The 228,418-nt window shown below is 71.2% G+C and carries 208 protein-coding genes and 3 pseudogenes (1 of these 211 cut by a window edge); 127 read left to right on the forward strand and 84 right to left on the reverse strand.

From position 1 onward, the window contains the following. Together FL583_RS42415 and FL583_RS10285 are read right to left on the reverse strand one after the other, a co-directional pair. Positions 1–760 (reverse strand): annotated as a pseudogene (locus FL583_RS42415) (hypothetical protein); the annotation flags it as partial. 166 nt (positions 761–926) lie between these two features. Continuing rightward, positions 927–2,339 carry a C40 family peptidase gene (locus FL583_RS10285; RefSeq protein ID WP_142704348.1) on the reverse strand — a complete coding sequence of 471 codons (1,413 nt, stop codon included), beginning with the start codon at positions 2,337–2,339 and terminating at the stop codon, positions 927–929. A gap of 149 nt (positions 2,340–2,488) precedes the next feature. On the opposite strand from FL583_RS10285, the gene mqnE reads away from it, so the two are divergent. Beyond that, positions 2,489–3,658 carry an aminofutalosine synthase MqnE gene (gene mqnE / locus FL583_RS10290; RefSeq protein ID WP_142704349.1) on the forward strand — a complete coding sequence of 390 codons (1,170 nt, stop codon included), beginning with the start codon at positions 2,489–2,491 and terminating at the stop codon, positions 3,656–3,658. 1 nt (position 3,659) lies between these two features. Beyond that, positions 3,660–3,962 carry a DUF4229 domain-containing protein gene (locus tag FL583_RS10295; RefSeq protein WP_142704350.1) on the forward strand — a complete coding sequence of 101 codons (303 nt, stop codon included), beginning with the start codon at positions 3,660–3,662 and terminating at the stop codon, positions 3,960–3,962. A gap of 9 nt (positions 3,963–3,971) precedes the next feature. Here the strand turns inward: FL583_RS10295 and FL583_RS10300 are convergent, their stop codons facing one another. Both FL583_RS10300 and FL583_RS10305 read right to left on the reverse strand, forming a co-directional pair. Beyond that, on the reverse strand, positions 3,972–4,571 hold the full coding sequence (locus tag FL583_RS10300) for a Uma2 family endonuclease (protein ID WP_142704351.1): 600 nt from the start codon (positions 4,569–4,571) through the stop codon (positions 3,972–3,974). Continuing rightward, positions 4,571–6,613, reverse strand: coding sequence for a HelD family protein (locus FL583_RS10305; RefSeq protein WP_142704352.1), 2,043 nt, complete (start codon positions 6,611–6,613; stop codon positions 4,571–4,573). Before FL583_RS10305 ends, FL583_RS10300 begins: the two co-directional genes overlap by 1 nt. Positions 6,614–6,818: 205 nt before the next feature. Between FL583_RS10305 and FL583_RS10310 the strand changes: the two genes are divergently transcribed. The 3 genes from FL583_RS10310 (at position 6,819) to FL583_RS10320 (ending at position 9,709) form a co-directional block, all read left to right on the forward strand. Beyond that, positions 6,819–7,094: an isoamylase early set domain-containing protein gene (locus FL583_RS10310; RefSeq protein WP_142704353.1), complete on the forward strand. Its 276-nt coding sequence runs from the start codon at positions 6,819–6,821 to the stop codon at positions 7,092–7,094. Between the two features lie 21 nt (positions 7,095–7,115). Beyond that, positions 7,116–7,970 (forward strand): menaquinone biosynthetic enzyme MqnA/MqnD family protein, encoded by an 855-nt coding sequence (locus tag FL583_RS10315; RefSeq protein ID WP_142704354.1) that lies wholly within the window; start codon positions 7,116–7,118, stop codon positions 7,968–7,970. Positions 7,971–8,068: 98 nt separating this feature from the next. Continuing rightward, on the forward strand, positions 8,069–9,709 hold the full coding sequence (locus FL583_RS10320) for a molybdopterin-dependent oxidoreductase (RefSeq protein WP_205752001.1): 1,641 nt from the start codon (positions 8,069–8,071) through the stop codon (positions 9,707–9,709). Here FL583_RS10320 and FL583_RS40030 read toward each other — a convergent pair. Continuing rightward, positions 9,706–10,002, reverse strand: coding sequence for a hypothetical protein (locus FL583_RS40030; RefSeq protein WP_170323580.1), 297 nt, complete (start codon positions 10,000–10,002; stop codon positions 9,706–9,708). The genes FL583_RS10320 and FL583_RS40030 overlap by 4 nt on opposite strands. Before the next feature lie 24 nt (positions 10,003–10,026). Between FL583_RS40030 and mqnC the strand changes: the two genes are divergently transcribed. From mqnC to FL583_RS10335, 3 genes are all read left to right on the forward strand, one after another. Beyond that, a complete protein-coding gene (mqnC, locus tag FL583_RS10325) occupies positions 10,027–11,223 on the forward strand; it encodes a cyclic dehypoxanthinyl futalosine synthase (RefSeq protein ID WP_240746648.1) in 1,197 nt (398 codons plus the stop codon). A 42-nt stretch (positions 11,224–11,265) separates the two neighbouring features. Next, entirely contained in the window at positions 11,266–12,303 is a 1,038-nt protein-coding gene (locus FL583_RS10330; protein ID WP_205752002.1) for a MerR family transcriptional regulator, read from the forward strand. Between the two features lie 85 nt (positions 12,304–12,388). Beyond that, positions 12,389–13,438, forward strand: a complete 1,050-nt coding sequence (locus FL583_RS10335) for a polyprenyl synthetase family protein (RefSeq protein ID WP_205752003.1) — start codon at positions 12,389–12,391, stop codon at positions 13,436–13,438. 44 nt (positions 13,439–13,482) lie between these two features. Here the strand turns inward: FL583_RS10335 and FL583_RS10340 are convergent, their stop codons facing one another. Continuing rightward, positions 13,483–15,066 carry an AMP-binding protein gene (locus tag FL583_RS10340; protein ID WP_142704358.1) on the reverse strand — a complete coding sequence of 528 codons (1,584 nt, stop codon included), beginning with the start codon at positions 15,064–15,066 and terminating at the stop codon, positions 13,483–13,485. 3 nt (positions 15,067–15,069) lie between these two features. Beyond that, a complete protein-coding gene (locus FL583_RS10345) occupies positions 15,070–15,573 on the reverse strand; it encodes an SCP2 sterol-binding domain-containing protein (protein ID WP_142704359.1) in 504 nt (167 codons plus the stop codon). A 101-nt stretch (positions 15,574–15,674) separates the two neighbouring features. On the opposite strand from FL583_RS10345, the gene FL583_RS10350 reads away from it, so the two are divergent. Further along, positions 15,675–16,361 carry a demethylmenaquinone methyltransferase gene (locus FL583_RS10350; RefSeq protein WP_142704360.1) on the forward strand — a complete coding sequence of 229 codons (687 nt, stop codon included), beginning with the start codon at positions 15,675–15,677 and terminating at the stop codon, positions 16,359–16,361. Here the strand turns inward: FL583_RS10350 and FL583_RS10355 are convergent. Then, the gene (locus tag FL583_RS10355) at positions 16,351–16,953 is read right to left on the reverse strand and encodes a superoxide dismutase family protein (RefSeq protein WP_142704361.1); all 603 of its coding nucleotides are present in this window, start codon (positions 16,951–16,953) and stop codon (positions 16,351–16,353) included. The two genes, FL583_RS10350 and FL583_RS10355, sit on opposite strands and share 11 nt — an antisense overlap. A gap of 355 nt (positions 16,954–17,308) precedes the next feature. On the opposite strand from FL583_RS10355, the gene FL583_RS10360 reads away from it, so the two are divergent. The 16 genes and pseudogenes from FL583_RS10360 to FL583_RS10435 all read left to right on the forward strand — a co-directional run bounded on the left by FL583_RS10360 (position 17,309) and on the right by FL583_RS10435 (position 35,888). Next, on the forward strand, positions 17,309–18,586 hold the full coding sequence (locus tag FL583_RS10360) for a geranylgeranyl reductase family protein (protein WP_142704362.1): 1,278 nt from the start codon (positions 17,309–17,311) through the stop codon (positions 18,584–18,586). A gap of 73 nt (positions 18,587–18,659) precedes the next feature. Further along, on the forward strand, positions 18,660–19,037 hold the full coding sequence (locus FL583_RS10365) for an NADH-quinone oxidoreductase subunit A (RefSeq protein WP_142704363.1): 378 nt from the start codon (positions 18,660–18,662) through the stop codon (positions 19,035–19,037). A gap of 44 nt (positions 19,038–19,081) precedes the next feature. Continuing rightward, complete coding sequence (locus tag FL583_RS10370) at positions 19,082–19,741, forward strand: NuoB/complex I 20 kDa subunit family protein (protein ID WP_142704364.1); 660 nt, start codon at positions 19,082–19,084, stop codon at positions 19,739–19,741. Continuing rightward, a complete protein-coding gene (locus tag FL583_RS10375; protein WP_142704365.1) occupies positions 19,654–20,451 on the forward strand; it encodes an NADH-quinone oxidoreductase subunit C in 798 nt (265 codons plus the stop codon). The genes FL583_RS10370 and FL583_RS10375 overlap by 88 nt, the downstream gene beginning before the upstream one ends. A 12-nt stretch (positions 20,452–20,463) precedes the next feature. Then, positions 20,464–21,786, forward strand: coding sequence for an NADH-quinone oxidoreductase subunit D (locus tag FL583_RS10380; RefSeq protein ID WP_142704366.1), 1,323 nt, complete (start codon positions 20,464–20,466; stop codon positions 21,784–21,786). Next, a pseudogene (gene nuoE, locus FL583_RS42870) lies at positions 21,783–22,610 on the forward strand (NADH-quinone oxidoreductase subunit NuoE); the annotation flags it as partial. The gene FL583_RS10380 and the pseudogene nuoE, both read left to right, overlap by 4 nt. A 491-nt stretch (positions 22,611–23,101) precedes the next feature. After that, positions 23,102–24,409 (forward strand): NADH-quinone oxidoreductase subunit NuoF, encoded by a 1,308-nt coding sequence (gene nuoF / locus FL583_RS10390; RefSeq protein ID WP_142704368.1) that lies wholly within the window; start codon positions 23,102–23,104, stop codon positions 24,407–24,409. Position 24,410: 1 nt separating this feature from the next. Next, positions 24,411–26,924 (forward strand): NADH-quinone oxidoreductase subunit G, encoded by a 2,514-nt coding sequence (locus tag FL583_RS10395; protein ID WP_142704369.1) that lies wholly within the window; start codon positions 24,411–24,413, stop codon positions 26,922–26,924. Further along, a complete protein-coding gene (gene nuoH / locus FL583_RS10400) occupies positions 26,924–28,219 on the forward strand; it encodes an NADH-quinone oxidoreductase subunit NuoH (protein ID WP_142704370.1) in 1,296 nt (431 codons plus the stop codon). The genes FL583_RS10395 and nuoH overlap by 1 nt, the downstream gene beginning before the upstream one ends. Before the next feature lie 43 nt (positions 28,220–28,262). Then, a complete protein-coding gene (gene nuoI / locus FL583_RS10405) occupies positions 28,263–28,775 on the forward strand; it encodes an NADH-quinone oxidoreductase subunit NuoI (RefSeq protein ID WP_420843130.1) in 513 nt (170 codons plus the stop codon). Beyond that, positions 28,776–29,552 carry an NADH-quinone oxidoreductase subunit J gene (locus FL583_RS10410; protein ID WP_240746649.1) on the forward strand — a complete coding sequence of 259 codons (777 nt, stop codon included), beginning with the start codon at positions 28,776–28,778 and terminating at the stop codon, positions 29,550–29,552. 4 nt (positions 29,553–29,556) lie between these two features. Then, the gene (gene nuoK, locus FL583_RS10415; protein ID WP_142704372.1) at positions 29,557–29,856 is read left to right on the forward strand and encodes an NADH-quinone oxidoreductase subunit NuoK; all 300 of its coding nucleotides are present in this window, start codon (positions 29,557–29,559) and stop codon (positions 29,854–29,856) included. A gap of 14 nt (positions 29,857–29,870) precedes the next feature. Next, positions 29,871–31,802 carry an NADH-quinone oxidoreductase subunit L gene (gene nuoL / locus FL583_RS10420; RefSeq protein WP_142704373.1) on the forward strand — a complete coding sequence of 644 codons (1,932 nt, stop codon included), beginning with the start codon at positions 29,871–29,873 and terminating at the stop codon, positions 31,800–31,802. Next, positions 31,799–33,334 carry an NADH-quinone oxidoreductase subunit M gene (locus tag FL583_RS10425; protein WP_142704374.1) on the forward strand — a complete coding sequence of 512 codons (1,536 nt, stop codon included), beginning with the start codon at positions 31,799–31,801 and terminating at the stop codon, positions 33,332–33,334. Before nuoL ends, FL583_RS10425 begins: the two co-directional genes overlap by 4 nt. After that, entirely contained in the window at positions 33,331–34,860 is a 1,530-nt protein-coding gene (nuoN, locus tag FL583_RS10430; RefSeq protein ID WP_142704375.1) for an NADH-quinone oxidoreductase subunit NuoN, read from the forward strand. The genes FL583_RS10425 and nuoN overlap by 4 nt, the downstream gene beginning before the upstream one ends. Beyond that, the gene (locus FL583_RS10435) at positions 34,857–35,888 is read left to right on the forward strand and encodes a polyprenyl synthetase family protein (protein ID WP_142704376.1); all 1,032 of its coding nucleotides are present in this window, start codon (positions 34,857–34,859) and stop codon (positions 35,886–35,888) included. Before nuoN ends, FL583_RS10435 begins: the two co-directional genes overlap by 4 nt. On the opposite strand, the gene FL583_RS10440 is transcribed toward FL583_RS10435, so the two are convergent. Beyond that, positions 35,881–37,677, reverse strand: a complete 1,797-nt coding sequence (locus tag FL583_RS10440; protein ID WP_142704377.1) for a neutral/alkaline non-lysosomal ceramidase N-terminal domain-containing protein — start codon at positions 37,675–37,677, stop codon at positions 35,881–35,883. The genes FL583_RS10435 and FL583_RS10440 overlap by 8 nt on opposite strands. A gap of 109 nt (positions 37,678–37,786) precedes the next feature. Between FL583_RS10440 and FL583_RS10445 the strand changes: the two genes are divergently transcribed. Further along, a complete protein-coding gene (locus FL583_RS10445; protein WP_142704378.1) occupies positions 37,787–38,470 on the forward strand; it encodes a sensor domain-containing protein in 684 nt (227 codons plus the stop codon). Here FL583_RS10445 and FL583_RS10450 read toward each other — a convergent pair. Both FL583_RS10450 and pcrA read right to left on the reverse strand, forming a co-directional pair. Then, entirely contained in the window at positions 38,459–39,196 is a 738-nt protein-coding gene (locus FL583_RS10450; protein WP_142704379.1) for a PIG-L deacetylase family protein, read from the reverse strand. The two genes, FL583_RS10445 and FL583_RS10450, sit on opposite strands and share 12 nt — an antisense overlap. Positions 39,197–40,256: 1,060 nt before the next feature. After that, entirely contained in the window at positions 40,257–42,623 is a 2,367-nt protein-coding gene (gene pcrA / locus FL583_RS10455; protein WP_142704380.1) for a DNA helicase PcrA, read from the reverse strand. 238 nt (positions 42,624–42,861) lie between these two features. On the opposite strand from pcrA, the gene FL583_RS10460 reads away from it, so the two are divergent. Then, positions 42,862–43,122: a chorismate mutase gene (locus FL583_RS10460; RefSeq protein WP_142704381.1), complete on the forward strand. Its 261-nt coding sequence runs from the start codon at positions 42,862–42,864 to the stop codon at positions 43,120–43,122. A 1,960-nt stretch (positions 43,123–45,082) separates the two neighbouring features. On the opposite strand, the gene FL583_RS10470 is transcribed toward FL583_RS10460, so the two are convergent. Then, positions 45,083–45,730: a M23 family metallopeptidase gene (locus FL583_RS10470; RefSeq protein ID WP_142704382.1), complete on the reverse strand. Its 648-nt coding sequence runs from the start codon at positions 45,728–45,730 to the stop codon at positions 45,083–45,085. 744 nt (positions 45,731–46,474) lie between these two features. Here FL583_RS10470 and sucC point away from each other — a divergent pair. The 11 genes from sucC to FL583_RS10525 all read left to right on the forward strand — a co-directional run bounded on the left by sucC (position 46,475) and on the right by FL583_RS10525 (position 62,021). Next, positions 46,475–47,647 (forward strand): ADP-forming succinate--CoA ligase subunit beta, encoded by a 1,173-nt coding sequence (sucC, locus tag FL583_RS10475; RefSeq protein WP_142704383.1) that lies wholly within the window; start codon positions 46,475–46,477, stop codon positions 47,645–47,647. Positions 47,648–47,660: 13 nt separating this feature from the next. Further along, a complete protein-coding gene (sucD, locus tag FL583_RS10480) occupies positions 47,661–48,557 on the forward strand; it encodes a succinate--CoA ligase subunit alpha (RefSeq protein WP_142704384.1) in 897 nt (298 codons plus the stop codon). A gap of 138 nt (positions 48,558–48,695) precedes the next feature. Continuing rightward, positions 48,696–49,985 (forward strand): cell division protein PerM, encoded by a 1,290-nt coding sequence (locus tag FL583_RS10485; RefSeq protein WP_142704385.1) that lies wholly within the window; start codon positions 48,696–48,698, stop codon positions 49,983–49,985. A gap of 32 nt (positions 49,986–50,017) precedes the next feature. Continuing rightward, on the forward strand, positions 50,018–50,623 hold the full coding sequence (purN, locus tag FL583_RS10490; RefSeq protein WP_142704386.1) for a phosphoribosylglycinamide formyltransferase: 606 nt from the start codon (positions 50,018–50,020) through the stop codon (positions 50,621–50,623). Further along, entirely contained in the window at positions 50,620–52,179 is a 1,560-nt protein-coding gene (gene purH / locus FL583_RS10495; RefSeq protein WP_142704387.1) for a bifunctional phosphoribosylaminoimidazolecarboxamide formyltransferase/IMP cyclohydrolase, read from the forward strand. Before purN ends, purH begins: the two co-directional genes overlap by 4 nt. Positions 52,180–52,366: 187 nt before the next feature. Then, positions 52,367–53,236 carry an AAA family ATPase gene (locus FL583_RS10500; protein WP_142704388.1) on the forward strand — a complete coding sequence of 290 codons (870 nt, stop codon included), beginning with the start codon at positions 52,367–52,369 and terminating at the stop codon, positions 53,234–53,236. Then, on the forward strand, positions 53,233–54,588 hold the full coding sequence (locus tag FL583_RS10505) for a vWA domain-containing protein (protein WP_142704389.1): 1,356 nt from the start codon (positions 53,233–53,235) through the stop codon (positions 54,586–54,588). The genes FL583_RS10500 and FL583_RS10505 overlap by 4 nt, the downstream gene beginning before the upstream one ends. A gap of 11 nt (positions 54,589–54,599) precedes the next feature. Continuing rightward, positions 54,600–55,451, forward strand: a complete 852-nt coding sequence (locus FL583_RS10510; RefSeq protein ID WP_142704390.1) for a bifunctional methylenetetrahydrofolate dehydrogenase/methenyltetrahydrofolate cyclohydrolase — start codon at positions 54,600–54,602, stop codon at positions 55,449–55,451. A 1,112-nt stretch (positions 55,452–56,563) separates the two neighbouring features. Next, positions 56,564–58,849, forward strand: a complete 2,286-nt coding sequence (locus FL583_RS10515) for a glycosyltransferase family 2 protein (protein ID WP_205752006.1) — start codon at positions 56,564–56,566, stop codon at positions 58,847–58,849. Then, the gene (gene glxA / locus FL583_RS10520; protein WP_142704391.1) at positions 58,846–60,792 is read left to right on the forward strand and encodes a radical copper oxidase GlxA; all 1,947 of its coding nucleotides are present in this window, start codon (positions 58,846–58,848) and stop codon (positions 60,790–60,792) included. Before FL583_RS10515 ends, glxA begins: the two co-directional genes overlap by 4 nt. Continuing rightward, the gene (locus tag FL583_RS10525; protein WP_142704392.1) at positions 60,774–62,021 is read left to right on the forward strand and encodes a glycoside hydrolase family 6 protein; all 1,248 of its coding nucleotides are present in this window, start codon (positions 60,774–60,776) and stop codon (positions 62,019–62,021) included. The genes glxA and FL583_RS10525 overlap by 19 nt, the downstream gene beginning before the upstream one ends. Here FL583_RS10525 and galE read toward each other — a convergent pair. Next, positions 62,004–62,984: a UDP-glucose 4-epimerase GalE gene (galE, locus tag FL583_RS10530; protein ID WP_142704393.1), complete on the reverse strand. Its 981-nt coding sequence runs from the start codon at positions 62,982–62,984 to the stop codon at positions 62,004–62,006. The genes FL583_RS10525 and galE overlap by 18 nt on opposite strands. 63 nt (positions 62,985–63,047) lie before the next feature. On the opposite strand from galE, the gene trpS reads away from it, so the two are divergent. The 3 genes and pseudogenes from trpS to FL583_RS41595 all read left to right on the forward strand — a co-directional run. After that, the gene (gene trpS / locus FL583_RS10535; protein ID WP_142704394.1) at positions 63,048–64,064 is read left to right on the forward strand and encodes a tryptophan--tRNA ligase; all 1,017 of its coding nucleotides are present in this window, start codon (positions 63,048–63,050) and stop codon (positions 64,062–64,064) included. Next, positions 64,061–64,576: a 2'-5' RNA ligase family protein gene (locus tag FL583_RS10540; RefSeq protein ID WP_142704395.1), complete on the forward strand. Its 516-nt coding sequence runs from the start codon at positions 64,061–64,063 to the stop codon at positions 64,574–64,576. The genes trpS and FL583_RS10540 overlap by 4 nt, the downstream gene beginning before the upstream one ends. Positions 64,577–64,592: 16 nt before the next feature. Beyond that, positions 64,593–65,444: pseudogene (locus FL583_RS41595) on the forward strand (YihY/virulence factor BrkB family protein); the annotation flags it as partial. Positions 65,445–65,523: 79 nt separating this feature from the next. On the opposite strand, the gene FL583_RS42875 reads toward FL583_RS41595, so the two are convergent. After that, positions 65,524–66,993: a D-alanyl-D-alanine carboxypeptidase family protein gene (locus FL583_RS42875; protein ID WP_420843127.1), complete on the reverse strand. Its 1,470-nt coding sequence runs from the start codon at positions 66,991–66,993 to the stop codon at positions 65,524–65,526. 94 nt (positions 66,994–67,087) lie between these two features. Beyond that, positions 67,088–67,924, reverse strand: coding sequence for a hypothetical protein (locus tag FL583_RS10555; RefSeq protein WP_142704397.1), 837 nt, complete (start codon positions 67,922–67,924; stop codon positions 67,088–67,090). A 312-nt stretch (positions 67,925–68,236) separates the two neighbouring features. Between FL583_RS10555 and FL583_RS10560 the strand changes: the two genes are divergently transcribed. Continuing rightward, on the forward strand, positions 68,237–68,476 hold the full coding sequence (locus FL583_RS10560) for an SCO4848 family membrane protein (RefSeq protein WP_142704398.1): 240 nt from the start codon (positions 68,237–68,239) through the stop codon (positions 68,474–68,476). A gap of 17 nt (positions 68,477–68,493) precedes the next feature. Here FL583_RS10560 and FL583_RS10565 read toward each other — a convergent pair whose 3' ends face one another. From FL583_RS10565 to sdhC, 4 genes are read right to left on the reverse strand one after another with little or no spacing between them, the layout of a single operon-like run. Further along, positions 68,494–69,282: a succinate dehydrogenase iron-sulfur subunit gene (locus FL583_RS10565; protein ID WP_170323581.1), complete on the reverse strand. Its 789-nt coding sequence runs from the start codon at positions 69,280–69,282 to the stop codon at positions 68,494–68,496. After that, positions 69,282–71,024, reverse strand: coding sequence for a succinate dehydrogenase flavoprotein subunit (sdhA, locus tag FL583_RS10570; protein ID WP_142704399.1), 1,743 nt, complete (start codon positions 71,022–71,024; stop codon positions 69,282–69,284). The genes FL583_RS10565 and sdhA overlap by 1 nt, the downstream gene beginning before the upstream one ends. A gap of 15 nt (positions 71,025–71,039) precedes the next feature. Beyond that, positions 71,040–71,444: a succinate dehydrogenase hydrophobic membrane anchor subunit gene (locus tag FL583_RS10575; RefSeq protein ID WP_142704400.1), complete on the reverse strand. Its 405-nt coding sequence runs from the start codon at positions 71,442–71,444 to the stop codon at positions 71,040–71,042. Positions 71,445–71,446: 2 nt separating this feature from the next. Next, positions 71,447–71,857: a succinate dehydrogenase, cytochrome b556 subunit gene (sdhC, locus tag FL583_RS10580; RefSeq protein ID WP_142704401.1), complete on the reverse strand. Its 411-nt coding sequence runs from the start codon at positions 71,855–71,857 to the stop codon at positions 71,447–71,449. A 341-nt stretch (positions 71,858–72,198) separates the two neighbouring features. On the opposite strand from sdhC, the gene FL583_RS10585 reads away from it, so the two are divergent. The 8 genes from FL583_RS10585 to FL583_RS10625 all read left to right on the forward strand — a co-directional run bounded on the left by FL583_RS10585 (position 72,199) and on the right by FL583_RS10625 (position 81,504). Further along, positions 72,199–73,254, forward strand: a complete 1,056-nt coding sequence (locus FL583_RS10585) for a BMP family lipoprotein (protein ID WP_240746650.1) — start codon at positions 72,199–72,201, stop codon at positions 73,252–73,254. 88 nt (positions 73,255–73,342) lie between these two features. After that, positions 73,343–74,878 carry an ABC transporter ATP-binding protein gene (locus FL583_RS10590; protein WP_142704402.1) on the forward strand — a complete coding sequence of 512 codons (1,536 nt, stop codon included), beginning with the start codon at positions 73,343–73,345 and terminating at the stop codon, positions 74,876–74,878. Further along, positions 74,875–76,284 carry an ABC transporter permease gene (locus tag FL583_RS10595; protein ID WP_205752009.1) on the forward strand — a complete coding sequence of 470 codons (1,410 nt, stop codon included), beginning with the start codon at positions 74,875–74,877 and terminating at the stop codon, positions 76,282–76,284. Before FL583_RS10590 ends, FL583_RS10595 begins: the two co-directional genes overlap by 4 nt. Further along, a complete protein-coding gene (locus FL583_RS10605; protein WP_205752010.1) occupies positions 76,281–77,744 on the forward strand; it encodes an ABC transporter permease in 1,464 nt (487 codons plus the stop codon). The genes FL583_RS10595 and FL583_RS10605 overlap by 4 nt, the downstream gene beginning before the upstream one ends. Then, entirely contained in the window at positions 77,741–78,130 is a 390-nt protein-coding gene (locus tag FL583_RS10610) for a cytidine deaminase (RefSeq protein WP_142704403.1), read from the forward strand. The genes FL583_RS10605 and FL583_RS10610 overlap by 4 nt, the downstream gene beginning before the upstream one ends. Positions 78,131–78,221: 91 nt before the next feature. Further along, entirely contained in the window at positions 78,222–79,499 is a 1,278-nt protein-coding gene (locus tag FL583_RS10615) for a thymidine phosphorylase (RefSeq protein ID WP_142704404.1), read from the forward strand. 99 nt (positions 79,500–79,598) lie between these two features. Then, complete coding sequence (locus FL583_RS10620) at positions 79,599–80,252, forward strand: DUF4272 domain-containing protein (RefSeq protein ID WP_142704405.1); 654 nt, start codon at positions 79,599–79,601, stop codon at positions 80,250–80,252. Positions 80,253–80,349: 97 nt separating this feature from the next. Then, positions 80,350–81,504, forward strand: coding sequence for a sialidase family protein (locus FL583_RS10625; RefSeq protein ID WP_142704406.1), 1,155 nt, complete (start codon positions 80,350–80,352; stop codon positions 81,502–81,504). Here FL583_RS10625 and FL583_RS10630 read toward each other — a convergent pair. Then, positions 81,501–82,217 (reverse strand): maleylpyruvate isomerase family mycothiol-dependent enzyme, encoded by a 717-nt coding sequence (locus FL583_RS10630; RefSeq protein ID WP_170323582.1) that lies wholly within the window; start codon positions 82,215–82,217, stop codon positions 81,501–81,503. The genes FL583_RS10625 and FL583_RS10630 overlap by 4 nt on opposite strands. Positions 82,218–82,375: 158 nt before the next feature. Further along, positions 82,376–84,610 carry an MMPL family transporter gene (locus FL583_RS10635; protein ID WP_170323583.1) on the reverse strand — a complete coding sequence of 745 codons (2,235 nt, stop codon included), beginning with the start codon at positions 84,608–84,610 and terminating at the stop codon, positions 82,376–82,378. A gap of 251 nt (positions 84,611–84,861) precedes the next feature. Here FL583_RS10635 and FL583_RS10640 point away from each other — a divergent pair, with 251 nt between their 5' ends. Next, positions 84,862–85,971 (forward strand): adenosine deaminase, encoded by a 1,110-nt coding sequence (locus tag FL583_RS10640; RefSeq protein ID WP_142704409.1) that lies wholly within the window; start codon positions 84,862–84,864, stop codon positions 85,969–85,971. After that, positions 85,968–86,945 carry an endonuclease/exonuclease/phosphatase family protein gene (locus FL583_RS10645; RefSeq protein WP_142704410.1) on the forward strand — a complete coding sequence of 326 codons (978 nt, stop codon included), beginning with the start codon at positions 85,968–85,970 and terminating at the stop codon, positions 86,943–86,945. Before FL583_RS10640 ends, FL583_RS10645 begins: the two co-directional genes overlap by 4 nt. Here FL583_RS10645 and FL583_RS10650 read toward each other — a convergent pair. The 6 genes from FL583_RS10650 to FL583_RS10675 all read right to left on the reverse strand — a co-directional run bounded on the left by FL583_RS10650 (position 86,929) and on the right by FL583_RS10675 (position 90,711). Continuing rightward, positions 86,929–87,126: a PspC domain-containing protein gene (locus FL583_RS10650; protein WP_142704411.1), complete on the reverse strand. Its 198-nt coding sequence runs from the start codon at positions 87,124–87,126 to the stop codon at positions 86,929–86,931. The two genes, FL583_RS10645 and FL583_RS10650, sit on opposite strands and share 17 nt — an antisense overlap. Positions 87,127–87,245: 119 nt before the next feature. Continuing rightward, positions 87,246–87,602 (reverse strand): VOC family protein, encoded by a 357-nt coding sequence (locus FL583_RS10655; RefSeq protein ID WP_142704412.1) that lies wholly within the window; start codon positions 87,600–87,602, stop codon positions 87,246–87,248. Positions 87,603–87,703: 101 nt separating this feature from the next. After that, positions 87,704–88,636, reverse strand: coding sequence for a 5-oxoprolinase subunit C family protein (locus FL583_RS10660; RefSeq protein ID WP_142704413.1), 933 nt, complete (start codon positions 88,634–88,636; stop codon positions 87,704–87,706). Then, positions 88,630–89,223 (reverse strand): 5-oxoprolinase subunit PxpB, encoded by a 594-nt coding sequence (gene pxpB, locus FL583_RS10665; RefSeq protein WP_170323584.1) that lies wholly within the window; start codon positions 89,221–89,223, stop codon positions 88,630–88,632. Before pxpB ends, FL583_RS10660 begins: the two co-directional genes overlap by 7 nt. A gap of 7 nt (positions 89,224–89,230) precedes the next feature. Further along, complete coding sequence (locus FL583_RS10670; protein WP_205752012.1) at positions 89,231–90,202, reverse strand: hypothetical protein; 972 nt, start codon at positions 90,200–90,202, stop codon at positions 89,231–89,233. A gap of 71 nt (positions 90,203–90,273) precedes the next feature. Continuing rightward, positions 90,274–90,711, reverse strand: a complete 438-nt coding sequence (locus FL583_RS10675; RefSeq protein WP_142704414.1) for a hypothetical protein — start codon at positions 90,709–90,711, stop codon at positions 90,274–90,276. A gap of 89 nt (positions 90,712–90,800) precedes the next feature. Between FL583_RS10675 and FL583_RS10680 the strand changes: the two genes are divergently transcribed. Next, a complete protein-coding gene (locus tag FL583_RS10680; RefSeq protein WP_142704415.1) occupies positions 90,801–91,487 on the forward strand; it encodes a response regulator transcription factor in 687 nt (228 codons plus the stop codon). 13 nt (positions 91,488–91,500) lie between these two features. Next, entirely contained in the window at positions 91,501–92,973 is a 1,473-nt protein-coding gene (locus FL583_RS10685) for a sensor histidine kinase (protein ID WP_142704416.1), read from the forward strand. A 157-nt stretch (positions 92,974–93,130) separates the two neighbouring features. Here FL583_RS10685 and FL583_RS10690 read toward each other — a convergent pair whose 3' ends face one another. Genes FL583_RS10690 through deoC form a run of 3 tightly spaced genes read right to left on the reverse strand, consistent with a single transcriptional unit; the run spans position 93,131 to position 96,293 of the window. Continuing rightward, a complete protein-coding gene (locus FL583_RS10690) occupies positions 93,131–93,943 on the reverse strand; it encodes an aldehyde dehydrogenase family protein (RefSeq protein WP_142704417.1) in 813 nt (270 codons plus the stop codon). Further along, entirely contained in the window at positions 93,940–95,358 is a 1,419-nt protein-coding gene (locus tag FL583_RS10695) for an aldehyde dehydrogenase family protein (RefSeq protein WP_142704418.1), read from the reverse strand. The genes FL583_RS10690 and FL583_RS10695 overlap by 4 nt, the downstream gene beginning before the upstream one ends. Before the next feature lie 2 nt (positions 95,359–95,360). Then, the gene (gene deoC, locus FL583_RS10700; RefSeq protein ID WP_142704419.1) at positions 95,361–96,293 is read right to left on the reverse strand and encodes a deoxyribose-phosphate aldolase; all 933 of its coding nucleotides are present in this window, start codon (positions 96,291–96,293) and stop codon (positions 95,361–95,363) included. 119 nt (positions 96,294–96,412) lie between these two features. On the opposite strand from deoC, the gene FL583_RS10705 reads away from it, so the two are divergent. The 3 genes from FL583_RS10705 (at position 96,413) to FL583_RS10715 (ending at position 99,395) form a co-directional block, all read left to right on the forward strand. Continuing rightward, complete coding sequence (locus FL583_RS10705; protein WP_170323585.1) at positions 96,413–97,708, forward strand: glycosyltransferase; 1,296 nt, start codon at positions 96,413–96,415, stop codon at positions 97,706–97,708. A gap of 63 nt (positions 97,709–97,771) precedes the next feature. Beyond that, the gene (gene upp, locus FL583_RS10710) at positions 97,772–98,395 is read left to right on the forward strand and encodes a uracil phosphoribosyltransferase (protein WP_142704421.1); all 624 of its coding nucleotides are present in this window, start codon (positions 97,772–97,774) and stop codon (positions 98,393–98,395) included. Between the two features lie 31 nt (positions 98,396–98,426). After that, on the forward strand, positions 98,427–99,395 hold the full coding sequence (locus tag FL583_RS10715) for a hypothetical protein (RefSeq protein ID WP_142704422.1): 969 nt from the start codon (positions 98,427–98,429) through the stop codon (positions 99,393–99,395). On the opposite strand, the gene FL583_RS10720 is transcribed toward FL583_RS10715, so the two are convergent. Continuing rightward, a complete protein-coding gene (locus tag FL583_RS10720; RefSeq protein ID WP_142704423.1) occupies positions 99,348–100,994 on the reverse strand; it encodes a phospho-sugar mutase in 1,647 nt (548 codons plus the stop codon). The two genes, FL583_RS10715 and FL583_RS10720, sit on opposite strands and share 48 nt — an antisense overlap. Positions 100,995–101,149: 155 nt before the next feature. On the opposite strand from FL583_RS10720, the gene FL583_RS10725 reads away from it, so the two are divergent. Then, positions 101,150–102,814 carry an AMP-binding protein gene (locus FL583_RS10725; RefSeq protein WP_142704424.1) on the forward strand — a complete coding sequence of 555 codons (1,665 nt, stop codon included), beginning with the start codon at positions 101,150–101,152 and terminating at the stop codon, positions 102,812–102,814. Between the two features lie 14 nt (positions 102,815–102,828). Next, a complete protein-coding gene (locus FL583_RS10730) occupies positions 102,829–103,542 on the forward strand; it encodes a class I SAM-dependent methyltransferase (protein WP_142704425.1) in 714 nt (237 codons plus the stop codon). Here FL583_RS10730 and FL583_RS10735 read toward each other — a convergent pair. Both FL583_RS10735 and FL583_RS40835 read right to left on the reverse strand, forming a co-directional pair. Continuing rightward, on the reverse strand, positions 103,516–104,322 hold the full coding sequence (locus FL583_RS10735) for a purine-nucleoside phosphorylase (RefSeq protein WP_142704426.1): 807 nt from the start codon (positions 104,320–104,322) through the stop codon (positions 103,516–103,518). The two genes, FL583_RS10730 and FL583_RS10735, sit on opposite strands and share 27 nt — an antisense overlap. A gap of 25 nt (positions 104,323–104,347) precedes the next feature. Beyond that, on the reverse strand, positions 104,348–106,606 hold the full coding sequence (locus FL583_RS40835; RefSeq protein ID WP_205752013.1) for a protein kinase domain-containing protein: 2,259 nt from the start codon (positions 106,604–106,606) through the stop codon (positions 104,348–104,350). A 368-nt stretch (positions 106,607–106,974) separates the two neighbouring features. Here FL583_RS40835 and FL583_RS10745 point away from each other — a divergent pair, with 368 nt between their 5' ends. After that, positions 106,975–108,237, forward strand: coding sequence for an amidohydrolase (locus tag FL583_RS10745; protein WP_142704427.1), 1,263 nt, complete (start codon positions 106,975–106,977; stop codon positions 108,235–108,237). A 62-nt stretch (positions 108,238–108,299) separates the two neighbouring features. Here the strand turns inward: FL583_RS10745 and ligD are convergent, their stop codons facing one another. Genes ligD through FL583_RS10765 form a run of 4 tightly spaced genes read right to left on the reverse strand, consistent with a single transcriptional unit; the run spans position 108,300 to position 111,197 of the window. After that, on the reverse strand, positions 108,300–109,748 hold the full coding sequence (ligD, locus tag FL583_RS10750; protein ID WP_205752014.1) for a non-homologous end-joining DNA ligase: 1,449 nt from the start codon (positions 109,746–109,748) through the stop codon (positions 108,300–108,302). A gap of 32 nt (positions 109,749–109,780) precedes the next feature. Then, positions 109,781–110,233, reverse strand: coding sequence for a hypothetical protein (locus FL583_RS10755; RefSeq protein ID WP_142704428.1), 453 nt, complete (start codon positions 110,231–110,233; stop codon positions 109,781–109,783). Between the two features lie 8 nt (positions 110,234–110,241). Next, complete coding sequence (locus FL583_RS10760; protein ID WP_142704429.1) at positions 110,242–110,703, reverse strand: hypothetical protein; 462 nt, start codon at positions 110,701–110,703, stop codon at positions 110,242–110,244. A 41-nt stretch (positions 110,704–110,744) separates the two neighbouring features. Next, entirely contained in the window at positions 110,745–111,197 is a 453-nt protein-coding gene (locus FL583_RS10765; RefSeq protein WP_142704430.1) for a gamma-glutamylcyclotransferase family protein, read from the reverse strand. 57 nt (positions 111,198–111,254) lie between these two features. Between FL583_RS10765 and FL583_RS10770 the strand changes: the two genes are divergently transcribed. The 4 genes from FL583_RS10770 to FL583_RS10785 all read left to right on the forward strand — a co-directional run bounded on the left by FL583_RS10770 (position 111,255) and on the right by FL583_RS10785 (position 115,516). Then, the gene (locus tag FL583_RS10770; RefSeq protein ID WP_142704431.1) at positions 111,255–112,652 is read left to right on the forward strand and encodes an NAD(P)H-quinone dehydrogenase; all 1,398 of its coding nucleotides are present in this window, start codon (positions 111,255–111,257) and stop codon (positions 112,650–112,652) included. 217 nt (positions 112,653–112,869) lie between these two features. Further along, positions 112,870–113,607 carry a 3-hydroxybutyrate dehydrogenase gene (locus tag FL583_RS10775; protein WP_142704432.1) on the forward strand — a complete coding sequence of 246 codons (738 nt, stop codon included), beginning with the start codon at positions 112,870–112,872 and terminating at the stop codon, positions 113,605–113,607. Then, positions 113,604–114,449 carry an alpha/beta hydrolase gene (locus FL583_RS10780; protein ID WP_170323586.1) on the forward strand — a complete coding sequence of 282 codons (846 nt, stop codon included), beginning with the start codon at positions 113,604–113,606 and terminating at the stop codon, positions 114,447–114,449. The genes FL583_RS10775 and FL583_RS10780 overlap by 4 nt, the downstream gene beginning before the upstream one ends. Next, positions 114,449–115,516, forward strand: coding sequence for an alpha/beta fold hydrolase (locus FL583_RS10785; RefSeq protein WP_170323587.1), 1,068 nt, complete (start codon positions 114,449–114,451; stop codon positions 115,514–115,516). The genes FL583_RS10780 and FL583_RS10785 overlap by 1 nt, the downstream gene beginning before the upstream one ends. A 45-nt stretch (positions 115,517–115,561) precedes the next feature. Here the strand turns inward: FL583_RS10785 and FL583_RS10790 are convergent, their stop codons facing one another. Then, on the reverse strand, positions 115,562–117,301 hold the full coding sequence (locus FL583_RS10790) for an acetyl/propionyl/methylcrotonyl-CoA carboxylase subunit alpha (protein ID WP_142704435.1): 1,740 nt from the start codon (positions 117,299–117,301) through the stop codon (positions 115,562–115,564). 31 nt (positions 117,302–117,332) lie between these two features. Beyond that, the gene (locus FL583_RS10795; RefSeq protein ID WP_142704436.1) at positions 117,333–118,355 is read right to left on the reverse strand and encodes a phytase; all 1,023 of its coding nucleotides are present in this window, start codon (positions 118,353–118,355) and stop codon (positions 117,333–117,335) included. 54 nt (positions 118,356–118,409) lie between these two features. Here FL583_RS10795 and FL583_RS10800 point away from each other — a divergent pair, with 54 nt between their 5' ends. Further along, positions 118,410–119,594 carry an MFS transporter gene (locus FL583_RS10800; protein WP_170323588.1) on the forward strand — a complete coding sequence of 395 codons (1,185 nt, stop codon included), beginning with the start codon at positions 118,410–118,412 and terminating at the stop codon, positions 119,592–119,594. A gap of 1,390 nt (positions 119,595–120,984) precedes the next feature. Here FL583_RS10800 and FL583_RS10810 read toward each other — a convergent pair. From FL583_RS10810 to FL583_RS10825, 4 genes are read right to left on the reverse strand one after another with little or no spacing between them, the layout of a single operon-like run. Further along, complete coding sequence (locus FL583_RS10810) at positions 120,985–121,575, reverse strand: Maf family protein (protein WP_142704438.1); 591 nt, start codon at positions 121,573–121,575, stop codon at positions 120,985–120,987. Continuing rightward, a complete protein-coding gene (locus FL583_RS10815) occupies positions 121,572–122,309 on the reverse strand; it encodes a GNAT family N-acetyltransferase (protein WP_142704439.1) in 738 nt (245 codons plus the stop codon). The genes FL583_RS10810 and FL583_RS10815 overlap by 4 nt, the downstream gene beginning before the upstream one ends. Further along, positions 122,306–122,530, reverse strand: a complete 225-nt coding sequence (locus FL583_RS10820; protein WP_142704614.1) for an acyl-CoA carboxylase subunit epsilon — start codon at positions 122,528–122,530, stop codon at positions 122,306–122,308. The genes FL583_RS10815 and FL583_RS10820 overlap by 4 nt, the downstream gene beginning before the upstream one ends. A 56-nt stretch (positions 122,531–122,586) precedes the next feature. Continuing rightward, positions 122,587–124,191: an acyl-CoA carboxylase subunit beta gene (locus FL583_RS10825; protein ID WP_142704440.1), complete on the reverse strand. Its 1,605-nt coding sequence runs from the start codon at positions 124,189–124,191 to the stop codon at positions 122,587–122,589. Between the two features lie 193 nt (positions 124,192–124,384). Between FL583_RS10825 and FL583_RS10830 the strand changes: the two genes are divergently transcribed. Continuing rightward, positions 124,385–125,152 carry a biotin--[acetyl-CoA-carboxylase] ligase gene (locus FL583_RS10830; protein WP_142704441.1) on the forward strand — a complete coding sequence of 256 codons (768 nt, stop codon included), beginning with the start codon at positions 124,385–124,387 and terminating at the stop codon, positions 125,150–125,152. 44 nt (positions 125,153–125,196) lie between these two features. Here FL583_RS10830 and FL583_RS10835 read toward each other — a convergent pair whose 3' ends face one another. After that, positions 125,197–126,636, reverse strand: a complete 1,440-nt coding sequence (locus tag FL583_RS10835) for an MFS transporter (protein WP_142704442.1) — start codon at positions 126,634–126,636, stop codon at positions 125,197–125,199. 54 nt (positions 126,637–126,690) lie between these two features. Beyond that, positions 126,691–128,358: a GDSL-type esterase/lipase family protein gene (locus FL583_RS10840; protein WP_142704443.1), complete on the reverse strand. Its 1,668-nt coding sequence runs from the start codon at positions 128,356–128,358 to the stop codon at positions 126,691–126,693. 185 nt (positions 128,359–128,543) lie between these two features. Between FL583_RS10840 and FL583_RS10845 the strand changes: the two genes are divergently transcribed. Beyond that, entirely contained in the window at positions 128,544–129,311 is a 768-nt protein-coding gene (locus FL583_RS10845; RefSeq protein ID WP_142704444.1) for an alpha/beta fold hydrolase, read from the forward strand. 177 nt (positions 129,312–129,488) lie between these two features. On the opposite strand, the gene FL583_RS10850 is transcribed toward FL583_RS10845, so the two are convergent. Genes FL583_RS10850 through FL583_RS10870 form a run of 5 tightly spaced genes read right to left on the reverse strand, consistent with a single transcriptional unit; the run spans position 129,489 to position 135,139 of the window. Continuing rightward, the gene (locus tag FL583_RS10850) at positions 129,489–130,097 is read right to left on the reverse strand and encodes a TetR/AcrR family transcriptional regulator (RefSeq protein WP_142704445.1); all 609 of its coding nucleotides are present in this window, start codon (positions 130,095–130,097) and stop codon (positions 129,489–129,491) included. Next, complete coding sequence (locus FL583_RS10855; RefSeq protein ID WP_142704446.1) at positions 130,094–131,140, reverse strand: TlpA disulfide reductase family protein; 1,047 nt, start codon at positions 131,138–131,140, stop codon at positions 130,094–130,096. Before FL583_RS10855 ends, FL583_RS10850 begins: the two co-directional genes overlap by 4 nt. Before the next feature lie 19 nt (positions 131,141–131,159). Next, on the reverse strand, positions 131,160–132,068 hold the full coding sequence (rarD, locus tag FL583_RS10860) for an EamA family transporter RarD (RefSeq protein WP_142704447.1): 909 nt from the start codon (positions 132,066–132,068) through the stop codon (positions 131,160–131,162). A 15-nt stretch (positions 132,069–132,083) separates the two neighbouring features. After that, a complete protein-coding gene (locus FL583_RS10865) occupies positions 132,084–133,244 on the reverse strand; it encodes a 2-oxoacid:ferredoxin oxidoreductase subunit beta (protein ID WP_142704448.1) in 1,161 nt (386 codons plus the stop codon). Continuing rightward, positions 133,241–135,139 (reverse strand): 2-oxoacid:acceptor oxidoreductase subunit alpha, encoded by a 1,899-nt coding sequence (locus tag FL583_RS10870; protein WP_240746652.1) that lies wholly within the window; start codon positions 135,137–135,139, stop codon positions 133,241–133,243. The genes FL583_RS10865 and FL583_RS10870 overlap by 4 nt, the downstream gene beginning before the upstream one ends. Before the next feature lie 299 nt (positions 135,140–135,438). On the opposite strand from FL583_RS10870, the gene FL583_RS40035 reads away from it, so the two are divergent. The 9 genes from FL583_RS40035 (at position 135,439) to FL583_RS10910 (ending at position 144,761) form a co-directional block, all read left to right on the forward strand. Continuing rightward, on the forward strand, positions 135,439–135,591 hold the full coding sequence (locus FL583_RS40035; RefSeq protein ID WP_170323589.1) for a hypothetical protein: 153 nt from the start codon (positions 135,439–135,441) through the stop codon (positions 135,589–135,591). 335 nt (positions 135,592–135,926) lie between these two features. Then, positions 135,927–136,688: a DeoR/GlpR family DNA-binding transcription regulator gene (locus tag FL583_RS10875; RefSeq protein WP_142704449.1), complete on the forward strand. Its 762-nt coding sequence runs from the start codon at positions 135,927–135,929 to the stop codon at positions 136,686–136,688. After that, entirely contained in the window at positions 136,685–137,629 is a 945-nt protein-coding gene (locus tag FL583_RS10880) for a 1-phosphofructokinase family hexose kinase (protein ID WP_142704450.1), read from the forward strand. The genes FL583_RS10875 and FL583_RS10880 overlap by 4 nt, the downstream gene beginning before the upstream one ends. Positions 137,630–137,746: 117 nt before the next feature. After that, positions 137,747–139,045, forward strand: a complete 1,299-nt coding sequence (locus FL583_RS10885; protein WP_142704451.1) for an ABC transporter substrate-binding protein — start codon at positions 137,747–137,749, stop codon at positions 139,043–139,045. Positions 139,046–139,117: 72 nt separating this feature from the next. Continuing rightward, positions 139,118–140,065, forward strand: coding sequence for a carbohydrate ABC transporter permease (locus FL583_RS10890; RefSeq protein WP_142704452.1), 948 nt, complete (start codon positions 139,118–139,120; stop codon positions 140,063–140,065). Beyond that, positions 140,062–140,937, forward strand: coding sequence for a carbohydrate ABC transporter permease (locus tag FL583_RS10895; RefSeq protein ID WP_142704453.1), 876 nt, complete (start codon positions 140,062–140,064; stop codon positions 140,935–140,937). The genes FL583_RS10890 and FL583_RS10895 overlap by 4 nt, the downstream gene beginning before the upstream one ends. Positions 140,938–140,947: 10 nt before the next feature. Then, positions 140,948–141,937: a zinc-dependent alcohol dehydrogenase family protein gene (locus FL583_RS10900; RefSeq protein ID WP_142704454.1), complete on the forward strand. Its 990-nt coding sequence runs from the start codon at positions 140,948–140,950 to the stop codon at positions 141,935–141,937. Beyond that, entirely contained in the window at positions 141,934–143,406 is a 1,473-nt protein-coding gene (locus FL583_RS10905) for an FGGY-family carbohydrate kinase (protein ID WP_142704455.1), read from the forward strand. The genes FL583_RS10900 and FL583_RS10905 overlap by 4 nt, the downstream gene beginning before the upstream one ends. 104 nt (positions 143,407–143,510) lie before the next feature. After that, positions 143,511–144,761 (forward strand): MFS transporter, encoded by a 1,251-nt coding sequence (locus FL583_RS10910; protein WP_142704456.1) that lies wholly within the window; start codon positions 143,511–143,513, stop codon positions 144,759–144,761. Here FL583_RS10910 and FL583_RS10915 read toward each other — a convergent pair. The 5 genes from FL583_RS10915 to FL583_RS40040 all read right to left on the reverse strand — a co-directional run bounded on the left by FL583_RS10915 (position 144,745) and on the right by FL583_RS40040 (position 148,486). Next, positions 144,745–145,500, reverse strand: coding sequence for an amino acid ABC transporter ATP-binding protein (locus tag FL583_RS10915; RefSeq protein ID WP_142704616.1), 756 nt, complete (start codon positions 145,498–145,500; stop codon positions 144,745–144,747). The genes FL583_RS10910 and FL583_RS10915 overlap by 17 nt on opposite strands. After that, entirely contained in the window at positions 145,479–146,330 is an 852-nt protein-coding gene (locus FL583_RS10920) for an amino acid ABC transporter permease (protein WP_142704457.1), read from the reverse strand. Before FL583_RS10920 ends, FL583_RS10915 begins: the two co-directional genes overlap by 22 nt. Next, positions 146,327–147,205 carry an ABC transporter substrate-binding protein gene (locus tag FL583_RS10925; protein WP_142704458.1) on the reverse strand — a complete coding sequence of 293 codons (879 nt, stop codon included), beginning with the start codon at positions 147,203–147,205 and terminating at the stop codon, positions 146,327–146,329. The genes FL583_RS10920 and FL583_RS10925 overlap by 4 nt, the downstream gene beginning before the upstream one ends. Before the next feature lie 112 nt (positions 147,206–147,317). Then, positions 147,318–147,581, reverse strand: a complete 264-nt coding sequence (locus FL583_RS10930; protein WP_142704459.1) for a hypothetical protein — start codon at positions 147,579–147,581, stop codon at positions 147,318–147,320. A 758-nt stretch (positions 147,582–148,339) separates the two neighbouring features. Further along, positions 148,340–148,486: a hypothetical protein gene (locus FL583_RS40040; RefSeq protein WP_170323590.1), complete on the reverse strand. Its 147-nt coding sequence runs from the start codon at positions 148,484–148,486 to the stop codon at positions 148,340–148,342. Between the two features lie 213 nt (positions 148,487–148,699). Here FL583_RS40040 and FL583_RS10935 point away from each other — a divergent pair, with 213 nt between their 5' ends. From FL583_RS10935 to FL583_RS10950, 4 genes are read left to right on the forward strand one after another with little or no spacing between them, the layout of a single operon-like run. Next, entirely contained in the window at positions 148,700–149,032 is a 333-nt protein-coding gene (locus FL583_RS10935) for a hypothetical protein (RefSeq protein ID WP_142704460.1), read from the forward strand. A gap of 4 nt (positions 149,033–149,036) precedes the next feature. Next, positions 149,037–150,197 carry a glutathionylspermidine synthase family protein gene (locus FL583_RS10940; protein WP_142704461.1) on the forward strand — a complete coding sequence of 387 codons (1,161 nt, stop codon included), beginning with the start codon at positions 149,037–149,039 and terminating at the stop codon, positions 150,195–150,197. Positions 150,198–150,205: 8 nt separating this feature from the next. Next, positions 150,206–150,670: a DUF350 domain-containing protein gene (locus FL583_RS10945; RefSeq protein ID WP_142704462.1), complete on the forward strand. Its 465-nt coding sequence runs from the start codon at positions 150,206–150,208 to the stop codon at positions 150,668–150,670. A 4-nt stretch (positions 150,671–150,674) separates the two neighbouring features. Next, the gene (locus FL583_RS10950; RefSeq protein WP_142704463.1) at positions 150,675–151,046 is read left to right on the forward strand and encodes an NADH-quinone oxidoreductase subunit A; all 372 of its coding nucleotides are present in this window, start codon (positions 150,675–150,677) and stop codon (positions 151,044–151,046) included. On the opposite strand, the gene FL583_RS10955 is transcribed toward FL583_RS10950, so the two are convergent. From FL583_RS10955 to FL583_RS10965, 3 genes are read right to left on the reverse strand one after another with little or no spacing between them, the layout of a single operon-like run. Beyond that, on the reverse strand, positions 151,033–151,743 hold the full coding sequence (locus FL583_RS10955; protein WP_142704464.1) for an ABC transporter ATP-binding protein: 711 nt from the start codon (positions 151,741–151,743) through the stop codon (positions 151,033–151,035). The genes FL583_RS10950 and FL583_RS10955 overlap by 14 nt on opposite strands. Further along, entirely contained in the window at positions 151,740–152,759 is a 1,020-nt protein-coding gene (locus FL583_RS10960) for a taurine ABC transporter substrate-binding protein (RefSeq protein WP_142704465.1), read from the reverse strand. Before FL583_RS10960 ends, FL583_RS10955 begins: the two co-directional genes overlap by 4 nt. 14 nt (positions 152,760–152,773) lie before the next feature. Next, a complete protein-coding gene (locus tag FL583_RS10965) occupies positions 152,774–153,604 on the reverse strand; it encodes an ABC transporter permease (RefSeq protein ID WP_205752017.1) in 831 nt (276 codons plus the stop codon). An 87-nt stretch (positions 153,605–153,691) separates the two neighbouring features. Between FL583_RS10965 and FL583_RS10970 the strand changes: the two genes are divergently transcribed. From FL583_RS10970 to htpX, 12 genes are all read left to right on the forward strand, one after another. Further along, complete coding sequence (locus FL583_RS10970) at positions 153,692–154,681, forward strand: aldo/keto reductase (protein WP_142704466.1); 990 nt, start codon at positions 153,692–153,694, stop codon at positions 154,679–154,681. A gap of 1,122 nt (positions 154,682–155,803) precedes the next feature. Beyond that, positions 155,804–156,421: an NADH-quinone oxidoreductase subunit B gene (locus tag FL583_RS10980; RefSeq protein WP_205752043.1), complete on the forward strand. Its 618-nt coding sequence runs from the start codon at positions 155,804–155,806 to the stop codon at positions 156,419–156,421. 59 nt (positions 156,422–156,480) lie between these two features. Next, positions 156,481–157,446 carry an FAD-dependent oxidoreductase gene (locus FL583_RS10985; protein WP_142704468.1) on the forward strand — a complete coding sequence of 322 codons (966 nt, stop codon included), beginning with the start codon at positions 156,481–156,483 and terminating at the stop codon, positions 157,444–157,446. A 17-nt stretch (positions 157,447–157,463) separates the two neighbouring features. Further along, a complete protein-coding gene (locus tag FL583_RS40840) occupies positions 157,464–158,903 on the forward strand; it encodes an NADH-quinone oxidoreductase subunit C (protein WP_205752018.1) in 1,440 nt (479 codons plus the stop codon). Further along, positions 158,900–159,862 (forward strand): complex I subunit 1/NuoH family protein, encoded by a 963-nt coding sequence (locus FL583_RS10995; protein WP_142704469.1) that lies wholly within the window; start codon positions 158,900–158,902, stop codon positions 159,860–159,862. The genes FL583_RS40840 and FL583_RS10995 overlap by 4 nt, the downstream gene beginning before the upstream one ends. Positions 159,863–159,928: 66 nt before the next feature. Next, a complete protein-coding gene (locus FL583_RS11000) occupies positions 159,929–160,489 on the forward strand; it encodes a NuoI/complex I 23 kDa subunit family protein (protein WP_205752019.1) in 561 nt (186 codons plus the stop codon). 36 nt (positions 160,490–160,525) lie between these two features. Then, positions 160,526–161,023, forward strand: coding sequence for an NADH-quinone oxidoreductase subunit J family protein (locus FL583_RS11005; RefSeq protein ID WP_142704471.1), 498 nt, complete (start codon positions 160,526–160,528; stop codon positions 161,021–161,023). Next, positions 161,023–161,334 (forward strand): NADH-quinone oxidoreductase subunit NuoK, encoded by a 312-nt coding sequence (gene nuoK, locus FL583_RS11010; protein ID WP_142704472.1) that lies wholly within the window; start codon positions 161,023–161,025, stop codon positions 161,332–161,334. Before FL583_RS11005 ends, nuoK (FL583_RS11010) begins: the two co-directional genes overlap by 1 nt. Beyond that, entirely contained in the window at positions 161,331–163,217 is a 1,887-nt protein-coding gene (locus FL583_RS11015; RefSeq protein WP_142704473.1) for an NADH-quinone oxidoreductase subunit 5 family protein, read from the forward strand. Before nuoK (FL583_RS11010) ends, FL583_RS11015 begins: the two co-directional genes overlap by 4 nt. Further along, a complete protein-coding gene (locus tag FL583_RS11020) occupies positions 163,211–164,677 on the forward strand; it encodes a complex I subunit 4 family protein (protein ID WP_142704474.1) in 1,467 nt (488 codons plus the stop codon). The genes FL583_RS11015 and FL583_RS11020 overlap by 7 nt, the downstream gene beginning before the upstream one ends. After that, positions 164,674–166,149, forward strand: coding sequence for an NADH-quinone oxidoreductase subunit N (locus FL583_RS11025; RefSeq protein ID WP_142704475.1), 1,476 nt, complete (start codon positions 164,674–164,676; stop codon positions 166,147–166,149). The genes FL583_RS11020 and FL583_RS11025 overlap by 4 nt, the downstream gene beginning before the upstream one ends. Before the next feature lie 95 nt (positions 166,150–166,244). Then, a complete protein-coding gene (gene htpX / locus FL583_RS11030; protein ID WP_142704618.1) occupies positions 166,245–167,114 on the forward strand; it encodes a zinc metalloprotease HtpX in 870 nt (289 codons plus the stop codon). A 413-nt stretch (positions 167,115–167,527) separates the two neighbouring features. Here the strand turns inward: htpX and FL583_RS11035 are convergent, their stop codons facing one another. Further along, on the reverse strand, positions 167,528–168,112 hold the full coding sequence (locus tag FL583_RS11035; RefSeq protein WP_142704476.1) for a CGNR zinc finger domain-containing protein: 585 nt from the start codon (positions 168,110–168,112) through the stop codon (positions 167,528–167,530). Between the two features lie 89 nt (positions 168,113–168,201). On the opposite strand from FL583_RS11035, the gene FL583_RS11040 reads away from it, so the two are divergent. The 7 genes from FL583_RS11040 to FL583_RS11070 all read left to right on the forward strand — a co-directional run bounded on the left by FL583_RS11040 (position 168,202) and on the right by FL583_RS11070 (position 177,091). Next, the gene (locus FL583_RS11040) at positions 168,202–169,434 is read left to right on the forward strand and encodes an MFS transporter (RefSeq protein ID WP_142704477.1); all 1,233 of its coding nucleotides are present in this window, start codon (positions 168,202–168,204) and stop codon (positions 169,432–169,434) included. Beyond that, positions 169,431–170,642: an MFS transporter gene (locus FL583_RS11045; RefSeq protein WP_142704478.1), complete on the forward strand. Its 1,212-nt coding sequence runs from the start codon at positions 169,431–169,433 to the stop codon at positions 170,640–170,642. The genes FL583_RS11040 and FL583_RS11045 overlap by 4 nt, the downstream gene beginning before the upstream one ends. Before the next feature lie 40 nt (positions 170,643–170,682). Continuing rightward, positions 170,683–171,555, forward strand: coding sequence for an SMP-30/gluconolactonase/LRE family protein (locus FL583_RS11050; protein ID WP_142704479.1), 873 nt, complete (start codon positions 170,683–170,685; stop codon positions 171,553–171,555). A 159-nt stretch (positions 171,556–171,714) separates the two neighbouring features. Further along, positions 171,715–172,719, forward strand: coding sequence for a chymotrypsin family serine protease (locus tag FL583_RS11055; protein WP_142704480.1), 1,005 nt, complete (start codon positions 171,715–171,717; stop codon positions 172,717–172,719). A 173-nt stretch (positions 172,720–172,892) separates the two neighbouring features. Then, positions 172,893–173,387, forward strand: a complete 495-nt coding sequence (locus FL583_RS11060; RefSeq protein ID WP_142704481.1) for a hypothetical protein — start codon at positions 172,893–172,895, stop codon at positions 173,385–173,387. Between the two features lie 15 nt (positions 173,388–173,402). Then, complete coding sequence (locus FL583_RS11065; protein ID WP_142704482.1) at positions 173,403–176,402, forward strand: M12 family metallopeptidase; 3,000 nt, start codon at positions 173,403–173,405, stop codon at positions 176,400–176,402. Positions 176,403–176,407: 5 nt separating this feature from the next. Next, entirely contained in the window at positions 176,408–177,091 is a 684-nt protein-coding gene (locus FL583_RS11070; protein WP_142704483.1) for a response regulator, read from the forward strand. A gap of 57 nt (positions 177,092–177,148) precedes the next feature. Here FL583_RS11070 and FL583_RS11075 read toward each other — a convergent pair whose 3' ends face one another. Further along, a complete protein-coding gene (locus tag FL583_RS11075) occupies positions 177,149–178,561 on the reverse strand; it encodes a DedA family protein (protein WP_170323591.1) in 1,413 nt (470 codons plus the stop codon). A 380-nt stretch (positions 178,562–178,941) separates the two neighbouring features. Between FL583_RS11075 and FL583_RS11080 the strand changes: the two genes are divergently transcribed. Both FL583_RS11080 and FL583_RS11085 read left to right on the forward strand, forming a co-directional pair. Next, a complete protein-coding gene (locus tag FL583_RS11080) occupies positions 178,942–180,429 on the forward strand; it encodes a C40 family peptidase (protein WP_142704485.1) in 1,488 nt (495 codons plus the stop codon). 9 nt (positions 180,430–180,438) lie between these two features. Continuing rightward, positions 180,439–181,293 carry a DUF4037 domain-containing protein gene (locus tag FL583_RS11085; RefSeq protein WP_142704486.1) on the forward strand — a complete coding sequence of 285 codons (855 nt, stop codon included), beginning with the start codon at positions 180,439–180,441 and terminating at the stop codon, positions 181,291–181,293. On the opposite strand, the gene FL583_RS11090 is transcribed toward FL583_RS11085, so the two are convergent. Beyond that, positions 181,250–181,444: a hypothetical protein gene (locus FL583_RS11090; protein WP_142704487.1), complete on the reverse strand. Its 195-nt coding sequence runs from the start codon at positions 181,442–181,444 to the stop codon at positions 181,250–181,252. The genes FL583_RS11085 and FL583_RS11090 overlap by 44 nt on opposite strands. 147 nt (positions 181,445–181,591) lie before the next feature. Between FL583_RS11090 and FL583_RS11095 the strand changes: the two genes are divergently transcribed. The 3 genes from FL583_RS11095 to FL583_RS11105 all read left to right on the forward strand — a co-directional run bounded on the left by FL583_RS11095 (position 181,592) and on the right by FL583_RS11105 (position 184,453). Beyond that, positions 181,592–182,842, forward strand: a complete 1,251-nt coding sequence (locus tag FL583_RS11095) for a sensor histidine kinase (protein WP_142704488.1) — start codon at positions 181,592–181,594, stop codon at positions 182,840–182,842. Then, the gene (locus tag FL583_RS11100) at positions 182,830–183,489 is read left to right on the forward strand and encodes a response regulator (protein ID WP_142704489.1); all 660 of its coding nucleotides are present in this window, start codon (positions 182,830–182,832) and stop codon (positions 183,487–183,489) included. Before FL583_RS11095 ends, FL583_RS11100 begins: the two co-directional genes overlap by 13 nt. A gap of 70 nt (positions 183,490–183,559) precedes the next feature. Then, a complete protein-coding gene (locus FL583_RS11105) occupies positions 183,560–184,453 on the forward strand; it encodes a CPBP family intramembrane glutamic endopeptidase (protein ID WP_142704490.1) in 894 nt (297 codons plus the stop codon). Positions 184,454–184,465: 12 nt separating this feature from the next. On the opposite strand, the gene FL583_RS11110 is transcribed toward FL583_RS11105, so the two are convergent. Next, entirely contained in the window at positions 184,466–184,750 is a 285-nt protein-coding gene (locus FL583_RS11110) for a hypothetical protein (protein ID WP_142704491.1), read from the reverse strand. Between the two features lie 349 nt (positions 184,751–185,099). Here FL583_RS11110 and FL583_RS11115 point away from each other — a divergent pair, with 349 nt between their 5' ends. Further along, positions 185,100–186,119: a Scr1 family TA system antitoxin-like transcriptional regulator gene (locus tag FL583_RS11115; RefSeq protein ID WP_142704492.1), complete on the forward strand. Its 1,020-nt coding sequence runs from the start codon at positions 185,100–185,102 to the stop codon at positions 186,117–186,119. Here FL583_RS11115 and FL583_RS42880 read toward each other — a convergent pair. Next, positions 186,082–186,330, reverse strand: a complete 249-nt coding sequence (locus FL583_RS42880) for a DUF397 domain-containing protein (RefSeq protein WP_142704619.1) — start codon at positions 186,328–186,330, stop codon at positions 186,082–186,084. The two genes, FL583_RS11115 and FL583_RS42880, sit on opposite strands and share 38 nt — an antisense overlap. Before the next feature lie 320 nt (positions 186,331–186,650). Between FL583_RS42880 and FL583_RS11125 the strand changes: the two genes are divergently transcribed. Beyond that, entirely contained in the window at positions 186,651–186,959 is a 309-nt protein-coding gene (locus FL583_RS11125; protein ID WP_142704493.1) for a hypothetical protein, read from the forward strand. 11 nt (positions 186,960–186,970) lie between these two features. Here FL583_RS11125 and FL583_RS11130 read toward each other — a convergent pair whose 3' ends face one another. Further along, a complete protein-coding gene (locus tag FL583_RS11130) occupies positions 186,971–188,155 on the reverse strand; it encodes a serine hydrolase domain-containing protein (protein WP_142704494.1) in 1,185 nt (394 codons plus the stop codon). Positions 188,156–188,289: 134 nt separating this feature from the next. Here FL583_RS11130 and FL583_RS11135 point away from each other — a divergent pair, with 134 nt between their 5' ends. Together FL583_RS11135 and FL583_RS11140 are read left to right on the forward strand one after the other, a co-directional pair. After that, a complete protein-coding gene (locus tag FL583_RS11135) occupies positions 188,290–189,678 on the forward strand; it encodes a sensor histidine kinase (RefSeq protein WP_142704495.1) in 1,389 nt (462 codons plus the stop codon). Continuing rightward, the gene (locus tag FL583_RS11140; protein ID WP_142704496.1) at positions 189,675–190,397 is read left to right on the forward strand and encodes a LuxR C-terminal-related transcriptional regulator; all 723 of its coding nucleotides are present in this window, start codon (positions 189,675–189,677) and stop codon (positions 190,395–190,397) included. Before FL583_RS11135 ends, FL583_RS11140 begins: the two co-directional genes overlap by 4 nt. A gap of 28 nt (positions 190,398–190,425) precedes the next feature. Here the strand turns inward: FL583_RS11140 and FL583_RS11145 are convergent, their stop codons facing one another. The 3 genes from FL583_RS11145 to FL583_RS11155 are packed head-to-tail and all read right to left on the reverse strand — an operon-like array spanning position 190,426 to position 193,938. Next, positions 190,426–191,697, reverse strand: a complete 1,272-nt coding sequence (locus FL583_RS11145; protein ID WP_142704497.1) for a glycosyltransferase family 2 protein — start codon at positions 191,695–191,697, stop codon at positions 190,426–190,428. Beyond that, the gene (locus FL583_RS11150; protein WP_142704498.1) at positions 191,687–192,646 is read right to left on the reverse strand and encodes a polysaccharide deacetylase family protein; all 960 of its coding nucleotides are present in this window, start codon (positions 192,644–192,646) and stop codon (positions 191,687–191,689) included. Before FL583_RS11150 ends, FL583_RS11145 begins: the two co-directional genes overlap by 11 nt. Then, the gene (locus FL583_RS11155; RefSeq protein WP_142704499.1) at positions 192,646–193,938 is read right to left on the reverse strand and encodes a nucleotide sugar dehydrogenase; all 1,293 of its coding nucleotides are present in this window, start codon (positions 193,936–193,938) and stop codon (positions 192,646–192,648) included. Before FL583_RS11155 ends, FL583_RS11150 begins: the two co-directional genes overlap by 1 nt. Before the next feature lie 238 nt (positions 193,939–194,176). Here FL583_RS11155 and FL583_RS11160 point away from each other — a divergent pair, with 238 nt between their 5' ends. The 3 genes from FL583_RS11160 to FL583_RS11170 all read left to right on the forward strand — a co-directional run bounded on the left by FL583_RS11160 (position 194,177) and on the right by FL583_RS11170 (position 196,661). Next, positions 194,177–195,043 (forward strand): alpha/beta fold hydrolase, encoded by an 867-nt coding sequence (locus FL583_RS11160; protein ID WP_142704500.1) that lies wholly within the window; start codon positions 194,177–194,179, stop codon positions 195,041–195,043. Positions 195,044–195,111: 68 nt separating this feature from the next. Further along, entirely contained in the window at positions 195,112–195,435 is a 324-nt protein-coding gene (locus FL583_RS11165) for a YciI family protein (RefSeq protein ID WP_142704501.1), read from the forward strand. Further along, entirely contained in the window at positions 195,432–196,661 is a 1,230-nt protein-coding gene (locus tag FL583_RS11170) for an RNA polymerase sigma factor (protein WP_142704502.1), read from the forward strand. Before FL583_RS11165 ends, FL583_RS11170 begins: the two co-directional genes overlap by 4 nt. On the opposite strand, the gene FL583_RS11175 is transcribed toward FL583_RS11170, so the two are convergent. Further along, positions 196,648–197,097: a GNAT family N-acetyltransferase gene (locus FL583_RS11175; protein WP_142704503.1), complete on the reverse strand. Its 450-nt coding sequence runs from the start codon at positions 197,095–197,097 to the stop codon at positions 196,648–196,650. The two genes, FL583_RS11170 and FL583_RS11175, sit on opposite strands and share 14 nt — an antisense overlap. 126 nt (positions 197,098–197,223) lie before the next feature. Here FL583_RS11175 and FL583_RS11180 point away from each other — a divergent pair, with 126 nt between their 5' ends. The 3 genes from FL583_RS11180 (at position 197,224) to FL583_RS11190 (ending at position 200,712) form a co-directional block, all read left to right on the forward strand. Continuing rightward, entirely contained in the window at positions 197,224–197,769 is a 546-nt protein-coding gene (locus tag FL583_RS11180) for a hypothetical protein (RefSeq protein WP_142704504.1), read from the forward strand. 178 nt (positions 197,770–197,947) lie between these two features. Continuing rightward, the gene (locus tag FL583_RS11185; RefSeq protein WP_205752021.1) at positions 197,948–199,408 is read left to right on the forward strand and encodes an MFS transporter; all 1,461 of its coding nucleotides are present in this window, start codon (positions 197,948–197,950) and stop codon (positions 199,406–199,408) included. An 89-nt stretch (positions 199,409–199,497) separates the two neighbouring features. After that, the gene (locus FL583_RS11190) at positions 199,498–200,712 is read left to right on the forward strand and encodes an MFS transporter (protein WP_142704506.1); all 1,215 of its coding nucleotides are present in this window, start codon (positions 199,498–199,500) and stop codon (positions 200,710–200,712) included. Here FL583_RS11190 and FL583_RS11195 read toward each other — a convergent pair. From FL583_RS11195 to FL583_RS11220, 6 genes are all read right to left on the reverse strand, one after another. Then, the gene (locus FL583_RS11195; protein ID WP_142704507.1) at positions 200,663–201,268 is read right to left on the reverse strand and encodes an HD domain-containing protein; all 606 of its coding nucleotides are present in this window, start codon (positions 201,266–201,268) and stop codon (positions 200,663–200,665) included. The genes FL583_RS11190 and FL583_RS11195 overlap by 50 nt on opposite strands. Before the next feature lie 70 nt (positions 201,269–201,338). Further along, entirely contained in the window at positions 201,339–201,995 is a 657-nt protein-coding gene (locus FL583_RS11200) for a class II aldolase/adducin family protein (RefSeq protein ID WP_142704508.1), read from the reverse strand. Then, positions 201,992–202,420: an SRPBCC family protein gene (locus tag FL583_RS11205; protein WP_142704509.1), complete on the reverse strand. Its 429-nt coding sequence runs from the start codon at positions 202,418–202,420 to the stop codon at positions 201,992–201,994. Before FL583_RS11205 ends, FL583_RS11200 begins: the two co-directional genes overlap by 4 nt. Continuing rightward, positions 202,417–203,772 carry a flavin monoamine oxidase family protein gene (locus tag FL583_RS11210; RefSeq protein WP_142704510.1) on the reverse strand — a complete coding sequence of 452 codons (1,356 nt, stop codon included), beginning with the start codon at positions 203,770–203,772 and terminating at the stop codon, positions 202,417–202,419. The genes FL583_RS11205 and FL583_RS11210 overlap by 4 nt, the downstream gene beginning before the upstream one ends. Continuing rightward, complete coding sequence (locus FL583_RS11215) at positions 203,769–204,911, reverse strand: MFS transporter (protein WP_142704511.1); 1,143 nt, start codon at positions 204,909–204,911, stop codon at positions 203,769–203,771. The genes FL583_RS11210 and FL583_RS11215 overlap by 4 nt, the downstream gene beginning before the upstream one ends. Continuing rightward, the gene (locus FL583_RS11220) at positions 204,908–205,843 is read right to left on the reverse strand and encodes a carbohydrate kinase family protein (RefSeq protein ID WP_142704512.1); all 936 of its coding nucleotides are present in this window, start codon (positions 205,841–205,843) and stop codon (positions 204,908–204,910) included. The genes FL583_RS11215 and FL583_RS11220 overlap by 4 nt, the downstream gene beginning before the upstream one ends. A gap of 130 nt (positions 205,844–205,973) precedes the next feature. On the opposite strand from FL583_RS11220, the gene FL583_RS11225 reads away from it, so the two are divergent. The 3 genes from FL583_RS11225 to FL583_RS11235 are packed head-to-tail and all read left to right on the forward strand — an operon-like array spanning position 205,974 to position 208,787. Beyond that, positions 205,974–206,993 carry an AraC family transcriptional regulator gene (locus FL583_RS11225; RefSeq protein WP_142704513.1) on the forward strand — a complete coding sequence of 340 codons (1,020 nt, stop codon included), beginning with the start codon at positions 205,974–205,976 and terminating at the stop codon, positions 206,991–206,993. Between the two features lie 19 nt (positions 206,994–207,012). Further along, positions 207,013–207,864 (forward strand): helix-turn-helix domain-containing protein, encoded by an 852-nt coding sequence (locus tag FL583_RS11230; RefSeq protein WP_142704514.1) that lies wholly within the window; start codon positions 207,013–207,015, stop codon positions 207,862–207,864. Beyond that, complete coding sequence (locus tag FL583_RS11235) at positions 207,861–208,787, forward strand: RNA polymerase subunit sigma-70 (protein WP_142704515.1); 927 nt, start codon at positions 207,861–207,863, stop codon at positions 208,785–208,787. Before FL583_RS11230 ends, FL583_RS11235 begins: the two co-directional genes overlap by 4 nt. Here FL583_RS11235 and FL583_RS11240 read toward each other — a convergent pair whose 3' ends face one another. Next, positions 208,788–209,351, reverse strand: a complete 564-nt coding sequence (locus FL583_RS11240) for a dihydrofolate reductase family protein (RefSeq protein WP_142704516.1) — start codon at positions 209,349–209,351, stop codon at positions 208,788–208,790. Between the two features lie 71 nt (positions 209,352–209,422). Continuing rightward, positions 209,423–209,917: a peptidase inhibitor family I36 protein gene (locus FL583_RS11245; RefSeq protein ID WP_170323592.1), complete on the reverse strand. Its 495-nt coding sequence runs from the start codon at positions 209,915–209,917 to the stop codon at positions 209,423–209,425. 185 nt (positions 209,918–210,102) lie between these two features. On the opposite strand from FL583_RS11245, the gene FL583_RS11250 reads away from it, so the two are divergent. The 4 genes from FL583_RS11250 to FL583_RS11265 are packed head-to-tail and all read left to right on the forward strand — an operon-like array spanning position 210,103 to position 215,329. After that, positions 210,103–212,757: an ATP-binding protein gene (locus tag FL583_RS11250; protein WP_142704518.1), complete on the forward strand. Its 2,655-nt coding sequence runs from the start codon at positions 210,103–210,105 to the stop codon at positions 212,755–212,757. Continuing rightward, a complete protein-coding gene (locus FL583_RS11255) occupies positions 212,757–214,034 on the forward strand; it encodes an XRE family transcriptional regulator (protein WP_170323593.1) in 1,278 nt (425 codons plus the stop codon). Before FL583_RS11250 ends, FL583_RS11255 begins: the two co-directional genes overlap by 1 nt. Before the next feature lie 42 nt (positions 214,035–214,076). Beyond that, positions 214,077–214,757 carry a response regulator transcription factor gene (locus tag FL583_RS11260; protein WP_142704520.1) on the forward strand — a complete coding sequence of 227 codons (681 nt, stop codon included), beginning with the start codon at positions 214,077–214,079 and terminating at the stop codon, positions 214,755–214,757. After that, on the forward strand, positions 214,754–215,329 hold the full coding sequence (locus FL583_RS11265) for a sigma-70 family RNA polymerase sigma factor (protein WP_205752022.1): 576 nt from the start codon (positions 214,754–214,756) through the stop codon (positions 215,327–215,329). The genes FL583_RS11260 and FL583_RS11265 overlap by 4 nt, the downstream gene beginning before the upstream one ends. 45 nt (positions 215,330–215,374) lie before the next feature. On the opposite strand, the gene FL583_RS11270 is transcribed toward FL583_RS11265, so the two are convergent. The 5 genes from FL583_RS11270 to FL583_RS11290 form a co-directional block, all read right to left on the reverse strand. Beyond that, positions 215,375–216,571: a cytochrome P450 family protein gene (locus tag FL583_RS11270; protein ID WP_142704521.1), complete on the reverse strand. Its 1,197-nt coding sequence runs from the start codon at positions 216,569–216,571 to the stop codon at positions 215,375–215,377. Then, complete coding sequence (locus FL583_RS11275; RefSeq protein WP_142704522.1) at positions 216,568–217,740, reverse strand: cytochrome P450; 1,173 nt, start codon at positions 217,738–217,740, stop codon at positions 216,568–216,570. The genes FL583_RS11270 and FL583_RS11275 overlap by 4 nt, the downstream gene beginning before the upstream one ends. Further along, complete coding sequence (locus tag FL583_RS11280) at positions 217,730–218,491, reverse strand: GNAT family N-acetyltransferase (protein ID WP_142704523.1); 762 nt, start codon at positions 218,489–218,491, stop codon at positions 217,730–217,732. Before FL583_RS11280 ends, FL583_RS11275 begins: the two co-directional genes overlap by 11 nt. 42 nt (positions 218,492–218,533) lie before the next feature. Then, entirely contained in the window at positions 218,534–219,481 is a 948-nt protein-coding gene (locus FL583_RS11285) for an RNA polymerase sigma factor (protein WP_170323594.1), read from the reverse strand. Between the two features lie 65 nt (positions 219,482–219,546). Beyond that, entirely contained in the window at positions 219,547–220,197 is a 651-nt protein-coding gene (locus FL583_RS11290; RefSeq protein ID WP_142704525.1) for a nitroreductase family protein, read from the reverse strand. 160 nt (positions 220,198–220,357) lie between these two features. On the opposite strand from FL583_RS11290, the gene FL583_RS11295 reads away from it, so the two are divergent. Continuing rightward, positions 220,358–221,743 (forward strand): pyridoxal phosphate-dependent decarboxylase family protein, encoded by a 1,386-nt coding sequence (locus FL583_RS11295; RefSeq protein ID WP_142704526.1) that lies wholly within the window; start codon positions 220,358–220,360, stop codon positions 221,741–221,743. A gap of 50 nt (positions 221,744–221,793) precedes the next feature. Here FL583_RS11295 and FL583_RS11300 read toward each other — a convergent pair whose 3' ends face one another. Continuing rightward, on the reverse strand, positions 221,794–223,197 hold the full coding sequence (locus FL583_RS11300) for an MFS transporter (protein ID WP_142704527.1): 1,404 nt from the start codon (positions 223,195–223,197) through the stop codon (positions 221,794–221,796). Positions 223,198–223,282: 85 nt separating this feature from the next. On the opposite strand from FL583_RS11300, the gene FL583_RS11305 reads away from it, so the two are divergent. From FL583_RS11305 to FL583_RS11320, 4 genes are all read left to right on the forward strand, one after another. Further along, positions 223,283–224,239: an Lrp/AsnC family transcriptional regulator gene (locus FL583_RS11305; protein ID WP_142704528.1), complete on the forward strand. Its 957-nt coding sequence runs from the start codon at positions 223,283–223,285 to the stop codon at positions 224,237–224,239. Positions 224,240–224,243: 4 nt separating this feature from the next. After that, entirely contained in the window at positions 224,244–224,927 is a 684-nt protein-coding gene (locus FL583_RS11310) for a class I SAM-dependent methyltransferase (RefSeq protein ID WP_142704529.1), read from the forward strand. 281 nt (positions 224,928–225,208) lie between these two features. Beyond that, a complete protein-coding gene (locus tag FL583_RS11315; protein WP_142704530.1) occupies positions 225,209–225,616 on the forward strand; it encodes an AraC-like ligand-binding domain-containing protein in 408 nt (135 codons plus the stop codon). Between the two features lie 23 nt (positions 225,617–225,639). Beyond that, the gene (locus tag FL583_RS11320; RefSeq protein WP_142704531.1) at positions 225,640–226,026 is read left to right on the forward strand and encodes a helix-turn-helix transcriptional regulator; all 387 of its coding nucleotides are present in this window, start codon (positions 225,640–225,642) and stop codon (positions 226,024–226,026) included. Here FL583_RS11320 and FL583_RS11325 read toward each other — a convergent pair. Then, positions 226,008–226,607 carry a TetR/AcrR family transcriptional regulator gene (locus tag FL583_RS11325; RefSeq protein ID WP_142704532.1) on the reverse strand — a complete coding sequence of 200 codons (600 nt, stop codon included), beginning with the start codon at positions 226,605–226,607 and terminating at the stop codon, positions 226,008–226,010. The genes FL583_RS11320 and FL583_RS11325 overlap by 19 nt on opposite strands. A gap of 109 nt (positions 226,608–226,716) precedes the next feature. Here FL583_RS11325 and FL583_RS11330 point away from each other — a divergent pair, with 109 nt between their 5' ends. After that, positions 226,717–228,120, forward strand: coding sequence for a dihydrolipoyl dehydrogenase family protein (locus tag FL583_RS11330; protein WP_142704533.1), 1,404 nt, complete (start codon positions 226,717–226,719; stop codon positions 228,118–228,120). Here the strand turns inward: FL583_RS11330 and FL583_RS11335 are convergent. Then, positions 228,108–228,418: the end of an ABC transporter permease gene (locus FL583_RS11335; RefSeq protein WP_142704534.1), read on the reverse strand. 448 nt of this gene lie beyond the right edge of the window; the window shows 311 of its 759 coding nt (coding positions 449–759); its start codon lies off the right edge, out of view; its stop codon occupies positions 228,108–228,110. The genes FL583_RS11330 and FL583_RS11335 overlap by 13 nt on opposite strands.

Consider the following 228,418-nt stretch of genomic DNA (forward strand, 5'->3'; position numbering starts at 1 on the left):
CGGGGGGGGGGGGGGGGGGGGGGATCCGCGCGGCGGCGCGGGCGCCGGCCGGCGGGCGCGGCGGCGCGACCGGCTCGGGGACCGAGGCCTTCCCCGCGGCCGGGGGTGCCGTGGGCGCTGGGGGCGCCGGGGGCGCCGGGGGCGCCGTGGCGGCCTGCTGGCCGGCGGGCGGGTTCGAGGGGATCGCGGGGCTGATCCGGGTCTGCTCGACCGAGGCCGGAGGGGTCGGCGCGGAGGGAGCCTCGCGAGCGGGGGCCGGGCTCGTCGGGCGGATCCGGGTCTGCTCGAGCGAGGCCGGGCCGGCCGCGTGGGCTCGGGGCTGGTCGACCGCGGGCGGCGGGACCGGCGAGCGGTGGATCGCGGTCTGGGCCGCGGGATCCGGGGCGCTCGGCGAACGATGGATCGCGGTCTGCTCGGAGCGCGCGGCGTCGGGCTGGATTGCGCCGGGCCGGATTGCGCCGGGCTGGATTGCGCCGGGCGGGACTTCGGTGGGTCGGATCTCGCCTGGGCGAGCCTCGTCGAGGCGGGCGGCGATCTCGGGCGGCAGCGGGGCGATCCGGGTCCGCGCACCCGGCCCCATCTCCTCGTTCAGCTCCTCGGCGGTAGGCGGCGCGAGCCGCTCGTCGACCGGTGCGGGCGCTGACGCCGGCGCGTCGGCCGGACGCTGCTCCGGAATGACCGGCGGTGTGAAGCGGGCGCCACCCGGCAGCTGCGACGGATCGAGCCGCACGGTCCGGGGGCCCTCTTCCTCCTCGGTCATGACTGTCTCCCACCTCTCGACGTCCGGGCTCCGTACGACACGGTTCCAGGCCCGGGGAAACGGTGCCAGGTGAGGGTCAGCATTTCCGTTGTGCAGCTGACAGAACCCCTGTTCGGGGGCCAAAGATCGGAAGATTCGCAGTCGACGCGTTACGCCCGGTGCGGAATCAACGTCCGCGGGCGGCTGTGACCGGAGTTCGCGGCTCCGTCGGCGCGGCCGGATCCCGAGGCGTCGAAGGCTCCACCGGCTCCCCCGCCCGCCCCGCGGACTTGCCCCGCTGCCCGGACTCGGGCCGCCCCGCGGACCGCGGCGGAGCCTCCGGCTTCGGCTGAGCCTCGGTCCGGGGCGCCTTCGCGCGGCGGGCGGACGAACCCTCGCGATGCGTCGCACGCGGACGGTCGGGCCGCAGAGCCGACGCGTACGGCAACGTCGAGCGGCGCCCGTCGAGCCGCCCCGGCACCACCCGACCAGCCGCAAAGAACTCCGACCACCACACCGGCGCCACCCGCACCACGTCGCCCTCGGTCGGCGCGTGCACCATCAGCCCCCGGCCGAGATACACCCCGACGTGATGGATCGTGTTCCAGTCGCTCCGATCCGTCGCAAAGAACAGCAGGTCACCGGGCAGCAACGCGGTCACCGACACCGGAACACTCGCCCGGTACTGCGGCCGCGCGGTGCGCGGCACCGAGACGTCCGCCGCTTTGTACGCCATCTGCACCAGGCCGGAGCAGTCGAACCGGTCCGGGCCTTCCGCGCCCCACTCGTACGGCTTCCCGCGCTGGTCCAACGCGTACCCGACCGCGGTCAGCGCCGCCTTCGCGGCGGACCCGTCCGCGTCGCGCAGGTACTTCTTGGCCAGCGCCGCGTTCGCGGCGTCCTTCTCCCGGTTCAATTCGATCAATGCGGACGCCCGCGCCGCGCGCAATCGCCGGATGGTCGCCGAGCGGGCGGCCAGATTGCGCCGGAGCGCGTCGATCAGCACGCTCTGGCTCTGGACCTCCTCGGCGGCGTGCGCGGCCACTTCACCCCGCAGCTGTTCGCGCGCTCTGGCGACGTCCAGATCGATGGCGGCGGTGCCGATCGTCGGGACGCCGGGCTGGCCGAGCATGGCGGACCGCGGGTCGGTCACCAGGCTCCGGGGCCGGACGGCCTCGGCGATGAACGACGCGCGGGCCCAGGCCTCGGCCCCGGCCCGGGCCCCGGCGGTCTTGACCGCCGCGTCGGTCACCGCGGCGGCGGCCCGGTCGTACGTGGCCTGCAGAGAGCTCAGCTTGACCTGGGCGTCGGACAGTTCCTCGGCCAGCGCCTCGGCCGCCGCGGACTCGCGGGCGATCCGCGCGAGCACCGGATCCGTAGCCGGCCGCACCCGAACCCCCGGCGCCCCACCCGCCACGCCGAGCCGAGCTGTCGCCGCTCCCTCGCTGGGCGAGCCGAGGCCAACGACCGGCGCGGTCGCCGGGTTGCCGGTGGTCGCCGCGGACGCGGCCGGCGCGGTGGTGGCGGCCAACGTCAGCGCGGCGGTGCCGACCACGATCGAGAGCCGGGCCCGCCGCGGCCCCCGGTGAGCGCCGCCCATCAGGCGAAGTGTCCGAGCGTATGTCCGTCTGAGAACACCAATCGGGTATAGCAAGTAATACGCAAATAGTCACGTATCGGACACGTGATGCGTATTCGCGCTCGGCGCCTCGTGGGGATCACCTCGAGTCCGCGCGTACGCTGGGCTCCATGGATTCCGGCCTCAAGCGCGAGATCGAGCAGAAGGTACGAGCGGGCGAACGGCTCTCGTACGACGACGGCGTCGCGCTCTACGACTGCGACGACCTGGCCTGGCTCGGTGGCCTCGCCCACGAGGTACGCACCGCCAAGAACGGCGACGTCGTCGTGTTCAACGTCAACCGCCACCTCAACATGACGAACGTCTGCTCCGCCTCGTGCGCGTACTGCTCGTTCCAGCGCAAGCCGGGCGAGAAGGACGCGTACACGATGCGCATCGAAGAGGCCGTCCGGCTGGCCAAGGACATGGAGTCCGAGGGCCTCACCGAGCTGCACATCGTCAACGGGCTGCACCCGACGCTGCCCTGGCGGTACTACCCGCGCTCGCTGAAGGCGCTCAAGGAAGTCCTCCCGAACGTCTCGCTGAAGGCGTTCACCGCGACCGAGATCCACTGGTTCGAGAAGATCTCCGGCCTCCCCGCCGACGAGATCCTCGACGAGCTGATCGACGCCGGCCTCGAGTCGCTGACCGGCGGCGGCGCCGAGATCTTCGACTGGGAGGTCCGGCAGCACATCGTCGACCACGCCACCCACTGGGAAGACTGGTCGCGCATCCACCGGCTGGCCCACTCCAAGGGCCTGAAGACGCCGTGCACGATGCTCTACGGGCACATCGAGGAGCCGCGTCACCGCGTCGACCACGTGCTCCGCCTGCGCGAGCTGCAGGACGAGACCGGCGGGTTCCAGGTCTTCATCCCGCTGCGCTACCAGCACGACGGGGCGAAGCCGGCCGACGGCAAGATCCGCAACGTGCTCGAGGCGCGCACCCAGATGGCGACGCCGGCCGAGTCGCTGAAGACGTTCGCGGTCTCCCGGCTGCTGTTCGACAACATCCCGCACGTGAAGTGCTTCTGGGTCATGCACGGGCTCTCGCTCGCCCAGCTGTCGTTGAACTACGGGGTCAGCGACCTCGACGGCTCGGTCGTCGAGTACAAGATCACCCACGACGCCGACCGGTACGGCACGCCGAACACGATGCACCGCGAGGGGCTGCTCGACCTGATCCGCGACGCCGGGTTCACCCCGGTCGAGCGGAACACCCGGTACGAGGTCGTGCGACGCTATGACGGGCCGACGTCGCTCGCCGAGCGGCGGGCCGAACCGCAGCCGATGTGGAGCTGACATGACCGAGCGGGAGACCGGCGGCAGCACGAGCACGCTGGAGCGCCTCCACCCGGGGTTCCTCTACACGGTGGCCCGGTTCATGGTGTTCGTGGCCTGTGTGGCGCTTTTGTTCCTGGTCGGGTTCCGGTCGTGGTTCCTGGTGCTGGGCGCGCTGCTGCTCTCGGCCCCGCTGTCGTTCTTCCTGTTGCGTAAGCAGCGGGAGGCGTTCGCGCAGCGGGTCGAGGGTCGGGTGAGCCAGCGTCAGACCGACAAGGCCAAGCTGCGGGCCGCCCTCGCCGGCGACGAGGACGGGCCCGCCTGATCCGAGCAGTCAGTCGTCCAGCGTCGCCCGCCGTGCGGCGCTGAGGTCAAGCTTCATCTCGATCGCCCCGGTAACGACCAACTCGTCGCCGTCGAAGACCTGCGCCAGCTGGTACCAGCCGTCGACCAGTTGGTGGATGGTGATGCTGAACGGGTCGGTCTCCACCACCCAGTAAGCCGGGATCTGCCCTTCGGCGTAGATCCGGCGCTTCGTCTGCCGGTCGAGCCGCTTCGACCCCGGCGAAACGATCTCGATAGAGAGAGCCAGATCCCGGGAGAAGAATCGGGCGACATCTCGGTCGACGCCCGGCCGGATCACCAGCAGATCGGGCACCGTGCACTGGTGCCGGTCGTCGAACTCGACCTCCACCTCGGGCACGACCAGGTAGCCCGCCGGCAGGGCCTGCCGGAGCGCGACCAGTAATTCGACCAGCACGACCTGGTGATTGGCCCTCGGGCGGGACGACACGAGGATCCTTCCGTCGATCAGCTCGTAGCGGTGCGTGTTGTCCTCGGGCAGAAGGTCGAACTGATCGAGGGTGGCGGGGCCGTAGACAGGAGCGGGAGCGCTCGTCGGACTCACCTGCTTCCGATTCGGGGGCAAATCCATTACTCACCTCCGATCTTATCTACACGTCCCAACGGGTAGTCAAGCGCGCTGCTATGCAGAACTGTCAGCCGCGAAACCGCCCGAGTCAAGACCACGTAGAGCCGGTTGAGCCCCCGCGGCTCGGCCGCGACGATCTCGGACGGCTCGAGCACGATCACCGTGTCGAACTCCAGACCCTTCGCCAGCGTCGCCGGCAACACGGTCACCGCCCCGGCCGCGTCCGGCCCCGCGTCCGCGAGTGGGTCCGCTACCGCCAGGCCCGCGTCGGTCAGGGCCGCGGAGACGCGCGCGACCGTCGCGTCCGCCGTGATGACCGCCACCGACCCGGGCTCGGCGACGGCGGCCCGCGCCGCACGGACGGCGGCCGCGATCGGATCTCCGACCGCCTCGACGACGAGCGCGCCGGGCGCCCGGCGGACCGACCTCGCCGGCGAAACGTCGGCGCCCAGCGCCGGCAGCAGGCGGTTCGCGAACTCGACGATCTCGGCCGGCATCCGGTACCCGGTGGTCAGCGGCGTCACGACGGTGCCCGGCTTCTCCAGGTGCCCCAGCAGCGTCGGCCAGTCCCGGGCCGCGTTCACCGCGGTCCCCTGAGCCAGGTCACCCAGCACGGTCAGCGACCCGTACACCGACCGCCGGGCGATCGCCCGCGCCTGCATCGGCGACAGGTCCTGCGCCTCGTCGACGATCACGTGCCCGTATCCCGGCACCCGGTCGAGCAGCCCGGCGGCCTCGTCGATCAGCACCGCGTCGGCCTCGGTCCAGCGGGGGCGGCGCGGGCGCGTGTCCCAGGCGATCGCGTCCTGCTCGGCGTCCGACAGGAGGCCCTCGGCGGCCCGGGCCAGCAGCGACCGGTCCCCGAGCAGCCGCGCCACCAACCCGGCCGGATCGGCGGCCGGCCAGAGCGATTCCAGCCACGTCTTCAGCGGACGCGACCGGGCCACCCGGCTCACCCAGACGTCGGTCGGCGAGCCGCCGCGCCGCTCGACCTGGCGGCGGAACCGCTCGGCGACCCGGCGGGCGACCCGGTCCCGCGCGGTCGAGTACGGCGTCCCTGCCTCGTAGGCGGTCCGGGCCTCGGCCACGATCTCCCCGAGCTCGCTCGGCCCGATCCGCAGCCGGACGCCGTCGGTGATCACGAGCGGCGCCGACGGCGTGCCCAGCCCGGCGGTCAGCGACCGGGCCACCACCGCGGCCATCCGCGCGTCGCCCTTCACCGCGAGCGCGTCGGGCGAGTCCGAGCCCCGGACCGGCACCCGGGCGACCAGCTGCCCGACCGTCCGCTGTTGGACGTCGACCTCCCCGAGCGCGGGCAGGACCTCGGCGATGTACCCCAGGAACGCGGTGTTCGGACCGACCACGAGCACCCCGGAGCGGCTCAGCCGCTCCCGGTAGGCGTAGAGCAGGTAGGCCGCGCGGTGCAGCCCGACCGCGGTCTTCCCGGTGCCGGGCGCGCCCTGGATGCAGAGGCTGGTCTCCAGGCCGGCCCGGACGAGCGCGTCCTGGTCGGGCTGGATCGTCGCGACGATGTCGCGCATCGGGCCGACGCGGGGCCGCTCGATCTCCTCGGCCAGCAGCCGGGAGCCCAGCCCGGTCTCCTCGCCCGACTCCAGGTGCTCGTCCTCGAACGACGTCAGCCGGCCGGCCGAGAACCCGAACCGCCGCCGGCGGCGTACGCCCTCCGGCGCGATGGCGCTGGCCTGGTAGAACGCGGTCGAGACGGGCGCGCGCCAGTCGACGACCAGCGGATCGCCGGCCACGTCGGTGACATGCCGCCGTCCCACGTGAAACGTCTCGCCCGCGTAGGGCGTCCCGGTCGGCCCGAAGTCGAGCCGGCCGAAGAACAGCGGGGTGGTCCCGTCGTCGAGCAGCTGCTCCAACCGCTTCGCGAGCGCTCGGGCCAGCATCTCGGCGGAGAACGGATCCCCACCGGCGTCGGTCCGGGTCAGCTCCTCGGTCCGCTTCCGCATCGCCGCCAGCGCGGCCCGCGAGGTCTCGAGGTGGCTCGCCTCGGCGGTGAGCTCGGCGTCCAGGGATGTCATGGGTGGGCCTCCGGGACCGGTGACGGGTCCCCACTGCCCTAGGCCCGGCGCTTCGCTCCGGGACGCCCGGCTTCGACGGGGTCGAGGCCAACGACCCTAGAACATGCGGACGCTTCGCCGCGAGCCGATTCTGCCTGCGAATGAAAACTGGTCTAACGGGCATTAAGCGTGCGATATTAGACCTAAAGGGGAGAGGGGTTCGTCCGTGCTCAAGCGCACACCGGTGAACGGCACCAAGACCAAGGTCACATTCAGCCTGCCGATCGACGACTCGACGCCCTCGGTGAGCGTCGTCGGGGACTTCAACGGCTGGCAGCCGGGCAAGCACGAGCTGACCCCGCGACGCAACGGAGTCCGCAGCGTCACGCTCACGCTGCCGTCCGGCGAGCATCGCTTCCGCTACCTGGGCACCGGCGGCGTCTGGCTCGACGACGCCGAGGCCGACCGGATCGACGCCCAGGGCAGCGTCCTCGTCGTCTGAGTCCGACGTACTGTCGGGAGAGTGAAACAGGACGCTCCCCGACGCCCCCGGGTCGGACACATCCAGTTCCTGAACTGCCTCCCGATCTACTACGGGCTGGTCCGTACCGGAGCGCTGCTCGACGTCGACCTCAGCAAGGACACCCCCGACCGGCTGAACGACGCGCTGGTCCGCGGTGACCTCGACATCGGGCCGATCAGCCTGGTCGAGTACCTGCGCAACGCCGACCAGCTGCTGCTCCTGCCGGACATCGCGGTCGGCTCGGACGGGCCGGTGCTGTCGGTGAACATCGTGTCGCAGCGGCCGCTCGAGGAGCTGGACGGCCGCCGGGTCGCGCTCGGCTCGACCAGCCGCACCAGCGTGCTGCTGGCCCGGATGCTGCTGGCCGAGCGGTACGGCGTCCGGCCCGAGTACTACGTCTGCCCGCCGGACCTCGGCGTGATGATGCAGGAGGCCGAGGCCGGCGTCCTGATCGGCGACGCCGCGCTGCGCGCGCTGTACGAGGGCCCCGACATGGGGCTGACCGTGACCGACCTCGGTGCGGCCTGGCGGGAGTGGAGCGGGTCGCCGATGGTGTTCGCGGTCTGGGCCGCTCGGCGCGACTTCGTCGAGCGCCATCCGGGCCAGGTCAAGGACGTCCACGATGCCTTTCTGCGGTCGCGTGACCTCTGCCTGACCCAGATCGACGACGTCGCCGCGGACGCCGCCCGCTGGGAGGTGTTCGACGCCGCGACGCTGGCCAACTACTTCCGGACGCTGGACTTCTCGCTCGGGGCCCGCCAGGTCGACGGGTTGCGGGCGTTCGCGGCCAAGGCGGCCGCAGCCGGCGAGGTTCCGCCCCTTCCGGCCGCCGGGCCGGAGTTCGTTCAGCTCTAGTCCGTGTCACTTACGGCGGCGCGCCCTCGCCGGGCACGCCCGGCGCACCCGTGCGCCGGGCGCTTGACTAGTTGCGGTTCGGCGCGATGCTGACGTCCGTGAGAACTCGTTCGTGGGCTCTGCCCGCGCTGGCCGGTGTCGCTGCGGCGGCGTCGGCGCTGGGTGTGGCCGAGGTGGTGGCGGCGTTCGTCGGGCCGTCGTCGTCGCCGGTGACCGCGGTGTCGGGGGCGATCGTCGACCGGATTCCGCGGTCGCTCGAGCAGTTCGGGGTGCAGACGCTCGGGCACTGGGACAAGCCGGTGCTGACCGTGATCATTCTGGTCGTGCTGGCCGGGATCGCGGTGGCGGCGGGAATTCTGGCCAGGCGTCGGGTAGCGTTCGGATTGCTGGTATTTGTTGCTTTTGCGGTAATTGGAGTGCTTGCTACCGCGTCGCGTCCGGACTCGACCACCATGGCGGTCTGGCCGACCGTGGTCGGCGCGGGGGTCGGCATGGCGGTGCTGTCTTTGCTGGTACCGCGCGCGCTGGCCGTCGAGGACTCCGTCCGGGCCGCGGAGCCGGCCGATGTCGGGGGTGCGGCCGGCTCCGCCTCTGCCGCCGCGACCACGCCCGCCGCCGTGCGCGCGGGCGCGCCGGTCGCGCCGCCGCCTCTGCCGACGCTCGGCGGCGGCGCCGGTTCGCGGCGATCGTTTCTCTACCTGGCGGCCGGCACCACGGCGGCGGCCGCGGTCGTCGGGGGTGGAGGGCGGCTGATCGGGCGGTGGCGCGGGGTCAGCGAGGAGCGCGCCGCGATCACGCTGCCGAAACCCGCCGACCCGGCGCCCCCGCTCCCGGCCGGCGCGAAGCTCGACGCCGAGGGCGTCAGCCCGCTCTTCACCCCGAACAGCGACTTCTACCGGGTCGACACCGCGTTCGTGCTCCCCCAGGTGAACCCCAAGAACTACAAGCTCCGGATCCACGGCCGCGTCGCCCGCGAAATGGAGTTCACCTACCAGGACCTCCTCGACCGGCCCCTGGTCGAGCGCGACGTCACGCTCACCTGCGTCTCCAACGACGTCGGCGGTGACCTGGTCGGAAACGCGCGCTGGCTGGGCGTCCGACTGAAGGACCTGTTGGACGAGGTCGAGCCGGACCCCGACGCGGATCAGCTCGTCGGCCGCTCGGCCGACGGCTGGACCTGCGGAACCCCGACGGCGGCCTGCCGGGACGGGCGGGACGCGCTGATCGCGGTCGGCATGAACGGCGAGCCACTGCCGGTGGCGCACGGATTCCCGGTGCGGATGGTCGTACCCGGCCTGTACGGGTACGTGTCGGCGACGAAGTGGCTGGTCGACCTGGAGCTGAGCCGGTTCAGCGACTTCGACGCGTACTGGGTCCCGCGCGGCTGGGCGCAGCAGGCGCCGATCAAGGTCGCGTCCCGGATCGACACGCCCCGGGCCGGAGCGAAGGTGTCCGACACGGTGACGGTGGCCGGCGTGGCCTGGGCCCAGCACGTGGGCATCGCGAAGGTGGAGCTCAAAGTCGACGACGGCCCCTGGCAGCAGGCGACGCTGGCCGCCCAGGACTCGATCGACACCTGGCGTCAGTGGCGCTGGGACTGGAAGCCCTCCGGCTCCGGAGATCACGTGATCAGCGTCCGGGCGACGAACGCCGACGGGGTGACCCAGCCCGAGCAGTACGAGCCGCCCGCCCCGGACGGCTCACAGGGCTGGCACTCCGTCGACGTGACCGTCCGCTAAGCCAGACCCAGGCGGGAGACGACCTCGGACGAGTAGTCGTCGTGGGTGTCGGCGATCTCCTCCAGGTCGACCTCGTGCTCGATCGCGTCGCCGGGGACCCGGTCGAGCAGGTAGGCGATCGACTCGCGCACCAGGTCGGCCTCCGACAGACCGTCCGGCACCGGAACCAGCTCGTCGAACAGGTCGTCCGGGACCGTGACATGGTGGTTCGTCGTGTCTGTGCCTGCAGCACCCTCGGTGAGCGTGACCGCGTACTCGTGTTCGCCCAACGGCTGGACCTCGATCTTCTGCATGGAAGCCCGGGTACCCTCGACTTCGTGACCGGAACCGCTGCCACTGCCGACATCCTCCAGCGCGCCGCTGACGGCGGCCGCATCTCGCCGGACGAGGCGTTGCTGCTCTACACCGACGCCCCGCTGCACGGGCTCGGCGAGGCGGCCGACACGGTCCGGCGGCGGATGTACGGCGACATCGCCCACATCGCGACGTACATCATCGACCGGAACATCAACTACACGAACGTCTGCGTCACCGCGTGCAAGTTCTGCGCGTTCTACCGCGCGCCGAAGCACAAGGAAGGCTGGTCGCACGATCTCGACGAGATCCTGCGCCGCTGCGACGAGGCCGTGAAGCTCGGTGCGACGCAGATCATGCTCCAGGGTGGCCATCACCCGGAGTACGGCGTCGAGTACTACGAGACGGTGTTCAGCGCGATCAAGCGCGACTTCCCGTCGCTGACGCTGCACTCGCTCGGCGCGTCCGAGGTCGAGCACATGTCCCGCGTCTCCGGGGTGTCGATCGAGGAGTCGATCACCCGCATCCACGCGGCCGGGCTCGACTCGTTCGCCGGGGCCGGGGCGGAGATCCTGGTCGAGCGTCCGCGGAAGGTGATCGCGCCGCTCAAGGAGTCGGGTGAGCGCTGGCTCGAGGTGATGGAGACCGCGCACGGGCTCGGCGTCGAGTCGACCGCGACGTTCATGATGGGCACCGGCGAGACGAACGCCGAGCGCATCGAGCACATGCGGATGATCCGTGACGTGCAAGACCGCACCGGCGGTTTCCGCTCGTTCATCCCCTGGACGTACCAGCCCGAGAACAACCACCTGAAGGGCAAGACGCAGGCCACCAGCCTGGAGTATCTCCGCCTGGTCGCAACCGCCCGGCTGTTCTTCGACAACGTCCGGCACCTGCAGGGCTCGTGGCTGACGACCGGCAAGGACATCGGCCAGCTGACGCTCCACTACGGCGCGGACGACCTCGGCTCGGTGATGCTCGAGGAGAACGTGGTGTCCAGCGCCGGGGCCAAGCACCGGTCGAACCGCACCGAGCTGATCCACCTGATGCGCAGCGCCGGGCGGACGCCGGCCCAGCGCGACACGCTCTACGACCACCTCGTCGTGCATGAGGACCCGGCGAACGACCCGAGCGACGACCACATCGTGTCGCACTTCGCGTCGACCGCGTTGCCTGGTGGCGGCGTCGGCCGGAACCTTCCGTTGGTCGAGGCGAGCTGATCTCAGCGCGCGGAATGGCGCTGGACGCGAGATCATTCATGGGTGGCGAGTGACGAAGGGGCGGTGCGCGCTTCCTGGGCGGGACCGCGCCTGACCGCGGGAGCGGTCGCGAGGCGTCTCGGCGTCGCCGTCACCACCCTGCGCACCTGGGATCAGCGCTACGGCCTCGGGCCCACCGAGCACGAGGCCGGGCGGCACCGGCGCTACTCCGCGGAAGACGTCCGCCGGCTGGAGATGATGCGCCGGCTGACGTTCCAGGGCGTGTCACCGGCCGACGCCGCCCGCACCGCGCTGGCGGCCAGGGCCGATGAGCTGACCGAACCGTCTGCACGGCCGGCCGCGCGGGTGCCCAGCCGCCGGGTCATGCCGGTGGGGCTGGCCCAGGCCGCTGCCCGCGGGCTGGCCCGGGCCGCCGGCAGCATGGACTCGGACGCGATCGCGGAAGAGATCCGGACCTGTCTGCGCACCTACGGCACGGTGCTGACCTGGACCGAAGTGCTGGTGCCGGTGCTGTCGGCGCTGGGCCAGCGCTGGCAGGCCGGGCACAGCGTCGTCGAGATCGAACACCTGCTGTCGTGGCACATCTCGACCGAGCTGCGGATGGTGGTGCCGGGCCCGTCCGGCCCGCGCCGGTCGCGGAACAACGACGAACCGATCCCGGCCCTCGCGCCACCTCGGACGCTGCTCGCGTCGGTCGAGGACGAACAGCACACGCTGCCGCTCGAAGCGCTGGCCGCGGCCCTGCGCGAAGCCCGGCGCGGTACCCGGATCCTCGGCGCCCGGGTGCCGACCGACGCGATGGTCGAGGCCGTGCGTCGCACCGGGCCGGCCGTCGTCGTGCTCTGGTCGCAGATACCGGACACCGCCGATCCGACCGTCTTCACGCGGCTGGCCGCCCTCGGGCGTCCGGTGCGGATGGTGGCCGCCGGGCCGGGCTGGCTGGCCTCGCGCCGACGGATGCCGAGTGGGGTCGCCCTGCCGACGACGCTGGTCGAAGCCGTGGAGGGCGTGCTGGCGGCGCTCGGCGGCCCGACCGGAACCGGAGCTTCTCGAGATGCGGGCCGGCGCCTCTCACGATAGGAATCGACTCAGAAGCGATGCGCCGCCAACCGGGACGAGGTCGAGGATGAGCACGCGAACCAGCACTACCCCACGGCGGGCAAGCGTGCCGAAACCCAGACCGACGAGCGTCGACGTCCGGGCGCGCGTCGGCCTGGTGCTGGAAGACTTCCTCGCCGACTACACCGGGGTGCTGGGCCGGGTGGGCGAGGAGCTGTCCGACCTCGACGCGCCGCTGCAGGCCGCGGTGCTGTCCGGGGGCAAGCGCCTCCGGCCGCTGTTCGCGTACTGGGGCGCCCGGGCCGCCGGGGCCCCGGACGACGAGTCGCTGGTCCGGGCGGCCGCGTCGCTGGAGCTGCTGCACGCGTTCGCGCTGATCCACGACGACGTGATGGACGACTCCGACCTGCGTCGCGGACGCCCGTCGGCGCACCGGGCGCTGGCGGCGGCGCACCGGGCCGGCGGGCGGCACGGCGACGCCGACCGGTACGGGACGGCGACCGCGATCCTGCTCGGCGATCTCCTGCTCGTGCTCTCGGAGCAGATGCTGACGTCGTCCGGCGCCGGGGCCCGGGCGCGGGACGTGTTCGCGTCGATGCGGCTGGAGCTGATGGCCGGGCAGTACCTCGACATCGCGGCGCCGACCCGGGGCGGGGTGTCGCTGGACCGCGCGCTGCGGATCGCCCAGTACAAGAGCGGCAAGTACACGGTGGAGGCTCCGCTGCACCTGGGCGCGGCGGTGGCCGGCGCGCCGGTCGCGGTGGTGGACGCGTACACCGCGTTCGCGCTGCCGATCGGCGAGGCGTTCCAGCTCCGCGACGACCTGCTCGGGGTGTTCGGTGACAGCGCGGTGACCGGCAAGCCGTCGGGGGAAGACCTGCGCGAGGGCAAGCAGACCGCTCTGATCGCGCTGACCCGCTCGAACGCGTCGGCGGCGGGTACCGAGCTGCTCGAATCGCAGCTGGGCACCCCGGACGTCGACGTGGACGCGCTGCGCGGGGTGATCGTCGACTCGGGCGCGTGCGACCTGGTCGAGCGGATGATCGAGGAGCGGTGCGCGCACGCGCTGGCCGTGCTCGACGCCGCACCGCTGACCCGGGAGGGCCGCGACGCGCTGCGAGAGCTGGCGTCCGCCGCCGTGGACCGCGTCGCCTGACGACGAAGCGGGGTCTCAGCGCGCGCTGAGACCCCGATTTCGCGTCACACCCCGCGGAGCAGCCGCGGGACGACCTTCCCGGTGGCGTTGCGCGGTAGCTCGGGCAGGAAGTGCACGTCCCGGGGCACGCAGTATCGGGCCGCCCGGGCCTTCACCAGCTCACGCACGCCCTCCGCGTCCAGCGCGGAGCCCTCGTGGAGCACCACGTACGCGACCAGCCGCTGGCCCCACTCCGGGTCGGGCACCCCGAGCACCGCGACCTCGCGGACCTCGGCCGCCTCGGTCAGGATGTTCTCGACCTCGCGCGGGAACACGTTCTCGCCGCCCGACACGATCATGTCGTCGTCGCGGCCGTCCACGAACAACAACCCCGTGTCGTCGAGGTGCCCGACGTCCCCGGTGCTCATGAACCCGTCCTTGACCTCTTTGCCCGCGCCGTTCGTGTAGCCCTCGAACAACATCCCGTTGGCCACGAAGATCCGCCCCGGCGTCCCGACCGGCAGCTCGCGCCCCTCGGCGTCCAGGATCGCGATCCGGGTACCGAGCGGCTTGCCGCCCGCGGTGCGCGGAGCCCGGCGGAGGTCGGCCGGCGTCGCGATCGTCGCCCACGACACCTCGGTCGACCCGTACAGGTTGTAGAGGACGTCGCCGAACGCGTCCATGAAGTGCAGCGCGAAGTCCCCGATCAGCGCCGACCCGCTGCTCGCTACCGCGCGCAGCGCGCTCAGGTCGTACTTCGCCCGGACGTCGGGCGACAGCTCCAGCATCCGCTGCATCATGATCGGGACGACGAAGACGCCGTTGGCGTGGTGGTCGGCCAGATCGGCGAGCGCGGTCTCGGGATCGAACCGGCGGCGCAGCACGAGCGTCGCCCGCAGCCCCATCCCGACCTGCAGCCCGGCGAATCCCCAGGTGTGGAACAGCGGCGCCGGGATCGCGATCGTGTCCCGCACCTTCAGCGGGATCTTCGACAGGATCGACGCGAGGGCCCCGAGCCCGTGCGGCGGCGGCCGTCGCGCGCCTTTCGGCGCGCCGGTGGTGCCCGAGGTCAGCACGATCGTCCGCCCGACGATCTCGGGCGGCGCGGCCCGGCCGCCGGGGTTCCCGCCGACGAGGTCCTCGAGCGTCGTGTGCCCGCCGTCTTCGTCCCAGGCCACGACCAGGGGGACGCCGGGCGGCGGACCGCCGATGAGCCGGACGAACTCGTCGTCGGCGATGAGCAGTTCGACCTTCTGCTCGCGCAGCACCGCCTGGAGCTGGCTGCCGGAGAGGCCGGTGTTCATCAGCACGGTGTCGGCGCCGAGCATGGCGCTGGCGACCAGCGCCTCGATCAGACCGGCGTGGTTGCGGCACAGCACGGCGACCCGGGTCCTGCCCTGCACGCCTCGCTGGGCCAGGCCCTGCGAGATGCGGGTGGCGCGATCGATGAGCTCGGCGAACGTGACCTGGCGCCGTTCGTCGATCAGCGCGATCCGGTCGGGGTCGCGGGCGGCGGCGCTGGTGTAGCCGCCGGCCAGGCTCAGGCCCCAGCTGCGGAGGGCGGCGAGCTGCTTGGCGACGCGGTCCGGGCGCCCGGGCGCGATGACGCCGGCCTTGATCAGCGTCGAGGCGAGCTGGGTGGTGTACACGGGTCAGCCCGGGATCTCGAAGATCTTGGCCAGCACCGCGGCCAGGCCCAGGTCGCCCCGCACCTTGAGCTTCCCGGTCATGAACATCGTCGTCGGCTTGCCGTTGCCCGACGTGAGCAGCAGGAACTCGGGGCCGCCGAGGATGATCGTCGTGTCGGCCTCGTGCTCCGGCGACGCGTTCACGTCGCAGCGATCGCCGTGCAGCACGAGCTCGAACTCGTCGGTGCTCCCGTCCGGGCCGCCGGTCACCTTCCAGTGGATGACCTTCCGGGCCCGGGGCTGACCGGCGCGGTAGTGCTCGGCGAAGCGCCGGAGGATCTGGTCGAGGACGGCCGTCCGCAGTGGGCTCTTCATCACCGCGTCGAGCTGGTCGCGCCGGGCGCGGCCGATCAGCCGGGCGAACGCGGCCGGATCGACGTCGTCGAGGTTCTCCTCGGACGCGGACGCCAGGAGCGCCTCGAACTCCTCGACGCTGATCTTCTTCGGGTCTATCTCGGCCAACGACATGGCGGAGCTCCCTCGAGTCGGAACCTTACGCGCCAGTAGGTTACTCGCTGGTTAAACAACCGGGCCAGAGGTTCGGCGAAAGTGGCGATTAGGCTGTGCGCATGACGCGGGCATCACTGGACAAGCGGCCGGGCGACGTTGCGGCGATGTTCGATCAGGTCGCGGCTCGCTACGACCTCACGAACACGGTGCTCTCGTTCGCGCAGGACCGGCGGTGGCGCGCGATCACCGCCGACGTGCTCGACCTGCGGCCGGGGGAGCGGTGCCTCGACCTCGCCGCCGGTACCGCGGTCTCCACCGCCGAGCTGGCGCACTCCGGCGCCGACGTGGTCGCCTGCGACTTCTCGCTCGGGATGCTGCGCGAGGGCCGCGACCGGGGCGTCCCCCTGGTGGCCGGCGACGCGATGCACCTGCCGTTCCCCGATGCGACGTTCGACGCGGTGACGATCTCGTTCGGGCTGCGCAACGTGGCCGACACGAAGGCCGGGCTGGCCGAGATGGCGCGGGTCACCAAGCCCGGGGGCCGCCTCGTCGTGCTCGAGTTCAGCCACCCGACCTGGGCGCCGTTCCGCACGGTCTACACCGAGTACCTGATGAAGGCGCTACCGCGGGTCGCCCGCACGGTGAGCAGCGCCCCGGACGCGTACGTCTACCTGGCCGAGTCGATCCGCGCCTGGCCCACCCAGGAAGACCTGGCCCACACGGTCGCCGCCACCGGCTGGAGCAAGGTCCGCTGGCGCAACTTGACCGGCGGAATAGTAGCGCTGCACCACGCTTTCAGGAGTTGACGCTCAGGCAGGCGACTCGTTTGCCGGCGGTGCCGGCTCGGCCGGCCATGGTCTGGGTCTTGTCGGCGTGGATGACCAGCGACTTCGGGGTCTCGGTGAACACCCACATCTGAGTGCTCTTGCTCTCGCCGTCGCCCTGCGAGTCGGTCGTGACGTCGAGCCACACCTCGTTCTGGGCGTTCGCGTAGGCCGGGTTCACCGACGGCGGCGACGCGGAGGCGGCCGGGTCCATCCGGTGCTGGTAGTGCGGGCCGGCGGCCTCGCCGGTCGCGCCGCACGGCTTCGTGTGCAGGTGCGCCCCGTAGGTGCGGTTCGGCAGCAGCCCGGTGACCGACAGCGTCACGGTCGTGGTGTCGACGACCTGCCCGATCACCAGGTGCGCGGTGGCGCCCGACGGCACCAGCGCGGAGTCGTACGAGACGGCTTTGCGGCCGGGCGAATATCCGCTGAACGTTCCCTGCGCCGTGATCGGCTGCGGCGCCTCCAGAGCGCCGGAGGCCGCCGTCTCCGGCCCGTCGGACGAATCGGTGCCGCCGCAACCGGCGGCGACCAGGGCGGTAGCCGCCAGGACGAGCGCTGCGGACCGACGCATCAATGCCTCCAAGAACGCGCACGAAGAACGCCACAAATACGGATATGTGGCTATTCCGTTCTTCGCGCACGCTACTCCGTGCGTCGATTTTTTGTGACCCCGCCCATAAGACGCCGTTCGCTTCGGCGTCGGGATATAACCCCGCAAAGCGACCCAGGCTGACCAGCTTGTTCACTGATTCGGCCCGCGGTCCCATATCAGAGTTAGGCGAGCCTTAGTACCCGCCCATGTGATGGGCGGCATAGACTGCCCTCACTTACTTCGTGAACATTTTCACAAGCGCACCAGACCCCAGTAAGACAGTCGAGAGGCCGCCGTGACCACCGAGCCCGCTCCCCGCGGTGCCGAGCCCCCCGTGGTCGACACCGCCGACACGCACGCCGACGTCGTCGTCGTGGGTGCCGGCCCTGCCGGGTCGGCCGCTGCCTATCACCTCGCCAACTCGGGCCTCGACGTCCTGCTGCTGGAAAAGACCGAATTCCCCCGCGAGAAGGTCTGCGGCGACGGTCTGACGCCCCGGGCGGTGCGCTCGCTGGTCTCGATGGGCATCGACACCTCGGTCGAGAACGGCTGGCTGCACAACAAGGGCCTGCGTGTGATCGGCGGCGGCGTCCGCATGGAGCTGCCCTGGCCCGAGCTCGCGGCCTACCCGAACTACGGCCTCACCCGCACCCGGATGGACTTCGACGACATGCTCGCGAAGGCCGCCGTCAAGGCCGGTGCGCGCCTGCAGACGTCGACGACGGTCACCGGCCCGGTGCTCTCGACGGCCGGGCGGGTCGTCGGCGTCGAGGCCGAGGTCGGGCCGGAGAAGACGCCGGTCACGTACCGGGCCCCGCTGGTGATCGCGGCCGACGGGGTCTCCGGCCGGTTCGCGCTCGCGCTCGGGCTGGCCCGCAACGAGGCCCGGCCGATGGGCGTGGCCGTGCGGCGGTACTACGAGAGCCCGCGCCACGACGACGACTATCTCGAGTCCTGGCTGGAGCTCTGGGACAAGGTCGACGGCAAAGACCGCCTGCTGCCCGGCTACGGCTGGATCTTCGGGCTCGGTGACGGCCGGTCCAACGTCGGACTGGGCATCCTGAACAGCTCGGCGGCGTTCAAGGACGTCAACTACCGGCAGTTGCTCAAGACCTGGATGGCCAGCACTCCGGAGGAGTGGGGCTTCCGCGAGGAGAACGCCGACGGGCCGATCCGCGGCGCCGCCCTCCCGATGGGCTTCAACCGCAAGCCGCACTACACCCGCGGCCTGATGCTGGTCGGCGACTCCGGCGGCATGGTCAACCCGTTCAACGGCGAGGGCATCGCGTACGCGATGGAGTCCGGCGAGATCGCCGCGGAGGTCGCCGTACAGGCGCTCGCGCGTCCGGCCGGGCCCAACCGCGAGCGGGCGCTGCGCGCCTATCCGACGCTGCTGACCGAGCGGTACGGCGGCTACTACCGCCTCGGCGGCGTGTTCGTGAAGCTGATCAGCAACCCCGACATCATGAAGGTCGCGACCCGGCACGGGCTGCCGCACCCGCTGCTGATGCGGTTCGTGCTCAAATTGCTCGCGAATCTCACCGATCCCCGGGGCGGGGACGCGATGGATCGGGTCATCAACGGTCTCACCAAGCTCGCACCCGCAGTCTGATTCCGTCCGGCATTCGATACCAATAGCTTCACGGCACTTCCTCGCTGCACACCGACGTCAGGGAAGGGAACCGATGGACACCGGTGGTTCACTCGCGCTTTACATGCCGATCGTCGGCCTTTTCATCCTCGCCGTCGTCTTTGCCGTCGGCAGTGTGGCGGCGGCGGCCGTGGTCGGCCCGAAGCGCTACAACAAGGCCAAGCTGGAAGCCTACGAATGCGGCATCGAGCCGTCACCGCAGGCGAGCGGCGGGGGTCGTTTCCCGGTCAAGTTCTATTTGACCGCGATGCTGTTCATCGTCTTCGACATCGAAATCATCTTCCTTTACCCGTGGGCCGTGGCGAACGAGTCGCTCGGCGTGTTCGGGCTGGTGGAGATGGTGCTGTTCATCGCCACCGTGTTCGTCGCCTACGCGTACGTATGGCGTCGCGGCGGCCTCGACTGGGACTGAGTCGCAACCCGACTAGCCCATTCACTCTGAGAGGGGTCCGCGCCATGGGGCTGGAAGAAAAACTCCCCGGCGGGGTTCTGGTGACCACCGTCGAGAAGCTCGTCAACTGGAGCCGTAAGTCGTCGATGTGGCCGGCCACGTTCGGCCTGGCCTGCTGCGCGATCGAGATGATGACGACCGGGGCGGCCCGGTACGACTTCGCGCGATTCGGCATGGAGCGATTCGCCGCCACTCCGCGCCAGGCCGACCTGATGATCGTCGCCGGCCGGGTGAGCCAGAAGATGGCCCCGGTGCTGCGTCAGATCTACGACCAGATGCCCGACCCCAAGTGGGTGCTGTCGATGGGTGTCTGCGCCAGCTCGGGCGGCATGTTCAACAACTACGCGATCGTCCAGGGCGTCGACCACGTCGTCCCGGTCGACATGTACCTGCCCGGCTGCCCGCCGCGTCCGGAGATGTTGCTGGACGCCGTGCTGAAGCTGCACGAGAAGGTCATGCACGAGCCGCTCGGGCCCAAGCGCAAGGCCGAGCTGGCCGAGGCCAAGGCGAACGGCACCGCGAAGCGCTACGGCACGATGCCGTCCTCGTTCCGCTACGACAAGACGCTCCGCAAGGAATGGGAGCAGGCCGAGGCCGAGGGCCGCGCCGAGCAGTACCGGATCGAGAAGACCGCCGAGCAGTTCAAGGCAGGGACGCGCAAGTGAGCATCGAAAGCCCCGAGGGCACCGAGGGCGAAGAGAGCCGCGCCCGCAAGGGCATGTTCGGCGTCTCCGGCACCGGTGACACGTCCGGCTTCGGCGGTCTGGTCCGCCAGGTCGCCGACCCGCACTCGACCCCGCGCCCCTACGGCGGGTACTTCGACGAGGTCGTCGACCTGCTGGGCGAGGAGGTCGCCCGGGCCGACCTCGGCTTCGAGGATGCGGTCTACCGCGTCGTCGTCGACCGCGGCGAGCTGACGCTCTACGTCCGGCCGGAGCGGATCGCCGACGTCGCCCTGCTGCTCCGCGACTCCGACGGGCTGCGCTTCGAGCTGCTGAGCTCGGTGTCCGGTGTCGACTATCTGGACGCCCCGTTCGGTGCCGACGACGACGAGAAGGCCAAGCGGCTGCACGTCGTCTACCAGCTCACCAGCATGACGTTCCGCCGCCGGATCCGGCTCGAGGTGGCGGTGAGCATCGAGGACCCGCGCGTCCCGTCCGTCACGTCGGTCTACCCGACCGCCGACTGGCAGGAGCGCGAAGTCTGGGACATGTTCGGCGTGCTGTTCGAGGGCCACCCGGCGCTGACCCGGATCCTCATGCCGGACGACTGGGACGGCCACCCGCAGCGCAAGGACTACCCGCTCGGTGGCGTACCGGTCGAGTACAAGGGCGCGGAGATCCCGCCGCCCGACACCCGCCGGGCGTACCGGTAAGGAGGTCATGACATGACTCAGACGACCGACCCGTACGCCGGCTCCCGGGAGACCACCGAGGGGCGCGTCTACACGGTCACCGGCGGCGACTGGGACTCGATCCACGCCGAAGACCCGCTCGCCAGCGAGCGCATCGTCGTCAACATGGGGCCCCAGCACCCGTCGACGCACGGCGTGCTGCGGCTCGTCCTCGAGCTCGAGGGCGAGACGATCACCGAGGCCCGCACGGTCATCGGGTACCTGCACACCGGCATCGAGAAGAACACCGAGTACCGCACGTGGACGCAGGGCACCACGTTCGTCACCCGGATGGACTACCTCTCGCCGATCTTCAACGAGACCGGCTACTGCCTCGCGGTCGAGAAGCTGCTCGGCGTCGAGGTGCCCGACCGCGCGACGACGATCCGCGTCCTGCTGATGGAGCTCAACCGGATCAGCTCGCACCTGGTGTGGCTGGCCACCACCGGCATGGAGCTCGGCTCGACCACGATGATGATCTACGGCTTCCGCGAGCGGGAGCACGTCCTCGACCTGTTCGAGGAGATCACCGGGCTGCGGATGAACATGGCGTTCGTCCGGCCGGGCGGCCTGGCCAACGACCTCCCGGTCGAGGCCGAGCAGAAGATCCGCGAGTTCATCCCGTACATGCGCGGCAAGATCGACGACTACGAGCGGCTGCTCACCGGCCAGCCGGTGTGGAAGGCCCGCACGAAGAACGTCGGCTTCCTCGACGTCACCGGGTGCCTGGCGCTGGGCATCACCGGGCCGGTGCTGCGCTCGGCCGGCCTGCCCTGGGACCTGCGCAAGACGATGCCGTACTGCGGCTACGAGAACTACGAGTTCGACGTCGTCACCGAGACCACCGGTGACGTCTGGGGCCGGTACCTGGTCCGGGTCAACGAGATGCGCGAGTCGTTGAAGATCGTCGAGCAGGCGCTCGACCGGCTCGCCCCGGGGCCGGTCATGGTCACCGACAAGAAGATCGCCTGGCCCGCGCAGCTGGCGCTGGGCGCGGACGGCATGGGCAACTCGCTGGAGCACGTCCGACAGATCATGGGCCAGTCGATGGAGGCCCTGATCCACCACTTCAAGCTGGTGACCGAGGGCTTCCGGGTCCCGGCCGGGCAGGTCTACACCGCGGTCGAGTCGCCCCGCGGCGAGCTCGGCTTCCACGTCGTCAGCGACGGTGGCACCCGGCCCTACCGGGTCCACGTGCGCGAACCCAGCTTCGTCAACCTGCAGGCGTTCCCGGCGATGGTCGAGGGTGCCCCGATCGCGGACGCGATCGCGTCCGGCGCTTCTCTGGACCCGGTTATGGGTGGAGTGGACCGATGACTGAACTGACCGACGAGACGGTCCGCGCCGACCTGGTGGAACAGGCGGCGACGATCGTCGCGCGGTACCCCGAGGGGCGTTCGCGCTCGGCGCTGCTGCCGATGCTCCACCTCGTCCAGTCGGTGGACGGGTACGTGAGCCCGGCCGGCATCGCGTTCTGCGCCGAGCAGCTCGGGATCACCAAGGCCGAGGTCGCGGCGGTGGCCACGTTCTACACGATGTACAAGCGCCGGCCGACGGGCGAGTACCTGGTGAGCGTGTGCACCAACACGATGTGCGGGGTGCTCGGGGGCGACAAGGCCTACGAGGCGCTGGCCGCGTACCTCGAGGTGGGGCACGACCAGACCACCGAGGACGGCCTGATCACGCTGGAGCACGCCGAGTGCCTGGCCGCGTGTGACTACGCGCCGGTGATGACCGTCAACTACGAGTACTTCGACCAGGTGGACGAAGATTCGGCGTTGTCGCTGGTCAAGCAGTTGCAGGAGGGGGAGCGGCCGGCTCCTACGCGCGGGGCGCGGCTGTGTTCGTTCAAGCAGATGTCTCGGCAGCTGGCCGGGTTCACCGACGACCGCGACTCGGTGGCCGACCCGATGATCGGCGTCGAGCCGACGGTGGCCGGTAACCGGATCGCCGAGGAGCGCGGGGTGAGCGTCCCGGGCTACTACCCGAACACGCCCATCCCGAAGAAGTCCGACAAGGACGCCCCGCCCGCAAAGGCCGCCGCCCCGGCCGCGCCGCCCGCCCCAGCTGCGGCGCCCGCCCCGGCTGCGGCGCCCGCGCCGGCTGCGGCGCCCGCGCCGGCTGACAAGGCGGCGGCTGCCTCCACGGCGGAAGGCCCGAAGACGGCCGAGCCACCGGCCGCGCTCATCCCGGTGCAGCCCGCGTCCGCCGCTCCGGCGGCCGACGCGCCCGCTGCCTCCGCGCCCGACGAGGCGGCGAAGCCACCCACGGCGGCGCCAGGCTCATCGTCGACATCAGACACCGGAAGCGAGACGGCGGGGCAGGCGCCGGCGAAGAAGGCCGCGCCGCGGAAGCGGACCACCGGGCCCTCGATCTCAGCCACCGCCGAGCCGGCCGGCAAGCGGCCGGCCAAGCGCGCCACCCGCCGCCCGACCACCGAACGGTCGGCCCCCGCGGTCGAACAGGCGCCCACCGCGCCGGCCCAGGCCACCACCGACCCGCAGGTGAAGGACGTCGAGACCCCGGAGAACCCGGCCGAGACGAGCCCGACCGTGCCGGAGCCGGCCATCGACTCCAAGCCGGCCGGTGACGCACCGCCGACCGATCCCCGCACGGAAAACGAGGGGCAGAAATGAGCGAGCGCGAAGTCCTCACCCCGGTCCTCACCAAGCGCTGGCTCTCGCCCGAGGCGTGGAAGATCTCGGTCTACGAGCGCCTCGACGGCTACGAAGGCCTCCGCAAGGCGATCAAGGCCCACCCCGACGACCTGATCCAGCTGGTCAAGGACTCGGGCCTGCGCGGCCGTGGCGGCGCGGGCTTCCCCACCGGCCTCAAGTGGGGGTTCATCCCGCAGGGCGACGGAAAGCCGCACTACCTCGTGGTCAACGCCGACGAGGGCGAGCCCGGCACCTGCAAGGACCTGCCGTACATGATGGCCGACCCGCACGGCCTGATCGAGGGCATCGTCATCGCGTCCTACGCGATCCGGGCCAACTTCGCGGCGATCTACATCCGCGGTGAGGCCGTGCACGCGGCCCGGCGGCTGCGCAACGCGGTCAACGAGGCCTACGCCCGCGGCTACCTCGGCCGCAACATCCTGGGCAGCGGATTCGACCTCGAGCTCGTCGTCCACTCCGGCGCAGGCGCATACATCTGCGGCGAAGAGACCGCGCTGCTCGACTCGCTCGAGGGCTACCGCGGCCAGCCGCGGCTCAAGCCGCCGTTCCCGGCGGTCGCCGGCCTCTACGGCGGCCCGACGGTCGTGAACAACGTCGAGACGATCGCCAGCGTGCCGTACATCGTGCTCGGCGGGGCCGAGTGGTGGAAGACGATGGGCACCGAGAAGTCGCCCGGCCCCAAGATCTACTCGATCTCCGGCCGGGTGAAGCGCCCGGGCCAGTACGAGTGCACGATGGGCACCACGCTGCGCGAGCTGCTCGAGCTGGCCGGCGGCATGAAGGACGGCCACGAACTGCGGTTCTGGACGCCCGGCGGCTCCTCGACGCCGCTGTTCACCGACGAGCACGTCGATGTTCCGCTGGACTTCGAGGGTGCGGCGGCCGCCGGCTCGATGCTGGGCACCACCGCCATCCAGGTGTTCAGCGACAAGGACGACCCGGTGTACGCCACGTACCGGTGGATCGCGTTCTACGCCCACGAGTCGTGCGGCAAGTGCACGCCGTGCCGCGAGGGCAACTACTGGATGGTCCAGGTGCTGCGCCGGATCCTGTCCGGCCAGGGCACCAAGGCCGACCTCGACACGCTCAGCGACACCTGCGACAACATCTTCGGCCGGTCGTTCTGCGCGCTGGGCGACGGCGCGACCAGCCCCGTTCTCTCGTCGCTGAAGTACTTCCGGGACGACTACCTCGACTACATCGAGGGTCGCAAGGCGCCGTACTTCTCCGCCGAACAGGCCGCACTCGCCGGAGCGCACTGAAATGACCATCGCACCCCAGGCCGTGGACACGGTCACCCTCACGATCGACGGGCTGTCGGTCACCGTGCCGAAGGGCACGCTGATCATCCGGGCCGCCGAACAGCTCGGGATCCAGATCCCGCGGTTCTGCGACCACCCCCTGCTCGACCCGGTCGGTGCCTGCCGTCAGTGCATCGTCGAGGTCGAGGGCCAGCGCAAGCCGGTCGCGAGCTGCACCGCCACGGTGACGCCCGACATGGTGGTCAAGACGCAGCTCTCCAGCCCGGTGGCCGAGAAGGCCCAGCGCGGGACGCTCGAGCTGCTGCTGATCAACCACCCGCTCGACTGCCCGATCTGCGACAAGGGCGGCGAGTGCCCGCTGCAGAACCAGGCGATGAGCAACGGCGCCGCCGAGTCCCGGTTCCGGGACGTCAAGCGCACCTACCCGAAGCCGCTGGCGATCTCGACCCAGATCCTGCTCGACCGCGAGCGCTGCGTGCTCTGCGCCCGCTGCACGCGGTTCTCCAAGCAGGTCGCCGGCGACCCGTTCATCGAGCTGCTGGAGCGCTCGGCGCTGGAGCAGGTCGGCATCGCGTCCGACGAGCCGTTCCAGTCGTACTTCTCCGGCAACACCGTGCAGATCTGCCCGGTCGGTGCGCTCACCAGCGCCGCCTACCGGTTCCGGGCCCGCCCGTTCGACCTGGTCAGCACCCCGTCGGTGTGCGAGCACTGCGCCGGTGGCTGCGCGCTGCGCACCGACTGGCGGCGGGGCAAGGTCCTGCGCCGGCTGGCCGGTGAGGACCCCGAGGTCAACGAGGAGTGGAACTGCGACAAGGGTCGCTTCGCGTTCCGCTACGCGACCGGTAAGGAGCGGCTGACCCAGCCGCTCGTCCGGAACGCGGCCGGCGAGCTGGAGCCGGTCTCGTGGAGCGAGGCGTTCACCGTCGCGGCCCGCGGCCTGGAGACCGCGAAGGAGAACGGCGGCGTCGGCGTGCTGCCGGGCGGCCGGGTCACCTACGAGGACGCCTACGCGTACTCGAAGTTCGCCCGGGTCGCGCTGGGCACCAACGACATCGACTTCCGGGCTCGTCCGCACTCCGACGAGGAGGCGCTGTTCCTCGGCGCCCACGTCGCGGGCTCCGGGCTCGGCGTCACGTACTCCGACCTCGAGAACGCGTCCGACGTCCTGCTGGTGGCGCTGGAGCCGGAGGAGGAAGCGGCGATCCTCTTCCTCCGCCTGCGCAAGGCGTGGCGGAAGCGCGGCGCGCGCATCTGGTCGATCGCCCCGCTGGCGACCCGCGGGCTGGACAAGCTCGGCGGGACGCTGATCCAGGCCACCCCGGGAGCCGAGCCGAAGGTGCTCGACGCCCTCCGGGCCGGCGAGCTGCCCGGTCTCACGTCGCTGTCCGACGCCCTGCGGGTGCCGGGCGCGGTGATCCTGGTCGGCGAGCGGGCCGCGGGCATCCGCGGTGCGCTCTCGGCCGCGTCGCTGCTGGCGCTGAACACCGGGGCCACGCTGGCCTGGGTGCCGCGGCGGGCCGGCGAGCGCGGAGCGGTCGAGGCCGGCGCGCTGCCGACACTGCTGCCCGGTGGCCGGTCGGTCACCTCGGCGGCCGGCCGCTCGGCCGTCGAGTCGGCCTGGGGCGTCTCCATCCCGGCGACGACCGGCCGCTCGACCTCGGAGATCATCGCCGCGGCGGCCGACGGTGTGCTCGGCGGGCTCGTGGTCGGCGGCGTCGACCCCGACGACCTGCCGGATCCCGTCGCGGCCCGGGCCGCGCTGGCCGCGGCCCCGTTCGTGGTCTCGCTCGAGGTCCGCGACTCGACCGTGACCGAGTACGCCGACGTGGTGTTCCCGGTCGCCCCGGTGGCCGAGAAGGCCGGCAGCTTCGTCAACTGGGAGGGCCGGGTCCGGCCGTTCGGGCTGACGCTGGCCGGCACCGGAGCGATGTCCGACGCCCGGGTGCTCGACCAGCTGGCCGACGAGCTCGGCGCCTACCTCGGGGTCAGCTCGGCCGAGGCCCTGCTGGCCGAGGCCAACGCGCTCGGCGTGGCCGGCCCGGACGTCGAGCCGCCACCGTCCCCGATGGAGCCGGCCGCCGCCCGGGTGAGCCCCGGTGACGGCGAGGCCGTGCTCGCCACCTGGCACCACATGCTCGACCTGGGCACGCTGCAGGCCGGCGAGGAGCACCTGGCCGGCACCGCGAAGCCCGCGTTCGCGCACCTCTCGCCGGGCACGGCGGCCGAGCTCGGCGTCCGGCCCGGCGCGCACATCCTGGTCTCGACCGACCGGGGCGCGATCCAGCTCCCGGTGGCGATCACCGAGATGCCCGACCGCGTGGTCTGGGTGCCGGCGAACTCCGTCGACTCGCGGGTGCGTCCGACGCTCGGCGTGGGGGCGGGCGATCTCGTCCGCATTACGGCAGGCTCGGCGGACGTCGCACCGGTCGGAGACGTCGAAGCGCGTGCTACCAGCGACGGTGGGGATCCGGCCGACGGCGGAGTGCCGGCGCCCGAAGCTCCCGAGGAGGCCTGATGACGACCGGAGCGGTGCTCGCGGCCGCGGAGCCGGCTGCGGTCGGCAACGACCCCTGGTGGCTGATCATCGCGAAGATCATCGCGACGTTCGCCATCCTCGTGGTGCTGGTGCTGTTCTCGATCGTGGCCGAGCGCAAGGTCATCGGCTACATGCAGGTCCGGCCGGGCCCCAACCGGGTGGGCCCGTGGGGCACGCTGCAGAGCCTCGCCGACGGCATCAAGCTGGCGTTCAAGGAAGACCTGATCCCGGCCGCGGCCGACAAGGTCGTGTTCATCGTCGCGCCGATCCTCTCGGCGATGGTCGCGCTGGTCGCGTTCTCGGTGATCCCGCTCGGGCCGAACGTCTCGGTGTTCGGCCACAAGACCGCGATCCAGCTGACCGACCTGCCGGTCGGCGTCCTGTTCGTGCTGGCCTGCTCGTCGATCGCCGTGTACGGCGTCGTGCTGGCCGGTTGGTCGTCCGGGTCGACGTACCCGCTGCTCGGTGGTCTGCGGTCGGCTGCCCAGATGATCTCGTACGAGGTCGCGATGGGGCTCTCGATCGTCCCGGTGCTGCTCACCGCGGGGTCGCTCTCGCCCAGCGAGATCGTCGCCTCGCAGGAGAACACCTGGTACGTGTTCACGCTGCTGCCGAGCTTCGTCGTCTACGCGATCTCGGCCGTCGGCGAGACCAACCGGGCGCCGTTCGACCTCCCCGAGGCCGAGTCCGAGCTGGTCGGCGGTTTCCACACCGAGTACTCGTCGCTGAAGTTCGCGATGTTCTTCCTCGGTGAGTACGTCAACATGGTGACGGTCTCAGCGCTCTGCACGACGCTGTTCCTCGGCGGCTGGCGGGCTCCGTTCGGCATCGGCACGCTCTGGGCCGGCGCGAACGAGGGCTGGTGGCCGGTCCTCTGGTTCATCATCAAGGTGCTGGCCGCGCTGTTCGTCTTCGTCTGGCTCCGCGGCACGCTGCCCCGCCTGCGCTACGACCAGTTCATGCACTTCGGCTGGAAGGTCCTGGTGCCGGTCAGCCTGGTCTGGCTGCTGCTGGTCGCGGCCATGCGGACGATCAGCCGCGAGTACGACATCTCCACCCGCAACATCCTGATCGGCCTCGCGGTCGTGCTGCTCGTCGTCATCGCGGTGAGCCTGCTGGTCCCGGAGCGTCAGAAGAAGGAAGTCGACGCCCGCGATCCCAACCCGCAGTCCGACTTCCCGGTTCCGCCGATGGACCTCGTCGTTCCGCCCTCGCCCCGGCTGAAGCAGGTCCCGGCCAAGGTCGGCGCGGACCAGTCCGAGAAGGAGAACTGACGTGCTCGACTCCGTCAAAGGCTTCGGCCTGACCTTCTCGACGATGTTCAAGAAGCGGGTCACGATCAAGTACCCGGACGTCCCGCAGCCGAGCGCCCCGCGCTTCCACGGCCGTCACGTGCTCAACCGGCACCCCGACGGGCTGGAGAAGTGCGTCGGGTGCGAGCTGTGCGCCTGGGCCTGCCCGGCCGACGCGATCTACGTCGAGGGCGGCGACAACACCGAGGAAGCCCGGTTCTCGCCGGGCGAGCGGTACGGCGCGATCTACCAGATCAACTACGCGCGCTGCATCTTCTGCGGCCTGTGCATCGAGGCCTGCCCGACGCGGTCGTTGACCATGTCGAACGCCTACGAGCTGGCCTCGGACAGCCGCGCGGACCTGATCTTCACCAAGGAGCAGCTGCTCGCGCCGCTGCTGCCGGGCATGGAGCTGCCTCCGCACGCGATGCGGCTGGGCGAGAACGAGACCGACTACTACGTGCAGGGCCCGACCAACCCGGGCGCCTCGGCCGGAGCCGAGCGCACGGACCGGTCGGACGCGAAGGAGGTCGTCTAAGTGAGCGTCGCTCTCGACCTGTTGGCCGCCGCGGCCCCGGGCGACCCGCCCACCGGCGAGAAGGTCGCGTTCTGGGTGCTGGCCCCGGTCGCGCTCGGTGGCGCGATCGGCATGGTGCTGGCCCGTAACGCGATCCACTCGGCGCTGTTCCTGGTCTGCACGATGTTCAGCCTCGGCGTGTTCTACGTGCTGCAGGCCGGTCCGTTCATCGGCATGGTGCAGATCATCGTCTACACCGGCGCGATCATGATCCTGTTCCTGTTCGTGCTGATGCTGGTCGGCCGAGATTCGTCGGACTCGATCGTGGAGACGTTGCGAGGGCAGCGGCTGGCCGCGATCCTGCTCGGCATCGGGCTCGCGGCCCTGGTCACGACCGGCCTCTACCGGGCGCTCGGCGAGGTGAACGCCCGCGGGCTGGCCGAGACGAACGCCCGGGCCGGCGGGAACGTCGAGGGCATCGCGGCCCAGCTGTTCACCCGGTACGTGTTCGCGTTCGAGGTCACCAGCGCGCTGCTGATCACGGCGGCGGTCGGGGCGATGATCCTGGCCCACGTCGAGCGCGACAAGGCCGGCGTCCCGACGCAGCGCGAGCGGTCGATCGCCCGGTTCCGGAAGGGCAACTACCCGGCTCCCAAGCCCGGCCCCGGCGTCTACGCGCTGGCGGACTCGGTGGCCACCCCCGCTCTGCTGCCCGACGGCACGGCCGCCGACGGCAGCGTCGCGCCCTCGGTCGAGCGGCGCGAACTCGACAGCGGCCTGACCACCCCGAAGGGCTGAGGGCGTGACTCCTACCTACTACCTGCTGCTCGCCGCAGCGCTGTTCACGATCGGCGCGGTCGGCGTCCTCGTCCGGCGCAACGCGATCGTCGTGTTCATGTGCATCGAGCTGATGCTCAACGCGGCGAACCTGACGCTGATCACGTTCTCCCGCATCAACGGCACGCTCGACGGCCAGATCATGGCGTTCTTCGTCATGGTGGTCGCCGCCGCCGAGGTCGTGGTCGGGCTCGCGATCATCATGTCGATCTTCCGCACTCGCCGGTCGGCCTCGGTCGACGACGCGAACCTCCTGAAGTACTGAGGGGATAAACCACCGTGGAGTACGTAGAGCCGACGGGGTCTCTCTCCCTGCTCTGGTTGCTGATCGCGCTGCCACTGGCCGGCGCCGCCGTGCTGCTGCTGGCCGGCCGGTTCGCGAACGCCTGGGGGCACCTGCTCGGGTGCGCCACCGTCGGCATCGCGTTCGTGCTGGGCGTCGTCCAGTTCTTCGCGTTGCGGGGGGCTGACGACGGGGCCCGGGAGGTCTCCCAGCACCTGTTCACGTTCATCGACGTCGGTGGGCTGAAGGTCGACGCCGGTCTGCTCTACGACCCGCTCTCCGCGGTGTTCGTGCTGCTGATCACCGGCGTCGGCTTCCTCATCCACGTGTACTCGATCGGGTACATGTCGCACGACGAGGGCCGGCGACGCTTCTTCGGGTTCCTGAACCTGTTCGTCGCGGCGATGCTCCTGCTCGTCCTGGGCAACAGCTTCGTGGCGCTCTACGTCGGCTGGGAGGGCGTCGGTCTGGCGTCGTACCTGCTGATCGCGTTCTGGTACACGCGCCCGGAGGCCGCGACCGCGGCCAAGAAGGCGTTCATCATGAACCGCGTCGGCGACGTCGGCCTGGCGCTGGGCATCTTCCTGCTGTTCGCGAAGCTCGGCGACACGTCGTTCGAGGGCGTGTTCAGCTCGGTCGACAAGCTCTCGTCGACCACGGTGACGATCCTCGCGCTGCTGCTCCTGCTCGGCGCCTGCGGTAAGTCGGGCCAGTTCCCGCTGCAGGCCTGGCTCCCGGACGCGATGGCCGGCCCGACGCCGGTGTCCGCGCTGATCCACGCGGCGACGATGGTCACCGCCGGCGTCTACCTGATCGCCCGGGCCCACCCGATCTACGACCTGAGCGAGACCGGGCAGACCGTGGTCTGCGTCATCGGCGCGCTCACGCTGCTGATCGGATGCATCATCGGCTGCGCCAAGGACGACATCAAGAAGGTCCTGGCCTACTCGACGGTCAGCCAGATCGGCTACATGTTCCTGGCCGTCGGGCTGGGCGGCGAGGCCTACGCGCTGGGCATCATCCACCTGCTCGCGCACGGCTTCTTCAAGGCCGGCCTGTTCCTCGGCGCCGGCTCGGTCATGCACGGGATGAACGACCAGGTCGACATCCGGCGGTTCGGTGGCCTGGCCAAGTACATGCCGATCACCGCGACGACGTTCGGCCTCGGCTTCCTGGCGATCATCGGCATCCCGCCGCTCTCCGGGTTCTTCTCCAAGGACCCGATCATCGAGCACGCCTTCGACCGGCCGGGCTGGTCCGGCTGGCTGTTCGGCACGGTGGCGCTGGTCGGCGCCGGGCTGACCGCGTTCTACATGACGCGGCTGTTCGTCCTGACGTTCCTGGGCAAGCCGCGGTGGACCACCGACGAAGAGGGCGGGGCCCCGCACCCGCACGAGTCGCCGCTCTCGATGACCGTTCCGATGATCCTGCTGGCGATCGGCTCGGTGGCCGGCGGTTTCCTGCTCACCCAGGGCGACCGGACGTCGAACTGGCTGCACCCGGTGCTGGTGGGTGAGGGGGCCGAGGCGCCCGAGGCCGCGCACAAGCTCGAGCCGGTCGTGATCTCCGGCCTGGTCATCCTCGTCGTGCTGATCGGGGTGGCGCTGGCCTTCCTGATCTTCCGCCGCGGCACCGCCCGGGCCGAGCAGCCGGCGAACCAGCTCGTGGTGGCGGCCCGGCGGAACCTCTACGCCGACGCGTTCAACGAGGCCGTGTTCATGCGGCCGGGCCAGTGGCTCACCCGGGCCCTGGTGTACGTCGACAGCCGTGGGGTGGACGGGTTGGTCAACGGCCTCTCCGCCGCGGTGGGGGGTGGCTCCGGCCGCCTCCGTCGCCTGCAGACCGGGTTCGTCCGGTCGTATGCCCTGACGATGCTCGGAGGTGCGGTCGTGGTGCTGGCGTCGCTGCTGGTGGTGCGGCTCGGATGAACGGTCCCTGGCTCCCCGTACTGACTGTTCTCCCGCTCGTCGGGGCGGTCGTCCTGGCGTTCCTGCCGCGCGGTGCGGATCGGCTCGCCAAGCTGGTCGCCATCGGCTGGTCGCTGGTCGTCCTGGTGCTGACGATCATCATCTGCGCCGGCTTCGACCCGGACGGCGACCGGTTCCAGTTCGTCAGCTCGTACACCTGGATCCCGTCGTTCGGCACCCGGCTGGACTTCGGCGTCGACGGCATCGCGCTGGTGATGCTCGCGCTGATCGCGGTGCTGACGCCGATCGTCATGCTGGCGTCCTGGCACGAGTCCGGCGCCGGACGTCGTTCGGTGCGCACGTACTACTCGCTGATGCTGGCCCTGCAGGCCTGCATGATCGGCGTCTTCGTCGCGACCGACGTGTTCTTCTTCTACGTCTGGTTCGAGGCCATGCTCGTCCCGATGTACTTCCTGATCGGGTCGTACGGCGGGGCGCAGCGTCAGTACGCGGCGGTGAAGTTCTTCCTTTACTCGCTCGTCGGCGGCCTGTTCATGCTGGCCAGCGTCATCGGGCTGTACGTGGTGAGCGCCCGCGAGCTCGGCGAGGGCACGTTCGCCTTCGACAAGCTGGCCGGGATGGACATGTCGACGGCCGCCGGGCGGTGGATCTGGCTCGGGTTCTTCGTCGCGTTCGCGGTGAAGGCGCCGCTGTTCCCGTTCCACACCTGGCTGCCGGACGCCGGTGGCCAGGCGCCGATCGGGGCGGCCGTGCTGCTCGTCGGCGTGATGGACAAGGTCGGGACGTTCGGCTTCCTGCGGTACAACCTGCCGCTGTTCCCGGAGGCGTCCCGGTTCTTCGCGCCGCTGGTGATCGTGCTCGGCATCATCGGCATCCTCTACGCCGCACTGCTGGCCATCGGCCAGCACGACATGAAGCGCCTGGTGGCCTACACCTCGGTGGCCCACTTCGGGTTCATCGCGATCGGCGTCTTCGCGTTCACCACTCAGGGTGGCTCGGGCGCGGTGCTCTACATGGTCAACCACGGCATCGCGACCGGCGCGCTGTTCCTGGTCGTCGGGTTCCTGATCGCGCGCCGGGGCTCGACGTTGATCAGCGACTACGGGGGCGTCGGGCGGCTCGTCCCGTGGATCTACGGCGCGTTCTTCATCACCGGTATGGCGTCGCTGGCGCTGCCGATGACGAACTCGTTCGTCAGCGAGTTCCTGGTTCTGATCGGGGTGTTCTCGCGCAACCCCACCGCCGGCGTGGTGGCGACGCTCGGCATCGTGGTGGCCGCCCTGTACGTGCTCTGGATGATCCAGCGGACGATGCACGGCCCGCTGAACCCCTCGCTCGGGGAGAAGCCGTCGTGGCGTGACCTGAGCCGGCGCGAGGCCTGGGTCATCGCGCCGCTGCTCGTCCTGATCATCGGGCTCGGCGTCTACCCGAAGCCGCTGCTCGACGTCATCAACCCGGCGGTCAAGGCCACGCTGACCGACGTCGGCAAGCAAGACCCGCAACCGACTGAAGTGGCCGGAGGAAACCGATGAACATCGATGCTCCCAAGCTGGATTACGCGGCGCTCTCGCCGATGCTGATCCTCCTCGGGGCGGCGTGCGTCGGGATCCTGGTCGAGGCGTTCGTGCCCCGCCGGGCCCGGCACTGGGTTCAGGTCGTCCTCTCGCTGGCCGCGTTGATCGCCGCGTTCGTCGCGGTCGTGCTCCAGGCCAAGACCGAGACGATCACCGCCGCCGGCGCGGTCGCCATCGACGGACCCGCGCTGTTCCTGTCGGGCAGCATCATCGTGCTCGGCGCGGTCAGCGTGCTGCTGATGGCCGAGCGGTCGCTGGACTCCGGCAGCGCGTTCGTCGCCCAGGCGGCGGTCGTCGCGGGCTCCGCGCCCGACCGGAAACTGGCCAGCGAGCCGACCTCGCACACCGAGGCATTCCCGCTCGCGCTGTTCGCGCTCGGCGGCATGGTGCTGTTCGTCTCGGCGAACGACCTGCTGATCATGTTCATAGCGCTGGAAGTGCTCTCGCTGCCGCTCTACCTGCTCTGCGCGCTGGCTCGCCGCCGTCGCCTGCTCAGCCAGGAGGCCGCGGTCAAGTACTTCCTGCTCGGGGCGTTCGCGTCGGCGTTCTTCCTGTACGGCGTCGCGCTGATCTACGGCTACGCCGGCTCGGTCGACCTGGCCGCGATCCACGACGCGGTCAACGGGTCCCCGGCCAACGACGTGCTGCTCTTCGTCGGTCTGGCGATGCTGCTGATCGGTCTGCTGTTCAAGGCCGGCGTCGTGCCGTTCCACTCCTGGACCCCGGACGTCTACCAGGGCGCGCCGACGCCGGTGACCGCGCTGATGGCGGCCTGCACGAAGGTCGCGGCGTTCGGTGCGATCCTGCGGGTGTTCTACGTGGCGTTCCAGTCGACGAAGTGGGACTGGCGGCCGGTGCTCATCGCGATCGCGATGCTGACGATGGTCGTGGGCGCGGTGCTGGCGGTCACCCAGACCGACATCAAGCGCCTGCTGGCCTACTCGTCGATCGCCAACGCCGGGTTCATCCTGACCGGCGTCGTCGCGCTGAACGAGCGGGGCGTCTCGTCCACGCTGTTCTACCTGGCCGCGTACGGCTTCACGACGATCGGCGCGTTCGCCGTCGTGATGCTGGTCCGCGACGCGGACGGCGAGGCGACCCACCTGTCCCGCTGGGCCGGGCTCGGCCGCCGTTCGCCGCTCTACGCCGGCGTGATGACGGTGTTCCTGCTGGCGTTCGCCGGCCTGCCGCTGACCAGCGGTTTCATCTCGAAGTTCGCGGTGTTCGCGGCGGCGATCGACGGTGGCTCGGTGGCGCTGGTCATCGTCGGCGTGATCGCCAGCATGATCCTCGCATTTCCGTATTTGCGAGTCATCGTGCTCATGTACCTGTCCGACCCTGCTGAGGACGGTCCGACCGTTTCGGTCCCCGGTGGTTTCACCGCTGCGGCCCTGACGATCGGGGTGCTCGCCACAGTTGCTTTGGGCGTGGTCCCGACTCAACTGCTCGACCTCGCCGGCGAGGCGGCACAATTTGTTCGATGAACACGCGCGCAGCAGGGATGGACGTGGCACCCACCGGCACCGGTCTACTCGGCATCGAGGCCATCGAGCCTGAGTTCGCCGCCTCCGTCCGTGCCGGTCTCGGGCAGGTGGAGAACGCGCTACTCGGGGCGGTGGCCGACGCCGACCCGCTGGTGAGCAGCGCGGCCCGCCACCTGGTCGAGGCGGGCGGGAAGCGGTTCCGGCCGCTGCTCGCGCTGTCGGCGGCGCACTTCGGCAACCACGAGGCCCCGGACGTCGTCCAGGCCGCCGTGGTCGCCGAGCTGACCCACCTGGCCACGCTCTACCACGACGACGTCATGGACGAGGCTCCGGTGCGGCGGGGGGCGCCCAGCGCGAACGCGCGTTGGACGAACACGATCGCGATCCTGACCGGCGACTACCTGTTCGCCCGGGCCTCCGACCTGGTCGCCGACCTGGGCCCGGACGCGGTCCGGCTGCAGGCCCGGACGTTCGCCCGGCTGGTGACCGGCCAGATCCGGGAGACCGCCGGCCCGGCCGAGGGCGCCGACGCGGTGGAGTTCCACCTGCACGTGCTGGAGGAGAAGACCGGGTCGCTGATCGCCACGTCGCTGCAGTTCGGCGCGATGTTCTCGGGCTGCGGCCCGGCCATCACCGAGACGCTGACCGCGTACGGCGAGGAGATCGGCGTCGCGTTCCAGCTCTCTGACGACCTGCTCGACATCGCGTCGACGTCGGCCGAGTCGGGCAAGACGCCGGGCACCGACCTGCGGGAGGGCGTCCCGACGCTGGCCGTGCTGCACGCGCTGGCCGGCGACGACCCGTCCGAGGCCCGGATGCGCGAGCTGATCTCCCGGCCGATCACCGACGACGACGAGGTGGCCGAGGCGCTGGCGCTGCTGCGGGAGTCGCCGGCGATGGCGTCGGCCAGAGCGACGCTGGCCGCCTACGCCCAGCGGGCCCGGGACCTGCTCGGTTCGCTGCCCGACGTGCCCGCCCGCCGCGCCTTGGAGTCGCTCACGTACTACGTGATCGACCGGACTAGTTGAACGGACGCAGGGCCAGGCCGCGCACCACGAAGCGGTATTCGCGGTCGTCCCGGAGCTCGGGGGCGTGCCAGCGGACGAGGTAGCGGTTCTTCCCGGCGTACCGCACCTCGAGGGCGCAGGACGAGTCGTCGATGAGCGTCTCCCAGCCGGGGGCGCGCTCGACCCGGGCGATCGGCTCGTTCCAGGTCAGGTCGCCGGGTGGGGCGTCGTACCAGCCCTGTTCCCAGTAGGCGTCCTGGTCGGCGGTGACGTCGACGAACCGGGCCGGCCCGGCTGGGCGGGGGTCGACGAGTGCGTCGGACCGCTCCGGCCAGTAGCGGCGGGCCGGTAGGTCGAACGTCCGCTGGATCGGGGCCTCGGTGATCATGTCGTCGTCGCCTACCGCGGCCGCCAGTTCGGCCGCCTGAGCGGCCAGGAACTTCGCGGTGCCCGGTCCGTACAGCGTGTGGCCGCCCTCGTAGTGCTGCCGGCTGTACTCCTCCGGGGTCGTGCAGTACCCGGCGTACTCGTTGGCCACCGACGTCACGACGACGTCGTCCAGGCCGGTCGCCGCGGTCACCGCCGACGCGACCCGTCGCCCGGCGTCCACCGTGATCTCGAACGGCTGGCCGACCAGCAGCGTGGAACCGATGCGCAGGACCTGCACCGGGAGCGTGCGCGGGAACCGGCGCGCGGGCATCACCACCGGCTGCAGCCAGCGGGACCCGAGCACCCACTTCGCCCCGTGCGGGTCGGTCGCCGAGTGGGGCTTCGGCGTCCCGGCCCGGAACGGCGGGATCCGGTGCACGACCGGGGTCTCGTTCTCGTACGCCCCGGCGATCAGCGCGGCCCCCAGCGCGGGGGTCGGTAACGCCTCGGTGCCGGCTTCGCGGAATCCGGCGCCCAGGGCCGGGTCGTCGCGGAGTTCGGGCTCCAGCGTGGCCCACAGGTCGGCCGCGGCCGCCCCGATACCGCGCCCGATCCGCGCCGCCTCGACGTCACCCGCCCGCCCCGGACGCAGCGCTGGCGCCACGTCGGCATGGGTGCCTTGAAGGGCACCGACCACCGGGGCGGGGCCCAACCGGGCCTGGAGTTCCTCGTAGACGTAGGCCCAGAGGTCGGCGTTGTAGACGCTGTTGCTCATCGGGAGGCCGGTGCCGTGGACGCCGAAGACCACGAGGGCGGCGAGCGGGTCGCCGTCCGTGCCGTCGACCCGCAGCAGGTGCAGGCGGGGGTTCACCGCGGCGTAGGCGCGTTGCGGGGCCGTCCGCTGGTCGGGGACCGGGTTGCGGACGTGGGCCGGGAGCGACCGGTTGCGGGTCAGGCCCCAGACCTCGGTCGCGCCGACCGCGAGCCGGGCCGGCCGGCGGGTGTCTACCGCTCTTGTCAGGCCTTCGGAAATCTGGGCGACCAGAAATTTCGTCCAGACCGGGTCGAAGCCCGGCCGGTTCGACGCGAAGCCGTTGTAGAGGTCGGTGCCGAGGAACTGGCCCGGGGCGCCGTGGGTGTGGGTGGCGCCGAGGAACAGCCCGGCCAGCGGGAAGCCGGTCGCGGCCGCGACCGCGCGCTGCAGCACCGCCGACCCGCCGAGCAGGTCGCACTGCACGATCGCGAGCGCGGTCGTGCCGGTCTGCAGGTGCAGCACCCGGGCGCGCAGCCGGCCGCGGTACCCGACGCCGGTGCGGGCGTTGCGGGAGTAGCCGGCTTTCGGAAGGCCGGGCGGAGGCGTGATGTCGACCTCGGCCGCCCCCGCGAGCAACCCCTCCACCGGCTCGCGGCGGATCTCCGGCGTCGCCAGCGTGAACCGCATCCGCGTCCCTCCCGGTACCTGAGAGCTAGATCGGGTTGGCTCCCGATGCCGATTCGCTCGCCGTTGTCGATCCCTAAGTTCAGTCGCACGACGACGAGGGGATGCCGAGATGAGCGCGCCGACCACGACCGAGTCCACGATCACCTACGAAGCCCGTCGGCCGCCGCCGAACGTGATACTCGGCGCCTGGGACGCCGGGACCGGTCGTGCCGCCGGCTACCTCGCGCTGGGGTTCATCACCGGGATCCTCGGCCTGATCACGTTCGTCCTCGTGGTGGCGTTCGGCGCGACGTTCTCCGCGCTGATCGTCGGCGTGCCGGTGCTGCTGACCGTGCTGGCGGTCAGCCGCGGGATGGCCGAGGTCGAACGGCGGCGCGCGTCGATCCTGCTCGGCACGGCCCTGCCGGTGCCGTATCCGCTGGTCAGCGGATCGATCTGGCGACGGGTCGGCCAGTGGCTGGCCGCGCCGTCGACGTGGCGCGACCTGCTCCACCACCTGCTGGTGTTCCCGGTGACGCTGTTCTCGGCCGTTGTCGCTCTGAGCTTCTGGGCTGCCGGGCTGGGCTCGATGACGCTGTGGACGTGGTACTGGTCGATGCCGAATGACCGGATCCCGCTGTTCGGGTTCGACTCGGAGCCGCTGTTCGTCGTGGACAGTGGCTCGTCGGCGATGCCGTGGGTGGGCGTCGGGATCGTGCTGCTGTGGGTGGCCGGGTGGATGACGAAGGGGCTGGCCCGGACGAGCGTCGGGTTCACCACGTTCCTGCTGGGGGCGTCCCAGTCAGGCCGTTGAGATCACCGAGAAGAGTTCGGCCAGGCGGCCGTCGGGGAGGCCGGCGGCCTTCGCGTTGGCGCCGTTCCATTGGAGGAGCCGCTCGCGCATCGCCTCGAAGTCGCCCGGCAACTGGCTGCGGTGCTCACGCAGCGCGGTCAGCTTCTGCTCGAACACGTCGGTGATGTCGACACCGTGGTCGGCGGTGGGAGTGCCGCTGAACCACATCTCGCGGACCGTCCACGCCTCGAGGCCCTCGTCGCGCAGCAGTGTCTCGTGCGCGAACGGGTTGCGGGCGTCCGGGTAGACCGCGTCGAACGTCGCCTCGCCGATGCGGACGTGGTCGCCGTGGGCCGCGGGTACGCGGGCCCAGTCGCGGACCGGCGACGTCGTGACGATCCGGTCGGGGCGCACCCGGCGGATCTGCCGGGTGATGTCCCGCCGCAGGTCGTCGGTGACGTAGAGCGCGCCGTCGGGGTAGCCGAGGAACGTGACGTCGGTGACGCCGACGACCGCGGCCGCGGCCCGCTGCTCGGATTCGCGGAGCGCGGTCATCTCCTCGCGCGGGGTGTCGTCGAAGCCGCCGGCGCCGCCGCTGGTGGCGATGGCGTAGGCGACCTCGATGCCGGCCTTCGTCCAGGTTGCGATCGTGCCCGCGGCGCTGAAGTCGACGTCGTCGGGGTGTGCGGTGACGACCAGCACGCGCTGGACGTCGTCGATCGGGCGTACCGAGGGCGGGAAACTCACCCTCAGATCTTAGGCAGGTCGTTTCCGACCGCCGTGCGGATGGTTTCGGTCTGCTGAGGCCGATTTTTACGCCTGCCGGGCGGGCGCCCGGTCGCTTCCGCGGCCGGCGTGCGGCCGGTTGCGCGCGGGACGCCCCGGACCGCCGTTCGGGGTTGCTCGCCCACCCTCCGCCTGGCGGGGGTGTGCCCGGTGACCGCGGCCGTCTGCCCGCCTCACGTCGAACGTTGGCTGGTGCCCGTGAGATCCGATGGAGGATGCCGTCGGTTCGCGTGTGCCCCAGCCCTCGACACTCCCCAGACCGCACTCCCGAACGGGCCGGCGCCCTCGCGGATCAGGGCTGGCAGAGGCACGAGTTCGAATACCAGCTCACCGGCCGTTGCGCTCGGCTGCCGATCTCGGCCTACGGCAGCGCCACCTCACCCCGGCCAGCACCTACTCAAACCCATCCCTGCGACCACTAATTATCGGAAGCATTCCCGCCCTGCCCGGCTTGCTCGTCGAATTACGGAGGCGCGGTCGGTGTGGATCGGAGCACTGACCTCTCCGAGATTGCTAAGCGCTCAGCGACAATCGCTGAGCGCTTAGCAATCACCGCATGGGGAAGCCGGAAGCCTGAGGCCGGGAGCCTCGGGCCGGGAGCCTTGGGGGGACTTGGGCCGGGGGACTTGGGCGCGGCAGCGTTGAGCCGGCGACGCCGGATCCGTCAGAACTGAACGCGGCACGGCTGAGCCGAGGGCTGCGCGCGGCACCGCTAGTCGCCACCGGGCCAAGACGCGGAAGCGCAGAGACGCGGAAGCGCAGAGCGAGGCAGCGCAGAGACGCGGAAGCCCAGGGCGAGGCAGCGTCAGCCCAAGCCGACGAGATTGCGCTCGCCGCAGCGATCACGACGCAATCGGGTGCGTTTGAGGGATCGGTTGCCCCTGGGACCCCGGCCCTTCCCGCTGCGCCACCCCCGGACCCAGCCACCCCGCCCGGCTCCGGCGACCCCGTCCGGCCCCGTCCACCCCGCCCCGACGGCCCCCGCTACCTCGTCAAAACCCCCGCTCCAACCCTCCAACCCTCACAACTTCTCCAACGGCGCATACCTCAACAAGAACCACCGCGGCTTCCCATCCCCAAAATCCACACAAGCCTGCGCCCGATCCCCATCCCCCCGCATCTCCACGACCCGCCCCAACCCATGCGCATCGTGAGTGACCCGATCCCCGACCTCCAGCGAGATCACCGGCCGGTTCCCCGCCCCGGCCGCCCGCCCACCCGGCCGCGCCGACGACGCGTACTGAGCCGCGAGCCGCTCCTGGGCCGACCCGGTACCGCTCCACTTCGACAGCGTCTCTTTCGGCGCCGGCGCCTCCCGCTCCCAGCTCAGCAGCCCGGTCGGCACCTCGTCGAGGAAGCGGGACGGCGGGTTGTACTGCGGCTGCCCCCAGGCACTGCGCGTGATCGCCCGCGAGAGATACAGCCGCTCCTGGGCCCGGGTGATGCCGACGTACGCGAGCCGCCGCTCCTCCTCCAGCTCCTTCGGGTCGCCGAGCGAACGCAGGTGCGGAAAGACGCCGTCTTCGAGCCCGGTCAGGAACACCACCGGGAACTCGAGACCCTTGGCGGTGTGCAGCGTCATCATCGTGACCTGCCCCTGCGCAGCGGCCTGGTCGGCACCTTCCTCGTCGTCGGGCGCGGGCGGGATGCTGTCGGCGTCGGCCACCAGCGCGACCTGCTCGAGGAACTCGACCAGGCCGGCCTCGGTCTCGGCCGCGGCCGCCCGCTCCTCGAACTCGCGGGCGACGCTGACCAGCTCCTGCAGGTTCTCGACGCGCCCCTCGTCCTGCGGGTCGGTGCTCTCTTCCAGTTCGGCCAGGTAGCCGGTGCGGGACAGCACCTCCTCCAGCACGATCGAGGGCGGCTCGGTCTCGGCCAGCCGGCGCAGCGCGGTCATCAGCGCGGTGAACTCGCCGATCGCCTTCACCGCCCGGCTGCCGATGCCCGGCGCCTCGCCGGCCCGCTCGAGCGCGGCGCCGAACCCGATGCGCTCGCGCGACGACAACGCCTCCACGCACGCCTCGGCCCGATCGCCGATACCGCGCCGGGGCGTGTTCAGGACCCGCCGGACGCTCACCGTGTCGTCGGGGTTGGCCAGCGCGCGCAGGTAGGCGAGCGCATCGCGCACCTCTTTGCGCTCGTAGAAGCGGACGCCGCCGACGACCTTGTAGGGCAGCCCGACCCTGATGAACACTTCCTCGAACACCCGGGACTGCGCGTTCGTGCGGTAGAAGATCGCGACGTCACCGGGCCGGTGATCACCCGAGTCGGTGAGGCGGTCGACCTCGCCGGCGACCCAGGCGGCCTCGTCGTGCTCGTTGTCGGCCACGTAGGCGGTGAGCGGCGCGCCGTCGCCCGCCTGCGACCACAGATTCTTGGGCTTGCGGCTCTCGTTGCGGGCGATGACCGCGTTGGCCGCCGACAGGATCGTCTGCGTGGAGCGGTAGTTCTGCTCGAGCAGGATCGTCGTCGCCTGTGGGTAGTCGCGCTCGAACTCGAGGATGTTGCGGATGCTCGCGCCGCGGAACGCGTAGATCGACTGGTCGGCGTCACCGACCACGCACAGCTCCCCAGGTGGCGGGTCGCCGGCCGAGTCGGTGCCGACCAACTCCCGGATCAGCATGTACTGGGCGTGGTTCGTGTCCTGGTACTCGTCGACCATCACGTGGCGGAACCGGCGCCGGTAGTGCTCGGCCACGGCCGGGAACGCCTGCAGCAGGTTCACCGTCGTCATGATGATGTCGTCGAAGTCGAGCGCCTGGGCCTCGCGGAGGCGACGCTGGTAGAGCGTGTAGGCCTCGGCCAGCATCCGTTCCTGCGTGCTGGAGGCGCGGGACGCCCAGGTCTCCTCGTCGATCAGCTCGTTCTTCAGGTTGCTGATCTGCGCGGTGAGCGAGCGGGCCGGGTAGCGCTTCGGGTCGAGGTCGAGCTCGCGGGCGACCAGCGTCATCAGGCGACGCGAGTCGTCGGCGTCGTAGATCGAGAACGTCGACTTCAGGCCGGCCGTCTTGGCCTCGGCCCGGAGGATGCGGATGCAGGCCGAGTGGAACGTCGACACCCACATCGAGCGGGCCCGCGGCCCGATGAGCGCCGAGACCCGTTCCTTCATCTCGCCCGCGGCCTTGTTCGTGAACGTGATCGCCAGGATCTCGCCGGGCTGGGCACCGCGGTGCGCGAGGATCCAGGCGATGCGGTGGGTGAGCACGCGGGTCTTGCCCGAGCCCGCACCGGCGACGATCAGCAGCGGCGTGCCCTCGTGCACGACCGCGGCGCGCTGCTGGTCGTTGAGGCCTTCGAGCAGCGTGGCCGGGTCGACGGCCAGGCGCACCGGCCGCCTCGGGGGGACGGGATCCGGGGCCTGACTGGGGGCGTCGAACAGGGTGCTCATCGCTGTGCGACCTTACTCCGGCCCACCGACAGATCGAGGGGCCCTCTTGGCCCGGACCGATTCACGTGTAACACTCTTCCCGTGGTTCGACTGACGGCACGATTTTTTTACGGCTCCGGGCATCCGGCAGCCGTCATCGTCGTCTGAACCCAGACCACTTCGACGCCCCGGGGCCCAGCTCCCGGGGCGTTTTGCGTGCCCGGGGTCCGGACCGCTCACGTACACGAGGAAGCACACGATGACTGCACCGACCACCGCCGACACCGAGATCGCCGCGCTCCGCGAGCGCATCAACGCGGCCGACGACGAACTGATCCGGATCTGGCGCGAGCGCGCCGAACTCAGCCGCCAGGTAGGAGCGGCCCGGATGGCCGCGGGGGGCACCCGGCTCGTCCTCTCCCGCGAGAAGGCGATCGTCGACAAGTTCCGCGACGCCCTCGGCACCGACGGCGCCCAGCTCGCCATGCTCCTGCTCCGCGCCGGCCGCGGTCCTCTTTAAGACTTCTTTCTTACGCCTGCCTGGCCGAGGCCGGTCGCTCCCGCGACCGGCGCGCGCCGGTCGAGCGCGGGCCGTCCCGCTCGCCCGAGGGTGGCCAGCCACCCACCCTCGCTTCCTGGGGGTGTGCAACCCCCCGCCTGGCGGGCCGGCGGGCTGCGGGCTGGCGGAGACTAATGCCCGGCCGCGGCTTGTGCTTCCCCGTCCTGTTCTACCGAGCCGAGGTCTCGCGTCCAGGGCTGCCGGGCCCCCGCGTCCAGGGCTGCGGGCCCAGGCCTTCCGCGCCCGAGCGCCGCTGTACCTGCACCGCCCCCGACCTCCCGGGCCTGGCGCTGCTGCGTCCAGGCCTGTGTCGCCTGGCGCTGCTGTGCCGACCCCTTCCGGGCCTAGCGTCGCCGCATCGAGTTCTGCCGCGTTCGGTCCCGCCGCGCTCAGTCCTGCCTTATCCAGACCTGCCTCATCCGGCGCCGCCGCATCCAGCCGGGGAAACACAGCCTGGCCGTACGGGCCCACTGTGCCGGGCCGACTGTGCCGGGCCGACTGTGCCGGGCCGACTGTGCCGGGCCGACTGTGCCGGGCCCGCTGTGCCCGGGCCGGGTGCCGGGCCCGCTGTGCCCGGGCCGGGTGTCGGGCGCGGCGCGCCCGGGCCCCCCTTGTCGGGGCTTGCCGCGGCGGGCGGTGCCGGGCAAACCAAGTGTTCCCCGCTGCGGGACGCAGCGCCCCTACTACGCCCAGCCTTAGTGGTCCCTGCTTCCACCGGCGCCCAGCCATCCTGCGCCCTAGCCCCCACCGAGGTGGGCGCCGCCGCTCGTGACCCCCTCGGCGCGGGGCGGGCCTGGGGTTGTTTCGGCTGTACTTGCGGCCCGCGGATCGGGGGCAGCAGCAGTGGCGCCGTGCGTGCGCCAGGGTTCAGTTAGGGCAGGGGCCGTGGGCCAGGCAACCGGGCTTGGCGGATCGCGGGCGCTGGGGGTGGGGGTGGGGTGGCGGCCAGAGACCAGGCCGCGAGGCTTGGGTCCAGCCCGCGCACCGAGGCCGCACTTGGGGCGTTGCCCGCGTTGCCCGGCGTTGCCTGAGCTCGGGGCGGGACTGGCTGCGGGGGAAGTTGCGCTGCGGTGGGGGCCGCGCCGGGGCGGGGCCTGCATTGGGCGGGGCTCCGCGGCGGTGGGGGCTGCGCGGCGGTGGGCCCGGCTGGAGACCAAGCTTGCGACGGAGCTATGTCGTCCCGCCCGCGGCGGCTGTGTCGTGCCCGCCCGCGGCGGCTGCGCCGCTCCCACCCCGCCTCCGGCGGCTGCGCCGCCCCCGCCTCCGGCGGCTGCGCCGCCCCCGTCCCCGGCGGCTGCGCCGCCCCCGCCTCCGGCGGCTGCGCCGCCCCCGTCCCCGGCGGCTGGGCCGCTGTGACGCTGGTCGACCGTCGGCGGACGGTTCGGCTCATGCGAGGCCGTCGTGCGGGGCATCCCAATGCAAACGGAACCCGGCCCGGCCGACAGCGCCACCCCACGCTCCAGATCGGACGGCCGGGACGAATTCAGGCGACTCTTGGGGGCACTTCGGGGGCGCACCAGAAATTGCGCGCGATCGGGCGTTACTCCTACGTGCTCACGCCGTTGAGATTGCAGAGCGTGCGTTTCTTTCCGCTGCACCACATTCGGTAGCGCGTCCGTCACATAGGACACACACGTGTTGTGACGTCCCGAGGTGGTCCGACGAAAGGCTGGTGTCGCACGCTCCGTCTAGATAGACTCGAACACGTGTTCGAACGATCAGCTGACACAGGTGGGGGAAACCGATGAGCCAGATGTGCGAGCGCAACAACGATTTGATCGTCGTACCGCGGAAGCCGGGGAGGCATCGCCGGCCGGGGCCGGCGGCGGTCCTGCGGGCACGCTTCCGCCCGATCGTCGAGAAGGTGACGGGTAAGGCGTCGGGCCCGCTGGTCATCGAGCCGTACCGGCCGGGGGTGGCCTCAGAGGCTGGTGTTGACGCCGGTCACCGAGACGTCGTGGTCCTCGAGCCAGCTCAGCGGGTCTTCGGGCACGTCGTCGACGCGGACCTCGAAGTGGCAGTGCGGGCCGGTCGACTGGCCGGTGCTACCGACCTTCGATATCGGGTCGCCGGCCTCGACGTGGTCGCCGACCGAAACCAGCAGCTCTGAATTGTGTCCGTACCGGGTGGTGATTCCGTTGCCGTGGTCGATGATCACGATCTGGCCGTAGCCGCCGTACCACCCGGAGCGGATCACGGTGCCGGCGCTCGCCGCCCGCACCGTGGAGCCGTACGCCGCCGCGAAGTCGATGCCGTAGTGGAACGCGCCCCAGCGGGCCGCGAAGAGGGAACTCAGCGGCCCCTGCGCCGGCCGCACCCACACCGGTAGCTGTTCCGGCTCGGAGACGCCGCTGCGCTTCTGTGAACGCGACGCCCGGGCGTCGCCGCTGCGGGGGGCTTCGGCCTGCGTCGTGTTGCCGGCGTCGGACGATTGACCGCCCGAGACCTTGCTCGCGTCGAGGCTCTGTCCGAGGGCCGCCGACGCGGCCGCGGTGTCCGTGGAAGGAAGCGCGGAGCCGACCGCCAAGGCAGCGACGCTGACGCCCACCACGGCAGTCGTGACCACCATGGCGTATCCGGCGCGTGGTGCTGTCGGCGCGCGATGGCGTCCGACGTGTCGGACATTCCCGCTCTCTTGCACTAACTGCCTTTCGACGGCCTACGTGCTCCCTCTCTCGTCACGTGTGGCACGCCGGAAGCGTTCACGTCCGAGATCCGGTTTCGATTTCCGCCGACGCGCGAACGTCGGGCAGATACCGGCCGTCACCGTAGCCACCACCGCACGGTAGGCACAAGAAAGACGTGCGAAGCCGTGGCTTTCCGCCCGGGGAATCCCATTTTCGCTCAGGAGAAACACGGCTATCAGTAGCCGAACCCGCACCATTCGTTATCCGCAGCATCGGCCGGCAGAGGGGTCGGGCGCACCCCTCGAACGCCCGACCCCCGACCGCCCGAGGTGAGTTGGGCGGTCGTGGGGCATAACGCGCGGGTGGGGCTGGAGTGACGGGATGGCGCGTCCGACATCACATCGGCCCGCAACCGGCCTCCCTGAAACCCCCGTGACCTGGCGGCTTCCCGGCGCTCGCCGGACACGTGGTGTTTGCATCGCCGTGCTTGTGAGGTAACACACCGGCGTGGACACGCACAGCGAGTGTCCCCACCGATAATCTCCCGCAAGAGGGTGTCGGATACCCGTCATCTGCCGGTGGAACCGCTCGAAGGTTCACGTTCCGGCACCCGTGCGACGAGGCAGCGACGGCGGGCCGAGCGGCGGCTGCGACCCGCGTCGAAACGAGCGAGGACGGACGCGGCAGTGGATCTGTTCGAATATCAGGCGAGGGACATCTTCGCCAAGCACGGGGTACCGGTGCTGGCCGGTTCGGTGGCCGACACCCCGGCCGAGGCGAAGGCCATTGCCGAGAAGGTCGGGAAGCAGGTCGTCGTCAAGGCGCAGGTGAAGGTCGGCGGCCGCGGTAAGGCCGGCGGCGTCAAGCTCGCCGAGACGCCGGCCGACGCCGAGGCCAGGGCCACCGACATCCTGGGCATGGACATCAAGGGCCACATCGCGCACCGCGTGCTGGTCGCCGAGGCGAGCGACATCGAGGAGGAGTACTACTTCTCCTTCCTGCTCGACCGCGCGAACCGCACGTTCCTGGCGATGGCCAGCCGCGAGGGTGGCGTCGAGATCGAGCAGGTCGCGGTCGAGAACCCCGACGCGCTGGCCAAGATCCCGGTCAGCGCCGTGGACGGCGTCGACGAGGCGAAGGCTCGCGAGATCCTCGTGGCCGGCAAGTTCCCCGAAGACACGCTCGACGAGGCGGCCAAGGCCGTCGTCGCCCTGTGGGACGTCTTCGTCGGCGAGGACGCGACCCTCGTCGAGGTGAACCCGCTGGTCAAGGCCCCGGGCGGCCGCATCATCGCGCTCGACGGCAAGGTCACGTTCGACGAGAACGCAAGCTTCCGCCAGCCGGGCCACGACGAGCTCGAGGACACCTCCGCGGTCGACCCGCTCGAGCAGGCGGCCAAGGAGAAGAACCTCAACTACGTCAAGCTCGACGGCGAGGTCGGCATCATCGGGAACGGCGCCGGCCTGGTCATGTCGACGCTCGACGTGGTCGCGTACGCGGGCGAGGAGTTCGGCGGCAAGAAGCCGGCCAACTTCCTCGACATCGGCGGCGGCGCCTCGGCCGAGGTCATGGCCAACGGGCTGGAGATCATCCTCTCCGACCCGGCCGTGAAGAGCGTGTTCGTGAACGTCTTCGGCGGCATCACCGCGTGCGACGCGGTCGCCAACGGCATCGTCCAGGCCCTGAAGCTCCTCCAGGACCGGGGCGACGAGGTCACCAAGCCTCTCGTCGTCCGCCTGGACGGCAACAACGCCGAGCTCGGTCGGCAGATCCTCACCGATGCGAACCACCCGCTGGTCGAGCAGGTGGACACGATGGATGGCGCCGCCCGCCGCGCCGCCGAACTGGCTGCGAAGTAAGGGACGCCGAGAGATGTCGATCTTCCTGACCGAGAAGAGCAAGGTCATCGTCCAGGGCATGACCGGGTCGGAGGGGCGCAAGCACACCCAGCGCATGCTCCGCTCGGGCACCCAGATCGTGGGCGGCGTCAACCCGAAGAAGGCCGGCACGTCGGTCGACTTCGAGAACGACGTAAGTGTCCCCGTCTTCGGCTCCGTGGCCGAAGCCATCAAGGAGACCGGCGCCGACGTCAGCGTCATCTTCGTCCCGCCGGCCGGCGCGAAGGCGGCGATCGTCGAGGCCGTCGACGCGAACATCGGCCTGGCCGTCGTCATCACCGAGGGCATCCCGGTGCACGACACGACCTGGGCCTGGGACTACGCGGGCAAGAAGCGCGCCGAAGGCGGCCAGACCCGGATCATCGGCCCGAACTGCCCGGGCCTGATCTCGCCCGGAGCCTCCAACGCGGGCATCATCCCGGCCGACATCACCAAGTCCGGCAAGATCGGGCTGGTCAGCAAGTCCGGCACGCTGACCTACCAGATGATGTACGAGCTGCGTGACATCGGTTTCTCGACCGCGGTCGGCATCGGCGGCGACCCGGTCATCGGGACGACCCACATCGACTGTCTCGAGGCGTTCCAGAACGACCCCGAGACCGAGGCCATCGTCATGATCGGCGAGATCGGTGGCGACGCCGAGGAGCGGGCCGCCGCCTACATCTCCGAGCACGTCACCAAGCCGGTCGTCGCGTACGTCGCGGGCTTCACCGCTCCCGAGGGCAAGACGATGGGCCACGCCGGCGCGATCATCTCCGGCTCGGCCGGCACCGCGCAGGCCAAGAAGGAAGCGCTCGAGGCCGTCGGGGTGAAGGTCGGCAAGACGCCGTCCGAGACCGCCCGCCTCATGCGCGAACTCGTCGAGGGCTGAGAACGACCTACGTGGGCTATAGCTCACGTAGGTCTTCACCCGGAGGACGACACGCCGGGGGAGCGAATCACCTCCTTGGTATTCGCCTGTCACAGTAAGAAGGTGTCCCCCGGCGCCCCTCCACCTTCGACAGCGCGTGTGGCGCTGCCGGCGGCGGCGCTCACCACCGCCGGCTGGGCCGCGCTGGTGGTACTGGGTCCGATGGCCGCGATCGCGCTGATCGTCTGGGTCGTCGACAACGGCTCGGGCGCGCCGGCCGGCGACGCGCTCCGCATCGCCACCGACGGGTGGCTGCTCGCGCACGGCGTCCGGCTGCAGACCACGAGCGGGCCGATCGGGCTGATCCCGCTCCTGCTCAGCGCGCTGATCCTGCGTCAGCTCTACCGCGCGGGCCGGAACAGCGCGCTGGCCACCGGGGCGGCGTCGTGGTTGGAGGTCGTCCGGGTCGCGGTCGCGGTCGGGCTCGCCTACGGCGCGATCGGCATGGTCGCCGCGCTGGTCGGTTCGACCGGGGCGGTGGGAGCCGATCCGGCCGCCGCCGGCGTGATCACCGGCCTCGTCGCCGGCCTCACCGCGTGCTGGGGCGCGGCCAGAGCCACGAAACTCGCTGCGAAAATCGTGCTGCCGGACGTCGTCGGTAAAGGTCTGAAGGCGGGTGCGGTCGCGGCGGCGGCCGTGCTGACCGCGGGCGTGCTGGCGGCCGGAGCGCAGACCGTCGTCACCCAGGACGAGTTCCGGACGGTCTTCGGATCGCTGCAGGCGGGTGTCGTCGGCGGGGTCGCGATCGTCGCGCTCTGCATCCTGTACGCGCCGACCGCGGCGGTCTGGGCCACCGCGTACCTGATCGGCCCGGGGTTCGCGGTCGGTGCCGACACCGCGGTCGACGCGAGCACCGTCCAGCTCGCCCCGCTGCCGTCGTTCCCGCTGCTCGCGGCGGTCCCGACCGGACCGGCGTCCGGGATGGTCAGCCTGGCCCTGGCGGCGCCGCTGATCTCCGGCCTGCTGGCCGGCGCGGTCACGGCCCGTCCGGAGAGCGAGGGCGATCTGCCCCGCTGGCGCATCGCGCTCGGTGGCGCGCTCGTCGCCGGACCGGTGTCCGGCGTGCTGGTCGGGCTCGCCTCCGCCGCCGCGTCCGGCCCGCTCGGTGGTGGACGTCTGGCCGAGCTCGGTCCGTCGGCCTGGCACGTCGGGATCGTGCTGGCGGTCGAGGTCGCGGTGGCCGCGCTGGTCGGGGCGACGGTCGCGCGCACCCGGGCGTCGTGGTCGGCCTGGTCGGCGACGCGTCGCTGGACGCCGGAGGGCAGCGGTGACGACCCGTCGCCGTTCCGCCGGCTGATCAACGGGCTGCTCGCCGGACCCCCGCCGCCCCAGCCCTCGCCGGAGCAGGCCGAACCCGCCGGTGCCGAGGACGGCCGCCGAACCGGTTAGGCTCGGGGCACCGCCGGAATCGAAGGAGTGTCGTGGCAGCCCGAGTCGTGGTCCTCGTATCGGGGTCCGGCACCACGCTGCAGGCGCTGCTGGACGCGGTCGCGGACCCGACCTACGGCGCGTCGGTGGTCGCGGTGGGCGCCGATCGCGACGGCATCGAGGGTCTCACCCGGGCCGAGAAGGCCGGCGTGCCCACGTTCGTGCAGCGGGTGAAGGACCACCCGACCCGCGAGGCCTGGGACGACGCACTGGCGGCCGAGATCGCCGGCTACGCCCCGGACCTGATCGTGTCGGCCGGCTTCATGAAGCTGCTCGGGCGGACGTTCCTCGACCGGTTCCCGAACCGGGTGGTCAACAGCCACCCGGCGCTGCTCCCGTCGTTCCCGGGCATGCACGGCCCCCGCGACGCGCTCGAGCACGGGGTCAAAATCACTGGCTGCACGCTGTTCTTCGTCGACGCCGGTGTCGACACCGGACCGATCGTGGCCCAGCGGGCGGTCCCGGTCGAACCCGCTGACGACGTCAGCAGCCTGCACGAACGCATCAAGGTCGCCGAGCGGGAGATGCTCGTCGACTCGATCGGCCGGCTGGCCCGGGAGGGCTGGACCGTCACTGGAAGGAAGGTCTCGATCCCATGACTGACCGGAAGCCCATCCGGCGCGCGTTGATCAGCGTGTACGACAAGACCGGGATCGAAGAACTGGCCGTCGGGTTGTCCGAGCTCGGCGTCGAGATCGTCTCGACCGGCTCCACCGCCGGCCGCATCGCGGCCGCCGGGGTGAAGGTGACGCAGGTCGCCGAGGTGACCGGCTTCCCGGAGACGCTCGACGGGCGGGTCAAGACCCTGCACCCGAACATCCACGCCGGCCTGCTGGCCGACCTGCGCAACCCGGCCCACGTGCAGCAGCTCGACGAGCTGAACATCGCGCCGTTCGACCTGGTGATCTCGAACCTCTACCCGTTCCGGGAGACGGTCGCGTCGGGCGCCGGGCACGACGAGGTCGTCGAGCAGATCGACATCGGCGGCCCGTCGATGGTGCGCGCGGCCGCGAAGAACCACGCGAACGTGGCGATCGTCGTCGAGCCGGCCGCGTACCCGCTGGTGCTGGACGCGGCCCGGGCCGGCGGCTTCGACCTCGCCACCCGCCGCCAGCTGGCCGCCCGGGCCTTCGCCCACACCGCCGCCTACGACGTGGCGGTGGCCGGCTGGACCGCTCGTGAGCTGGTCGAGGAGACCGGCGACTACCGCTGGCCGGCCTTCGCCGGCATCGCGCTGGAGCGGGCCGAGGTGCTGCGCTACGGCGAGAACCCGCACCAGGCGGCCGCGCTCTACGTCGACCACGACGCGGCCGCCGGCATCGCCCAGGCCGAGCAGCTGCACGGCAAGCCGATGTCCTACAACAACTACGTCGACGCCGACGCCGCCTACCGGGCCGCGTACGACTTCAGCGAGCCGACCGTCGCGATCATCAAGCACGCGAACCCGTGCGGCATCGCGAGCGCCGACGAGGTCGCCGAGGCCCACCGGAAGGCGCACGCCTGCGACCCGGTGAGTGCGTTCGGCGGCGTGATCGCGGTCAACCGGCCGGTGAGCGTGCAGATGGCCGAGCAGGTCGCGGAGATCTTCACCGAGGTCGTCGTCGCGCCGTCGTACGAGGACGGCGCGGTCGAGATCCTCTCCCAGAAGCCGTCGATCCGGCTGCTCACGGCTCCGGCGCGGGCCCGCGGCGGGGTGGAGTTCCGGCAGGTGTCGGGCGGTGGGCTGGTGCAGACCGTCGACGGGGTCGACGCTCCCGGCGACGACGTGGCGAACTGGAAGCTCGTGACCGGCGAGCCGGTCGACGAGGCGACGCTGGCCGATCTGGCGTTCGCCTGGCGGGCCGTGCGCGCGGTGAAGAGCAACGCGATCCTGCTGGCGTCCGACCGCGCGACCGTCGGCGTCGGAATGGGGCAGGTCAACCGGGTCGACTCGGCGCGGCTGGCGGTCTCCCGGGCGGACGCGCGGGCGGCCGGGTCGGTGGCCGCGTCGGACGCGTTCTTCCCGTTCGCGGACGGCCTCGAGGTGCTGACGGCGGCCGGCATCAAGGCGATCGTCGAGCCGGGCGGCAGCGTCCGAGACGACCAGGTGATCGCCGCCGCCCAGGCGGCCGGAGTCGCCCTCTACTTCACCGCAACCCGCCACTTCTACCACTGAGTGGGCGGCCCGCCCAGAACGACGCTGCCAGGCGAGCGCGAACCCTTGAGTATCAGCTATACGCGGCGGGTCCGCGCTCGACTGGCAGCGCCGCCCTGGGCGGGCTCCAGGTTCGAGCAACTACGCCGCCTGGCGGCGCTTGAGAACAAACGCCATCTGGACGCGTAGCGTCAGCAATAGTGGGGGCATGGGGTTCTTCGCGTCGGTTGCCGACGTCACCGAGAAGTTGGCGTCGGTGGGCTATCTCGCCTCGCCGGCCGTGGCCACGACCGTCTTCCTCGCCGACCGGCTCGGGAAGCCGTTACTCGTCGAGGGCCCGGCCGGCGTCGGCAAGACCGAGCTCTCCCGGGCCGTGGCCGCGGCGACCGGTGCCCGCCTCGTGCGCCTCCAGTGCTACGAGGGCGTCGACGAGTCCCGCGCGCTCTACGAGTGGAACCACGCCAAGCAACTGCTGCGGATCACCGCCGGGCAGGACGAGAACTGGGAAGAGACGAAGGCCGACGTCTTCAGCGAGGAGTTCCTGCTCCCGCGCCCGCTGCTCACCGCGATCCAGGGCGACGAACCGACCGTCCTCCTCATCGACGAGACCGACAAGGCCGACGTCGAGATCGAGGGCCTGCTGCTCGAGGTGCTCGGCGACTTCCAGATCACGGTGCCGGAGCTCGGCACGATCACCGCGACGCGACCGCCGTTCGTCGTCCTGACGTCGAACGCGACCCGCGAGCTCTCGGAGGCGCTGCGCCGCCGCTGCCTGTTCCTGCACATCGACTTCCCGGACGCCGCGCTCGAGGAGCGGATCGTCCGCCTGCACGTCCCCGACATGGACGAGACGCTCGCCACGTCCGTCGTCCGGGTGGTAGGCGCGCTGCGGGCGATGGAGCTGCGGAAGGCTCCCTCGGTCGCCGAGACCATCGACTGGGCCCGCACGCTGCTCGCGCTCGGCGCCCAGACCCTCGACGAGGACGTCGTCCGCGAGTCCCTCGGCGTCCTGCTCAAGCACCAGGCCGACGTGTTGACCGCGGCCAAGCGGCTGCGGCTGGATTCGGTGCTGCGGTGACCGTCACCGGCCGGTTGGTCGAGTTCGTCGCCGCGCTGCGGGAGCACGGCCTGCAGATCGGGCCGGGCGAGACGGTCGACGCGGCCGGTGCGGTGTCGGTCCTCGGCCTGGCCGACCGGGAGCAGCTCCGGCACGGCCTAGCCGCGACGCTGCTGCGCCGGTCGGGCCACGAGGCCGTGTTCGACGCGGTGTTCGACCTGTATTTTCCGGGGTCGACCGGGGCGCCCGAAGCGGCCAGGGGCGTCTCCACGATCGAGGATCTGCGCGAGGCGCTGACCGAGGCGCTGGTCGCCGGAGACTCGGAGCTGATGGCCCAGCTCGCCGCCGAGGCGGTGGCGGCGCTCGGCGCGTACGGGGCGGTCGGCGAGGGGAGCTCGCCCGGCGCCGGGGGCTGGTCGGCGCACCAGGCGTTGGAGCGGCTCCGCCCGCAGACGTTGATCGCTCGGGTGGCCGAGCGGATGGCGTCCGGGGAGTTCGCCGACCGGTTCGCCCGGGACGAGGCCCGGAGCCGGGTCGAGGAGTTCGAGCGTCTGGTGGCCTCCGAGGCCCGCCGGCGGGTGGCCGAAGTGCGCGGGCGGGACCGGATCGCCCGCTATTCGGTGCCCAAGGCCGTCGATCACCGGGATTTCGTCACCGCGAACCGGGAGCAGTTGGCCGCGCTCCGGCGGACGGTCGCGCCGCTGTCGCGGCGGCTCGCGACCCGGCTCGGGGCGCGCCGCCGTCGTCGCCGCCGGGGTGAGCTGGACCTGCGCCGTACGTTCCGCCGGTCGCTGTCCACCGGTGGGGTGGCGATGAGCCCGGCGTTCCGCAAGCCGCGGCCCGGGCGCCCGGACATCGTGCTGCTCTGCGACGTGTCCGGCTCGGTCGCGGGCTTCGCCCACTTCACGCTGATGTTGGTCGAGGCCCTCCACGACCAGTTCTCCCGCGTCCGGGCCTTCGCTTTCGTGGACGCGACGGCCGAGGTGACGTCGCTGGTCGCCGACAACGACGCCGACCCGGCGGGCCTGGTGGAACGGATCCTGGCCGAGTCCGGGGTCGTGCGCTGGGACGGGCACAGCAACTACGGGCGGGCGCTGCGGGACTTCGTCACCGACTCGCTGGACGCGATCGGGCCCCGCACGTCGGTGCTGATCCTCGGCGACGCGCGGACGAACGGCGGCGACCCCAACCTGGCCGCGCTGCGCCAGGTCGTCGGGCGCGCGAAGCGGGTCTACTGGCTGAACCCCGAGCCGCGGAACTCCTGGGGGAGCGGCGACTCGGCGACCGACGCCTACCGGACGCTCGTCGACATGTACGAATGCCGCAACGCGGACCAACTGACCAAGGTCATCGGGTCGCTGCTGCCGGTGTGAGAATGGGCCCCGTGACGGCGACTCTCCTGGACGGCAAGGCGACGGCGGCCCTGGTGCGGGCCGAGCTCACGGATCGGGTGGCCGCGCTGCGCAAGCGCGGGGTCGCCCCGGGGCTGGGAACGGTGCTGGTCGGCGACGACCCGGGGTCCCGCGCCTACGTGGCCGGCAAGCACCGCGACTGCGCCGAGGTCGGCATCGAGAGCATCCGCGTCGATCTCCCGGCCGACGCGACCCAGCAGGACGTCGAGGGCGCGGTCGCCCGGCTGAACGCCGACCCGGCCTGCACCGGTTACATCGTCCAGCTGCCGCTGCCCCGCGGCCTGGACGCCAACCGCGTGCTCGAGCTGATGGACCCCGACAAGGACGCCGACGGCCTGCACCCGACGAACCTGGGCCGGCTGGTGCTCGGCGTCCCGGCGCCGCTGCCCTGCACCCCGCGGGGAATCGTCGAGCTGCTGCGCCGCTACGGGGTGAAGCTGGACGGCGCCGAGGTCGTCGTGGTCGGGCGCGGGCTCACGGTCGGACGTCCGCTCGGCCTGCTGCTCACCCGGCGCACCGAGAACTCGACCGTGACGTTGTGCCACACCGGCACCCGCGAGCTCGAGCGGCACACCCGGGCGGCCGACATCGTCGTCGTGGCCACCGGCCACGCGCACATGCTGGCGCCCGACATGGTGAAGCCGGGCGCGGCCGTCCTCGACGTCGGCATTACGCGCACCGAGAACGGGCTGGCCGGTGACGTCGATCCGTCGGTGGCCGAGGTGGCCGGTTTCCTGGCCCCGATGCCGGGTGGAGTCGGGCCGATGACCCGGGCCATGTTGCTGGCCAATGTCGTCGAGGCGGCCGAGCGGTTCGCTGAGTAGTAGTTACTTGTAGTAACAGGACTGCTCGTGATGGCCGGCGCACGAAACGCGAAGCCGACGAATCTCCCGTGATCAACGTGGCGGACGTTACGCACTGATCGGTTTTGTTGTGTGTCGTGTTTCTGACACTCTAGGACCCGGCTGTTTCGTCGCAAGGTTGACAACACTCTCGCAGGCTAGATGCCACGATGAAGCTGAGAAGTTTTACAGAATGCCCATAGATGGACATTTGGATCGTTACACGAATCCGGCAATCCGTCCATCTCGATTCTTAGTTGTGCTCTCAATCTTCTCACCGGTCTCAGTAAAACGGACTTACGTGCCGTTTTCTGAAATTGCGGTATGTGTAGCCCCTGCATTGACAAAGCAACATGAAATTTTCCTGGCACCTTCACATGCGAGTGCGCACGTTGCTTATGATCGGCGATCAGTGGCTCTGAATGCCGGTCGAGAAGGGGTCGCGTCAACCGACAAACAGAAGCTGGACATAAAGGTACATGCGAGCGATTCAGGGAGATTTTCGGATGGACGGCATGGAGGGGACCTGCCGAGTCACGGTGCGTGCTTAGCGCCGTGGTCGTAAATCCGAAATCTGCTGTCCGCCCGGGCGGGGCAGTGTCCCGCCTTCCGGGTGGGGTGGCGCCCCGGCTTTCCGAGCTGATGGTGCGGTCGGTGAAGACCCACCTGTTCGTCGGCCGAACCAATCATCTCGACATCCGTTTCAGTCAGGGGCCGCGCTTTGCCCCTGTCGGAGGAGGGCTTTGATGACCGCGCCGAACAGGCCTGCGGCGAGTGATGACGACTCGTCGCAGCCCGGCAACTCGGCTGTCGGCCGGGTGCGCGTCCCCTCGACGCGCCCGGCTGCCGAACCCGAGGAGGAGCAGGCCGCTCCTCCCGGTGCCGGGGCTTCCTCCGGACGGGCCAGCGTGCCGGCTCCTCCGCCTCCGCCTGCGCCTCCGGGCCCGGCGCCGCGTGCGGCCGGTTCGGCGTCCGTGGGCTCAGCGTCCGTAGGCTCGGCGTCGGTCGGATCCGCGTCCGTAGGGTCCGCTTCGGTCGGATCCGCGTCCGTCGGGTCGGCCTCCGTGGGGTCGGCCTCCGTGGGGTCGGCTTCCGTGCCGGCTCCGCCGGCCGGGGACGAGCCGCAGTCGCGCGGCCGCGCGGTCGTGCCTCAGCCCCAGCAGCCGGGCGACGGTCCGGCCGTCGCCCGGGCCAGCGCGCCGATCCCGCGCCTCTCCGGCGACATCCCCCGCGTCGGGGAAGGCCCGTACGCCTCGGGCGAGGTGCCTCGGGTGTCCGGGTCGGTCCCGCGGATCTCCGGGTCCGTGCCGCGGGTCTCCGGGTCGGTACCGCGCATCCCGGAGCCGCAGCAGGGCTACGCGGGCCAGTACCCGCCGCCCGGCGGCCAGCAGCAGGACCAGCGGCCCGGCCGCGACGGCCAGGCCCAGTACGGGCAGGCGCCCCAGCAGCAGCGGGCCTACGCGGCCGCCGGCGCCCCGCCGCCTGCCGCCGCGAAGGCCTCCTCGGCCGCCCCCGGCGCGCGCGGGACCGCGAAGGTCGGTGCGTTCGAGGACACCGGCACGTTCAAGGCGATCTCGATCCCCGACTACGAGCTGCACGGGATGACGGCCGAGGACCGCGCCCGCCGCGTCTCGACGACCGGTCAGTTCCCGCAGGTCTCGGTCTACGACTACGAGCGCTTCAGCCAGCTGACCGGAGACATCCAGGTCGCTCCGGCCGGTGACTACAAGGTCCAGTACAAGAAGCTGCCCGGCCGCCGTCCGATCCGGACCGCGTTATTGGGCCTGACCACGCTGGGCCTGGAAGTCGCGTTCTTCGTCTGGTTGATCGTGCTCGGCGCCGAGCCGCGCCCGGAGGAGGTCGTCAGCGACTACCTCCGCTACGCCGCCACCGTCCTCATCGTGACGACGATCGTGGTCGAGGCGTTCCGGCTGGTCAGTACATTCACGCTGGTCGTCGCCACGATCAACAGCCGCAACCCGATCCCGGTCTGGCCCGCGCCGGACTTACGCGTCGCGTTCCTCACCACGATCGTTCCCGGCAAGGAACCGATCGAGATGGTGGAGCACACGCTCAAGGCGGCGACGAAGATCCGGCACCCCGGCAAGTACGACGTCTGGCTGCTCGACGAGGGCGACGACCCCGAGGTGCGCGAGATGTGCGCCCGCAACGGGATCAACCACTTCAGCCGCAAGGGCGTCGGCGCCTGGAACACCACCGCCGGCCCGCACAAGGCGCGCACCAAGCACGGCAACTACAACGCGTGGATCATCCAGCACGGCGCCGAGTACGACGTGTTCGTCTCGGTCGACCCCGACCACGCGCCGCTGCCCAACTACTGCGAGCGGATGCTCGGCTACTTCCGCGATCCGGACGTCGCGTTCGTCGTCGGCCCGCAGGTCTACGGCAACTGCGACAACTTCGTCACCAAGGCGTCCGAGTCGCAGCAGTTCATGTTCCACGCGATCATCCAGCGGGCGGGCAACCGCTACGGGGCCCCGATGCTGGTCGGCACGAACAACGCGATCCGGATCTCGGCCCTGATGCAGATCCAGGGCGTGCAGGACTCGATCACCGAGGACTTCGCGACCGGCATGCTGCTGCACGGCACCCGTAACCCGGACACCGGCCGCAAGTGGAAGTCGGTGTACACCCCGGACGTGCTGGCGGTCGGCGAGGGCCCGTCGTCCTGGAGCGACTTCTTCACCCAGCAGCACCGGTGGTCGCGCGGTACGCACGAGCTGCTCGTCCAGCGGAACTTCCCGAAGCTGATGGCCCACCTCGGGCCGCGCCGGATCTTCTACTACTCGATGCTGCTGGTCTACTACCCGACGACCGCGCTGATGTGGCTGGTCGGCGCGCTCAACGCGGCGATGTTCCTGGCCGGCAGCGTCAAGGGCGTCCTGGTGCCGTTCGACCTGTGGCTGATGCTCTACGTCGACGGCTTCATCCTCCAGACCGTGCTGTACTTCTGGAACCGAAGGCACAACGTCAGCCCGCACGAACCACCGGGTTCCACCGGTCTCCGGGGCGGTCTGATCTCGCTGATCTGCGGGCCGGTCTACGGGTCCTCGCTGGTCGGCACCGCCCTGCGTCGGCGTACCGGCTTCGTGATCACGCCGAAGGGCGACGCGGCCAGCGCCGACCGGCTGCGGACGTTCAGGAAGCACCTGCAGTGGGCGGTCTTCTACCTCGCGATCCTCGGGGCCGGCATCTACTACGAACACGCCTCGAGCACGATGTGGTGGTGGGGGGTCTTCCGCCTCCTCCTCTGCCTCGCGCCGGTCGTGATCTGGATGTTCAGCCGGTCCCGGCGCAAGAAGCCCGCGCAGATCCCTGCCCCGCCAGTACGAGTACGAGAAATGGAGCCTGCGGCATGAGTCCCCGCCCCCGTCCGCGCTGGAGTGCCAAGCGGCGCGTGCTGGCGAGTTTCCTGAGCGTCGCCGTCCTGGCCGCGTTAGGCGTCGTGAACCGGCCGCTGGTGGCCGCGGCCATGGACCGGGTCTACGACTTCCAGGCCAGCCAGCCCGGCTTCCAGGCCCAGAACGGCCGGTGGGACTTCCTGAAGATCCCGTCCGCGTACCGCATCAACGCGATCCACGCGGCGCTGCTGCCCACCGGCAAGGTGCTGCTGATCGCGGGCTCCGGTAACCGCGACAAGGTGTTCGCCAAGGGCACGTTCAAGACCATGCTGTGGGACCCGGCGACGAACCACTTCAAGATGATCCCGACGCCGGTCGACCTGTTCTGCGGTGGCCACGCGTTCCTGCCCGACGGCAAGCTCGTCGTGGCCGGTGGCACCCAGCGCTACGAGGTCCTCCCGGCCAACGTGAAGCGCGCCTCGGGCACGATGACCGTGATCAACAACAACCCGAACCGGCGTTACGTGCTCGGCAAGGGCACGATCTTCACCTCGCAGACGACGGGCCTCAAGTACCACTCGACGCAGACGGCGGTCCTGAAGCCGGGAACCAAGAAGACCGTCGGCAAGAAGACCGTGACGGCCGGTACCGGCACCGCGGTCTTCGTCGAGGCGCTCGACGAGGGCCAGGGCAAGGGCGTCGACAAGCTCCAGCAGTTCACGATCACGAGCTCGCTCAAGGGCCAGGACGCCAAGGACGTGAAAGCGAGCGCCCTGAACATCGGCTACAAGAAGCAAGAGTTCCAGGGCATCGCCGACAGCTTCGAGTTCAACCCGTACACCGAGAAGTACGAGCGGGTCAGCGACATGGTCGACGCCCGCTGGTACCCGACGCTGGCTCAGCAGTCCGACGGCTCGCTGCTCGCGGTCTCCGGCCTCAACCAGGTCGGCGGCCTGGTCGCCGAGACCGAGCGGTACCTCCCGGCGAAGAAGAAGTGGGTCGCCGAGCCGAAGATGACCAAGCAGTACCCGACCTACCCGGCGCTGTTCCTGATGAAGAACGACAAGCTGTTCTTCTCGGGCTCCTCGTCCGGCTACGGCCAGCCGCAGTCGCAGCGCAAGCCCGGTATCTGGGACACCAAGACGAACACGTTCCAGGAGGTGCCCGGCCTGCCGGACGCCGACAAGCTGGAGACCAGCGCGTCGCTGATGCTCGCGCCGGCCCAGGACCAGAAGATCATGGTGCTCGGCGGCGGCAAGAACGGCGACTCGCCGGTGTCGACGAAGCGCACCGCGGTCATCGACCTGAACCAGGCCAACCCGACGTACAAGCGGACCGCGGACCTGCCGAACCCGACGCGCTACCTCAGCGCGGTGCTGATGCCGGACGACTCGGTGTTCACGACCAACGGCTCCAAGGACTACCGGGGCCGCGGCGAGTCCGATCTGTACACGGCGCAGATGTACCACCCCGAGTCGGACACGTTCGACCCGGTGGCCCGGCCGCGCGTCGGCCGTAACTACCACTCCGAGGCGCTCCTGCTGCCCGACGGCCGCGTGGTGACGTTCGGCGGCGACCCGCTCTACAAGAGCAAGGACGACTTCAGCCAGGGCGACTTCGAGCAGCGGGTCGAGATCTACACCCCGCCGTACCTGCTCAACGGCAGCAAGCGGCCGGCGATCACCGACGGCCCGAAGACCGCCAAGCGCGGTGCGACCGTCCACTACACCACCCCGGACGCGGCCAGCGTGGCCAAGGTGCGCCTGCTCAAGCCGAGCTCGGTCACGCACACCACCGACGTCGAGCAGCGGTCGCTGGCGGTGGACTTCAAGAAGACCGGCGACGGCATCGACCTGACCGTCCCGACCGGGGCCGCGATGGTGCCGGCCGGCTACTACCTGCTGTACCTGATCAACAACGACGGAACCCCGTCGGTGGCCAAGTGGGTGAACATCTCCTGACCGGCACTCCCGAGCCACCCCGTCCCGGCACCTCGAAAGAGGCGCCGGGACGGTCGGCTGAGGTGCCGGGGCCGTCGGCTGAGGTGCCGGGGCCGTCGGCGTTCGCCCCGACCGGCCTCTTCACCCCCTCGGACGACGCCCCGCCGGACGACGCGATGCCGGACGACGCGACGCCGGTGGCCGAGACCGAGAAGACCGCGCCGGGCCGCAGCGCCCCCTGGATGTGGCTGGCGCTCGGGGCGGTCGTGCTGCTCGCGCTCGGGGCGCTGGTCTGGAGCCGGGCCGGCGAGACCGTGGCCGAGAAAGCTGCCAAGGTCCCGCCGCTCAGCCAGCCGTCGGACCCGGACGACCCGTTCTACCTGGTGCCCGGCAGCGCATCGGAGCGGCAGCGGGCCACCTGGATCGCCGAGGGCCGCAAGGACGACGCGGCCCTGCTGGAGAAGATCGCCTCCCAGCCGACCGCGACCTGGTTCGCCGAGGACGGCCCGGACCTGACGTCGAAGGTGACCGCGGTGGTCGACGGCGCGGCCAAGGCCGGACGCACGCCGGTGCTGGTCGCCTACGACCTGCCGAACCGGGACTGCGCCGGCCCCGGCGCGGCCTCCGGCGGCGCGGCCGACGCGGCCGCCTACCAGGCGTTCATCGGCAAGCTCGCGGCCGCCACCAGGAACAGCGCGGCCTACCTGATCCTCGAGCCCGACGCGGTCGTGCACACGATCGACGGGTGCCTGAACGAGGCACAGGCCAAGGAGCGGTTCACGCTGCTCACGAACGCCGTGCGGACGCTCAAGGCCAACCCGAAGCTCAAGGTGTACCTGGACGCGGGCAACTCGGCCTGGATGCCCGCCGACCAGATGACCCAGGTGCTCTACGCGTCCGGCCTCGAGCAGGCCGACGGCTTCGCGCTCAACGTCGGCAACTTCCAGACCACCGAGGCGTCGATCGCCTACGGGGCGAAGATCGCCGGGAAGAGCGCGGGCAAGCACTTCGTCATCGACACCAGCCGGAACGGCGCCGGCGCGCCGCCCGAGTCCGACGACCTGCGGTGGTGCAACCCGCCGGGCCGGGCGCTCGGCCCGGCACCGACGACGAAGACCGGAAACCCGCTGGTGGACGCCTACCTGTGGGTCAAGCAGCCGGGCATCTCGGACGGCGCCTGCCGAGACGGGGCCCCGGAGGCCGGGCAGTTCTGGCCCGACTACGCGCTCGAACTAGCCGCGAGCGCCTGACCGGTAGAAGTCCCAGGCGTCGGACACGATCTGGTGCAGATCCGGACGTGACGGCACCCAGCCCAGCTCGTCCTTCGCGCGCGCGCTCGACGCGACGAGCTCGGCCGGGTCGCCCGGGCGCCGGGCGGCCATCTCGACCGGCACCGGCGCGCCGGTCACCGCCCGGACCACCTCGACCACCTGCTGGTTGCTGAACCCGTTGCCGTTGCCGAGGTTGTAGATCCGGTGCCGGTTCGGCTCGATCGCCTCCAGCGCCAGCAGGTGAGCGGCGGCCAGGTCGGCGACGTGGATGTAGTCGCGCACGCAGGTGCCGTCGGGCGTCGGGTAGTCGTCGCCGAACACCTGCAGCTTCTCCCGCTTCCCGGCCGCGACGTCGAGCGCGATCGGGATCAGGTGGGTCTCGGGGTCGTGCCGCTCACCCAGCGCGGGGCCGGATTCCGGGAGGTACGCGCCGGCCACGTTGAAGTACCGGAGGCTGATCGCCCCGAGCCCGTGCGCGGTGCACTCGGCCCCGATCGCCGCGTCCACCGTGAGCTTCGTCCAGCCGTACGGGTTCGTGGGAGCCTTCACCGCGTCCTCGGTGATCGGCACCTCGAGCGGGTTGCCGTAGACCGCGGCGGTGGAGCTGAAGACCATCCGGGGCACGCCGGCCGCGCGGATCGCGTCCAGTAGCGCCAGCGAGCCGATCACGTTCGTGTGGAAGTGTCGCTCGGGGAACTGCACCGACTCGCCGGCCGCGATCTTGGCCGCGAAGTGCAGCACGCCCTCGAACCCGGCGTCCGGGGTGAGCACCGAACCGACGTCGTGGATGGCCAGCTCGTGCAGCGGCACCCCGGCCGGCAACGCGTCGGCGTGACCGGTCGAGAGGTCGTCGAGCACGGTGACGTCGTGCCCGGCGTCGACCAGGAGTCGGGTCACGACGCTGCCGATATACCCGGCTCCACCTGTCACCAGCAGTTTCATGTCCGCTCCTCCGGATCGCTTCCGGTGCGATGGTATCGATCCAGTCCTGACACAATGTCGGGCATGGGTGAGACACGTCCCCGAGTGCTGTCCGGTATCCAGCCCACCAGCGACTCGTTCCATCTCGGCAACTACCTCGGGGCGGTACGCAACTGGGTGGCGATGCAGCAGACCCATGACTGCTACTTCTGCGTCGTCGATCTGCACGCGATCACCGCGGGCCACGACCCCGAGGCGCTGCGCCGCCGTACCCGGGTGTCCGCCGCGCAGCTGCTCGCCGTCGGCATCGACCCGGAAGAGTCGGCCCTGTTCGTGCAGAGCCACGTCCCCGAGCACGCGCAGCTCGCCTGGGTGCTGTCGTGCATCACCGGCTTCGGCGAGGCCAGCCGGATGACCCAGTTCAAGGACAAGTCCGCCAAGGGCGGCGTCGACCGGTCCAGCGTCGGGCTGTTCACCTACCCGATCCTGCAGGCCGCCGACATCCTGCTCTACCAGGCCGACGCCGTCCCGGTCGGCGAAGACCAGCGGCAGCACGTCGAGTTGTCGCGTGATCTCGCGCAGCGCTTCAACAGCACGTTCGGCGAGACGTTCACGGTGCCGAAGGCGTTCATCGTCCGCGAGTCGGCCAAGGTCTACGACCTGCAGAACCCGACCGCGAAGATGAGCAAGTCGGCGTCGTCGCCGGCCGGCGTCATCGACCTGCTCGACGAGCCGAACCGCAACGCGAAGAAGATCCGCTCGGCGGTCACCGACACCGGCCGCGAGATCGTGTTCGACCCGGAGAACAAGCCCGGCGTCAGCAACCTGCTGACGATCTACTCGGCGCTCACCGGCCGCACGATCGACGAGCTGACCACCGCGTACGAGGGCAAGGGCTACGGCGACCTGAAGAAGGAACTCGGCGCCGTGGTGGCCGACTTCCTGACGCCCATCCAGAAGGCGACCCAGGAATACCTCGACGACCCGGCCGAGCTCGACCGGGTGCTGGCGATCGGGGCCGAGAAGGCCCGCCGGGTGGCCGCCCCCACCCTGGCCGCGGCCTACGACAAAGTCGGGTTCCTTCCGCCGGCGGCCCCGTGACCCGCACGATCGGGGTAGCGCTGTCGATTCCCGCCCCGTTCGGCGGGCAACTGGACGAATACCGCCGGACCGCCGGCGACCCGATGGCCGAGTTCATCCCGGCCCACGTCACGCTGCTCGGCCCCACCGCGCTGGCCGACGACGACGTGCCGGGCGTCGTCGAGCACCTGCGGGTGGCGGCCACCCGGCACGCGCCGTTCGATCTGCACCTGCGGGGGAGCGGAACGTTCCGCCCGGTGACCGCGGTCGTCTTCGTCGCGGTCGCCAGCGGGATCAGCGAGTGCGAGATGCTCGAGAAGGACATCCGCACCGGACCGCTCGATCGGGAACGGCTGTACCCGTACCACCCACACGTCACGGTCGCCCACGATCTGGACGACGAGGCCCTCGACCGGGTCTACGCACGGCTCGCGCATTTCGAAGCGCGATTCCGGGTATCTGGTTTTACGTTGTTCGAGCACGGGATCGACGGGCGTTGGCGCCCACAGCAGGACTTTCCCTTCCCGGTGTAGGCGTTGGGGGCGCGGCATGGCCGATCGGTTCGTCGCGTTCCCCGGGGTTCCGTCGTGGGTCGTCGGCCCGGTCCGGCGCGCCCGCGACCGGTGGCGCTGGTTCGACACGGTGATCGTGGCCGCGGTCCGGTTCGACGACGTCCACGGTGGCCGGCTGGCCGCGGGCATGACGTACTACGCGTTCCTGGCCGCGTTCCCGCTCGGGTTGCTGTCGTTCTCGATCCTCGGCTTCCTTCTTTCCGACGACGCCGCGCTGACGATGCAGGTCGAGCAGTTCCTCCTGCAGAACATCCCCGGGCTGCCGGTCAGCGCGATCGCCGACGCCCGGAACACCGCGGGCATCATCGGTATCTTCGGCTTCCTGTTCGCGGGCCAGCGCTGGGTGGACTGCATCCGCAGCTCGGTGCGGGCGGTCTGGCGGCGCAACGAGTTCCCGAGCAACTGGTTCGTCCGGACGTTCAGCGACCTGGTCGCGCTGATCGGTCTCGGCGCCGCGCTGCTGCTCTCGGTCGGCGTCACCGTGATGATCTCCAGCGGAGCCGAGTGGGCGCTCGGGGCGGCCGGGCAGGACGGCCCGATCGGCACGACCACGCTGAGCGTGCTGGCGTTCCTGGCCGGGATGATCGTCAACGTCGTCGCGTTCGTCGGGTTCCTGGCCGGGCTGCCCCGGCTGCGGATGTCGTTCCGGCGGGTGATCGGCCCGGCGCTGCTCGGTGCGGTCGGGCTCGAGCTGCTCAAGACCGTCGGGCGCGTCTACATCAACATGACCGAGTCCAACCCGGCGTACACCGTCGTCGCCGGCACCGTCGGTCTGCTGGTCTTCCTCAACCTGTTCGACCAGCTGCTGCTCTACTGCGCCGCGCTGACCGCCGTCGCCAAGCGCGGCGGCGCGGTCGTCGACCGCACCGCGTCCTCCGACGAGGCCGACTGCGTCGAGGTCGTCGCGGTCATCGAGACCCCTCCGGCCGACGCGGGTCGGTCGGCCGACGGGGATCATGCGGACGACGGGGACGGTCCGGGTCAGCCGACGGTGCGCTATATCGCTGCGGAGGACGGCCGGCCGATCGCGGGCGGGGGCCGGACGGACCTCGATCGGGCTCCCGTCGTGACGAGCGCGGAGGCCCACCCGGCCCCACCGGATACGGCAGCCGCCCGGGACGACGTCGTCGCGCGGCCCGGGCCCGCACCTGCCGAGCCCTGAGCAAGCCGATGCCCACCACCAGCAGGCTCACGCCGACCACCCCGGCGCCGACGAAGTAGGCCGAGGGGCCGTCGGTGGTGCCGGCCGTCGCGATCTTGCCCGCCCGCTCGGCGTCCGCCTGGTGCGTTTGAGCCGGAGACGGCGCGTCGTTCGCGCCGTTCACCAGACGGCCGACCGGAGCGGTCGCGGCCGGGAGGGCGAAGCCCCAGTCGAGCAGGCCGGCGGCCTGCTGCCAGAGCGGCTGCGGCCGGTGCTCGCCGTCGAGCATCGTGACGACGAGCCGGCGGCCGTTCCGGGTGGCCGCGCCCATGTAGGTGTGCCGGGCCAGGTCGGTGTAGCCGGTCTTGCCGCCGATCGCGCCCGGGTAGTTGTACAGCAGGCGGTTGTCGTTCTGGATCTGGAAGCCGGCGTACGTGCGCGGCGGCTGGACGTTCGGCTTCTGCGGCGGGATCTGCGCGGACCTGGTCGCGGTGAGCTTGCGGAAGTCCGGGCGGGCGAAGTCGGCCCGGGCGATCAGGGCCAGGTCGTAGGCGCTGGTCCACTGGCCGGGGCCGTCGAGGCCGGACGGGGTCGACGCGTGCGTGTCGTGGGCGCCGAGCTTCTCGGCGGTGTCGTTCATCGCCGCGAGCCCGCCCTTGACCCCGTTCTCGCCGCCGGCCAGCCGGGTCAGCACGTTGGCCGCGTCGTTGCCGGAGACCAGCATCAACCCGAGCAGGACGGTCTGGACCTTGTAGCGGCCGCCCTCGACCAGCCCGACCGCGGAGCTGCCGGACTCGAACGCCAGGTCGCCGGTGGTGACGGTGACGGTCTGGTTCGGCTTCACCTTCGGCAGCGCGGTGAGGACGGTGAGCAGCTTGAGCGTGCTGGCCGGCGGGTGGAGCGCGTGCGGGGCGCAGGCGGCGAGGACCTGGCCGGTGTCGAGGTCGGCGAGCACCCAGGAGTGGGCGTTGAGGCTCTTCGGGAGCGGCTTCGCGTTCTCCGGGAGGACGAGGCCGTCGCTGCCCATCCGCTCGCCGCCGACCGGGTCGCCGTCGTCGTCCCTGGTCGGCGGCGTCGGCTGTGGCGGGGGCGGCGGGCTGATCGGCGGTGAGGCCTTGGCGATCGGGCACGCCGGGTCGTCGGCCGCCTGGGCGGGGTCGGCGGGCGTGGCGACGCCGAGGCCACTGACGGCACACACGAGCGCGAAGGCTGCTGCTGCGAGTCGCCGGGGTGTCACTCTGCGAACGCTACCGAACCGTGGGCACGTTGCTCGTGAGGTGGACACGTAAACGGGGTGTGGGCCGTTCGCCCACACCCCGATTCGGTGCGCGTCAGGCCGTGGGAGGGGGCGTCGTCGTGCCGAGGAGGGCGTCGAGCTTGGCCTCGATCGTGTTCAGCCGCTGGTCCACGTACTCCTTGAGCTGCTCGACCTGGGACTGGTGGTCGCGCTTCATGGCCGACTCGCGGTACGCCGCACCGTTGCCGCCGTGCACGACGTCGTCGATGGAGTCGAGCTGCTTGCGAACCCGATCCCACTGCGCCTGCGGCACCTGGGCCATGTCTTCTCCTCCGTTGGTGCGGAAATTCTCGTAGTCGCGCAGGATCGACGAGTTGTCGTTCTCGTGGCCGGCCAGACCGGACAGGTGCAGGTGCTGGTCGGCCGACGAGTACCGGCCGCGGAACGAGTCCTTGCGGGTGTACTGGTGGCCGTTGATGTTGAGGTAGTAGACCCACTTGTACGAACCGGCGCGCAGGCGCGGAATCAGCCAGCGCTCGAGCCCGGTCATGTTCGGGGCCTCGAGGTCGATCGCGTAGACCTTGCCGACCTTGCAGGCGCGACCGGCGTAGCCCTCCGAGCACCAGGGGGTGTGGCCACCGGAGCCGCGTAAGTGCGACGCGTTGCCGATCACGCCGAGGCAGCTGTAGCCCCGGCTGCGCATGGCCTGGGCGGCGTCGTACTCGTCGGCGACCGCTTCGATCGGCGTCCAGCGGACGCGGGCGCCGGTGGACGGGCGGATCACGACTCCACCGTCGCGGATCGCGTTCGGGACCGCGGAGCGCACGGCGGTCGCGATGCCGGATCTGGCGCCGGCGGCGGCGCTCTGTCCGGCCAGCGGCCGGGCGGGCGGCGGTGTCTCCTCGGCGGCCAGCGCCTCCGGGTCGATCATTTCGCGAGGCCAGGACGATGCCGGTTCGTTCGACTCGAGAGAGTCCGGGACCGACGGCATGACCGCGGCTAACGCGGCGAGTTCGGCGTCGGTGTGGAGCGCCTCTGGGTCGCTGGTTCGGGCATCATCCGGCAGTGGCTCGGACACGTTGAGCGCCTCCGGGACGGTGTCAGTTCCTCCGTGGCCAGTACCTCGGGTGGCCTCGGTGCAAACTCAGAGTAGCGATTGTTCTTCCGTTTGGCCGAGTCCTGAGCGTATGCACAGGTGAGCCACAGCACTCTGTCGTCGCGCGGGGGTGGGCATAATGGAGCGGTGATTTTGTCCCGTCGCTGGTCAGCGTTCCTTCTCGTCGCCGGAGCCTGGAACTGGCTGATCTGGCCGCGGTTCGCCAAGGCGATCTGGGACGACCCGCGCGCGTGGCACAACGGCACCCCGACGTCGTTCCTCACCGTCCACGCAGTACTCATCGTGACGGCCCTGATCATCGGCACCGTGATCGCCTACGTCGGCTACAAAGGCCTCCGCTCGGCCGCGAAGCGGCCGTTGTCCTGACCTGGACGGGCCGCCCACTAGACGCGGCGGAACAGTAGGGCTCGCTTGACCTCTTGGATGGCCTTGGTGACCTCGATGCCTCGGGGGCAGGCGTCGGTGCAGTTGAACGTCGTCCGGCAGCGCCAGACGCCCTCGGCGTCGTTGAGGATCTCCAGCCGCTCCTCCGACCCCTGGTCCCGCGAGTCGAAGATGAACCGGTGCGCGTTGACGATCGCGGCCGGTCCGAAGTACTCGCCGTCGTTCCAGAACACCGGGCACGACGACGTGCACGCGGCACACAGGATGCACTTCGTCGTGTCGTCGAACCGGGCGCGGTCCTCGGCCGACTGCAGGCGCTCCTTCGTCGGCTCGTTGCCGTAGGCGATCAGGAACGGCTTCACCGCGCGGTACGCGGCGAAGAACGGCTCCATGTCGACGATCAGGTCCTTCAGGACCGGCAGGCCCTTGATCGGCTCGATCGTGACCTCTTCGCCGTCCCGGGTCAGCAGGTCCTTGAGCAGCACCTTGCAGGCCAGCCGGTTGACGCCGTTGATCCGCATCGCGTCCGAGCCGCAGATGCCGTGCGCGCACGACCGGCGGAACGTCAGCGTGCCGTCGATGTATCCCTTGACGTGCCCGAGCGAGTTCAGCAGCCGGTCACCGGGCGTGACCGGGACCTCGTAGGTCTCCCAGTGCGGCTCCTCGTCGACCTCGGGGTTGTACCGCCGGATCTTGAGGTTGACCGTCCGGATGACCGTGCCGGACACGGTCTTCTCGACGAGTTCCTCGTCGGTCGCTTCGCGGGTGATCTCCATCGTGGAAGCCATCAGTACTTGCGCTCCATCGGCTGGTAGCGGGTGACGACGACGGGCTTGGTGCCGAGCGTGATGTCACCGTTCGGCTGCCGGTAGGCCATCGTGTGCTTCATGTAGTTCTCGTCGTCGCGCGTGGTGTAGTCCTCGCGGGAGTGGCCGCCGCGCGACTCCTTGCGGGCCTCCGCGCAGAACACCAGCACCTCGGCCAGGTCGAGCAGGAAGCCCAGCTCGACCGCCTCGAGCAGGTCGGAGTTGTAGCGCTGGCCCTTGTCCATGATCGAGATGCGGCCGTAGCGCTCCTTGAGCCCGGCGATGTCGTCCAGCGCCTGCTTCAGCGAGCCCTCGGTGCGGTAGACGGCCGCGTTGAGGTCCATCGTGTTCTGGAGCTCGCGGCGGATGTCGGCCACCCGCTCCTCGCCGGTCGACTCCCGGAGACCCTCCACCAGCGCGACGACGGTCGTCTCCGGAGCTTCCGGAAGGTCCACGTGTGAGTGGGCCAGTGCGTACTCGGCCGCCGCGAGACCGGCCCGGCGTCCGAACACGTTGATGTCGAGCAGCGAGTTCGTGCCCAGGCGGTTGGCGCCGTGCACCGAGACGCAGGCGACCTCACCGGCCGCGTACAGGCCCGGGATCACGTGCTCCGAGTCGCGCAGCGCCTCGCCGTGGATGTTCGTCGGGATTCCGCCCATCGCGTAGTGCGCGGTCGGGTACACCGGCACCGGGTCGGTGTACGGCTCGACGCCCAGGTACGTGCGGGCGAACTCGGTGATGTCGGGCAGCTTGGCGTCGAGCTGCTCCGGCGGCAGGTGCGTGAGGTCGAGGTAGACGTAGTCCTTGTGCGGGCCGGCGCCGCGTCCCTCGCGCACCTCGGTGGCCATCGCGCGGGCGACGATGTCGCGCGGCGCCAGGTCCTTGATCGTCGGCGCGTACCGCTCCATGAACCGCTCGCCGGCGTCGTTGCGCAGGATGCCGCCCTCGGCCCGGGCGCCCTCGGTGAGCAGGATGCCCAGCCCGGCCAGGCCGGTCGGGTGGAACTGGTAGAACTCCATGTCTTCCAGCGGCAGGCCCTTGCGCCAGACGATGCCCATGCCGTCGCCGGTGAGCGTGTGCGCGTTCGACGTCGTCTTGAAGACCTTGCCGAAGCCGCCGGTCGCGAACACGACCGCCTTGGCGTGGAAGACGTGGATCTCGCCGGTGGCGAGCTCGTAAGCCACGGCACCGGTGCACACGGGGCCCTCGGGGCCCTCCGACATGATCACGTCGAGCACGTAGAACTCGTTGTAGAACTCGATGCCGTGCTTGACGCACTGCTGGTAGAGCGTCTGCAGGATCATGTGGCCGGTGCGGTCGGCGGCGTAGCAGGCCCGGCGGACGGCGGCCTCGCCGTGGTTACGGGTGTGGCCGCCGAACCGGCGCTGGTCGATCCGGCCCTCGGGGGTGCGGTTGAACGGCAGCCCCATCTTCTCGAGGTCGAGGACGGCGTCGATCGCTTCCTTGGCCATGATCTCGGCGGCGTCCTGGTCGACCAGGTAGTCACCGCCCTTGATCGTGTCGAAGGTGTGCCACTCCCAGTTGTCTTCCTCGACGTTGGCCAGCGCGGCGCACATGCCGCCCTGGGCCGCGCCGGTGTGGGACCGGGTGGGGTACAGCTTGGTCAGGACGGCCGTACGGCACCGCTGGCCGGCTTCCAGAGCCGCCCGCATGCCGGCGCCGCCGGCCCCGACGATGACCGTGTCGTACCGGTGGAACTGCATGTCGCGCTCCCGGGGTCAGGAAATCGTCGGGTCGAACGTGAAGATGACCAGCGTGCCGAGCGCGATGATCAGCGTCGACGCGGTGAAGAGCAGCATCTTCAGCCAGAACCGGGTGCTGTCCCGCTCGGCGTAGTCGTTGATGATCACGCGCAGGCCGTTGGTGCCGTGCAGCTGGGCCAGCCACAGCAGGGCCAGGTCGAACACCTGCCAGAACGGCGAGGCGTACTTGCCCGCGACGAACGCGAAGCTGACCCGCTGCACCCCACCGTCGATGAACGCGTTGACGATCAGGTGGGTGAACACCAGGACGACGAGCAGCAGCCCGGACAGGCGCATGAACACCCAGGCGTACATCTCGAAGTTCGTGCGGTTGGCCGCCCGCCGCCGGGGCGTGCGCGGTGCCTCGATGTCGACGGTCATCGCTAGCTCCCGAACACTTCGAGGAAGGCGTGCTTGAGCAGGTAGTACGTGCTCGGAACCATAAGCGCGACCCAGAGCACGACGATCACCCGCAGCATCACGGCCTGGTACTTGGTGCCCTTGGACCAGAAGTCGACCAGCACGATCCGGATCCCGTTCAGGGCGTGGAACAGGATCGCGGCGGTCAGGCCGAGCTCCATCACGCTCATGATCGGATGCTTGTACGACGCGATGACGTCGTTGTAGGCGTCCGGCGACACCCGGATCAGCGCGGTGTCGAGAACGTGGACGAAGAGGAAGAAGAAGATCAGGACGCCGGTGACCCGGTGGGCCACCCACGACCACATCCCCTCACGACCGCGATAGAGCGTGCCCGCCGGTAGCCGGCGAGCCGTAGGTGCAGCGCTGGGCATGCCCGCATGCTATTCCCAGGATCCGGACACGCCGTTGAGGGTGTGACCCGTCTGACCAGGTGAGTGGCCACTCTCACACCGCCCGCTCGCCGACTGAATCGGTTCATTAGCTGCCAATGGAAGACGTTTACGTTGGGCAACAGTTGCCGTTACCTATTCGGCGTGTCGACTGCCTACTTTCCGTCGTCATCGCGGTTTAGTCACGGTCCGGTGACGACTGCCTGCTCCGCTTCTTTACACGTCTACCTGCGCCTACGCTCCCCCTGATCTGCCCCGACCGTGTCCGCCAAGCGGCGCGGCGGCGGATGTAGACGGGGTCGGGCAAATGGAGGGAGAAGGTCTTGCGCTACCCGCGTGGGATGAAATTCGCGGCGGTGGCCGCGGTCATGGCGTTGGCACTCACGGCCTGCGGCGGCAGTGACAGCGACTCGAGCAGCAGCTCGGACTCGTCGTCGTCGAGCTCCGCGCAGACCCTGAAGATCGGCCTCGCCTTCGACATCGGCGGGCGGGGCGACAAGTCCTTCAACGACTCCGCCGCGGCCGGCTTCGACAAGGCGGCCAAGGAGTTCAAGCTCGAGAGCAAGGAACTCGCGGCCAAGGACGGCGAGGTCGACGCCGACAAGGAGGCGCGGCTCAAGGAGCTCGCCGACGCCGGCTACAACACGATCGTCGCGGTCGGCTTCGCCTACGCGAACGCGCTGAAGGCGGTCGCGCCGGACTACCCGGACACGAAGTTCCAGATCATCGACGACGCCAGCGTCACCGGCGACAACGTCGCGTCGTACACGTTCAAGGAGAACGAGGCCGCGTACCTGGTCGGTGCGCTGGCCGCGCTGTCCAGCAAGTCCGGCACCGTCGGCTTCGTCGGCGGCGTGAACAACCCGCTGATCCAGAAGTTCCAGGCGGGCTTCCAGGCCGGCGCCAAGGCGGCCAAGCCGAGCATCAAGGTCCTCTCGACCTACATCTCGCAGCCGCCGGACTTCAGCGGCTTCGCCGCCCCCGACAAGGGCAAGGTGGCCGCCACCGGTCTCTACGAGCGGGGTGCTGACGTCATCTACGCCGCCGCCGGTCTGTCGAACAACGGTGTCTTCGAGGCGGCTGCGGCGGCCAAGAAGTGGGCCATCGGTACCGACTCCGACCAGTACCAGACCGCGGCCGCCGCGGTGAAGCCGTACATCATCGGGTCCGCGCTCAAGGGCGTCGACACCGCGGTGTACGAGTTCATCAAGTCGGTCGAGGGCAACTCCTTCAAGGCCGGTAACACCGTGCTCGGCCTGAAGGAAGACGGCGTCGGGTACGTCATCAACAACGAGCAGTTCAAGCAGTACGCAACGCAGATCGACAAGTTCAAGGCCGACATCATCTCCGGCAAGATCACGGCGCCGGACAAGCTGTAAGCGCCTGCAACCGGCCCCCGCTCCTCGTGAGCGGGGGCCGGTTGTGTAATCAACCCCTACGTACCACCGCCGAGGAGAGGAGACGGCCATCTCCGAGACGACCGCCCCCGACGGCCCCCCAGCCGTCGAATTGCGGGGCATCACCAAACGTTTCCCGGGCGTCGTCGCCAACTCGGACATCAATCTTTCGGCGAACCGCGGTGAGGTGCACGCGATCGTCGGCGAGAACGGCGCGGGCAAGTCGACGCTGATGAAGACGCTCTACGGCCTGCACAAGCCGGACGAGGGCGAGATCCGGATAAACGGACAAGCAACCAGCTTCTCCTCGCCGTCGGACGCGATCAAGGCCGGCGTCGGCATGGTCCACCAGCACTTCATGCTGGCCGACAACCTCACGGTCCTCGAGAACATCGTGCTCGGCAGCGAGCCGACCCGGTTCGGTTTCCTCGACCGTCGAAGGGCCCGGGCCAAGGTCAACGAGATCGCGAGCGCCTACCACCTCGACGTCGACCCGGACGCCCTGGTCGAGGACCTCGGCGTCGGTGACCGCCAGCGGGTGGAGATCCTCAAGGTCCTCTACCGCGGCGCCCGCATCCTGATCCTGGACGAGCCGACCGCGGTGCTCGTGCCGCAGGAGGTCGACGAGCTGTTCGGCAACCTGCGCGAGCTCAAGGCCGAGGGCCTGACCGTGCTGTTCATCTCGCACAAGCTCGACGAGGTCCGCGCGGTCGCCGACCGGATCACGGTGATCCGCCGCGGCACCACGGTCCGGACCGTCTACCCGAACGAGGTCACCGCCCGCGACCTGGCCCAGCTGATGGTCGGCAGCGAGCTGCCGGAGCCGGAGCTCCGCGGGTCGACCGTGACCGACCGGATCGTGTTGGACGTCAAACAACTGACCGTCCTCGCGGCCGCCGGTCGCCCCGTCGTCGACGGCGTCGATCTGGCCCTGCACGCCGGCGAGGTCGTCGGCCTGGCCGGCGTCGAGGGCAACGGGCAGGCCGAGCTGGTCGAGGCGATCATGGGCATGCGCCCGTCGACCGGCCTCGTGCGCCTCGGTGAAGAGGACATCAGCGACTGGGACACCCGCCACCGCCGCGAGGCCGGGATCGGGTACATCCCGGAGGACCGGCACCGGCACGGGCTGCTGCTCGACGCCCCGCTCTGGGAGAACCGGATCCTCGGCCACCAGACCCAGCCCCCGAACGCCCGCGGCGCGTTCATCAACCGCAAGGGCGCTCGTGAGGACACCGAGCGCATCGTCCGCGAGTACGACGTCCGGACGCCGAGCGTCGACGTGTCGGCGTCCTCGCTCTCCGGCGGTAACCAGCAGAAGCTGATCGTCGGCCGGGAGATGAGCCACGACCCGGTCGCGCTGATCGCCGCCCACCCGACCCGCGGGGTGGACGTCGGCGCGCAGGCCGCGATCTGGGACGAGCTGCGCCGGGCCCGGGCGGCCGGGCTGGCGACGCTGCTGATCTCGGCCGACCTCGACGAGCTGATCGGTATGTCGGACACCCTCTACGTGATCCTGCGCGGCCGCATCGTGGCCCAGGTCGACCCCCACAGCGTGACCCCCGAGGAGCTCGGTGCTGCCATGACCGGAGCCGGTGAAGCGGCATGACCCTCGCACTGCGAGCCCGTCGCATCGGGCTCATGCTGGCCGCCCCCGTGCTCGCCCTCGTGCTGGCGAGCTTGCTGGTCACGCTGTTGCTGATCGCGCTGGGCAAGGAGCCCGGCGTCGTCCTCGACGCGATGGTGCAGTCGGGCAAAAGGCCCGCGAACATCGTCGACATCGTCAACCGGGCGACGTTCCTGTACATCGCCGCGCTCGCGGTCGCGGTCGGGTTCCGGATGAACCTGTTCAACATCGGCGTCGACGGTCAGTACCGGCTGGCCGCGTTCTTCGCCGCCGCGGTCGGCGGCGCGATCGCGCTCCCCGCGCCGCTGCACATCGGCGTGATCCTGATCGTCGGGATGGCGGTCGGCGCGGCCTGGGCCGGCATCGCCGCGGTGCTCAAGGTGACCCGCGGGGTCAGCGAGGTGCTCTCCACGATCATGCTGAACGCGATCGCCACCGCGGTGATCGCGTTCCTGCTGCGTGACGGCATCCTCGGCGTGCTGTCCGACGGCGGCAACGACGTCGGAACGAAGCCGATCCCGTCGTCGGGCTGGTTTCCGTCGCTGGACCCGATCGCGCGCCCGATCATCGAGGCGCTGAGCAACTCCGGGCTGCTGGACTCCGACACCGTGAAGCACCCGAAGCTCGCGGCCTCGAAGGAGGTCTACGGCTTCCTGATCGTCGCGATTCTCCTCGGCATCCTGTACGCGGTACTGGTCGACCGGACCCGGTTCGGGTTCGACCTGCGGGCCAGCGGCAAGTCGCCGACGGCCGCGGTGGCCAGCGGTGTGAGCACGAAGAAGATGATCCTGATCAGCATGTTGCTGTCGGGCGCGGTGGCCGGGCTGATCGGCATGCCGGAGTTGCTCGAGGGCCGGGGTCACAACTACTCGCTGAACTTCCCGAGCGGGATCGGGTTCACCGGTATCGCGGTCGCGCTGCTGGGGCGCAACAACCCGATCGGCATGGGACTCGCGGCCCTGCTCTGGGGCTGGGTCGACGTCACCACGCGGTCCCTGGCCATCCTCGATCCGCCCAACGACACCTCGGACAAGGTCGCGTCGATCGTCCAGGCCTTGATCGTGTTCTGCGTCGTCATCGCGTACGTCGTCGTCAACCGGTGGACCAAGGCGCAGGAGGCGCGCCAGGTGGCCCGCCAACTGGCCTCCGGCCAGGACCTCTCGACCGAGGCTCCGGTTCCGGCCGCGGTCGGCGCGCGTTCCGACAACGCCAATGCGGACGCTTCGCCGGCGCGAGCCGCGGAAACCTCGCCGCCGCCCGCAGCCGAACCGCCGCCGGCCGCGGAGCCACCGGCCGCGGAGCCGCCGGGCGCGGAGCCGCCGGGCTCGGAACGGCCGGGCGCGGAGCGGTCGGGCGAGCGTGGCACCGAGCGGGAGGACGGGCGATGAGCCTCATCGACACCGGTACGGCCGCCGCGCCCGCGGCCGGCCCCACCCCGCCCGCGCGGGTCAACCGGACCCGGCTGTACTACGTGCTGGCCGCGGTCGTCATCGCGTTCTTCGTCGTGCGGGCCCTGCTCGGGGCCGACGACCTCACCTCGGCCGGCGCGATCCGGGCCGCGCTCCAGCTCGCGGTCCCGATCGGACTCGCCGGCCTCGGCGGGGTCTGGACCGAGCGCGCGGGCGTCACGAACATCGGCCTCGAAGGCATGCTGATCGTCGGCACGCTGTTCGGCGCCTGGGCCGGCTGGCAGTGGGGACCGTGGACCGGCGTCGTCGCCGGGGTCGTCGCGGGTGCGCTGGTCGGCGCGCTGCACGCGCTCGCCACCGTCGTGTTCGCGGTCGACCAGATCGTCTCCGGCGTGGCGATCAACATCCTCGCGCTCGGCGTCGGCGGCGTCCTCGGGAAGGTGTTCTTCGAGGGCAAGCCGGCCGCCAGCGAGCGGCAGTCGCCGCCGATCCCCGACATGGGTACCTGGTCGATCCCGGGCATCGACGACCCGCTCGGAAAGCTCGAGGGTCACCACTGGGTCGTGATCTCCGACCTGGCCGGCATCCTCCGGGGCGTGTTCGTCGGGCTCTCGCCGCTGACCGTGCTGGCGATCCTGCTGGTGCCGCTGTCCTGGCTCATCCTCTGGCGCACCGGCTTCGGCCTGCGGCTGCGCTCGTGCGGTGAGAACCCGACCGCGGCCGAGACGCTGGGCGTCGACGTCTACCGGACGAAGTTCATGGCCGTCGTCATCTCGGGCGCGTTCGCCGGGCTCGGTGGCGTCTACCTGGTGACGGTCTCCAGCGGCACCTACCTCGAGGGTCAGACCGGCGGCCGTGGCTTCATCGGTCTGGCCGCGATGATCTTCGGCAACTGGACGCCGGTCGGCACGGCCGCCGGTGCGCTGCTGTTCGGGTACACCGACGCGCTGCGCCTGCGGTCGGACAACTCGTCGGTGCCCGCGCTGCTGGCGTTCGCCGCGGTCGCGCTGATCTACCTGGCGGTCCGGCAGATGTGGCGGATCTACCAGCGTGACGGGGGCGGGGTGCTGGCCCGGCGGGTGGCCCCGTCCGGCGTCTGGCTGGTCGCGGTGGGCGTGTTCGCCGCGTTCGTGGCGCTGGGGGTGTCCGCGGCCGACGGCTGGGGGACCACCGGCATCGTGACGCTCGGATTGCTGATCGCGGCCGCGATCGGGTACGTCGGGGTGCGGCTGGGGCAACGGACGGAAGCCGGCACGCTGACGCTCTACCTGCCGACCGCGGTCGTGCTCGGGGTGCTGACGCTGATCGGGTTCGACGTCCCGAACCAGTTCGTCGGCGTCACCCCGAACATCGCGACGCTGCTGGTTCTGGCGTTCGCGACCCAACGCCTCCGGATGCCCGCCGCCGACGGCCTGCCGTACCGAAGAGGCCAAGGATGATCGACTGGGAGGCTCTTCGGGCCGCCGCCACTGAGGCGATGCACAAGGCGTACGCGCCGTACTCGAAGTTCCCGGTCGGGGTGGCCGGGCTGGTCGACGACGGGCGGGTCGTCGTCGGGTGCAACGTCGAGAACGCCTCGTACGGGCTGGGGCTGTGCGCCGAGTGCGGGATGGTCTCGGCGCTGGCGGCCTCCGGCGGCGGCCGGCTGGTGGCGGTGGCCTGCGTCGACCGCTCCGGCAACCGGCTGATGCCGTGCGGACGCTGCCGCCAGCTGCTGTGGGAGTTCGGCGGCCCTGAGTGCCTGCTCGACACCGTGTCGGGCGTCAAGCCGATGCGTGACGTGCTCCCGGACGCGTTCGGGCCCGAGGACCTGGTCACCAGGTAAACGCCGTGCATACGTGGCGTTGCGTTCCTGGGCTGAGGTAGGTCGGCCGGTCCCGCGTACGATCGTGGCCCGGGTGAGTTAGCGGAGGCGTGTGGTGCACTTCACGGCAGTCGATGTGATCCGGGCGAAGCGTGACGGCGGCGCCCTCACCGACGCGCAGATCGACTGGGTGGTCGACGCCTACACGCGGGGCGAGGTCGCCGAGGAGCAGATGGCGTCGCTCGCGATGGCGATCCTGCTGCGCGGGATGACCCGCGAGGAGATCACCCGCTGGACCGCGGCGATGATCGCCAGCGGCGACCGGATGGACCTGTCGGCGATCCCGCGCCCGACCGTCGACAAGCACTCCACCGGTGGCGTCGGCGACAAGATCACGCTGCCGCTGGCCCCGCTCGTCGCCGCCTGCGGCGCCGCCGTCCCGCAGCTCTCCGGCCGCGGCCTCGGGCACACCGGGGGGACGCTCGACAAGCTCGAGTCGATCCCCGGCTGGCGGGCCCGGCTCACCACCGAGGAATACCTGGCCCAGCTGCGGGAAGTCGGGGCCGTGGTGTGCGCGGCGAACGACACGCTGGCTCCGGCCGACCGGAAGCTCTACGCGCTGCGCGACGTCACCGGCACGGTCGAGTCGATCCCGCTGATCGCGTCCTCGATCATGAGCAAGAAGCTGGCCGAGGGCTCGTCCGCGCTCGTGCTCGACGTCAAGGTCGGGTCGGGCGCGTTCATGAAGACCGAGGCCGACGCCCGCGAGCTGGCCGAGACGATGGTGGCGATCGGCACGGCCTCCGGGGTTCGCACGGTGGCCCTCCTCACCGCGATGAGCACGCCGCTGGGTTACGCGATCGGCAACGCGGTGGAGGTCGAGGAGAGCGTCGAGGTGCTGGCCGGCGGCGGCCCGGCCGACGTCGTCGAGCTCACCGTGGCGCTGGCCCGCGAGATGGTGGCCGCGGCCGGCATCGACGCCGACCCGGCCGAGGTGCTGGCCTCCGGCAAGGCGATGGACAGCTGGCGCGCGATGATCAGCGCGCAGGGCGGCGACCCGTCGGCCCCGCTGCCGACCGCGCCGGTCACCGAGGTCGTGCGGGCCGAGCAGGACGGCTACCTCACGCTCGACGCCTACGCCGTCGGGGTGGCCGCCTGGCGCCTGGGTGCCGGGCGCGCCCGCAAGGAGGACGCGGTCTCCGCGTCCGCCGGCATCCGGCTGCACAAGCGTGAAGGCGACGCGGTGCGCGCGGGCGATCCGATCCTCGAACTGCGCACCGAGGACGCCGAGCGCATCCCGTCGGCGCTCGACGCGCTGTCCGCCGGGGTTTCCGTGGGCACCGCTCCGGCGGACGCCTCCCCGCTCGTGCTCGGCCGGATCGGCGGTTGACCCGTGGTGTGCCAGCCGGTCCCCTCGCGCCGTCGTGCGCCGGTACAGGACGGGACACCCGAGCCCGACGGGCAACCGGTCGCGGCCCCGGACCCGCTGATGATCCGGGCCGCGACGATGGCCGACCTGGCCGAGCTCGGCTTTCCGGCGCTGCCCGACGGCTACCCGCTGATCTGGGAGCAGGGTGACTCGGTGGCGCTGCGGCCGACCGAGGAGCTGCTCGGCCGGTGCGCGGTGCTCAACGCGGTGCTGGCCGGGGTGTTCGGGGCGCCGGCCGAGCTGACCTGCGGCTGGCTCGAGCGCAACGGCCTGGTCGAGGCGGTCACCGGCCCGGAGTGGGCGTTCCTGTCCGAGCGGAAGGGCTCCGGCGACCTCTACGGGCTGCACGTCGAGGCGCTCTGGGCGTTCGCCTGGGTGCTGGGCGTCGGCGAGGACCTCGACCCGGGACGCTACTGCGGCGAGGGCCTGGCGGCCTGGTTGCCCGACATCGGCGCCGACGAGTCCTTCGTGGACTGGCAGGCCAGGGCGGGCGCCCGGCCGCGTCCGGCGGTCGAGGTGGCCGCTCTGCTCGATCTGCACTACTGCTTGGACTGGGGGCATGTCCAGGCGTTGATGAACGACGAGCCCACTCCGGGCGTGACGCTACCGTACGTGATCGGCCAGCGACGGTGGGCGCTGGAATGGGCCGTCACCTTCCGTGGTCCCTACCATCCCGAGCCTCCGCGCTGGGATGAGGTCGATCTGGCGAGCTGAAAAGCCTTCGCGCTGCGACCTCGCCTCTCTAGGGTGGTATCGAGGCGCAGTGCTCCTGAGGTCCCTGCGTCAGAAGTGACCCGAAGGGATGCTGACAGTGACGGAATCAGGCCGTCCGGCCGATCCGCTCAGAAGACGCACGCTTTTACCCCTTGTCGTCATTGGTGGGCTGTTCCTGGCCGCCTGCGGGCAGGGATCCGCCACCGGGGAGACCGAGAACACCGCCGGGCCGACGAGTGACGACACGCTCAGCTCCAGCCTCGCGTCCTACACCGGGATCCCGATCGGTGGCCGCTTCGAGGACGCCGAGCACGGCGCGGTGGTCCGGGCGAAGTGCGCCGCCGACGGCTGCGGGTACCAGGTCCTCACCACTTCGGACGGTGGGAAGACGTGGTCGACGGCCGACGTGCCGGGCCCGCCGGTGACCAGCACCCCGCTGGACGACGCCTATGCGGTCGTGCTGCCCGGTGGCCAGATCGTCACCGAGATCCAGGTCGACGCCGATCGTCCGGCCCGGCGCACCGCGGACGGCGGCAAGACCTGGGCCCCGCAGAAGGCCGCGCCGGTCGGCGTCACGACGTCGGTCGCCGGCAACGAGGCGCTGGTCGGCTGGTGTGCGCAGAGCGTCGACTGCGCCGAGCCGCTCCTGCGGGTGATCCGTCCGAACGGGACGTCGGCCTCGTTCGGGCCGCCGCCGGCCCAGCTCACCGAGACGATCAGCGCGAGCCGCGTTCCAGAGGGCGCGCTCTGGGTCCAGGGCCGCGACGGCGTCGGCCGGGTGGTGCTCGCGGTGAGCCGCGACAACGGCAAGTCCTGGACGCTCAACCGGGTACCGGCCGCGGCCGCGTCCACGGTGAGCATCGCGGGCGCCGGCGATGCGGCCTGGGCGCTCTCGCTCAGCGACCCCGACACCGGGGGCGCCGGCGGAACCGTGCCGACCGAGCCGGGCCGCAAGACGCGCCAGTCGCTGCTCTACAGCGCGGACTCCGCGCGGACGTTCAACCCGGTGAAGCTGCCCGAGGATTACCGGCTGAACACCGGCAGCGGGGTCGGCGTCACCGACTCGGGTGCGGCCGTCATCGCCTCCGACGGCCGCGTAGCGGTCGTCACCCCGGACGGCGACGTCACCGACGTGCCCGACGTCCAGGGGGCGGTGTACGACCTGGGTGACAAGGTGCTGGTCTACGGCCCGAAGGCCAGCTGGGTCACCTCCGACGGCACCACCTGGAACCAACTACCAGCCCTGACCTAGCTCCAGGGTGGGAGTTCCGGTGGGGTGCCCTTGATCTCGAGGGCCGGGGCGGCCAGGCCGACCCGGCCGAGCAGCCAAGCCAGCAGCGCGGAATCCGGCCCCTCCAGCGACGCGACGATCTCGCCGGTGCCGAACCGGCTTTCGCCGACCTGCACCGCGACGCCCGGCGCCAGCCGGGCCGGCAGCTTGGCCAACTCGTGCGGCAGATGGGTGCCGACGAACTCCTCCGGCCAGGACTCGATCGTGTAGACGTCGAGCCCGAGATCGACGTGGTGGATCTCCACCTCGCGCCAGCGCGCCCACGCGCACCGGGAGGCCGGGTAGGCGCCGGTCGGGAACAGCACCTGACGCCCCCAGGTCGGCGCGGTCATCCGGGCGAACGCGTACACGACCTCGCGGTTCGACTCGGAGACCTCGTCCATGAGGTCGTTCACGTCGCTCTGAGCCCCGGTCTCGATCTCGGCATCGCGGACGGCCGGGCCGCCCGGGTACGCCTCGACCGACCGGTGCGTGAGCGCTCCATCGACCAGCCGCACCATCGCCGCCCCCTGCCGGGACACGTGGGCGATCACGTGCGCGCGCGACCAGCCCGGCAGCACCGACGGCTCGCGGATCTCGGCGTCGGTCAGCGTCGCGATCGTGCCGAAGAAGCGCTCCTGAGCGAGCGGAACGTTGGCGACGGCGGCGGGGAGATCGTAGGTCGAACTCGTCACCCGGCACATCCTGCCCTGGGCGGGACGCTGCGTGCAGGACCGTTAACGCGATTCGCGCCGAACGGTCGATCTAATAAGTCCAACGTCTGGTTTGTGCCCCCAAACGGGAGCGCGCAATTGACTGCGTTTGCAGTCAATTGCGCGCGATCCTCGGGCAATCAGTCTCGTGCGGATGCACCAGAAAGGACCGGCTCCTCTGGGGCGCGAACGACCTCCAGCGCCGACGGGGCCTCACGCAGACCGAACCGGTCGTGGAGCTTCCGGAGCGGCTTCGGCGCCCACCAGTTCGCCCGGCCGAGCAGCGTCATCGTGGCCGGTACCAGCAGGCACCGGACGATCGTCGCGTCGACCAGGACCGCGACCACCAGGCCGAGCCCGATCTGCTCGACGGTGCCGATGTCACCGAGCACGAAGCAGGAGAACACGATCACCATCGCGATCGCCGCCGACGTGATGATCCGGCCGGTCCGCTGCAGGCCGGCCCGGACCGCCTGGTCGTTGGACCTACCCGAGTCGTACTCCTCCTTGACCCGGGCCAGTAGGAACGTCTCGTAGTCCATCGACAGGCCGAACGCGAAGACGAAGATCACCATCAGCACGGCCGGATCCAGACCCGGGTTGACGAGCAGGTCCAGCGGACCGGCGCCCCAGCCCCACTGGAAGGCCGCGACCATCGCGCCGAACGTCGCCCCCATCGAGACCAGGTTCATCAGCAGGGCCTTGATCGGCACCACCACCGACCCGGTCATCAGGAACAGCAGGATGAACATGGCGACCGCGATCACGCCCGCGGCCAGCGGGAGGTCCCGCTGGTACAGCGTCAGCTCGTCGTGGAAGAACGCGGCCTGACCGGTCACCCACGACTCGCCCCCGTCCGGTCGGTCGGCGCGGAGACGTTCGACGAGGTGCCGGGCGTCCGACCCGTTGGCGTCACCCTTGACGTCGATCGCGACGACCGACGTGCCCGGGCGGACCTGCTCGGCCTTACCGATCCGGCGGATCTCCGGGTCGTCGGCGAAGCCGGCGGCCCAGCGGTCGAGCGCGGCCGCGTCCGTGCGGGCCACCACCGAGATCGCGGGCGCCTCCTGACGGCCGAACCGGCCGTCGAGCGTGTCGAGCACCCGGCGGGACTCGATCGACGTCGGGATCTCACCCAGGCCGGGATCGGAGATCTTGACCGAGAAGACCGGGATCGCCGCGACCATCAGCACCCCGAGCGCACCGATCAGCACGACCACCGGACGCCTCTGGACGCCCCGGGCCAGAGCAGCGAACAGCCCGCGCTCAGAGTTGACGTGCTTGGCCTTGCGGAACCGCTTCACACCGGCCGGCGTGATCCGGCGGCCGACGAGCCGGAGCAGAGCCGGGATGAGCGTGACCGCGGTGAGCATCGTGACCAGCGCGATCGAGATACCGGCGGCCCCGATCGCCTGCAGGAACGGCATCTGGACCAGCACCAGGCCGAGGAAGCTGGCCATGACCGTGAGCGCGGAGAACGCGACCGTCCGACCGGCCGTCGCCCCGGCCCGGGACGCGGCCTCTTCACGCAGCGAAGCCGGCAGGATCGGCTTGCCGACCCGGACCTTCTTCGGCGTCAGCCCGGGGCCGGCCGCGGCGACGAGCCCGGCCAGCTCCTCGCGGTAGCGCGAGACGACGAGCAGCCCGTAGTCGATCGACAGGCCGAGACCCAGCAGCGTGACGACCGTGACCGTGTCGCTGCCCAGCCCGACGAACTTCGAGAAGCCCCAGAGCGTCAGCATCGCGGTGGCCACCGAGGCGACCGCGCCGAGCACCGGCAGGCCGGCCGCGATGAAGCCGCCGAACACGATGACCATGAAGACCAGCGTCAGCGGCAGCGAGATCATCTCCGCGGTGGAGAGGTCGTTCTGCACGGTCGCGTTGATCTCCCGGCCGAGGACCTGGTCCCCGCCGATCTGGACCTTCGCTCCGCTCAGGCCGTCGTCGATCTTGTCGAGGCGGTTGCTGACCGCGTCGACCGAGGCGTCCTCGACGTCGGACGCGAGGTCCTTCCGGTAGTGGACGATGACGAGCAGCGCGCGCTTGTCCGTCGAGACGAGCGCCGGGCCGGCGGTGTACGGGGTGTCGACCCGCGTCACGCCCTGCTCCGTGCGCACGTCGGCGGCGGCCGCTTCGACCGCGGACTTCGTGGCGGCCGCGTTCGGGTCGACCCGGTCGACGACCGCGATCACCGAGCCGCCCTCGGTCTCGGCCGCGTCGAGCACGTCGCTGCCGACGACCGACTCGAACTTCGCGTCGTTGGTGCCCTTGTCCAGCGAGCTGAACACGGGGCCGGCGGCGAAGACGCCCCCGACGATTGCCAGAACCCAGACGGCGACCACCAGTAAGCGGTGCCGGAAACAGAATCGGCTCAACCGACCGAACATCCGTCTGCCCTTCGTAACGGCCCGCACCCCCGCCGGGCGCGTCGACGGGCTGAGCCTCTCGTCGACCGGCAGTTGGGGGCATCCGGTGCGCACCCTGATTCATCCCTGGGGTGCGACCCCTAATACCCAGGTATCGGTAGGGGTCGATCGGTGAACGCCACGCAACGAACACGCAACGACATCGTCCCTGGTCACTGCGGTCAAACTGCCCGTGACCGACTGGGATAGCCTCTTCGGGCATGAGTGTTCCGTTGGCCTACTCCGACATCGTCCGGGCTCCCAAGGTCCTGCTGCACGACCACCTCGACGGCGGGCTGCGCCCGCGCACGGTCGTCGAGCTCGCCGCCGAGACCGGGTACCGCGACCTCCCGACCACCGACGTCGACGAGCTCGCCGAGTGGTTCCGGGTCCAGGCCGACTCCGGTTCGCTGGTCCGCTACCTGGAGACGTTCAGCCACACGGTCGGCGTCATGCAGACCAAGGACGCGCTGGCCCGGGTGGCCGCCGAGTGCGCGCTCGACCTGGCCCGCGACGGGGTCGTGTACGCCGAGGTCCGGTTCGCGCCCGAGCTGCACATCGAGCAGGGCCTGGCGCTGACCGAGGTCGTCGACTCGGTGCTGCACGGGTTCGAGGCCGGAGCGGCCGAGGCCGCGGCCGAGGGCCACACGATCCGGATGGGGACGCTGCTGACCGCGATGCGCCATGCGGCCCGCTCCCGGGAGATCGCCGAGCTGGCGGTCGCGTACCGGGACGCCGGCGTCGCCGGGTTCGACATCGCCGGGGCCGAGGCCGGCTTCCCACCCACCCGCCACCTGGACGCCTTCCAGTACATCAAGCGGGAGAACGGGCACTTCACGATCCACGCCGGCGAGGCGTTCGGGCTGCCGAGCATCTGGGAGGCGCTGCAGTGGTGCGGTGCCGACCGGCTCGGGCACGGCGTCCGGATCGTGGACGACATCGAGGCTGATTCGGAAGGCGTCGTCGATCCGCGGGACGGCGTCGCCCGGCTCGGGCGGCTGGCCGCGTACGTGCGCGACAAGCGGATCCCGCTCGAGATGTGCCCGTCGTCGAACATCCAGACCGGGGCCGCGTCCTCGATCGCCGAGCACCCGATCGGGCTGCTGCGTGACCTGCGGTTCCGGGTCACGGTGAACACCGACAACCGGCTGATGAGCGACACGTCGATGTCCAAGGAGTTCACGCTGCTCTCGGAGGCGTTCGGGTACGGCTGGGGCGACCTGCGCTGGTTCACGATCAACGCGATGAAGAGCGCGTTCCTGCCGTTCGACGAGCGGCTGCGGCTGATCGACGACGTGATCAAGCCCGGGTACGAAGCGCTGATGGCGTGACCGCTCCGGCGGGGGTCGCCCGTCGGGTGGGCGTCCGGCTGTGGACCTTGGTGCTCTGGCTGACGGTGGCCGGCTGCGCGGTGTGGGCGCTGGTGCGCGGGATCGGGTTCGACACCCGGACGCCGTTCGCGCAGCTGGTCTCGTTCACGCCCTACGTGGCCGCGTTCTCGCTGGTGCCGGTGGTGGCGGCCGGGGTCACCCGGCGGTGGCGGGTGCTCGTGGCGGCGCTGGCGGTGGCCGCGCTGTTCGGGGCGTTCGTCGTGCCGCGGGTGCTGCCGTCGGGGTCGCCCTCGGGTGGGACGCGGCTGCGGGTGATGGCGTTCAACACGAAGATCGGTGCCGGTTCGGTGTCGTCGCTGGCCGCGCTGGTGCGTCGGGCCTCGCCCGACGTCCTGACGGTGCAGGAGCTGACGCCGGAGTGGGCGGCGGAGTTCTCGGCGCTGGGGCTGTTCCCGTACTCGGCGCTGCGGGCGTTGCCGGGCGCGTCGGGCACCGGGATCTGGGCGAAGTACCCGCTGACCGATGCCCGGACCGTCGACTCGCGGACCGGGTTCGATCAGACCCGGGCGACGCTGCGCGGGCCCCGGGTGATCGACGTGATCAGCGCGCACCCGCGTCCGCCGATCTTCAAGCCCGAGGAGTTCGGGTCGGTCTCCCGGTGGACCGAGGATCTCTCCCGGCTGCCCGGCGCCTCGACGTCGGGGGCGGTGCGGGTGATGGCCGGGGACTTCAACGCGTCGCTCGACCACTCGCCGTTCCGGAAGCTCGTCGACACCGGCTACGTGGACGCGGCCGCCGAGGTCGGTAAGGGGCTGGTGCCGACCTGGCCGATGAACGGCAACAAGGCGCCGCCGGTGACGCTCGACCACGTCCTGGTCGACTCGCGCGGCGACGCCTCGTCGTTCAACGCCTACACGATCCCCGGCAGCGACCACCGGGCGATCGTGGCCGACCTGATCATTCGTTCGGAATGACGATCCAGGCGCCGAGATAGATCAGGAACTGGGGGCCGGGCAGCAGGCAGGAGAGCACGAAGAGCAGGCGGACCAGGTTGCTCGAGAGGCCGTAGCGACGGCCGATGGCCGAGCAGACACCGGCGATCCACCGGTCGTTACGCGGACGGGCGAGGCGACGGCCGTAGGAAACCGATGACATCTCCGAGCACCTTTCGTAGCTCCGACTGGGTCGCTGTCAACGGTGCTCCTCGGCGTGGCCCGGCGGTATCGGGGCTCGCCCGGACTTGCCGTCCTCGGGGTTTCTCAGGGCTGCTACCGCTACTGCTCGAAGATGCCGAACACGTTGCCGGCCGGGTCGCGGAACCGGGCCGTCACCTCCGGCGGCTCGCCGCCGATCGGCGCGACCACCTCACCGCCGTGCTGCACCAGCGACGCGATCGTCTTCTCGACGTCGTCCACCATGATGTAGATCAGCAACCCCGGTTCGGACGCCGGCGGCCGCCCGGTGACCCAGACCCCGCTCACCTCGCCGACCGCGTCGTCGAACGCCAGCCTGCCGTCACCCCGCCGACGCAGAGCCCACCCGAACACCCGGCTGTAGAACTCGGCGGACTGCCGCACGTCGACGGCCGGGATCTCGAGATAACTGAGCTTTCCGTTGGCCAAAGTGGGCATCGCAGCTCCGTAACCGTCGTTTTCGGACCGGACACCCGTAAGTGTGCCGTTTCGTAGGGTGTATCGCGGGCCGTCGTCCATGAAAGCGTGGCGTTCTCGGCTCACTCACGTATGAAAGGCCCGCTCGGCTCAGCGACATCGGCGCGTCGCAGCCGCAAAGTTGTTCCGGGCGCGGATTGAGCGGCTAGCGGAAGATCGTCGGGATTGACCACTCCGATGACGGGATAGCCTCCGGTGACCGGATGATCGGCGAGGAACAGCACGGGCCCGGAGGGCGGCACCTGTAGCGCGCCGGCCACCATTCCTTCGCTCGGGAGCTCACCCTCGATCGCACGGGCCAGCGCGGGACCGTCGAGGCGCGCGCCGACGCGGTCGCTCTCCGGGGTGACGATCCAGGGCGCGGTGTAGAGCGCGTCGAGGGCCGCCGGGGAGAACCAGGACTCGCGGGGTCCGGGGTGGACCCGGAGCACCGGCTCGGCCGGGATCGCCGGCTCGACGACGGCCCGGGCCCGGGCCCCGGCGAGGACGCCGTCGAGGTCGAGCTCGGCGGAGCCTCCGGTGGCGGGGGCGCGGAAGACGTCGGTGCCGAGCGGGAGGCGGTCGCCGTCCTGGACTCGAGGCGGCCCCAGAATCGAGAGCGTGTCGGTGCTGCGGCTGCCGAGCACCGGGTCCGCCGCGATCCCGCCGGCCACCGCGAGGTACGCCCGCACCCCGCCCCGGGCGGTGTTCAGGCGGAGTACGGCGCCGGCCGGCACTCCGACCGCGGTCGCGTGCCGGGCCGGGACGGCGTCGATCGAGAGCGGGCAGCGGGCCCCGGTGACCGCGACCACGGCGTCGGTATCGAAGACCGCGACCAGGCCGCCGAGCGTCACCTCCAGCGCGGCCGCGCTCGGCGCGTTGCCGACGAGCGCGTTCGCGCGGTCGAGCGCGGGCCGGTCGGCCGCCCCCGAGCGCGGGACGCCCAGGTGCGCCCACCCCGGGCGGCCGCGGTCCTGCACGGTCGTGAGCGGCCCCGCGCTGCGGATCGTCAGCATGGAACGAAGCGGACGCGGTCGCCGGGCGCGAGCAGCGCGGGCGGGTGGGCCGACGGGTCCCAGAGCGGCTGGTCGGTGTGGCCGATGAGCTGCCACCCGCCCGGCGACGGGCGCGGGTAGATGCCGGTGAACTCCCCGGCGAGCCCGACCGCACCGGCAGGCACCCGCGTGCGCGGCGAGTCGCGGCGCGGAACGTGCAGCACGTCCGGGAGCCCGGTGAGGTACCCGAAACCCGGCGCGAAGCCGGTGAACGCCACCGTGTAGACGGCGCCGACGTGCAGTGCGACGACCCGGTCGCGGTCGAGGCCGGTGCTCGCGGCGACGTCGTCGAGGTCGGGGCCGTCGTAGTGCACGTCGATCGTGACCTCGCGCCCGGTGGCGGCCGAGGCCTCGTCCGGCCGCCAGGACGTCAGCCAGGCCAGCTCCGGGGCCGGTCCGGGGCGCCACCGCACGAGCACGGTCCGTGCCCCGGGAACGACGTCCTCGACGCCCGGCAGCGCCCGCCGCACGATCTCGGCGCGCAGCGCCGCCGGGGCCGCGGTCTCGATCAGTGCGGCCAGCGGCCCCATCGGCAGTGCGACGGGCATCGGTGGATCAGTCGTGCCACTCGACCGCCGACGAGATCCGGCCGATCACGCTGCGCCAGCCCAGCGCGGCCTGCTCCGGACCGATCCTGCGCAGCTTGCGACGGCCGAAGAAGCCGGTCGCGCGGATCGCCTCGTCGAGCTCGTCGAGCGGGGAGCCCGGCGAGAGCATGCCCTCGACCTCGGTGAGCTCCAGCGCGTAGGCCAGGTCTCGCGCGAGCTCGCCGGCGCCGATGATCAGGTCGCGCTCCCAGACGTCGCGGCCGCCGCGCAGGTTCTCGACGACGAGGTCGAGCTCGTAGCGGTCTTCGTCGTCCGGGACGACCAGGTCGGCGGTGAGCGTCTCGACCAGTTCGGCCCAGTGCTCGCTGCTGGTGAGGTCGTGGGCGGCGGGGGACTTGACGAACGCGACCAGGGAGTCGGCGTCGTGGAAGAGGTGCAGGGTGCCGTTCGTGGCGAGGAAGACGGCTTCCTCTTCGCCTGCGGCTACCCGGGCGCGGCCCTTCTCGTCGTCGTCGTCCTCGTCCTCGTCTTCGTCGTCTTCGTCGGCGAGGTCGTCGAGGTCGTCGTCGGCCTCGGCTTCCAGGGAGCGGAACCGCTTACCGGAGTCCCGCTTCTCGTCCTCGTCCTCGTCCTCGTCCTCGTCCTCGTCGGAGTCGGAGGCGACGACCTTGTCGTCGTCGTCCTCGTCTTCGACGTCGGCCGGGTCGGCGGCCAGGGCCTCGGCCTCGAGTTCCTCGTCGTCGATCTCGGGCTCTTCCTCGACGACGCGGTACTCCCGCAGCGTCAGCCCGACGCCACCGCGCGGCAGCGCGATCTCGACCGGGTCGATGCCGAGTGCCTCCCAGTACTCGGCGATCCGCTCGGACCGCTCACCGTCGGAGGCGTCGACCTCGTCGGCCTCCTCGGCCTCGTCCACGACGTCCTCGTCGAGGATCTCGTCGCCGGAGGTGTCGAGGTCCTCCGGGTGCCTGCCCGCCACGGGTCCTCCAAGGTGCGGCCGATTCGTCCCCGTCTACCTTAGGGCTGCTCCGCAGCGGAGTGGCGGGCGCCTCACCCGTCGCCGTTGTCGACGTCGAGCTTGGGCGCGTTGTTGCTCCACCACGCGGTGATCTCGGTCGATTTTCCCCCGGAAACGAACGTGATCTCGATCCGGGTGGGGTTCTGACGCGTTACGTGCGACTCATAACCCGCTTCCGGGAGCGAATCGAGGATGGTCACCTCTTCGCGATTCCACTGGATCTTCGCCCAACCGCCATCGGTCGGCACCGTGCTGAGGTAATTGAGCAGACCCTGATCGTCGGTCCACGACTGCAACGCGGGCTCGGAATCGTTGCGCGTTTCTACGGACGGTGACGGAGTCGGGCTGTGGGTCGTTCCTCCCGCGGCCGGTGGACCCGCGCTTTTTAATTCCCGGACCGCGGGTAGTTTCGACCGATCTGGCACGGCTGCATAAAGGACGAGGCGAACGCCAAACCACGAAACGGTCACCGCTAACGCCGTAGCCCCGAGCCACAGCAGGGTGAGCCGTACCGCACGAGGCATACCGTCCATCCTTCCATCGGGCTACCGTGCCGAACATGCCGACCGTGTTGCTCGTCGAGGACGACCCCACGATCCGTAGTGCCCTTGTACGTTCTCTGTCAAAGGCGGGCCACGTCGTCCGCGCTGTGGGAACTGCCTTGGACGCACTGCGCGAAGTCACGTCCGCGCGTCCCGACGTAGTAATTCTCGACCTAGGACTACCCGACTTGGACGGTGCAGACGCATTACGCATGTTGCGAGGCGTTTGTGATGTTCCGGTAGTGGTGGCAACTGCCCGGGACAATGAGCGGGAAATAGTTCGTCTGCTCAACTCGGGTGCCGACGACTACCTGGTCAAGCCGTTCTCGTTCGAGCACCTCACCGCGCGGATGACCGCGGTGTTGCGTCGCAGTAGCCCGGGCGAGGTCCGGCGCGATCCCACGCTGACCGTCGGCGGCCTGCGCATCGACCTCAACCGACGCGAGGCCGTTCTCGACGGCACCGCGCTCGACCTGGCCCGCCGAGAGTTCGACCTGCTGGCCTACCTGGCCGCCCGGCCCGGCACGGTCGTGAGCAGGCGCGAGCTCGTCGAGGCGGTCTGGCGTCAGCCGGCGGTCGGCGGCGACCAGACGATCGACGTCCACCTCTCCTGGTTACGGCGAAAGCTCGGCGAAACCGCGGCCGCTCCGCGGTATCTTCGGACGGTCCGCGGGGTGGGAGTGAAACTCGTGGATCCCACATGAGGTCAGGCCGCCGATGAGACGTGCGCTCGCGCTGGTCGCGCTCGCGACCACGTCGATGGTTTCGCTTGCCTTCGTCGTGCCGTTGCTGCTGGTGGTGCACCAGATCGCCCGCGATCGGGCCATCACCGACGCCCAGCGGCAGGCGAACGCGGCGGTCTCCATCCTGGCGGCGACCAACGACCTGCACGAGCGGGAGCGCGCGCTGGCCACTGTGCCGGCCTGGAAACAGGACGGGCTGGCCATCCACATCCCAGGCCAGGCCACGCTGGGCACGACCAGGGCGAAGCCGGCCGACATCAAGACCGTCCGGACGGGCACCGACGAGTCGACGACCGCGGGCGTGGACGGCGGTGTCGTCTACCTGCTGCCGACGCAGCTCGCGCAGCCGACGTCGACCGGCGAGGACACCGCGGTGATCGAGGTGTTCGTGCCGTCCGAGGCGCTCAGCCGCGGGGTGGCCGGTGCCTCGCTGGCGCTGATCGTCGTCGCGATCGGGTTGGTCGTCGGGTCGGTGGTGGTCGCCGACCGGCTGGCCGCGAAAGTCGTCGGCGCGACCCGGAACCTGGCCGCGGTCGCGCGTGCGTTCGGTGACGGAAACCTGGATGCGCGGGTGGAACCGTCCGGTCCGCGGGAACTGTCGGAAGCGGGATTCTCGTTCAACACGATGGCCGACCGGGTCGTCGCGACCCTGGATGCGGAGCGTGAGCTCGCGGCCGACCTCTCGCACCGCCTGCGAACGCCGCTGACCGCCCTCCGGCTCGACGCCGAGGCCCTCGACGACGGCGTGGACGCGGCCCGGATGCGCGAGGCCGTGGCGACGCTCGAGCGCGAGGTCGACATCATCATCCAGACCGCGCGCCGGCCGCTGTCCGAGCGCGGGCCGGAGTGGTGCGACCTGGCCGAGGTCGTCGCCGAACGCGTCGACTTCTGGGGTGCGCTGGCCGAGGACGAGGGCCGCGACTTCCGGTTGGCCGGGGTCGGGCGGCGGGTGCCGGTCGCGGTCTCCCGCACCGAGCTGGTCTCGATCGTGGACGTTCTGCTCGGCAATGTGTTCCGGCACACCGCACCCGGAGTGGCGTTCGCGGTCAGCGTGCTCGTGTTACGGGGTCCGGTGGCCGCGTTGGTGGTCGAGGACGCCGGTACCGGCATCAAGCACCCGCGGATGGCGGTGCGCCGGGGCAACAGCGGTGGCGGGTCCACCGGGCTCGGGCTCGACATCGTCCGCCGGGTGGCGGAGACGGCCGGGGGGTCGATCCGGATCGACATCAGCCCGATGGGCGGCGCGCGGATCCGGGTCGATCTGGCGATGCTCGACCCGGCGGTGTTCCGCAACATGGCCCGCGGTGGGGGGCCGGTGCCCGACCGCGAAGAGCCGTGGCCGGATGTGCCTCGTGGGGCTGGTGATTACCGCCCGCTACATCGGGCGGTCGGCGCGCTGCGGGCCATGCGGAAGACGCGGGTTAACTCGCGATCAGAGAGACCTTAAGCAAACCTCAAGGGTCTTCCCGCTGGTCAACGTGCCATCGTAACGTTCAGTTGTCAGACACCACGCGAGCCGACGCCGACCCCCCGGGCGCCGGACGCAGCCAAAGCGCGGTGGGACAGGGATGGCAAAGGCCCCCCGTCCCACCGCGTAGGTCTGTTTAGACCCCGATCGGGTGCCAGACGGTCTTCGTCTCCACGAACGTGGTCAGGCGCGCGAGCGCCGGTTCCGCCGGCCAGTCCTCGGCCGGATCCGGCCGGCGGACCCGCTTCAGGTTGGCCGCAGCCAGCCCCTCCCACTCGACCGCCTGCTCGCCCTCGGCGCCGGTCAGGTCCAGGCCCCGGACCTCCTCGTGGGACGCCAGCCACGAACCGAGCTCCGCGGCCTGCCCGGTCAGCACGTTGACGACCCCGCCGGGAAGATCGGACGTGGCCAGCACCTCGGCCAGCGTGATCGCCTCCACCGCATCCGGCGCCACGACCACACACGTGTTCCCGGTCGTGATCACCGGCGCGATCACGCTCACCAACCCGAGCAGCCCCGAAGGCGCCAGCACCCCCACGACCCCGGTCGGCTCGGGCGTCGAGAGGTTCAGGTACGGCCCGGAGACCGGGTTCGTCGCGCCCACGACCTGGGCGTACTTGTCGGCCCACCCGGCGTACCAGACGAACCGGTCGACGGCCGCGTCCACCTCGTCGAGCGGGAGCCCGAACTCCTCCCGGCGGGCCTCCAGCATCTCGGCGGCCCGGTAGAGGATCTGCCCGCGGTTGTAGCCGGTCCGCCCGGCCCACCCGGAAAAGGCACGGGAAGCCGCGACGACCGCGTCCCGGACGTCCTTCCGGGATGCCCGTGCCGCGTTCGCCACGAACGCCCCCTCCGCGTCGGTCACCGGGTACGTCCGTCCCGACTCGCTCCGGGGGAACGCCCCGCCGATGTACAGCTTGTAGGTCTTCCGAACCGAGAGACGGCTCATTTGACGTAGGCCTCCAGGCCGTGGCGGCCGCCCTCGCGGCCGTAACCCGACTCCTTGTAGCCACCGAACGGTGACGCCGGATCGAACTTGTTGAACGTGTTGGCCCAGACCACGCCCGCGCGCAGCTTGTCGGCCATCCAGAGGATCCGGGACCCCTTCTCGGTCCAGATCCCGGCCGACAGCCCGTACGGCGTGTTGTTGGCCTTCTCGACGGCCTCCGCGGGCGTCCGGAACGTCAGCACGGACAACACGGGCCCGAACACTTCTTCCCGGGCGATCCGGTGGGCCTGCGAAACCCCGGTGAACACCGTCGGGGCGAACCAGAAGCCGCGATCAGGGAGCGAGCACGACGGCGACCACCGGGTAGCGCCCTCGGCCTCGCCTATGTCGGACAGCTCGCGAATCTTCGCCAGCTGCTCAGCCGAGTTGATCGCGCCGACGTCCGTGTTCTTGTCGAGCGGATCCCCGACCCGCAGCGTCGACATCCGTCGTCGCAACGAGGACAGGACCTCGTCGGCCACCGACTCCTGCACCAGCAGACGGGAACCGGCGCAGCAGACGTGCCCCTGGTTGAAGAAGATCCCGTCGACGATGCCCTCGACCGCCTGGTCGACCGGCGCATCGTCGAAGACGATGTTCGCGGCCTTGCCGCCGAGCTCGAGCGTCAGCCGCTTCGACGACCCCGCGACCGCGCGGGCGATCTCCCGCCCGACCTCGGTCGATCCGGTGAACGCGACCTTGTCGACGCCCGGGTGCGCGACCAGCGCGCGCCCGGTCTCCCCGGCCCCGGTCACGATGTTGACGACGCCCGGCGGCAGCTCGGCCTGCTGGCACACCTCGGCGAACAGCAGCGCGGTGAGCGGGGTCGTCTCGGCCGGCTTGAGCACGACCGTGTTGCCGGTGGCCAGCGCCGGAGCGATCTTCCAGGCCAGCATCAGCAGCGGGAAGTTCCACGGGATGACCTGCCCGGCCACTCCCAGCGGCCGCGCTCCCCCGAGGCCCGCGTACGACAGCTTGTCGGCCCAGCCCGCGTAGTAGAAGAAGTGCGCGGCGACGAGCGGCAGGTCGATGTCCCGCGACTCGCGGATCGGCTTGCCGTTGTCGAGCGACTCCAGCACCGCGAACTCGCGGGCCCGCTCCTGCAGGATGCGGGCGATCCGGAACAGGTACTTGCCCCGTTCCCGCCCCGGCATCGACCCCCACACGGTGTCGAAGGCGCGCCGAGCCGCGGCCACGGCCCGGTCGACGTCCGCCGAATCGGCCGACGCGACCTCGGCCAGCACCTCCTCGTCGGCCGGGTTGACGGTCTTGAAGACCCCGCCGCCGTCGGTGAACTCGCCGTCGATGAACAGACCGTAGGAGTCGCGGAGCGCGACGACGTCGCGCGACTCCGGTGCAGGCGCGTACTCGAACATCTTCAGTCCAGGGTGACGTAGTCGGAGCCGGCGTAGTGACCGGTGGCCATCTTGCGACGCTGCAGCAGGAGGTCGTTGAGCAGGCTGGACGCCCCGAACCGGAACCAGTCGGGGTCGAGCCAGTCGGGCCCGGTGATCTCGTTGACCATCACCAGGTACTTGATCGCGTCCTTCGCGGTGCGGATGCCGCCGGCCGGCTTCATCCCCACCTGCCGCCCGTGCGCGTCCCGGAAGTCCCGGCACGCCTCCAGCATCACCAGCGTGACCGGCAGCGTCGCGGCCGGGGAGACCTTGCCGGTCGACGTCTTGATGAAGTCCGCGCCGGCCAGCATCGCCAGCCAGGACGCCCGGCGCACGTTGTCGTAGGTGACCAGCTCGCCGGTCTCCAGGATCACCTTGAGGTGCGCGTCACCGCACGCCTCCTTGACCGCGACGATCTCGTCGAACACCTGGGTGTACTGGCCGGAGAGGAACGCGCCCCGGTCGATCACCATGTCGATCTCGTCGGCGCCCGCCTCGACGGCGGCGCGGGTGTCGGCCAGCTTCACCGGCAGGGGCGCGCGGCCGGACGGGAACGCGGTCGCGACCGCGGCGATGTGCACGTTCGATCCCTTCAGCGCCTCCACGGCGTCGGGCACGCGGTCGCCGTAGACGCAGATCGCCGCGACCGGCGGAGCGTCGTCGCCCGGGTGCAGGCCCTTCGCGCACAGCGCGCGCACCTTGCCCGGGGTGTCGGCGCCCTCGAGCGTGGTCAGGTCGATCATCCGGATCGCCAGGTCGAGCGCGTAGGCCTTGGCCGACGTCTTGATCGAGCGGGTGCCGAGGCGGTCGGCCCGAGCCTTGGCGCCGACCTCGTCGACGCCGGACAGGCCGTGCAGGAACCGGCGCAGCGAGGCTTCGGACCGGCCGACATCAGGAACGGCGGTAACGGACATGAAGACGATCCTACGCAGCGCGTTACCGCCCCGGTCAGGGCAACATTTGCCGTGCGGGACGGTTAATGACCGGTGAAGGCACCCCGGGCGGAGCACCGGCGCCTCTACCTTCGGGGCCCATGCGCGTCGCCCACTTCTCGGACACTTTCCTGCCGCGGCGGGACGGCGTGATCACGTCGATCCGGACGCTCGCCGGCGCGCTGGCCGAGCGGGGCCACGAGAACGTGCTGTTCACGCCCGGATACCCGGAGGCGACGCCGGTCGGCTTCCCGGTCGTCGGGCTGCCGTCGGTGCCGTGCGGGGTCGCCGACCTCCGGTTGGCGACCTGGCCGCGGGCCCGGCAGGTGGCCCGGGTGGCGTCGGCGGCGCCCGACCTGGTGCACGTCCACACACCCGGGCCGGCCGGTCTGCTCGGCGTTCTGGCTGCTCAGCGGCTCGGTCTGCCGCTCGTGCAGACCTACCACACCGACCTGCACGCCTACCTGGAGGCGTACCGGATCCCGACCACCGTCATGCGGCTGATCGAGACCGCCTACCGGCGCCGGCTGGGCGTCGAGATCCGGCCCGCGCGCCGGCCGATGCGGGTCGTGGCCGGGGCCTGGCGGTCGGAGCAGCGGTCGGCGACCCGCGGCGGGCTGCTCGACGCGGCCAACTCCGCGTTCTTCGGCGGTACCGACGTCGTCGTGGTGCCGACCGGGGCGGTGCTGCGCCGTTCGGCACTGCCGGTGGCGCCCGACCAGGTCGTCCGGGTGCCGACCGGGGTCGGGCCGCGTCCGGTGGGGGAGGACGCCGGTCCGGCGTTCCGGTCCCGGCACCGGATCCCGGCCGGCGCTCCGCTGGTGCTGTTCGTCGGCCGGGTGAACCGCGAGAAGAACGTCGAGGGCCTGCTCGCCGCCGTCTCGGTCCTCGCCGTCACCCTTCCCGACGTCCGGGTGGCGCTGGTCGGGGCGATCTACGAGCAGCGGTGGCTGAACGGCCTGATCCGGACGTACGGGCTCGGCGACCGGGTGGTCACCACCGGGCAGCTGACGGCGGCGTCGGTGGCCGAGGCCTACGCGGCCGCGGACGTGTTCGCGTTCCCGTCGATGACCGACACCCAGGGGCTGGTGCTGCAGGAAGCGGCGCTGGCCGGTCTGCCGGTCGTGCTGGCCGACGCCGTCCTGAACGAGCACGGCCCGCTGGCCGGCGCGGCCGTCTGCGCGCCGGGCGACGGCTTCCCGTCCGCCCTCGCCGCCATGCTCACCGACCCGGACCTGGCCGCGCGGACGGCCGTCGCGTGCCGCACCGCGGCCCTGAAGCACACTCCCGACGCGTACGGCGCGGCGATCGAGGCGGTCTACCGGCGGGCGGTGACCACCCGCCGGGCCGTGGCGCCGAGCGGCGCGCGCGCCACCCAGCGCACGCGCGCGGCGTAGGTCGCCCCGGGCGAATCCGCACCCTGGCAGTGGGCTGCTGACCTGGGGCGGTACCGTCGCGACGTGCAGACCCTTGTCGTGGACCACCCGCTCGCCAGTGCCCGGCTCACCACGATGCGCGACGCGCGCACCGAGCCGTCCGTCTTCCGTGCCGCGCTCCGCGAACTGACGCTCATGCTCGTCTACGAGGCCACCCGCACCATCGAGATCGAGCACTACCCGATCCACACCCCGGTCGCCCGCACCACCGGCGTCCGGCTGGGCAACCCGCCGCTGCTGGTGCCGGTGCTCCGGGCCGGGCTGGGCATGGCCGAGGCCGCGTTCGGGCTGCTCCCCGAGGCGTCGATGGGGTTCGTCGGGCTGGCCCGGGACGAGGAGACCCACCAGCCCCGCGCGTACATGGAATCGCTGCCGGAGAACCTCACCGGCCGCCCGGTCTTCGTGCTCGACCCGATGCTCGCCACCGGCGGCTCGCTCCAGCACTGCGTCGGCCTGCTCACCCAGCGGGGCGCCACCGACGTCACGGTGATCTGTGCGCTGGCCGCGCCCGAGGGGCTGCGTCGGCTGGAAGAGGCGAACCTGCCGATCCGGGTGATCACCGCCAGCATCGACGAGCGGCTGAACGACTCGGCGTACATCGTGCCCGGTCTCGGTGACGCCGGTGACCGTCAGTTCGGCGCTGTGTGAGCCTTTTCGTGGTACAGCCCGTGTAGGAACCGTGCCACAGACACAGGGATCACTGGGCATCGTCCGGCTCGCGCCGTGGGTGCTCCTCGCATTGTCGGTCGCGATCACGCTCGACCTCGTCGTGGTCGGCGTCGCCGCCGACGGACCGACGGTGGCGCTCTGGCTCACCGCCGGTGCGGTCGGCCTGGTGCTCGAGGTGCTGGTCATGCTGGGGTTACCGGCCGCGGTGGCGCTCGCGGCGATCGGTGGGCTGGCCGGCCGGCCGGTGCTGCGGTCGCTGGTCTGGGTGCTGGCTCCGCCGGTCGTCGTCGCGGCCGGGTTCGCGGCCGGGGTCCTGATCGCCCGGCAGGCCGATCCGCCGGTCGACCTGGTCGAGGTCGTCGGGGGCCTGGTCGGCGTGCTGCTGCTCGTGCTGCAGGTCGGCGTGCTGGCGACGCTCGTCTGGTCGCTGGCGTCGCAGAAGGTCCGCCGGTACGTCTGGGAGCAGACCGCCCGGCGGGACCCTCGGCGGGTCGCGGCCGAGGCGGGCCGCCGTCAGGCCAGAGGCGCCGGGACGCTCGGGTGGGTGTCGCTGGGGCTGCTGGCGGCCGCGCTGGCGGTCACGATCGTCTCGTTTACCGTCGCCGACTCGGGGTCGATCCAGATCCTCTACCTGTTCCTGCCCAGCGTCGTCCTGCTCGTGCTCCTGCTGCTGGCGGTGCGGAGCGTGCTCCGGCGTCGCACCGGCGCGCGAGCCTGGCGGTACGTGGTGTTCTCGTTCGGGCTGGCCGCGATCGCGATCGCGGTGCTCGCCCTCGGCGTGGAGATCGACGGCTCGATCGAGTTGGCGACCAGTGCGGGCGTCGTGGCCTCTCTGGCCCTGCAGACCGGGTCGGTGGTCGCGTTCGCGGGGGCGCTGGTGCGGCTGGCCGGCCCGGCCGTCACGACCTGGCTGAGCGAAGCGCCGACCTCGCTAGTCCAGCCCCAGCGCGGTGGCCATCTCGGTACGCAGCTGCGCTAGGTGCGAGGTCGCCGCCGCCCGGGCGGTGGGCACCCCGGCCGGGACCGGCTCCACGACCTCCAGGTAGGCCTTGAGCTTCGGCTCGGTGCCGGACGGCCGCACCACCACCCGGACGCCCGGCGCGCGCAGCGTCAGCACGTCGGCCGACGGCAACCGGTCGTGCACCTCGGTCACCGCCCGGCCCAACAGCGTCTCCGGGGGAGCCGACCGGACCCGCTCCATCGCCGCCGCGATCTCGCTCAGGTCCGTGACCCGCACCGACAGCTGCGACGTCGCGTGCAGCCCGAACTCCACGGCCAGCTCGTCGAGCCGGTCGGTCAGCGTCCGCCCCTCGGCCTTGAGCGCGGCGGCCAGCTCGGCCACGGCCAGCGCCGCGCCGATCCCGTCCTTGTCCCGGACGACGCCCGGCGCGACCGCGTACCCGAGCGCCTCCTCGTAGCCGAACGCGAGGTCGTCGGCGGCCCGGACGATCCACTTGAAGCCGGTCAGCGTCTCGGCGGCCTTCGCGCCCCGGGCCGGTGCCAGCGTGCTGAGCAGCGACGACGACACGATCGTGGTCGCGTACGTGCCCTTGACCCCGCGTCGCAGCAGCGAGTCCGCGAGCAGCACCCCCACCTCGTCGCCGTGCAGCAGCCGCCAGCCGTCTCCGGCCGGGACGACGACCGCACACCGGTCCGCGTCCGGGTCGTTGGCGATCGCGATGTCCGCGTCGATCGACGACGCCAGCGCGATCAGCTCGTCGACCGCCCCCGGCTCCTCCGGGTTCGGGAAGGCCACGGTCGGGAACGCGGGGTCCGGCTCGGCCTGCGACCCGACGACGGCCGGTGGCTCGAACCCGGCCACCGCGAACGCGCGCACCAGCACGTCCCGGCCCACCCCGTGCAGCGGCGTGTAGGCCACCCGCAGCGACCGGGGGCCTCCGGCCGACAGCACCGCGCGGGCCGTCGCGTCGAGGTACTCGTCCACCAGCCGGTCTTCGACCTGCTGGGCGGCCGTCCCGAGCGGCACGGCCGCGAGCGTCTCGACCGCCCGGATCCGGGCCTCGATCTCCCGGTCGGCCGGCGGGACGATCTGCCCGCCGTCGGACAGGTAGACCTTGTATCCGTTGTCGGCCGGTGGGTTGTGGCTGGCCGTGACCATCACGCCGGCGGCCGCCTCGAGCCGCCGGACCGCGTAGGCGAGCACCGGCGTCGGCAACGGCCTCGGCAGCAGGAGCGCGGCCCGCCCGGCGCCGGTCACGACGGCGGCGGTCTCGGCCGCGAACTCGGCGCTCCCGCGGCGGGCGTCGTAACCGATGACCACCGGACCGGCCACCCGGAAATCGTCCAGGTAAGCACAGAGACCGGCGGCCGCGGCCCGCACCACCGCGCGGTTCATGCCGTTCGGACCGGCCCGGACCGGGCCGCGGAGGCCCGCCGTCCCGAACGTGAGCGGTCCGGCGAACCGGTCGGCCAGGTCGTCGACCGTCGCCGGCAGCCCGGCGAGCACGTTCTGCAGCTCGGCGCGGGACACCGGATCGGGATCGTCGGCGATCCAGACTTCGGTGCGGTGCCGCAGCGCGGCCACCTCGTGGCCGGTCCACCCGGACGTATCGGTCATGCCCTCATCGTGCCCACTCTCCGGGACGATCGTGCTTCCGGGGGCCGACATTGCCGAAGAGTCCTGTTCAGAGGTACACGAAAGAACGAGTTCCTGATCTACGCTGTCGCCGACTGACCCCCGTTGGGTGGTCACCCGGTTGCCGGAGAGGGAGCATGACCGACCCGACGTCGACGTTCCGTGCCGCCCGTGACCTCCTCCTCGCGACCGCCACCGACTTCAACCGAGCCCTGAACCGCTTCGCCCACCCTCGTTTCACCGAGTTCAACTGGGCCCTGGACTGGTTCGACGCCGTGCTCGCCACCGAGCACGCCGACGACCGTGCGCTGTGGATCGTCGGCGACACCGAATCGTTCTGGACGTTCGCCGAGCTGTCCGCCCGCTCGAACCAGGCCGCGAGCTGGCTCCGGGCCCGGGGCGTGCGGCGCGGCGACCGCGTGCTCGTGCAGCTCGGCGACCAGGTCGAGCGGTGGGAAACGCTGCTCGCGCTGATGAAACTCGGCGCGGTGGCGGTCCCGACGTCGTCGCAACTGTCGCCGGCCGACGTCCGCGGCCGGATCTACCGGCTCGGAGTCCGGCACGTCGTCGCCCGCGCCGACCGGGCCGCGATGCTCCCGGCCGACGGCATCACCCGCATCGCGGTCGGCCCGCCGGTCGAGGGCTGGCAGCACTACGAGGACTGCCGCCGGGAGGGGCCGGGTTTCGTCCCCGATGGCCCGACCATGGCCGACGACCCGCTGCTGATCCTGATCACGCCGGGCACGACCGGCTGGGCCAAGGCGATCGTGCACACCCACACGTCGTACCCGGTCGGGCACCTGACGACGATGTACTGGACCGGCCTGCGCCCCGGCGACGTCCACCTCGGCGTGTCGTCGCCGAGCTGGGGCAGCGCGCTGTTCACGCCGTGGAACGCGGCCGCCTGCGCGCTGGTCCACGCGGCCGCGGAGCCGGGCCCGGAGACGCTGCTCGCGCTCGTCGCGCGGTGTGGCGTCAGCACGCTGTGCGCGCCGCCCAAGGCCTGGCGGGCCCTCGCCGAGGGCGACCTGATGAGCTGGCGTCCGCACCTGTCCGCGCTGCGTGAGCTGGTGACGATCGGCGAACCGGTCAGCCCCGGCGTCGTGCACCGCGTTCGGCGCGCCTGGGGGCTGACGATCCGCGAGGGCTACGGCCAGTCCGAGACGACCGCGCTGGTCGGGCACACGCCCGGTAGCCCGGTCACGCTCGGCGCGATGGGACGGCCGCTGCCCGGCTGCCCGGTCGTCCTCGTCGACCCGGTCACCGGCTACCCGGCTGCGCCGGGCGAGGAGGGTGAGATCTGCCTCGACCTGACCCGCCGTCCGCTGGGCCTGATGGCGCACTATGTGGACGCTCCGCGAGCGCTGCCGCCGACCGGCCGGTACTACCGCACGGGGGACGTCGCGGTGGCCGACGAACTCGGGTACCTGCGGTATCTGGGCCGGGTCGACGACGTGTTCTCCAGCGCCGACCACCGGATCTCGCCGGTCGAGCTGGAGGGCGTGCTGGTCGAGCACGAAGCGGTCGGCGAGGCCGCGGTCGTGCCCGCCGACGGTCTGCCGAAGGCGTACATCGACCTGGCCGTGGGGCACCGGGCCGGACCGGAGACGGCCAGGGCGATCCTGTCGTTCGCCCGCTCGCACCTGCCGCCGTACTCGCGCGTCCGCCGGGTGGAGTTCGGCCCGCTGCCGCGGACGGTGTCCGGGCGGGTCCGGCGGGCCGAGCTGCGTCAGCGGGAGTCCGACGGCTGTCGCCGGGCCCGGGAGTATCGCGATTCCGACTTCCCGGAGCTCGTCGACTGACTACGGTCGCGGGCGTGCGCGCGGACTACGGGGTGGACGCTCCGCCTGCTCTGTACGGGCTCGGAGCGGCGGCTTTGCTCAGCGGCGTCGTGACCACGGTCGTCGCGGTGCTGGCGCCCGGCGGGTGGTGGCTGATCCCGCTGGCCTACGCGCTGTTCTTCCTGGCCAGCTTCGGCAGCTTCCTGTACACGACCCGGCGTGGGAAGTTCGTGGTCTGGGACGAGTTGCTGGCCGGCGCCGGTCCGGCCGCCCGGATCGTCGACCTCGGGTGCGGGCGCGGAGCCGTGCTGATCAAGGCCGCGGCCCACGGACGGGCGCTCGGCGTCGACCTGTGGCGCTCGGTCGATCAGTCCGGGAACGACCCGGCGCGCACGGCCGCGAACGCCGCCGCCGAAGGCGTCCGGATCGACCTCGTCACCGGTGACCTGCGGAACCTGCCGCTGGCCTCGGCCGAGGCCGACCTCGTGGTGAGCAGCCTGGCGATCCACAACATCCCGAACGCCGAGGGACGCCTCGCCGCGGTGCGGGAAGCCGCCCGGATCCTCCGCCCGGGCGGGCGGATGATCCTGGTCGACTTCCGGCACACCCGCGACTACGCGGCCGAGCTCTCGCGTTCGGGCCTCACCGACGTCCGGGTACGACCGCTGGGCTGGCGCTTCTGGTACGGCGGCCCCTGGGGTGCGGCGGCGGTCGTCACCGCCTCACGCGCGGGAGATCAGCTCGCCTAGGAGGGTGCCCATGCGCTCGGCCGACGCCCGGCCGGCCTCGATCACCTCGTCGTGGGCGAGCGGCTTGCCGGCCAGCCCGGCGGCGAGGTTCGTGACCAGCGAGAGCCCGAACACCTCGGTACCGGCCGCGCGGGCCGCGATGGCCTCCAGCGCGGTCGACATCCCGACCAGGTCGGCGCCGATCGTCGACAGGTACCGGATCTCGGCCGGCGTCTCGTAGTGCGGCCCGGGCAGGGCCGCGTACACGCCCTCCTCGAGCGACGGGTCGATCTGGCGGGCCAGCTCCCGCAGCCGCGGCGAGTACAGGTCGGTGAGGTCGACGAACGTGGCCCCGACCAGCGGCGACCGACCGGTCAGGTTGATGTGGTCGCTGATCAGCACCGGCTGCCCGACCGACATCCCGGCCCGCAGCCCACCGGCGGCGTTCGTCAGCACGATCGTCCGGACCCCGGCCGCGGCCGCGACCCGCACGCCGTGGACGACCGGCTCGACGCCCCGCCCCTCGTACAGGTGGGTACGCCCGAGGAAGATCAGCACCTTCTTCTCGCCGACGGTCAGCGACCGCACGGTGCCGACGTGCCCGAGCGCGGTCGGCGCGGCGAACCCGGTGAGGCGCTCGAGCGGGATCTCGACGTCGGCCGCACCGATCCGGTCGGCGGCGGGCGCCCAGCCCGAACCGAGGACGAGGGCAACGTCGTGCTGGCGGACCCCGGTGGCCTCGCCGAGAGCGGTCGCCGCCGACGCGGCAGTGAACTCAGGGCTGGCGGGATCGGTCGTCATCGTCACGACGCTGGAGGCTACCCGGTCAGGCTTTGTCCAACTGAAACGACGCGGTGATCTCGTCGAACAGCGGCTTGCGGTCGTTGAACGAGTCGGCCGGCGCGGTCAGGTAGACGCTGTAGGCCGAACCGTCGACCACCGCGACCCGCCAGAGCCGGTGCTTCTTCGTGCCGCCCTCGGTGTAGGTGAACTCCCACTCCCAGGTCTCCTGGCCGGCCAGCTTCTGGTCGGACTCCTCCTGGCGCAGCGACTGGTAGGCGGTGATCTGCCCCTTGCTCAGCCGCTGCTTCTGGACGTTCTCCGACGCCTTCAGGTAGTTCTCCACCGAGGACGCGTTCTCGACCAGCACGCGCAGCTTGTCGCCGGTCGAGCTGTCGAAGTCGACGTACGACTTGGCCTCGTTCTCCTTCCAGGCGACCGGTGCCTTCACCGAGAAGCCGCGGTTGGAGTACGAGTGCTGCTTCAGGTCGAGGCCGCCGCTGGCCGGCGCGGACGACGTCGAACGCGCGGACGTTGCGTTGTCGTCGCCCGAGGCGGCCACGCTGATCAGGTAGCTGATCAGGCCGATGAGTAGCACCGCGACCACGATCGCGACGACGATGATCACGGTGCGCCGACGCCCGTCGGGCTGAGCCGGGAACGGCTGCGGGGCCACCATCGTGTGCCCGCTGACCGGCGGACGGGAGGACCCGCCCGGGTTGTTCGGGTAGCTCGGGGCCGGCGGCGTCGCTGGGGATCCCTGCGGGCCGGGGCCCATGTAGGCCGAGCGGCGCGGAGACGTCGGCGGCGGCGACGAGTTCGGGATCGGCGCGGTGGCGTTGCCCGGTTCGCCATAGTTGGGGGAGTTGCCGTACGGCGAGCCGTAGGTCGTCCCCCCGTAGTTCTGGGGCGGGCCCGCGGCCGGCGGCGGCGTGGGCGTCAGCCCCGGGACCCGGGCCGAGCCCGAGATCGGCGCGGTCGCCCCACCGGCGGCCGGTGGCCCGGACGCGGCGGCCCCGGACACCGAGACGCTCCCGCGCACGCTCGCCCGTCCGCCCGGCCGGGCCGGTCCGCCGCTCTGCGGGGTGGCCTCCGGCTTGTTCGGCGCGGGCTCCGCGTCCGCATCGTTCGGAGGGGGAACCGACGGCAGACCTTCGGTGGTGAACGGGACGCCCGCCATCGCCGCGGTGCCCTCCGGGCGCGCGCCCTCGGCGGCCGGCCGCTGGCCGGGCGTGCCCGAGCCGGCCTCGGACGGCCCGGTGGGGGCCGTGGGTCCGGCCGGCGGTGCGCCGGGAGGCGCGGGCGGGGCGGCGCGGTTCGGCCGCGCCGAACCGGCCGGAGGCGGCGGCGGAGGAGACCCGGCCAGGGCCGCGCTGGCCGGCATCGGCCCTGAGCCCGGCGTGGGACCGGAACCCGGCATGGGCCCGGAGCCCGGCATGGGCCCTGGGGCCGGCGTGCCGGCGGCCGGGCTGGCGTCTTCGCGGCGGCGACGCCGGTCGGCCGGACCGGTCTGACGCGGGGCCCGGCCACCGCCGTCGAGCGACGTGATGCGGCCGCCGGACAGGACCGTGCGCAGCGCGTTGCGCGTCTTGTTCGTGTCCCAGCGCTGCTCGGGGTCTTTCTCGAGCAGGCCGAGCAGCACCGGCGCCAACGGCCCGGCGAACGTCATCTGGTCGGGCGGCTCGACGACGACCGCGGTCATCGTCGGCAGCGGGTCACCCCGGTCGAACGGCGGACGCCCCTCGACCGCGGTGTAGAGCGTGGCGCCGAGCGAGAACAGGTCGCTGGGCGGCCCGAACGGACGCCCGCGGGCGCGCTCGGGCGCGATGTACTGCGGCGAGCCGAGCAGCAGGCCGGTGCTGGTCAGCGGCGATTCGTTGGGGGAGCGGGCGACGCCGAAGTCGGTCAGCGTGACCCGGCCGTCGGTGCCGAGCAGCACGTTGCCGGGCTTCACGTCCCGGTGCAGGACGCCGACCCGGTGGGCGGCCTCGAGCGCACCGAGCACGGCCAGGCCGATCTCGGCGACCCGGTCGTAGGGCAACGGGCCCTCGTCGCGGAGCGTGTCGGCCAGGCTGGCCGCGTCGAGCAACTCCATGACGATCCAGGGCCGGTCGCCGTCGTTGACGACGTCGTAGACCCGGATCACCGCGGGGTGGTTCAGCGCGGCGGCGGCGCGGGCCTCGCGCAGCGTCCGCTCGCACAACACCGACCGCTCCGCGGCCGGGATACCCGGCGGGAGCAGCACCTCCTTGACGGCGACCTCACGGCGGAGGAGCTCGTCGAAGGCCCGCCAGACGGTTCCCATGCCACCGGACCCCACGGACGATCGCAGGGTGTACCGTCTGCCGACGGTCCGGCCATCGGGCGCCTTCGCTGCCGAGGGGCCGTCTACCGGGGTGGGTGCGTCCACGCTTACCTTTTCTACTCGCCCGTCCTAGCGCTCGGGTCCTATGGTGCCAGCCCGGGTTCGCCTGCTGCCGATCGCTTCGAGAAAGGGTGTCGGACGCAGGCGCGCCGGGCAAGTGCGCTGTGGTGCGACCCCTGTGATTATCGGGACAAATGAGGTGCGTGCGCAGCCCGGAGTCAGTATTTCTCGGATGATCGAGATCGCTGCGGAAAAGTCGTTCCGATCGTCAAGGCGCTAACACGGTAAGTACCGCTTTTCCTCGTGAAATGCCTGGTGGCGCGGATCACCGGGGTATCCGGCCGGGGGTACACTCTGCCGATGCATTTGCACCCGCCGCATTCGGACGAGGGTGGCCCGGCCCGGTGAATTTGGACGCCTGGGTGGCCGACCACTTCGATGAGCTCGTCCGGTTCCGTCGCCACGTGCACGCGCACCCCGATCTCTCGAACCACGAGCAACCCACCGCGGGGCTGGTCGCCGAGCGTCTGAGAGCGGCCGGGCTGCAACCGGTGATGCTCCCGAAGGGCAACGGGCTCTCCTGCGACGTCGGCTCCGGCGAGCACCTCGTGGCGCTCCGCGCCGACCTCGACGCGCTGCCGCTGCCCGACGTCAAGGACGTGCCCTACCGGTCGACGGTGGAGGGGGTGTGCCACGCCTGCGGGCACGACGTCCACACGACGGTCGTGCTCGGGGCCGGGCTCGCGCTGGCGTCGCTCGGGGACGCGCTGCCGGGGCGGGTGCGGCTGCTGTTCCAGCCGGCCGAGGAGGCGCTGCCGTCCGGCTCGCTCGACATCATCAACGCCGGGCGGATGGCGGGTGTCCAGGAGATCTTCGCGATCCACTGCGACCCGCGGACGCTGGCCGGCCAGGTCGGGCTGCGGGTCGGGGCGATCACCGCGGCGGCCGACTTCGTGAAGGTCGACCTCTCCGGGCCCGGTGGGCACACCGCGAGGCCGCACCTCACCGTCGACCTGGTGGGTGCGCTGGCCCGGGTCGTGTCCGAGGTGCCCGCGCTGCTCTCCCGCCGGGTCGACGTCCGGTCGGCGCTGTCGCTGGTGTGGGGCGCTGTGCACAGTGGCGTCGCGCCGAACGCGATCCCGCAGACCGGCACCGTGCTGGGCTCGGTGCGCTGTCTCGACCACGCGGCCTGGGAGCTGGCGCCGAAGCTCATCGAGCAGCTCGTCCACCAGGTGGTCGCGCCGACCGGAGCGTCGGCCGTGGTCGAGTACACCCGCGGTATGCCGCCGGTCGTCAACCACCCGCACTCGGCCGGGATCCTGACCCAGGCCGCGGTCTCGGCGCTGGGCGAGGAGTCGGTCGTCGACACGCAGCAGAGCATGGGTGGTGAGGATTACTCCTGGTATCTCGAGCACTGCTGGGGCGCGATGGCCCGCCTCGGCGTCGGCCGCCCCGGCGAGGCGCTCGACCTGCACCAGGGCTCGTTCGACGTCGACGAGAAGGCGATCGGGTACGGCGTGAAGCTGCTCGCCGAGGCCGCTCTGATCGCCTTGCACGAGCGGGTGGTCTAGCCAGGAGGAGTAGGTCGCCGGCTTGAGCCCGAAGGTCTTCCAGATCCGTTCCATGCAGGTCACTAGTTCTCGCGGGCCACGTCGCCCGGCTTCTTGTCGGCGCGCAGGCCCCGCCAGGCCGGGTGGCGGAGCAGTCCGTCACCCGTCCACTCGCCGAACGCGACCTCGCCGACCAGGTGCGGCGTCACCCAGTGCGCGTCCTTGGCGTGCGGCCGGGGCAGCTCGGCGCTGAACGGGCTGGTCTTGCGTTCGGTCCGGCGCAGCCGCCTGGTCAGGTCGTCGAGCACCGCGTCGGTGAAGCCGGTGCCGACGTGCCCGACGTAGTCCAGGCCGTTCTCCCCCGGTATACCGACGAGCAGCGAGCCGATCTTCCCCTCGCGGCGCCCGGCCCCCGGGCGCCAGCCGCCGACGACGACCTCCTGCGTCCGGATGTTCTTGACCTTCAGCCAGTCCCGCGTGCGTTTCCCGGCCAGGTACTTCGAGGTCAGCCGCTTCGCGACGACCCCCTCCAGGCCCTGCGCGCGGCTCGTCGCGACCGCGTCCTCCCCGCCGCCGTCGAAGTGCGGCGGGGTGGACCAGTGCGGGCCTTTCAGGCCCAGCTCGGTGAGCTTCTGCCGACGCTCCGCGTACGGACGTTCGAGCAGCGGCTCCCCGTCCAGGTGCAGGAGGTCGAACGCGAGGTAGGTCACGGGGACGTTGGTGAGCAGCGTCTTGTTCGGGCGGGCGACGTGCATCCGGGGCTGGAGCGCGCCGAAGCTGATCCGCCCACCGGCGTCGACCGCGACGACCTCGCCGTCGAGGACCAGCTGCCGGGTGCCGACGCTCGCCGCCAGCGCGTGGAGTTCCGGGTACGTGCTGGTCACGTCCCGGTTGTTGCGGGTGAGCGCGCGGACGCGTCCGCCGGAGATGTAGAGCACGAGCCGGACGCCGTCCCACTTCATCTCGTAGGCCCAGCCGTCGTCGGTGGCCGGCAGGGCGCCGAGCGTCGCGAGCATCGGGGGCACGAGCTCGGGCAGCGGCTTCCAGCCGTCGGCGGGCGGGTCCATGCGGTGGATCATCCAGTCCCGGCCGCGTTTTCCCTCGCCGTTTCCGGTCTTGAACAGCACATACCGACCCTCGGATCGGTTTCCGTGGAGCACGACCTTCACCTCGCGGTCGGTCCACTTCTCCAGGTCGTAGGTGCCGTAGTCCCAGACCGAGACGTTGCCGCCGCCGTACTCGCCCTCGGGGATGCGGCCCTCGAAGCTCGCGTAGTCGAGCGGGTGGTCCTCGGTGTGGACGGCGAGGTGGTTCTGTTTCGGGTCGGGCGGGAGGCCCTTGGGGATCGCCCAGGAGACCAGGACGCCGTCGCGCTCGAGGCGGAAGTCCCAGTGCAGGGCCCGGGCATGGTGCTCCTGGATGACGAAGGAGTTCCCAGCACGAGGTTCCGGAGCGCTCTCCGGAACGGGCTCGGGCGTGCGGTCGGCTGAGCGCATCGCCCGGTAACGCGCCAGCCGGTCCTTCTCGGCCACGTACTCTGCTTACCCCAGATCGGGGCCGGCGATCACCCGTTCGCGGTGATCGCGGCCCGGGCCCGGGCTATCGCCCGCTGGTAGCGCGCGATGTTGAAGAACGACGTCCCGATCAGCAAGACGGTGAACAGAGCGGTGAACAGCCAGGTATGACCGTCGCGGTCGGTCAGCGCGGCGGCCACGACGATGACCGCGAGCCCGACGTACACCCAGCGCAGCACCCGCTGCCAGCGCAGATTGACCTCGCCGGCCGCGATCTCGTGCTCGGCCCAGGCGGTGGTGGCCGCGGCCAGCGTGGGGTCGGCGACCGGGCGGCCGGTGCGCACGGCGTCCCGGACCTCGGTGCGCTCGGGGGCGGCCAGTCCGGCGAGCGCGTCCCGGTGCGGGAGCGCGGCGAACTGCCGCCGCTGGAGCAGGACCAGCGGAACGGCCAACGCGATGACGACGACGAACGGCAGCAGGACGATCACGGTGCTCAGTACCATTGTGGACCTCACCCGTTGGCCGTGATCGCCGCCCGGGCCCGGGCGATCCGGTGGCGGAACTGGGCCGGCAGAACGACCGTGTAGAGCACGACCACGATCACGCTCCAGACCGCCGAGAGCACCGCGCTCGAGTCCAGCCCGTCGGACAGCGAGAACGCGAACCCGATCAGCGCGATCGCGGCCCCCAGCAGCACGATCCAGCGAACCCAGCGGATCCGCCGGAACCCGCGCTCGGCCTGCCCGACCTCGAACCGGGCGCGCTCGACCGCCGCCCCGGCCAGCGCGGGCTCATCCACCGCCCGCCCGTCCCGGACCGCCCGTTTGATCTCGGCGGCCTGGGCCTCGGTCACGTCGAACATCGGAGCCTCGAGCCGATTCCGGACCAGCGCGGCGAGCCCGACCGCCACACCGAAGGCCACGAGGGCCAAGACCACGGTCACCACGGCGGCGATGAGCACGAAATCCGTCACGCGTCCACATTCCCCAGTGGACGCTGCCCTTGAAACGCGGGCTAAAGCTCCGTCGAGTTGCAGGGACGGGCGCGGAGGGCGCTGACGTAGTCGTCGGGGGCGCCGGCCTCCTGGGCGGCCTCGGCGATCAGCCCGAGGTACCGCGCGGACGGCAGGCCGCCCTCGTAGGAGTCGAGCACGTGCAGCCAGGCCAGCGCCTCGCCCTCGAGCGTGTGCACCCGCACCTTGAGCTTCTGGTACAGCCCGCGGTCGGCGCCCTCCCAGGCGTCCAGCGTCGGCTCGTCGAACTCGCTGACGTCGTACAGCGCGACGAACACCCGCTCGTCGGGCGCCTCGACGATCGTCGCCAGCGCGCCCTCCCAGCCGAGCTCTTCGCCGCCGAAGGTCAGGCGCCACCCTTCCAGCCAGCCGATGCCGGCGCTCGGGGAGCGCGGGCACCGCTCTCGCATCTGACTCGGGTGCATGTTCGTCCCGTAGGCGGCGTAGAGGGCCATGGGTCCGCACTCTAACCGGCACCCTGGCCCGGTACAGCAGTCGGATACTGTTCTGACGTGTCGCGCATCGTAATCATTGGTGGGGGTCCGGCCGGATACGAGGCAGCGCTCGTCGCCGCTCGCCTGGGCGCGGAGGTGACGCTCGTCGAGCGGGACGGCCTGGGTGGGGCGTGCGTTCTCTACGACTGCGTCCCGAGCAAGACGTTCATCGCGTCGTCCGACGCGGCCACCGCGTTCAAGCAGGGCGACGCGCTCGGCGTGATGGCCTGCGAGCCGGAGGACGTCGAGGTCAACGCCCCGGCCGTGCACGGACGGGTGAAGGGACTGGCGCTGGCCCAGTCGGCCGACATCCGGGGCACGGTCGCTGCGACCGGCGTCGAGGTCGTGCGCGGCTTCGCCAAGCTCGACGGGCGCACCGGGCTGCGTCACGTCGTCACGGTCGAGCCGACCGGCGGCGCGCCGTACCGGGTCGAGGCCGACACCGTGCTGCTGGCCACCGGCGCGACCCCGCGGATCATCCCGGGCGCCGAGCCCGACGGCGAGCGGATCCTGACCTGGCGGGACGTCTACGACCTGCCCGAGCTGCCGAAACACCTGGTCGTCGTGGGCTCAGGGGTCACCGGCGCCGAGTTCGCCAGCGCGTACCTGGCGATGGGCGTGCAGGTCACGCTGGTCTCCAGCCGCGACCGCGTGATGCCGCACGAGGACTCCGACGCCGCCAACCTGATCGAGCAGGTGTTCGCCCGGCGCGGGATGACGATCCTCTACAAGGCGCGGGCCGAAGGGGTCTCGCGCACGGCCGGTGGCATCGAGGTGCGGCTGACCGACGGGCGGGTCGTCGAGGGCAGCCACGCGCTGATGACGATCGGCTCGGTACCGAACACCGCCGGCCTGGGCCTGGAGGAGAGCGGGGTCGAGACCGGCCCGGGCGGGTTCCTCACCGTCGACCGCGTGTCGCGGACCAACGTGCCCGGCATCTACGCGGCCGGGGACGTCACCGGGGTGCTGATGCTGGCGTCGGTCGCGGCCACCCAGGGGCGGATCGCGATGTGGCACGCGCTCGGCGAGGCCGTGCAGCCGCTTCGACTACGGACCGTGGCCGCGAACGTGTTCACCGATCCGGAGATCGCGACGGTCGGGTTCGGGCAGACCGCGGTCGAGGCCGGCGAGGTGCCGGCCCGCACCGTGACGCTGCCGCTGGGCACCAACCCGCGGGCGAAGATGCAGGGGCTCACCGACGGGTTCGTGAAGCTGTTCTGCCGTCCGGCGTCCGGGCTGGTGATCGGCGGGGTCGTGGTGGCGCCCCGGGCGAGCGAGCTGATCCTGCCGATCGCGCTGGCCGTGGAGAACCACCTCACGGTCGAACAGATCGCCCGGACGATCAGCATCTACCCGTCGCTGTCCGGATCTCTCACCGAGGCCGCCCGCCAACTCATGCAGCACGAATTCGAGTAGTGGGCGGCCCGCCCAGGGCGGCGCTGACAGCCGCGCCACCCGACTTGAGTACGGACTAGTACGCGGCGTCGAGTGGCGCGGATGTCAGCGCCGCCCTGGGCGGGCTCCGGGTCAGAACAATCGCGCCTGGCGGCGCACTAGAAGCTGGCCCGTTGACTCATCGGGCGCCTGATGTGAGGGTGAAAACCGACCCGCTGTCTGGTTCCTGGGAGTCGTCATGCAGGGCAGGACTGCGCTCGTCACCGGGGCGGCTAGTGGGATCGGGCTGGCGATCGCCGAAGCGTTCCACCGGGCCGGGGCCGGGCTCGTGCTGCTCGATCGGGACCCCTCCGTCGCCGAGCCGGCCGAGCGCCTCGGCGGCACCGCGCACGTCGTCGATCTGGCCGACCGGGACGCGATCCTCGCGCTCGGGCGTCTCGACGCGGACGTCCTGGTCAACGTCGCCGGCGTGCAGCACGTCGCACCGGTCGAGGACTTCCCGCCGGAGAAGTTCGCGCTGATCCTGGCCCTGATGCTCGAGGCACCGTTCCTGCTCAGCCGGGCCGTCCTGCCGGGCATGTACGAGCGTGGCTGGGGCCGCCTGATCCACGTCTCCTCGGCCCACGGGCTGCGCGCGTCGCCGTACAAGTCCGCCTACGTCTCGGCCAAGCACGGCCTGGAGGGCCTGTCGAAGGTGCTGGCGCTCGAGGCCGGCCCGAAGGGCGTCACCTCGAACACGATCTGCCCGGCCTACGTGCGGACGCCGCTGGTCGAGAAGCAGATCGCCGACCAGGCGCGCACCCACGGCATCGGCGAGGACGAAGTGATCGAGAAGATCATGCTGACCCAGCCGGCGATCAAGCGGCTGATCGAGCCGTCCGAGGTCGCCGCGGCCGCGCTGTGGCTGTGCGACGACGCCGCGAGCTTCCAGAATGGGTCGGCACTCGTTCTCGACGGCGGATGGAGCGCGCGATGACGTATCGCCTGGAACAGGTCGCGGGTCTCACCGTGGGGGTGTGGGGAGAACCCAACGGCACCCCGGTGCTGGCCATTCACGGGATCACGGCCAATCACCAGAGCTGGAAAGCCATCGCCGACGCCTACGACGGCCAGATCATCGCGCCCGACCTGCGCGGGCGCGGCGGCAGCTGGGAGCTGCCCGGTCCGTCGAGCATGGAACGGCACGCGGAGGACGCGCTGGCCGTCCTCGACGAACTCGGCGTCGAAAAAGCGATCATCGCCGGCCACTCGATGGGCGGGTTCGTCGCGTCGGTGCTCGCCCACCGGCACCCCGAGCGCGTCGAGCGGCTCGTCCTGGTCGATGGCGGTATACCGTTCCCGCCGATCGAGGACGACGTCGACCGGGTCATGGAGGCGATCCTCGGCCCGGCGCTCTCCCGGCTGGAGATCACCTGGCCCGACCGCGAGGCCGTCCACCTGTTCTGGAAGGCCCACCCGGCGCTGTCCGACTGGAACTCCTACGTCGAGGCCTACGTCGACTACGACGTCGGCGACGGTGAGACCGACCTCCGCAGCCGGATCGCGCCGGAGATCATCCGGGCCGACGGCCGGGACATGCACCTCGGCCAGGCCGCCAAGGACGCCTACGCCGACCTGCCGAACCAGCCGTTCCCGGCCGTGTTCCTGCACGCCGAGCGCGGTCTGCTGAACGAGTCGACCTCGCTCTACGGCGATCCGGCGAAGTACGAGGACCACATCGCGGTCGAACGTCTCCCCGGGTCGAACCACTACACGATCCTGTTCCAGCCGCAGTACGCCGCCGCGGTCGCCCGCGCCCTGACGAACGGAGCCTCGTGATGGACCTGCTCCTGCCCGGGATCACCACCCGTCGCATCCCGACCGAGCGACTCACGACGAACATCCTCGAGGTCGAGAATCGCACCGACGGCGAGCCCGTCGTCTTCATCCACGGCAACGTCTCGTCGTCGCTGTTCTGGCAGTACGCGATGCGCGACCTGCCGGCCACGTTCCGGCCGATCGCCGTCGACCTCCGCGGGTTCGGCGACAGCGACCCCGCGCCGGTGGACGCCACCCGCGGCCTGCGCGACTTCAGCGACGACGTCGTGTCGCTGCTCGAGTGGCTCGAGCTCGACCGGGTGCACTTCGTCGGGTGGAGCATGGGCGGCGGGGTGGTGCTGCACCTGCTCCGCGAGCACCCGGCCCTGGTCCGGACGGCCACGCTGGTCAACCCGGTCTCGCCGTACGGATTCGGCGGGACGAAGGGCGTCGACGGCGTCCACCTGGAGCCGCCGGGCCTCGGGGCCGGCGCCGGATCGGCGAACGCCGAGTTCGTCGAGCGCCTGTCGGTCGGCGACCGCACGGCCGACGAGCCGGTGTCGCCGCGGGCCGTGCTGGGCAGCAGCTACGTCAAGGCCGGCTTCACGCCGGAGCCGGACGACGCCGACCGCTGGGTGGCCTCGATGCTCAGCACGCGTACCGGTGACGACAACTACCCGGGGACGTCCGAGGTGACGCCGGAGTGGCCGGGCGTGCTGCCGGGGACGCGGGGCGTGCTGAACACGATGGCGCCCACGTTCTTCCGGGTCGACGATCTCGACGTGATCGAGCCGAAGCCGCCGATCTACTGGATCCGCGGCGACTCCGACGTGATCGTGTCGGACACGTCGCTGTTCGACCTGGCCTACCTGGGCCAGATCGGTGCGGTGCCGGGCTGGCCGGGCGACGAGCTGGCGCCGCCGCAGCCGATGGTGTCGCAGACCCGGCACGTGCTCGACCGCTACGTGCTGGCCGGCGGGCGCTACGAGGAGCTGGTGATCACCGACACCGGTCACTCCCCGCACATCGAGAAGCCCAAGGAGTTCCTGGCCACCCTGGTCGAATCGATCACGGAGTACACCGACTGAAGATGTCCGTCCAGCCCGCGGACGACCTTCGGGCCCGACCGGGAGTCAGGCGATTTCGCAGACCGCCGCGCCGCTCGCGATCACGTCCCCGACCGACGCGGACAGGCCGCTGATCGTGCCGGCCTTGTGCGCGGTGAGCGGCTGCTCCATCTTCATCGCCTCGAGCACGACCACGAGGTCCCCCTCGGCGACCTGGTCGCCGTCCGAGACCGCGATCTTCACGATCGTGCCCTGCATCGGCGAGACGACCGCGTCGCCGCCGGCGGCGACGCCGGCCTTCGCGCCCCCGGCCCGCTTCTTCGGTTTCTTCGACGGCTCCGCCGAAGCGACCCCCAGCCCGGCGGGCAGCGACACCTCGAGCCGCTTCCCACCGACCTCGACCACGACCGTCTCGCGCGTCTCCGCTTCGGCCGCCGCAGCCGCCGCGGTGTAGGCCGGGATCTGGTTGTCGAACTCGGTCTCGATCCACCGCGTGTGCACGCTGAACGGCTCGGACGTGAACGCCGGGTCCCGCACCACGACCCGGTGGAACGGCAGCACGGTCGCGATGCCCTCGACCTGCATCTCGTCCAGTGCCCGGCGCGAGCGCTCGAGCGCCTCCTCGCGCGTCGACCCGGTGACGATCAGCTTGGCCAGCAGCGAGTCGAAGTTCCCGCCGATCACCGAGCCCGGCTCGACGCCGGTGTCGACCCGGACGCCCGGCCCGGTCGGCAGCACGAACGACTTCACCACGCCGGGCGCGGGCAGGAAGCCGCGGCCCGGGTCCTCGCCGTTGATCCGGAACTCGATCGAGTGGCCGCGCGGCGCCGGGTCCTCGGTGATCCGCAGCGGCTCGCCGTCGGCGATCCGGAACTGCTCGCGCACCAGGTCGAGTCCGGACGTCTCCTCGCTGACCGGGTGCTCCACCTGCAGGCGGGTGTTGACCTCGAGGAACGAGATCGTCCCGTCGACCCCGACCAGGAACTCGACGGTGCCGGCGCCGTGGTACCCGGCCGCCTTGCAGATCGCTTTAGCGGCGTGATGGATGGATCCGCGCTGCTCGTCGTTCAGGAACGGCGCCGGCGCCTCTTCGACGAGCTTCTGGTGCCGCCGCTGCAACGAACAGTCCCGCGTCCCCACCACGATCACGGTGCCGTGGGTGTCGGCCAGCACCTGCGCCTCGACGTGCCGGGGATGGTCCAGGTACCGCTCGACGAAGCACTCACCACGTCCGAAGGCGGATTCGGCCTCGCGGACCGCGGACGCGAACAGCTCCGGGATCTCCTCCAGCGTCCGGGCGACCTTCAGACCGCGGCCACCACCGCCGAACGCGGCCTTGATCGCGACCGGGAGACCGTGCTCCCGCGCGAACGCGACGATCTCGTCGGCGCTACCGACCGGGTCCTTCGTGCCGGGGACCAGCGGCGCACCGGCCGCGGTCGCGATGTGCCGGGCCTCGACCTTGTCGCCCAGCGCGGTGATCGCCTCCGGCGTCGGGCCGATCCAGGTGAGGCCGGCGTCGATCACGGCCTGCGCGAACGACGCGTTCTCGGACAGGAAGCCGTACCCGGGGTGCACCGCGTCGGCCCCGGAGCGCTTCGCGACGTCGATGATCTTGTCGATGCGCAGGTACGAGTCGCCCGGGGTGTCGCCGCCGAGGGCGTAGGCCTCGTCGGCGAGCCGCGTGTGCAGCGCGTCCCGGTCGGAGTCGGCGTACACCGCGACGCTGGTCAGCCCGGCGTCGCGACAGGCCCGAGCGACCCGGACCGCGATCTCGCCCCGATTGGCGATGAGGACCTTGTGCACGCTCGCCTCCCTCGTCATCGGGAGCTTAACCTCAGCCGAACGGGGTCGGAGACGTTCCGATCGGGGCCACCACGCGCTCCAGCGGCACGAACTTGAAGTTCTGCTTGAGCACGGTCGAGCCGCGGACGTTGTAGCCGTCCTGGCAGACGAACATCCCGGCCGGGAACCCCGCCCCGAGCGGGCGCGAGGTCGCGTCGATCCCGTCGGTGTCCTGGCACCCGTCGACGTCGCCGCTGTTCACGACCCGGAACCGACCGAGGTAGGCGTTGACCATCCGTCCGTACACGGTGAAGTCGCTGCTGCCCTGGGAGGAGGCGTACAGCCGGTCACCGGCGATGGCCAGCCCCTCGACGTCGGCCTGCAGGTGCCCGTCGCGCTCCGGGCGCGCGCCGTCGACCAGGACCCGCGAGTGCCGGGGGCTCGGCTCGGCGTCGTACCGCCAGATCCCGACCTTCTCCTCGGCCACGTACAGCGCCCCGGACGCGTCGTCGGCCACGCAGCCCTCGACCGTCCGCCCGAGGTTGAACAGCCGCACCGACCGGGCGTCCACCCGCGACCCGCGGACCGTCAGCTCGAACTCCTCCACCCGGCCGGACACCGCGGTCGGGAACGCGTACAGCTTGTCGGACACCGGCGACCGGTACATGCACACGCCGTGCGCGGTGACCGCGGTCGGGATGACCGCGGCCGGCCGCAGCTTCCGCGTCGCCGGGTCGACCAGGAAGATCCGCAGCACGCCCTCGTCGGTGTCGTCGTCCGCGGCCACCACCACGTCGTCACGCACGTCGACGTTGTTCGGCATGATGCCGGTGATCCGCTGCAGGAGGCGTCCCTGCAGGTCGTAGGTCTCCAGCGCGCCCATCTTGTCGGTGCCGATCACCATCGACCGCGACGAATCCGTGCGGTCGTACCAGATCGCCGGGTCGTCGGCCGCGTCGCCGGAGTGCTGCACCGGAGGCGTCTCGACGGTGGCGCCGGCCGTGGCCTGGCCGTCGGGCGCGGCCGCGGCTCCCGTCGACAGCAGGGCCAGCAGCACCACCAGTGCGATACGCATGGAGTAACGGTAACCACACAATCGGTAGCGATCGCGGAGGCTAGGCTGGCGATAGTGAGACTCGTCCGCACGCGCGCCACGTATCTCGTCTACGCGAGCCTCGGCTTCTACGGTTGGTTCATCTACGGCTTCGGCCCGGTCGTCCCCCTGATCCGCGACGAGCAGGGCACCAGTCGCGCGGTGGCCGGCCTGCACAGCACCGCGCTGGCCGCCGGCGCGCTCGTCGCCGGAGCGCTGTACCCGGTGCTGGCCCGCCGGATCGGCCGCAGCAACACGCTCTACGGCACCGTGCTCGGTCTCGGACTCGGGATCGTGCTGCTGGTGTCGGTCCCGTCCGCCCCGGCCGTGACGATCGCGGCCACGCTCTGCTGCGGGATCGTCGGCTCCACGTTGGTCAACGTCGCCCCGCCCGCGCTGCTCGACGTCCACGGCGCCGAGACGTCCGGTGCGGCGTTGGTCGAGGGCAACGCGATCGCGACCGGCACCGGCCTGATCGCCCCGCTGGCCGTCGGGCTCGCCCTCGACCACGGTTACGGCTGGCGGCCCGCGCTGCTGGTGGCGAGCGTGCTTGCGGCCGTGATCCTGGTGGTCGGCCGGTCCACCGGTGCCCGCCTGCCGTCCCCTCCGCTTCATTCTGACGATGGGCGGCGAACCGAAGTTGTAAATGCTGCCTTACCGGGCCGGTACTGGATCGCCTGGGGCGTCACGCTGTGTTGCATCGCGGCCGAGTTCGCGACCACGCTCTGGGCGTCGGACGTCCTCCGCGACCGGACCGGGGCGAGCGCGGCCCTGGCGACCGCGGCGGTGACCGCGGTGGTGGGCGGAATGTGCGCCGGGCGGATCGTGGGGGCGTTGCTCGCGGCCCGGTTGCCGGGGTTCGTCGTGTTGTTGCCGGCGCTGGGGGTGGCGCTGGCCGGGACGGCGGTGTTCTGGGGGGTGACCGCGGCGGGGTGGGCGATCGTCGGGCTGGCGGTTCTGGGGTTGGGGTTGGGGCCGTTGTTTCCGTTGTCGGTGGATCTGGCGTTGCGGGCTTCTGGGGGGCAGTCGGATCGGGCGGCTGGGTATTCGTCGTATGCGGCTGGGCTGGCGATCGGTGGGGGGCCGTTCATTCTCGGAGCCTTGGCCGACGTGGTTGGCCCGCACGCGGCGTTCTTAGTAGTTCCAGCCCTTTTCGCCGCAGCGGCGCTAGGGGTCCTAGGAGTCCGCCGCTCCACCAAGTCAACCCTGCTACCCGCGTAATCCCTCAGCAGCCGCCCGAGAGCGCCGTCCCCTGCGCCGTGCGTACCTCTCGCCCGCGCTTCGACGACTTTCCGGGCTTCTCCCGCCCCGCGAAGCCCCCAAAAGTCGCAAACCCGCGCCCCCGCCCGCCGACCCCCGCCTTCTGCCCGCGCCCTCCACCCGCACCCTGCACCCCTGCACCCCTGCACCCCTGCGCCGCGCCTGCGCCCTGCGTCCCGCGCCTTGCGCCCGCGCCCTGCGCCCGCGCCGTGCTCCCGTGCCCGCGCCCGTGCCCTGCGCCCGCGCCCTGCGCCCGCCCTGCGCCCGCCCTGCGCCCGCCCTGCGCTCGCGCCCTACGCTCGCGCCCTGCTCCCGTGTCCTGCACCCGCGCCCTGTGCCCGTGCCCTGCGCCCGCGCCGTGCTCCCGTGCCCGTGCCCTGCGTCTGCGCCCTGCGCCCTCGCCCTACGCTCGTGCCCTACGCTCGCGCCCTGCTCCCGCGCCCTGTGCCCGTGCCCTTTGCCCGTGCCCGTGCCTGTGCCCGTGCCCTGCGCCCGCGCCCCGCCCTGCGCCCGTGCCCTGCGCCCGCGGCCTCCGCCCGCACCCTGTGCCCCTGCACCCCTGCGCCGCGCCTGCGCCCTGCGTCCCGCGCCTGCGGCCTGCACCTACGCCTGCGCCGCCGCCTGCGCCTGCGCTCTTCGCGGGCGCCCCTGCGCCGCGGCCAGCGCCTGCGCTCTTCGCGGGCGTCCCTGCGCCCGGGGCCTGCGCCTGCGCTCTTCGCGGGCGTCCCTGCGCCCCCTGTGGCCTGCGTCCCGCGCCTTGTGCACTCCGTCCCGCGCCCCGCGCCTGCGTTTCATGCCCGGCGTGCGGCCACGCGCCGGAGCCCCGAGCCCGCGCCTGACGGGCCACCGCGCCCGTGACCTCGCTCTCCGCACCCCGGCGGGTGGCCGGGCCGGAGTCGGTGGGTCGGCCGGCGTGGGCTCGGCGGGCGGCCGAACGGGCGCGAAGGGTCGGCGGGGGATGGAGTGGGGCGGCGGATGATCGGCCGGTCATTGTGTCCGCCGACAGGCGCAACCGGTGGCTGAGTCGGCCGACCGGGGGCGCTCAGGTCAGGCGGTGGCGGCTCGGCCGCGGCCGGTCGGCAGCGGCGGCACGGCGGGTGGCTGGGTTTCGTGGTCGGCGCCGATGCCTGCCGGGGTCGCTGCCTTTGCGAACCGCAGGGGCCGACCCCGACGACGGTGCCACCAACCACCTCAGGGCAGGGTGACTCGCGCTTTACCGACTTTCCGGGGTCTCCCGGCTGCTCAGAAGCCCGGTAAGTCGTGAATCCGCGCGGTAGTGCACACCCGTTCGCGCTGTCGGCCCCGCAGCCCCACGGGGCCCCGCGGCCGCGGGCGCACATCCGGGGGCGGGTCAGGGCCAGAGGGAGACGGCGGGGATCCCTAGTTGGGACAGCAGCGAGCGGAACAGGGGCATCGAGAGGCCGATGACGTTCGTGTGGTCACCATCCAGCCCCTCCACGAACAGCGAACCACGGCCATCGATCGTGAACGCACCGGCCACCACGAGCGGCTCCCCACTCGCCACGTACGCCGCAACCTCATCCTCCGACGGCGTCCCGAATCGCACCGCGGTGGACGCCACGGCCGAGACCTCCTGGCCGGTCACCGAGTCGACGATGCAGTGCCCGGTGCGCAACACGCCGGTGCGCCCGGCCATCAGCTGCCACCTGGTCACCGCGTCGGCGGCGTCCTTCGGCTTTCCGTAAGCCACGCCGTCCAATTCGAGCACCGAGTCGCAGCCGATCACCACCGCGCCGGCCGCGGCTTCGGTGGCCACGACGGCGCGGCACTTGAGCTGGGCCAACTCGAGCGCGATCTCGCTGGGCGTACCGGTCGCGCCGGACTCGTCCACTCCCGACACGATCACCTCGGGCGCGAACCCGGCGTTGCGCAGCAGGTTCAGCCGCGCCGGCGACTGGGACGCCAGAATCAGCCGCCTCATGGTTCCAGCGACTTCGTCAGCACCAGCGCCACGTCGGTCTCCCATAAATCCTCCAGCTCCAGCACGGGGGCGTATCCGCGGCCGCGCCAGAACTGCCGAGTGGGCTCGTAGGTGTGGGAGAACGCGGACGTGATCGCCGAGATGTTCTGAAAACCCTGGGTGGCCAGCAGCCGTTCCAACCTGGTCAGCAACGTGGTGCCGACGCCCTTGTGCCGCAGTGCGGAGTGGACGGCCATCCAGGTGATCTCCGCGGCCTTGTCACCGTGGCGCTTCCAGGTCAGGAACCCGAGCACGTCGCCGCCCGGTCCGATCGCGACCAGCCCGCCCTGGGTGCCCAGGTCACGGGCGGCCTGGGCGATGCTCCGGCCGCCGGGCGCCGGCTCGTCCTCGTCGTCGGGCATGCCGTGACGACCGCGGCGGGGACGGACCGGATGCACACCGGACGCCGGATGCGTCGCGGACGTGGGGCGCGTGCTGCGGAGCGGGGTCCGCGACGCGCCGGAAGACTGCGACCGGTGCGCGCCGACCTTCTCCGGCTCGTCGGTCTTGGCGGTCTCGTCCGCCGCGGCCCGCTCGGCCGCCTCCTTGGCCGCGGCCTCCTTGGCGACGTCGGCGCGCATGCTCTCGCCGAGGGGACCGCCCTCGCTGACGGCGAAGAAGCGCGGCAGCGACGCGATGACCCGGAGACAGCCTTCGACGTCTCCGCGGCGGAGTGGACGGATCGTGAGGCTCATCGAGGGAGCCCGGAGGCGCGCCACGCCCCCGGACCCGCGACTAGCGGGGCACCGACCCGTGCTTCCTTGCGACGCCAGAGTTCCCGCGCCTGCGGGGCCGCCGGGGTCACCGCCGCCGACCGAGCCGCGAGCACGCCCACCAGCGCGGCGAGCTCTTCGGCAGTGGGTACGCCCCGCAGGATCCGAAGAACTGGCTCGGTGCCGGCGTCATCGGTGGTCATCACGTCCCTATCGTCCGGTGCGAAGCAACTGTGCGGCAAGTTCTGCGAGCACAGCGTTACAACGGGATATTGCCGTGCTTCTTGGGTGGCAAAGAATCCCGCTTGCCGCGAAGCATACGCAGTGCCCTGACGATCTGAACACGAGTCTGGGACGGCCGAATGATCTGGTCGACATATCCGCGTTCGGCGGCAATGTAGGGATTGAAGAGCGTGTCCTCGTACTCGGCGATCAGCTCCTGCCGGCGGACCGCCTGCTGCTCCGGATCCTCGATGCTCGACAGCTCCCGGCGGTACACGATGTTCGCCGCACCCTGGGCGCCCATCACCGCGATCTGGGCGGTCGGCCAGGCCAGGTTGAGGTCGGCCCGCAGGTGCTTGGACCCCATGACGTCGTAGGCGCCGCCGAACGCCTTGCGGGTGATCAGCGTGATCTTCGGGACCGTCGCCTCGGCGTAGGCATAGATCAGCTTGGCCCCGCGCCGGATGATGCCGTCCCACTCCTGGCCGGTGCCGGGCAGGAATCCGGGGACGTCTACGAGCGTGAGAACCGGAATGTTGAACGCGTCACAGAAGCGGACGAAGCGGGCCGCCTTCTCGGACGCGTCGATGTCGAGCGTGCCGGCGAACTGCATCGGCTGGTTCGCGACGACGCCGACCGGGCGGCCCTCGACCCGGCCGTAGCCGATCAGGATGTTCGGGGCGAACAGCGCCTGGACCTCGAGGAACTCGCCGTCGTCGACGATCGCCTCGATCACCCGGTGCATGTCGTAGGGCTGGTTGGCCGAGTCCGGGATGAACGTGTCGAGGAAGTCCGCGTCGGTCTCGGCCGGCTCCTCGTAGACCGGCGCCTCGTCGAGGTTGTTGCTCGGCAGATACGAGAGCAGCGCTTTGACGTACTCCAGCGCGTCGTCCTCGTCGGCGGCCATGTGGTGGGCGTTGCCGGACTTCGTGTTGTGCGTCCGGGCTCCGCCGAGGTCCTCGAAGCTCACCTCTTCGCCGGTGACCGTCTTGATGACGTCCGGTCCGGTGATGAACATGTGCGACGTCTGGTCGACCATGATGACGAAGTCGGTCAGCGCCGGGCCGTAGACGTGGCCCCCGGCGGTCGCGCCCATGATCAGCGAGATCTGCGGGATGACGCCGGACGCCAGCACGTGCCGCTGGAAGATCTCGCCGTAGAGGCCGAGCGAGACGACGCCTTCCTGGATCCGCGCGCCGCCACCCTCGTTGATGCCGATGATCGGGCAGCCGATCTTCATGGCCAGGTCCTGGACCTTGATGATCTTCTCGCCGTAGACCTCACCGAGCGCGCCGCCGTAGACCGTGACGTCCTGGCTGAAGACGCAGACCTGGCGGCCGTCGATCGTGCCGTAGCCGGTGACGACGCCGTCGCCGTAGGGGCGGTTGCGTTCGAGCCCGAACTGGGTCGAGCGGTGCCGGGCGAACTCGTCCAGCTCGACGAACGAGCCCTCGTCGAGGAGGGCCTCGATGCGTTCGCGGGCGGTCTTCTTGCCCTTCGCGTGCTGCTTCTCGACCGCGCGGGCGGAACCGGAGTGGACCGCCTCGTCCACCCGTCGTTCCAGGTCGGCGAGCTTGCCCGCCGTGGTGTGGATGTCCGGTTCGTCGACCGAGTCGGACGGCTGGGTGGCTTCGAGAGTCATCGGTGAGTGCCCTCCTCCGCAGCGCTGCTGGCCGCGAGCCTAAGTCAGTTTCCCGGACGTGCCGCGGAAGTAAGGCGTGGATCACTTTGAGACTTGTTCGGGACCGAGCGCGCCATTTGAGCCCGTCACACGCTGGCCACTGCGATCCGCGCGGCGGAACGCTCCCGAACAAGCCTCATTTACTCTCCGTGGCATGGAACAAGAGGCTTTGCGGGCCCGATTGCTGGACGACTTCTGGGTGGCTCTGGACGTCGTACCCCGGACCGGGTCGACCAACGCCGACCTGGCCGAGGCCGCTCGGGGCGGGGCGCCGGCCGGGACCGTGCTGGTCGCCGACGTACAGGACGCCGGGCGCGGGCGGATCGGCCGCTCGTGGACGTCGCCGCCGGGGGCCGGGCTGCTGTTCTCGGTGCTGTTCCGCCCCACCGACGTCCCGACCGAGCGGTGGGGCTGGTTGCCGCTGCTGGCCGGCGTCGCCACCGCCCGCGCCCTGCCCGGCGTCGACGCCCGGCTGAAGTGGCCCAACGACCTGCTCATCGGCCCGCAGCGCAAGAAGGCGGCCGGGATCCTGGCCGAAGCGGCCGGGGACGCGGTCGTGCTCGGGATCGGGCTCAACGTGACGCTCGGCCGCGACGACCTGCCCCCCGACCGCCCGGACACCACGTCGCTGGCGATCGAGGGCGCACCCGTCACCGACCGCGACGAGCTCCTGGTAGCGATCCTGGGCGCACTGAAGGACGAGTACGAGTTCTGGCGGGCGTCGAACGGCGACGCAGCGGCGTCCGGGTTGCTGGCGTCGTACCGGGAGCGGTGCGACACGCTCGGCCGCGAGGTCCGGGTAGAGGTCCCCGGCGGCGAGCCCGTCCAGGGACGAGCCGACGACATCGACGCCGAGGGCCGCCTCGTCGTCGGCGCCACCCACGTCGCCGCCGGCGACGTCATCCACGTCCGCCCGGCCTGACGACAACGAATCGGGCCTACACCGACCCGGCGTAGGCCCGATCGTCAGTGAACCGGCGCCGGCGCCCGGCCCGGTAAGTCGGACGGCTCCCAGCCGTCGGCCGCGCGCCGGGCCGAACGCTCGGCCCACGGCGTCGTCGTGACGACCCCCAGCGCGACCACGACCACCCCGATCCCCACGACCAGCCACCACGCCGGATGCGTGGCCCGCGCGAACCCGGCGTCCGACGCGGCGACCCCGCTGGTCAGCGTCCCGGCAATCGCCACCCCGAGGACCTGGCCGATCTGCCGGGCGGCCGACGTCGTCGCCGACGCCACCCCGGCCTGGGCCTTCGGCATCGACGACACCGCGGTGTTGGTGATCGGCGCGTTCACCAGCCCGTGCCCGATCCCGAACAACCCGTACGCGACCGCCAGCACGGCCAGCGGCGTCGAGCCGGTCAGGAACGCCAGGACGAGCCCGGAGACCGCCACCGCCGATCCCGCCAGCACCATGGGCAGCCGTGCCCCCACCCGCCCGACCAGCCGCCCCGACACCGGCGACGCGATCACCGCCGCCGCGGCCAGCGGCAACGTCAGCGCCCCGGCGGCCAGCGCCGAGTAGCCGCGCGACTGCTGCAGGTACAGCGTGTTCAGGAACAGGAACGCGGCCAGCGCGGCGAAGTGCACGACCGCGGTCACCGACGCCCCGGCGAACGGCACGCTCCGGAACAGCTTGACGTCGATCAGCGGCTGCTCGCGGTGCGGCTCGTACGTCACCAGGGCGGCCACCGCCACCGCGGCCAGCACCAGGAACCCGGCCGCCGCACCCCAGCCCCGCGACGGCCCCTCGATCAGCCCGAACGTCGCCGCGCCGAGCGCGACCACCATCAGCACCTGGCCGACCGGGTCGAACTTCCGCGGCACCGCGGCCCGCGACTCCGGGATGATCAGCAGCGCCAGCACGAACGCCACGATCCCCACCGGGACGTTGATCCAGAAGATCGACCGCCAGCCCACCGTGTCGACGAGCAACCCGCCGACCACCGGCCCGAGCGCCATGCTGACCCCGGACACCGCGCCCCACGCCCCGATGGCCTGCGCGCGCTCGCGAGCGTCGGTGAACGTGTTCGTGATGATGCCCATCGCGACCGGGTTGAGCATCGACCCGCCGACCGCCTGCATCATCCGGAACGCGATCAGCCATCCGAGGCTCGGCGCCAGGCTGCACAGCAGCGAGCCGAGCGTGAACAGGACCAACCCGATCTGGAACACCCGGCGACGGCCGAACCGGTCGCCCATCGAGCCGGCCAGCATCAGCAGCGCGGCCAGCACGACCAGGTAGGCGTCCACCGTCCACTGCAGGCCGGAGAGCGGGGCGTCGAGCTCCTTGCCCAGCGAGGGCAGAGCGACGTTGACGATCGTGTTGTCGAGCCCGACGAGGAACAGGCTCAGACAACACGTCGCGAGGATCGCCACACGCCGGCGGCGGGACAGCTCAGGCACACCCCCTAGCTTTCCCCGAGATTATTGAATAGGCCAACTAAAGTGTTCCAACCCTCACCGGGCTCGGAACGACCCGATCTTCGACGGCTCGCTCTCCCGCTCCGCCTGTACCGACGTGACGTAGTAGTCGTACTCGTGGCCGAGCACCAGCTCCTTCGTCCCCCACACCAGCTCCCGGGATCCCGCCTCCACCCGCTCGAACTGCCCACCCGACGTCGAATCGCGCAGGTAGACGCGGTACTCGCTCGACTGCGGAACCCGATCCCAGGCCATCAGCAACCCGCCGTCCTGGGCCAGCGCCTTCACGTCGGTCGGGGCGGCCGGCACCGGCGGCTTCGGTACCGAGCCGAACACCCGCCCGTACGCGTACGTGCCGGACAGCCGGTTCACGAACCGGCTGGCGATGAAGTACTCGCCGGCCTGGGTCGGGTGGGTGCCGTCGTAGGTGTCGACGTCCCGGTTCCAGCCGGTCCGCAGGTCGACGATGCTCACCAGCGAGTCGCTCGTCGTGCGCGCGGCCGCGATACCGGCGATCCGCACGGCCAGCTGAGCCATGATGCTCAGCGCGACGTCGTGGTGCCCGTCGGGCTGGGCGAGCAGGATCTGCGCCCGCGGGTTGGCCGTCTGCACCTCGTCGACGATCCGTTCCAGGCTCGCGGCCGCGGCGGCGGCGTCCGCTCCGAACAGCGGGTGGGTGTCGTTCGTGCCCAGGTCGATCATCACGATGTCCGGCCGCTCGGACGCCATCAGCCCCGGCACCCACCCCACGACCGTGGCCGCGCTGACGCCGGACTGGGCGTCGTGCTTACTGGCCCACTGCGTGTGCGGCACCGCGTAGTCGCCGGTCCAGGTCTCCGTCTTCGACCCCACCCAGGTCGGGTGGGACGACGGATCGAGCTTCTGCCAGGCCCAGTACCGCCAGGTGTGGTCACCGATCGCGCCCGCGGTGATGCTGTCGCCGAGCGTCATGATCCGGGCGCCCCGGTCGGGCAGGCACGGGAAGCTCGTCGTCGCGTCGGCGAACCAGCGGCGGCAGCCGTTGCCGTTGAACTGCCAGCCCCGGTCGGCGCTGACCAGCTCCTCCACGTCCGGACCGTCGGACGCGACCGTCCCGGTCACGCACTCGGCCGTCGCCTTCCGGTCGCAGTCGTCGGTCGTCCGCCGGGCGACGGTCAGCGTCGCGCCGATCGGGTTCCCCGTCCCGGCCGGGATGTCGGTCGTCACCGTGTAGTCCTGTCCCGGCGCGAGCTCCTCCGGGCTCGCGCTGCCGATCCGCACGAGCGTCTCGGTGCAGGTCTGTCCCTCGGTCACGGCGACGTACGGCTGAGCTTCCTTCGGTAAGCCCCGGACGCTCGGCGAGGCGCCGCCTCCGGCCGGTTGGACCGTCCAGCCGGCGTCGGCTCCGCACGGCCCGATCGTCCGGACGGCCAGCCGCAGCTCCAGTGCCCGTCCGTCGAGCCGCTCGATGGCCGCGCGGGTACGGAATCGGAAGCCGATCGCGATGTGCTCCCGGGCGCCCCGTTTCGTCATGACCAATCGGCCCGACTCCGGTGCCCAGGCCGCGCCGCCGTCGGTGTTGAAGCCGTAGCGGGTGGCGGCGAGCTCGTCCGGCTTGGGCTCGCGGGTGCGTAACGTCCACATGAGCACGGTGGCGACGATCCCGAGCACCAGGACAACGGCCACGACCAGCGCCATCGGACGCTTTTTCCATACCGCGCGCATGCGCCTCCCCGGGAAGCATCGCTGCGCCCACGGTAGAGCGCCGAGCACCCTGAATGGACAAAACTATCGGGATACGCAGGGTGACAGACCTGGCGCAACCGCGTTTCTTTGCGAAAACTGTTCACCGTCAGGGACGATGCGAATAGGCCCGGGGGCGGGCCCGTTCTCATGTGGTGGGGGAAGTAGTGGAGAAGTATGTCTCCTTTGACGGAGTTTCGCTGGCGTACAAGCGGTGGGCGGGAGATGCCGAATTACCTCCGGTGATTCTCCTGCATCGATTCGGTGCGGATTCCGCGTTGACGTGGATCCAGGCCGGCGTTCCCGGTGCGCTCACGCGGGCCGGACGGACGGTCGTCGCGGTCGACGCCCGGGGCCACGGCGGTTCGGAGAAGCCGCACGACCCGGCGCGCTACGGCGAGCGGACGATGGCCCGGGACGTGTCCGCGCTGATCGACGACCTCCAGGCCGACGCCGTCGACCTGGTCGGCTACGGGATGGGCGCGATCACCGCGCTGCTCACCGCGGCCGCCGACACCCGGGTCCGCCGGTTGGTGGCCGGTGGCGTCGGCGCGGGGATCGTCGAGGTCGGCGGCGTCGACACGCGGGTCTGGAACCGGGCCGCGCGCCTGGAAGCGCTGCGGGCGCCGGACGTCGGGTCGATCTCCGATCCCGAGGCCCGCGAGTTCCGGCAGTACGTGGACGCGGTGCAGGCCGACCGGCTGGCGCTGGCCGCGCAGGTGGCCGCCGCGCACGACGACCCGATCCCGCTGCGCCGGATCACCGCCCGGACGCTCGTGCTGGCCGGGTCGGAAGACCGGATGGCCGCGCGCCCGGAGGTGCTCGTGCACGCGATCCCGAAGGCGGTCGGCCGCTTCGTGGCCGGTGACCACGTCTCCACGCTCGGCAACCCCGAGCTCCCGGAGCGGATCGTCGAGTTCCTCCAGGCGCCTTAGGTCGTGCTTCAAAGGCCAGCAGCCCGCCGTGGCCGAGGCCCAGACGACGACCGGCGGCGTTGTCGGCCTTCCCGGATACAACAGCTGCAAAAAGGCTAGCGGCAGCCGGAAAGACCTCCGCCTTGCCGGTCGCCGCCTGGCCCACGCCCACGACGGCCTGAACCCTTGAAACACGGCCTAACGCAGGCCCAGGTACGCGCTCACCGCGGTGAGCGCGGTGCGGTACGCGGCGGCGGCGGACTTCTCGTCGGGGTAGTGACCGGCGAGTTCGAAGCTGACGACGCCGTGCGCGACCGCCCAGAGCAGGTTCGTCGGATCGACGTCCGGCTCGGGCGCCCGGCCGCCGCCGAGCGCGGCCACCGACTCGCCGAGCACGTCGAACGCGCGCTTCGACTCGGCCAGGGCCTCGGCCGACGGCGTGAAGCCGGGGATCGCCTGGCCGAACATGACGCCGTAGTAGGCGCGTTCGGCCAATGCGTTCTCCCGGTACGCCCGGGCGGTCGCGGCCAGCCGCTCGGCCGGGTCGTCGCCGGCCGCGTCGACCGCGGCGACCAGCCGGGCTCGCAGGCGCGCGAACCCCTCCCGGTACAGCGCCTCGGCGAGCCCGTCCTTGCCGCCGAACATCGTGTACAGCACGGTCGTCGAGCAGCCGATCTCCCCGGAGACCTTCCGCATCGTCAGCGCCTGCGGCCCCTCGCTGACCAGCAGCGCGCCGGCCGCGTCCAGTACCGTGCGGCGCAGGGCGTCCTGGCCGGCGGCCTGGGCGCGTTGGTAGGGGGTGGTCATTCGTCGGCTCCGGTCGGCAGCGGGCGGTGGAGTTGGATACCGGCCTCGGCGAGCTCGCCCGCCAGCGCGAAGTATTCCTCGCCGAACGGGTCGACCCCGCGCCGCGGCATCGCGCCCCGCCGGAGGGCGACGTTGTGAGGTGCGGCCGCGGCCGCGGCCGCGAAGTGCCGCTCGGCGGCGTCGGCCTGGTCGTGGTCGGCCAGCCACGACGCGAGGCGGGTCTCGGCCCGGGCGCGCTGGTCGTCCGCGGAGGGTAGCCGCAGGTGCTCCCGCACCTGGTCGGGCGTCAGCCCGGCGTCACCGTCGCGGACCCACCGGCGGAGGGCCTCGCCGGAGGCCTCGGCCGACAGGTGGTTCCAGTCCCGGAACGTGTCGGTTGCGGTCTGCGAGTCCTGCGGCCGGACCAGCCGGCCCTCCTCGTCCAGCCAGACGACGGTGGGGACGTTGACGACGTCGAACGCGTCCGCCGCCACCCCGTCGACGTCGACCAGCGCGGGGTGGGTGGTGTGCGCCTCGGCGTGCCAGGGGGCGGAGTCGGCCGGCTTCGCGTCGAGCGCGATCGTGACGACGGTGAAGTTCTGGTCGGCCAGCTCGGCGTGGCGCTGCTGCCAGGCCGGCAGGTCGTAGCGGCAGCCGCACCAGGAGGCCCAGAACACCAGCGCGACCTTCGTGCCGCGGAGGCTGCTGAGCGCGAACGGCGTGCCGTCCAGCTCCGGGAGTGTGAGTTCGGGGGCGGTGGCGCCGGTCAGCTCCCGCGCCCGGGTGCCGGCGTCGGGCGTGGTGGCGAGCGTCCTGGTCGGGACGTCGACCGCGGCGACGAGCCCGGCCAGTGCGGCGAACCGCACGACGTCCAGGCCGTCGCCGGTCTCGAGGTCGGCGGTGCGGAAGTTGGGGATGCAGGCGTCGCCCCGGCACCAGCCGGGTGTGTCGCGGTGCCAGCCCAGTACGTCCTGGGCGAGGTCGGCCCGGAGCGTGCCGGTGTCGTCCACCGACGCGCGCAGGGTGGTCTCAGCGGTGCCGTCGAGCAGAGTCCAGGTGTCCATGGAGACGATAGTAACAGTGTTACTGAGCTAGGACAACGTTATTGGCCCGGATCTGGGCGGCCCGCCGGGCCGAGCGGAGGCTGTCCGCGCTGAACACCACGAGGGCCAGCCAGACCAGCGCGAACCCGGCCCAGCGGGCGGCCGGCATGTGCTCGCCGAGGATCAGCACGCCGGCCAGGAACTGCAGGATCGGCGTCAGGTACTGGAGCAGGCCGATCGTCGTCAGCGGAACCCGGTTGGCCGCGGCGGCGAACGCGAGCAGCGGACCGGCGGTGAGGACGCCGGAGAGCACCATCAGCGCGGTGTGACCGGCCGACACCGTCCCGAAGGCGGCGTCGCCGCTCCAGGTCAGCCAGGTCACGTAGCCGAGCGCGGGGAGGAAGAGCACCAGCGACTCGACCGTGAGACCCTCGACCGCCGGCGCCCCGGCGACCTTCTTGATCAGCCCGTACAGGCCGAAACTCACCGCGAGCGTGAGCGCGATCCAGGGCGGCCGACCGTAGTCGACGGTCAGGACGACGACCGCGACCGCGCCGATCGCCAGCGCGACCCACTGCAGCCGGCGCAGCCGTTCGTGCAGGATGACGACGCCGAAGAGCACCGAGATCAGCGGGTTGATGAAGTACCCGAGAGCGGTCTCGACGACCCGCGACGAGTTGACGCCGTAGATGTACGTGTACCAGTTCACAGCGATCAGCACGGCGCCCAGTGCGAGCAGGCCGAGCGTCCGGGCGCCGGCGGTCCGGAACCACCGCCAGCGCCGCAGGACGAGGATCAGCACGCTGACCGTCACGAGCGACCAGATGATCCGGTGGGCCAGGATCTCCAGTGGGCCGGCGGGCTTCAGGAGCCGGAAGTAGAGCGGGAACGCGCCCCAGGCCACGTAGGCGGCCAGCCCGTAGAACAGGCCTTTTCGCTGATCAGTCACGTGCTCCGACAGTACCTAGTTGACCGTCCAGGTGTCGTTTCCGTGGAGGAGGCCCTGGAGGTTGCCGCCGCCGCGTTGCTGGGCGGTCTCGAGTTGGGCGGCCATCTCCGCGTCGTAGGTCGGACGCTTCACGTCGCGGAAGACGCCGACGGGGGTGTAGCGCAGGTCCTGGGTGGAGAGCCGGGACAACGCGAACGCGTAAGACGGGTCTTCGGTGTGGGCGTCGTGGCGGACGATGGTGTTCTCGTTGTCGGGGGTGACGTCGACGATTTCGAACGCGCCGGTGTTCGGATTCCGGACGACGCCTTTGTCGTTGTGGGCGCCGAACCGCAGTGGCTGGCCGTGTTCGAGGCGGATGGTCCAGTCGTCTTTGGTGTCTTTGTCTTTGAGGAGTTCGAAGGCGCCGTCGTTGAAGATGTTGCAGTTCTGGTAGATCTCGACGAGGGCGGAGCCTTCGTGCTGGGCGGCGGCCTGCAGAACACTCGTGAGTTGTTTGCGGTCGGAGTCGATCGCGCGGCCGACGAAGGTGGCTTCGGCGCCCAGAGCCAGGGAGATGGGGTTGAACGGGTAGTCCAGGGAGCCCATGGGGGTGGACTTGGTGATCTTCCCGACCTCGGAGGTGGGGGAGTACTGGCCTTTGGTGAGGCCGTAGATGCGGTTGTTGAACAGCAGGATCTTCAGGTTGACGTTGCGGCGCAGGGCGTGGATGAGGTGGTTGCCGCCGATGGAGAGGGCGTCGCCGTCGCCGGTGACGACCCAGACGGACAGGTCGGGGCGGGAGGTGGACAGGCCGGTGGCGATGGCGGGGGCGCGTCCGTGGATGGAGTGCATGCCGTAGGTGTTCATGTAGTAGGGGAAGCGGCTGGAGCAGCCGATTCCGGACACGAACACGATGTTTTCTTTTTTCAGGCCGAGTTGGGGCATGAAGCCTTGGACGGCGGCGAGGATGGCGTAGTCGCCGCAGCCGGGGCACCAGCGGACTTCCTGGTCGGTTTTGAAGTCGCCGGCTTTCTGCGGCGTGTCGGTCTTGGGCACCAGCCGCAGGGACGGGAAGTCCAGCGCGACCGCGGTCGCGGTGTTGGCGACAGCGTTGGCGATGGGGCTGCGTCGGTTGGGCGACTGCAGCTCCTCCGGGGAGCGCCCTTCGTCCACCTGACGGTCGGTGGGGCGGGTCATCGGGTTACCTCGATCTCGTCGGCGGAACCGGTGATCGTGCCGGTGTCGCCTGCTTCGTTGACCACGTTGGTGAGGACTTCTTCGAGTTCTTCGGCGCGGAAGGGCAGTCCGCGGACCTGGTTGTAGGAGACGACGTCGACCAGGTATTTGCCGCGCAGCAGCAGGGCGAGTTGCCCGAGGTTCATTTCCGGCACCACGACCCGCTTGTAGGCCTTGAGGACCTCGGGGAGGTTGGCGGGGAAGGGGTTGAGGTGGCGTAGGTGGGCCTGCGCGATGCTCATCCCGTTTTTGCGGACCCGGCGGGCGGCGGCACCGATGGGCCCGTAGGTAGAACCCCACCCCAATACGAGGACCTCGGCGTCGCCGGTGGGGTCGTCCACCTCGAGCGGGGGGATCGAGCGGGTGATGCCGTCGATCTTGGCTTGGCGGGTGCGGACCATCAGGTCGTGGTTGGCCGGGTCGTAGGAGATGTTGCCCGACCCGTCGGCTTTTTCGATGCCGCCGATGCGGTGCTCCAAACCCGGGGTGCCCGGCACCGCCCAGGGCCGGGCGAGGGTCTCGGGGTCGCGCAGATACGGCCAGAACTCGTCCCCGTGGTTCTTCTCGGTCGCGAACTCGGTGCGCAGATCCGGCAGTTCCTCCACCGCCGGGACCTTCCAGGGCTCCGAGCCGTTGGCCAGATACCCGTCGGAGAGCAGGAACACCGGGGTGCGATACGTGAGGGCGATCCGCGCGGCTTCCAGCGCGGCGTCGAAACAGTCGGACGGGGAGCGGGGCGCCACGATCGGGACCGGGGCCTCCCCGTTGCGCCCGAACATGGCCTGCAGCAGATCCGACTGTTCGGTCTTGGTGGGCAGGCCGGTGGAGGGGCCGCCGCGCTGCACGTCCACGACCACGAGGGGCAGTTCGAGGGAGACGGCCAGGCCGATGGTCTCGGACTTCAGCGCCACCCCCGGACCGCTGCTGGTGGTGATGCCCAGGGCGCCGCCAAAGGACGCGCCCAACGCGGCGCCGATCGCGGCGATCTCGTCTTCGGCCTGAAACGCCCGGACCCCGAACCGTTTGTGCTTCGACAACTCGTGCAGCACATCCGAGGCCGGGGTGATCGGATACGCGCCCAAGAAAATGGGGAGTTCCGCGCGCTGCCCGGCCGCCAACAACCCGTAGGCCAAAGCGAGGTTGCCGGAGATGTTGCGGTAGGTACCGGCCGGCATCGCCGCCGGTTTCACCTCGTAGGTGACCGAGAAGTCCTCGGTGGTCTCCCCGTAATTCCAGCCGGCCTTGAGCGCGGCGACGTTCGCCGCCGCGACATCGGGTTTGGTGGCGAACTTCTTCTCCAGGAACCCCACCGTCGAGTCGATCTGACGCGAATACAGCCACGACACCAAACCCAGGGCGAACATGTTCTTCGCCCGCCCGGCGTCCTTGCGGGAGAGCCCCAGCCCGTCCACGGCCTGCAACGTCAACTCCGTCAGGCCCAGCGAATGCACGTGATACCCGTCCAACGAGCCGTCCTCGAGAGGGGAGGCTTCGTAGCCGACCTTGGCCAGGGCCCGCTTGGTGAAGTCGTGGGTGTCGACGATGATCGTCGCGCCCCGCGGCAGATCCCCCAGATTCGCCTTCAACGCCGCCGGGTTCATCGCCACCAACACATCCGGGCGATCCCCCGGCGTCATGATGTCGTGATCCGCGAAATGCACCTGGAAACTCGACACCCCCGGCAACGTGCCCTGCGGCGCCCGGATCTCGGCCGGGAAATTCGGCAGCGTGGACAGATCATTACCGAACGACGCGGTCTCCGACGTGAACCGATCCCCGGTCAACTGCATCCCGTCACCGGAATCACCGGCAAACCGGATCACCACCCGGTCCAACCGCCGGACCTGCTTACTCACTCGGCTGTCCTCCTCTGCCGCACACGGGCGCCGGTGCAGCCTGTTGCCGGACTTTGTTCCCGATGCTACGTCGGTATGTCAGTGTTCTCGGCTTCGCGTCCGGGGCCGAGACCCTTGTAAGCGGCGTCACAGAGGTTCCCCTCGGCGGCGCCGTCGAAGGCTACTCCCCGGGCATCGCCGCAGCCTAAGACGCGGGTCGTGGTGTGGACCAAGCGTTAGGTCCGGTAGCCGGCGCTCCGCCGCTCCCCAGGGTGGGTACCTCCTGGAGAGGAGTGATCTTTCGAACCCGAGGAGTAGCGATGAGCGAGCCCACCGAGAGCGCGCCCTGGACCGACGGCGAAGAGGCCCGAACCGAGTGGAAGGACGGCGACAGCCGCTGGGTCGACGGCGACCTGGAATCCGGTGCCGACCCGATCGAGTCGCCCGCCCCCACCGACGAGCCCACCGGCTGACCTGACAACGGGCCACCACCCGCCCGTTCGGTCACGATTGGGTTACGTGATCGCCTACAACGATCAGCGCAACGTTCGAGTGCCCGCGGCCCGATGTTGCGGGACGGGCGTCATACGGGCGCACTTCGGCCCGGATTCGGGCGGACGCCGGTCGTCCGAATTCGCCCCATCAGCCGTCGACCTGCGAGAAAGTCAATGACCGAGTCGGGCGCAACCGGGCAGCATTCCGGCGAAGGAATCTGTTGGACGCATTAAAGGCAAGTGTTAAACAGGTCACAGAACCGAGAACAGCCCTGGATCGACGTCGATCCGGGCGGTTGCCAAAGGAGGCCGGGATGCGTGCTGAGGAACGCCAACACCGCATCCTCGCCCGGGCTCGCACCGACGGCCGGGTCGACGTGAGCAGCGTCGCGGCCGACCTGGCGGTCGCCCCGGAGACCGTCCGGCGGGACCTGCGCCTCCTCGAACAGCACGGCCTCGTCCGCCGGACCCACGGCGGCGCCTACCCGGTAGAGAGCGCCGGCTTCGAGACCAATCTGGCCAACCGCGCGATGCTCCGCGTCCCCGAGAAGCGACGGATCGCCACCGCCGCGGTCGAGCTCCTCGGCGACGCCGAGACCGTCTTCATCGACGAGGGCTTCGGCCCGCAGCTGGTCGCCGAGGCGCTGCCGCCCGGCCGCCCGCTCACCGTGATCACCGCGAGCATCCCGGTCGCGAGCCACTTAGCCACCAAGCCCGACACGACCGTCTATCTGCTCGGCGGCCGGGTCCGCGGACGCACGCTGGCCACCGTCGACCACTGGGCGACGCAGATGCTGGCCGGCTTCGTCATCGACCTGGCGTTCCTGGGCGCGAACGGCATCTCCCGCCGCTACGGGCTCACCACGCCCGACCCGGCCGTGGCCAACGTCAAGGCGCAGGTCGTCCGGGCCTCTCGGCGCCGGGTGTTCGCCGGCGTCCACACGAAGTTCGGCGTCAACAGCTTCTGCCGGTTCGCGTCGGTGGCCGACTTCGAGGCGATCGTGACCGACACCGGCCTGTCGGCGGTCGAGGCTCAGCGCTACTCGGTACTCGGGCCGCAGGTGATCCGCGCATGATTCTCACGGTCACCCCCAATCCCAGCCTGGATCGCACGTACGTCCTCAGCGGGTTCCAGCGCGGCGAGCTCAACCGCGCCCGGAACGACACCGTCGAGGCCAGCGGCAAGGGCGTCAACGTCGCCCGGGTTCTGCATTCGGCCGGCGTCCGGACCGCGATCGTGCTGCCGGCCGGCGGGCCGGAAGGGGCGCAGCTCGCGGCGCTGCTGGAGGCCGAGGGCCTCAGCCACCGGATCGTGCCGACCGGCGCGCCGGTCCGGACGAACGTGACGCTGCTGGAGCCGGGCCGGACGACGAAGGTCAACGCGCCCGGCACCCCGCTGACCCCGGCCGACGCCGACGCGCTGATCGCCGCGGTCGAGGACCTCGCACACGGGGCCGACTGGGTCGTCTGCAGCGGGTCGCTCCCGCCGGACACCCCGGTCGACCTGATCGGCGAGATCGTCGAAGCCGGACGCCGCGCCGGCGCGCAGACGGCCGTCGACGCGTCGGGAGAAGCACTACGAGCCGCCGCCGACGCGGGACCCGACGTCCTGGCGCCGAACGCGGACGAGCTCGCCGAACTCACCGGCCGGATGTTCCCGCCCGGTGGACGCCCTCTCGTGCGGGCCGCGCTCGACGCCGCCTCCGCGCTGGCCGGTGACACCGGCGGCGGAGTGCTCGTCAGCCTCGGCCCGGACGGGGCGGTCTGGGTCGACCCGGAGTCCGCACTACACGCCGCCGCACCACCGGTGACCCCGGTGAACACGGCCGGCGCCGGGGACGCCCTGCTGGCCGGCTGGCTCGCCGGTCCGCCGGAACCGGGTGGACGACTGAGAACCGCGGTCGCCTGGGGCACGGCAGCCTGCCTGTTGCCCTCGACCGCGGGAGACGTCGCCGCGACCGCCGATGCGGATCGCGTCCACCTCCATGACCTCGGGGTTACCGCAGCCGGCCCCTGAGTACCCGCAGTAATCCAACCCCCGTAAATCACTCCATCGGAGGCGCTCGTGGCTCTCGCTGGTGTCAGGCCATTACGCAGAGTAGTTGCTTCGCTCTCTGCTGTCGTTCTCGCGTCGATGGCGCTCAGCGCCTGTAGCGGCGCGGGTGGCGGCGGATCGTCGAGCGACAGCAAGACGGTCAACGTCCTGATGGTCAACAACCCGCAGATGCTCGACATCCAGAAGTTGACTGCCGACAACTTCACCAAGGAAACCGGCATCAAGGTCAACTACACGGTCCTGCCGGAGAACGACGTCCGCGACAAGATCAGCCAGGAGTTCTCCAGCCAGGCCGGTCAGTACGACGTCGCGACGATCTCGAACTTCGAGGTGCCGTCGTACGCGAAGAACAACTGGCTGGCTCCGCTCGACGACTACGTCAGCAAGGACAAGGAATTCAACCAGGACGACGTCCTCGGTTCGATGACCAAGTCGCTGACCGCGGAGGACGGCAAGCTCTACGCCGAGCCGTTCTACGGCGAGTCGTCGTTCCTCATGTACCGCAAGGACGTCTTCGCGGCCAAGGGCCTGAAGATGCCCGACAAGCCGACCTGGCAGCAGGTCGCCGACCTGGCCGCCAAGGTCGACAACGCCCAGCCCGGCATGCGGGGCATCTGCCTCCGCGGCCTCCCCGGCTGGGGTGAGGTCTTCGCTCCGCTGACGACCGTCGTCAACACGTTCGGCGGCACCTGGTTCGAGAAGGACTGGACGCCGAAGGTCAACGCGCCGGAGTTCCAGCAGGCGACGCAGTTCTACGTGGACTTGGTCCGCAAGCACGGCGAGTCCGGCGCCCCGCAGGCCGGCTTCACCGAGTGCCTGAACAACATGCAGCAGAGCAAGGTCGCGATGTGGTACGACGCCACCTCGGCCGCCGGTTCGCTCGAGGCCAAGGACTCGCCGGTCGCCGGCAAGCTGGGCTTCGTCGAGGCGCCGGTCGTCAAGACCAAGAGCTCGGGCTGGCTGTACACCTGGGCCTGGGCGGTCCAGAAGGCCAGCAAGCGGCAGGACAACGCCTGGAAGTTCATCTCCTGGGCGTCCAGCAAGAAGTACGAGGACCTGGTCGGCAGCAAGATCGGATGGGCGAACGTCCCGGCCGGTAAGCGTCAGTCGCTGTACGACAACCCCGAGTACCAGAAGGCCGCCGAGTCGTTCTACAAGGTCACGGACGAGGCGATCACGAACGCTGACCCGGAGAACCCGGGTGTCCAGGCCCGCCCGGCGCCCGGCATCCAGTTCGTCGGCATTCCGGAGTTCACCGACCTCGGGACCCAGGTCTCGCAAGAGGTGAGCGCGGCGATCGCCGGTAGGCAGACCGTGAAGCAGGCCTTGGACAAGGGTCAGGACCTCGCCCAGAAGGTCGCCGACAAGTACAAGTAGTCGCCCCCGCCGGCCGGGTCGCCCGCAAGTGACCCGGCCGGCACCGCCCGATGGCGCCCGAAGGGGGTAACCATGACCGCCATCGCTCCTCCCGCACAGAAGCCGGCGTCCCCGGAACGCAAACCCACCGCGATGCGTCGCACCGGTGACTGGGCCCGCCGGGCGCCACTCCTCCCGGCCCTGGTGTTCCTGATCATCGTCACCCAGCTGCCGTTCGTAGCGACGCTGGTGATCTCGTTCATGGACTGGAACTCGCTCTACCCCGACGACCGCGGCTTCGCCGGCGTCGGGAACTACGCCGACGTCTTCACCGACGCGACGCTGCGGAAGTCGGTCATCACGACGATCGTGCTGACGGTCGCGGTCGTGTTGATCAGCCTCCTGCTCGGGCTGGCCATCGCGCTACTGCTCAACCGTGCGTTCCGCGGCCGGGGCATCGTGCGGACGCTGATGATCGCGCCGTTCCTGGTGGTTCCGGTGGCGGCCGCGCTGCTCTGGAAGCACGCGCTGTTCAACCCCGAGTACGGCCTGTTCAACGGCATCCTGACCTGGCTGTTCGGTCCCGACGCCCCACAGCCGGACTGGATCACCGAGGCACCGCTGTGGTCGGTCATCGCGTCGCTGGTCTGGCAGTGGACGCCGTTCATGATGCTGATCCTGCTGGCCGGCCTGCAGTCGCAGCCGCTGGACGCGCTCGAGGCGGCCAAGGTCGACGGGGCCACGCCGGTGCAGATGTTCCGGTTCCTGACGCTGCCGCACATGCGCCGGTACCTGGAGCTGGGCGCGCTGCTCGGCTCGATCTACATCGTCCAGAACTTCGACGCGGTGTTCACGCTGACGTCCGGCGGTCTGGGCACGGCGAACCTGCCGTACACGATCTACACGACCTTCTACCAGGCCCACGACTACGGACGCGCGTCCGCGGCCGGCGTCGTCGTGGTCATCGGGACGATCGCGATCGCGACGTTCGCGCTGCGTGTCGTCTCGTCGCTGTTCCAGGAAGAGGAGGGCCGGGCATGACCGCGGCGGTAGCAACACCAACGGCCAAGCCGACCAAAGCCGGGCCGAAGCGCAGCAAAGGTGCACCCCTCCTCGGCCTGGTGGCCTGGATCGTCGGGATCCTGTTCTTCCTGCCGGTCGCCTGGATGGTGCTCACCGCGTTCCACAGCGAGCAGGACGCGGCGACCAACCCGCCGTCGCTCGCCGCCCCGCTCACGCTCGACGGGTTCCGGGAGTTCTTCGGCGCGACCAGCGGTGCCTCGCCCTGGCCACCGCTGATCAACTCGGCGATGGCGTCGATCGTGTCGACGCTGATCGTGCTCGCGCTGGCGATCCCGGCCGCGTACGCGCTGTCGATCCGGCCGGTCCGGAAGTGGACCGACGTGATGTTCTTCTTCCTGTCCACCAAGATGCTGCCGGCCGTGGCCGGTCTGCTGCCGATCTACCTGATCGCGCAGAAGGCCGGGATGCTCGACAACGTCTGGACGCTGGTCATCCTTTACACCTCGATGAACCTGCCGATCGCAGTGTGGATGATGCGTTCGTTCCTGGCCGAGGTGCCGGTGGAGATCCTGGAGGCGGCGGCGATCGACGGCGCCGGCCTGATCACCGTGCTGCGCCGGGTCATCGTCCCGGTCGCGATGCCCGGCATCGCGGCGACGTCGCTGATCTGCTTCATCTTCAGCTGGAACGAGATGCTGTTCGCCCGGGTCCTCACCGGCGTCGTCGCCCAGACCGCCCCGGTGTTCCTGACCAGCTTCGTCACCAGCCAGGGGCTGTTCCTGGCCAAGGTGTGCGCGGCGGCCACGGCCATCTCGCTTCCCGTCCTCGCCGCCGGCTTCGCAGCCCAGGACAAACTCGTCCAGGGTCTGTCGCTCGGCGCCGTCAAATAGGAGTTGCTCCATGAAAGCTGCCGTCATCAGCGGAGTCGGAACCGTCGAAGTGACGACCGTCGACGACCCGACGCCCGGCCCGCGCGAGGTCGTGGTCGACGTCTCCGCCTGCGGCCTGTGCGGTACCGACCTGCACATCCTGCAGGGGGAGTTCGCGCCGACGCTGCCGGTCGTCCCCGGGCACGAGTTCGCCGGGGTCATCGCTGAGATCGGCTCGGCGGTCACCGAGCTGGCGGTGGGCGACCGGGTGGCGGTGGACCCGTCGCTCTACTGCCACGAGTGCCACTACTGCCGGCTCGGCAAGAACAACCTGTGCGAGCGGTGGGCCGCGATCGGCGTCACGACCGCCGGTGGGGCCGCCGAGTACGCGGTGGCGCCGGTCGCGAACTGCGTCAAGCTGCCGGACAACGTCCGGACCGAGGACGCGGCCCTGATCGAGCCGCTGTCCTGCGCCGTGCGCGGGTACGACGTCCTCAAGTCGCAGCTCGGCGCCCACGTGCTGATCTACGGCTCGGGGACGATGGGCCTGATGATGCTCCAGCTGGCCAAGCGCGTCGGCGCGGCCAGCGTCGAGATCGTCGACCTGAACCCGGAGCGGCTGAAGACCGCCACCCTGCTCGGGGTGACCGCCACCGCGGCCACGCCGGACGAGTTCGACCGCCCGCGGGGCTGGGAGCTCGTGATCGACGCGACCGGCAACGCCAAGGCGATCCAGGACGGGCTCGGGCGGGTCGGCAAGGGCGGCACGTTCCTGCAGTTCGGCGTCTCGGACTACGCGGCCAGGGCGACGATCGAGCCGTACAAGATCTACAACCAGGAGATCACGATCACCGGCTCGATGGCCGTGCTGCACAGCTTCGAGCGGGCCGCCGAGCTGTTCGCCACCGGCGTCCTCGACCCGGACGTCTTCATCTCCGACCGGCTGCCGCTGGACTCCTACGCGGCCGCTCTCGATCAGTTCGCCGCCGGGAAGGGGCGGAAGATCGAGGTCATTCCGTGACTTCCCCGGCCGGGGGATACCTGTTGGGGATCGACGCCGGACAGACCGTCATCAAGGCGGCGCTGTTCGACACCTCCGGTCACGAGGTGGTGGTCGCCCAGGCGACCACCACCGTCAGCTCACCGCACCCGCACTGGCAAGAGCGGGACATGGACGCCGCCTGGGGTGCGGCGGCCGACGCGGTGCACCGGGCTCTGGAGAGCTCGGGGGTCGACCCGACCGCGGTGCTCGCGGTCGGGTTGGCCGGCCACAACGACGGGCTCCACCTCGTCGACCCGGCCGGCCGGCCGGTGAGGCCGGCCATCCTCGCGACCGATTCCAGGGCCGTTGCCGAGGCAGCGGCCCTGCAGCGGCCCGGTGCGTTGGAACTCACCGGCTCGGTGCCGCTGGCCTACAGCCCGGCGTCGATCCTGGCCTGGCTGTCGGTGCACGAGCCGTCGTCGCTGGAGAAGGCCGCGGCGATGCTCTACTGCAAGGACTGGCTGCTGCTGAACCTCACCGGCGAGGTCGTCACCGACCCGACCGACGCCAGCGCGTTCGCCACCGACCTGTGGACCCAGGAGTGGTCGACCGCGGTGCTCGAGCTGTACGGCCTGGAGGACCTCGCCCGGCTCCTCCCGCCGATGCGACGGTCGTCCGCCGTCGTGGGCAGCGTCACTACGGCCGCCGCGGCCCTGACCGGCCTGCGTCCGGGTACCCCGGTCGTCACCGGTTGTCATGACGTGGACGCCAACGCGCTGGGCATCGGCGCGATCGGCACCGGCGCGCTGAGCCTGGTGCTCGGGACGTTCAGCATCAATCAGGTGGTCGGGAACGCGCCGGTAGTGGACCCGCGGTGGCAGGCCCGCACGTTCTTTCCCGACGGCGCCTCGCCGCGCTGGTTGCACATGTCGACGTCGCCCAGCGGAGCGTCGAACCTGGAGTGGGCGGTTCGGCAGTTCGGAGGATCGTCGTATCAGTCGGTGATCTCCTCCGCCGCTGACCGGGACGGCGCCTTGGCGCCGGGGCCGGACGACCCGCTCTACCTGCCGTTCCTCTACGGCGGGCCGGTGCCGTCGTCGGGGGGCGGGCTGGTGGGCCTGCGCGGGTGGCACACGGCGGCGGACGTCCACCGGGCGGTGCTGGAGGGGATCGTCTTCAACCACCGCTGGCACGTCGAGGCCCTGGGGTCGTCGTTCCCGCTGGTCGGGGCCGCGCGCCTGTGCGGGGGAGGCGCGCGCAGCGCGGTCTGGTCACAGCTGCTCGCGGACGCGCTGGGGCTGCCGGTGGAGGTCACCGACGCGGCCGAGGCCGGCGCGCGCGGTGCGGCGATGCTCGCCGGGGCCGGCGTGGGGGCGTACGCCGGCCTCGGCGCCGCCGTCAAGGAGTGCGTGCGGGTGGTGCGTCGGCACGAGCCGGAGCGGAACCTGGATGCGCGGTACGGGCGGTACCTGGCGGCGGCGTCGGCTCTGGCTACTTTGCGTCCTTGACGTTCTGTTTCGGCAGGGACGGAAATCCGGGATTCGGCTGACACGGGAGGCGCCTGCTCCGAATATGAGTCCCACTCACGTTCTTTCGGTGTAGGGGCGCATCGATGACTGTCGGGATCCGGTCCGCGCTGGACGAGCCGACCCGGTCGCCGGGCGGCCGCTGGCTCACGTCCTGGACGCTCGGACATTTCGCGTTCTTCATGGTGATGTTCGCGGCGGCCCAGGTCGTGCTGCCCCGCCAGGCCGAGTCGATCTCGCCCGATCACAAGGAGACCGTGGTCAGCGTCGTCACGCTGGTTGCGGCCCTGGTGACGATCGTGGTGAACGTCCTGGTCGGGGCGTATTCGGACCGGACGTTGGCGCGCCGGGGGCGGCGGCAGATCTGGGTGTTCATCGGGGCGTTGGTCACGATCGTCGGGCTGGTGTTCCAGGGGTATCAGCACACGGTCGCCGGGATGGTGGTCATCTGGGCGCTGGTGCAGGTCGGGTTGTCGTCGATCAGCGCCGCGCTGACCGCGGCCCTGCCCGACGAGGTGCCGGTGGCGTCGCGGGCGCGGGCGTCGTCGCTGTGGGGGATCGCGTCGGCGGCCGGCCCGCTGATCGGCATCGCGCTGGTGAGCACGGTGTTCCTGGGAGTGCCGTCGGCGTACCTGGCGCTGGCCGTGCTGACCGTGTTCCTAGCGTTCCCGTTCGCGCTGGGGACGCGGGGAGTGCCGCTGCTGCCGACGGAGCGTCCGGCGGCTTCGTTGGGTGCGGTGCTGCGCGGAACGCTGGCGCCGCTGCGGTTCCCGGACTTCGCCTGGGCCTGGACCGGACGGTTCTTCATCCAGCTCTCGAACGCGCTGGCCCAGGTCTATCTGTGGTTCTTCCTGCGGGATCGGGTCGGGGTCGACCCGGACCTGTGGACGCTGTACCTGGCGCTCCTGTACACCGCCGGGGCGGTGGGGGCCGCGATCCCGGCCGGCCGCATCTCCGACCGCACCGGCCGTCGCAAGATGCTCGTCGTCGTGTCTTCGGTGCTGCAGGGGATCGCGGCGGTCTTCTACATGCTGTGGCCGGACACCTGGGCGGCGATCGTGGGGTCGTTGCTGTTGGGGATCGGGTTCGGGTGCTACGCGGCGGTGGATCAGGCGTTGATCACCCAGGTGTTGCCGCGGGCCGAGGACCGGGGCAAGGACCTGGGGGTGATCAACATCGCGAACAATCTGCCGTACGTGTTCGCGGGGGCTCTCGGGGGTGCGACGCTCGCGCTGTTCGGCCGGGACGACCTCGGGTATCCCGTGCTCTACGCGCTGTCGCTGGTCACCGCGGTGATCGCCGCGCTCACGGTGCAGCCGATCAAGAGCGTGCGCTGACGCGGCGGAGGAACTGCTGGGTGCGCTCCTCCTGCGGTTCGCCGAAGAGCTGGGTCGACGACCCCCGCTCGAGCACCCTCCCATCCGCCAGGAAGCACACCTGATCCGCGACCTCCCGGGCGAACCCCATCTCGTGCGTCGCGATCACCATCGTCATCCCGTCGTCCTTCAGCGACGCCACGACGTTCAGCACCTCTCCGACCAGTTCCGGGTCCAGCGCCGCGGTGATCTCGTCCAGCAGCAACAGCGTCGGGTCGGTCGCCAGCGCCCGGACGATCGCGACCCGTTGCTGCTGGCCGCCCGACAGGCGGTCCGGGTAGTCGGCCGCTTTGCCCCGCAAACCCAGCCGGTCCAGCAACGCCAGCGCCCGGTCTTCGGCCTCGCGACGCGCGACACCGTGCACCCGGCGAGGCGCCAGCGTGATGTTGTCCAGCACCGACAGGTGCGGGAACAGGTTGTAGGCCTGGAACACCACGCCGATCTTCTGACGCACCTCATCGACGTTCACCCGCGGATCGGTGATCTCCCGACCGGACAGGAAGATGGCCCCGTCGTCCACGGTCTCCAGCAGGTTCGCGCACCGCAGCAGCGTCGACTTGCCCGATCCCGACGCCCCGATCAGCACCGTGACGCTGTGCGCGGGCACGTCCAGCGACACGTCGTCGAGCACCACGTGCGGGCCGAACACCTTGCGCACGTTCTCGAACCGAAGGACGGTCACACCACACCACCCTGGGATTGCCGGCGATTCATCCGCGACGTCACCCAGTCGGTGAGCCGCGTCAACGGGATCGTCAGCAGGATGAACAGCAACCCGGCGATCACGTACGACGTGAAGTTGAACGTCTTGCCGCTGTAGATCTGGGCCGCGTAGACCGCGTCGACCGCACCGCCGATCGACACGAGGCCGGTGTCCTTGCTCAGCGACACCATGTCGTTGAGCAGCGGCGGCACCACCCGTCGCACGGCCTGGGGCAGCACCACGAACCGCATCGTGCGACGCCAGTTCAGCCCCAGCGACCGGGCCGCGGCCCGCTGCGACGGGTGCACCGACTCGATCCCGGCCCGGAACACCTCGGCGACGTAGGCCGAGTACGTCAGCACCAGTGCGAAGCCGCCCAGGTAGATCGGGTCGTTGGTCACGCCGGTCAGCCGCAGGGCCGGGATGCCGAAGATGCACAGCAGCAGCGTGATGATCAGCGGCAGGCCCCGAAAGAGGTCGGTGTACCCCGTCGCCAGCGCCCGCAGCGGGAAGAACACCGGCCCGCGTAGCGTCCGCATGAGGGCGAGGACCATCCCGAACGCGAGGATGAGGACCCCACAGACGACCAGCAGGCGGACGTTGAGCCAGAGACCCTCGATGATCGAGGGGAACGAGGCGCGGGCGGCCTCCCAGCTGAAGAACGTCTCCCGGACGCGGGGCCAGCCGGGGGAGCTGAGGATCCCAACGACCACCGCGACCGCGACGACCACCGAACTCGCGCCGGCGATCCCGGCCGAACGGATCGCCCGGGAACGGCGGTACCGCTCCCGGGCGAGCTGCCGCTCGCTCTTGACGTAAGAGGTCACTTCAAGACGGGCGCGTTAGTGGCCTCGGACAGCCACTGCTGCTCGATCTTCGCGAACGTGCCGTCCTTGGACAGCGCCGTCGTCGCCGAGGTGACGCACGACGTCAGCGCGGAACCCTTGTCGAGCACCAGGCCGAACTGCTCCGGCGTGCCGACGGTGTTCTCGAACTGCCCGACGACGGCCGCGTCGGTGATCTCGGCCCCGGTGATGTAGAACGCGGTCGGCAGGTCGACGACGATCGCGTCCACCTGGCCGTTCTTCAGCGCGGCCTTGGCCAGGTCGTTCTTCTGGTAGATCGACGGCTTCGCGGTCGGCTTGATGACGTTCTGGACGACGTCCAGCGACGTCGTGCCGACCTGGGCGCCGATCTTGTAGCCCTTGAGGTCGGCGACCGACTTCGCCTTGGCGGCGGGGGAGCTCTTCAGCGCGATGATCGCCTGCCGGACGTCGTAGTACCCGGACGAAAAGTCGACCGCGTTCTTGCGCTCGTCGCTGATGCTGACCTGGTTGACGTCGAAGTCGAACGACTTCTTGCCCGGGGCGATCGCGCTGTTGAACGGCACCGTGACCCAGCTGACCTTGTCTTTCGCGTACCCGAGCTTCTCGGCGACCGCGTACGCGACCGCGGACTCGTACCCCTTGCCGTTCGTCGGGTCGTCACCGGAGAACCACGGCTCGTAGGCCGGCTTGTCGGTGCCGATCGTCAGGGTCCCGGACTTCAGCGTCGGCAGCGCGCCCGCCGCGCAGGCCTCCGCCGACGACGAAGACGACGCGGAAGCGCTGGTCGACGTGTCTTCGTCGGCCGGCGCACAGGCGGCTGCCCCCAGCGCGACGAAGAGGGCGAGGGCCGCGGCTGACAGGGGTCTCAGGGCCATGAATGATCTCCGACTCGAACGGTAGGAATTTGAATGCCGGGTCAGATTACGACCTGCCCCCGACCCCGACGACGCTCGGCGTCCGGTTGCCGCGAAACCGTAATGAGCCAGGTCACGGCTGGTCCTTCACCGCCCGCGCGACCCGCAGGAACGTCTCGTCCCGCTCGTGCTCGGAGAGGCCGGAGAGCGGGCGGCCCTCCGGGTTCGCGGCCTGGAAGTCGCTCAGGCCGGGCAGGTCGCTGAACACGCACGGGTTCACGATCACCGGCAGGATCCGGCACCCGCCGGACGCCGCGGCCCGCACCAGCGACGGCAACTCGATCGACGCGATGCACTCGGACGCCAGAAAGTCGCTGCTGACCAGCAGAATCGCCACGCGGGCCCGGTCGAGCGCGTGGTGGCTGTCGCTGACGAAGACCTGGTCGCGGACCCGCGGACGGCGCTTGCCGACGACCTCGTAGAGCCGGTCGGTCGAGAGCCGGCGCAGGTAGAACAGCAGCTGCGGGTCCTCGGCGACGAGATGGCCGGGCTGCGGGTCGTAGTGCAGGTGGGCCGCGATGTCGGAGTCCAGCCCGTCGGCGACGTGGCCGGCCAGCGTGGACGTCGTCGACCGCGACCGTGCCTTGGTGGCCGTCCGGCAGCGCGTCGATCGCGGCGCGGTCCGCGCGGTGGCGGCCGGAGAGCACCACGGCGGGCTCGGAGGGGCCGAGCCGCTCGAGCGCGCGCAGCAGCAGCGTGGTCTTGCCGATCCCGGACGGTCCCTCGAGCACGATCCCGCGCCCGGGGGCCCGCAGCGCCGACACGAACCGCGCGAAGTCCGGTGGCTCGACGAACGTCAGCGTGGGTGCTCCGCTCCGCTTGAACACGTCGTCCAACCGGTAGGTGACGGTTTCGGTCTCGGCGACGACCGCCGCGTCGAAGACGCGCGGCTCCACCGGCCGCGGCCTGGGCCGCCCCGGACCGTTCACCGACCGGCAGACGCTCCGCAGGCCGGCGTCGTCCGGCCTGTCGAACGACACCCGCCGGACCGTGCCCGGATCGCGGACGCTCCACACGGTGGTCGTCGCGAGAACCACGACACGTCGACGTACTTGTAGTCGCGCAGCGGCGGCGGCAACGGCGTCTTCTCGACCATCACCGGAACCAGACGGGTGGCGCCGCGGCCCAGAACGCGTTGCTCGACGCGTCGTCGAAAAACCGGGGCGAGACGATCAGCACGGTCAGCGGGGCGGGAGCGGACGCCATAGGCGTGTAGCCCAGCTCGACGAGGGCATCCGTCACGAAGCGGCCCCAGGCGCCGTCGGTCGGAGCGACCCCGAGCCGAACCTGACCGCCATGACCGACAGCGTAGTGACGTGTACTCGCGGAATGCCTTTACACTCGGTCGCTGATCGAACCGTGTGACCGGGAAGCGGGAGTGACTCAGTGGGCTCGACCGAACGCGAGATCCCGACCAGCCGGCCGGCCCCGGAGAAAAAGCCCGTGGGCCGTCGGATGAGTTCTTCCACGGTCAAAGTCGGGATGGTCGGGGTGCTCTCGCTGACGGTGGCCGCCTGCAGCAGCGGCAACGACGTCACCGCGCGCTGCGTCGACCGCAGCTCGTACCAGTCCGACGGGTCCTACCGGGTCATCGACGACGACTACTGCGACGACGGTCGCTACTACGGCAGTCACGGCGGCTACTTCTGGTACTACGGCGGCACCAGCCGGGGCTCGCGGATCTACAAGGGCACGACGGTCAAGCCCAAGGACGCCCACATCAGCACGCCCAGCGGCAAGACGATCCAGCGCGGCGGATTCGGCTCCCGTTCCTCCAGCGGCGGCTGACGCCGTGCGTCGCGAGAAGTCCACCCCGCGGCCGGGGTGGGAGAGCCTGATCGAGTCCCAGGGCCTGGCGTTCCACCGGACGTCCCATCCCGAGCACCTCACCCGGCCGTACTGGGACGAGTCGGTGCACTACACGTTCACGATGGACGAGATCCTGGCGATCGAGGCCGACGTCGAGACCCTGCACCAGATGTGCCTGGAAGCGGTCGAGCACGTCATCACCACCAAGCGCTACACGGACTTCGGGATCCCGGGCTGGGTGGCGCCGTCGATCGAGGAGTCGTGGCGCCGCCGCGACCCGCACCTGTTCGGCCGATTCGACCTGCGCTACGACGGCTCCGGCCCGGCCAAGCTGCTCGAGTACAACGCCGACACCCCGACCAGCCTCGTCGAGACGTCGATCATCCAGTGGTACTGGAAGCAGGACGTCTACCCGGACGACGACCAGTGGAACTCGCTGCACGAGGCCCTGATCGCGGGATGGCGGCACGTCGCCGAACGGGCCCCATCGGGGCCGGTCCATTTCACCTGGACCAACGAGGACGAGTCCGGCGAAGAGGTCATGACCATCGCCTACCTGCAGGAGACCGCCGCGCAGGCGGGCCTGAACGGGCTCTCGATCGCGGTCGAGGACATCGGCTGGCATTACGGGCTCAAGCGCTTCGTCGACCTCGACGAACGCGTGATCAGCACGATCTGCAAGCTCTACCCCTGGGAGTGGGCGGTCAACGACCTGTTCGGCAAGAACGTCATCGACGCGCTGCCGACGATGACCTGGGTCGAACCGATCTGGAAGATGCTGCTCTCGAACAAGGCCCTGCTGGCCGTGCTCTGGGAACTGCACCCCAACCACCCCAACTTGCTGCCCGCGTACCTGCGCACCCCGGGTCCGTTGCTGAGCTACATCCAGAAGCCACTGCTCGGACGCGAGGGCGCGAGCATGCAGATCGTGACGCCGTCCGGATCCCAGTCGACGTACGGGCAGTACGGTGCCGAGGGCTTCGTCTACCAGGAGTTCTGGGCGCTGCCGGAGTTCGACGGCCAGCGTCCGGTGCTGGGTGCCTGGGTCGTCCAGGACGAAGCCGCGGGCCTGGGCATCCGGGAGACCACCGGCTTGATCACCGACGACACGTCGTCGTTCGTACCCCACCGAATCGTGAGTTGAGAGGGCGCATGGCCACCGAGGACGTTGTATTGGCGCTGGACAGCACGTACTGGAACGCGGTCGGCCGGGGAGCCGGCTCGATCGTGGCGTACGCGGCGCTGGGCCTCGTGCTGCTGCTCATCGGCTACTACGCGATCGACCTGGCGACGCCGGGCCGGCTCTCGGTGATCATCCGGGACGAGAAGAACATCAACGCGACCGTGCTCGCCTGCTGTGCGGTGTTCGGCGTCGCGCTGATCATCGTCGCGGCGATCTGGTCGTCGGGCGGGCGGCTCGTCGAGGGGCTGATCTCGACCGCGATCTTCGGGCTGATCGGCATCGTGGCCCAGGTCGTGGCCGCGTTCGTGTTCAACATCCTGGCCCGGATCGACGTCCGCCGCCTGGTGCACGAGCCTTCCGTTTCGCCGGCCGCCGTGCTCCTCGGCGTGACGAACGTGGCCATCGGCCTGGTGACGGCGATCGCCGTAATCTGAGTCCGTGGACTCCTACCTCGGCCAGTACGCCTCGCTCGGCGCGCTGCTGATCGTCGGGATCGGGTTCGTCGCGGTCTCGTTCGGCGTGAACCGGCTGCTGGCGCCGCACCAGCCGTCGGCGGCCAAGCTGTCGACGTACGAGTGCGGGGTCGACCCGGTCGGTGGGAACTGGGCCCAGGCCCAGATCCGGTACTACGTCTACGCGTACCTCTACGTGCTGTTCGCGGTCGAGAGCGTGTTCCTCTTCCCCTGGGCGGTCGTCTTCGACCGCCCAGGGTTCGGAGTGGCGACGCTGGTCGAGATGGGAATCTTTGTCGGGCTTCTCGCGCTAGGCCTGCTCTACGCCTGGCGCAAGGGCGTCCTCAGGTGGACGTGACGGCCGCGCGCACCTTCTCGACGGCGGCCAGCACGGCGGGTGACGTGCGGGTCCGGTCGCGGTCGGCGTCGATCGGGAGGTCGAGGACGATCCGCCCGGGGCGCGGGCTCATCACCAGCACGCGGCTGGAGAGCAGCACGGCCTCGTCGACGCTGTGCGTGACGAACAGCACCGTGCGGCCGGCCGCGAGCCGGCTCAGCTCGGCCTGCAGCTTCTCCCGGGTGAGCGCGTCGAGCGCCCCGAACGGCTCGTCCATGAGCACGGTCGACGGCTCGGTGGCGAGCACCCGCGCGATCTGACAGCGCTGCTGCATCCCGCCCGAGAGCTCGTAGGGGGCGGCCTCGGCGAAGTCGCCCAGCCCGACGAGGTCGAGGTACCGCCGGGCGGTGGCCTTCCGCTCCGCCCGGGGCACCTTCCGCATCTTCAGCCCGAACTCGACGTTCCCGGCGACCGACAGCCACGGGTACAGGCTCGGCCGCTGGAACACGAAGCCGGGTTCGCCCTCGACGCGGACCGTGCCGCCGCTGGCCCGCACGAACCCGGCGACGATCCGGAGCAGCGTCGTCTTGCCGCAGCCGGAGGCGCCGACGATCGAGACGAACTCGCCGGGCTCGACCGTGAGGTCGGTGGTGTCGAGCGCCCGGATGCGGCCACCGCGGCCGTCGTACGTGTGCTCGACGCCCTGGAGCTGGATCATTGTGGAACGGACTTGGCGAACGTGGCGTCGACCGCGTCCGTGTACGACTTCTGCTCGCGGACGGTCGTGATCTGGCCGACGTCCTTGTTGAACTTCGCGGTCGCGAACAGGTTGTCGGGCAGACCCTTGCCGAGGTACTCGTCGCCGGCCTGGTCAGCGGCGTCGACGAAGATCAGGTCGCCCATCTGGGCCTTCGCGTCGGCCGGGCTGATCTGGAGTTCGGCCGCGATCGCGGTGGCGGCCGCGTCGGCGTCGCTCTTGATGAGCTTCACGGCCTTGTCCTGCTGGGCGACCCAGGTCTTCACCGCGTCCGGGTACTTGTCGGCGAAGTCGTCGGTGACGACCGCGAGGTCGTACGTCGTCTTGCCCTTGCTCGCCAGGTCGGCGCTGGTGACGAGCGTTGTGCCCCCGTCGGCCAGCAGCTTCGCGAGCACCGGGTTCCAGACGTAGGCGCCGTCGATGTCGCCACGCTTCCACGCGGCCAGGATCGCGTCCGGCTCGGAGTCGATGACCTTGACCGACTTGCCGTCGAGGCCCGCCTCCTGGAGGGCGGCCAGCAGGCTGTAGTGCGACGTCGACGCGAACGGCGTTGCGATCGTCTTGCCCTTGAGGGACTGGATGTCGGTGACGCCACCCTTGACCGCCAGGGCTTCGGCCTTGCCGATCACGTCGAAGATCCACGGCACCCGGTACTTGATGCCGGACGAGATCCCCCGGGACGCCGGGCTGGACCCGACCAGGCCGATGTCGACCGAGCCGGCCTGGATCGCCTCGTTGACCGAGCCGCCCGAGTCGAACAGCTTCCACTCGATCGTCGTGCCGTCACCGAACGCCTGCTCGAGCCACTTGTTGTGCTTCACGACCAGGTCCCCGTTGGGAATCTGCTGGTACCCGATGACGATCTTGGACGGCTTGCCGCCGGCTTTCGCGTCGTCGTCACCCCCGCAGGCGGCGGCGGTGAGCAGCAGGGCAGCAGCCGTCGCGGCCGCGAGCACGCGGCGCAGAGGAGTACGCATCCGGGTTCCCTTCATCAGGTGCGTCCCGCCCACGGGACGAGGGCACGTTCGACGAGACGGAGGACCGCGTCCAGGGCCAGCGCGGTCAGCCCGATCGTGATGACGCAGACGATCGCGACGTCGGTGAGCAGCTCTTTCTTGGTCGCCCAGGCCAGCCCGCCGATGCCCGGAATGCCGTTGGACGTCTCGGCCGCGACGATCGTGGTCCAGGCGAAACCCAGCGCGATCCGGATCCCGGTGAGCACGTCCGGCGCGGTGGAGGGAAGGACCGTGTGGACGACGAGTTGCCATCGGCTCGCGCCCAGCGAGCGCGCCGACTCGAGGTACTCGACCGGGATCCGGCGCACCCCGGCCAGCGTCGCCAGCGTGATCGGCGGGAACGACGCGAGGAACAGCAGCCAGACCTTCGACGTGTCCTCGATGCCGAACCAGATGATCAGCAGGCTGAAGTAGGCCAGCGGCGGCAGCGCCCGGAGGAAGTCGACGTACGGCTCGATCACCGCGCGGATCGGCGCGACCGAGGCCAGCAGCACGCCGAGCGGAACTCCGAACAGGATCGCCCAGAACAGCCCTCGCAGGATCCGCCACAGGCTCGCCCAGAGGTGCTCCCAGAGGTAGTAGCCCTGGTAGCCCGGACTTCCGTTGTGAGAGGTCACCGAGTACACGAACGCGTCCCAGACCCGCCCCGGCGACGGCAGGAAGATCGGATCCCAGATCTCCGCGGCGGCCAGCGCCCACCACACGACGAGCAGGACGACGACCGAGAGCAGCACCGACAGCGGACGCCGATAGCGGCGCTTCGGCGCTGGAGGCGCGACGACAGCCGTGTCGTCCAGAACGGCCACCGGTACCCCCCAATGCCTAGCTGGTCGCTAGGCATAGTGCATTACCGGCCCGGGCGGGCGCTAGAGGGGTGACCTAGGCTGTAACGAATGGAGAGTCGAAAGCTGGGACGTACCGGACGTCACGTCAGCGTGGTGGGGCTGGGCTGCTGGCAGTTGGGCGCCGACTGGGGTGACGTCGACGAGCAGGACGCGATCGGCGTCCTCGCGGCCGCGGCCGACGCGGGTGTCACGTTCTTCGACACGGCCGACGTCTACGGCGACGGGCGCAGCGAGCAGCTGATCCGGCGCTACCTCGAGAGCGGCGCGGCCGTACCGGGCATCACGGTCGCTACGAAGGCCGGCCGCCGGGCCGACCCGTTCGCGCCCGAGACCTACACCGACGCGAACCTGCGGGCCTGGATCGACCGGTCGCGCCAGAACCTCGGCGTCGACACGCTCGACCTGGTGCAGCTGCACTGCCCGCCGACGCCGGTCTACTCCGACGATCGTGTGTTCGAGGTACTGGACGCACTGGTCGAGGAGAAGGTGATCGCGGCCTACGGCGTGAGCGTCGAGACCGTCGACGAGGCGCTCACCGCGATCGCGCGACCGGGCGTGGCGAGCGTCCAGATCATCGTGAACGCGTTCCGGCTGAAGCCGTTGGAGCGCGTGCTGCCGGCCGCCGCCGAGGCGGGCGTCGGGATCATCGCGCGGGTGCCGCTCGCGAGCGGCCTGCTGTCGGGCAAGTACGACGAGCAGACGACGTTCGCGGCGAACGACCACCGCAACTTCAACCGCAACGGCGAGTCGTTCGACGTCGGCGAGACGTTCTCCGGCGTCCCGTTCGAGGTGGGTCTGGACGCGGTGCGCGAGCTCCGCGGGGTCGCGCCGGAGGGCTGGACCACCGCGCAGCTGGCGTTGCGCTGGATCATCGACCAGCCGCAGGTCAGCACCGTGATTCCGGGGGCCAGGAACCCGGAGCAGGCGCGGTCGAACGCGGCGGTCGGGGAGTTGGAGCCGCTGTCGGAGGAAGCGCATGCGGCGGTGGCGGAGGTTTACGACCGGCTGATTCGGCCGCACGTGCACGATCGCTGGTGAGTTGTAGCGGGGTTCGAGGGCGTCGGGGAGCAGGTCGGCTTTCGGGTCGAGCCGGTCGTCGGCGGTGGCCCGCGCGGTGAAGTCGCCGGAGGCGACGCCGTCGTCGGCGATGGAGTCGCTGGAGGCGACGCCGTCGTCGACGATGCGTTGCAGCTGTTCGAGCAGGTCGGCGCCGTGGTCGACGGCGACGCCGCTCTGCTCGGCGGCCAGCGGCCGGAACGTGGCGACGAGGAGCGCGGTGAGCCAGGGCGGTAGCCGGTCGGGCGGGGGTACCGTGGTGTCTTCGGCGAAGCTCGCGATCGCGGGCGACACAGCGCCGGGGCGTGTTGGATTGGAAGTGCCGGTAGATCGTCGCGTGGCTGACGCCGAGCGGGCGACATCCGCCTTGGCGGGTCCGTAACGGCGGAGGGCGTCCTCGGTGGTGTCGAGGATGGCCTCGGCGTCCGGCATTAACGCTCGCTATGCAGCAGTTTCATCTGGGGAGCAGCGCAACGGGTGGCCGCCGTAGGGCGCTGGCGCTGCCGGGCCCCGCCTCGCTGGCGGCCAGGTCCTCGGCGAGCGCGGCCGCGGCGGCGGCCAGGTCTTCGGCGAGCGCGGCCGCGGCGGCGGCGATCCGTTCCCGGCCGGTGGCGCCGACAATCGCGATGATGTCGTCGTCCTGGGCGAGAACGTAGCGATCGCGAGCTGAGCGGTCGTCACGTGTTCCCGCGCGGAGTGCGTCAATCAGCGGCCTGCACCATCGCGGCGATCGTGTCCTCGATCGGGGCTTCGGGGCCAGGCGGGCGGGGCGGTAGACGTCGGTGCCGAGGCGTTGGAGTAAGTAGGCCTCGACGTGGGGTGGGCGTCCCTCGAGGCCGACGAGGGTGCGTTGAGGTCACGGGCCGCCGGATTTGACCTAGAGGGTCACGTGGTCGCAGTGGTTTCAGGTGTCGGCCGTGGAAGGGATCGCAGCGGGTGCGCTGGCCTACGGTCACCACGTGACCCGCGTGAATGCCGATGCGTCGCCACCCGTTCGTTGCGGCCCGTGCCTCAATAGTCGTCGGCGTCGAGAAGGGGGCGTGGAGGGTGGCGGGCGGGACTTTGTTGGTGTCGTAGGGTGGGTGGGTGGCCACTGACCTGCCGATGCCTGGGCGCTGGGTGGGTGTCGACTCGGCGGAACCGGGCTCTGGGTCGGCGGAGCGGGCTGGCGGGCCGGCGGAGCGGGCTGGCGGGCCGGCGGAGCGGGTCGGCGGGGTGGCGTTGCCGGATCCGATCAAGTTCGTGCTCAACTGGGGGCGGAAGTATTCGCTCTGGGTGTTCAACTTCGGCCTGGCGTGCTGCGCCATCGAATTCATCGCGACATCGATGTCGAGGCACGACTTCATCCGCTTCGGAGTGATCCCGTTCGCGAACGGCCCTCGGCAAGCCGACCTGATGGTCGTGTCGGGCACGGTGACCGACAAGATGGCCCCGGCCGTCCGCCGACTGTACGACCAGATGCCCGAACCGAAGTACGTGATCTCGTTCGGATCGTGCGCCAACTCCGGCGGCCCGTACTGGGACTCGTACTGCGTGACCAAAGGCGTCGACCAGATCATCCCGGTCGACGTCTACGTGCCGGGGTGCCCGCCCCGGCCGGAGGCGTTGCTCCAGGGGATCCTGCGGTTGCAGGCGAAGATCGCCGATGAGGCGGTCTCACTCCGGGGTGGAGCCCGCCCCGGCCCGGCCGCGCTCACCGCCCCACCGGTCCGCCCGCGGTGAGCTAGGCGAATGAATCGGCTTTCATCGCCGGTCGTGTTTCGCGCCGTTATCGTGAGGTAGTGGCGGACATTCTGGTGTTGGGAGCCGGTGTCTCAGGGCTCACGACGGCACTGAGTCTGGCCGACGCCGGCTTCACGCTTCGCGTGGTCGCCGACCGCCTTCCGCCCGATACGACGTCCGCTGTGGCCGGTGCAATTTGGGGGCCTTACGTCGTCAGCGACGATCGGGTGATCGACTGGAGCATGCGAACCTGGCGCCGGCTGCGTGAATTCTCCGAGCACAGTGGCTCCGGAGTGCGTTTGTTGTCCGGCGTGGAGGCTGCGACAGAAGAGGTGTCGCCGCCCGGCTGGGTCCACGAGGTGGACGGGTTCGCGCTGGTCGGGCCGGGTGACCTCCCGGCCGGTTACGTCGGCGGCTGGCGTTATCGCGCCCCGGCCGTCGAGATGGTGACGTACCTCGGCTATCTGACGAAGCGCCTGGCCGACCGGGGTGTGACGGTCGAATTGATCGACCCGGTGAACAAGGTGGAAGAGCTCTTCTCGTTATCGTCGATCGTCGTGAACTGCGCCGGATTGGGTTCGAGGGAACTCGTTCCCGATTCGACGCTGCGCGGGATTCGCGGCCAACTCGTGGTGATCGACAATCCGGGGCTCACCGAATTCTTCTCTGATTACCCGGAGTCCTCGGTGCCCACCTACATCGTTCCGCAGGGCGATTACGTGGTGCTCGGCGGGACGATCGTCCAGAACGACGAGACGCTCGCGCCCGATCTGCGCGCGGCCGAGGAGATCCGGGCCCGCTGCGCAGGCGTAGTGCCGACCCGTCTGGAATCCGCGGTGGCGAATGCGGAGATTCGCGCGATCCGGGTCGGTCTGCGTCCGGCGCGCCCCCGCGTCCGGCTGGAGGCGGTCGAGTTCGACGACGGGGTCGTCGTTCACAACTACGGGCACGGGGGCTCCGGGATCACGATGTCCTGGGGCTGCGCCGACGACGCGCGCGGGTTGGTTCAGCAGATCGTCGGCTAGCTCTACGATCGGGCCTCATGACCCCGGAGGAGATCGGAGCGAGGCTCGCCGACACGCTCGGCGTCGGCGAAGCTTCGGTGTCGGCAGGCGGGGCGTTCGCGCGAGCGTGCCTGGAGGTCCCCGGCGATCGGTGGGTCGACGCCGCCACGGCGGCTCGGGACGACCTGGGCCTGGGCTTCTTCGATTGGCTGGGTGGGGTCGACGAGGGGGACGCCGGCTTCGCGATCGTGACGCACCTGTGGTCGCTGGGCGAGCGGTACGGGGTGCTGCTGCGGACGGTCGTGCCTCGGGAGGCGCCGGTCCTGCCCACGCTGACCGGGGTCTTCCCGGGGGCGTCGTGGTCGGAGCGCGAGGCGGCGGAGATGTTCGGGCTGACGTTCGTCGGGCATCCGAACCCGGTCAAGCTGCTGTTGCCGGAGGAGTTCGAGGGACATCCGCTGCGGAAGGATTTCGTGCTCGCGGCCCGGGTCGCGAAGGCGTGGCCCGGGGCCAAGGAGCCGGGGGAGAGTGACGCCGGGGGGCCTGGGCGTCGGCGGAACCGGCCGCCGGGGGTGCCGGATCCGAACGAGTGGGGGCCTGAGGCCGGTTCGCTCGCGCCCGACCGCCCCGCCCGCCGAGAACGCCCCGCCCGCCCGGAGCGGCCGGGCTCTGCTGCGCGCCCTGAGCGGCCCGGCTCTGCTGCCCGCCCGGAGCGGCCGAGTCGCTCGGAGCGTCCGGCACGTCCCGACAGTCCGGCTCTTCCGGAGCGCCCGGCTCGCTCTGAGCGCCCGGCCCGCGCCCCTAGCGAGCGCTCCGCCTCGGCCGAGCGGTCCGCCTCTGCCGAGCGCTCCGCTCTGGCCGAGGACCGCGGACTCGCGGCGCAGACCGCTCGCGCTGAGCGACCGGCGCCAGCGGAGCCGCCAGAGCGCCTTACCTCCGCCGAGCGCACTGTCCCTGCGGGGGGCACTGTCCCTGCCGGCAATGCCGCTCTTGCCCGGGACGCCGCTACTACTGAAGGCACCGCGTCCGCCGAGGGCATCGGTTCCGGCGAGGGCACCGGTCGCGGCGAGGGCATCGGTCCCGCCGAGGGCAGTGGCCTCACGGAGCAGCTCGAGCACCTCGCCTCCGCTGAGGGTCTTGCCTCCGCTGAGGGCACCCCGCCCGCGGAGCAACCAAAGCGGCCCGCCTCCGCTGAGCGGCCGGCTTCCGCTGAGCGGCCGGCTTCCGCTGAGCGGCAGGCTTCCGCTGAGCGGCAGGCTTCCGCTGAGCGGCCCGAGCCCGCTGAGCGGCCCGCGCCCGCCGGGCATCCTGCGGCCGTCGAGCGGCCTGCGCCCGCTGAGCGGCCCGCGCCCGCCGAGCATCCTGCGGCCGTCGAGCGGCCTGCGCCCGCGGAGCGGCCTGTGCCCGCTGAGCGGCCCGCGCCCCCTGGGCGTCCGGATGACGACGATCAGTCCGACGGCGGGGGAGACGACCGATGACCGTTTGGGCTGAGCTCATCCTGCGCGTCATCGCCGCCCTGACCGCCTTCCTCACCCTCCCCCTCGTCGTCGGCCAGCTCGAACACAAAGCCATGGCCCACATGCAGGGCCGGCTCGGCCCGATGTACGCCGGCGCCTTCCACGGCTGGGCCCAGCTGATCGCCGACGGCGTCAAGTTCGTCCAGAAAGAAGAGATCGTGCCGGCCGACGCCGACCGCCCGGTCTTCCGGCTGGCCCCGGCCGTAAGTCTCCTGCCGTACCTGTTCGTCTTCCTCGTGCTTCCGCTCGGACCGAACGGCCTCGTCGCGCAGCCGCTCGAGATCGGGCTGTTCCTGGTGCTGGCGGTCGTCGGCGTCGGCGTGGTCGGGGTGCTGATGGCGGCTTGGGCCTCGGCGAACAAGTACGCGCTGCTCGGCGGCGTTCGCGGCGCCGCCCAGCTGCTGGGGTACGAGCTGCCGTTCGTCCTCTCGTCGGCCAGCGTCGCGATGGCGGCCGGCACTTTGAGCCTGCCCGGGATCGTCGAGGCCTGGCGTCCCTGGTGGCTGCTGTGGCAGGCGCCGGCCGCGTTCGTGTTCTTCGTCGCCGGGCTGGCCGAGATCCGACGGCCCCCGTTCGACATGCCGATCGCCGAATCCGAGCTGGTCGCGGGCTACTTCACCGAGTACACGGGGCTGCGGTTCGCGTTCTTCCTGCTGGCCGAGTACGCCGGGATCGTCGTGATCTCCGGGCTGACGACCGTGCTGTTCCTGGGCGGCTGGCGCGGCCCGTTCGACGACGCCCACTTCGGTTGGCTCTGGACGCTGCTCAAGGTGTTCGCGGTGGCGTTCGTCGTGATCTGGGTGCGGGTGTCGTTCCCGCGGCTCCGGGAGGACCAGCTGCAACGGTTCTGCTGGCTGGTCCTGGTGCCGCTCGCTCTGGCCCAGCTCGTTCTCACCGCGGTGGTGAGGGTCGCTCTCTAGAGCTCGCGCAGTCCGGCCAGCGGGTGCGCTTCCGCCGCCCGCACCCCGTGCGGGAAGATGCGGTTCATGGGGATCCCGGGAGGTGGGCTGGCCAAGGGCCTGGCGGTCACGCTGCGCAACCTCTCCCGCCGCGCCCACACCCACCAGTACCCCGACCACAAACCCGACCTCCCGCCTCGCAGCCGGGGCGTGATCGCGCTGCTCGAGGAGAACTGCACGGTCTGCATGCTGTGCGCCCGCGAGTGCCCCGACTGGTGCATCTACATCGACTCGCACAAGGAGACCGTCGAGACGCCCGGCGCCGCCCGCGCCCGGCAGCGCAACATGCTCGACCGGTTCGCGATCGACTTCTCGCTCTGCATGTGGTGCGGGATCTGCATCGAGGTGTGCCCGTTCGACGCGCTGTACTGGTCGCCGGAGTTCGAGTTCGCCGAGTACGACATCCGCGACCTGCTGCACGAGTCCGACCGGCTCCGCGAGTGGATGTGGACGGTCCCGCCGCCGCCCGCGCACGATCCGCTCGGCGAACCGGCCAAAGAGGTCGTCGCCGCCGACCGGGCGCTGGCCGCCCAGCGCGCCGCCGACGCCGCACGTGACGAGGCCGACCAGATCCGCGGCGAGTTCTAGCTGCCTGAGCCGCCCGGGTGCTGGCAGGATGCCCGGGTGACGCTCGCGGACTGGCTGGTCGCCTTCCTAGGCCTGGTCGTCGTCGGGGCCGGTCTGCAGACCGTGACCACCAAGCACGTCGTGCGAGCCGGGCTCTGGCTCGTGGTGGCCCTCGGTGGGCTGGCCGGCGTCTACCTGGTGCTGACCGCCGAGCTCGTGGCCTGGGTCCAGATGCTGGTCTACGTCGGTGCGGTGGTCGTGTTGCTGCTGTTCGCGGTCATGCTCACCCGCGCGCCGATCGGCGCCAGCCCCGACCTCGACCGCGCCCGCTGGCCCGCGTTCCTGGTCGGCGCCGGCTCCGCCGCCGCACTGGTCGTCCTGCTGGCCGACGCCTACCGCTGGTCTTTTGTGGACGACGCTGAGCCCGGCACCGCCGAGAGAATGGGCGCCGAGATCTTCCGGCAGTGGGTGCTCCCGTTCGAGGTCCTGTCGGTACTGCTGCTGGCCGCGCTCGTCGGAGCAATAGTCGTCTCGACCCGGAAGGACGCCGGCTGATGCACCCCGTCGTGCCGTACGTGCTGGCCGCCCTCCTGTTCGGGATCGGGCTCTACGGGGTCCTGGTCCGGCGCAACCTGCTGCTCCTCCTGATGGCGGTGGAATTGCTGCTGAACGCCGTCAACCTGGTGTTCGTGACCGCGGACGTCTCGACCGTCGGTCTCCCCCGCACCGGCAGCGTCTTCGCGCTGTTCGTCATCGTGCTGGCCGCCGCCGAGGTGGGCGTCGGCCTGGCGCTGATCCTCCAGCTCTACCGGCTGCGCCAGACCGTGGCCGTCGACCGCGTCGACACCGAAGAGGGCGACGAGTGAACGTCGTGCTCGCCGCCGCCCTCCCGGCGATCCCCGGCGCCGCCGGCCTCCTCGGGCTGCTCGTCGGACGAAGCCGGCCGGCCGCCGCCCTGGCCGTGACCACCGCCGGGGCGACCCTGATCACTGCGCTCGCCCTCTGGATCCGGCTCGGGACCACGAGCGAGATGCCCCGGCGGTACGCCGACTACATCGCCGAGTCCGACGTCGGCACCCGCCTGGCCGACTTCGGGCCGCTCCACGTCGTGCTCGCCGTCCGGATCGACACGGTCGCGGCCGTCGTCGCGGTGATGGTCGCGACCGTCGCGCTGGCCGTGCAGGTCTACTCGATCGCCTACCTGAAGACCGACGACCGCTACGCCCCTTACGCGGCCCAGGTCTCGCTGTTCACCGCCGCGATGCTGCTGGTCGTCGTCAGCGGGGACCTGTTCCTGCTGCTGGTCGGCTGGGAGGTGATGGGGCTCTGCTCGTACCTGCTGATCGGGCACGACCGGAGCCTGCCCGAGGCCCCCGCCGCCGCGGTCAAGGCGTTCCTGGTCACCCGGGTCGGCGACGTCGGCTTCCTGCTCGGCATCGTCGTGCTCGGCCTGGGCGCCGGGTCGTTCCGGATCGCCGACGTGCTCACCGCCGATCTCGGCGACGACACCCGCCTGGCCGCCTGCCTGCTGCTCCTGGCCGGCGTCGCCGGCAAGTCGGCCCAGTTCCCGCTGCACACCTGGCTCCCGGACGCGATGGCCGGTCCGACGCCGATCAGCGCGCTGATCCACGCGGCGACGATGGTCGCGGCCGGCGTCTACGTCGTGATCCGGCTGTACCCGCTGTATACCGCGACCCCGGACGCGCTGGCCGCGCTCGGCGTACTCGCCGCGATCACCATGTTGCTCGCCGCCTTTGCCGCCCTGGCCCAGGACGACGTCAAACGCGTCCTGGCCTGGTCGACGGTGAGCCAGCTCGCGTACATGACCGGCGGGCTGGCCGTCGGCCGCGACGGCGCCGCGCTGCATCACCTGCTCACCCACGCCGCGTTCAAGGCCCTGCTGTTCCTGGCCGCCGGGGCGGTGATCCACGCGGTCGCGTCGAACTCGATGAGCGCGATGGGCGGCCTGCGCCGACGCATGCCGATCACGTTCTGGACGACCACGATCGGATTGGCCGCGCTGGCCGGCGTCCCACCGTTCTCCGGCTTCTGGACGAAAGAGGGCGTGCTGGGCGCGGCCGAGGAGTCGCACACCTGGGTCGGCCGGCTGGTGCTCACCGCCGGCCTGCTCACCACCGCCCTCACCGGCGCGTATGCCGCCCGGCTCTGGCTGCGCACGTTCTTCGGCGACTACCGGGGAACCGAAGAGCCCCACGACCCACAGGCGCTGATGCGCTGGCCGATCGTGCTCCTCGCGATCCCGGCAGCGGTGGGCGGTCTGATCGTGCTCTGGCCGGCCGGCGGTGACGTGGGCTGGTTCGCGTACGCGCCGCTGGACGAGGTCGTGACCGCGACCCCGCCCTATTCCGTGCACCCGGGCCTGGCGATCGCCGCCGTCGGGCTCACCGCACTGGGGGCGGCCGCGGTCTGGTGGCGCTGGCGTCGTGACACCGCCGCCGACCCGGTGACAGCGCTCGGCCCGGCGCGTCCGGCGTTCGCGGCCGCGTTCTGGCTCGACTCCGTCCAGGACGCGCTGGTCGTCCGCCCGGTGGTCACCGCGGCTCGACGGGTGCGGGCCCTCGACGCGCGGGCGATCGGGGGAGCGGTCACCGGTACCGGACGCGGCGCGGTGCGCCTCGGGACCGTGCTCGGCCGGGCGCACGCGCGCGGCCTGGGCGGCTACGTGACGACCGCGCTGGCCGGTGGCGTCCTGCTGGCCGTGATCGCGGTGGTGGGCAGCCGATGGTGATCGTCGCGCTGCTCGGGTTGCCCGCGCTGGGTGCGGTGGCGCTCGCGTTGTGGCCGGCCCGGGCCGAACGGGCCGCGCAGTGGTTCGCGGTCGCGCTCACCGGCGTGCTGTTCCTGCTCACGCTCACGCTGCTCAGCGGGCGGACGAACGGCGTCTGGCACGAGGTGGACCACCCCTGGATACCGAGCCTGGACGTGCGCCTGCACCTGGGCGTGGACGGGATCTCCTGGCCGCTGATCGCGCTGACCAGCCTGATCTTCGCGTTGTGCGCCCTGTATTCATTCCGGCACACACCGAGCCCGGGGAATCCGCGCAAGATTCTGGCCCTGCTCAGCGCGCTGGAATGCGGTGTATTCGGCGTATTCATGGCCCTGGATGCCGTCGTATTCTTCGTATCCTTCGAGGTCACACTGCTGCCGATGTTCGCCGTCATCGCGGTCTGGGGCGGGCCCGGCCGGCGGGCCGCCGCGCGGCAATTCCTGCTGTATACACTGTTCGGCTCGGTCCTGCTGCTGGTCGGGATCGTGGCCGCGACCGTCGGCCGCGGCACGAGCGACCTGGTCGTCTGGGCGTCGGCTCCCAGCGGCATGTCCGAGCGCGGGCAGATCGCGATCTTCGTCGTCCTGCTGATCGCGTTCGCGGTGAAGAGCCCGCTCTGGCCGCTGCACAGCTGGCTGCCGGATGCGCACACCGAGGCCCCGACCGTCGGATCGGTGATCCTGGCCGCGGTGCTGCTGAAGATGGGCACGTACGGGCTGATCCGGGTCGGGCTGCCGGCCGCTCCGGAGGGCGCGCGCGCGGTCGCGCCGACCCTCGGGGTACTCGCCGTCGCCGCGATCCTCGTCGCCGGGCTGGTCTGCCTGGCGATGGACGAGCTGAAGCGGCTGATCGCGTACTCGTCGGTCGGGCACATGGGGTTCGTGCTGCTCGGGATCGCCACGCTGTCGGTGCCCGGGTTGCAGGCCGCGTTGTTCGGCAACGTCGCTCATGGCGTCCTGACCGGGCTGTTGTTCTTCCTGGTCGGGGCGGTCAAGGACCGCTACGGAACCGGTGACCTCGACCGGCTGGGTGGGATCGCGTCGGTCGCGCCGTGGCTCGGCGGACTTCTCGCGTTCGCTGCCGTCGGCAGCCTGGGGCTGCCCGGGCTGGCCGGGTTCTGGGGTGAGGCGTTCGCGGTGGTGGCCGCGTTCGGCGGGTCGGCCTTCTGGAGGGTGCTCGGCGTCGTGGCCGCGCTCGGCGGCGCGCTGGCCGCCGCGTACTTCCTCCGCCTGCTGCGCCGGACGACGGTGGGCCCGCTCGGCTCCGCCGTGGTTCCCGATGCACCACGTCCGGACGTCACTGAGCTCGCCGCCTGGGGGCCGCTGGTCGTGCTCGCGCTGACGCTGGGCCTGGCGCCGGATCTGTTGCTGTCGCTCACCGTGGGGCCGGTCGAGGCGCTGGTCGGCGTGGTCGGCCGATGACAGTCCAAAGTGTCGATCAGGCGGCGCTGGCGCCGGTGTACGCGGTGCTCGCGGCGGCCGTTCTCGCGCTGATCGCGGACCTCGTCCGGCCGATGCGCACGACGCTGCTCGGCCTCGGGGCGCTCGGGCCGATCGGCGCGATCGTGGCCGCGCTCGTGATCGGGACCGAGCGGCGAGGGACGTTCTGCACCCCCGGCGGGGTGCTGCCCGGCAACGTGTCGGTGGGACCCTCGTGCTCGTTCGTCGTGGACTCCGCCTCGGTGGCGGTGACCGTGCTCGGGGCCGCGCTGGCGCTGGTCGTGCTGGCGTTGTCGGTGCCGATCGTGCGGGACGGGACGGTCCCGGCGGGCGAGTACGTCTTCCTGCTGCTGGCCTCGCTGACCGGGCTCGTCGTGCTCGGCTCGGCCCGCGACCTGCTGACGCTCCTCGTCGCGATCGAGACGCTCACGCTGCCGGTGTACGTGCTGGTCGGCCTGCCCCGGCGTCCGGAGTCGGCCGAGGCCTCGGTGACGTTCTTCGTGACGTCGGTCGTCGCGACGACGCTGACGCTGCTCGGCATCGGGCTGCTCTACGGGATCGTGGGCGCGGTGCACCTCGACCGGGTGGCCGCCGCCCTGGCCCAGCGCCCGGACGCCCGCGCGCTGCCGCTGGTGAGCGCCGCGGTCGTGCTGGTGCTGGCCGGGCTGCTGTTCAAGCTGGCCGCGGTGCCGTTCCACGCCTGGGCGCCGGCCACCTACGACGGAGCCCCGGTGCCGATCGCGGCCTGGCTCGGCACCGCGTCGAAGTTGGGCGGCGCGATCGCCGTGCTGGTGACCGTCGTGATCGCGTTCCGGCCGGTCGCGGACGTCGTCGCGCCGGTGCTGGCGGTGGTCGCGGTGGCCACGATGACGATCGGCAACCTGGTCGCGCTCCGGCAGCGCCGGCTGCTGCGGTTGCTGGCCTGGTCGTCGGTGGCCCAGACGGGCTACCTCCTGGTGCCGCTGGCCACCCGCGAAGGGGACGCGGCCGCCGGGGTGGCCGCCTTCACCGCGCTGTACCTGGTCGCCGGCATCGGCACGTTCGCCGCCGTGGTGGCGCTGGGCGTCACCGGCACCCTCGACGACCTCGCCGGGTCGGCGCAGCGCGCCCCGTGGGCCACCGCCGCGTTCGTCCTCGGGCTGGCCGGGCTGGCCGGACTGCCCCCGGGCCTGGCCGGCCTGTTCGCGAAGGTCGTCGTGATCCGGTCCGCGCTCGACGGCTCGGCCGGGTGGCTGGCGATCGTGATCGGAGTGAACGCCGTCATCGGTCTGGCGTACTACGCCCGGGCCGGCGTCGCCTGCTTCGCGACTTCGCCCGCCCGCCGGGCGTCCGTATCGTTCGTGGTGACCGGCGCGGTGGTGCTGACGGCAACGGCGGGCGTGGTGCTCGGCGCGTGGCCGCAGTGGGTGCTGGACGCGGCCGGGTCGGTAGCGGATGCGCTCGGAGGAGTGTGAGCTGGGTTAACGGCGGGAACGTCCGAGACATAGCCCGCGTTCTACCGAGTGCCGGAGCTAGTTCTGGCTCCGTGAATACCCCGCCTGGAGGACTGGTGCACCACCACTTCAACGGGCTGAAGACTGCGCTACTGCTCGGCGTGCTCAGCGGTCTGATCCTGGCCGTCGGATACGTGTTCGGCGGGTCGACCGGCCTGGTAATCGCCGCGGTGATCGCGATCGGCATGAACGGATTCAGCTACTTCTACTCGGACAAGCTGGCCCTCCGTTCGATGCGCGCCTACCCGGTGAGCGAGGTCGATCAGCCCGCGCTGTACGCGATGGTTCGCGAGCTCGCGACCGTCGCGGGGCAGCCGATGCCGAGGCTGTACGTCAGCCCGACCAACCAACCCAACGCGTTCGCGACCGGACGCAACCCGCGCAACGCGGCGGTCGCGGTCACCGAGGGGATCACGCAGATCCTGACCCCGCGCGAGCTGCGGGCGGTGATCGGTCACGAGCTGTCCCACGTCTACAACCGCGACATCCTGATCTCGTCGGTGGCCGGCGCGCTCGCGACGATCATCACGATGATCGCCAACCTCGCGTTCTTCATCCCGCTCGGCGGCGGTGACGACGACGACGGCCCGAACCCGGCCGTGCTGCTGCTGACGCTGATCGTGGGGCCGATCGCGGCCTCGCTGATCCAGCTGGCGATCAGCCGGAGCCGCGAGTTCCAGGCCGACGCCGACGGCGCCAAGCTGTCGAGTGATCCGTTGGCGCTGGCCAGCGCGCTGCGGAAGATTCACATGGGGACGCAGTCGCTGCCGCTTCCGCAGGAGTCGCGGCTGCTGTCGTCGAGCCACCTGATGATCGACAACCCGTTCCGGAAGAGCGGGGTGGCGAATCTGTTCAGTACCCACCCGCCGATGGAGCAGCGGGTGGCGCGCCTGGAGGAAATGGCCCGCTACATGCCGACGCGCTAGTTCGCAGAACGACGCCCGCAGCCGAACCAAGGCTGCGGGCGTTTGTAGTTGGGGCGCGGTTGTGGGCCCCAGGGAGGCCCCGGGTGCCGCCGGGGGTGACGCAGCGGTGATCCGCGCTGCGGGTCACGGTCGCGCACCGGGACGCGTCGCGGGCCGAAACGGTTGACGCCCGGCCAGCGACCTACGCCGGATCTGGGGGCCCGCTCGCGTGGCTGAGACTGATTCTGGATCTGGCCGAGCAGCCTCTGCTCGATGATCCGCGGGCCGCCCGGCGGGCGCTGGCCGGTGCACCGGACGAGAGTCGTGGCCTGGTGCGGGGATCCATTCGCCGGGCGCCTTCACCTGACCGGCGCGGAGAGCCGTCAACCGAGGCTCGGGCTCCGAGGGCGACGACCGCCGGAGCCTGCGTCGGCCTACTTGGAAGGCTGGGCCTTCTTTCGGGCTCGGTACGCGCTCACCGTCGTGCGGCTGGCGCACGTCTCGGAGCAGTACCGGCGCGAGCGGTTTCGCGACGTGTCGACGAACACGTTCGCGCAGTCGGCCGCGGCGCAGATTCCGATCCGATTCCGTCCCTGCCGGACGATGACGTTGGCGAACGCCATCGACACGGTGGCACCCAGCTGCTCGGTCAGCGGGGCGTCGTCGTCGGTGTAGTGCAGGTGCAGGTGCCCGTCGTGATTCGTCGCCCGCGGCACCGGCCGGCACTGGTGCAGAAGCGCGTTCAGCCGGTCGGTGGACTCGTCGTCCGTACTCGCCGACGCGACGTCACGCAGGCAGTGCGCCAGCTCTGCGATTTCGACGACGTCGACACCGGTGAGCGGAATGTCGGTCAGCTCCGCGAACCAGTCCCGATGCGAGGTAACGAACGTTTCGCAGGCGGCCCGCAGCGCGTCGCTGTCCGGAGTGAGTTCGGCCACCGGCACGTCATCTGCCGAGGCGAGATTGGCGAGGTCGACCGCGAGCTGCACGGCTTCAGTGTTGTAAGTGTCGTAATCCATTTGGCCACCTACGTCGGGCCGAGGTACTGTCGTCTTCGAGTGTAGGGGGCTAACGGGTTTACGCCCACTACATCAATCAACTTCGAGATATGAAGGCAGGTTCGACGCACGTGCGCCGCTATGTAGAACTCTGGCGCCTACCGTCGGCCCCGCTGCTGATCGTCGCCGGAATCATCGGCCGGTTACCAGCCGGCATCGCCCCGTTGGCGTTGCTGCTGTTCCTGGCCGACCACACCGGCTCGTACGGAGTAGGCGGGGTCGCCGTCGGCATCTATGGACTGGCCACCGCGGCCGTCGCCCCGATGCTGGGCCGTTACGCCGACCGACGCGGTTTCACCGCGGTCCTGGTCGGCACCGGGGTTGCGTACCCCGCCGCCATCGCCGTCCTCGTGTTCACCACTCTGGCGGACGCTCCGCCGGTGCTGATCTACCTGGCCGCCGCGCTGGCCGGCGGGATCTTCCCGCAGCTGTCCGCCGCTCTCCGGGCGATCTGGACCGACCTCCCGGGCGCCGGGAACGTCCGGCAGACCGCGTTCGCGCTGGACGCGATCGCGCTCGAGGTCGTCTGGATGATCGGACCCGTGCTGGTCGCGACCGCGGTCGCGGTGGGCTCCTCGACCTGGGGGCCGGCCGTCGCGCTGCTCGGCTCGGGCGCGTTCGCTCTGGTCGGGTCGCTGACCGTGGCGCTCTCGCGGGCCGGCCGACGCTGGCGGCCGCGCGCGGCCCAACCGGGCGACGCCCGGCGCAGCCCGCTGCGGGCCCGGGGCATGGTCCCGGCGCTGATCGCCGCGTTCGCGCTGCTGTTCGGCACCGGCGCGATCGAGGCCGCGATGGCCGGGCTCGCCGACGACCAGGGACGCCCGGCGATGGCCGGTGTGCTGCTGTCGATCTGGAGCGTGGGCAGCGCGCTCGGCGGCCTCTGGTTCGGCGCGCAGCGGTTCGCCGCGCCGATCGTCCGCCAGTACCGCTGGACGCTCGCGCTCTGCGCGCTCGGGTTCGCGCCGCTGGCGTTCCTCGGCAACGCCTGGCTGATCGGGCTGGTGCTGTTCCTCGGTGGAACCGCATTCGCCCCGGCCATCACGCTGCAGAACACGCTGATCGCCGCGCTGGCCCCGACAGGCAGCGTCACCGAGTCGTTCACCTGGCTGTCCACGGTCACGTACGCGGCGGTGGCCGCGGGGACCGCGATCGGCGGCCTGCTCGTCGACCGGCCCGGCGGGGTGTTCGCCGCGTTGCTGCTGGCCGCGTTCACCGCGGTCGTCGCCTGGGCCACGGCCGCGTGGCCGGGCACGGGTCTCTACGCGAAGAAGGTGTCGGCGTGAACCGGTACGCCGAGGTGTGGCGACTGCCCGGAGCCAAGTCGCTGTTGATCGGGAGCATCCTCGGCCGGTTGCCGGTCGGGATGGCTCCGCTGTTGCTCGTCCTGCTGGTCGAGGGCGCGACTGGGTCCTACGCGGCGGCCGGCGTCGCCAGCGCCGTCTACGCGGTCGCGAACGCGATCGTCGGGCCGGTGCTCGGCCGGATCGCCGACCGGTTCCGACCGGCGCCGGTCCTCGTCGGCACCGCGGTGGCCTGGCCGCTGGCGACGGTCGCGGTTCTGGTGGCGGTGGCCGCCGGGGCGGCCGCGCCGGTGCTGTGGGCGGTGTCGGCGCTGCTCGGCGCCTGTCTGCCGCCGCTGACCGCGACGGTGCGAAGCGTGTGGGCCGAGATCACGGCCGGCACGCCCCTGCGCGAGCCGGCGCTGGCGCTGGAGACGACCGCGTTCGAGTTGGTGTTCGTGCTCGGGCCGATGGTCGTGGGGGCGCTGGCGGTGTTCACCGCTCCGGCGGTGTCGCTGGTCGTGGCCGCGGTGCTGGCCCTCGGTGGCACGCTGGCCGTCGCTGCGGGCCGGGCGACCCGCGGCTGGCGGCCGGAGACCGGCCGTCCGGTGGCCCGGGGCCTCGGCCCCGCGGTCGCGCTGGGGATGCCGCTGCTGCTCGCGGTCTCGTCCGGCCTCGCGTTCGCGTTCGGCATCGTCGGGGTCGCGATCCCGGCGTTCGCCGCGGAACGCACCGGTGGGGACGCCGACGGGCTGGCCGGCCTGTTGCTGGGCCTGTGGGGTGTCGGCAGCGTGACCGGTGGACTCTGGTACGGCACCCGGCAGTTCCGGCGATCCCTGCCGACGCAGTGGGCGCTGGCCCTCGGCGCGGTCGCGGCCGGGCTGGCGACGCTGGCGCTGGTGCCCTCGGCCGGTCTGATGGCGGTCGCGCTGCTGGTGGGCGGGCTGTGCCTGGCCCCGGCGCTGACCGTGGAGAACGCGCTGGTCTCCCGCATCGCGCCGGCCGGGATGGTGAACGAGGCCTACACCTGGGTCGCGACCGTCGTGTTCGCGGCGTCGGCGGCCGGAGCGGCGGTGGCCGGCGTGCTGGTCGAGCAGGAGTCCGGCGTCGCACTGGCGTTCACGCTGGCCGCGCTCACCACGGCCGCCGGTGCGGTCGCCGCCGCGATCCCGCGCAGCGCGCTGCGGAGGGTCAGCACCCGGACGGCATAGACGAGACTCGTTCGGTTACTGCTTGAATGCGGAACGTCGAATGGTGGAGGTGGATGTGCGAGCCGAGCAGGTCACGGATCCGTGCACGGAGCATGGCGAAGGGCCGGTCTGGGACACCGCGGGCGGTGTGCTCCGCTTCGTCGACATGCTGGCCGGCGCGGTGCTCACGTTCGACCCGGTGACCGGCGGCGTGACCCGGAGCGCGGTGGCCGACGTCGCCGCCGCGCTGCGTCCGCGCCGTTCGGGAGGCTGGGTGCTGGCCACCGAGCGGGGTTTCGCGCTGCTCGACCCGGGTGACCTGGAGGCGCCGGACGACGCCGCACCGGTGTGGATCGAGGCGTTCACCGATAAAGGCATCCGGATGAACGACGGAGGGTGCGACCCGCAGGGCCGCTTCTACTGCGGCACGATGGCCTACTCGCAGGACCCGGGGCTCGGCACGCTCTACCGGCTCGACCCCGACCAGAGCGTGCACGAGGTCGTCGGCGACCTGACGGTCTCCAACGGCCTCTGCTGGACGCCCGACGGCGAGAGCGCGTATTTCGTCGACTCGCCGACCAAGCGGATCGACGTCTGCGCGTTCGATCCGAAGACCGGCGAACTGCAGGACCGGCGGCCGTTCGTGACGATCACCGACGGCCTGCCGGACGGGCTCACGGTCGACGCCGACGGCGGGGTCTGGGTCGCGCTCTACGGAGCGGGCGCCGTCCACCGCTACGACCGGCACGGGACGCTCGACCTGGTCGTCGAGGTGCCGGTGAGCCAGCCGACGTCGTGCGCGTTCGTCGACCGGGACCTGTTCATCACGACGACCAGGGAGAACCTGCCCGAGGGGGCGGAACCGGCGGCCGGCGCGCTGTTCCATCTGCGGCCGGGCGCACGGGGTGTTCCGCCGCTGGCGTTTGCGGGTTAGCGTCGGCGGGGTACCAAAGTTGGCCGGTGTCCCGGCCGGACGGGCGGTGTGCCCGGAACGGCGGGGCAATCGGCACTGTCGCGCGGGTCAGCGGGCCCACCAGGGTGGAGAACAACCAAGTCGCCGGGGCTCGGTTCTTCCCCTGAAGGGACACGTCAGATGCTCCCGCAGGTCGTCCGCAGTGAGTTCCTGCCACTGGTGGAGACCCAGCTAGCGTTCCAAGACACGTTGCTGAGCCGGCCCAACGTCGTGGGGGTCGGCCTGGGCCACAAGTACAGCCGGGGCATCAACACCGGCGAGCGGGCGATCACGGTGCTCGTGCACCGGAAGGTCGATGCCCGCTACCTCGCTCCGAAGGCGATCATTCCCCCGGAGCTCGACGGCGTCCCGACCGACGTGCAGGAGGTCGGGATGATCCGGGCCGGCGGCGGCCCCCAGCCCTGGGCCGACCGCGGTGCCGCCGCCGCCATGGGCGTCGGCCCGTTCCAGCTCGGCCAGCGCGTCCGCCCGGCGTTCGCCGGCGTCAGCGTCGGCCACTACCGCGGCAACGCGGGCACGTTCGGGGCCGGCTGCTTCGACGCGTTCCCCAAGCCGGGTGAGCCGGGCCGCTACTACATCCTGAGCACCAACTACGTCCTGGCCGATACGAACGGCGGCATCGCGGGCGATCCGATCCTGCAGCCGGCGCTCGTCGACGGCGGCCGCTACCCGGCCGACGTGATCGGCAAGCTCGTCCGGTACGTGCCCATCCAGTTCCACGACGGACCGTCCAAGCCGCTCAACTTCGTGGACGCGGCGATCGCCGAGGGCCTGCACGACACCGACCGGCGCGTCTACTGGGCCGGCGAGGTCAGCGCGCTCAACGCCGCGCCGAACATCAACGACACCGTCCAGAAGTGGGGACGCACCACGAACTTCACGACCGGGCACGTCCTGGCCGTCAACGCCACCGTCGACGTGCACTACGACGGTGGCCGCATCGCCCGCTTCGGCCAGCAGATCATCACCACGAACATGTCGGCCGGTGGCGATTCCGGCAGCCTGGTGACCGACCCCGACGAAGGGGCGGTCGGGCTGCTGTTCGCCGGCTCGGTGCGGGTGAGTGTGCTGAACAACATCGTCGCCGTCCAATCGCTGCTGGGCGTCCGCGTCACCGAGGGCTAGCGCAATCGAGAGAGCTGGGGGGCTTGTGAGGGCTGTCGTCCTCCGGGAGGAGCCGGGATCCGAGGGGGATCTCGGCTTTCTCTCGTGCCCGCGGAACGTTCCCCCGTGGCCCGGCGCTGCGGTACAACCAGCGCGACAGCATCCATTTCCCTCCACAGTGCAGAGGATTGACAGTGACCACTGAGACCTCGACGCCGACGTCCACGGAGACCGTGTTCGTCATCGATGTCAACGACCGGTTCGCGCACCTGTTCACCAGCGTGCCCGACCTGCTCGGCACGCACGAGAAGGGCCACGTCGAGCCGCCGCGCGGGCTCGACTTCTTCGACCAGGACGGTCGTCGTCTGGCGCCGGTGTTCGACGAGTGCTGGCAGCTGGTCGGTCTGGTCGAGACCAACGAGGAGCCCGACCCGCAGGCGATCCAGGCCCGGCTGGCCGCGGTGTTCGCGTTCCTGGCCGAGTACACGTCGGGTCACCCGACCGAGATCGCCGACGACTACGGGCTGAGCGTCGACGAGGCGCTCGGCGAATTACCGCAGCTCGCCGGCAAGTCCCTGTCCGACAGCATCGCGGCTCTCGGTGGCGTCACGCACTACCCGGCCGACGCCGGCACCGAGCAGAAGGACCCGGGCAACTGGTTCCACAACCTGATGCACAAGATCAGCTGACGAAACGGTAACCGGATGCGCATTCCCGCCCTGTCCAGGCTTTCTCCCCGCAGCGTCGCGGGGTTGCTCCTCGTCGTCCTGGTCGTCGTCGCCGTGCTGCTCGGGCAGTTCGACGGCGGTACCGACTCGAGCGCCGGCCCGGTGGGGATCAGCATCGCGATCGCCATCTCCTGCACGGCGCTGGGGGTGCTCATCCTCGTCGCCGTGCCGCGGCATCTGGTCGGCCGGCTGCTGCTGGCAGCCGGCGCCAGCGCCGCCGTCGGCACCGTCGCGGTCAGCTGGACGCGCTGGGAGCCCGTCGCCTGGCTGAGCCAGTGGACGTGGTGGCCGGCGTACGGACTGCTGTTCCTGGCATTGTTGTTCTTCCCCGACGGCCGATCAGCCGGCCGGGGCTCGCGCGTCCTCGCGGTGACGCTGATCGCGTTGACTGCGCTCAGCTCGATCGTGCTGGCCGTGGCCGCCCTGGACGCACCCCGGACGCTGCTGAGCGCGGCCGACGTGAAGCTCGATCCGCAGACCAAACTGCTGGTGCGGATCTTCGCGGCCGGCGTCTTCCTGACCGTGGCCGCCGGCATCGGCGTCCTCGGCACGCTGTGGGCCCGCTGGCGCCGGGCCGACACCGACACCCGCCAGCAGCTCGCCTGTCTGCTGCCCGCGGTCGTCCTGCTGCTGCTCGGGTGGGGTCTGTCGTTCTTCAACCTCGACGGCGCCTACATCCTGGCCGCGGTCGCGGTCCCGCTCGGGATGACCGTCGCGATCATGCGGTACGGGCTCTACAGCCTCGACCGCGTCCTCAACCGGACGCTGGTGTGGCTGGTCATGACCGCGCTGGTCGTGGTCGGGTTCGTCGCGATCGTCACCGTGCTCCGCGAGGTCGTCATGCGGAACACGTCGGCCGACTCGATCTCGCTGGTCACCACCGGCGTCATCGCGATCACCTACGCGCCGCTGCACCGGCGGGTGCAGCAGGGCGTCAACCATCTGCTCTACGGCGACCGGCACGACCCGTACAAGGTCATCACCGAGCTCGGCGACGTGCTGGGGCAGACCGCCGAGCCGAACGCGGTGCTCCCGCTGCTCACCGGCACGATCGCCAACTCGCTGCAGGTCCCGTACGTGGCGGTGGAGGCCGAGGAGCCGCACGGCGCCCGGCTGCTGGCCTGGTACGGCCGGGTCGGGTCGAACGTCCAGGCGTTCGACATGATCTCCCGCGGTGAGCACATCGGACGCCTGCTGGTGTCCCCACGAACCGACGGCGGGCACTTCTCGCCGCGCGAGACGCAGCTGCTGACCGACATCGCGCTGCACGCCGGGGTGGCCGTCGAGGCCGGTCGGCTCACCCGCGACCTACAGGAGTCGCGCGAGCGGCTGGTGCGGGCCCAGGAGGAGGAGCGTCGCCGGCTGCGTCGCGACCTGCACGACGGGCTGGGGCCGAGCCTCACCGGGATGTCGATGCAGGTCCGGGCGGCCCGCAAGCTGTCCGGGCCCGGGCGGGTGCGTGACATCCTCGACGCGCTCGCCGGCGACCTGGCCGCCTGCACCGCGGAGGTGCGTCAGCTGGTCGACGAGCTACGTCCGCCCGCGCTCGACCGGGGGCTGGCCGTCGCGCTGCGCGACGAGTGCCGCCGGTTCGACAGCAACGCGCTGTCCGTGCAGCTCGATCTGCACGACGATCTCGGTCGGCTCCCGGCCGCGGTCGAGGTCGCGGCCTACCGGGTCGTCGCCGAGGCGCTGAACAACGTCGCCCGCCACGCCGACGCGCGCAACTGCGTGGTGAGCGTCCGGCGCGGGCGTGATCTGACGATCGAGATCACCGACGACGGCAAGGGCATCGCGGGTCCGGTGCGGGCCGGGGTCGGGCTGGCCTCGATGCGCGACCGGGCCGGCGAGCTCGGTGGCGAGTGCGAGATCCGGGCCGCGCAGCCCCGGGGCACCACGATCCGCGTGCACTTCCCGGCGGCGTCGCTGGTGCTGATGGAGTCGGCGATCCCGCTCCCGCCGACCGCGGCCGACGCCCCGGCGCTGGCCTCGGTGGCGCCCCCGGCCGTCTCGGCCGCGCCGACTGCACCCGTGCGGCTCTGGCCCGGGGGAGTGGTGCCGTACGAGGTCGCCCCCGACGTCGGCCCGAACGGACGGGTCAGCGAAGCGATCGCCCACCTGGAGAGCAAGACGTCGATCCGGTTCGTCCCGCGGACCGACGAGCACGCCGACCACGTCCGGTTCGTGCTGGCCGAAGACTACGCGTCGCAGGTCGGCCGGGTCGGTGGGGAGCAGCACATCGAGGTGCAGGCCGAGGGCGAGATGGGCCGGGTGCTGCACGAGATCGTGCACACGCTCGGGCGCTGGCACGAGCACTGCCGCACCGACCGCGACCAGTACGTCTCGATCCTGTGGGCGAACATCGCGCCGGAGTCGCGGCCGAACTTCCTCATCCAGGCCACCGGGCCGGAGGAGGGCCCGTACGACTACGAGTCGATCATGCACTACCCCCGGGTGGCGTTCTCGGTCAACGGCGAGCGGACCCTGGAGACCCTCCAGCCGGTGCCCGCCGGCCTGCCGGTCGGCCAGCGCCGCCAACTCTCCGACGGCGACTGCCGGGTGATCGAGCGTCTGTACGCCGACGCGTCGGCCGCCGTGGAGCCGGCTCCGGTCGGCGCGTCGCCTTCGGAAGACGAGGTGTCGGGTGCGTTGCGGCTGCCGTCGAGCGTCCCGGCCGCGACCGCGGCCGCCGTCCGGATCGCGGTCCGCGACACGACGACCACCGCCAACGCGATGCGTCAGGTCGGCGAGACCGTCCTGACCGACGTTCCGCTGGTCGCGGGCGGTCAGGTCCCGTTCCGGGTCCCGGTCGACGGCGTCGACCCAACCGCCGTCTACACGCTCGAGGCCCATGTGGACGTGACCGGGGACGGCGCGGTGGCGGCCGGCGATCTCCTCACCGCCCGGGCCTGCCCGGTGCTGACCAACGGGGCGCCTGTGGAGGCAGTCGCCGTGCCGATGACGAGCGTGGTGTGATTCCGATGAGCGCATGGGCGTTCCAGGGCGGAGGCACACCGGTGGAAGAGCCGAAGCGGGTCCTCATCGTCGACGATCACCCGGTCGTGCGGCGGGGCCTGAAGGTGATGCTCGAGGACGAACCGTGGGTCAGCGAGGTCGCCGAGGCGGCCAGCGTCGAAGAGGCCGTCCGGGAGGCGATCACCTGCCAGTCCGACGTGATCGCGATGGACGTCGTCCTGCCCGACGGCGACGGCGTGGACGCGACCCGGCGGATCCTCGAGGCCTGCCCGGACGCGGCCGTGCTGATGCTCACGATGGCCGACGACGACGACATCGTGGCCAAGGCGCTGAATGCGGGTGCTCGCGGGTTCCTGCTCAAGGACACCGACCCCGACATGGTGATCGACGCGCTGCGCACGGTGGCCAGCGGTGGCGTCGTACTCGGGCCCAGAGTCGGCCCGACCGTGCTGACCGCGTTACGCCGGGCCCCGGCCGTCCTGCCGCCGCCGTTCGACCAGCTGACCACCCGGGAGCTGGAGATCGTCAACCGGCTGGCGATGGGCGACACCAACGCGCAGATCGCCCGCCACCTCAACGTCAGCGAAAAGACGATTCGTAACCAGATGTCGGCAGTTTTCAACAAGCTCAACGTGAGCGACCGGGTGCAAGCTGCCCTACTTGCGAGGGATGCCGGGATTTTGCGGTAGCCGCCGGGCGTTTCTGCCTGGTGGAAAGGGAAACCCCAGGAGTCCGCAGCACGAAGGTCAGGAGGTCACGACATGTTCGAGCTGCACTGTGGAGAGTGTGCCCAGCCGGGTGCGTTCTCCGACAATCGGGCCGAGGTGGAAGCCCTGGTCGGTATTCACAACGACCTCGTCCACCGGGGCAGCCCGGTCGCCAAGCTCCGCCGCCGGCGATTCGGGCGCCGTCTGGCCGCGTGACGTGACGGTCCAGGCCGCGACGAACACGCCGGCCCAGGCCAACCCGATCAGCAGCGCCGCGGCCGTGCTGCTGATCGTCCCCCAACCCAGGTAGACGCGTCCGGCCGCGAGCAGGACGACGACCGCGGTGCCGGTAGCCACGACGATTCCGGTGCGGGTCCGCTTGCGGGCCAGCGTCCAGGTCGCCAGCGCGATCGCCGTGGTCGACACCGCGTGCTGGGTGGCGAACAGGTTGTCGCTCCGGCCGACGTGCTCGGCCAGGTTGATCAGCGCGGTCAGGATCACCAACGGCACCACCGCGCCGCCGGCCGCCAGGACGCCGAGCGGATCGCGGTGGCGCCCCGACCGGACCGGCCGGATCAGCACCAGCGCCGCCGCGGCCGCGACGACGGCGTAGGACGGCGTCGCGATCAGCACCGCGGTGACGATCGGGACCGGCCAGCTGACCCGGTGGGCGTCCAGCAGCGTCGACACCGGTTCGTCGAGCCGGGGCAGGCCGGCGGTGTGCACACCGGTCGCGACCAGCACGGTCAGCAGCGCGCCGACGATCGTCAGCGCCAGGGCCAGCGCGGTCGGCGGGAGCCAGCGGCCCGATCGGTCACCGATGACCCGGGCGAGCAGCCGCGCGGGCCGGTCCGGGTGCCGCCCCAGCCACCGGCCGGCCAGAACCCCGGCGATCAGCGCGGCCCCGAGTAGCACCATCCCCAGCGACGCCGGCCCGACCGCCGCCGACACCTGCCGGTACGAGCTCCCGGCCAGGTAGCCGGCGCCGACGAAGAACCCCGACCAGAGCACCCCGGCCGGGACGCTGTGGACGAGGAACCGGCCCGGCGCGACCCCGCCCGCTCCGGCCAGGCGTGGCACCAGCGTCCGGGCTCCGACGACCCAGCGCGCGGCGAACACCGCGCGGCCGCCGTGACGCCCGAGTAGAGCGGATGCTCGTTCGGTGGCGCGCTGGAGGCGCGCCCAGCGGCGTCCGAATGACGTAGTTGCCCGGCGGCGGCCGAGCGCGTACGCGGTCGCGTCTCCGAGGATCACCGCAACCGTCGCGGTCGCGATCGACAGCGGGAGGTTCAGCAGGCCGGCCGAGGCGAGGAAGCCGAGGCCGAGCGCGGTCGAGACGCTGGGGAGGACGATTCCGGCCAGCAGAGCGGGTTCACCGGCCAGGATCAGCGCAGCCAGCACCACGACGAGCGGGGCAGGCAGGCTGAGGATTCCGTCCAGAAGGGATTGCACTTCGCCAGGTTCCCGTCGGCCCGGCGTGGGCCGCATCGGGGAGGTCCCTAGCGCTGACCCTGAGGTCCGTTCAGCCGTGCTGCATCGTGGATCCCGCCTTCGTCTGTGCGTTGGTGACTGGCGGTACAGACACGGCTACCAGCGGGAGATGGTTCGCGGCCTTGGGCGTCGCCGGCCCCGCCGAGGTCGGCGAACTTAGGAATTTGCGGATTTAGAGCCGTTTCAAGGTGCGTTCACCGTCAATTGTGAGAACGATGGAAACGTAGGTCGCGTACGAGCCCTCCGGGAAGGACGTGCGTTTGTCGGGATCTGGGGTTTCGCCGTTAGCCGGGTGGTCGCTGTCCCGCCTGGTCAGCGAGCCACGGATCGGACGCTGCGGTGTGGCCGCCGCAACCGGCCTGCTCACGGCCGGGCTGGTGCTCGGCCCGGCCGCCGGAGCCGTCGCCGCACCGCGCACCCCGGAACCGCCGACCACGAAGTCGTCCGCACCCGCGACGCCCGCGCGTAACCTCGCGGAGCTCGTCCGGCAACGCCAGAGCGCGGCCGAGGCCGTGGCCGAGCGTCTGGAGGAGGCGAAGGGGCAGTTGGCCTCGGCGCAGGCCACCGGAGCGGCCGCGGCCGAGCGTCGGGCGGCGGCGAGCGCGCGGGTGGCCGCGGCCCGGTCGGCGGTCGCCTCCTGGGCCCGCAACTCCTACATCGACGCCGCCCGGGGTACCGACGGACTGCCCGCCGACCCGCGCGAGCGGATGTTCGGCCACGTCGATCCGGACGCGAGCGCCGCGCAGGCCGAACTCGACTCGGCCGTCGCCGCCGAACAGGAGGCGACCAGCGACGAAGCGGCCGCGACCGCGCTGGCCGACACCGCGCAGAGTCAGGTCACGTCGCTCGGCGCGGAGCTGAAGAAGCGCTCGGCCGAGATCAGGTCGCTGCGCGCGGGCAAGGAGCACGTGCTCGCGGCCGAGGAGGCCGACCAGGAGGCGGTGGACGCCGCCCGGTCGTCGGAGTACATCCGCGACGCGCAGGGCGTGGCCGGGAAGGCGGCGCTGGCCGCGATCGAGTTCGCGCTGGCGCAGCGCGGCAAGCCGTACGAGTGGGGCGCGGAGGGGCCGAACCGGTACGACTGCTCCGGGCTGGTGCAGACCGCGTACGCGGCGGCCGGGATCTCGTTGCCGCGGACCGCGAGGCCCCAGTTCCGGGCGACGACGATCGTGGACACGACCGCGTTGTTACCGGGCGATCTGCTGTTCTTCGCGACCGACAAGTCGAACTGGGACACGATCCACCACGTCGCGATCTATCTCGGGCACGGGAAGATGCTGCACGCGCCGACCGAGGGCGATGTGGTTCGGGTGGCGCCGGTCTGGTGGGCGGAGTTCTATGCGGCTACCCGGGTGGTGCCGGGTGGGGACGGGAAGATGCCGGCGCCCTTGCCGCTGCCGGCTCCGGCGCCGAGTTCGTCGCCGTCGCCGTCGCCGTCGGGGAGTCCGAGCAAGTCGCCCAGCGGCAGCCCGAGCGGGTCGCCGTCCGGGAGCGCCTCGCCGTCCGGGAGTCCGAGCGGGTCGCCGTCCGGAAGCGCCTCGCCTTCCGGAAGTGCCTCGCCGTCCGGGAGCCCGAGCGGGTCGGCCAGCGGGAGCCCGAGCGGGTCGCCGTCCGGCAGCGGGTCGCCGAGCGGCGCTACCCCGAGCACGTCGGCGTCGGCGGGGCGGTCGCCCTCGCCGAGTAGTTCGAAGTCTCCTTCCGCCGCCGGATCCGACCCGCCGAAGAACGGTGCCTGCGTCCCCGTTTCGCCAAGCCCCAGCGCGTCCCGATCGCCGTCGGCGTCGCCGAGCCCGACCCCATCGGGAAGCCCGACCCCCGACCCCTGCTGAGATGCAGGGGTGCTGACCGACCGGAAGCTGCAGGAGATCGCCGACCGGCTCGTCGGGGTGCCCGGCATCGCCGGGGTGATGCTCGGCGGGAGCCGCGCCCGCGGCACCCACGCCGACGATTCCGACGTCGACCTCGGCCTCTACTACCGGGCTCCGCTCGACGTGGACGCGCTGGCCGCGCTCGCCCGTGAGCTGGCCGGCCCGGGCGCGGAGGTCACGCGGCCGGGCGAGTGGGGGCCGTGGGTCGACGGCGGCGGCTGGCTCCGCATCGACGACGTCCTCGTCGACTGGATCTACCGCGACCTCGACCGCGTCACCACGGCCTGGGACGACGCCCGCGCCGGGCGGTACGGGTTCCACTCCCAGGTCGGCCACCCGCTCGGCGTCCCCGACTTCTCGTACGTCGGGGAGATGGCCCTCGGACGGGTGCTGGCCGACCCGGCCGGTGAGCTGACCGCGCTGCGGGACGCAGCGCAGCGGTATCCGGAGGCGCTGCGGGAGCGGATACTGACCCAGGCGCTCTGGGAGGCGGACTTCGCGGTCCTGAACGCCGGCAAGGCCGTCGACCGGGGCGACACCGCGTACGTCGCCGGCTGCCTCTTCCGCGCGGTCGAGCTCTGCGCCCACGCGTTGCACGCGTACGCCGGCGCGTGGCTGATCAACGAGAAAGGCGCGGTGGACGCCGCGGCCGCGCTGCCCGTGGCCCCGCTGGACTTCGCCGAGGTGGCCCACGGCGTGCTGGCGGGGCTGGGACGCGCCCCGATCGACCTCCGCGCGGCCCTGCACACCGCCGGCCTCCTGATCGACGCCACCGCCGCGGCTACCGGCGGCGGACGTACTGGGCGATCAGCGCACCTCCGCTGACCAGCGTGACCAGCCCGAACGCGAGATGGGCGGGAAGATTGTCGCCGAGCGCGGTGGCGGCGGCGTTGCCGATCATGCCGATCGTGAGCAGCACCCAGAGGAGCGGGCGGAGGATCTGCGGGCCGGAACGGTCGGGCGTGGTGTTCGTCATGGCGGTCTCCTTCGTCGGTGTCGAACTCGACGCTAAGGATTACCGGTCCGCCCGCCGATCCCGGCAGCTGTCCACAGGTGGTACAGCAGGCTGTACTCCCTGTGGATAGCCGCCCGTTCGGCTCGGCGACGACCTAGGGTCGGCCCCGTGTCCGAGCAGCAGAACGGTCTGTGGCCCGCGGTCACCCGTGCCTTCGGCCGGGGCGTCCGCGGCGAGAAACAGCTGATCAGGGGGTTCGCCACGGCGTTCCTGGCGCTGATCACGCTGATCGGGGTCGTCGTCGTCGCGCTGGCCGGCGTGGTCGGCGTCGGCCTGCTCGCGGTGCCGCTCGCCGCGCGGGCGGTCCGGTCGGTGGCCGATCGCGAACGCTCCCGGCTGGGCCGGCTGGGCGTCGATCTGCCGTCGCCCGGCCCGGTGCCGAGGGGGCTGCGCGGGGTGCTGGGCGACCGATCGCTCCCGCGTGAGCTGGGGTGGCTGGCCAGCCACGCGACGCTGGGTTTCGTCCTCGGGCTGTTCGGCGTGCTGCTGCCGGTGTTCATCGTGCGTGACCTCACGTTCGTCGCCTGGTGGAAGCTCCCGCCGTCGGATCCGACCGCCACCGCGTTCGGCGTCGGAACCGCGCACACCTGGTGGCAGGCGTCGGCGATCTCGGTGTTCGGGATCGGGTGGGTCGCGATCCTGGTCGGCGTGGTGCCGACGCTCGCGCGCGTGCAGTCCTGGCCGGGGCGGCGCCTGCTGGTGCCGGACCCGTCGGTCGATCTGTCGATGCGGGTCGTCGAGCTCACCGCCACCCGCGCGGCCGCGCTCGACGCGCACGCGGTGGAGCTGCGCCGGATCGAGCGGTCGTTGCACGACGGGAGTCAGAATCGGCTGGTGGCCGTCACCGTGCTGCTCGGCGCGGCCAGACGCTCGCTGAGCCGGAACCCGGCCGAGACCGACGCGATCCTGGAGCGGGCCCAGGAGGCGGCCGAGTCGGCGCTGGCCGAGTTGCGGGCGGTGTCCCGGAGCATCCTGCCGCCGGTGCTGGCCGACCGGGGCCTGGCCGGTGCCCTCACCGGGCTGGCCGCGAACTGTGGCGTGCCCTGCGGGGTCGAGGTCGACATCGCCGGGCGGTGTGCGGCGTCGGTGGAGGCGACCGCGTACTTCGTCGTCGCCGAGGCGTTGACGAACGTGGCCAAGCATTCGGGGGCGAAGTCGGCCGAGCTGACCGCCCAGCTGCGCGCCGGCCGGCTACGTCTCCGCATCACCGACGACGGCAAGGGCGGCGCCGACGCGTCCGCCGGGTCCGGTTTGGACGGGATTCGACGCCGAGTGGAGGCCCACGACGGGACGTTGAGCGTCGACAGCCCGCCCGGTGGCCCTACGATCCTGGCCGTGGAGCTGCCGTGCGGATCGTGATCGCCGAAGACGACGCCCTCCTGCGCGAGGGCCTGGCGCTGTTGCTGAAAGCCGAAGCGCTCGACGTGGTGGCCACGGCCGGCGACCCGGACGAGTTCCTCGCGGCCGTCGAGCAGCACCATCCCGACGTCGCGCTGGTAGACGTCCGCATGCCGCCGACGCACACCGACGAGGGCATCAAGGCCGCGGTAGCGGCGCGCCAGCGCTACCCGGGGTTGGCGGTGCTGGTGCTGTCGGCCTACGTCGAGCAAGCATTCGCGACCGAGCTGCTGGCCGGCGGGAGCGCCGGCCTCGGGTACCTGCTCAAGGAGCGGGTCGGGAGGGTCGAGCAGTTCCTCGACGCGCTGCGGCGGGTCGCCGAAGGCGGCACCGCGATCGACCCGGACGTGGTCACGCAGCTGCTGTCGCGGACGCGGTCGGATCCGCGGCTCGACCGGCTCAGCCCGCGCGAGCTCGACGTGCTGAAGCTGATGGCCGAGGGGCTCGGCAACGCGGCGATCGCCCAGCGGTTGGTGGTCACCGACGGCGCGGTGCACAAGCACATCCGGAGCATCTTCGCCAAGCTCGACCTGCCGCCGGACGACGCGACCGACCGTCGGGTGACCGCTGTGCTGCGGTATCTCGAGAACGTACGGCGGATGGGGTAGCGCCTGCGCTACCTGGGTTGGCTCGGCTACGGGAGTGATCGGGGCCGCCGTCGCTGGTGAGCTTCGAGGCATGAAAACACTGGTTAATCGGTACCCGCTGATCAGCTTCTTCGCGCTGGCGTTCGGGCTCAGCTGGATCGCCTGGACGCCGTTCGTCCTCTCGGACCACGGGCTCGGGCTGGAGCCCGAGTTCCGGTTCCCGTCCGGGCCGGTGGCCCAGCTGGTCGGGGTGCTGCCCGGCGCGTACCTGGGCCCGCTGGCTGCCGCGTTCATCGTGACGTCGCTCGCCGAGGGGCGGGCCGGGCTGCGCCACTGGGCCGGACGCCTGCTGCGCTGGCGGGTCTCGCTGAAGTGGTACCTGATCGTGCTGCTCGGGACGCCGCTGGTGATCCTGGTCGCGTCGCTGGCGCTGCCCGGGGCGTGGGAGCAGATCCGGGTGCCGAGCCTGATGATTCTCGCCGCGTACGTGCCGATGCTGCTCGTCCAGTTCGTGACCACCGCGGCGGCCGAGGAGCCGGGCTGGCGGGACTTCGCGCTGCCGCGCCTCCAGCGTCGCTACGGCCCGGTGTTCGGAACCTGCGTGCTGGGCGTTCTCTGGGGCTGCTGGCATCTGCCGCTGTTCTTCACCGAGTGGGGCGGGTACCCGGACGTGACCTGGGTGCAGCCGGTCGTCTTCGTTGCGTCGTGCGTTCCGCTCAGCCTGGTGATGACCTGGGTGTTCAACCGCACCGGCCAGAGTCTCCCGCTGGTGATGCTCCTGCACGCGTCGATCAACGCGACGTACTCGCTGGTGTGGGCCGAGGTGTTTCCGAAGCTCGACCTGGACCGGGACACGCTGTGGGGGAACCTGATCGGGTCGGTCGCGGTGGCGGCGATTCTGATCGTGGCGACCCGGGGGAAGCTGGGCCTGAGCACGACCGAGGAGCCCGCCGACCGCCCGGCGTTGGCAGCCTCCCCGGCCTGATCCGCTGCGCTCTCACCTCCAGGTGAGAGCGCGGTGATGGTCGTGGCGGGGCCCGTCCCAGAGCTTGAGGACCGACTCCCACAACAAGGCGGCCCAGCTGGCCCCGGCCGCCAGCGCCGCGGCGGTCGCATTGTTGGCGGGCAGGCTGACGCTGATGAGGATCAGCAGGATGATGACGACGATAGCCGGGCGGACGGGAATTCTGTGAGGCGCGGTTTCCACGCACACCATGATCACTTCTTTCTGCTGGACCGGTTCCGATTCGATATCCTCTCTGGACTCCGGCGACTCGGTCACCGGACGCAGCGCCCAAAGAGGTATTAAGCCTTCACGGTGCGCGCGTCTCGAGCAACGCTGAACTGCGCGGGTCGGGGTGAATGAACCAGGGGAAGTCGGTGATTCATCGACTTCGAGGTGTGTACAGAAACTCGACACGTCGCAGTTTCGGTGGTCTAATTCCGCTAGGCGCTCATCGCCAGTGACCCTGATTTCTGGTCTTTCTGCTGGACCGGTCAGGGAGGTGGCCCCCCGGTGCGCAGCTGGGGGGCTGCCGCTTGATTCGGTGGCATTGCCGTGACGGTTGCGATCCTGCGGGCAACGAGTGATCGGGATACCGAGGTATTTCTCGATCAGTTTCCGAGCGCGCATGATCAGGCTTGCGGGTTGCCGTAGCCTCGTACTGACAAGGTGCTACGTCGCGCATTTGGAGGGGGAGATGCCGACCTTGGACCCGGTTGTTCATCGTCGCCGGTTGGGGCATCGGTTGCGCGATTTACGGAAGGGGAGCGGAAAGTCTCAAGAGGACGTGATGCGCGAACTGGGCTGGTCCCGGTCGCGCATCAATCGGATCGAGAACGGCATCCAGGGCATCACCACCGAGAGCCTGGGCCGGCTCCTGGAGTTCTACGGGGTGACCGACGAGGTCGAGATCGAGTCCCTGATGGACGCTGCTCGCAGCACGCGTAAGCAGAGCAGTTGGGGCAGATTCCAACGGTTGGTGTCGCCGGAGTTCTACGCGTTTCTCGCGCACGAGGAGTCGGCTTCGTCCGTTCGTTCCTACCAACCGCTCACCGTGCCCGGCGTCCTCCAGTCGCCCGAGTACGCGGCGGTGGTCACCGGGTGGGGCGGACGGCGGGATCGGGCCGAAGTCCGGGAGATGGTGGAGTTGCGGGCTCGGCGTCAGGACATTTTGTCGAGAGAAGGCCTGGACGGGCACATTCCGTTCTCGTTCCTATTGCACGAGGCGGCGATCAGTTTGGTCGTCGGTGATCGCGATGTCATGCGCGGTCAGCTCCGGCACCTGATCGATGTAGCCCGAGCGCCGAACATCCGGCTTCGAGTAGTTCCCTTCGAATTCGGGATCTTCTCCCACTGGCGACAACCGCACGTGTTGCTCGAGGTCGGCGATCCCCGTGTCGACGATGCGGCGGACGTCATTCTGTATCTCGAGAACCCCGGCGCTGAGGTGCTCATCTCGCAGTCGGGTCGATCGGACCGGGGAACGACCGGAGCGGTTCGACCCGACCCTCTGGTCTGGCTCTCGGACTACACAGACCTGGAGAACGAACTCGGTGGGCCGGACGAGACGATCGCCCTGCTCGAAGCGGCGATCGGCCGACTGTCGAGGCCTAGGCCGGACGGCTCGGACGTGCCTCGGGCGAGTTGACGAACGCCAGAAAGTCGGCGAACTGCGTCGCGGTCATCGACAGGTGGGAACCCGCCGGATCCTTGCTCGATCGAACGAATATTCGGCCCAGTGAAACGCGTACTTCGACGCAATCTCCATCAACGCACCGGCTCGATTTCTTCCACCCTGCGAACACCGGTCGAACAGATGGAGGGATGTGTACGTTAGCTGCACCCGTGGGTGCAAACATTTTGGACGCGGACACCGGAATCTTTCTCGAATTCGGGCAGGATCGATCCAGAGTAGGTATATCAATATCCCGCCGATATGCCTCGAGGAGTTGAGTCGACTCGCGGACGGCGAAATACCGGGCCGCGTCATCTGTGCGGTACGCGGCTAGCACGCGTTCATCCTGGCCCAACGTCACGCAGCGTCCAAATGCCGAGCTAGCGCACTACCTCCGCGAGGCCGAAGACGCCGGCGTCGGGCGCGAGCCAGGTCCTGGGTGGGGAGGCGGCCTTCGATCCGGGGGTCACTCAGCATCCGGAAATGATGGCGTACGGTCGTCGCATGCGCCTCCCGACTACCGCACTGATCACTGCCGGTTCGCTCATCGGCGGCTGGCAGGTCGCTCGCCGGACGGGGGTCCGGCCGCTCGGCGGGGCCGTGCTGGCGGTCGGTGGGGCGGTGGCCGGTCGGGAGTGGCTCCGTCGTACCAGCCCGGCCACCACTGCGGCGCTGGCCGCTACCTACGTCGGGGCGTTCGGGCTCTCGCATCCGCTGGCCAAGAAGATCGGTTCCTGGCCGTCGGTGCTCACGGTGGCCGCGGTGACGGCCGCCGCGTCGTACGCGGCGGCCGACCGACGCACCCCACACTGACCGGCGGTCCGTCAGGCGCAGAGACCGTCCTCGATCAGTTGGAGCGCCACGTCCTGATCGAGCTTCGGCGCCCCCGGCTCCGGCTTCAACGAATCGCTGTTCAGCGACACCACCACGCTCCGCGAACCGTCCTCGGTGACCCCGTTCCGCGTCCGGAACCCCATGATGTCCCCTCCGTGCGACCACACCAGCCCGCACGGCCCCGTGCTCGACATCAACCCCAGGCCGTACCTCGCCCCCGGCCAGAGCACCTCGAACGGCTTCGCCGGCACCGTCTTCTTCATCTCGGCCAACTGGGCCGGCCGCAGCAACTGGCCGCTGAGCAGCGCCCGCAGGAAGCGGTTACCGTCCGACGTCGTGCTGATGATCTCGCCGGCCGCCTCGCCCCAGCTCGGGTTCTGCTCGGTGGCGTCGATCGGCTCGCCATACTTCGGGTCGGTCTCGGTCGCGTCCGGACCCGGGAACCGCTCGTAGCCGACCGCGTGCGGCGACGGCAGCCCGGGCGACGTCCGCGGGAGCGACGTGTTCCGCAGCCCCAGCGGCCGGATGATCCGGCGGTACACCTGGTCCCGCCAGTCGTCGCCGGTGACCTTCTCGATGATCATGCCCACGAGCACGTAGTTCGTGTTCGAGTACTGCCAGCTCGTGCCCGGCGCGAACAGCGGCTTCTGCTCGTTCGACAGCGCGACCAACTGCTTCGGCGTGAACGTCCGGTACCGGTTGGCCTGGAATCCTTCTTCAGTACTGAGGAACGGCATCTTCGCCAGGTAGTCCGGCAGCCCGCTGGTGTGCTGCAGGAGCTGACGCACGGTGATGTGCGCGCCGTTGTTCACCGTCCCCGGCAGGTACTTCTCGACCGGCGCGTCGAGCGCGACCTTCCCCTCCCCGACGAGCTGCAGCGTCGTCGTCGCGACGAACGTCTTGGTGAAGCTGCCGATCCGGAAGTGCGCGCCCCACGGCACCGGCTGCTTCGTCTCCGTGTTCCCGAACCCCGCGCGGATCCGGGTCCGCCCCTGCGGGGTGGAGACCTCCGCGATCACGCCGGGCGCACCCTGCTTCAGGATCGCGTCCGCGTCTGCCTGCAATTGGTGGACGTCCGGCCTGTGGACGTCTTGGCGCGCGGTTGCGTGCGCGCTGGTAGCGGTTGCTCCGAGTAAGGCGGCGGTGGCCGCCACGGTCACAATTAGTCGCTTCATGGGTCGAAAAGCTACGGACGCCGTAGCTCTGAGTCATCGCCCTGAGACGGCAAATCGTCTACCCCGTTGGGGGTAGGCGAGGTTGCCCCGCCCGGGCGAGGCAATTGTCGTAGGCCGCCCCTAGCGTGAAAACCATGCCGGCCAAGACTAGAGCCATCGCGGGTGACGTCCTGCTCGCGGCCGCCCTCACCGCGGTGACGATCAGCGCCGCGGTGTTCCTCCGCCCCGAGACGAACGACGCCCTGACGGTCGTGCTGTCGGTGCTCACCGCGGCGCCGATCGCGCTTCGGCAGGTCGTGCCGATCGTCACGCTGAGCATCGTGCTCGGGGCCCAGTTGGCCCTGACGCTGCTGAACGGCAGCGCGTTCCCCGAGGGTGGGCTCGCGCTGGTGATCGCCGCGTTCACGGTGGCCACGCACTGCCCGCGCCGGGTCGCGCTGACGATGTACGCGCTGACGTTGGTCGTCATCGGCGGGTGCACGATCGCGCTGGCCGGGCGCAGCATCCCGTCCGCGGTGCTCTGGTCGGAGCTGCTCAAGGGCGTGGTGGCGATCGTCGTCGCCGGGGTGCTCGGGCTGAGCACGAAGCGCTGGGCCGAGCGCGCCGAGCGGCTCGCGGCTCGGGCCGAGCGGGCGGCCGCCAACGAGCGGGTCCGCATCGCCCGCGAGTTGCACGACGTCGTCGCGCACCACATGTCGGTCATCTCGCTGCAGGCCGGCGTCTCCCGGTACCTGCTCGACACCGACGTCGTGGCCGCCCGCAGTGCGCTGGCCACGGTCGAGGAGGCCAGCCGAGAAGCTCTCAGCGAGATGCGCCGGCTACTCGACGTCCTACGTCCACAAGAGACCGACTTCACCGACGCCCCCTACGGCGCCGGCCGCACCCACGGCACGGGCGGCCCCAACGGCGCCAGCCGCACCCACGGCACGGGCGGCCTCAACGGCGCCGGTGGCATCCACGGCACCGGCGGCGTCCACGGCACGGGCGGCGGCGCCCCCTACGGCGCCGGCCGCACGCACGGCTCGGGCGGCCCCAACGGCACCGGTGGCACCCACAGCACGGGCGGCGGCGGCCCCGACGGCAACGCCAGGTCGTACGGCTCCGACGACTACGAAAGGTCCGAGAGCTACGCACCCCAACCCGGGCTCGCCGACCTCGACCGGCTGGTCGAGCGCACCCGGGCAGCCGGGGTGCCGGTCGAACTCGCCGTGTCCGGGCCCGTCCGCCCGCTCGCCCCCGGTCCCGACCTCTGCGCCTACCGGGTGGTCCAGGAGTCGCTGACGAACGTCCTCAAACACGCCGGCCCGGCCAACGTCCGCATCGACGTGACCTACGGCGGGAGCGCGCTGACGCTGCGGGTCGTCGACGACGGTCGCGGGTCGGGCTCGGCCGAATCGGGCGGGCACGGCATCCGGGGCATGCGGGAGCGGGCCGAGCTCTACGGCGGGGTGCTCGACGCGGGCCCGCGCGACGAGGGAGGGTTCGGCGTGGTCGCGCGGTTACCGATCGGGGAGGGGAAATGACGGTCCGGGTGCTGATCGCCGACGATCAGGCGCTGATCCGCGGCGGGCTGGTGGCGCTGTTCACCGCGGCCCCGGGGATCGAGGTCGTGGGCGAGGCGGCCGACGGAGCGCGGGCCGTCGAGCTGGCCGCGGAGACGAAGCCCGACCTGGTGCTGATGGACATCCGGATGCCGGTGCTCGACGGAATCGGCGCCACCAGACAGATCCTCTCCGCCGCCTCCGCTGCCTCCTCCGCCTCCGCCGCCGCCCCCGCCTCCGCCGCCTCCGGCTCCGGCGACGCCGCCCCACCCCGCATCATGGTCCTCACCACCTTCGACCTGGACGAATACGTCTACGCGGCACTAGCCGAGGGCGCCGCCGGGTTCCTCCTGAAAGACACCCCACCCGAGCGCATCCTCTCGGCCGTGCACACGATCATGGCCGGCGACGTGCTGATCACCCCGCGCATCACCCAGCGGCTGATCGAGAACTCGTCCCGGCACCATCGGGTCGCGGCCGTGGCCCGGCCGCAGCTCGACCAGCTCACCGCCCGGGAGATCGAGGTGCTCCGGCTGGTCGGGATGGGCCTGTCGAACTCCGAGATCGCCGACCGCCTGGTGCTCAGCGAGGCGACCGTGAAGACGCACGTCAAGCACGTGATGTCGAAGCTCGGCCTGAACAGCCGGGCCCAAGCGGTCGTCGTCGCCTACGAGACCGGCCTGGTAGTGCCGGGCTCATGACGGTACCGGGCTCATGACGGTACCTGGCTCATGAGCGGGTGTACCAGGACGAGTCGCGCAGCTTGGTCAGCGCCCAGTACGTGGCCGGGCGCAGCACCAGATAGCCCAGCAGCGGATACACCAGCGCCAGCCCCCACTGCCCGACGCGCTGTCGGAAAGTCAGGCCGGGCCGGTAGATCGCGTAGACCGCCGTCTGGGTCACCGAGCAGGCGAGCCAGAACGCCACCCCGTGCAGCAGCACCGGGTTGTCGTACCGGAGCGTGAGCGTCACCAGCACGGCCACCATCACGGGCCACAGTGCCGCGAACACCAGCGGCAGCAGGTAGAAGAACACCACGGCCAGCCGCAGGTTGGTCGCCACGAACGGGATGCCCAGCCAGGCCGACTTGCTCCACCGCGTCCGCTGCCGGAACATCCCGCGCGCGGTTGCGGGAAGCTGCGTGGACACGACCGCCTCCGACACCCCGACGACCTGGCCGCGCAGCAGCGCGTAGAACGAGAGCCGGCGGTCGTCGCCCGCGGTGCCCGAGGTGAGGTAGTCGGGCAGGTTGTCGTAGAGCACCGGGGCCCGGTAGAGCGCCAGGCAGCCCGACGTCGGCGAGACGATGCCGAACCACGACCGCAGCATCCGGAACATCAGGCAGCTGGACACGACGTTGATGTCGGTCAGCCGGGTGAGCAGGTTCTCCTGCCAGTTGCGCATCAGGATCATGCCGGTCGCCGCCTGCACGCGCTCGTCCGACATCGCTTCGAGCAGGCGCTCCAGCGCGTCGTCGTCGAGCACCGAATCCGAGTCGACGGTCAGCACGAAGTCGAACTCCGACGGCGCGTAGAGCCGCAGCGCGTGCGCCTGAGCCTCCCGCTTCCCGCCGTTGGGCATCCGCTCCCAGCGCACCAGCGGATCGTCGAAGCCGACCACCGGCACCCGGGATCCGTCGTCGACCACGACGATCTGGTCCGGGAGGATCGTCTGGGCCAGCAACGCCCGCACGGTGGCCCGGACCAGCTCCTCGTCCTCGTTGTAGACCGGGACGACGGCCAGCACCCGGCCGTGCGCGGGCGGCAGGTGCGTGAACGACCGCCAGAAGACGCCGGCTGACAGGTAGCCGAGGATCAGCAGCGCGAACGACGCGAAGAGCACGAGGACGGACACGGGCTCGTGCCAGCCCGCGTAGGCCAGGACGCAGTAGGCCACGAACGCGGCCACCGGCACCAGCGCCAGCGCCCGCCGTCCGCCCCGCAACGGACGCGAACGGCCCCGGAGCCCCAGCCGGGGTGCGCGCAGCGTGTCAACGGACATAACGACGCCCCCTCCGGGACAGGCGGAACACCCCGACCGCGCAGACCGCCACCACGAGGCCGCCGACCAGGACCTGCTCCTGGCCGATCGGCACGTCGAACGGCCGCCAGGCCACCGCGTCCGATACCGCGGCCGGCGCGACCCGATCCGGGGTCGGGGTGCCGACCGAGGGCCGCACCGGGCCGCCGACGACCTGCTGGACGGTCCGCACGACGACGCCCGGCTGCTGCGCGAGCCAGGTCAGCAGGCGGTCGAAGTCGGCGATCGACATGTACTCGTCGCCCTTCTCGGACGCGCACGCCGACGTGCAGAAGCGGTGGAAGATCAGCGGCACCCAGGACGCGCCGGGGTGCTGCAATGCCTGGGTGACGTACTGCTCGACGCCGGCCAGGTGGTCGGTCGTCGACGAGTTGCCGCGTATCCGGAACAGGTCGGCCGGCGGGACCGGGTTGGCCAGCGCACAGTCCAGGCACGACGCGTTCTCGGCGTCGACCAGCCCGGACACGTCGCGCGCGGAGTTGTAGCCGCACTCGGCGGCCTGCCGCTCGTTGTCGGCCGACGGCGATCCGTACGGGTACGCGAAGCTGGTGACGCGGTAGCCGCGGGCCAGCAGCGTCGCCCGGTTGTCGCAGATCTCGGCCTTGGCCTGCGCGTACGGTAACTGGTCGAGGTGCGGGTGGGTGACCGTGTGGCCGCCGATCTCGTTGCCCTGCGCGGCGAGCGCGTCGATGTCCGCCCAGGAGAGGTAGTCGCCGTATCCGACCAGCCCGTTGATGACGTAGAACGTGCCGTTCATCCGGTGCTTGGCCAGCACCTGGGCCGCGTCCGCCTGGGACTTGAACCCGTCGTCGAACGTCAGCGAGACCGTCAGCGTTCCGGGGGCGGCCGACGCCGGCGCAGCCGGCAGCAGCAGGAGCACGAGCGCTACCGCCAGGAGAAACGCCCTCATCAGACGACGACGCGCTGCGGGACCGAGTCCAACCGGTACGTCGCGTCGAGCACCAGCGGGTGGCCGGCCAGCCAGGTCAGGTCCTCGCCCGGGTGCGCGGTGTGGACGAGCACGACGTCGGCCTCGACCCGATCGACCGGAGTGGACTTCAGGTTGCCGTCCACGAGGTGCAGTTCGGCAACGAACGCGTCGGTGAAGCTGACCTCGGCGCCGGCCGCCCGGCACTCGGCGATGATCTCGAGCGCGGGCGACTCCCGGACGTCGGCGACGCCGGGCTTGTAGGCCACCCCGACGACGTGCACGCGCGCTCCGCGCAGGCTGTGCCCACCGTCGGCGAGCAGCTCGGCCAGCCGGGCCACCACCCGTCGCGGACGCAGGGCGATCCCGGTCATGGCCGCGTCGGTCAGCGGCGCGGCGACCCGCCTCCCGCGGAGCTGCCACAGCAGGTAGTGCGGGTCGCAGGGGATGCAGTGGCCACCGACCCCGGGGCCGGGCATGAACTTCATGAACCCGTACGGCTTGGTCGCGGCCGCCTCGACGACCTCCTGGATCGACAGGCCGAGGCTCCCGGCGACGTCGGCCATCTCGTTCGCGAACGCGATGTTGACCGCCCGGAACGTGTTCTCCAGCAGCTTCGCCATCTCGGCGGCCTCGGGCGAGCTGACCTCGTGCAGGCTCGGGCAGGTGCGCCGCAGGATCATGGCCGCGGCCCGGGTCGAATCGGGCGTGATGCCGCCGAGGACGCGGGGAGTCGAGGCCGGGTCGTGGTCGGCGACCCCCGGGTCGATCCGCTCGGGCGAGAACGCGATGTGGACGTCGAAGCCCGGCTCGAAGCCGCGGTCCCGCAGCGGCGTCTCGAGCAGGTCGCGGGTGCACCCGACGTAGGTGGTCGAGGTGAGGATTATCGTCTGCCCGCGGCGCGCGTGCTCCACCACCGTCCGGCAGGCCGCGCCGAGCGCGGTCAGGTCGGGGACCAGCTGCGGGGTGACCGGAGTCGGAACGCAGACGATGACCGTGTCGGCGTCCGCGATGCGGCCGTAATCGGCCGCGCGATCGAATTGCTCGGACGCCAGATGCCGACGTAACCGAGCCAGGTCGGTGGGGAGCAGATCGACGTTTCCGGAATTGATCGCGGTGAGGCGTTCGGGGGAGACGTCGATGCCGATCACCGAGAGGCCAGCGTCCAGGAGTGAGAGTGCCGTTGGTAACCCTACGTAGCCGAGACCGACGACGGCGACCGTCGAACGGCCGGTGCTCTGCTTCGGCTCATCTATAGCCTGAGCTTGGAACATAGGGGTCCCCAGTGACGATGCGGAGGGATTGATGGAAAGCACAACTTTGTGACAGCCCGTTAACAAGCTATCAGCGAGCGACCGTGACGCATTGCCCTCGCGGCTGGATTGCGGTCAGCCGAACGGCGCATGGAGAAAGCGGCCGAAAAACGCTCAATAGCGGGCGGGAGCCTTGCAAAGGGAGTCGCTATTCGTGGCTGATTCATTACGTTGAGTCGATGCTTCTACGCTGTGCGCCATGACCACCGCACAGACACACACGCTCGCCATCCCCGGCGTCGATCTGGTCTACGACGTCCGGGGGCCGCTGCCGCCCGCCGACGGAAGACCGGTCCTGCTGATGATCGGCCAGCCGATGACCGCCGAGGGCTTCGGAGCGCTCGCCGACCGCTTCGCCGACCGGACCGTCGTCACCTACGACCCGCGCGGCCTGGGCCGCAGCGTCCGGTCGGACGGGCGGACCGACAACACCCCGCAGCAGCAGGCGGCCGACCTGCACCTGCTCGTCGAAGCGGTCGACAGCGGACCGGTGGACCTGTTCGCCAGCAGCGGCGGCGCGGTCACCGGGCTCGAACTCGTGGCCACGCACCCGGAGGACGTCCGGACGCTGGTGGCGCACGAGCCGCCGATCAACGCCGCGCTCCCCGACGCCGAGGCCGCCGAGCGCGCACAGCGCGCTTTCGAGGCCGCGTACCAGGCCAACGGGCGCGGAGCGGGCATGGCCGCGTTCATCCAGATGACGTCCTGGACGGGCGAGTTCACCGACGAGTACTTCGCGGCCCCGACGCCCGACCCGGCCGCGTTCGGCATGCCGGCCGAGGACGACGGCGGGCGCAACGACCCGCTGCTCTCGGGCGTCTCGCGGGCGATCACCGACTACCGGCCCGACGTCGAGGCGCTGAAGGCGGCCTCGACGCGGATCGTGATCGCGGCCGGCGAGGAGTCGGCCGGCACGTACACCGCGCGGACCGCGGCCGGAATGGCGGCGCTGCTCGGGCAGGACGCGACGATCTTCCCGAGCCACCACGGCGGCTTCCTCGGCGGCGAGTTCGGCTACGCGGGCAAGCCCGACGAGTTCGCCGCCCGCCTCCGCGAAATTCTCTGACTCGTCGCTGTCGGATCGAGGCCCGGCGTTCGTAGCAGGGGTGAAAGGCCCGACGAGAGGAGCTTCTGATGCAGTACCTGGTTTCCGTTCTCCACGACAGCACCGCGCTGGCCACCGACGAGGAGCAGGCGGCGATCGACGTCTTCAACGACCAGCTCATCGCCGACGGTCATTGGGTGTTCGCCGGCGGCCTGGGATGGCCGGACGCGGCCACCGTCGTCGACAACCGGGGCGACGAGGCGATGTTCACCGATGGGCCGTACGTGGAGTCGAAGGAGTTCCTGATCGGCTTCTGGATCATCGAGGCGCCGGATCTCGACGTGGCGCTGAAGCTGGCGTCGGCCGGGTCGAAGGCGTGCAACCGCCGGGTCGAGGTCCGGCCGTTCCTGTGACTGTCACCGAGGCGATCACCCGGGCCCACCGCGAGGAGTGGGCCCGGGTGGTCGCGTCCCTGGCCAAGCGTTTCTCCGATCTCGACGTCGCCGAGGAGTCGGCCGCCGAGGCGTTCGCGGTCGCCGTCGAACGGTGGCCGGTCGACGGCGTCCCGCCCAACCCGGGCGCCTGGCTGACGACCACCGCCAACCGCAAGGCGATCGACCGGATCCGACGTGAGAGCAAGCGCGACGACAAGCACCGGGAGGCTCGGATGGTGTCCGACGACGAGCCGCTCGAACCCCTCGGCGCCATCGAGGACGAGCGGCTCCGGCTGATCTTCACCTGCTGTCACCCGGCGCTGGCCCGCGAGACCCGGGTGGCGCTGACGCTGCGGATGGTCGGCGGGCTGACCGTGCCCGAGATCGCCCGGGCGTTCCTGGTACAGGAATCCGCGATGGGGCAGCGGATCACCCGGGCCAAGGCCAAGATCAAGGCCGCTCGGATCCCGTATCGGGTGCCGTCCGCGGAAGACCTCCCGGCGCGCGTCTCCGGCGTCCTCGCCGTGCTGTTCCTGATCTTCAACGAGGGCTACCTGTCGACCGGCCCCGATACCGATCCGGTCCGTCAGGACCTGACCGCGGAGGCGATCCGGCTCACCCGCCTGATCCGGACGTTGCTTCCCGACGACGGTGAGGTGGCCGGGTTGCTGGCGCTGATGCTCCTGACCGAGGCCCGCCGCCCGGCCCGGGTCTCGGCCGGCGGCGATCTGGTCGCACTGCACGAGCAGGACCGGGGAGCCTGGGACGCCGGTCTGATCGCCGAGGGGCACCGGCTGGTGCGGGAGCGGCTGGCGGCCGGGGTGGCGCCGGGGCGCTATCAGGTCCTCGCCGCGATCAACGCCGTGCACACGTCGGCCCGGGACGTCCGGGACACCGACTGGTCGCAGGTCGTCGCGCTCTACGACCAGTTGGGGCGGCTCGATCCGTCGCCGATCGTCGCGTTGAACCGGGCGATCGCGGTGGCCGAGCTCGACGGGCCGGACGTCGCGCTGGCCGCGGTCGACCGCCTCGACCTGGACGGCTACCACGCGTTCCACGCCACCCGGGCCGATCTGCTGCGACGCCTGGGCCGGAGCGCGAACGCGCGGGACGCTTACGACCGGGCGATCGAGCTGGCCGGCAACACCGCGGAAGCCGCGTACCTGACCCGGCGGCGGGATCAGCTCGCGGTCAGGCCGTCGTGAGATCGCGCCGGAGGTACAGGCCGGGGCCGAGTTCGGTCGCGATCCGGCCGATCTCGGTGAAGCCGACCGCGAGGTAGAAGGCGAGCGCGTGGGGGTTGCCGACCACCGACAGGTGGCGGTGGCCGGTGCTCCGGGCGGAGTCGGTGATGTCGGCGATCAGCCGGCGGGCGATTCCCCGGCGCTGCTGCTCCGGGTCCACGAAGAGGTCGACGAGCGAGAGCCCGTCGGCGCCGTCGTCGTTCGTCGTGGCGAAGCCGAGAATCCGCGGGTCGGCGGCGACGCGGGTGCGGCCGGTGGGGATGTCGTCGCCGGCGAAGACGAGGAATTCGGGCCGGGCCAGCAGGAGCGGGGCGTCGCCGGCGTTCGACAGCGACGCGGCCCGGTAGACCCGCTGCAGCTCGGGCAGGTCACCGGATACGTGGTAGACGGCGATCATGCCGCCAGCCCCAGCATCGCACGACCGCGCACCCAACACAGAGATAGAACGATCGGTCTTGCTAACGGGCGGGATCTCTGCCACCGTGTTCAAGACAGAACATTCGTTCTTCCCGAGAGGCTGACCATGACCACCGCCGCCCTACCCGCCACCAGCGGCATCGCCCCGACCCTGCGCCGGCTCTACTTCCTCCGGGCCGGCTTCGCGGTCGTCTGGGCCGCACTGCTGGCCGCCACCGGCTCCGACCTCGGCCCGGTCAGCATCACGCTGCTGGTCCTCTACCCGTTGGTCGACGTGGCCGCCGCGGTCGTGGACTTCCGGTCGTCCGGCGCGCGCGGGCTGTACGTCAACATCGCGATCAGCGCGCTCGCGGCCCTCGGGCTGGCCATCGCGTCCGCCTCCGACATCCCGACCGTGCTGCGCGTGTGGGGTGTCTGGGCGATCGTCGCCGGGCTGATCCAGCTGTACATCGGCGTGACGCGGTTCCGGCTCGGCGGCCAGATCCCGATGATCCTGTCCGGCGGTATCTCGGTGCTGGCCGGATCGTCGTTCGCCCTGATGGCGTCCTCGGGCGACCCGGCGCTGACCGGCATCGCCGGATACGCGGTCGCCGGCGCCATCTTCTTCCTGATCTCCGCGATCCGGCTCGGCCGCGCGGCGAAGAAGGCCTGACAGCGCGCTGAGAGTCGCCCTCCGGGGTGACAGCAGGCTGTGCGCGACCTGACGGCCCCTGGGGTCAGTCTCGTTGCTGGGGCGCACCACGCCTCATGAGAACGAGATACCGACCGATGACCGAATGCATGTCTCTTTCGCCAGGCTGAGAGCGGCGTTCGATACGAAGGGGCCGACCGTGACCGTCACTACACCCGAACTCGCTGCTCGGGGCTCGCGCACCTACAAATCCCTCGGTGCGGCCTGGATCCCGCTGGCCGCCCTGTGTCTGGCCTTCTTCGTCGAGATGGTCGACAACACGCTGCTGTCGATCGCGCTGCCGACGATCGGCCGCGACCTCGGGAGCGGCACCACCGCACTGCAGTGGGTCACCGGCGCCTATTCGCTGACGTTCGGCGGCCTGCTGCTCACCGCCGGGTCGATGGCCGACCGGCTCGGGCGCCGCCGCGTCCTGCTGGTCGGGCTGGCCGTGTTCGGCGTGCTCAGCCTGGCCGTCGTCGCGGTCTCGAACGCCGGTGAGCTGATCGCGCTGCGGGCCGGCCTCGGCATCGCCGCCGCGGCCATGGCGCCGATCACGAACTCGCTGGTCTTCCGGCTGTTCGACGACCAGACCCTGCGCATGCGGGCCATGACCGTGATGATCAGCGTGGGCATGTCCGGGTTCGTGCTCGGCCCGCTGCTGGGCGGCACCGCGCTGGCCCACTTCGACTGGCAGTGGCTGCTGCTGGTCAACGCACCGATCGCGCTGATCGCCTGCATCGGCGTCCGGCTGGGCGTCCCGGCCGACCGGCCCGAGGACCTCACCGACGACAAGCTCGACCTGCCCGGCGCCGTGCTCAGCGTCATCGCGATCGGGCTGGCCTGCTACTCGCTGACCAGCGGCATCGAGAACGGCTGGACGTCCGGGATCACGCTCGGGGCCATCGTCGGCGCGGTCGTCGCGGCGGTCGCGTTCGTCCGGCACGAGCGGCGGAGCGCCGCGCCGATGCTCGACCTGAGCCTGTTCCGGAACGGCACCGTCCGGGGCGCGTCGATCGCGCAGATCGGGACGGCGATCGCGATGGCCGCGGTGATGTTCGGGCTGATCCTGCACTTCCAGTACGCGTACGGGTGGAGCCCGATGCGGGCCGGCCTGGCGAACCTGCCGATCATCGTGACGATGCTGGCCGCGACCCCGTTGTCGGAGTGGCTGGCGAAGACGTTCGGACACCGCATCGCCTGCCTGGTCGGGGCCGCGTTCCTGGCCGGATCGCTGGCCGGTCTGTCCTGGGGCGTCGACCACGGCTACGCGGTGATCGCGGTGTGCATGGTCGCGATGACGATCGGCCTGCGCACGGTGATGACGATCTGCGCGATCGCGCTGGTCGACGCCATGCCCAGCAACCGCACCTCGATGGGCACCGCGCTGAACGACACCGCGCAGGAGGTCGGCACGAGCGTCGGGACCGCGCTGATCGGTACCTTCATCGCCGCGCTGGTCACCACCCAGCTCCCGGCCGGGGTCTGGAGCTCGAGCCTGGTGGCGTCGTTCTTCCACGGCGAGCGGATCACCTACGCGGTCGTCGCGGTGATCGTCGGGCTGGTCGCGGCCGGTGGAGCGCTCACGCTCACGAACTCCCGGTCGACCGAGGAAGCGTAGTGTTCTGTATCGGTCCCGACGACGACAGTGCGGACGTCGTCGGTCGATAACCGAACCGCGAACGCCCCGCACAGAGGAACCGCACCCGTATGACCGTCACGTCGCCCACCGCTACGACCCCGGCCGTCGCGCCGACCACCCGAGTGATCCCCGGACTGCTGGCCCTGGCCATCGGCGGCTTCACGATCGGCACCACCGAGTTCGTCACGATGGGTGTCCTTCCGCAGATCGCCGAGGGCCTCCGGCGCACCGAGCCGGAGGCCGCGCACGGCATCACCGCCTACGCGCTCGGCGTGGTCGTCGGCGTGCCGATCCTGGCCATCCTCGGAGCGCGCCTGCCCCGTCGCGGGCTGCTCCTGGCCCTGATGGGCGCCTACGCGGCGTTCAACGTGGTCACCGCGCTGGCCCCGACCTACGTCACGTTCGTCGGGGCCCGCTTCCTCGACGGGCTGCCGCACGGCGCGTACTTCGGCATCGCCAGCCTGGCCGCGGCCGGCCTGGTCACCCCGGCCCGGCGCGGCCGGGCGATCGCGTCGGTGATGCTCGGGTTGTCGGTCGCGAACGTCGTCGGCGTGCCGGCGACGACCTGGATGGGTCAGCACCTGGGGTGGCGCACCACCTACCTGGCCTGCGCGGTGCTGGCCGGGCTGGCGGCCGCGCTGATCTTCACGTTCCTCCCGGCGACGCCGGTCACCGGCGGGAGCAGCGGGCGGGCCGAGGCCCGGATGTTCTTCGCCCGCCCGCAGGTGTGGCTGACGATCGCGGCCGGGTCCATCGGGTTCGGCGGCGTGTTCGCGATCTACTCGTACATCGCCACGACCGTGACCAACGTCTCCGGGCTCCCGGAAGCGGTCGTCCCGCTGTTCCTGCTGGCCTTCGGGCTCGGCCTGGTCGTCGGGACCTGGGCCGGTGGCGAGCTCGCGGCCTGGTCGGTCTACCGGTCGTTGCTCTTCGGCGCGATCGGGACGGCCGTGGCCATGCTGGCGTTCTGGTTGGCCGCGCCGCACGGCTGGTGGGCGCTCCCGGTGGTGTTCGTCTTCGCCGCGGTCGCGTCGGTGCCGGTCACGAACCTGCAGCTGCGTCTGATGGACGTCGCTGGGGACGCGGTCACGCTCGGGGCGGCGATGAACCACGCGTCGCTCAACGTCGGCAACGCGCTCGGGGCCTGGGCCGGCGGCGTCGTCATCGCCGCCGGGTACGGCTACCGGGCCCCGGCGCTGCTCGCCACCGCGCTCGCCGCCGTCGGCGTGCTGATCATCGCTCTGTCGGGTGTCCTGGCCCGGAAGACGTCAGCAGCGCGGTGATTGCGGGGCGCCAGTGCTCGAGACCGGGCACCTCAGCGTCCACGTCCTTGGCCAGGTCGTCCCAGCGTCGGAGTTCGACCGCGACCTCGTGCTGGGGCAGCCGCTCGAACTTCGCCACCTCGTCCGGGGTCATCGGGCCGCCCTGCAGCGCCAGGCTGTTGACCGACGCCGGGGACAGCCCGTCGAAGTAGGCCGGGTCGGTGGCCACCAGGTAGCGCTTGGCCGCGACGTGCAGCGCGACCGGGCCGCCGGCCTCGGCGCCGAACCAGCGCGTCACCAGCCGGGCCCCGATGATCTCGTGGCGCTGGTCCTCCTCGGCCGACTCGCCGTCCTCACCCAGCACCAGGTGTCCGAGGTCGTGCAGCAGGGCCGCGACCTGCGCGGACGGCCCGAAGCCGGCCGCCTCGGCCAGCTCCGCGCACTGCAGCGCGTGCTGGAGCTGGGTGACGGCCTCGTCGTAGTTCGACCGGCCGGCGGTTTCGAGGAAGGCGAAGAGGCGGTCGCAGAACTCGTCCGCGGTCAGCTGCTCCGGGTCGAGCTGAAGGATGTCCGGCATACCAGCGATCGTCCCCACCGCCGGCGTCGCCGGAGGAACGCGGGGCCGAACGTCGGATGAAACCGGACTTTCACTCCTGAACTGCCTGTGGGCTTCCGTAGTTGAGCGTGATCGCCTGCTCGATGACCGCATACTGCTGCTCCTCGGTCAGCGGCTGCGGGTCGGCGACCTGCGCCACTCGCAGGAGGAGAGCGGCCAGCCACTCGACCAGCAGCGCGTTGTCGACGGCCTTGCCCAGCGACGATCCGATCGCCACCGAGCCGTGGTGGGCCATCAGCGCGGCCTGCCGATCGGTCAGCGCGTCGACGACCGCGGCGGCCAGTTCCGGCGTGCCGAACGTCCGGTACTCGGCGATCCGCAGCTCGCCGCCGAGCAGCATCTGCTGGTAGTGCAGCACCGGCATCGAGGCGAACCGATTCGTCGCGCAGGCCACCGCGGTCGCCGAGGGGGCGTGCGTGTGCACGACGGCCTGCGCGAACGTCTGCCGGTACACGGCCAGGTGCAGGTCGAGCTCGGACGTCGGCTTGAGCTTCCCGGACACCACCTGGCCGGTCAGATCGGTCTCGGTGACGTCGTCCGGCCCGCACTGCGCGAGGTCGACCCCGCTGGCGGTGGCGAAGACCCGGTCGTCGTGGCGGACCGACACGTTCCCGGCCGTCCCGATGAGCAGCCCGTTCGCGGCCAGCAACCGCGCCGCCCCGGCGACCTCGCTCCGGACGTCGGTCATGCCTTCCCTCCCTGCAGCGCACCCGCCGTCACATTGCGTACGACGACGGGGAGCCCGCGCGCGAGTTTCACGCCGACCACCCGGGCGTAGAGCTGGTGCAGTGGGCCGTCGAGCACCACGCCGTGCGTGACGCGGATGCCGCCGGCGGCCGGCTCCAGATCGTGGGTGATCGTCAGCGTGGCCAGCGGCAACCGGATGACGAAGTCCATCGCCCGCTCGCGCTCGACCCGGGTGAACTCGATCTTCTGGGCCGGGGTGCCGTGGTTCTTCACGGTGCCGATGGCCCCCGGCGCCACCGCCCGGCCGACCTGGGCCCACTCGACGTCCGGGTCGTCGATCGGCCAGGAGTCGAGGTCGGTCCAGCGTTCCCACAGCTGGGCCGCGGTGGCGGTGGTCAGCTGGCTGTGCCGGCGGCTCCAGGTCATCGGACGGCCTCCGCGATCGCGACTTCCCGGGCGGCGCGCTCGCCCGCGGCGACCGCGCCGTCCATGTGCCCGGCCCACCGCGTCGCGGTCTCGGTGCCGGCCCAGTGGATCGGTCCGACCGGCTCGGTCAGCTGGACGTGCATCGAGGCGGACGTCCCGGGGCCGGGCGCCGCGGTGGGCCCACCCCCGAGCCAGTCTTCTTCGCCCCAGCGCTGATCGACGTATCCCAGCGGATCGAGGGCCCGTTTCCCGAACAGATCAGCCAGCGACGACAGGGCCCGGATGCGCCGCTCGGCGTCGTCGACCGGGTCCCACTCGCGGGCGTAGTCGCCGCCGATGAAGCCCAGGATGACGCCCCGGGAGGCGTCGCGCGGGCTGGCGTCGAACGTGATGAAGATCGGACCCTCGTCGGAGATCGACATGCCCGACAGGCCGGACGCGCGCCAGAACGGCGCGTCGTAGACCGCGTAGATCTTCGACAGGATGCCGGGTGACCAGCGCTGGGACAGCCGGCGGTGCGCCGCGGGCAGGTCGGGGACGAACCGGATCCGGCGCCGCAGGGCCGGCGGAACCGCGACGATCACCCGGCGCGCGGTCGTCGGCCCGTCGTCGGTGTGCACGGTGACCTCGTTCTCGGCCCAGTCGATCCGGAGCACCGGCGAGCCGAGCCGGACCGTGCCCGCGCCGAGCGCGTCGGCCACCCGGACCGCGACCTCGTGCGAGCCCTCGACGAAGTGCTGCTCGACCGCGCCGCCGCGGGTCTCGAGCAGCGGGTCGAGCCCCCCGGCCTGGGCGACGTAGTGCAGCACGTAGAGCAGCGAGATCTCGGACGGCTCGCAGCCCCAGGAGGTCTTGCAGACGACCGCCATCAGGTCGTGCGTCCCGCGGCTCGCGTGCTTGGCCGCCAGCCAGGAACCGAGCGTCTGGGCGTCCAGGTCGGCCGCGTGCGGAGCGTCCCAGGGACGTCCGACCGGGATCTTGCGGCTCAGCCGCTCCAGCGAGGCGCGCACCCGGGCGAGGTCGAGCAGATTGGGAGCGCCGATCGGCGGGATCAGGCCGCGGTAGCGCTTGAGGTCCTTGCGCCACAGGATCAGGTTGTCGCCGGCCTCGTGGGTCGGGTAGCGGCCCACGCCGACCTCGTCGGCGAGCGCGATGATCCGCTCCTGCCCCGGCCCGACGAACGTGCCGCCGAGGTCGACGACCGCGCCGGCCACCTGCGCCGACTTGACCCGGCCACCGACCCGGCCGGTGGCCTCGAACACCCGCACGGACAGCCCGCGCTGCTGCAGGTTGCGTGCGGCGGTGAGGCCGGACAGACCGGCGCCCACCACGACGACGTCGACGTCGGTCATGCGGGTTCTCCTTGAGGGACGGGCGTTCCGAGGCGGCGCGCGACCGGCAGCACGAGCAGCAGCGCGAGCGCGGGCGCCACGAACCCGAAGCGGAGGGCGGCGCCGGTGCCGAGCAGCCCGGGGATCACCGCACCGGCGACCGCCCCGGCGTAGTTGAAGACGTTGACGCGGGCGACCACCTCGTCGCTGCGCGCGGGGACGAGCCGGCCGGCCGCGGCGAACGCGATCGGGATCACGGCCCCGGTGGCCAGGCCCGCGACCGCGAACCCGACCAGGGCGACCGAGGTGGCCGGCCCGAGGACGACCAGCGCGCACCCGGCCGCTCCCAGCAGCAGTGCGGCCACCGCCACCGCCCGCCGGCCCCAGCGCACGACGGCCGGGTCGGTGCCGAGCCGGGTGAGCAGCACCGTCGCCTGGTAGGCGGCGTAGCCGACCGGCGCGAGGACGGCCGAGGCCGCCAGCCCGTCGGAGAGGTAGATCGTGCTCCAGGTGGAGACCGCGGAGTCGAGGACGTACGCGACGAGCACCAGCGACCCGACGGCCCAGATCGCCGCCCGCGGCAGCGCCACCTTCTCCGCCGTGGCCGGGGCGGGTATCGCCGGCAGCAGCCACGTCCGCCCGGCCACCGCGACCGCGAGCTGGACGACGCCGATGGCCCCGACCAGCGTCAACGCCGAGACGTCGACGGCTGCCAGGCCGGCCGAGAGGAGCGCTCCGAGGATGCCGCCGACCGTGAACACCGAGTAGAGGCGGCCCAGCATCGGCACACCGGCCCGCTCCGACAGCGCGACGCCCTGCATGTTGTTGCCGGCGTCGACCGTGCCCAGGCCCAGCCCGTAGAGAGCGACCGCGGCCAGGTAGAGCGGCAGCTGATGGGCCAGGCTGATCCCGGCCAGCGCGACGAACTGCAGGCCGAAGCCGACGCTCAGCGCGGTCCGGCTCCCGCGGCGCACGGCGATCGCGTCGGCCAGCCCGGAGCCGAGCGCGGCGGCGATGCAGACGCCGAGCAGGATCGCCGAGACCGCCGTGTCGCTGAACCCCATCCGGTCCTTGGACGCGGGCAGGGCGGTGACGACGGCGGCATAGCCCACGCCCTGGGCGGCGTACGTCGCCGACACCATCAGCGTGGACGCCTTCATGACGCGGACAGCCGGTCCCCGGTCGCCGCGAACGACCGCACGTCCTCGAGGGTGTAGACGCCGGCGTCGGTGCCCAGGTCGCTGGCGACCTGGGCCGCGGTGGCGCAGCCGAGCTCGGCCGAGCCGCGCAGGTCGAGCCCGAGCGAGCGGCCGCGGAGGAAGCCGGCGCTGAACGCGTCGCCGCAGCCGCTGGTGTCGACGACGTTCGTGGCGTAGGCCGGTACCTCGACGACCTCGGTCTCGGTCACGACCAGGGCCCCGCGGGCTCCCTGGGTCACCGCGACGCAGCCGGCGCCCGCCTTCACCAGCGCGCGGGCCCCCTCCACCAGGTCGGTGGTGGCGGTGAAGCCGAGGACCTGCTCGTCGTTGGGCAGCAGGTAGTCCGTGTGGGGGAGAGCGGCGGCGATCCACTCCAGCATCCCGGGCTCGCCCGGCGCCAGGACGTCGACCGAGGTCGTGGCGCCCTGGGCGTGCGCGCGCTGCAGCAGGGTGGCGGCGGCGTCGCCGCCGAGGAACTCGGGGCCGCCGAGGTGCAGGTGGTCGAGGCCCTCGAGCTGCTCGTCGGAGACGTCGTCGACGGTGAAGACGGCGTTGGCGCCGATGCAGTGCCAGGCCGGGCGGTCGCCGTTGGGCCGGATCGGCAGGACCGAGGACGACGTCTGGTGGCCGTCCTTGCGGACCAGGCCGGCCGTGTCGACGCCCTCGCGGGCCAGCAGCGCGAGGAGGGTGTCGCCGAGGATGTCGGTGCCGATCGCGCCGAGGCTGCGGACCTCGGCCCCGAGGCGGGCCGCGACCAGCGCGGTTCCGCCCGCGGTGCCGGCCGCGCTGGCCCGGATCGTCTCGACCAGCTGCCCGACGCTCTTCTCGGGAATCGACTCGATCCCGATCACCAGATGATCGAGCACGTGGACGCCTGCGCACCCGAGCTTCATCACGTCCTCCTCAGTGAGAATGTGGGGAGACCGTACGGACTGATGTCTCCGGCCGGGGCCGCTGTGCCACACTTCTGGCAACATCGCCCCCCTTTCGTGGCGCGAATGCCTACCACCGAGGACGGCGCCCGTGGGAGACCCGAAACTGTCCCGGGCCACGATCCCACCGGCGGTCCTGACCGGCCTGCTCGACCTGGCCGACCAGTACGAGGTGGCGACGAGCCGGTGGTTCGCCGGTACCGGGGTCGACCGGTCCCGGCTCGAGCAGCCGGGCACGCTGGTGTCGTACCGGCAGGCGGTCACCGTGATCCGCCGGGCGCTGAAGACGCTGCCCTCCGGGCCGCTCGGGCTGATGATCGGCGGTCGCGATCCGCTGCTGACCTGGGGGACGCTCGGGATCGCGATGCGTTCGGCCTCGACGGGGGCGGAAGCGGTGCGGATCGCGCTCGACTACCACCAGGGGTCGGGCACGCTGATGGACTACCTCGGGTCCTCCACCGACGCGGGCACGATCGTCGAGCTCGTGCCGCGGACCCACGAGCCCGATCTGCTGGTCTTCCTCACCGAGGAGGCGTTCGCGGGCATCGTCGTGATGGCCAGGCTCACGTTCGGGGCGTCGGGTGGTCCGGTGGCCGCGTCGCTGGCCTATCCGCCCCCGCCGTGGGCCGCGACCTACGCCCGGCTGTGGCATTGCCCGGTGACGTTCGACAGCGACCGCACGACGCTCACGCTGCCTCCGGCGCTGGAGAAACGTCGCATTCCGACGGCGAATGCCACGCACTTCGAGGCCGCGCTCAAGGCCACCAGGGCACTCGTCGACGTGGACCCGGTCGACGATCTCGTCGTCGCCGTGGAGGCCGATCTCCGGGCGGACCTGAGCGTCCGGCGAACCGCGACGCAGGTGGCCGACGCGCTCGGGATCAGCCCGCGGACCCTGCACCGTCGGCTGGCCGACGCGGGCCAGAGCTACGGCGAGATCCAGGACCGGGTGCGACGCAGGCAGGCGGACGCGTTGCTGCGGAACACCCGGAGGTCGATCGCGGCGATAGCCGCTGATCTGGGCTACAGCGACCCGCGCGAGTTCCGGCGGGCGTACAAGCGCTGGACGAGCACGACGCCGTCGGAGGTGCGCAAAGCGGGCGCAACCTGATCCGGGCACACTGGTGCCCGTGGGAGGACAGGAGTTCGGAGCGGCGGTACGCGACCTGCGGGAGCGCACGTCTCCCCAGGCCGTCGGGCTGCCGGCCGGCCCGCGGCGGGTTCGTGGCCTACGGCGGGAGGAGCTCGCCGACCTGGCCGGGATGTCCGCCGACTACGTCCGGCGGCTGGAGCAGGGCCGCAGCCACCCCTCGGCCGGCGTGGTGAACGCGCTGGCCCGCGCCTTACGGGCCCGGCGGGAGGACTACGAGCGGCTCTGCGCGCTGGCCGGCTACGCGGCCGCGGACGGGCAGGTCCCGCGCGAGATCGGCCCGGTGGCGATGCGCCTGCTCGAGCGGTTCGAGGACACCCCGATGTTCCTCTCCGACGCGGCGATGAACCTGGTCGCGGTCAACACCGCGTTCCTGGCCCTGCAGGTGTGGGCGCCGGCCGGGCACCCGTACGACTGGAACGTCGCCTGGCGCACGTTCTGCGATCCGCTCAGCGGGATCAAACGGTCCGCCGCGGATGCGACCGACCACGAGGCCATCCTGGTGGCCCGCCTGAGGAGCACGTTCCTGCGCTACCCGGCCGACGGGTCGCTGGCCGCGCTCGTCGACGAGATGCGGAGCCGGAGCCGGCTGTTCGACACGCTGTGGCGCTCGCCGCGGCCGGTGGCGGCCTACGAGAGCAGCGGCCTGTTCCAGCATCCCGACGGAGGCGAGGTCACGCTGGTCGGTAGCCTGCTCGCGGTCCCGGGCGACGACCTCTCGGCGCTGATGCTGACCGCGGCGCCGGGCTCGGCCGACGCGGCCCGGCTCGCGGAGATCGTCGACGCGGCCGGCGAACCGTCGGTGGTGCTGCTTCCGGATCGACGGCCATGACCGACGCGGCGAGCTTCGCGCTCCTGGTCGAGCGCCATCGGCGTGAGCTGCAGGTGCACTGCTACCGGATGCTCGCGAACTACCAGGACGCCCAGGACCTGACCCAGGAGACGTTCCTGCGGGCCTGGAACAAGCGGGAGTCGTTCGAGGGCCGGGCGGCGCTGCGGACCTGGCTGTACCGGATCGCGACGAACGCCTGCCTCGACTTCCTGGAGAAGCGTAACGACCGCACCCCGGCGCCGGTGGGGCTGGAACTGCCCTACCTGCAGCCGTATCCCGATGCTGCCTTGCCAGAGGAAATCGTGGTGGCGCGGGAAACGATCGAGCTGGCGTTCATCGTCGCCGTCCAGCACCTGCCGCCCCGGCAGCGGGCCGTGTTCATCCTGCGTGACGTCCTCGGCTGGCCGGCGTCGAAGGCCGCGGACGACCTCGAGCTGACCGTCGCCTCGGTCACCAGCGCACTCCAGCGGGCCCGCGGGACGATGCGCGAGCAGCTGCCCGACCGTCGCTCGGACTGGCGGAGCCCCACCACCCACGAGCTGTCCGACGACGAGCGCAGCGTGGTGAGGTCGTACATCGACGCCCACGAGCGCAACGACCTCGACGGGCTGGCGTCCCTGCTGCGCGACGACCTCCGCTTCGCGATGCTGCCCGACCCGGGCACCGTGCAGACCGGGGCCAAGGACGCGGTGGAAGGCTGGGTGTCCGGCGGGCTCTTCCAGCCCGGCTGCGACGACCTGCGCTGCCTTCCGACGACCGTCAACCGGATGCCGGCCGCCGTGCTGTACCGGCGCACCCCTGATTCCCCGGACCACCGGCTCTTCACGATGGCGGTACTGCACGTCGTCGACGGGAAGATCGCCGAGCTCACCGGATTCGACGTGACCGACAAGCCCTGGCTGGGCCTGCCGGCCACGCTCTGATCAGCGTCGCGTCTCGTAGCGGGCCAGCAGCACCCCGCCGGGGAACGTCCGCGTCTCGACCAGGTCGAGCTTCGCCCAGCGGTCCAGCGCGGTGAAGAACGGTTTGCCCGCGCCCAGCAGCACCGGGTGGACCACCAGCTGGTACTCGTCGACCAGCCCGGCCCGCACGGCCGCGCCGGCCAGCGTGACGCCGGCGATCCCCATCGGCTCGCCGTCCCCGGCCTTGAGCCGGGCGATCTCCTCGATCGCGTCGCCGGTGACCAGGCGGCTGTTCCAGCCGACCGCGTCGATCGTCGACGAGAACACCACCTTCGGCGTGTCCCGCCAGTTCCGCGCGTACTCGACCTGCGCCGGGGTGACGCCCGGTTGCTGATCGCCGGTCGGCCAGTAGGAGCTCATCGTCTCCCACAGCCGGCGCCCGTAGAGCGTCAGCCCGATCGCCCGCTCCCGGTCGAGCCACCACTGGAACAGCTCGTCGCTCGGTTCGCTCCAGCTCAGGTCGTCGCCGGGCGCGGCGACGTAGCCGTCGAGCGAGACGTTCATTCCGAAGATCAGTTTCCGCACCGGGTCATCCTCCGTGGGTCGGTTACTCAGGTACGGACGACCGGCCCGCGGAAAACTGATCGGTCAGCTGCTCAGCAGTTGGCCGGCGGCGCCGGATGGAAGTCGGGCTTGTGCAGCGAGGCCGACGAGATGACGTCGTTGAAGCTCCGCTTGTCCAACTCCCAGGCGCAAACGCCGCTGTCCCGGTCGTGTTCGGCGTGGTGCACCTCGACCCACGTCAGGCCCACCACGTTCTCACCCGGGTTGACCACGAAGTACGGCCCGTTCCCGTAGCCGTCCGTGAACACGAAGAGCGCGAACGGCGTGTTGTTGACGATCGACGAGACCGAGTCGTTCGCGTTCACGCCGTTGGTGTAGTGCCGGTTCCAGAAGTCCCAGACCGAGTCACCGTCGTTCGTCAGCCCGGCGGCGAGGTAGACGCTGCCGGTGTCGTTGCTGTTGTAATAGAAACAGGTTTGGCCGCTCTTGCAGGCGTAGGCCGCGTCGGCCGGTGGTGCGAACGGGAAGATCACGGCCCCGGCCGTGGCCACGGCAGCGAGCGCCTTGATCCAGAATTTCTTGCTCATCGCAATGTCCGATCGTCCGCTCCGGAACGGCTCCGGAGTCCGCTGGGAACGGTGGCCGACGGCTCGCAGTGCGACCAGTCCCAGTTCAGGGACCCGGAAACTCTTGGCAGAAAAGCCGAACTTCTCGCGCTGCGCCCGCATCCAGGTTCTGTGCATACCTACTGCGATCAAGACTGACGACAGCCATGGGAGCCGATCCGAAGGACCGCTTCTCGGTCCTGGGACCGGTGCGCGGGCGGCGCACCGGTAGCCCGGTCGACGTCGACTCGCGGCCACTGCGGTTGATGCTCGCGCTCCTGCTGGCCCGGCCGAACGAGCAGATCGACACCGCCGAATTCGCCGAGCTGCTCTGGGGTCACGAGCCGCCGGCAGACGCCGTCCCGCGGATCGTCCAGCTGGCCGAGTCGCTGATCCGTCTCGTCGGCCCGGCGTTGGTCCACCGCGACGGCGGGCTCCGGATCCGGCTGAGCGCCGACGAACTGGACCTGCTGGCCTTCCGCCGGAAGGCCGAAGCGGCCCGGTCCGCCGTCCGCGACGGGGACGACGCCGGCGCCGTCCCGCTCTTCGTGGACGCGCTCGAGATGTGGCAGGACCGGTGCGCGGCCGGCCTGGAACCGACGTCCCGCCTGCACCCGGCCTTCGTCGCGGTCGAACGCGAACGGTCGCACGTCGCCCGGGAGATGGCGGACGCGGCGCTGGCCTCGGGGCAGTCGCACGCGATCCGGCACGTCCTGGCGGCCGCGGCCGAGTGGGATCCGGCCGACGAGGCGCTCCGACGCCGGATCGCCCAGCTCGACGCCCGGCCGGCACCCGAACCCCACCGAGTGCGCCCGGCCCAGCTGCCCCCGTCGCCGTGGTTGTTCACCGGCCGGGACGCGGAGCTGCGTCAACTCGACCGGCTCCTGGCCGACCCCGGTGCCGACGCGGTCGTCACCGCGGCCATCGACGGCATGCCCGGCGTCGGCAAGTCGACCCTGGCCGTCCGCTGGGCGCGATCGGCCGCCGCCGGGTTCCCCGACGGGCAGCTGTTCGTCAACCTCCGCGGTTTCGACGCCGGCGGAGCCGTGGTTGCCCCCGGGGAGGCGCTGACCGGATTCCTGACCGCTCTCGGCGTCCCCCACGACCGGATCCCGGCGACGGTCGCCGACCGGACGGCGCTCTTCCGCAGCGTCGCGGCCGGCAAGAAACTGCTGATCCTGATCGACAACGCCCGCGACTCCGACCACGTGCGTCCGCTTCTTTCCGGCACCGCCGGCTGCCTGGTGCTCGTCACCAGCCGCCACCGGCTGTCCGGTCTGGCCACCGAGCAGGGCGCGCACCTCCTCACGCTGAACCTGCCGTCGATCGAGGACGCGCGGGAGGCGCTGCGCCGCCGGCTGGGCTCCGATCGCGTCGACGCCGAACCGGCCGCCGCCGACGACATCATCGACGGGTGCGGGCGGTTGCCGCTCGCGATGGCGGTCGTCGCGGCGAGGGCGGCCGCCCATCCCGAGGAGACGCTGACGTTCGTCGCCGACGAGATCCGCGCCGGCCGCGGCACGCTCGATCCGTTCACCGCCGACGAGCCCGGCGCCGACCTGCGGACCGTCTGCTCGTGGTCCTATCAGTTGCTGACCGAACCGGCCGCGCGCGTGTTCCGGCTGCTGTCCGTCCACCCGGGTCCGGACTTCAGCCTCCCGGCGATAGCCGGGCTGGCCGGCCTGCCGATTCGCCTGGCCACGCGCCTGGTCGGCGAGCTCACCCGCAGCCGGCTGCTGACCGAGCACCGCAGCCGCCGGTACGTCTTCCACGACCTCATCCGGGCCTACGCGATGGAGCTGTCGGCGACGACGGACGCCGACGCGGATCGCGACGCCGCGCTCGGCCGCCTGACCGAACAGCTGGAGCGGACCGCCCACCGGGCGAACGCGCTGCTCATGCCGACGATGCCGCTGGAGGAGCTGGACGGCGGGGAACAGCTGGTCACCGCGGAACCGATCGACGATCTCGAGACGGCGCTGGCCTGGTTCGGCGCCGAGCAGGAGGTGCTGGAGGCGACCATCCGGGCGATGACCGGCCGGTGCGCCCGTCCGCCCTGGCGACTGACCCTGACGCTCTTCCCCTACTACCAGCGCGTCGGGGCCTTCCCGGCCTGGATGTCGACGACCCGCTGGGCGCTGGAATCCGCGATTGCCGACGCTGACCAGCTGGGGGAGGCCCACATGCTGCGGATGCTGGCCACGGCCGAGCTCAACGTGCGCGCCCCCGAGGCCAGCGCCGAGCATCTGCGGTCCGCCGGCGCCCTGTTCGAGGCGCTGGGCCGCCCGGTCGAACGTGGATACACGCTCTGCTACCTGGGCTTCGTCCGGCTCTCCGAAGGGCGCGACCACGAGGTCGTCGAGTTCCACGATGCGGCGCTGCGCCTCTTCCACGCGGCCGGACACCGCCGGGGCAGAGCCGTCGCGCTGCACGGGATGAGCTACTGCCTGGCCCGGCTCGGCGAACACGACGCGGCCCTGCGTCATCTCGAGACCGTGGTGAAGATCTACGAGGCGGACGGCGACGACCATGCCGTCGCGTTCTGCCTCTCGCTGGTCGCCGAGGTCCAGCACGGCCTCGAGCAGTACGAACGCTCGATCGACACCCGGCTGGACGCGATCCGCCTGTTCACCGAGACCGGCGATGCCACCGAGGTCGCGCTCTCGCACGACCGGCTCGCGCGTACCTACACGGCGATGGGCCGACGAGCGGATGCCGACCGGTCGGTGCGCAACGCGCTGACGATCGCCGAGCGCGCCGGCTTCGCCCGCACCCGGAAAGAACTGCGAGAACTCCGATGGCACCCGGCCTACGGCCCCTAGTGACGACCGACCGGAACGGGGCGGTGGTGCGCCTGGGCGATCTTCTCCGGGCCGCCCGGCACGCCCGGGGCCTGACCATCGAGGAGACCTGCGCGCTCGCCGGCGTCGGCGTCCGGACGCTCAGCGACGTGGAGCGCCACCGCATCACCCGGCCCCACCGACGTACGGTCGAGGCCCTGGTGGAGGTCCTCGGCGTCGTGGAGTCCGACCGTCGGGCGATCTGGGCGGCCGCGCGTCCGGTCGGTGAGCAGCAGCCTCCGCAGCCGAATCGTCTGATCGGGCGCGACCGGGAGGCCGCGTCGTTCCGGGCCTGGCTCGACGGGCGGCCCGGCGCGGACGTCCGGCCGGTGGTGGTGTCCGGCCTGCCGGGGGCCGGGAAGACCGCGTTCGCCCGCTGGATGATTCAGGAGTCCGCCTCCCGCTTCCCCGGCGGGGCCGTCGTGGCCGAGCTGGGTGGGTCCGGTACCGCGGCCGCCTTACGGCTGCTCCTGCGACAGCTGGGTGAGCCGGACGACCGGATCCCCGATTCGGTGGACGAGCAAGGTCGACGGTTCCGGGCGCTCCTCCGCGAACAGCCCCGGTCGATCGTCCTGGACGACGCGGCCGGCGAGGCCGACGTCCGCCCGCTGCTTCCCGACGAGGGGCCGAGCCTGGTGATCGTCACCAGCCGGCACGTGCTGGGTGGCCTGGCGGCGGCCCACCGCGTCCCGCTCGGCGAACTCGACGTCGAGCACGCGGCCGCGCTGATCGGCACGCTCGCCGGTCCGGAACGCGTCGACGCCGAGCCGGGCGCCGCGGCCGAGCTGGCTCGGCTGTGCGGGTATCTGCCGCTGGCGTTGTGTGCGGTCGCGAACAGGCTGGCCAGCCGGCCCGACTGGCGCCTGGCCGACCACGTGGAACGCCTCCGGTCCCAGGACGATCGGCTGACCCGGCTCAGCTCGGGCGACGCGCAGGTGCGAACGGCTCTTCAGAGCCACTGGCGTCGGCTGAACGACCGTCAGCGGGAATCGTTCCGCCGCCTCGCGTTGGCCGGGCCCGGCCCGGTGACCGCCCGGTCGGCCGCCGCGCTGTTCGGCACCACGGTCGAGGCCGCCGACGAGGCGTTGGAGGAGCTCGCCGACGGCAGCCTCCTCACCCCGGAACCGGTCGGCCGCGACTATCGGCTCAACAGCGTGCTGCGGTTGTTCGCGCGCGAACTGCTGGCCGACGTGGCGTCGGCCGCCGACGTTGAACGACGGCGGGAAAGGCCGGCCGGGCCGTCGGCTTTCCGCCGGTGATTCCGCCTGGTCGGAGAACCGGTCCCGAGCTCAGATGGAGCCATGACCGTCGTGGTTTCCCATCGTAAATTCAACCTTCCGACGACGAGTGAGTCCGAAGAGGACCTCGCCGTCGTCGCCGCCAGTCCGGTCGTCCGGGGCGGCTTGGCCCAGCTGCTCGCTCAGATTCCCGGGTTCCGGGTCACTGCGCTCACCGAATCGCTCGCCGAGCTGGTGGCCCGTCAGTCCGTGCCGATCGTGGTGATCGATCTGTACGGCCGTCGAGCGGAGGCGAACGACTCCCAGTTCTGGGCGGGTATGCCGGCCGGCACGCGAGCGATCGCCCTCTGCTCGCCGGACGACCCGCCTCAGCTGCTGACGATGCTCGTCGGCGGTGTGCACGCGCTCCTGACGCGTGAGGCCACCATCGGCGACCTGCGGACCGCTCTGCATGTCACGCGCAAAGGCGGATTGCACGTCGCCACGGATCTCGTCGACGCGGTCGTGGCCCGCGCGCTGCCGCCCGAGAGCCGCGGCGGCCGGGAACTGACGAACCGGGAGATCGAGGCCCTCCGCCTGGTGGCCAAGGGCTACACGCACGGGCAGGTCAGCACGCGGATGGGCCTGACCGAGTCGACGGTGAACACCTACGTGAAGCGGATCCGCCACAAGCTCGACGCGGGCAACAAGGCCGAGCTGACCCGCCGGGCGATCGAGCTCGGGTACGTCGAGCCCGGCGCGTGACCGGGGCGTCCATCGGGTGGCGAGCCGCCTGGGAGGCGAACGTGCGCCCGATCTACGACTTCCTGCTCCGGCTCAACCTCGGTGATCGGCAGGCGGCCGAAGACCAGCTGCAGGAGACGTTCCTGCGGGCCTGGCGCCGGTTCCGCGACGATGCGGCGCCGGAGCGACCGTGGTTGTTCACCGTCGCACGGAACATCGCGATCGACGCCGGGCGGGCCCGCCGGGCCCGCCCGCACGAGGTCGCCATCGACGAGTTCTCTCCGCTGGAGCCCCGGCGCGACGAGCTCGACCGGCGCGACGATTTCGACCGGCGCGACGAGTTCGACCGGTTCGTCGAGTCACAGGTCGTTCGGGCCGCCGTCCGCAGCCTGCGTCCGCACCACCGGGAGACGATCTATCAGCTGTACTACCGGGACCGCACGATCGCCGAGACGGCGCACGAGCTTGGGATTCCAGCCGGGACCGTCAAGTCGCGGATGAGCGACGGCCTGACCCAGCTGGGTCGGACTCTGCAGAAGCAGGGGTACGTCGCCCGGCCGGCGGCCGCGAGGGGGCGGCGGCCCCGCCGATGACACGAAACGGCCGAGGCGCCTGGACGCCTCGGCCGTTCCGTGCGGTCAGCGTGGTGTGCGCACCCGCAACGACACGATGCGGTTGAACACCAGCGACGGCTGCCGCGCCAGCGCGTCGTCGACCTGCTCGACGTCGTCCAGATCGCGGAGCAGATCGCGGAACGCGACGCGAGCCTCCCAGCGCGCCAGTGGCGCACCCAGGCAGTGGTGGATCCCGAAGCCGAACGCGAGGTGACGCGGGTCGGTCCGGCCCACCTCGAAGGGCTCCGGCCGAGGGCCGAGTCCGGCGCCCAGCGGCGAGACCATCACGAGGGACCCGGCTTCGATGAAGTGCCCGCCCAGCTCCAACGGTTCCTCGGCGACGGCCGGGAGCGTCGCCTGCAGCGGACCGTCGAAGCGGAGCATCTCCTCGATCGCCCCGGGCAGCAGGTCCGGATCGTCGCGCAGCGCCGCCCGCTGGTCGGGGTGCTCCAGCAGCTGCCGGAAGCCGTTGACGATCAGGCCGGCCGTCGTCTCGTGCCCGGCCACCATGAGTAGCCACACCATCGAGGTGAGCTCGTCCTCGGTGAGCCGGTCGTCGCCGTCGCGGGCGGCCACCAGGCCGGAGAGCAGGTCCTCGCCCGGGCTCCGTCGTTTCTCGGCGATCAGGCTCCGGAGCAGGCCCAGCATCTCCTGCGCCGCCGGTCGGTAGTCCTCGATGCGGGTGGCCGGGCCGGCGCTGATCAGCGTGAAGAGCTGCGAGAGCCTGGCCTCGTCCAGCCGGGGGATACCGACCAGGGCGCAGAGGACCCGGAACGTGAACCGGAACGCGTAGTCCTCGACGAGGTCGACGGTTCCGCCCGCGTCCAGCCTGATCCGCATCGCGGCGACGAGCTCGGCGGAGATCGCCTCGATCGTCGGGGCGAGCAGTTCGAGCCGGCGACGGGTGAACGTGCCGGCGACCAGTTTGCGCAGCCGGGTGTGGGCCGGCGGATTCGCGTTGAGCATGTGGTGGTGCAGGCCCCTGGCCGCCTCCGGAGCCAGGTGCCCGTAGACCTTGCCGCTCGCGCCGCGGCTCACCCGTGGATCCGTGAGCGCGGCCCGCGCCTCGTCGTAGCCGGTGACGAGCCAGCCCTCCTGGCCGCCGGGCAGCGTCACCCGGTGCACCGGCCCTTTCTCGGTCAGCTCGAGCAACGTCTGCCGCCGGGCTCCGTCGGGAACGGCCGTGAAAACTGACGGATCGGACGCGGGTTCGGAGGTCATCGGACGTCCCAGCGCAGGGGCAGGTTGTCGAGGCCAACCTCGCCGCCGTGTTCACGGATCGGCACCGACGGGTCGAGCCGGTAATCCGGAATCCGGCGATGCCACTCGGTGAGCCCGATCAGCAGTTCCTGCCGGGCGAGGTGCGCCCCGATGCAGCGGTGCGGCCCGTCGCCGAAAGCGAGGTGGCGGTTTTCGCTGCGGTCGATGACGACCCGGCCGGCGTCGGGGAAGGCCGCCGGGTCGCGGTTGGCCGAGGCGATCGGGAGCCAGACCATCTGTCCGGCCTTGATCGGGCAGCCGCCCACCGTGGTGTCCTTCGTCGCTTTCCGGCCCGGCGCGACGAACGCGTAGTAGCGCAGGAACTCCTCGATCGCGACCGGAAACAGGCCGGGGTCGTCGACCAACCGCCGGCGGTCGTCCGGATGGGTCGCCAGGTGCCACGTCGAGTACGACAACTGGGCGGCGACGGTGTCGAGCCCGGCCATGAACATCAGCAGGCAGAAGGCGAGCAGGTCGCCGTCCGACACTTTCTCGCCGTCGATGGTCCAGGTGGTGGCGGCGCTCAGCAGGTCTTCGCGCGGATGCTTGCGCCGCTCGGCGATGAGCCCGGAGAAGTAGGCGACGACTTCGGTCATCGCGCGCATCGCCGCTTCACCGGTCGCGTCGACCTGGTGGAGGATCGACGTTTCCCAGACCTGGAACTGGCCGGCGTCCTCGATCGGCAGGCCCATCGTCTCCAGGAAGATCGTGTTGGGGAACCGCAGCGCGACATCGGCCACGTAGTCGCAGCTCCCGCGATCGGCCACGTCGTCGAGGATCTCCCCGATCACCTGGTGTATGCGCGGCCGCATCCTCCCCACGGCCGACGGCGCGAAGAACGGAGCCAGCAGACGTCGCCACTTCGTGTGGACCGGCGGGTCGAGCATCTCCGGGATCCACCGGTACGGCGGGTTGGGCGTGTCCGGAAGTACGGCGCTGCTGGAGAACGTCGCGGGGTCCTGGAAGCACGCCCGGATCGCTTCCATGCTGCTGGCCAGGATGAACTCGCCATCGTCGGTCTGGCCGACGTGGGCGGGCGCCGCGTTCCGCAAGGTGTCGTACCGGGCGAAGTGCTCGCCCGGCCGGGTCGCGAGGTTCATCTCGCTGTACACGACGTCGTCACTGCTCATCGCGTGCCTCGCCGGGGAACGCGAAGAGCCGGTAGCGAGACACGGATTCGAAGCCGACGTTCCGGTAGACGGGCTCGCCTTCGCTGCTGGCCTGCAGCGTCATCGTCCGGTGCCCCGCCCGGCGGGCGATCCGGGTCGCCTCCAGGGTCAGGGCGCTCGCGACGCCCCGGCGCCGATAGGCGGGGTCGGTCGCGACGAAGTAGAGCCCGGCGACGTCGGACTCCAGCGCGAGCCGGGTGGTGCCGACGATGCGGCCGTCGAGGATGCCGGCGAGACGGATACCGTCGCCGCGGTCGAGTTCCCGTTCGACCATCTTGTCCATCGAGGACTCGGTGAAACCGAGGGGACCGGCGTAGGCCCCGGTGAACTCGCCGACCGAGAAACGGTCGTTCACCTCGACGATGTGCATCCCGTCGGGCGTGCGGCGGTCCGCGGTCGCCTCGAGGTCGACGGCCATGATCGGCATCTCGTCGATCGGCGTCGCGCCGCGCTCGAGGAGGCCCTCGGCCGTGCCCGGATCGCTGTCGGCGCCGACCCACCAGCTCCAGGTCGTGCCTTCGAGGCGGGCCTTCGCCTCCGCGATCGCGGCGTCCAGCGACCGGTCGCGCACCCGCAGGACGCCGTTCATCAGCGGGTGCGGGACGTCGGAGCGGTAGATCGGCAGGTCGTTGTCGGCGTCGGCGGTGGGGTCCCAGCCGGACCAGAACCGGCGGTTCGCGTCGAGCTGTGGTTGCAGGTTTCGAATGTTCACGCCGACTGGATGCGGACGGATCGGGAAAAGTTCGGGGAGCCGTCAGGCGGCCTTCTCGACCTCCAGGTCACGGGCCGCCCAGAGCAGGCGGACCCGCGCGATCTGGCCGTCGTCCTCCTCGAGCAGCCAGGTCGCCGACGGCGGGCAGTGGAACGGATCGTCCGCCGGGTTCAGGAAGTCGTGCTGCCAGATCGTGATGCCCTTCCCGGCGACGACACCGGCCAGCCGGTACCGGACCCCGTCGCGGTGATCGCTGTGCATCAGGCCGAACAAGCCGGGCAGGCCGTCGAGCAGCAGGTCGTTGGGCCAGACGAGGCGAGCGCGATCCGACCAGCGGTCCTGCACCGACGCCAGCGACGCCCCGCGCGGAATCGCCGAGAGGACGGCGGCCGCCTCCTCGGAGCGTTCCGCGGTCAACGCGGCGACGTCGGGATGCTTCGCCCCGGCGACCAGCGGGAGAAGGTCGGCCAGTTGCTTACGCGCCTCGTTCAGACGGCTGCGCACGGTGCCGACCGGGAGTCCGCACAGGGCGGCGATGTCGGCGTACGAGTTGGCGTCGGTGAACCAGCGCAGCAGGGCCACCGTCCGCACGGTCGGGCGGAGCTGGTCGAGGGCGGCCCAGAGCCAGTCGCGGGTGGCCGATCGTTCCAGGACCTGCGCGGGATCGTCCGCCTCGGCCGTGGCCTCGACCGAGCGCAGCCGATCCAGGGAGAGGCCCAGCGGGGTGGGTTGCCGCGAGCGCAGGATCATGCGGCAGTTGTTCCGGACGATCGCCTTCAGCCACGACCCCATCGCGCTGGGATCTCGCACCTGTCCGATGCGCGTGAGCGCGGTGGCGATCGCGTCCTGGCAGGCGTCTTCCGCCTCGGGGGTGGACCCGAGTATGGCGACGGCGACGGCTCGCATGCCGGCGTAGTGCTCGTCGAAGAGCTGCCCGAGGCTCTCCTGATCTCCGTTCTGGGCGGCGCGAACCAGTTCTGAGCTGGACAACGTACTGACAACTGCCTTCCGGAAGAGTGGGGGGAGCAATTCTACCCCCCACTGTGGATCATCGATCATTTTCGGACGAGCACCTCGTCGAGGGATTTCCGTGGCAGATCCGGGACGACACAGTCATCGGCCGCGTAGCCCACCGAAACAATTGCGAAAGCCGTCTCCGATCGGGGCCGCTGGAGCAGGTCGGCGAGGAATTTCGCGGGTGGCGGCGCGTGCACGAGCAGGCCCACACCGGCCAGGTGCAGCGTCATCGCCAGCATGCCGACCGCGATGCCCACCGATTCGCCGCTGTAGTAGTTCTGGTGCTCGGCACCGTGCTGCCCGACGCGGTGGCTCTGCCGGAACACGACGACGAGGTGCGAGGCCTCGGTGATGTGCGCCTTGACGAGCCGCAGTTCGTCCAGCCATTCGGACGTGACGGCGCCGGTGTAGGAGTAGCGCTCCTCGGCCTCGGCGGCGTCGCGAATCAACCCGCGCAGCTGGGGATCGGCGACCACCACGAAAGTCCAGGGCTGCTGGTTCGCGCCGCTCGGCGCGGTCGCGGCGACTTCGATCGCGTTGCGCAGGAGCTCGTCGGGGACCGGTTCCGGCGAGAAATAGCGGACGCTGCGACGTCTCCGCATCGCCTCCAGCAGACTCCGCGAGCGGTCGACCGCGTCGGCGGCCGGCAGGCGATCCGGCCGGTAGCGGAGTTGTTCTCGCGTCTCCATCGTCCGACTCCCGCCGTCTGGAATTCCGACTGTGGGAGGTACGACGATTTCCGGACGCCGAAGGTTCGCACTCGATCGGACGTCCCACAAGAGGGAATTGCCGCCGATTCTCTCGTCGCTCCACGCTGATCCGGCAATGTCGAGTCGGCAGGGAGACTGGATGGAAACCGACTATTCCGCGGCTCTCGAGGTCGCGGTCCGGCACGCTACCGAGTGGCTGGAGGGTCGTCGCGATCGTCGTATTCCGCCGCGGGCCGGCGTCGAAGAATTGATGAGGACGTTCGGCGGTGAGCTGTCCGCGCAGCCGGTGGCGGCCCGTCGGGTGCTGGATTTTCTCGGGCGGAACGCGCAACCCGGATTGATGGACATGCAGTCCGGACGCTTCTTCGGCTGGGTCGTCGGCGGAACGCTTCCGGTCGCGCTCGGCGCCGACTGGCTGACCAGTGCCTGGGATCAGAACACCACGCTGCGGTCGGCGACGCCGGCCACGGCTGCGCTGGAGGCGGTCGCGGCCCAGTGGTTGCTCGATCTGTTCGGGCTGCCTCGCGACGCCCACGCCGGATTCGTCACCGGGGCGACGATGGCCAACTTCACCGGCCTGGCCGCCGCTCGTCACCACGTCCTGGCCGAGCGCGGCTGGAACCTCTCCGAGCAGGGGCTGGCCGGGGCTCCTCCGGTCCGCGTCCTGGCCGGCGCCGAGCGTCACGACACGGTCGACCTCGCGCTTCGCTACCTCGGTCTGGGCCGGCCGACGCCGGTCGACGCGGACGCCCAGGGCCGGATCCGGATCGACGCGCTCTCCGAGGCGCTCGACGAGGCCGGTGACCGGCCGATCATCGTCTGCCTCCAGGCCGGGAACATGCACTCCGGCGCGTTCGATTCGTTCGCCGAGGCGATCGCGGTGGCCCACGCGCGCGGGGCGTGGGTGCACGTCGACGGCGCGTTCGGGCTGTGGGCGGCCGCGTCACCGCGGCTTCGGCACCTCGTCCGCGGTGTCGATGCGGCCGACTCCTGGGCCACGGACGCGCACAAGACGCTCAACGTGCCGTACGACTGCGGCGTCGCCATCGTCTCCCGGCGCTCGGCGATGCAGTCGGCCATGGGCATGAACTCCAGCTACCTGATCGACCCGGCCCGCGACGACGAGCCCCTCGACCCGTTGGCGGCGGTACCGGAGCTCTCCCGGCGGGCCCGCGGTGTCCCGGTCTGGGCCGCGCTCCGCGCGCTGGGCCGAGACGGCGTCGCCGCCCAGGTCGACGGCCTGGCCGGGCACGCGCGTGCGCTGGCCCGCGGTATCGCCTCGCTGCCCGGTGCCGAGATTCTCAACGACGTCGTGTTCACGCAGGTCAGCGCCGCGTTCGAGGACGACGCCCGGACCGCCGCGGTGACCGAGGCGCTGCTCGCCGCCGGCACTACCTGGATGTCGGGGTCGCGGTGGCACGACCGGACCGTCGTCCGGGTGTCGGTGAGCAACTGGTCGACCGACGACGGCGACGTCGCCGCCTCGCTCGACGCGATGCGCCTGGCGCTCGAGGCCACCGGCTGACGTCCGGCGCGGCCGGGGGGATCCAGCCGGGTGACGGAGGTCGAACCGGATCATCCGTGGGCCGACGCTTCCAGAGCTTCGCTCGGCGCCGCAGCGGGCCGCCGGAGCAGGGCCAGCACCAGAATTCCCCCGGCCAGCGCCGTTCCGGCCGCGACCACCAGCGTCGCGTTCAGCCCGTCGGCGAACCCGGCCGGCGAGCCGTGACCGTCGGCGATCCGGTCGGTGAACACGGTCCCGAAGACCGCGACGCCGAACGCGATCCCGAGCTGGCGGAACGTGTTGAGGGCCCCACCGGCCATCCCGCTGCGCTCGCGCGGGACCTCGGCCAGCAATGCCGAGGCGTTCGTGGGCAGCACGACGCCGACGCCGACGCCGGCCACGATCAGTCCGGGGATCAGGACCGCGCCGGTGCTGTCCGGGTCGATCCCGGCCTGCAGCAGGTCACCGGCGGCGATCAGGAGCAGCCCGAGGCCGACGGTCCAGCGCGGGGCGATGCGCTGCAGCAACCGACCGGCCGACGCGCCGACGACCAGGGCGGCGGCGGCCATCGGCAGGGCGCCGTACAGGCCGGCGTCGACCGGGCCGTTGCCGAGCACCTGCTGCAGCCAGACCGTGGTGAACGGCAGGTAGCCGAACGCGGCGGCCTGAGCCAGGAACGCGGCGACGATCAGCACCGCGAACGGCGCGCGGCGGAACAGCGTCAGATCGAGCATCGGGTGGTCCGAACGGACCTCGACGACGAAGAACAGGATCAGCCCCACCACTCCGGCGGCGAACGCCGCCAGGGTGAGCCCGTCGGTCCAGCTGACGTCGCCGGCGCGGATCAGGCCGTAGGTCACGGCGGCGGCCGCGAGCGTGAACGTGACCGTGCCGGGCAGGTCGAAGCGACCTCCGCCCGGCGCCCGGGACTCACTCACCCCGCGGACCGTGAACCAGACCGCGATCAGGCAGATCGGCAGGTTGACCAGGAACACCCAGCGCCAGCCGAGGTGCTCGGTCAGCAGACCGCCGGCGAGTGGTCCGGCCGCCGCGGCGGCGCCGTTGACCGCGCCCCAGATGCCGAAGGCGACGCCCCGGTCGCGGCCGTGGTAGGTGAAGTTGAGCAGGGCGGCGGTGCACGCGAACATGGCCGCGCCGCCGAGGCCCTGGAGGATCCGGGCCGCGATCAGGGCCTCCGCGTTCGGGGCGACCGCGCAGAGCAGCGAGGAGACCGCGAAGATCCCGATGCCGATCAGATACGTGCGGCGACGGCCGAACCGGTCGGCCAGCGAGCCGGCGCCGAGCACCAGGGCGGCCAGCGACAGGGCGTATCCGTCGAGGACCCACTGGAGGTCGGCGTAGTCCGCCCCGAAGTCGTCGGCGATCGCCGGCAGAGCGACGACGACGATGAGGACGTCGACCAGTAGGAGGAACGTGCCGAGACAGACAGCGATCAGGGGCGACCATTTGCGCATGCGCTGCAGGATGTCGGCTTCAGCCGTCTTTTTCGGAGCCAGGAGAACAGATCCTGCGGATCTCGACTTTCCCTAGGCTGATCCTGTGGAAATCGACGAGCTCGACCGGCAGTTGACGCACGCGCTGCGGATCAACGGCCGGGCCGGGTACCGGGAGATCGGCGCTGTGCTCGGGGTCTCCGACCAGACGGTCGCCCGGCGGTACCGCCGGCTGCGCGCCGAGGCCCGGCTGCGGGTGATCGGCCTGCCCAACCCGATCGAGCTGGGGTACGAGAGCTGGTTGATCCGCGTGCGCACCGCCCCGGACTCGGCGTTGCCGATCGCGGACGCGCTGGCCCGCCGCCCGGACACCGGCTGGGTGTCGATCACCTCGGGCGGCACCGAGATCGGCTGCGTCGTCCGGGTGCCGGCCGCGGTCGACCGGGAGACGCTGCTGCTGCAGAAGCTGCCCCGGACCCCGCGGGTGACGTCGGTCAGCGCGTACTGCGTCGTGCACCAGTTCGTCGGTGGGGCGGTCGGTCCGGACCTGCACGACGACGCGCTGACCGCCGAGCAGATCGCCGCGCTGAGCCGAGCCCGCGGCGCGGGTCGGACGGCGGCACGCCTCACCGCGGCGGACGCGCCACTGCTGGAGGCGCTCGCCCGGGACGGGCGGCTCAGCTATGCGGAGCTGGCCGCCGCGACCGGCTGGCCGGAGTCGACCGTCCGCCTCCGGGTGCTGGAGCTGTTCGACTCCGGGTCGCTCTACAGCGACGTGGAGATCGATCCGGAGCCGTACGGCTTCCGGGCCGCGGTCCTGCTCTGGCTGACGGTCAGCCCGTCCCGATTGGCGGCGGTCGGTGCGGCCCTGCGTGGGCACGAGGAGATCGTGTTCGCGGCGGCCACCACCGGTCCGACAAACCTGCAGGCCCTGGCGATCTGCCGGGACATGCCGACGTTCTACCGGTACCTGACCGAGGAACTGGGCGCGCTGGAGGGCGTGGAGCGGATCGAGTCCGAGCCGCTGCTACGCAACATCAAGCAACTCGGCACCGTCCTATGAGACAGTGGACATCGCCTGCGGCACCGGCGAGCCGGGCCTGACGCTGCTCGGCCGCTACCCGGGGCTGCAGCTGATCGGCATCGACGCTTCCGAGGCGACGGTCGCGATCGCGGCCCGCAAGGCGAGCGGGACCGGCGCACGGTACGACGTCATGAGCAGCGACCGGCTCGAGCTCGCCGACGAGAGCGTCGACGCCGTCGTGTCCCGATTCGGGCTGCTGTCCTTCGCGCCGGACCCGCGCGCCGAGGCCCGGGAAGTGGCTCGCGTGCTGCGGCCCGGCGGGGCCTTCAGCATCGCCACCTGGGACGCGGGCAGCAAGAACATCATCACGTACGCGCTCACGGTGAGCCTGCGCCCTTGGCTCGGCCCTCCCGTCCTCGCCGCGGTCGAGCGGTCGGAACACTTCGCCATGCCGGGCCGGCGGGAGCGGTGGCTGACCGAGGCCGGCCTGGCCGTGGCCGGCAGCGAGCTGTTCACCTGGTCGGTCGAGTTCGCCGGTGAGGAGGACCTGTGGGAGTTCGCCAATGATCCGGTCTTCCTCGGCACGGTCACCGGCGGACTCGATTCGGACCGGTTGGCCGAGGTCCGGCGGGGGCTGCTGGAGTTGCTCGCCGACTACCGGTCCGACGACGGCTCGTACGCCCTGCCCTACGCCTGCCGGGTGCTTTCAGGAGCTCGGCCGGCGTGACGCAGCGCCCGGGCCCTCGCCGCGGCCGCCAGGGCCTGCTCGCGGGCCAGCGCGGCCTGTCGGTGGTGCTTCGTCGCCCACGCTGACTCGGCGCGGGCTCGGGAGAGCGCGGTGGCTGCCCGCTCGGCCAACTCGTCGGCCCGTTCCGCTCCCCGCATCCCTCGATCAGGCCCGACGGCCGGGTCCCGATCAACAGAACCGGCACGATTGATTGCGCTCACGGGACAGTGCTCGCGTACCGTGGCTAGAACGCCGGGCAGTCGGTCCATCGACGTGTGCGGATGGAGTTGGTCGACGACATGGCGCAGGAAGCTGAATCCGTTCACGCGGTCCACCGGTTCCAGGTCTCGACGCAGCAGGAGTCGCAGACCGAGGAGTTCATCCGGCAGATGTTCGTCGGGAACCGGTTGCGGTTCCTGAGTGCGCCGGCCGGCGCGAGCTTCAGCGCCGACGTCGCTCAGGCCGGAGAGCTCGCGGTGAGCCGGATGCGGTCGAGCGTCGACTATTCGGCCCGCACCGATCCGTTCGATCACTTCCTGTTCTTCAGCATGGGCCACGGCCGGCTGAAGATGCGGAACGGCCGCCAGGAGTCGCTGGTGGCGTCCGGTGACGTCTCGTTCTACCCGTTGGACGTGCCCCTGGAGATGGACATGTTGGACATCGGGGCGCTGGTGGTGTCGAGGAACTGATCCGGACGGCGGCGATCGCCGCCGTGCACACGTTCCCCAACACGGCCATGAACGTGACCTACCAGGCCGGCGCCGGGTGGGCCGGACCGGCCGTGGTCCGGCGGGCCTGCGCCTACCTGCAGGAGCACGCGGAGCAGCCGATCTCCCTGGAGCAGCTGGCCGAGGCGGTGGGCACGAGCGCCCGCACCCTGCAGTCGACGTTCCGGCGCTACCTGCAGGTCACGCCGATGGGATACCTGCGGCGCGTCCGGCTGGAACGGGCCGCCGACGAACTACGGGCGGCCGACCCGGCCAGCGGCATCACGGTGGCGGCGGTGGGCCGGCGGTGGGGCTGGGCGAGCGCCAGGCAGTTCACCGCCGCGTTCCGGCGCCAGATCGGCGAGCTCCCCAGTCACACCTTGCGCTGGTAGGACGCGCTCCGGGTACGGACCAGGCCCTCGATCCCGCGCACGAACGTCTCGGCCACCAGCGTCGGGTCGAAGAGGCAGCCGGAGGCCATCGCGCCGTCCCGGAGCATGACGAAGTGCCGGGCGGCCGGCTCGGCGGTCTCCGGGTCGACGTCGGCCATCAGCCCGGTGAGCGTGTCCAGGAACCACTGCCGGTGGGCGATGATCTCCTGGTGGACGGGGTCGTCGTCGTCGGGGTACTCGGCGGCCGCGTTCAGGAACGCGCAGCCGCGGAAGCCCGGTGACTGGATCCCCTGGGCGATTCCGTGGGCGATGGCCAGGAGCGCGTCGACCGGTGCCGGGTTGGCCGCGATGGCCGCGTCCGTCGCGCTGCGGTCCATCTCGTGGACCTCGCGCAGGTACGTGAGCACGAGGTCCTTCTTGCCCGGGAAGTGCCGGTAGAAGGTGGCCCGGGTGATGGCCGCCTCGGCGATGATCCGGTCTACGCCGACCGAGTGGATGCCCTCGGCGTAGAAGATCCGCGTCGCGGTGCTCAGCAGCCGTCGACGCGCCTCGGAGGGCCGAACCCCGGTCTCGGACGTCATCCGATCATCGTAACGGGTAGAACGTTCGGTCTCTAGGCCTTGTGCTGGCGCTAGCCCCTCGCTTACTGTCGGTTGGACAGAACGTTCGTTCTACCTTCGGAAGGTTGTCATGGAGTACGACGTCATCGTGATCGGGGCCGGTCCGGTCGGCGAGAACGTGGCCGACCGGGTCGTCCAGGGCGGGCTGACCGCCGCCGTCGTCGAGCGGGAGCTGGTCGGAGGCGAGTGCTCCTACTGGGCCTGCATGCCGACGAAGGCGCTGCTGCGCAGCTCGTCCGCCCTGCGCGCGGCCCGGGACCTGCCGGGCGCGCGTGAGGCGGCCGTCGGCGATCTCGACGTGGCCGGAGTGCTCGCGCGCCGGGACTCCTTCGCGTCGAACTGGAAGGACGACGGGCAGGCGTCCTGGCTCGAGTCGGCCGGGATCGCGCTGTACCGGGGGCAGGGGCGGATCGCGGGCGAGCGCGTCGTCGAGGTGACCGGCGCGGACGGCACGACGAGCACGCTGACCGCGCGTCAGGCCGTCGTCGTCGCGACCGGCAGCAGCGCGCTGCTGCCGGACATCCCGGGCCTGCGCGAGGCCGAGCCGTGGACCAGTCGCGACGCGGCTTCCGCGAAGGCCGTTCCCGGCCGGCTGGTGATCCTCGGGGCCGGGGTCGTGGGGTCGGAGATGGCGACGGCGTTCGCCGCGCTCGGGTCCTCGGTCACGCTCCTGGCCCGGGACGGCGTGCTGCCGCTGGCCGAGCCGTTCGTCGGGGAGCGGGTCACCGAGTCGCTCCGAAAGGCCGGCGTGTCGGTCCGGTCCGGCGCCGAGGCCGTCGCCGTGCACCGCGACAGTGCCGGCACCGTCCACGTCGATACGGCCGACGGCGAGCGCATCGACGCCGACGAGGTCCTCGTCGCCATCGGACGGACACCGAACACGCTCGACCTCGGCCTGGAGAACCTCGGTCTGACGCCGGGTACCTGGCTGACCGTCGACGAGTCCCTGCGGGTGGTCGACGGGCTCTACGCGGCGGGCGACGTCAACCGGCGCGCGCTGCTGACCCACCAGGGCAAGTACCAGGCCCGGGCCCTGGGCGACGCGATCGTCGCGCGGGCCAAGGGCGAGCCGGTCGAGACCGGCCGGTGGGGGAGGCACGCGGTCACCGCCGACGAGCGGGCCGTGCCGCAGGTGGTCTTCACCGACCCGGAGGTCGCGTCGGTCGGTCTCACCGCGGCCGCCGCGGAGGCGGCCGGGCTGCGCACGAGGGTGGTCGACTACGACCTGGGCGCCGTGGCCGGCGCCGCCCTGCACGCCGACGGCTACCAGGGGCACGCCCGGATGGTGGTCGACGAGGACCGCCGGGTGATCGTCGGGGTGACGCTCGTCGGTCCGGACGTGGCCGAGCTGATCCACGCGGCCACGATCGCCGTCGTCGGCGAGGTTCCGCTCGACCGCCTCTGGCACGCCGTCCCCGCGTTCCCGACCGTCAGCGAGATCTGGCTGCGTCTCCTCGAGGCCTACGGGCGCTGACGGGCCAGCCGGGCCCGCGCGGCCAGCTCGGTGACCACCACGATCGCCACCGACTCGACCGCCAGCAGCCCGATCAGCACCAGCAGCTGGGTCGCGCCGGCCTCGACCGCGCTCCCGCCGCCGAGCAGGACGCCGACGAACGCGCCGGGCAGCGTCACGAGCCCGACCGTGCGGGTCTGGTCGAGGGCGGGCACCAGCGCCTGGCCGGCCGACGGGCGGCAGATCTCCAGCGCCGCGTCGCGGTCGGGAAAGCCCAGCGAGAGCGCCGCCTCGACCTCACCGTGCCGCGACTCGAGCT

The sequence above is a fragment of the Cryptosporangium phraense genome (genome assembly GCF_006912135.1).
Lineage (GTDB): Bacteria > Actinomycetota > Actinomycetes > Mycobacteriales > Cryptosporangiaceae > Cryptosporangium > Cryptosporangium phraense.

Excerpts from the sequence above, each read along its gene's own strand:
- FL583_RS10295 (WP_142704350.1), top strand. The coding sequence starts at position 3,660 with ATGACCGAGCGGGAGACCGGCGGCAGCACGAGCACGCTGGAGCGCCTC.
- FL583_RS10470 (WP_142704382.1), bottom strand. The coding sequence starts at position 45,730 with ATGGTGGTCACGACTGCCGTGGTGGGCGTCAGCGTCGCTGCCTTGGCG.
- FL583_RS11000 (WP_205752019.1), top strand. The coding sequence starts at position 159,929 with ATGGGGATCCCGGGAGGTGGGCTGGCCAAGGGCCTGGCGGTCACGCTG.
- sdhC (WP_142704401.1), bottom strand. The coding sequence starts at position 71,857 with ATGCCCAGCGCTGCACCTACGGCTCGCCGGCTACCGGCGGGCACGCTC.
- FL583_RS10500 (WP_142704388.1), top strand. The coding sequence starts at position 52,367 with ATGGGGTTCTTCGCGTCGGTTGCCGACGTCACCGAGAAGTTGGCGTCG.
- FL583_RS11055 (WP_142704480.1), top strand. The coding sequence starts at position 171,715 with ATGCTCCCGCAGGTCGTCCGCAGTGAGTTCCTGCCACTGGTGGAGACC.
- FL583_RS10970 (WP_142704466.1), top strand. The coding sequence starts at position 153,692 with ATGGAGAGTCGAAAGCTGGGACGTACCGGACGTCACGTCAGCGTGGTG.
- FL583_RS10655 (WP_142704412.1), bottom strand. The coding sequence starts at position 87,602 with ATGCCCACTTTGGCCAACGGAAAGCTCAGTTATCTCGAGATCCCGGCC.
- FL583_RS10955 (WP_142704464.1), bottom strand. The coding sequence starts at position 151,743 with ATGATCCAGCTCCAGGGCGTCGAGCACACGTACGACGGCCGCGGTGGC.
- FL583_RS11020 (WP_142704474.1), top strand. The coding sequence starts at position 163,211 with ATGGTGATCGTCGCGCTGCTCGGGTTGCCCGCGCTGGGTGCGGTGGCG.
- FL583_RS10355 (WP_142704361.1), bottom strand. The coding sequence starts at position 16,953 with ATGCGTCGGTCCGCAGCGCTCGTCCTGGCGGCTACCGCCCTGGTCGCC.
- FL583_RS10755 (WP_142704428.1), bottom strand. The coding sequence starts at position 110,233 with ATGGTACTGAGCACCGTGATCGTCCTGCTGCCGTTCGTCGTCGTCATC.
- FL583_RS10395 (WP_142704369.1), top strand. The coding sequence starts at position 24,411 with ATGACCATCGCACCCCAGGCCGTGGACACGGTCACCCTCACGATCGAC.
- FL583_RS40835 (WP_205752013.1), bottom strand. The coding sequence starts at position 106,606 with ATGGGAACCGTCTGGCGGGCCTTCGACGAGCTCCTCCGCCGTGAGGTC.
- FL583_RS11210 (WP_142704510.1), bottom strand. The coding sequence starts at position 203,772 with ATGACCGACGTCGACGTCGTCGTGGTGGGCGCCGGTCTGTCCGGCCTC.
- FL583_RS10895 (WP_142704453.1), top strand. The coding sequence starts at position 140,062 with ATGACCGCGGCGGTAGCAACACCAACGGCCAAGCCGACCAAAGCCGGG.
- FL583_RS11035 (WP_142704476.1), bottom strand. The coding sequence starts at position 168,112 with ATGGATTACGACACTTACAACACTGAAGCCGTGCAGCTCGCGGTCGAC.
- FL583_RS11250 (WP_142704518.1), top strand. The coding sequence starts at position 210,103 with ATGGGAGCCGATCCGAAGGACCGCTTCTCGGTCCTGGGACCGGTGCGC.
- purH (WP_142704387.1), top strand. The coding sequence starts at position 50,620 with ATGACTGACCGGAAGCCCATCCGGCGCGCGTTGATCAGCGTGTACGAC.
- FL583_RS11070 (WP_142704483.1), top strand. The coding sequence starts at position 176,408 with ATGAGCGCATGGGCGTTCCAGGGCGGAGGCACACCGGTGGAAGAGCCG.
- FL583_RS10840 (WP_142704443.1), bottom strand. The coding sequence starts at position 128,358 with ATGCGCGCGGTATGGAAAAAGCGTCCGATGGCGCTGGTCGTGGCCGTT.
- trpS (WP_142704394.1), top strand. The coding sequence starts at position 63,048 with ATGGGTGAGACACGTCCCCGAGTGCTGTCCGGTATCCAGCCCACCAGC.
- FL583_RS10780 (WP_170323586.1), top strand. The coding sequence starts at position 113,604 with ATGACGTATCGCCTGGAACAGGTCGCGGGTCTCACCGTGGGGGTGTGG.
- FL583_RS10825 (WP_142704440.1), bottom strand. The coding sequence starts at position 124,191 with ATGACTCTCGAAGCCACCCAGCCGTCCGACTCGGTCGACGAACCGGAC.
- FL583_RS10745 (WP_142704427.1), top strand. The coding sequence starts at position 106,975 with ATGCCTGGTGGCGCGGATCACCGGGGTATCCGGCCGGGGGTACACTCT.
- FL583_RS11105 (WP_142704490.1), top strand. The coding sequence starts at position 183,560 with ATGAAAACACTGGTTAATCGGTACCCGCTGATCAGCTTCTTCGCGCTG.
- FL583_RS10435 (WP_142704376.1), top strand. The coding sequence starts at position 34,857 with ATGAACACGCGCGCAGCAGGGATGGACGTGGCACCCACCGGCACCGGT.
- FL583_RS11180 (WP_142704504.1), top strand. The coding sequence starts at position 197,224 with ATGACCACCGCCGCCCTACCCGCCACCAGCGGCATCGCCCCGACCCTG.
- FL583_RS10980 (WP_205752043.1), top strand. The coding sequence starts at position 155,804 with ATGCCTGGGCGCTGGGTGGGTGTCGACTCGGCGGAACCGGGCTCTGGG.
- FL583_RS10865 (WP_142704448.1), bottom strand. The coding sequence starts at position 133,244 with ATGACCCGCCCCACCGACCGTCAGGTGGACGAAGGGCGCTCCCCGGAG.
- FL583_RS10350 (WP_142704360.1), top strand. The coding sequence starts at position 15,675 with ATGACGCGGGCATCACTGGACAAGCGGCCGGGCGACGTTGCGGCGATG.
- FL583_RS10900 (WP_142704454.1), top strand. The coding sequence starts at position 140,948 with ATGAAAGCTGCCGTCATCAGCGGAGTCGGAACCGTCGAAGTGACGACC.
- FL583_RS11135 (WP_142704495.1), top strand. The coding sequence starts at position 188,290 with ATGCCGGCCAAGACTAGAGCCATCGCGGGTGACGTCCTGCTCGCGGCC.
- FL583_RS10445 (WP_142704378.1), top strand. The coding sequence starts at position 37,787 with ATGAGCGCGCCGACCACGACCGAGTCCACGATCACCTACGAAGCCCGT.
- FL583_RS11160 (WP_142704500.1), top strand. The coding sequence starts at position 194,177 with ATGACCACCGCACAGACACACACGCTCGCCATCCCCGGCGTCGATCTG.
- FL583_RS10925 (WP_142704458.1), bottom strand. The coding sequence starts at position 147,205 with ATGGCCCTGAGACCCCTGTCAGCCGCGGCCCTCGCCCTCTTCGTCGCG.
- FL583_RS11150 (WP_142704498.1), bottom strand. The coding sequence starts at position 192,646 with ATGAGGGCGTTTCTCCTGGCGGTAGCGCTCGTGCTCCTGCTGCTGCCG.
- FL583_RS10565 (WP_170323581.1), bottom strand. The coding sequence starts at position 69,282 with ATGGCTTCCACGATGGAGATCACCCGCGAAGCGACCGACGAGGAACTC.
- FL583_RS11165 (WP_142704501.1), top strand. The coding sequence starts at position 195,112 with ATGCAGTACCTGGTTTCCGTTCTCCACGACAGCACCGCGCTGGCCACC.
- nuoF (WP_142704368.1), top strand. The coding sequence starts at position 23,102 with ATGAGCGAGCGCGAAGTCCTCACCCCGGTCCTCACCAAGCGCTGGCTC.
- FL583_RS11065 (WP_142704482.1), top strand. The coding sequence starts at position 173,403 with ATGCGCATTCCCGCCCTGTCCAGGCTTTCTCCCCGCAGCGTCGCGGGG.
- FL583_RS10660 (WP_142704413.1), bottom strand. The coding sequence starts at position 88,636 with ATGCTGACGATCCGCAGCGCGGGGCCGCTCACGACCGTGCAGGACCGC.
- FL583_RS10680 (WP_142704415.1), top strand. The coding sequence starts at position 90,801 with ATGCCGACCGTGTTGCTCGTCGAGGACGACCCCACGATCCGTAGTGCC.
- FL583_RS10810 (WP_142704438.1), bottom strand. The coding sequence starts at position 121,575 with ATGAGGCGGCTGATTCTGGCGTCCCAGTCGCCGGCGCGGCTGAACCTG.
- sucD (WP_142704384.1), top strand. The coding sequence starts at position 47,661 with ATGTCGATCTTCCTGACCGAGAAGAGCAAGGTCATCGTCCAGGGCATG.
- FL583_RS10830 (WP_142704441.1), top strand. The coding sequence starts at position 124,385 with ATGGAACAAGAGGCTTTGCGGGCCCGATTGCTGGACGACTTCTGGGTG.
- FL583_RS11130 (WP_142704494.1), bottom strand. The coding sequence starts at position 188,155 with ATGAAGCGACTAATTGTGACCGTGGCGGCCACCGCCGCCTTACTCGGA.
- FL583_RS10440 (WP_142704377.1), bottom strand. The coding sequence starts at position 37,677 with ATGCGGTTCACGCTGGCGACGCCGGAGATCCGCCGCGAGCCGGTGGAG.
- FL583_RS11050 (WP_142704479.1), top strand. The coding sequence starts at position 170,683 with ATGGTGGAGGTGGATGTGCGAGCCGAGCAGGTCACGGATCCGTGCACG.
- FL583_RS10705 (WP_170323585.1), top strand. The coding sequence starts at position 96,413 with ATGCGCGTCGCCCACTTCTCGGACACTTTCCTGCCGCGGCGGGACGGC.
- FL583_RS10850 (WP_142704445.1), bottom strand. The coding sequence starts at position 130,097 with ATGACCACCCCCTACCAACGCGCCCAGGCCGCCGGCCAGGACGCCCTG.
- FL583_RS10605 (WP_205752010.1), top strand. The coding sequence starts at position 76,281 with ATGAGCCTCATCGACACCGGTACGGCCGCCGCGCCCGCGGCCGGCCCC.
- FL583_RS11205 (WP_142704509.1), bottom strand. The coding sequence starts at position 202,420 with ATGACCTGGAGCCGCCGGCACAGCCAGCTGACCACCGCCACCGCGGCC.
- FL583_RS10650 (WP_142704411.1), bottom strand. The coding sequence starts at position 87,126 with ATGTCATCGGTTTCCTACGGCCGTCGCCTCGCCCGTCCGCGTAACGAC.
- galE (WP_142704393.1), bottom strand. The coding sequence starts at position 62,984 with ATGAAACTGCTGGTGACAGGTGGAGCCGGGTATATCGGCAGCGTCGTG.
- mqnE (WP_142704349.1), top strand. The coding sequence starts at position 2,489 with ATGGATTCCGGCCTCAAGCGCGAGATCGAGCAGAAGGTACGAGCGGGC.
- FL583_RS10620 (WP_142704405.1), top strand. The coding sequence starts at position 79,599 with ATGATCCGGGCCGCGACGATGGCCGACCTGGCCGAGCTCGGCTTTCCG.
- FL583_RS10285 (WP_142704348.1), bottom strand. The coding sequence starts at position 2,339 with ATGGGCGGCGCTCACCGGGGGCCGCGGCGGGCCCGGCTCTCGATCGTG.
- FL583_RS11040 (WP_142704477.1), top strand. The coding sequence starts at position 168,202 with ATGAAGGCAGGTTCGACGCACGTGCGCCGCTATGTAGAACTCTGGCGC.
- FL583_RS10345 (WP_142704359.1), bottom strand. The coding sequence starts at position 15,573 with ATGTCGTTGGCCGAGATAGACCCGAAGAAGATCAGCGTCGAGGAGTTC.
- FL583_RS11175 (WP_142704503.1), bottom strand. The coding sequence starts at position 197,097 with ATGATCGCCGTCTACCACGTATCCGGTGACCTGCCCGAGCTGCAGCGG.
- pcrA (WP_142704380.1), bottom strand. The coding sequence starts at position 42,623 with ATGAGCACCCTGTTCGACGCCCCCAGTCAGGCCCCGGATCCCGTCCCC.
- FL583_RS11330 (WP_142704533.1), top strand. The coding sequence starts at position 226,717 with ATGGAGTACGACGTCATCGTGATCGGGGCCGGTCCGGTCGGCGAGAAC.
- FL583_RS10425 (WP_142704374.1), top strand. The coding sequence starts at position 31,799 with ATGAACGGTCCCTGGCTCCCCGTACTGACTGTTCTCCCGCTCGTCGGG.
- FL583_RS40030 (WP_170323580.1), bottom strand. The coding sequence starts at position 10,002 with ATGCAGAAGATCGAGGTCCAGCCGTTGGGCGAACACGAGTACGCGGTC.
- FL583_RS11275 (WP_142704522.1), bottom strand. The coding sequence starts at position 217,740 with ATGAGCAGTGACGACGTCGTGTACAGCGAGATGAACCTCGCGACCCGG.
- FL583_RS10695 (WP_142704418.1), bottom strand. The coding sequence starts at position 95,358 with ATGTTCGAGTACGCGCCTGCACCGGAGTCGCGCGACGTCGTCGCGCTC.
- FL583_RS11025 (WP_142704475.1), top strand. The coding sequence starts at position 164,674 with ATGACAGTCCAAAGTGTCGATCAGGCGGCGCTGGCGCCGGTGTACGCG.
- FL583_RS11235 (WP_142704515.1), top strand. The coding sequence starts at position 207,861 with ATGACCGACGCGGCGAGCTTCGCGCTCCTGGTCGAGCGCCATCGGCGT.
- FL583_RS11260 (WP_142704520.1), top strand. The coding sequence starts at position 214,077 with ATGACCGTCGTGGTTTCCCATCGTAAATTCAACCTTCCGACGACGAGT.
- FL583_RS40840 (WP_205752018.1), top strand. The coding sequence starts at position 157,464 with ATGACCCCGGAGGAGATCGGAGCGAGGCTCGCCGACACGCTCGGCGTC.
- FL583_RS10960 (WP_142704465.1), bottom strand. The coding sequence starts at position 152,759 with ATGCGTACTCCTCTGCGCCGCGTGCTCGCGGCCGCGACGGCTGCTGCC.
- FL583_RS11190 (WP_142704506.1), top strand. The coding sequence starts at position 199,498 with ATGACCGTCACGTCGCCCACCGCTACGACCCCGGCCGTCGCGCCGACC.
- FL583_RS10685 (WP_142704416.1), top strand. The coding sequence starts at position 91,501 with ATGAGACGTGCGCTCGCGCTGGTCGCGCTCGCGACCACGTCGATGGTT.
- FL583_RS10880 (WP_142704450.1), top strand. The coding sequence starts at position 136,685 with ATGATTCTCACGGTCACCCCCAATCCCAGCCTGGATCGCACGTACGTC.
- FL583_RS10765 (WP_142704430.1), bottom strand. The coding sequence starts at position 111,197 with ATGGCCCTCTACGCCGCCTACGGGACGAACATGCACCCGAGTCAGATG.
- FL583_RS11115 (WP_142704492.1), top strand. The coding sequence starts at position 185,100 with ATGATCAGGCTTGCGGGTTGCCGTAGCCTCGTACTGACAAGGTGCTAC.
- glxA (WP_142704391.1), top strand. The coding sequence starts at position 58,846 with ATGAGTCCCCGCCCCCGTCCGCGCTGGAGTGCCAAGCGGCGCGTGCTG.
- pxpB (WP_170323584.1), bottom strand. The coding sequence starts at position 89,223 with ATGCCCGTCGCACTGCCGATGGGGCCGCTGGCCGCACTGATCGAGACC.
- FL583_RS11315 (WP_142704530.1), top strand. The coding sequence starts at position 225,209 with ATGGAGTTGGTCGACGACATGGCGCAGGAAGCTGAATCCGTTCACGCG.
- FL583_RS10365 (WP_142704363.1), top strand. The coding sequence starts at position 18,660 with ATGGACACCGGTGGTTCACTCGCGCTTTACATGCCGATCGTCGGCCTT.
- FL583_RS10910 (WP_142704456.1), top strand. The coding sequence starts at position 143,511 with ATGACTGTCGGGATCCGGTCCGCGCTGGACGAGCCGACCCGGTCGCCG.
- FL583_RS10995 (WP_142704469.1), top strand. The coding sequence starts at position 158,900 with ATGACCGTTTGGGCTGAGCTCATCCTGCGCGTCATCGCCGCCCTGACC.
- FL583_RS10370 (WP_142704364.1), top strand. The coding sequence starts at position 19,082 with ATGGGGCTGGAAGAAAAACTCCCCGGCGGGGTTCTGGTGACCACCGTC.
- FL583_RS10795 (WP_142704436.1), bottom strand. The coding sequence starts at position 118,355 with ATGCGTATCGCACTGGTGGTGCTGCTGGCCCTGCTGTCGACGGGAGCC.
- FL583_RS10575 (WP_142704400.1), bottom strand. The coding sequence starts at position 71,444 with ATGACCGTCGACATCGAGGCACCGCGCACGCCCCGGCGGCGGGCGGCC.
- FL583_RS10820 (WP_142704614.1), bottom strand. The coding sequence starts at position 122,530 with ATGACCACCGATGACGCCGGCACCGAGCCAGTTCTTCGGATCCTGCGG.
- FL583_RS11270 (WP_142704521.1), bottom strand. The coding sequence starts at position 216,571 with ATGACCTCCGAACCCGCGTCCGATCCGTCAGTTTTCACGGCCGTTCCC.
- FL583_RS11125 (WP_142704493.1), top strand. The coding sequence starts at position 186,651 with ATGCGCCTCCCGACTACCGCACTGATCACTGCCGGTTCGCTCATCGGC.
- FL583_RS11300 (WP_142704527.1), bottom strand. The coding sequence starts at position 223,197 with ATGCGCAAATGGTCGCCCCTGATCGCTGTCTGTCTCGGCACGTTCCTC.
- FL583_RS42880 (WP_142704619.1), bottom strand. The coding sequence starts at position 186,330 with ATGTTTGCACCCACGGGTGCAGCTAACGTACACATCCCTCCATCTGTT.
- FL583_RS11290 (WP_142704525.1), bottom strand. The coding sequence starts at position 220,197 with ATGGAGACGCGAGAACAACTCCGCTACCGGCCGGATCGCCTGCCGGCC.
- FL583_RS11325 (WP_142704532.1), bottom strand. The coding sequence starts at position 226,607 with ATGACGTCCGAGACCGGGGTTCGGCCCTCCGAGGCGCGTCGACGGCTG.
- FL583_RS11295 (WP_142704526.1), top strand. The coding sequence starts at position 220,358 with ATGGAAACCGACTATTCCGCGGCTCTCGAGGTCGCGGTCCGGCACGCT.
- FL583_RS10595 (WP_205752009.1), top strand. The coding sequence starts at position 74,875 with ATGACCCTCGCACTGCGAGCCCGTCGCATCGGGCTCATGCTGGCCGCC.
- nuoN (WP_142704375.1), top strand. The coding sequence starts at position 33,331 with ATGAACATCGATGCTCCCAAGCTGGATTACGCGGCGCTCTCGCCGATG.
- FL583_RS10785 (WP_170323587.1), top strand. The coding sequence starts at position 114,449 with ATGGACCTGCTCCTGCCCGGGATCACCACCCGTCGCATCCCGACCGAG.
- FL583_RS10815 (WP_142704439.1), bottom strand. The coding sequence starts at position 122,309 with ATGAGCCTCACGATCCGTCCACTCCGCCGCGGAGACGTCGAAGGCTGT.
- FL583_RS11195 (WP_142704507.1), bottom strand. The coding sequence starts at position 201,268 with ATGCCGGACATCCTTCAGCTCGACCCGGAGCAGCTGACCGCGGACGAG.
- deoC (WP_142704419.1), bottom strand. The coding sequence starts at position 96,293 with ATGTCCGTTACCGCCGTTCCTGATGTCGGCCGGTCCGAAGCCTCGCTG.
- FL583_RS10610 (WP_142704403.1), top strand. The coding sequence starts at position 77,741 with ATGATCGACTGGGAGGCTCTTCGGGCCGCCGCCACTGAGGCGATGCAC.
- FL583_RS11090 (WP_142704487.1), bottom strand. The coding sequence starts at position 181,444 with ATGACGAACACCACGCCCGACCGTTCCGGCCCGCAGATCCTCCGCCCG.
- FL583_RS10375 (WP_142704365.1), top strand. The coding sequence starts at position 19,654 with ATGGGAGCAGGCCGAGGCCGAGGGCCGCGCCGAGCAGTACCGGATCGA.
- FL583_RS10875 (WP_142704449.1), top strand. The coding sequence starts at position 135,927 with ATGCGTGCTGAGGAACGCCAACACCGCATCCTCGCCCGGGCTCGCACC.
- FL583_RS10775 (WP_142704432.1), top strand. The coding sequence starts at position 112,870 with ATGCAGGGCAGGACTGCGCTCGTCACCGGGGCGGCTAGTGGGATCGGG.
- FL583_RS10690 (WP_142704417.1), bottom strand. The coding sequence starts at position 93,943 with ATGAGCCGTCTCTCGGTTCGGAAGACCTACAAGCTGTACATCGGCGGG.
- nuoH (WP_142704370.1), top strand. The coding sequence starts at position 26,924 with ATGACGACCGGAGCGGTGCTCGCGGCCGCGGAGCCGGCTGCGGTCGGC.
- FL583_RS40035 (WP_170323589.1), top strand. The coding sequence starts at position 135,439 with ATGAGCGAGCCCACCGAGAGCGCGCCCTGGACCGACGGCGAAGAGGCC.
- FL583_RS10305 (WP_142704352.1), bottom strand. The coding sequence starts at position 6,613 with ATGACATCCCTGGACGCCGAGCTCACCGCCGAGGCGAGCCACCTCGAG.
- FL583_RS10555 (WP_142704397.1), bottom strand. The coding sequence starts at position 67,924 with ATGATCGACCCGGAGGCGCTGGCCGCCGAGGAGACACCGCCGCCCGCC.
- FL583_RS11200 (WP_142704508.1), bottom strand. The coding sequence starts at position 201,995 with ATGACCGACGTCCGGAGCGAGGTCGCCGGGGCGGCGCGGTTGCTGGCC.
- FL583_RS10725 (WP_142704424.1), top strand. The coding sequence starts at position 101,150 with ATGACCGACCCGACGTCGACGTTCCGTGCCGCCCGTGACCTCCTCCTC.
- FL583_RS10885 (WP_142704451.1), top strand. The coding sequence starts at position 137,747 with ATGGCGCTCAGCGCCTGTAGCGGCGCGGGTGGCGGCGGATCGTCGAGC.
- nuoK (WP_142704472.1), top strand. The coding sequence starts at position 161,023 with ATGCACCCCGTCGTGCCGTACGTGCTGGCCGCCCTCCTGTTCGGGATC.
- FL583_RS11145 (WP_142704497.1), bottom strand. The coding sequence starts at position 191,697 with ATGTCCGTTGACACGCTGCGCGCACCCCGGCTGGGGCTCCGGGGCCGT.
- FL583_RS11220 (WP_142704512.1), bottom strand. The coding sequence starts at position 205,843 with ATGAAGCTCGGGTGCGCAGGCGTCCACGTGCTCGATCATCTGGTGATC.
- FL583_RS11155 (WP_142704499.1), bottom strand. The coding sequence starts at position 193,938 with ATGTTCCAAGCTCAGGCTATAGATGAGCCGAAGCAGAGCACCGGCCGT.
- nuoI (WP_420843130.1), top strand. The coding sequence starts at position 28,263 with ATGTTCAAGAAGCGGGTCACGATCAAGTACCCGGACGTCCCGCAGCCG.
- sdhA (WP_142704399.1), bottom strand. The coding sequence starts at position 71,024 with ATGCAGTTCCACCGGTACGACACGGTCATCGTCGGGGCCGGCGGCGCC.
- FL583_RS10300 (WP_142704351.1), bottom strand. The coding sequence starts at position 4,571 with ATGGATTTGCCCCCGAATCGGAAGCAGGTGAGTCCGACGAGCGCTCCC.
- FL583_RS11215 (WP_142704511.1), bottom strand. The coding sequence starts at position 204,911 with ATGAAGGCGTCCACGCTGATGGTGTCGGCGACGTACGCCGCCCAGGGC.
- FL583_RS11140 (WP_142704496.1), top strand. The coding sequence starts at position 189,675 with ATGACGGTCCGGGTGCTGATCGCCGACGATCAGGCGCTGATCCGCGGC.
- FL583_RS10935 (WP_142704460.1), top strand. The coding sequence starts at position 148,700 with ATGAGTTCTTCCACGGTCAAAGTCGGGATGGTCGGGGTGCTCTCGCTG.
- FL583_RS10890 (WP_142704452.1), top strand. The coding sequence starts at position 139,118 with ATGACCGCCATCGCTCCTCCCGCACAGAAGCCGGCGTCCCCGGAACGC.
- FL583_RS10855 (WP_142704446.1), bottom strand. The coding sequence starts at position 131,140 with ATGGACACCTGGACTCTGCTCGACGGCACCGCTGAGACCACCCTGCGC.
- FL583_RS11245 (WP_170323592.1), bottom strand. The coding sequence starts at position 209,917 with ATGAGCAAGAAATTCTGGATCAAGGCGCTCGCTGCCGTGGCCACGGCC.
- FL583_RS10720 (WP_142704423.1), bottom strand. The coding sequence starts at position 100,994 with ATGACCGATACGTCCGGGTGGACCGGCCACGAGGTGGCCGCGCTGCGG.
- FL583_RS10735 (WP_142704426.1), bottom strand. The coding sequence starts at position 104,322 with ATGACGACCGATCCCGCCAGCCCTGAGTTCACTGCCGCGTCGGCGGCG.
- FL583_RS10945 (WP_142704462.1), top strand. The coding sequence starts at position 150,206 with ATGGCCACCGAGGACGTTGTATTGGCGCTGGACAGCACGTACTGGAAC.
- FL583_RS10380 (WP_142704366.1), top strand. The coding sequence starts at position 20,464 with ATGACTCAGACGACCGACCCGTACGCCGGCTCCCGGGAGACCACCGAG.
- FL583_RS10640 (WP_142704409.1), top strand. The coding sequence starts at position 84,862 with ATGAGTGTTCCGTTGGCCTACTCCGACATCGTCCGGGCTCCCAAGGTC.
- FL583_RS10460 (WP_142704381.1), top strand. The coding sequence starts at position 42,862 with ATGACTGCACCGACCACCGCCGACACCGAGATCGCCGCGCTCCGCGAG.